This window comes from Vibrio sp. St2 (genome assembly GCF_947311885.1).
Classification (GTDB): Bacteria; Pseudomonadota; Gammaproteobacteria; order Enterobacterales; family Vibrionaceae; genus Vibrio; species Vibrio coralliilyticus.
In genome coordinates this window covers 1,089,992-1,320,677 of sequence record NZ_CAMZNA010000001.1, presented here as the reverse complement: position 1 = coordinate 1,320,677, position 230,686 = coordinate 1,089,992, and the positions used below count along the sequence as shown (strand labels likewise).

The 230,686-nt window shown below is 45.6% G+C and carries 205 protein-coding genes, 1 tRNA gene, 1 other RNA gene and 1 riboswitch (1 of these 208 only partly in view); of the genes, 151 read left to right on the top strand and 56 right to left on the bottom strand.

The features are described 5' to 3' along the window. The 6 genes in view from fliN to flhB are tightly spaced (at most 12 nt apart) and all read left to right on the top strand, a layout consistent with a single transcriptional unit that may run on beyond the window. On the top strand, nucleotides 1-78 hold the 3' end of the coding sequence (fliN, locus tag QMA41_RS06125) for a flagellar motor switch protein FliN (RefSeq protein ID WP_006959499.1). 333 nt of this gene lie to the left of the window's left edge; only the last 78 of its 411 coding nucleotides appear in the window; its start codon lies beyond the left edge, outside the window; its stop codon occupies nucleotides 76-78. 3 nt (nucleotides 79-81) lie between these two features. Next, nucleotides 82-501 (top strand): flagellar biosynthetic protein FliO, encoded by a 420-nt coding sequence (gene fliO / locus QMA41_RS06120; protein WP_281629115.1) that lies wholly within the window; start codon nucleotides 82-84, stop codon nucleotides 499-501. Beyond that, a complete protein-coding gene (fliP, locus tag QMA41_RS06115; RefSeq protein ID WP_021457334.1) occupies nucleotides 488-1,363 on the top strand; it encodes a flagellar type III secretion system pore protein FliP in 876 nt (291 codons plus the stop codon). Before fliO ends, fliP begins: the two co-directional genes overlap by 14 nt. Before the next feature lie 12 nt (nucleotides 1,364-1,375). Beyond that, nucleotides 1,376-1,645 (top strand): flagellar biosynthesis protein FliQ, encoded by a 270-nt coding sequence (gene fliQ, locus QMA41_RS06110; protein ID WP_006959490.1) that lies wholly within the window; start codon nucleotides 1,376-1,378, stop codon nucleotides 1,643-1,645. Nucleotides 1,646-1,656: 11 nt separating this feature from the next. Beyond that, a complete protein-coding gene (fliR, locus tag QMA41_RS06105; RefSeq protein WP_019274560.1) occupies nucleotides 1,657-2,439 on the top strand; it encodes a flagellar biosynthetic protein FliR in 783 nt (260 codons plus the stop codon). Nucleotides 2,440-2,448: 9 nt separating this feature from the next. After that, nucleotides 2,449-3,579, top strand: a complete 1,131-nt coding sequence (gene flhB / locus QMA41_RS06100) for a flagellar biosynthesis protein FlhB (RefSeq protein ID WP_281629114.1) — start codon at nucleotides 2,449-2,451, stop codon at nucleotides 3,577-3,579. A 28-nt stretch (nucleotides 3,580-3,607) separates the two neighbouring features. On the opposite strand, the gene smrB is transcribed toward flhB, so the two are convergent. Then, on the bottom strand, nucleotides 3,608-4,138 hold the full coding sequence (gene smrB / locus QMA41_RS06095) for an endonuclease SmrB (protein WP_038161135.1): 531 nt from the start codon (nucleotides 4,136-4,138) through the stop codon (nucleotides 3,608-3,610). A gap of 62 nt (nucleotides 4,139-4,200) precedes the next feature. Between smrB and prmB the strand changes: the two genes are divergently transcribed. After that, nucleotides 4,201-5,133 (top strand): 50S ribosomal protein L3 N(5)-glutamine methyltransferase, encoded by a 933-nt coding sequence (gene prmB, locus QMA41_RS06090; protein ID WP_043007222.1) that lies wholly within the window; start codon nucleotides 4,201-4,203, stop codon nucleotides 5,131-5,133. 186 nt (nucleotides 5,134-5,319) lie between these two features. Beyond that, nucleotides 5,320-6,405: a chorismate synthase gene (gene aroC, locus QMA41_RS06085; RefSeq protein ID WP_038161131.1), complete on the top strand. Its 1,086-nt coding sequence runs from the start codon at nucleotides 5,320-5,322 to the stop codon at nucleotides 6,403-6,405. 38 nt (nucleotides 6,406-6,443) lie between these two features. Here aroC and QMA41_RS06080 read toward each other — a convergent pair whose 3' ends face one another. After that, nucleotides 6,444-8,456: a DUF885 domain-containing protein gene (locus QMA41_RS06080; protein WP_281629113.1), complete on the bottom strand. Its 2,013-nt coding sequence runs from the start codon at nucleotides 8,454-8,456 to the stop codon at nucleotides 6,444-6,446. A 430-nt stretch (nucleotides 8,457-8,886) separates the two neighbouring features. Further along, entirely contained in the window at nucleotides 8,887-9,510 is a 624-nt protein-coding gene (locus QMA41_RS06075; RefSeq protein WP_006959475.1) for a trimeric intracellular cation channel family protein, read from the bottom strand. A gap of 221 nt (nucleotides 9,511-9,731) precedes the next feature. On the opposite strand from QMA41_RS06075, the gene QMA41_RS06070 reads away from it, so the two are divergent. Next, nucleotides 9,732-10,262, top strand: coding sequence for an elongation factor P hydroxylase (locus QMA41_RS06070; RefSeq protein WP_065740529.1), 531 nt, complete (start codon nucleotides 9,732-9,734; stop codon nucleotides 10,260-10,262). 34 nt (nucleotides 10,263-10,296) lie between these two features. Here the strand turns inward: QMA41_RS06070 and QMA41_RS06065 are convergent, their stop codons facing one another. Both QMA41_RS06065 and QMA41_RS06060 read right to left on the bottom strand, forming a co-directional pair. Further along, nucleotides 10,297-10,773: a hypothetical protein gene (locus QMA41_RS06065; protein ID WP_281629112.1), complete on the bottom strand. Its 477-nt coding sequence runs from the start codon at nucleotides 10,771-10,773 to the stop codon at nucleotides 10,297-10,299. Between the two features lie 13 nt (nucleotides 10,774-10,786). Further along, nucleotides 10,787-12,925, bottom strand: coding sequence for an LruC domain-containing protein (locus QMA41_RS06060; protein WP_281629111.1), 2,139 nt, complete (start codon nucleotides 12,923-12,925; stop codon nucleotides 10,787-10,789). Nucleotides 12,926-13,083: 158 nt separating this feature from the next. Here QMA41_RS06060 and QMA41_RS06055 point away from each other — a divergent pair, with 158 nt between their 5' ends. Together QMA41_RS06055 and QMA41_RS06050 are read left to right on the top strand one after the other, a co-directional pair. Further along, complete coding sequence (locus QMA41_RS06055; RefSeq protein ID WP_172857119.1) at nucleotides 13,084-13,347, top strand: YfcL family protein; 264 nt, start codon at nucleotides 13,084-13,086, stop codon at nucleotides 13,345-13,347. 136 nt (nucleotides 13,348-13,483) lie between these two features. Next, nucleotides 13,484-14,008 (top strand): NAD(P)H-dependent oxidoreductase, encoded by a 525-nt coding sequence (locus QMA41_RS06050; protein ID WP_038161122.1) that lies wholly within the window; start codon nucleotides 13,484-13,486, stop codon nucleotides 14,006-14,008. Between the two features lie 52 nt (nucleotides 14,009-14,060). Here the strand turns inward: QMA41_RS06050 and mnmC are convergent, their stop codons facing one another. Beyond that, a complete protein-coding gene (mnmC, locus tag QMA41_RS06045) occupies nucleotides 14,061-16,079 on the bottom strand; it encodes a bifunctional tRNA (5-methylaminomethyl-2-thiouridine)(34)-methyltransferase MnmD/FAD-dependent 5-carboxymethylaminomethyl-2-thiouridine(34) oxidoreductase MnmC (protein WP_281629170.1) in 2,019 nt (672 codons plus the stop codon). A gap of 128 nt (nucleotides 16,080-16,207) precedes the next feature. Here mnmC and fabB point away from each other — a divergent pair, with 128 nt between their 5' ends. The 10 genes from fabB to purF all read left to right on the top strand — a co-directional run bounded on the left by fabB (nucleotide 16,208) and on the right by purF (nucleotide 31,553). Beyond that, entirely contained in the window at nucleotides 16,208-17,419 is a 1,212-nt protein-coding gene (fabB, locus tag QMA41_RS06040) for a beta-ketoacyl-ACP synthase I (RefSeq protein WP_006959468.1), read from the top strand. A 231-nt stretch (nucleotides 17,420-17,650) separates the two neighbouring features. Beyond that, complete coding sequence (locus QMA41_RS06035) at nucleotides 17,651-18,784, top strand: 4-phosphoerythronate dehydrogenase (protein WP_281629110.1); 1,134 nt, start codon at nucleotides 17,651-17,653, stop codon at nucleotides 18,782-18,784. Then, nucleotides 18,781-19,794, top strand: a complete 1,014-nt coding sequence (locus QMA41_RS06030) for an aspartate-semialdehyde dehydrogenase (RefSeq protein WP_006959466.1) — start codon at nucleotides 18,781-18,783, stop codon at nucleotides 19,792-19,794. Before QMA41_RS06035 ends, QMA41_RS06030 begins: the two co-directional genes overlap by 4 nt. A gap of 201 nt (nucleotides 19,795-19,995) precedes the next feature. Continuing rightward, a complete protein-coding gene (locus tag QMA41_RS06025; RefSeq protein ID WP_281629109.1) occupies nucleotides 19,996-25,596 on the top strand; it encodes a FimV/HubP family polar landmark protein in 5,601 nt (1,866 codons plus the stop codon). A gap of 92 nt (nucleotides 25,597-25,688) precedes the next feature. After that, on the top strand, nucleotides 25,689-26,483 hold the full coding sequence (gene truA / locus QMA41_RS06020; RefSeq protein WP_006959464.1) for a tRNA pseudouridine(38-40) synthase TruA: 795 nt from the start codon (nucleotides 25,689-25,691) through the stop codon (nucleotides 26,481-26,483). Between the two features lie 176 nt (nucleotides 26,484-26,659). Continuing rightward, a complete protein-coding gene (accD, locus tag QMA41_RS06015; protein ID WP_019277831.1) occupies nucleotides 26,660-27,586 on the top strand; it encodes an acetyl-CoA carboxylase, carboxyltransferase subunit beta in 927 nt (308 codons plus the stop codon). A gap of 44 nt (nucleotides 27,587-27,630) precedes the next feature. Beyond that, nucleotides 27,631-28,896 carry a bifunctional tetrahydrofolate synthase/dihydrofolate synthase gene (folC, locus tag QMA41_RS06010; protein ID WP_281629108.1) on the top strand — a complete coding sequence of 422 codons (1,266 nt, stop codon included), beginning with the start codon at nucleotides 27,631-27,633 and terminating at the stop codon, nucleotides 28,894-28,896. Next, nucleotides 28,897-29,451 carry an SPOR domain-containing protein gene (locus tag QMA41_RS06005; protein WP_082313612.1) on the top strand — a complete coding sequence of 185 codons (555 nt, stop codon included), beginning with the start codon at nucleotides 28,897-28,899 and terminating at the stop codon, nucleotides 29,449-29,451. 62 nt (nucleotides 29,452-29,513) lie between these two features. Then, nucleotides 29,514-30,005, top strand: a complete 492-nt coding sequence (locus QMA41_RS06000; protein ID WP_006959459.1) for a CvpA family protein — start codon at nucleotides 29,514-29,516, stop codon at nucleotides 30,003-30,005. 33 nt (nucleotides 30,006-30,038) lie between these two features. Next, entirely contained in the window at nucleotides 30,039-31,553 is a 1,515-nt protein-coding gene (gene purF, locus QMA41_RS05995; RefSeq protein WP_019277834.1) for an amidophosphoribosyltransferase, read from the top strand. Nucleotides 31,554-31,625: 72 nt separating this feature from the next. Here purF and znuB read toward each other — a convergent pair whose 3' ends face one another. Together znuB and znuC are read right to left on the bottom strand one after the other, a co-directional pair. Next, nucleotides 31,626-32,411 (bottom strand): zinc ABC transporter permease subunit ZnuB, encoded by a 786-nt coding sequence (gene znuB / locus QMA41_RS05990; protein ID WP_281629107.1) that lies wholly within the window; start codon nucleotides 32,409-32,411, stop codon nucleotides 31,626-31,628. Continuing rightward, complete coding sequence (znuC, locus tag QMA41_RS05985) at nucleotides 32,404-33,189, bottom strand: zinc ABC transporter ATP-binding protein ZnuC (RefSeq protein ID WP_019277836.1); 786 nt, start codon at nucleotides 33,187-33,189, stop codon at nucleotides 32,404-32,406. The genes znuB and znuC overlap by 8 nt, the downstream gene beginning before the upstream one ends. Before the next feature lie 82 nt (nucleotides 33,190-33,271). Between znuC and znuA the strand changes: the two genes are divergently transcribed. The 5 genes from znuA to QMA41_RS05960 all read left to right on the top strand — a co-directional run bounded on the left by znuA (nucleotide 33,272) and on the right by QMA41_RS05960 (nucleotide 41,065). Continuing rightward, nucleotides 33,272-34,150: a zinc ABC transporter substrate-binding protein ZnuA gene (znuA, locus tag QMA41_RS05980; protein ID WP_045987508.1), complete on the top strand. Its 879-nt coding sequence runs from the start codon at nucleotides 33,272-33,274 to the stop codon at nucleotides 34,148-34,150. Between the two features lie 245 nt (nucleotides 34,151-34,395). Beyond that, nucleotides 34,396-37,725 (top strand): AraC family transcriptional regulator, encoded by a 3,330-nt coding sequence (locus QMA41_RS05975; protein WP_281629106.1) that lies wholly within the window; start codon nucleotides 34,396-34,398, stop codon nucleotides 37,723-37,725. A gap of 609 nt (nucleotides 37,726-38,334) precedes the next feature. Next, on the top strand, nucleotides 38,335-38,562 hold the full coding sequence (locus QMA41_RS05970) for a FeoA family protein (protein ID WP_065740516.1): 228 nt from the start codon (nucleotides 38,335-38,337) through the stop codon (nucleotides 38,560-38,562). After that, nucleotides 38,562-40,838 (top strand): Fe(2+) transporter permease subunit FeoB, encoded by a 2,277-nt coding sequence (gene feoB, locus QMA41_RS05965; RefSeq protein ID WP_281629105.1) that lies wholly within the window; start codon nucleotides 38,562-38,564, stop codon nucleotides 40,836-40,838. Before QMA41_RS05970 ends, feoB begins: the two co-directional genes overlap by 1 nt. Then, on the top strand, nucleotides 40,835-41,065 hold the full coding sequence (locus tag QMA41_RS05960; protein ID WP_021457202.1) for a FeoC-like transcriptional regulator: 231 nt from the start codon (nucleotides 40,835-40,837) through the stop codon (nucleotides 41,063-41,065). The genes feoB and QMA41_RS05960 overlap by 4 nt, the downstream gene beginning before the upstream one ends. A gap of 31 nt (nucleotides 41,066-41,096) precedes the next feature. Here QMA41_RS05960 and QMA41_RS05955 read toward each other — a convergent pair whose 3' ends face one another. Both QMA41_RS05955 and argS read right to left on the bottom strand, forming a co-directional pair. Beyond that, complete coding sequence (locus QMA41_RS05955; protein ID WP_006959451.1) at nucleotides 41,097-41,525, bottom strand: HIT domain-containing protein; 429 nt, start codon at nucleotides 41,523-41,525, stop codon at nucleotides 41,097-41,099. A gap of 99 nt (nucleotides 41,526-41,624) precedes the next feature. Next, on the bottom strand, nucleotides 41,625-43,358 hold the full coding sequence (argS, locus tag QMA41_RS05950) for an arginine--tRNA ligase (protein ID WP_281629104.1): 1,734 nt from the start codon (nucleotides 43,356-43,358) through the stop codon (nucleotides 41,625-41,627). Between the two features lie 244 nt (nucleotides 43,359-43,602). Between argS and QMA41_RS05945 the strand changes: the two genes are divergently transcribed. Beyond that, on the top strand, nucleotides 43,603-44,202 hold the full coding sequence (locus tag QMA41_RS05945) for a VOC family protein (RefSeq protein ID WP_281629103.1): 600 nt from the start codon (nucleotides 43,603-43,605) through the stop codon (nucleotides 44,200-44,202). On the opposite strand, the gene QMA41_RS05940 is transcribed toward QMA41_RS05945, so the two are convergent. Beyond that, entirely contained in the window at nucleotides 44,194-46,968 is a 2,775-nt protein-coding gene (locus tag QMA41_RS05940) for an insulinase family protein (protein ID WP_281629102.1), read from the bottom strand. The two genes, QMA41_RS05945 and QMA41_RS05940, sit on opposite strands and share 9 nt — an antisense overlap. A 240-nt stretch (nucleotides 46,969-47,208) precedes the next feature. Here QMA41_RS05940 and sixA point away from each other — a divergent pair, with 240 nt between their 5' ends. The 23 genes from sixA to QMA41_RS05825 all read left to right on the top strand — a co-directional run bounded on the left by sixA (nucleotide 47,209) and on the right by QMA41_RS05825 (nucleotide 68,589). Further along, nucleotides 47,209-47,673, top strand: coding sequence for a phosphohistidine phosphatase SixA (gene sixA / locus QMA41_RS05935; RefSeq protein ID WP_021457205.1), 465 nt, complete (start codon nucleotides 47,209-47,211; stop codon nucleotides 47,671-47,673). A gap of 153 nt (nucleotides 47,674-47,826) precedes the next feature. Further along, nucleotides 47,827-49,920 (top strand): flagellar biosynthesis protein FlhA, encoded by a 2,094-nt coding sequence (flhA, locus tag QMA41_RS05930; protein ID WP_281629101.1) that lies wholly within the window; start codon nucleotides 47,827-47,829, stop codon nucleotides 49,918-49,920. Nucleotides 49,921-49,950: 30 nt separating this feature from the next. After that, nucleotides 49,951-51,432, top strand: coding sequence for a flagellar biosynthesis protein FlhF (gene flhF / locus QMA41_RS05925; RefSeq protein WP_281629100.1), 1,482 nt, complete (start codon nucleotides 49,951-49,953; stop codon nucleotides 51,430-51,432). Between the two features lie 13 nt (nucleotides 51,433-51,445). After that, nucleotides 51,446-52,333, top strand: coding sequence for a MinD/ParA family protein (locus QMA41_RS05920; protein ID WP_019277847.1), 888 nt, complete (start codon nucleotides 51,446-51,448; stop codon nucleotides 52,331-52,333). Next, the gene (locus QMA41_RS05915) at nucleotides 52,326-53,060 is read left to right on the top strand and encodes an RNA polymerase sigma factor FliA (RefSeq protein ID WP_006959443.1); all 735 of its coding nucleotides are present in this window, start codon (nucleotides 52,326-52,328) and stop codon (nucleotides 53,058-53,060) included. The genes QMA41_RS05920 and QMA41_RS05915 overlap by 8 nt, the downstream gene beginning before the upstream one ends. 45 nt (nucleotides 53,061-53,105) lie before the next feature. Next, a complete protein-coding gene (gene cheY, locus QMA41_RS05910) occupies nucleotides 53,106-53,474 on the top strand; it encodes a chemotaxis response regulator CheY (protein ID WP_019277848.1) in 369 nt (122 codons plus the stop codon). Between the two features lie 40 nt (nucleotides 53,475-53,514). After that, nucleotides 53,515-54,234, top strand: coding sequence for a protein phosphatase CheZ (locus QMA41_RS05905; protein WP_006959441.1), 720 nt, complete (start codon nucleotides 53,515-53,517; stop codon nucleotides 54,232-54,234). Nucleotides 54,235-54,243: 9 nt separating this feature from the next. Further along, nucleotides 54,244-56,538, top strand: coding sequence for a chemotaxis protein CheA (locus tag QMA41_RS05900; RefSeq protein WP_281629099.1), 2,295 nt, complete (start codon nucleotides 54,244-54,246; stop codon nucleotides 56,536-56,538). 24 nt (nucleotides 56,539-56,562) lie between these two features. Beyond that, nucleotides 56,563-57,693: a chemotaxis response regulator protein-glutamate methylesterase gene (locus QMA41_RS05895; RefSeq protein ID WP_281629098.1), complete on the top strand. Its 1,131-nt coding sequence runs from the start codon at nucleotides 56,563-56,565 to the stop codon at nucleotides 57,691-57,693. Nucleotides 57,694-57,702: 9 nt separating this feature from the next. Then, entirely contained in the window at nucleotides 57,703-58,479 is a 777-nt protein-coding gene (locus QMA41_RS05890) for a ParA family protein (protein WP_006959438.1), read from the top strand. Beyond that, the gene (locus tag QMA41_RS05885) at nucleotides 58,472-59,482 is read left to right on the top strand and encodes a chemotaxis protein CheW (RefSeq protein WP_281629097.1); all 1,011 of its coding nucleotides are present in this window, start codon (nucleotides 58,472-58,474) and stop codon (nucleotides 59,480-59,482) included. Before QMA41_RS05890 ends, QMA41_RS05885 begins: the two co-directional genes overlap by 8 nt. A gap of 37 nt (nucleotides 59,483-59,519) precedes the next feature. Next, complete coding sequence (locus tag QMA41_RS05880) at nucleotides 59,520-60,014, top strand: chemotaxis protein CheW (protein WP_006959436.1); 495 nt, start codon at nucleotides 59,520-59,522, stop codon at nucleotides 60,012-60,014. Continuing rightward, the gene (locus QMA41_RS05875; protein WP_281629096.1) at nucleotides 60,014-60,508 is read left to right on the top strand and encodes a DUF2802 domain-containing protein; all 495 of its coding nucleotides are present in this window, start codon (nucleotides 60,014-60,016) and stop codon (nucleotides 60,506-60,508) included. Before QMA41_RS05880 ends, QMA41_RS05875 begins: the two co-directional genes overlap by 1 nt. Nucleotides 60,509-60,698: 190 nt before the next feature. Beyond that, on the top strand, nucleotides 60,699-61,319 hold the full coding sequence (gene ccmA, locus QMA41_RS05870; RefSeq protein WP_021457211.1) for a cytochrome c biogenesis heme-transporting ATPase CcmA: 621 nt from the start codon (nucleotides 60,699-60,701) through the stop codon (nucleotides 61,317-61,319). A gap of 2 nt (nucleotides 61,320-61,321) precedes the next feature. Next, a complete protein-coding gene (gene ccmB, locus QMA41_RS05865) occupies nucleotides 61,322-61,990 on the top strand; it encodes a heme exporter protein CcmB (protein WP_006959433.1) in 669 nt (222 codons plus the stop codon). A 115-nt stretch (nucleotides 61,991-62,105) separates the two neighbouring features. Beyond that, complete coding sequence (locus QMA41_RS05860) at nucleotides 62,106-62,858, top strand: heme ABC transporter permease (protein ID WP_006959432.1); 753 nt, start codon at nucleotides 62,106-62,108, stop codon at nucleotides 62,856-62,858. A 3-nt stretch (nucleotides 62,859-62,861) separates the two neighbouring features. Next, complete coding sequence (ccmD, locus tag QMA41_RS05855) at nucleotides 62,862-63,068, top strand: heme exporter protein CcmD (RefSeq protein ID WP_006959431.1); 207 nt, start codon at nucleotides 62,862-62,864, stop codon at nucleotides 63,066-63,068. Beyond that, entirely contained in the window at nucleotides 63,065-63,550 is a 486-nt protein-coding gene (gene ccmE / locus QMA41_RS05850; protein ID WP_006959430.1) for a cytochrome c maturation protein CcmE, read from the top strand. Before ccmD ends, ccmE begins: the two co-directional genes overlap by 4 nt. Then, on the top strand, nucleotides 63,547-65,505 hold the full coding sequence (locus QMA41_RS05845) for a heme lyase CcmF/NrfE family subunit (protein WP_064488477.1): 1,959 nt from the start codon (nucleotides 63,547-63,549) through the stop codon (nucleotides 65,503-65,505). The genes ccmE and QMA41_RS05845 overlap by 4 nt, the downstream gene beginning before the upstream one ends. Next, the gene (locus QMA41_RS05840; RefSeq protein ID WP_006959426.1) at nucleotides 65,505-66,059 is read left to right on the top strand and encodes a DsbE family thiol:disulfide interchange protein; all 555 of its coding nucleotides are present in this window, start codon (nucleotides 65,505-65,507) and stop codon (nucleotides 66,057-66,059) included. The genes QMA41_RS05845 and QMA41_RS05840 overlap by 1 nt, the downstream gene beginning before the upstream one ends. Beyond that, a complete protein-coding gene (locus QMA41_RS05835; protein WP_281629095.1) occupies nucleotides 66,056-66,535 on the top strand; it encodes a cytochrome c-type biogenesis protein in 480 nt (159 codons plus the stop codon). The genes QMA41_RS05840 and QMA41_RS05835 overlap by 4 nt, the downstream gene beginning before the upstream one ends. Continuing rightward, entirely contained in the window at nucleotides 66,535-67,755 is a 1,221-nt protein-coding gene (gene ccmI / locus QMA41_RS05830) for a c-type cytochrome biogenesis protein CcmI (protein WP_281629094.1), read from the top strand. Before QMA41_RS05835 ends, ccmI begins: the two co-directional genes overlap by 1 nt. 63 nt (nucleotides 67,756-67,818) lie before the next feature. Then, entirely contained in the window at nucleotides 67,819-68,589 is a 771-nt protein-coding gene (locus tag QMA41_RS05825) for a VacJ family lipoprotein (RefSeq protein WP_006959417.1), read from the top strand. Nucleotides 68,590-68,640: 51 nt separating this feature from the next. Here the strand turns inward: QMA41_RS05825 and QMA41_RS05820 are convergent, their stop codons facing one another. The 4 genes from QMA41_RS05820 to QMA41_RS05805 form a co-directional block, all read right to left on the bottom strand. Next, a complete protein-coding gene (locus tag QMA41_RS05820; protein ID WP_281629093.1) occupies nucleotides 68,641-69,975 on the bottom strand; it encodes an outer membrane protein transport protein in 1,335 nt (444 codons plus the stop codon). Nucleotides 69,976-70,291: 316 nt separating this feature from the next. Next, entirely contained in the window at nucleotides 70,292-71,626 is a 1,335-nt protein-coding gene (locus QMA41_RS05815) for an outer membrane protein transport protein (protein ID WP_043007272.1), read from the bottom strand. Nucleotides 71,627-71,891: 265 nt separating this feature from the next. Next, nucleotides 71,892-72,620, bottom strand: coding sequence for a DUF3379 domain-containing protein (locus QMA41_RS05810; RefSeq protein WP_281629092.1), 729 nt, complete (start codon nucleotides 72,618-72,620; stop codon nucleotides 71,892-71,894). After that, nucleotides 72,613-73,188, bottom strand: a complete 576-nt coding sequence (locus QMA41_RS05805; protein WP_029236321.1) for a sigma-70 family RNA polymerase sigma factor — start codon at nucleotides 73,186-73,188, stop codon at nucleotides 72,613-72,615. Before QMA41_RS05805 ends, QMA41_RS05810 begins: the two co-directional genes overlap by 8 nt. Nucleotides 73,189-73,815: 627 nt before the next feature. Between QMA41_RS05805 and fadI the strand changes: the two genes are divergently transcribed. The 3 genes from fadI (at nucleotide 73,816) to QMA41_RS05790 (ending at nucleotide 77,898) form a co-directional block, all read left to right on the top strand. Beyond that, nucleotides 73,816-75,123 carry an acetyl-CoA C-acyltransferase FadI gene (gene fadI, locus QMA41_RS05800; protein WP_281629091.1) on the top strand — a complete coding sequence of 436 codons (1,308 nt, stop codon included), beginning with the start codon at nucleotides 73,816-73,818 and terminating at the stop codon, nucleotides 75,121-75,123. Further along, the gene (fadJ, locus tag QMA41_RS05795; protein WP_281629090.1) at nucleotides 75,123-77,246 is read left to right on the top strand and encodes a fatty acid oxidation complex subunit alpha FadJ; all 2,124 of its coding nucleotides are present in this window, start codon (nucleotides 75,123-75,125) and stop codon (nucleotides 77,244-77,246) included. The genes fadI and fadJ overlap by 1 nt, the downstream gene beginning before the upstream one ends. A 103-nt stretch (nucleotides 77,247-77,349) precedes the next feature. Then, nucleotides 77,350-77,898 carry an NAD(P)H nitroreductase gene (locus QMA41_RS05790; RefSeq protein ID WP_019277862.1) on the top strand — a complete coding sequence of 183 codons (549 nt, stop codon included), beginning with the start codon at nucleotides 77,350-77,352 and terminating at the stop codon, nucleotides 77,896-77,898. Between the two features lie 42 nt (nucleotides 77,899-77,940). Here QMA41_RS05790 and QMA41_RS05785 read toward each other — a convergent pair whose 3' ends face one another. Then, nucleotides 77,941-78,816, bottom strand: a complete 876-nt coding sequence (locus QMA41_RS05785; RefSeq protein WP_019277863.1) for a LysR family transcriptional regulator — start codon at nucleotides 78,814-78,816, stop codon at nucleotides 77,941-77,943. A gap of 244 nt (nucleotides 78,817-79,060) precedes the next feature. Here QMA41_RS05785 and QMA41_RS05780 point away from each other — a divergent pair, with 244 nt between their 5' ends. The 7 genes from QMA41_RS05780 to recR all read left to right on the top strand — a co-directional run bounded on the left by QMA41_RS05780 (nucleotide 79,061) and on the right by recR (nucleotide 84,694). After that, complete coding sequence (locus QMA41_RS05780; RefSeq protein ID WP_006959399.1) at nucleotides 79,061-80,161, top strand: response regulator; 1,101 nt, start codon at nucleotides 79,061-79,063, stop codon at nucleotides 80,159-80,161. 166 nt (nucleotides 80,162-80,327) lie between these two features. After that, on the top strand, nucleotides 80,328-80,459 hold the full coding sequence (locus tag QMA41_RS05775) for a hypothetical protein (protein WP_006959397.1): 132 nt from the start codon (nucleotides 80,328-80,330) through the stop codon (nucleotides 80,457-80,459). Nucleotides 80,460-80,506: 47 nt separating this feature from the next. Further along, entirely contained in the window at nucleotides 80,507-80,872 is a 366-nt protein-coding gene (locus QMA41_RS05770) for a YbaN family protein (protein WP_050778619.1), read from the top strand. Between the two features lie 162 nt (nucleotides 80,873-81,034). Continuing rightward, nucleotides 81,035-81,580, top strand: coding sequence for an adenine phosphoribosyltransferase (gene apt, locus QMA41_RS05765; protein ID WP_019277864.1), 546 nt, complete (start codon nucleotides 81,035-81,037; stop codon nucleotides 81,578-81,580). Nucleotides 81,581-81,592: 12 nt separating this feature from the next. Further along, entirely contained in the window at nucleotides 81,593-83,677 is a 2,085-nt protein-coding gene (gene dnaX / locus QMA41_RS05760; RefSeq protein WP_281629089.1) for a DNA polymerase III subunit gamma/tau, read from the top strand. A gap of 71 nt (nucleotides 83,678-83,748) precedes the next feature. Then, nucleotides 83,749-84,078 (top strand): YbaB/EbfC family nucleoid-associated protein, encoded by a 330-nt coding sequence (locus QMA41_RS05755; protein ID WP_006959389.1) that lies wholly within the window; start codon nucleotides 83,749-83,751, stop codon nucleotides 84,076-84,078. A 16-nt stretch (nucleotides 84,079-84,094) separates the two neighbouring features. Next, on the top strand, nucleotides 84,095-84,694 hold the full coding sequence (gene recR / locus QMA41_RS05750) for a recombination mediator RecR (RefSeq protein WP_006959387.1): 600 nt from the start codon (nucleotides 84,095-84,097) through the stop codon (nucleotides 84,692-84,694). Nucleotides 84,695-84,742: 48 nt separating this feature from the next. Here recR and folD read toward each other — a convergent pair whose 3' ends face one another. Then, nucleotides 84,743-85,606: a bifunctional methylenetetrahydrofolate dehydrogenase/methenyltetrahydrofolate cyclohydrolase FolD gene (gene folD, locus QMA41_RS05745; protein ID WP_006959385.1), complete on the bottom strand. Its 864-nt coding sequence runs from the start codon at nucleotides 85,604-85,606 to the stop codon at nucleotides 84,743-84,745. A 201-nt stretch (nucleotides 85,607-85,807) separates the two neighbouring features. Here folD and QMA41_RS05740 point away from each other — a divergent pair. From QMA41_RS05740 to QMA41_RS05680, 13 genes are all read left to right on the top strand, one after another. Next, nucleotides 85,808-85,884 (top strand) — tRNA-Arg (locus QMA41_RS05740). A 201-nt stretch (nucleotides 85,885-86,085) separates the two neighbouring features. Continuing rightward, nucleotides 86,086-86,694, top strand: a complete 609-nt coding sequence (locus QMA41_RS05735; RefSeq protein WP_281629088.1) for a DUF2913 family protein — start codon at nucleotides 86,086-86,088, stop codon at nucleotides 86,692-86,694. A gap of 496 nt (nucleotides 86,695-87,190) precedes the next feature. Further along, complete coding sequence (locus QMA41_RS05730; protein ID WP_281629087.1) at nucleotides 87,191-88,663, top strand: protein adenylyltransferase SelO; 1,473 nt, start codon at nucleotides 87,191-87,193, stop codon at nucleotides 88,661-88,663. A gap of 159 nt (nucleotides 88,664-88,822) precedes the next feature. Further along, nucleotides 88,823-89,545, top strand: coding sequence for a response regulator (locus QMA41_RS05725; RefSeq protein ID WP_281629086.1), 723 nt, complete (start codon nucleotides 88,823-88,825; stop codon nucleotides 89,543-89,545). Nucleotides 89,546-89,548: 3 nt separating this feature from the next. Continuing rightward, a complete protein-coding gene (locus QMA41_RS05720; RefSeq protein WP_172854237.1) occupies nucleotides 89,549-90,997 on the top strand; it encodes an ATP-binding protein in 1,449 nt (482 codons plus the stop codon). 138 nt (nucleotides 90,998-91,135) lie between these two features. Beyond that, nucleotides 91,136-92,383, top strand: a complete 1,248-nt coding sequence (locus QMA41_RS05715; RefSeq protein WP_006959371.1) for an ABC transporter substrate-binding protein — start codon at nucleotides 91,136-91,138, stop codon at nucleotides 92,381-92,383. 105 nt (nucleotides 92,384-92,488) lie between these two features. Continuing rightward, nucleotides 92,489-93,412, top strand: coding sequence for a sugar ABC transporter permease (locus tag QMA41_RS05710; RefSeq protein WP_006959370.1), 924 nt, complete (start codon nucleotides 92,489-92,491; stop codon nucleotides 93,410-93,412). After that, complete coding sequence (locus tag QMA41_RS05705; RefSeq protein ID WP_006959367.1) at nucleotides 93,409-94,266, top strand: carbohydrate ABC transporter permease; 858 nt, start codon at nucleotides 93,409-93,411, stop codon at nucleotides 94,264-94,266. Before QMA41_RS05710 ends, QMA41_RS05705 begins: the two co-directional genes overlap by 4 nt. A gap of 5 nt (nucleotides 94,267-94,271) precedes the next feature. Beyond that, complete coding sequence (ugpC, locus tag QMA41_RS05700; RefSeq protein ID WP_281629085.1) at nucleotides 94,272-95,387, top strand: sn-glycerol-3-phosphate ABC transporter ATP-binding protein UgpC; 1,116 nt, start codon at nucleotides 94,272-94,274, stop codon at nucleotides 95,385-95,387. Between the two features lie 493 nt (nucleotides 95,388-95,880). After that, a complete protein-coding gene (locus QMA41_RS05695) occupies nucleotides 95,881-96,876 on the top strand; it encodes a TRAP transporter substrate-binding protein (protein WP_021457148.1) in 996 nt (331 codons plus the stop codon). A 111-nt stretch (nucleotides 96,877-96,987) separates the two neighbouring features. After that, nucleotides 96,988-97,659 carry a TRAP transporter small permease gene (locus QMA41_RS05690; protein WP_006959361.1) on the top strand — a complete coding sequence of 224 codons (672 nt, stop codon included), beginning with the start codon at nucleotides 96,988-96,990 and terminating at the stop codon, nucleotides 97,657-97,659. A 3-nt stretch (nucleotides 97,660-97,662) separates the two neighbouring features. Next, nucleotides 97,663-99,024: a TRAP transporter large permease gene (locus tag QMA41_RS05685; protein ID WP_006959359.1), complete on the top strand. Its 1,362-nt coding sequence runs from the start codon at nucleotides 97,663-97,665 to the stop codon at nucleotides 99,022-99,024. A gap of 143 nt (nucleotides 99,025-99,167) precedes the next feature. Continuing rightward, a complete protein-coding gene (locus QMA41_RS05680) occupies nucleotides 99,168-99,401 on the top strand; it encodes a DUF2789 domain-containing protein (RefSeq protein ID WP_006959358.1) in 234 nt (77 codons plus the stop codon). A 44-nt stretch (nucleotides 99,402-99,445) separates the two neighbouring features. Here QMA41_RS05680 and QMA41_RS05675 read toward each other — a convergent pair whose 3' ends face one another. Then, nucleotides 99,446-100,789: a sigma-54 dependent transcriptional regulator gene (locus QMA41_RS05675; protein ID WP_099609726.1), complete on the bottom strand. Its 1,344-nt coding sequence runs from the start codon at nucleotides 100,787-100,789 to the stop codon at nucleotides 99,446-99,448. Next, nucleotides 100,789-102,597, bottom strand: a complete 1,809-nt coding sequence (locus QMA41_RS05670) for an ATP-binding protein (RefSeq protein ID WP_095665645.1) — start codon at nucleotides 102,595-102,597, stop codon at nucleotides 100,789-100,791. Before QMA41_RS05670 ends, QMA41_RS05675 begins: the two co-directional genes overlap by 1 nt. A 508-nt stretch (nucleotides 102,598-103,105) precedes the next feature. On the opposite strand from QMA41_RS05670, the gene tig reads away from it, so the two are divergent. The 14 genes from tig (at nucleotide 103,106) to QMA41_RS05600 (ending at nucleotide 118,758) form a co-directional block, all read left to right on the top strand. Further along, nucleotides 103,106-104,410 carry a trigger factor gene (gene tig, locus QMA41_RS05665; RefSeq protein ID WP_006959351.1) on the top strand — a complete coding sequence of 435 codons (1,305 nt, stop codon included), beginning with the start codon at nucleotides 103,106-103,108 and terminating at the stop codon, nucleotides 104,408-104,410. Between the two features lie 105 nt (nucleotides 104,411-104,515). After that, a complete protein-coding gene (clpP, locus tag QMA41_RS05660; RefSeq protein WP_006959350.1) occupies nucleotides 104,516-105,142 on the top strand; it encodes an ATP-dependent Clp endopeptidase proteolytic subunit ClpP in 627 nt (208 codons plus the stop codon). A gap of 73 nt (nucleotides 105,143-105,215) precedes the next feature. Further along, nucleotides 105,216-106,499 (top strand): ATP-dependent protease ATP-binding subunit ClpX, encoded by a 1,284-nt coding sequence (clpX, locus tag QMA41_RS05655; RefSeq protein WP_006959348.1) that lies wholly within the window; start codon nucleotides 105,216-105,218, stop codon nucleotides 106,497-106,499. A 129-nt stretch (nucleotides 106,500-106,628) separates the two neighbouring features. Beyond that, entirely contained in the window at nucleotides 106,629-108,980 is a 2,352-nt protein-coding gene (gene lon / locus QMA41_RS05650) for an endopeptidase La (RefSeq protein ID WP_019277882.1), read from the top strand. Nucleotides 108,981-109,172: 192 nt separating this feature from the next. After that, nucleotides 109,173-109,445, top strand: a complete 273-nt coding sequence (locus tag QMA41_RS05645; RefSeq protein WP_004414742.1) for an HU family DNA-binding protein — start codon at nucleotides 109,173-109,175, stop codon at nucleotides 109,443-109,445. Between the two features lie 173 nt (nucleotides 109,446-109,618). Then, the gene (ppiD, locus tag QMA41_RS05640; RefSeq protein ID WP_281629084.1) at nucleotides 109,619-111,478 is read left to right on the top strand and encodes a peptidylprolyl isomerase; all 1,860 of its coding nucleotides are present in this window, start codon (nucleotides 109,619-109,621) and stop codon (nucleotides 111,476-111,478) included. Nucleotides 111,479-111,617: 139 nt separating this feature from the next. After that, on the top strand, nucleotides 111,618-111,917 hold the full coding sequence (locus QMA41_RS05635; protein WP_281629083.1) for a helix-hairpin-helix domain-containing protein: 300 nt from the start codon (nucleotides 111,618-111,620) through the stop codon (nucleotides 111,915-111,917). Between the two features lie 140 nt (nucleotides 111,918-112,057). Next, a complete protein-coding gene (cmk, locus tag QMA41_RS05630; protein ID WP_019277885.1) occupies nucleotides 112,058-112,738 on the top strand; it encodes a (d)CMP kinase in 681 nt (226 codons plus the stop codon). Nucleotides 112,739-112,841: 103 nt separating this feature from the next. After that, complete coding sequence (gene rpsA, locus QMA41_RS05625; protein WP_006959338.1) at nucleotides 112,842-114,512, top strand: 30S ribosomal protein S1; 1,671 nt, start codon at nucleotides 112,842-112,844, stop codon at nucleotides 114,510-114,512. A gap of 210 nt (nucleotides 114,513-114,722) precedes the next feature. Then, entirely contained in the window at nucleotides 114,723-115,004 is a 282-nt protein-coding gene (gene ihfB, locus QMA41_RS05620; RefSeq protein WP_006959336.1) for an integration host factor subunit beta, read from the top strand. 138 nt (nucleotides 115,005-115,142) lie between these two features. Next, entirely contained in the window at nucleotides 115,143-115,424 is a 282-nt protein-coding gene (locus QMA41_RS05615; RefSeq protein ID WP_021457153.1) for a lipopolysaccharide assembly protein LapA domain-containing protein, read from the top strand. A gap of 25 nt (nucleotides 115,425-115,449) precedes the next feature. Beyond that, nucleotides 115,450-116,619, top strand: a complete 1,170-nt coding sequence (lapB, locus tag QMA41_RS05610; RefSeq protein ID WP_019277887.1) for a lipopolysaccharide assembly protein LapB — start codon at nucleotides 115,450-115,452, stop codon at nucleotides 116,617-116,619. 88 nt (nucleotides 116,620-116,707) lie between these two features. Then, complete coding sequence (pyrF, locus tag QMA41_RS05605) at nucleotides 116,708-117,406, top strand: orotidine-5'-phosphate decarboxylase (protein WP_006959329.1); 699 nt, start codon at nucleotides 116,708-116,710, stop codon at nucleotides 117,404-117,406. 149 nt (nucleotides 117,407-117,555) lie between these two features. After that, complete coding sequence (locus tag QMA41_RS05600) at nucleotides 117,556-118,758, top strand: hypothetical protein (protein ID WP_281629082.1); 1,203 nt, start codon at nucleotides 117,556-117,558, stop codon at nucleotides 118,756-118,758. A gap of 62 nt (nucleotides 118,759-118,820) precedes the next feature. On the opposite strand, the gene QMA41_RS05595 is transcribed toward QMA41_RS05600, so the two are convergent. Together QMA41_RS05595 and QMA41_RS05590 are read right to left on the bottom strand one after the other, a co-directional pair. Further along, entirely contained in the window at nucleotides 118,821-119,597 is a 777-nt protein-coding gene (locus QMA41_RS05595; protein ID WP_281629081.1) for a tRNA isopentenyl-2-thiomethyl-A-37 hydroxylase MiaE, read from the bottom strand. 66 nt (nucleotides 119,598-119,663) lie between these two features. Continuing rightward, nucleotides 119,664-120,428 carry a hypothetical protein gene (locus tag QMA41_RS05590; protein ID WP_019277891.1) on the bottom strand — a complete coding sequence of 255 codons (765 nt, stop codon included), beginning with the start codon at nucleotides 120,426-120,428 and terminating at the stop codon, nucleotides 119,664-119,666. 296 nt (nucleotides 120,429-120,724) lie between these two features. Between QMA41_RS05590 and cysB the strand changes: the two genes are divergently transcribed. From cysB to QMA41_RS05560, 6 genes are all read left to right on the top strand, one after another. Then, nucleotides 120,725-121,699, top strand: coding sequence for an HTH-type transcriptional regulator CysB (cysB, locus tag QMA41_RS05585; protein WP_019277892.1), 975 nt, complete (start codon nucleotides 120,725-120,727; stop codon nucleotides 121,697-121,699). A 54-nt stretch (nucleotides 121,700-121,753) separates the two neighbouring features. Further along, complete coding sequence (locus tag QMA41_RS05580) at nucleotides 121,754-122,950, top strand: methyltransferase (protein WP_281629080.1); 1,197 nt, start codon at nucleotides 121,754-121,756, stop codon at nucleotides 122,948-122,950. A gap of 173 nt (nucleotides 122,951-123,123) precedes the next feature. Continuing rightward, nucleotides 123,124-124,089 carry an ABC transporter substrate-binding protein gene (locus QMA41_RS05575; protein ID WP_281629079.1) on the top strand — a complete coding sequence of 322 codons (966 nt, stop codon included), beginning with the start codon at nucleotides 123,124-123,126 and terminating at the stop codon, nucleotides 124,087-124,089. Nucleotides 124,090-124,145: 56 nt separating this feature from the next. Further along, on the top strand, nucleotides 124,146-125,090 hold the full coding sequence (locus QMA41_RS05570) for an ABC transporter permease (protein WP_006959316.1): 945 nt from the start codon (nucleotides 124,146-124,148) through the stop codon (nucleotides 125,088-125,090). Further along, nucleotides 125,087-125,881 (top strand): ABC transporter ATP-binding protein, encoded by a 795-nt coding sequence (locus QMA41_RS05565; RefSeq protein ID WP_006959315.1) that lies wholly within the window; start codon nucleotides 125,087-125,089, stop codon nucleotides 125,879-125,881. Before QMA41_RS05570 ends, QMA41_RS05565 begins: the two co-directional genes overlap by 4 nt. A 121-nt stretch (nucleotides 125,882-126,002) precedes the next feature. Next, nucleotides 126,003-127,469 carry a sensor domain-containing diguanylate cyclase gene (locus tag QMA41_RS05560; RefSeq protein ID WP_281629078.1) on the top strand — a complete coding sequence of 489 codons (1,467 nt, stop codon included), beginning with the start codon at nucleotides 126,003-126,005 and terminating at the stop codon, nucleotides 127,467-127,469. Here the strand turns inward: QMA41_RS05560 and dusC are convergent. Together dusC and QMA41_RS05550 are read right to left on the bottom strand one after the other, a co-directional pair. Beyond that, nucleotides 127,466-128,419, bottom strand: a complete 954-nt coding sequence (dusC, locus tag QMA41_RS05555; protein ID WP_065740486.1) for a tRNA dihydrouridine(16) synthase DusC — start codon at nucleotides 128,417-128,419, stop codon at nucleotides 127,466-127,468. The two genes, QMA41_RS05560 and dusC, sit on opposite strands and share 4 nt — an antisense overlap. 61 nt (nucleotides 128,420-128,480) lie before the next feature. Beyond that, nucleotides 128,481-129,023 (bottom strand): prepilin-type N-terminal cleavage/methylation domain-containing protein, encoded by a 543-nt coding sequence (locus QMA41_RS05550; protein WP_281629077.1) that lies wholly within the window; start codon nucleotides 129,021-129,023, stop codon nucleotides 128,481-128,483. Nucleotides 129,024-129,281: 258 nt separating this feature from the next. Between QMA41_RS05550 and QMA41_RS05545 the strand changes: the two genes are divergently transcribed. The 4 genes from QMA41_RS05545 (at nucleotide 129,282) to serS (ending at nucleotide 133,328) form a co-directional block, all read left to right on the top strand. Further along, nucleotides 129,282-129,896, top strand: a complete 615-nt coding sequence (locus tag QMA41_RS05545) for a YecA family protein (protein ID WP_281629076.1) — start codon at nucleotides 129,282-129,284, stop codon at nucleotides 129,894-129,896. Between the two features lie 82 nt (nucleotides 129,897-129,978). After that, a complete protein-coding gene (gene lolA / locus QMA41_RS05540; RefSeq protein ID WP_281629075.1) occupies nucleotides 129,979-130,575 on the top strand; it encodes an outer membrane lipoprotein chaperone LolA in 597 nt (198 codons plus the stop codon). Nucleotides 130,576-130,577: 2 nt separating this feature from the next. Further along, nucleotides 130,578-131,924, top strand: coding sequence for a replication-associated recombination protein A (locus QMA41_RS05535; RefSeq protein WP_281629074.1), 1,347 nt, complete (start codon nucleotides 130,578-130,580; stop codon nucleotides 131,922-131,924). 96 nt (nucleotides 131,925-132,020) lie between these two features. After that, entirely contained in the window at nucleotides 132,021-133,328 is a 1,308-nt protein-coding gene (gene serS / locus QMA41_RS05530) for a serine--tRNA ligase (protein ID WP_281629073.1), read from the top strand. A 57-nt stretch (nucleotides 133,329-133,385) separates the two neighbouring features. Here the strand turns inward: serS and QMA41_RS05525 are convergent, their stop codons facing one another. The 3 genes from QMA41_RS05525 to sppA all read right to left on the bottom strand — a co-directional run bounded on the left by QMA41_RS05525 (nucleotide 133,386) and on the right by sppA (nucleotide 137,369). After that, nucleotides 133,386-134,216 carry a CPBP family intramembrane glutamic endopeptidase gene (locus tag QMA41_RS05525; RefSeq protein WP_281629169.1) on the bottom strand — a complete coding sequence of 277 codons (831 nt, stop codon included), beginning with the start codon at nucleotides 134,214-134,216 and terminating at the stop codon, nucleotides 133,386-133,388. Nucleotides 134,217-134,367: 151 nt separating this feature from the next. After that, nucleotides 134,368-135,384 carry an asparaginase gene (ansA, locus tag QMA41_RS05520; RefSeq protein ID WP_281629072.1) on the bottom strand — a complete coding sequence of 339 codons (1,017 nt, stop codon included), beginning with the start codon at nucleotides 135,382-135,384 and terminating at the stop codon, nucleotides 134,368-134,370. A gap of 134 nt (nucleotides 135,385-135,518) precedes the next feature. Next, nucleotides 135,519-137,369 carry a signal peptide peptidase SppA gene (sppA, locus tag QMA41_RS05515; protein WP_281629071.1) on the bottom strand — a complete coding sequence of 617 codons (1,851 nt, stop codon included), beginning with the start codon at nucleotides 137,367-137,369 and terminating at the stop codon, nucleotides 135,519-135,521. A gap of 198 nt (nucleotides 137,370-137,567) precedes the next feature. Here sppA and QMA41_RS05510 point away from each other — a divergent pair, with 198 nt between their 5' ends. Next, nucleotides 137,568-139,580 (top strand): NADPH-dependent 2,4-dienoyl-CoA reductase, encoded by a 2,013-nt coding sequence (locus QMA41_RS05510; RefSeq protein ID WP_281629070.1) that lies wholly within the window; start codon nucleotides 137,568-137,570, stop codon nucleotides 139,578-139,580. A gap of 70 nt (nucleotides 139,581-139,650) precedes the next feature. On the opposite strand, the gene purU is transcribed toward QMA41_RS05510, so the two are convergent. Next, entirely contained in the window at nucleotides 139,651-140,484 is an 834-nt protein-coding gene (purU, locus tag QMA41_RS05505) for a formyltetrahydrofolate deformylase (RefSeq protein WP_171352205.1), read from the bottom strand. A 195-nt stretch (nucleotides 140,485-140,679) separates the two neighbouring features. Between purU and QMA41_RS05500 the strand changes: the two genes are divergently transcribed. The 8 genes from QMA41_RS05500 (at nucleotide 140,680) to rnd (ending at nucleotide 148,409) form a co-directional block, all read left to right on the top strand. Then, nucleotides 140,680-140,880, top strand: a complete 201-nt coding sequence (locus QMA41_RS05500; RefSeq protein ID WP_006959302.1) for a hypothetical protein — start codon at nucleotides 140,680-140,682, stop codon at nucleotides 140,878-140,880. 121 nt (nucleotides 140,881-141,001) lie between these two features. Further along, nucleotides 141,002-142,927, top strand: a complete 1,926-nt coding sequence (locus tag QMA41_RS05495) for an ATP-dependent DNA helicase (RefSeq protein ID WP_281629069.1) — start codon at nucleotides 141,002-141,004, stop codon at nucleotides 142,925-142,927. Between the two features lie 12 nt (nucleotides 142,928-142,939). Further along, on the top strand, nucleotides 142,940-143,641 hold the full coding sequence (gene tsaB / locus QMA41_RS05490; protein ID WP_281629068.1) for a tRNA (adenosine(37)-N6)-threonylcarbamoyltransferase complex dimerization subunit type 1 TsaB: 702 nt from the start codon (nucleotides 142,940-142,942) through the stop codon (nucleotides 143,639-143,641). A gap of 20 nt (nucleotides 143,642-143,661) precedes the next feature. Beyond that, complete coding sequence (locus QMA41_RS05485) at nucleotides 143,662-143,964, top strand: chromosome partitioning protein ParA (protein ID WP_065740478.1); 303 nt, start codon at nucleotides 143,662-143,664, stop codon at nucleotides 143,962-143,964. 19 nt (nucleotides 143,965-143,983) lie between these two features. Further along, nucleotides 143,984-144,541: a Slp family lipoprotein gene (locus QMA41_RS05480; protein ID WP_082313645.1), complete on the top strand. Its 558-nt coding sequence runs from the start codon at nucleotides 143,984-143,986 to the stop codon at nucleotides 144,539-144,541. Next, nucleotides 144,538-145,395, top strand: coding sequence for an alpha/beta hydrolase (locus QMA41_RS05475; protein ID WP_281629067.1), 858 nt, complete (start codon nucleotides 144,538-144,540; stop codon nucleotides 145,393-145,395). Before QMA41_RS05480 ends, QMA41_RS05475 begins: the two co-directional genes overlap by 4 nt. 110 nt (nucleotides 145,396-145,505) lie before the next feature. After that, nucleotides 145,506-147,194, top strand: coding sequence for a long-chain-fatty-acid--CoA ligase FadD (fadD, locus tag QMA41_RS05470; RefSeq protein ID WP_019277911.1), 1,689 nt, complete (start codon nucleotides 145,506-145,508; stop codon nucleotides 147,192-147,194). Nucleotides 147,195-147,293: 99 nt separating this feature from the next. Further along, complete coding sequence (rnd, locus tag QMA41_RS05465; protein WP_043007335.1) at nucleotides 147,294-148,409, top strand: ribonuclease D; 1,116 nt, start codon at nucleotides 147,294-147,296, stop codon at nucleotides 148,407-148,409. A 53-nt stretch (nucleotides 148,410-148,462) separates the two neighbouring features. Here rnd and QMA41_RS05460 read toward each other — a convergent pair whose 3' ends face one another. Both QMA41_RS05460 and rne read right to left on the bottom strand, forming a co-directional pair. Then, entirely contained in the window at nucleotides 148,463-150,022 is a 1,560-nt protein-coding gene (locus QMA41_RS05460; RefSeq protein ID WP_281629066.1) for a SulP family inorganic anion transporter, read from the bottom strand. A 299-nt stretch (nucleotides 150,023-150,321) separates the two neighbouring features. Next, complete coding sequence (rne, locus tag QMA41_RS05455) at nucleotides 150,322-153,237, bottom strand: ribonuclease E (protein WP_281629065.1); 2,916 nt, start codon at nucleotides 153,235-153,237, stop codon at nucleotides 150,322-150,324. 569 nt (nucleotides 153,238-153,806) lie between these two features. Here rne and rluC point away from each other — a divergent pair. Then, on the top strand, nucleotides 153,807-154,751 hold the full coding sequence (gene rluC / locus QMA41_RS05450; RefSeq protein ID WP_281629064.1) for a 23S rRNA pseudouridine(955/2504/2580) synthase RluC: 945 nt from the start codon (nucleotides 153,807-153,809) through the stop codon (nucleotides 154,749-154,751). A gap of 75 nt (nucleotides 154,752-154,826) precedes the next feature. Here rluC and QMA41_RS05445 read toward each other — a convergent pair whose 3' ends face one another. Next, complete coding sequence (locus tag QMA41_RS05445; RefSeq protein ID WP_281629063.1) at nucleotides 154,827-155,408, bottom strand: nucleoside triphosphate pyrophosphatase; 582 nt, start codon at nucleotides 155,406-155,408, stop codon at nucleotides 154,827-154,829. A 148-nt stretch (nucleotides 155,409-155,556) separates the two neighbouring features. On the opposite strand from QMA41_RS05445, the gene yceD reads away from it, so the two are divergent. The 15 genes from yceD to QMA41_RS05370 all read left to right on the top strand — a co-directional run bounded on the left by yceD (nucleotide 155,557) and on the right by QMA41_RS05370 (nucleotide 168,615). Beyond that, complete coding sequence (gene yceD / locus QMA41_RS05440; protein ID WP_006959290.1) at nucleotides 155,557-156,081, top strand: 23S rRNA accumulation protein YceD; 525 nt, start codon at nucleotides 155,557-155,559, stop codon at nucleotides 156,079-156,081. Between the two features lie 31 nt (nucleotides 156,082-156,112). Continuing rightward, nucleotides 156,113-156,283, top strand: a complete 171-nt coding sequence (gene rpmF, locus QMA41_RS05435) for a 50S ribosomal protein L32 (RefSeq protein ID WP_006959289.1) — start codon at nucleotides 156,113-156,115, stop codon at nucleotides 156,281-156,283. Between the two features lie 9 nt (nucleotides 156,284-156,292). Continuing rightward, nucleotides 156,293-157,318, top strand: a complete 1,026-nt coding sequence (gene plsX, locus QMA41_RS05430; protein WP_019277917.1) for a phosphate acyltransferase PlsX — start codon at nucleotides 156,293-156,295, stop codon at nucleotides 157,316-157,318. Between the two features lie 5 nt (nucleotides 157,319-157,323). Next, entirely contained in the window at nucleotides 157,324-158,274 is a 951-nt protein-coding gene (locus QMA41_RS05425; RefSeq protein WP_038512782.1) for a beta-ketoacyl-ACP synthase III, read from the top strand. 77 nt (nucleotides 158,275-158,351) lie between these two features. Further along, nucleotides 158,352-159,275 (top strand): ACP S-malonyltransferase, encoded by a 924-nt coding sequence (gene fabD / locus QMA41_RS05420; protein ID WP_065740473.1) that lies wholly within the window; start codon nucleotides 158,352-158,354, stop codon nucleotides 159,273-159,275. A gap of 23 nt (nucleotides 159,276-159,298) precedes the next feature. Further along, on the top strand, nucleotides 159,299-160,033 hold the full coding sequence (fabG, locus tag QMA41_RS05415) for a 3-oxoacyl-ACP reductase FabG (RefSeq protein WP_281629168.1): 735 nt from the start codon (nucleotides 159,299-159,301) through the stop codon (nucleotides 160,031-160,033). A 235-nt stretch (nucleotides 160,034-160,268) separates the two neighbouring features. After that, a complete protein-coding gene (gene acpP, locus QMA41_RS05410; RefSeq protein ID WP_004406112.1) occupies nucleotides 160,269-160,502 on the top strand; it encodes an acyl carrier protein in 234 nt (77 codons plus the stop codon). A gap of 91 nt (nucleotides 160,503-160,593) precedes the next feature. Then, nucleotides 160,594-161,838: a beta-ketoacyl-ACP synthase II gene (fabF, locus tag QMA41_RS05405; protein WP_281629062.1), complete on the top strand. Its 1,245-nt coding sequence runs from the start codon at nucleotides 160,594-160,596 to the stop codon at nucleotides 161,836-161,838. Between the two features lie 77 nt (nucleotides 161,839-161,915). Next, on the top strand, nucleotides 161,916-162,719 hold the full coding sequence (gene pabC / locus QMA41_RS05400) for an aminodeoxychorismate lyase (protein ID WP_281629061.1): 804 nt from the start codon (nucleotides 161,916-161,918) through the stop codon (nucleotides 162,717-162,719). Then, nucleotides 162,716-163,732 (top strand): endolytic transglycosylase MltG, encoded by a 1,017-nt coding sequence (gene mltG / locus QMA41_RS05395; protein WP_281629060.1) that lies wholly within the window; start codon nucleotides 162,716-162,718, stop codon nucleotides 163,730-163,732. The genes pabC and mltG overlap by 4 nt, the downstream gene beginning before the upstream one ends. Continuing rightward, nucleotides 163,729-164,358, top strand: a complete 630-nt coding sequence (tmk, locus tag QMA41_RS05390) for a dTMP kinase (protein ID WP_006959281.1) — start codon at nucleotides 163,729-163,731, stop codon at nucleotides 164,356-164,358. The genes mltG and tmk overlap by 4 nt, the downstream gene beginning before the upstream one ends. Before the next feature lie 2 nt (nucleotides 164,359-164,360). Next, nucleotides 164,361-165,323, top strand: coding sequence for a DNA polymerase III subunit delta' (locus QMA41_RS05385; protein WP_281629059.1), 963 nt, complete (start codon nucleotides 164,361-164,363; stop codon nucleotides 165,321-165,323). Then, nucleotides 165,314-166,081 (top strand): YchF/TatD family DNA exonuclease, encoded by a 768-nt coding sequence (locus QMA41_RS05380; protein ID WP_021455317.1) that lies wholly within the window; start codon nucleotides 165,314-165,316, stop codon nucleotides 166,079-166,081. The genes QMA41_RS05385 and QMA41_RS05380 overlap by 10 nt, the downstream gene beginning before the upstream one ends. A 444-nt stretch (nucleotides 166,082-166,525) precedes the next feature. Then, entirely contained in the window at nucleotides 166,526-167,956 is a 1,431-nt protein-coding gene (gene ptsG, locus QMA41_RS05375) for a PTS glucose transporter subunit IIBC (protein WP_006959276.1), read from the top strand. A gap of 233 nt (nucleotides 167,957-168,189) precedes the next feature. Then, nucleotides 168,190-168,615, top strand: a complete 426-nt coding sequence (locus QMA41_RS05370; protein WP_281629058.1) for a hypothetical protein — start codon at nucleotides 168,190-168,192, stop codon at nucleotides 168,613-168,615. A gap of 63 nt (nucleotides 168,616-168,678) precedes the next feature. Here QMA41_RS05370 and QMA41_RS05365 read toward each other — a convergent pair whose 3' ends face one another. The 3 genes from QMA41_RS05365 to QMA41_RS05355 all read right to left on the bottom strand — a co-directional run bounded on the left by QMA41_RS05365 (nucleotide 168,679) and on the right by QMA41_RS05355 (nucleotide 171,350). Beyond that, nucleotides 168,679-168,780, bottom strand: coding sequence for a MetS family NSS transporter small subunit (locus QMA41_RS05365; protein ID WP_019277924.1), 102 nt, complete (start codon nucleotides 168,778-168,780; stop codon nucleotides 168,679-168,681). 2 nt (nucleotides 168,781-168,782) lie between these two features. Beyond that, nucleotides 168,783-170,243 carry a sodium-dependent transporter gene (locus QMA41_RS05360; protein WP_281629057.1) on the bottom strand — a complete coding sequence of 487 codons (1,461 nt, stop codon included), beginning with the start codon at nucleotides 170,241-170,243 and terminating at the stop codon, nucleotides 168,783-168,785. A gap of 513 nt (nucleotides 170,244-170,756) precedes the next feature. Then, the gene (locus tag QMA41_RS05355; RefSeq protein WP_281629056.1) at nucleotides 170,757-171,350 is read right to left on the bottom strand and encodes an outer membrane beta-barrel protein; all 594 of its coding nucleotides are present in this window, start codon (nucleotides 171,348-171,350) and stop codon (nucleotides 170,757-170,759) included. A gap of 133 nt (nucleotides 171,351-171,483) precedes the next feature. Between QMA41_RS05355 and QMA41_RS05350 the strand changes: the two genes are divergently transcribed. Both QMA41_RS05350 and QMA41_RS05345 read left to right on the top strand, forming a co-directional pair. Then, nucleotides 171,484-171,576: a YnhF family membrane protein gene (locus tag QMA41_RS05350; protein WP_019277927.1), complete on the top strand. Its 93-nt coding sequence runs from the start codon at nucleotides 171,484-171,486 to the stop codon at nucleotides 171,574-171,576. A 9-nt stretch (nucleotides 171,577-171,585) separates the two neighbouring features. After that, the gene (locus tag QMA41_RS05345) at nucleotides 171,586-172,737 is read left to right on the top strand and encodes a patatin-like phospholipase family protein (protein ID WP_281629055.1); all 1,152 of its coding nucleotides are present in this window, start codon (nucleotides 171,586-171,588) and stop codon (nucleotides 172,735-172,737) included. Between the two features lie 60 nt (nucleotides 172,738-172,797). Here QMA41_RS05345 and pyk read toward each other — a convergent pair whose 3' ends face one another. Beyond that, on the bottom strand, nucleotides 172,798-174,240 hold the full coding sequence (pyk, locus tag QMA41_RS05340) for a pyruvate kinase (RefSeq protein WP_281629054.1): 1,443 nt from the start codon (nucleotides 174,238-174,240) through the stop codon (nucleotides 172,798-172,800). 300 nt (nucleotides 174,241-174,540) lie between these two features. Here pyk and QMA41_RS05335 point away from each other — a divergent pair, with 300 nt between their 5' ends. Then, entirely contained in the window at nucleotides 174,541-175,758 is a 1,218-nt protein-coding gene (locus QMA41_RS05335) for an ROK family protein (RefSeq protein ID WP_006959262.1), read from the top strand. Nucleotides 175,759-175,882: 124 nt separating this feature from the next. Continuing rightward, nucleotides 175,883-176,830 carry a chemotaxis protein CheV gene (locus tag QMA41_RS05330; protein ID WP_019277930.1) on the top strand — a complete coding sequence of 316 codons (948 nt, stop codon included), beginning with the start codon at nucleotides 175,883-175,885 and terminating at the stop codon, nucleotides 176,828-176,830. Nucleotides 176,831-177,103: 273 nt separating this feature from the next. Here QMA41_RS05330 and QMA41_RS05325 read toward each other — a convergent pair whose 3' ends face one another. The 4 genes from QMA41_RS05325 to QMA41_RS05310 form a co-directional block, all read right to left on the bottom strand. Beyond that, a complete protein-coding gene (locus QMA41_RS05325) occupies nucleotides 177,104-180,175 on the bottom strand; it encodes an error-prone DNA polymerase (RefSeq protein ID WP_281629053.1) in 3,072 nt (1,023 codons plus the stop codon). 14 nt (nucleotides 180,176-180,189) lie between these two features. After that, entirely contained in the window at nucleotides 180,190-181,590 is a 1,401-nt protein-coding gene (locus tag QMA41_RS05320) for a DNA polymerase Y family protein (RefSeq protein ID WP_281629052.1), read from the bottom strand. 2 nt (nucleotides 181,591-181,592) lie between these two features. Then, nucleotides 181,593-182,270: a translesion DNA synthesis-associated protein ImuA gene (imuA, locus tag QMA41_RS05315; RefSeq protein WP_281629051.1), complete on the bottom strand. Its 678-nt coding sequence runs from the start codon at nucleotides 182,268-182,270 to the stop codon at nucleotides 181,593-181,595. Nucleotides 182,271-182,396: 126 nt separating this feature from the next. Next, entirely contained in the window at nucleotides 182,397-183,140 is a 744-nt protein-coding gene (locus QMA41_RS05310) for a YciK family oxidoreductase (protein WP_095560658.1), read from the bottom strand. An 88-nt stretch (nucleotides 183,141-183,228) separates the two neighbouring features. On the opposite strand from QMA41_RS05310, the gene sohB reads away from it, so the two are divergent. Continuing rightward, nucleotides 183,229-184,290 (top strand): protease SohB, encoded by a 1,062-nt coding sequence (sohB, locus tag QMA41_RS05305; RefSeq protein WP_029236329.1) that lies wholly within the window; start codon nucleotides 183,229-183,231, stop codon nucleotides 184,288-184,290. A 60-nt stretch (nucleotides 184,291-184,350) separates the two neighbouring features. Here sohB and QMA41_RS05300 read toward each other — a convergent pair whose 3' ends face one another. Both QMA41_RS05300 and rrtA read right to left on the bottom strand, forming a co-directional pair. Beyond that, entirely contained in the window at nucleotides 184,351-185,802 is a 1,452-nt protein-coding gene (locus QMA41_RS05300) for a DEAD/DEAH box helicase (RefSeq protein WP_038512734.1), read from the bottom strand. Between the two features lie 101 nt (nucleotides 185,803-185,903). Further along, a complete protein-coding gene (gene rrtA, locus QMA41_RS05295; RefSeq protein WP_065740463.1) occupies nucleotides 185,904-186,470 on the bottom strand; it encodes a rhombosortase in 567 nt (188 codons plus the stop codon). Nucleotides 186,471-186,473: 3 nt separating this feature from the next. Between rrtA and QMA41_RS05290 the strand changes: the two genes are divergently transcribed. Continuing rightward, a complete protein-coding gene (locus QMA41_RS05290; protein WP_281629050.1) occupies nucleotides 186,474-187,079 on the top strand; it encodes a DTW domain-containing protein in 606 nt (201 codons plus the stop codon). A gap of 104 nt (nucleotides 187,080-187,183) precedes the next feature. Next, a riboswitch (purine riboswitch) is annotated at nucleotides 187,184-187,283 on the top strand. Nucleotides 187,284-187,365: 82 nt separating this feature from the next. Next, nucleotides 187,366-188,376 carry an adenosine deaminase gene (locus QMA41_RS05285; RefSeq protein WP_281629049.1) on the top strand — a complete coding sequence of 337 codons (1,011 nt, stop codon included), beginning with the start codon at nucleotides 187,366-187,368 and terminating at the stop codon, nucleotides 188,374-188,376. Between the two features lie 29 nt (nucleotides 188,377-188,405). On the opposite strand, the gene QMA41_RS05280 is transcribed toward QMA41_RS05285, so the two are convergent. Next, a complete protein-coding gene (locus tag QMA41_RS05280; protein WP_064489003.1) occupies nucleotides 188,406-189,722 on the bottom strand; it encodes an anti-phage deoxyguanosine triphosphatase in 1,317 nt (438 codons plus the stop codon). A gap of 326 nt (nucleotides 189,723-190,048) precedes the next feature. Between QMA41_RS05280 and QMA41_RS05275 the strand changes: the two genes are divergently transcribed. Beyond that, nucleotides 190,049-192,901, top strand: a complete 2,853-nt coding sequence (locus tag QMA41_RS05275; protein ID WP_281629048.1) for a glycosyl hydrolase family 18 protein — start codon at nucleotides 190,049-190,051, stop codon at nucleotides 192,899-192,901. Between the two features lie 102 nt (nucleotides 192,902-193,003). Here QMA41_RS05275 and yfbR read toward each other — a convergent pair whose 3' ends face one another. Then, the gene (gene yfbR / locus QMA41_RS05270) at nucleotides 193,004-193,603 is read right to left on the bottom strand and encodes a 5'-deoxynucleotidase (protein ID WP_021455331.1); all 600 of its coding nucleotides are present in this window, start codon (nucleotides 193,601-193,603) and stop codon (nucleotides 193,004-193,006) included. A gap of 71 nt (nucleotides 193,604-193,674) precedes the next feature. Further along, nucleotides 193,675-194,889: a pyridoxal phosphate-dependent aminotransferase gene (locus tag QMA41_RS05265; protein ID WP_171352183.1), complete on the bottom strand. Its 1,215-nt coding sequence runs from the start codon at nucleotides 194,887-194,889 to the stop codon at nucleotides 193,675-193,677. A 219-nt stretch (nucleotides 194,890-195,108) separates the two neighbouring features. Here QMA41_RS05265 and QMA41_RS05260 point away from each other — a divergent pair, with 219 nt between their 5' ends. The 7 genes from QMA41_RS05260 to QMA41_RS05230 all read left to right on the top strand — a co-directional run bounded on the left by QMA41_RS05260 (nucleotide 195,109) and on the right by QMA41_RS05230 (nucleotide 202,755). Beyond that, nucleotides 195,109-196,416 (top strand): isochorismate synthase, encoded by a 1,308-nt coding sequence (locus QMA41_RS05260; RefSeq protein WP_281629047.1) that lies wholly within the window; start codon nucleotides 195,109-195,111, stop codon nucleotides 196,414-196,416. Beyond that, a complete protein-coding gene (menD, locus tag QMA41_RS05255; protein WP_281629046.1) occupies nucleotides 196,417-198,135 on the top strand; it encodes a 2-succinyl-5-enolpyruvyl-6-hydroxy-3-cyclohexene-1-carboxylic-acid synthase in 1,719 nt (572 codons plus the stop codon). Beyond that, a complete protein-coding gene (gene menH, locus QMA41_RS05250) occupies nucleotides 198,125-198,910 on the top strand; it encodes a 2-succinyl-6-hydroxy-2,4-cyclohexadiene-1-carboxylate synthase (protein WP_281629045.1) in 786 nt (261 codons plus the stop codon). Before menD ends, menH begins: the two co-directional genes overlap by 11 nt. A gap of 29 nt (nucleotides 198,911-198,939) precedes the next feature. Then, nucleotides 198,940-199,806: a 1,4-dihydroxy-2-naphthoyl-CoA synthase gene (menB, locus tag QMA41_RS05245; RefSeq protein ID WP_019277945.1), complete on the top strand. Its 867-nt coding sequence runs from the start codon at nucleotides 198,940-198,942 to the stop codon at nucleotides 199,804-199,806. 132 nt (nucleotides 199,807-199,938) lie between these two features. Continuing rightward, the gene (gene menC, locus QMA41_RS05240; protein WP_038512703.1) at nucleotides 199,939-200,925 is read left to right on the top strand and encodes an o-succinylbenzoate synthase; all 987 of its coding nucleotides are present in this window, start codon (nucleotides 199,939-199,941) and stop codon (nucleotides 200,923-200,925) included. Beyond that, entirely contained in the window at nucleotides 200,925-202,298 is a 1,374-nt protein-coding gene (gene menE / locus QMA41_RS05235) for an o-succinylbenzoate--CoA ligase (RefSeq protein WP_281629044.1), read from the top strand. The genes menC and menE overlap by 1 nt, the downstream gene beginning before the upstream one ends. Before the next feature lie 283 nt (nucleotides 202,299-202,581). Next, nucleotides 202,582-202,755, top strand: coding sequence for a hypothetical protein (locus tag QMA41_RS05230; protein WP_006959233.1), 174 nt, complete (start codon nucleotides 202,582-202,584; stop codon nucleotides 202,753-202,755). Here QMA41_RS05230 and QMA41_RS05225 read toward each other — a convergent pair. The 3 genes from QMA41_RS05225 to QMA41_RS05215 all read right to left on the bottom strand — a co-directional run bounded on the left by QMA41_RS05225 (nucleotide 202,752) and on the right by QMA41_RS05215 (nucleotide 206,275). Further along, nucleotides 202,752-203,675, bottom strand: coding sequence for a putative sulfate exporter family transporter (locus QMA41_RS05225; RefSeq protein ID WP_281629043.1), 924 nt, complete (start codon nucleotides 203,673-203,675; stop codon nucleotides 202,752-202,754). The two genes, QMA41_RS05230 and QMA41_RS05225, sit on opposite strands and share 4 nt — an antisense overlap. A 110-nt stretch (nucleotides 203,676-203,785) precedes the next feature. Next, entirely contained in the window at nucleotides 203,786-205,657 is a 1,872-nt protein-coding gene (locus QMA41_RS05220; protein WP_064488424.1) for an MFS transporter, read from the bottom strand. Between the two features lie 27 nt (nucleotides 205,658-205,684). Beyond that, complete coding sequence (locus tag QMA41_RS05215) at nucleotides 205,685-206,275, bottom strand: TetR-like C-terminal domain-containing protein (protein ID WP_006959230.1); 591 nt, start codon at nucleotides 206,273-206,275, stop codon at nucleotides 205,685-205,687. 192 nt (nucleotides 206,276-206,467) lie between these two features. Between QMA41_RS05215 and QMA41_RS05210 the strand changes: the two genes are divergently transcribed. Together QMA41_RS05210 and QMA41_RS05205 are read left to right on the top strand one after the other, a co-directional pair. Continuing rightward, the gene (locus QMA41_RS05210; protein ID WP_019277950.1) at nucleotides 206,468-207,346 is read left to right on the top strand and encodes a Tim44 domain-containing protein; all 879 of its coding nucleotides are present in this window, start codon (nucleotides 206,468-206,470) and stop codon (nucleotides 207,344-207,346) included. Nucleotides 207,347-207,449: 103 nt separating this feature from the next. Further along, entirely contained in the window at nucleotides 207,450-207,770 is a 321-nt protein-coding gene (locus QMA41_RS05205) for a DUF1244 domain-containing protein (RefSeq protein ID WP_038162104.1), read from the top strand. Nucleotides 207,771-207,855: 85 nt separating this feature from the next. On the opposite strand, the gene QMA41_RS05200 is transcribed toward QMA41_RS05205, so the two are convergent. After that, complete coding sequence (locus QMA41_RS05200) at nucleotides 207,856-208,920, bottom strand: PLP-dependent cysteine synthase family protein (RefSeq protein ID WP_006959227.1); 1,065 nt, start codon at nucleotides 208,918-208,920, stop codon at nucleotides 207,856-207,858. Between the two features lie 122 nt (nucleotides 208,921-209,042). Between QMA41_RS05200 and QMA41_RS05195 the strand changes: the two genes are divergently transcribed. Both QMA41_RS05195 and QMA41_RS05190 read left to right on the top strand, forming a co-directional pair. Beyond that, nucleotides 209,043-209,510, top strand: a complete 468-nt coding sequence (locus tag QMA41_RS05195) for an Lrp/AsnC family transcriptional regulator (protein WP_019277953.1) — start codon at nucleotides 209,043-209,045, stop codon at nucleotides 209,508-209,510. A 96-nt stretch (nucleotides 209,511-209,606) separates the two neighbouring features. Then, a complete protein-coding gene (locus QMA41_RS05190; protein ID WP_281629042.1) occupies nucleotides 209,607-210,626 on the top strand; it encodes a YHYH protein in 1,020 nt (339 codons plus the stop codon). A gap of 56 nt (nucleotides 210,627-210,682) precedes the next feature. On the opposite strand, the gene bla is transcribed toward QMA41_RS05190, so the two are convergent. Continuing rightward, complete coding sequence (gene bla, locus QMA41_RS05185) at nucleotides 210,683-211,534, bottom strand: class A beta-lactamase (protein ID WP_281629041.1); 852 nt, start codon at nucleotides 211,532-211,534, stop codon at nucleotides 210,683-210,685. Between the two features lie 125 nt (nucleotides 211,535-211,659). Beyond that, complete coding sequence (gene tesB, locus QMA41_RS05180) at nucleotides 211,660-212,520, bottom strand: acyl-CoA thioesterase II (protein WP_006959223.1); 861 nt, start codon at nucleotides 212,518-212,520, stop codon at nucleotides 211,660-211,662. A 194-nt stretch (nucleotides 212,521-212,714) separates the two neighbouring features. On the opposite strand from tesB, the gene QMA41_RS05175 reads away from it, so the two are divergent. After that, on the top strand, nucleotides 212,715-213,143 hold the full coding sequence (locus tag QMA41_RS05175; protein WP_021455345.1) for a YbaY family lipoprotein: 429 nt from the start codon (nucleotides 212,715-212,717) through the stop codon (nucleotides 213,141-213,143). 21 nt (nucleotides 213,144-213,164) lie between these two features. Here the strand turns inward: QMA41_RS05175 and QMA41_RS05170 are convergent, their stop codons facing one another. After that, nucleotides 213,165-213,467, bottom strand: a complete 303-nt coding sequence (locus tag QMA41_RS05170) for an MGMT family protein (RefSeq protein ID WP_019277957.1) — start codon at nucleotides 213,465-213,467, stop codon at nucleotides 213,165-213,167. A gap of 50 nt (nucleotides 213,468-213,517) precedes the next feature. On the opposite strand from QMA41_RS05170, the gene QMA41_RS05165 reads away from it, so the two are divergent. From QMA41_RS05165 to ffs, 3 genes are all read left to right on the top strand, one after another. Continuing rightward, nucleotides 213,518-214,258 carry a hypothetical protein gene (locus QMA41_RS05165; RefSeq protein ID WP_281629040.1) on the top strand — a complete coding sequence of 247 codons (741 nt, stop codon included), beginning with the start codon at nucleotides 213,518-213,520 and terminating at the stop codon, nucleotides 214,256-214,258. A gap of 238 nt (nucleotides 214,259-214,496) precedes the next feature. Further along, a complete protein-coding gene (locus tag QMA41_RS05160; protein ID WP_281629167.1) occupies nucleotides 214,497-216,428 on the top strand; it encodes a GGDEF domain-containing protein in 1,932 nt (643 codons plus the stop codon). 120 nt (nucleotides 216,429-216,548) lie between these two features. Continuing rightward, an RNA gene (gene ffs / locus QMA41_RS05155) (signal recognition particle sRNA small type) lies at nucleotides 216,549-216,645 on the top strand. 156 nt (nucleotides 216,646-216,801) lie between these two features. On the opposite strand, the gene QMA41_RS05150 is transcribed toward ffs, so the two are convergent. From QMA41_RS05150 to QMA41_RS05135, 4 genes are all read right to left on the bottom strand, one after another. Beyond that, nucleotides 216,802-217,158 carry a hypothetical protein gene (locus tag QMA41_RS05150; protein ID WP_281629039.1) on the bottom strand — a complete coding sequence of 119 codons (357 nt, stop codon included), beginning with the start codon at nucleotides 217,156-217,158 and terminating at the stop codon, nucleotides 216,802-216,804. Beyond that, a complete protein-coding gene (locus QMA41_RS05145) occupies nucleotides 217,155-217,712 on the bottom strand; it encodes a hypothetical protein (protein ID WP_281629038.1) in 558 nt (185 codons plus the stop codon). The genes QMA41_RS05150 and QMA41_RS05145 overlap by 4 nt, the downstream gene beginning before the upstream one ends. Before the next feature lie 2 nt (nucleotides 217,713-217,714). Then, nucleotides 217,715-220,084 carry a PAAR-like domain-containing protein gene (locus QMA41_RS05140; RefSeq protein WP_045985323.1) on the bottom strand — a complete coding sequence of 790 codons (2,370 nt, stop codon included), beginning with the start codon at nucleotides 220,082-220,084 and terminating at the stop codon, nucleotides 217,715-217,717. Between the two features lie 394 nt (nucleotides 220,085-220,478). Next, nucleotides 220,479-221,264: an IclR family transcriptional regulator gene (locus QMA41_RS05135; RefSeq protein ID WP_006959205.1), complete on the bottom strand. Its 786-nt coding sequence runs from the start codon at nucleotides 221,262-221,264 to the stop codon at nucleotides 220,479-220,481. A gap of 156 nt (nucleotides 221,265-221,420) precedes the next feature. Between QMA41_RS05135 and pta the strand changes: the two genes are divergently transcribed. Both pta and QMA41_RS05125 read left to right on the top strand, forming a co-directional pair. Next, nucleotides 221,421-222,470: a phosphate acetyltransferase gene (pta, locus tag QMA41_RS05130; protein ID WP_043007406.1), complete on the top strand. Its 1,050-nt coding sequence runs from the start codon at nucleotides 221,421-221,423 to the stop codon at nucleotides 222,468-222,470. Nucleotides 222,471-222,478: 8 nt separating this feature from the next. Next, entirely contained in the window at nucleotides 222,479-223,240 is a 762-nt protein-coding gene (locus QMA41_RS05125) for a sulfite exporter TauE/SafE family protein (RefSeq protein WP_019276715.1), read from the top strand. 11 nt (nucleotides 223,241-223,251) lie between these two features. On the opposite strand, the gene QMA41_RS05120 is transcribed toward QMA41_RS05125, so the two are convergent. Both QMA41_RS05120 and QMA41_RS05115 read right to left on the bottom strand, forming a co-directional pair. Next, nucleotides 223,252-224,973: a cobalamin biosynthesis protein CobT gene (locus tag QMA41_RS05120; protein WP_281629037.1), complete on the bottom strand. Its 1,722-nt coding sequence runs from the start codon at nucleotides 224,971-224,973 to the stop codon at nucleotides 223,252-223,254. Then, the gene (locus tag QMA41_RS05115; protein WP_281629036.1) at nucleotides 224,966-225,958 is read right to left on the bottom strand and encodes a MoxR family ATPase; all 993 of its coding nucleotides are present in this window, start codon (nucleotides 225,956-225,958) and stop codon (nucleotides 224,966-224,968) included. Before QMA41_RS05115 ends, QMA41_RS05120 begins: the two co-directional genes overlap by 8 nt. 287 nt (nucleotides 225,959-226,245) lie before the next feature. Here QMA41_RS05115 and xsc point away from each other — a divergent pair, with 287 nt between their 5' ends. The 4 genes from xsc (at nucleotide 226,246) to QMA41_RS05095 (ending at nucleotide 230,664) form a co-directional block, all read left to right on the top strand. After that, nucleotides 226,246-228,057: a sulfoacetaldehyde acetyltransferase gene (gene xsc / locus QMA41_RS05110; RefSeq protein ID WP_006959195.1), complete on the top strand. Its 1,812-nt coding sequence runs from the start codon at nucleotides 226,246-226,248 to the stop codon at nucleotides 228,055-228,057. Nucleotides 228,058-228,122: 65 nt separating this feature from the next. Beyond that, nucleotides 228,123-229,160 (top strand): putative sulfate exporter family transporter, encoded by a 1,038-nt coding sequence (locus QMA41_RS05105; RefSeq protein WP_029236213.1) that lies wholly within the window; start codon nucleotides 228,123-228,125, stop codon nucleotides 229,158-229,160. A 34-nt stretch (nucleotides 229,161-229,194) separates the two neighbouring features. Further along, complete coding sequence (locus tag QMA41_RS05100; RefSeq protein WP_171340233.1) at nucleotides 229,195-229,983, top strand: FRG domain-containing protein; 789 nt, start codon at nucleotides 229,195-229,197, stop codon at nucleotides 229,981-229,983. A gap of 255 nt (nucleotides 229,984-230,238) precedes the next feature. Continuing rightward, on the top strand, nucleotides 230,239-230,664 hold the full coding sequence (locus tag QMA41_RS05095) for a nuclear transport factor 2 family protein (RefSeq protein ID WP_065740436.1): 426 nt from the start codon (nucleotides 230,239-230,241) through the stop codon (nucleotides 230,662-230,664). The last annotated feature ends 22 nt before the right edge of the window (nucleotides 230,665-230,686 follow it).

Sequence of the window (230,686 nt, the reverse complement as noted above, 5' to 3'; positions counted from 1 at the left end):
GTTGTGGTCAACGACAAGTTTGGTATCCGTCTGACTGACGTAATAAGCCAGACTGAGCGAATTAAGAAGCTAAGGTAGGTTATGAGACGACAGTTAAAAGGAGCGTTACTGTGTATCCTGACACTTCTCTCTCCTGCTGTTTGGGCTGAAACTGCGACAAGTAATCAGTTAGATTGGGCGACCACGTTTGGGTCGCTCTTGTTCGTTGTGGCGTTCATTCTCTTTTTGGCTTGGTTGCTGAAACGCATGCGTGTGCCAGCGATGATTAACCAAAGTGGGCTGAATATCGTGCGCCAGATTCCAGTCGGCACCCGTGAACGAATCATGATTGTGCAGGCAGGTGAAGAGCAGTTTTTAGTTGGAGTGACCGCACAGTCGATACAACTGATTTCCAAATTGGATACCCCTTTGACTCAGGAGGAGCTGAACAAATCTGCATTGGCGGGCAGTCCTTTTGCCACTCAATTGACTCAGCTATTGAAAAAGAATGATAAACACTAGTCGATTCGCTTCACTGATACTGACCCTATGCCTGAGCTTTTTTTCGGTAATTTCATTTGCTGAGGAAAGCATTGCAACGCCTATTCCTGACAATGCTGCTCCATCGCAATCGGTCACCGTGTCTGCCATGGAAAAAGAGCAGGGCGCGGCACGAACTATTTCTACTGGCAGCTTTACTGGTGGTGGGGGAGGCATTCCTGCGTTCACTATGACCACTAACCCAGATGGCAGTGAAGACTATTCGGTTAACTTACAGATTCTAGCGTTAATGACCATGTTGGGTTTCTTGCCCGCCATGGTTATTTTGATGACGTCTTTTACGCGTATTGTCGTGGTGATGTCGATTCTTCGTCAGGCGATGGGTCTGCAACAAACGCCATCCAATCAGGTCATCATAGGCATCGCGATTTTCCTGACCTTCTTCATCATGTCGCCAGTGTTGAACGAAATTAATGACAAGGCGATTCAGCCTTACATCAACGAACAAATTACGGCGCGCCAAGCCTTTGATGTTGCTCAGGTGCCGATGAAAGACTTTATGCTCAAGCAAACGCGAGTCAAAGATCTGGAAACCTTTGTTAATATTTCTGGCTCGGATGCAACAGCACCGGAAGATGTTTCAATGGCGGTATTGATCCCAGCATTTATCACGTCTGAATTGAAAACCGCTTTCCAGATTGGCTTTATGCTCTTCTTACCGTTTTTGATTATCGACTTGGTGGTTGCGTCGGTTTTGATGGCAATGGGTATGATGATGCTTTCGCCTATGATCGTTTCTCTACCATTCAAACTAATGCTGTTTGTCCTTGTTGATGGATGGAACCTGATTCTGTCGACTCTAGCCGGCAGCTTTGCCTTGTAGCGGGAGGAAAGCATGACGCCTGAAGTATTTGTCGAGTTATTCAGAGGTGCACTGTGGATGGTGCTTCTGATGGTGTGTGCCATTATCATTCCCAGCCTCCTTATTGGTTTGATTGTCGCGATTTTTCAGGCTGCCACCTCGATTAACGAACAGACGTTGAGCTTCTTACCTCGTTTGGTGGTGACTTTACTGGCATTGATGTTGTTCGCCCATTGGATGACACAGATGTTGATGGAGTACTTTTTCTCGATTGTTGAGCGCCTGCCTCAGGTTCTCTACTAAGGCGGTTGCACGTGGAGTACCCAACGAGCCTGATACTCGACTGGATAGCCAACTACTTCTGGCCCTATACCCGAATCGCTGCCATGTTGATGGTCATGTCGGTGACAGGGGCTCGTTTTGTTTCTACTCGTGTCAGACTCTACCTTGGTTTGGCAATCACATTTGCTGTGATGCCAGTTATTCCAGCTGTGCCCGACACCATAGAGTTGCTCTCTTTCCAAGGGTTCATGACCCTTTTAGAGCAGATCATCATTGGTGTCGCGATGGGCACCATCACTCAGTTCATGATTCAGACCTTCGTCATTCTCGGTCAGATCCTAGGTATGCAAGCGAGTTTGGGTTTTGCTTCTATGGTCGACCCTGCCAATGGCCAGAATACGCCATTGCTAGGTCAGCTTTTCATGTTCCTTGCTACGATGTTTTTCCTCGCGACCGATGGTCACTTGAAAATGATCATGCTGGTGGTGATGAGCTTCAAGTCGCTACCTATTGGTAGCGGGTCGTTGAACACTGTCGATTTTAGGGAATTAGCCCTTTGGCTAGGGATCATGTTTAAAGTCGCACTGAGTATGTCTTTGTCTGGGATTATTGCGCTGTTGACGATCAACTTATCGTTCGGCGTTATGACCCGTGCGGCACCACAGCTGAACATCTTCTCTTTGGGTTTTGCGTTTGCTCTGATCGTCGGTTTGTTACTCTGTTGGTACATTATCGCCGGGCTCTTCAGCCACTATGAGCTATTCTGGTTGCAAGGGGAGCAGCAAGTTTGCAGCTTCATACGCTTAAATTGTTAGGGGGCTGAGTTGGCAGAATCAGACGGTCAAGAACGCACCGAAGACGCCACGCCCAGGCGCTTGCAACAGGCTCGTGAAAAAGGGCAGGTTGCAAGGTCAAAAGAATTAGCGTCGGTATCTGTGCTTGTGATTGGCGCCATTGCCCTGATGTGGTTTGGCGAGTCACTCGCACGTGCTTTATATACGCTCATGGGGCGTCTGTTCGACCTCTCTCGTGACGAAATTTTTGACCTGCCAAAGTTGTTTGATATTGCTCTTGGCTCGATGGGCAATTTACTTGGTCCGTTGCTGTTGATTCTTGTTGTCTTGTTCATTGCCGCTTTAATCGGTGCAGCAGGAATCGGCGGTATTAGCTTCTCAGTTGAAGCAGCGATGCCCAAGTGGTCCAAAATGAACCCACTCAGCGGCCTGAAACGAATGGTAGGTCTGCAAAGCTGGGTTGAACTGCTTAAGTCGATTCTGAAAGTGACGTTAGTGTCTGGTGTCGCTTTCTATTTGATCGATGCCGCGCAGGAAGATCTGTTTCAGTTGAGTCTGGATGTCTATCCGCAGAACATTTTCCACGCGTTAGATATCTTGCTTAACTTCGTACTGTTGATCAGCTGTTCGCTACTGATTGTTGTCGCGATCGACATTCCTTTCCAGATCTGGCAGCACGCGAATCAATTGAAGATGACCAAACAGGAAGTCAAAGACGAGTATAAGGAAACGGAAGGTAAGCCTGAAGTCAAAGGGCGGATACGTATGTTGCAACGTGAAGCCGCTCAACGTCGAATGATGTCAGAAGTCCCACAAGCCGATGTAATTGTCACTAACCCGGAACACTTCTCTGTGGCTCTGCGTTATAAACAGGATACTGATAAAGCGCCGATTGTGGTGGCGAAAGGTACCGATCACATGGCGCTAAAAATACGAGAAATTGCTCGTGAACACGACATCTATGTTATTCCAGCCCCTCCGCTTGCTCGAGCGTTATATCACTCTACGGAATTAGAGCAAGAGATCCCTGATGGTCTGTTTACAGCGGTGGCGCAAGTGCTGGCCTATGTGTTCCAGCTTAAGCAGTACCGCAAACGTGGTGGCCAGCGTCCGCACTTTAAAGCGTCAGATCTACCGATTCCACCAGACTTAAGGCAATAGAAGCTGGCTTCTATTTATGAGTGTGTTTCTATTTTTCTGGTATCGACAGCAGAACCAGCAAAGCGCCGTCACCGCCAAACTCTAATGGCGCTTGGTGAAATGCCATCACATCGGGGTGTTGCGCCAACCAAAGCGGTGTTTTTTGCTTCAGAATATGCTTACCAATGCCGTGTTGAACACACGCACATGAAATTTCATTTTTGATGCAGTAAGCGATCATCGAGCCGAGTTCACGCTTTGCTTCATTTTGCGTCATGCCGTGCATATCTAAGAACACATCCGGGACATATACACCACGGCGAAGGCGCTTCACCTCATATTGAGAAACATCATCGCGGGCGTAGCGCGTCGGTCCGTCTTCACTGAGAAGCGGCACGAACTCATCAGAAAAATAAAACTCTGTATCGCTGGCTTCACGCGCGCTACGTTTGATTTCTTTTTGCTTAGTATTTTTTTTTGGCTGCTGGACTATGGTATCCTGTCGCAACTTTTTTACGCCTTGTACTGCATCCCTGAAAAGGGCGAAATCATCATCAATTTCGGTGTCTTTTTTGCTCATTGGGTCATAGATACATAAATAAAATGCTATTGGCAGTATTGTAGCGCTTTTCGGAGGCAATTTTGGATAAGATTTTTGTAGAAGAAGCGGTATCAGAGTTACACACGCTTCAGGATATGATTCGTTGGACTGTGAGCCGTTTCAACGCCGCAAACCTATTTTATGGTCACGGCACTGATAACGCATGGGATGAAGCGGTTCAGCTGATCCTGCCAACGTTGTACTTGCCAATTGACGTGCCTCCGCATGTATTAAATTCTCGTTTAACCAGCAGCGAGCGTCTGCGTATTGTTGAGCGCGTTGTGAAACGAATTAATGAGCGTACTCCAACCGCTTATCTAACAAACCGAGCTTGGTTCTGTGGTTTAGAGTTTTTTGTCGATGAACGTGTTCTCGTGCCTCGTTCTCCTATTGGTGAGCTGATTCAGGCAGAGTTCCAACCTTGGTTAGTCGAAGAGCCAACACGAATCATGGACCTATGTACCGGGAGTGGCTGTATCGCTATCGCCTGTGCACATGCTTTCCCAGATGCAGAAGTTGATGCCATTGATATCTCGACAGATGCACTACAGGTAGCCGAACAGAATGTTCAGGACCATGGTATGGAGCAACAGGTATTCCCGATTCGCTCAGATTTATTCCGTGATCTGCCGAAAGAGAAGTACAACCTGATTGTGTCTAACCCACCGTATGTGGATCAAGAAGACATGAACAGTCTGCCGGATGAGTTTACTCATGAGCCTGAACTTGGCCTCGCTGCTGGTACGGATGGCCTGAAACTGGTGCGTCGTATTCTGGCTAATGCGCCAGATTACCTAACGGATAACGGTATTCTCATCTGTGAGGTAGGTAATTCTATGGTTCATATGATGGAACAATATCCACATATCCCGTTCACTTGGCTTGAGTTTGAAAATGGTGGCCATGGTGTATTCATGCTGACGCGTGAACAGATGCTGCAACATGCAGAAGAGTTCTCTATCTATAAAGACTGAGTATTATTCAGCTCGCTTGATTTGATAAAACGCCGGACAGCCCTGTCCGGCGTTTTTTATTGGCAAAGAAAAGCAAAATAGATCGGCTTTAGGGGTTTACATCAAATCGCAATAACGCCACTATGAATTTACGAACAATTGTAATGTACAGCTTTGTTTACAGAGCTGAAGAAATTTGAGGAAGTAATGGCAGGAAACAGTATCGGACAACATTTCCGAGTGACGACATTCGGAGAAAGTCACGGTATCGCACTAGGATGTATCGTCGACGGGTGCCCTCCAGGGCTGGAAATAACTGAAGCAGATATTCAGACGGATCTGGACCGTCGTCGTCCGGGTACTTCTCGTTATACCACTCAACGTCGCGAACCAGATGAAGTGAAGATTCTGTCTGGCGTATTCGAAGGTAAAACCACGGGTACTTCGATTGGTCTGTTGATTGAAAACACAGACCAACGCTCAAAAGATTATTCGGAAATTAAAGACAAGTTCCGTCCAGGTCACGCTGACTATACCTATCACCAGAAATACGGTGTGCGTGATTACCGAGGCGGAGGCCGCTCTTCCGCACGTGAAACCGCTATGCGTGTAGCTGCGGGTGCTATCGCTAAGAAATACCTGAAGCAAGAGTTTGGTATCGAAATCCGCGCTTACCTATCTCAAATGGGTGATGTGTCGATTGAGAAAGTGGATTGGGACGAGATCGAAAATAACGCGTTTTTCTGCCCAGATGTCGACAAAGTCGATGCGTTAGATCAGCTGATTCGTGATCTTAAAAAGCAAGGCGACTCGATTGGTGCCAAGCTGCAGGTTGTCGCAACCAACGTACCTGTCGGTTTAGGTGAACCTGTGTTTGACCGTCTGGATGCTGATATTGCCCACGCGCTGATGAGCATCAACGCGGTCAAAGGTGTTGAAATTGGCGATGGATTCGATGTTGTTAGCCAAAAGGGCAGTGAGCACCGTGATACTTTGTCTCCAGACGGTTTCGGTAGTAACCATGCTGGTGGCATTTTAGGTGGTATCTCGACTGGTCAGGATATTGTTGCGAACATTGCACTAAAACCGACGTCTAGTATCACCGTTCCGGGTGAAACCATCACCAGAGAAGGAGAGCCTACTCAGCTGATCACCAAAGGTCGTCATGACCCATGTGTTGGTATTCGTGCAGTGCCTATTGCAGAAGCAATGCTGGCAATTGTCGTGATGGATCACTTACTTCGCCATCGAGGTCAGAATCAAGGTGTGACGACAGAAACACCTAAGATTTAGTGAATAGAAACGGCTTCCACAAGGAAGCCGTTTTTTATTTAGGCTTGGTGTTTTGTTGAAATCCAGTTGTCGATGTTGCTTTTCATTACTTCCATCGGTTGCTGCCCGTAGCGTAGCAGTTGATCGTGGAATTCAGCGTATTCAAACTTATCTCCTAGCTCTTGTTGAGCCTTTTCAAGTAATTCTCGGATAACCAGATAACCGGACTTATAAGAAACCGCCTGACCGACATAGGCGGCGTAGCGGAAACTTTCTGACTCTATATCACCTTCGCCGAGCGCGGAATTGGCGTGCATATAATCGCGTGCTTGCTGAATACTCCAGCCGTTAGCGTGAATGCCGGTATCGACCGCCAATCGCATATTCCTCAGCTGTGCTTCGTTTAGACTGCCAAAGTACTGTAGGGCGTTACACTCTTGCTCATCCGTATAGATTCCGCCTTGGAATTGGCTATAGTCAGTGTTGGGAGTGCACATGCCTTTGCCATTAACAAACGTCGGCTGATTCTGCGCGTTAAGCTCTCCATAAATGCCCATTTCTATACCAAGCCACTCGGTATAGAGCGCCCAACCTTCGCCATAAGCGGTGTACCAGATATCCTGCATATAATCGGGCAGATTAGCGGGTGGGTATTCCTGCGCATACGCGTTTTGGAAATGATGACCAGGTGCCGCTTCATGTAACAGCAAGGTCGAGACATTCCATTTTTGCAGGCTGTAATCTGGGTTGGTGTTGAGAGTGAACACATTGCTATCGTAAGAGGCCACACCATCATACATCTCGCTTTCAGAAGGGGTTGGCTTTATGGTGTAGTCGGTTTCGATAGGTTTAAAATAGCTGGCAACGACACCGTTGGCATTGTCTTTAAACACGTAATAATCTGTCAGCGCGTTTTCACAAGCAGAAGGAGAGGACGCGCTGCTGCAGACTGCTGCGTATTGCTTGTTTGTTGTTTGTAGACCATCTCGGCCATAAAAGAATTGCTCGCTGTTGAGGTATTTAAAAAACTCGCCGAGATTGATCTGACCTGAGTCCGTCGCGAGTTCAAACGTCCGAGGTGAAACGTCACCTGTTGCTGGGTCTCGATACGCCGCTTCCACGATGGAACCGCGCTTGGCCACCACCACTTTTGCCACGCGAATCATCTCCGCTTTAGCTTCGGCGACCAGTTGTTCGCCCATATTATGTAACTCGGCGGCTGACTTTCCGGTAGTACTGTTTCGGTCTAGGTGCCACTGATACCAGCTCTGCCCATTGGGTAAATCACCCCAGCCAATATTCTTGTCGGTGAGTTGGCCTTCACCGCGAGCGCTTTTAACGTACTGATTGTGTAGATACGCTAACAGCTCTTGGGTTGCCCGCTGTGCTTTCTCAACTTCCTGCGTGTATTGATTGATAAAAGTTGGCGTATACCCTGACTGAGTTTTTAAGTCGTTTAATCCTACCTTGAGCATGGCAAAATTATTGTAGCTAATCGTGTCCACGCTGTTTTGATATAGGCGCTCAGCAAGAATGGCGGGTAGTTGAATACCCTGCTGCGTAGCTTGCTGGTATTGGCTGTGTAAGCCCCTGATCCAGGAAGTGTACTCTTTGAGTATGGTAAGTTGATCTTGGTACGTTTGTTCACTGTCTGAATCATCAATCGCAGCGCCCGCTTCTTCGGCATTCCACTGTATGTAGTTGTAAAAATGCGTGACTGGGACATCGAAGTTGCCAAAACGTGTATTGGCGAAGCTTGCACCACGAATCGCAATGGTGCGATCAAAGCGGAACGTGTCGTAATAGACCTTTTCTTCATCGGTTAAAGTGCTTCTTTCTATTTCAAGAAGCTTGTCGAGATAGATACGATCCAAAGACTGACGTGCGGCAGCCATCTGATCATTGATGATACCAAAGTGAGTGCTATCCAGAGATTGTGATTCATGTTGGTAGCTGTCGAGTAGTGCCGTCAGCTGGGTGGAAGCATCATTTGTTTTTGGCGTGGAACTACAACCTGCCAAGATGACGGCTAGCGTTATTGCCGATAGGGTAATACGTTGTTTGTTTCTCATCTTCAGACCTTTCAGCTTATTTTAAGTGACGGCAAGGAAAAGAATGGAGAGAGATTAACGATAGTGAAGTCGGACTCTTCCTTGCGGGCGACCAGAGTAAAATAAGTCGTCTGCTGTGTTTGTGCAAAAGGTCACAGGACAAATTAACGGATAATTAACCCGTCACGCACTCATAATTGAAAGTTGTATCAATATGTTAGCGATTGGTGAGCAAGTACGTCGTTTTGAAGAAGCGTTATTAAACCAATGAAGAGATTTGCAGAATACTTGAATGTACTTTCATCGCATAATCGCGCTTCGATGGCAGGTTTTGGTGGTAAATCCAAGCGGGCTCACAAATGATCCTTAGCGGTAAATATTCGGGCGAATATTATTCACCGCTAGGCGACAAGCTAGAGAATAAAACGCCCCGAGAATGGGGCGTTGTGAATTAGTGCAGAGAACCTTCAGTTTCAAGGTGGAATGAAGGCAGACGCCATTTAAAGCGAACCGCAGCCATGCGCAGCATGTAGCCAACGACTAGAGTTGAGATGGTCGCGGTGACATCATTAATACCAAACTCCAGTAACGCTAGGTAGAGGCCAGAAGCTATCAGGGCGACAGACGCGTATAACTCTTCGTGCAATACAAGCGGTGTTTGACGACAGATTAAGTCACGTAATAGCCCACCAAAAACGCCTGTTACCAGTGCCGCTACCATACAGATCATTGCATGATGGCCCATTGCTAACGCCACTTTAGTACCGATTATGCTAAACACAATCAGGCCCAGCGCATCGAGGCGAATGAACAACCCTTTAAACTTGATGATCCATTTGGCTAATCCCGTGGTTAGCACGCCCGCAATACAGGTGATGGCGAGAAATTGCGGATTCTCTACCCAGCCGAGCGGGTAGTGGCCGAGGAGGATATCGCGCACTGTTCCACCGCCAATCGCTGTTGCACTCGCAACGAGCATAACCCCAAACCAATCCATTTTTCTTCGACCTGCACTGAGTGCACCGGTCATGGCTTCAGCCGTGATGCCAATGATATATAAAATGCTCAATAACATTGTTTTGCCCTACGTGACTAGCGGATTGGAAATTTGCCATTCTGTAACCAATAAAAGGCAGTTTAGTGGGAAATGTGATCTGTGACGAATGAGATTTTATGAATGTGAAGGGGGCTTTCGCATAATTATTTCTAATGTCAGTAGTTGGTGTAGGGATTTGCAATTGGGATCAAAAATGCGAGAATGCCGAGCGCTGTAATTTAAACCATGATTTTATCCCCATGAACCACAAATATCAGGACCTGATCAACATTTTTAACGCCACTTTTCTAAGTGAATATAATACGCGTTTGGAGTTAGGGGGCGACGAGCCGATTTACCTGCCAGCGGATGACAGTCAGCCTAATCACCGGATTATTTTTGCTCGTGGTTTCTATGCATCAGCACTTCACGAAATCGCGCATTGGTGTGTTGCAGGGGCAGAGCGTCGTTTATTAGAGGATTTCGGCTATTGGTATGAACCGGATGGACGCACTGAAGCGGTTCAGGCTGAGTTTGAGAAAGTAGAAATTCGACCTCAGGCGTATGAGTGGATCCTCTCTCTTAGCGCAGGTTTTCCGTTTACAGTGAGCTGTGACAACTTAAACGGAGACTTTGAACCTGATCGTTTAGCCTTTATGCACAAAGTTCATACGGAAGTCGGCAAGATATTTGAGCAGGGTATGCCACTGCGTGTTCGTATGCTTTCAGATGCATTACGGTCTTTTTATCAACAGCCTGCGCTGGATTATTCCATGTTTGAAGTAATGTAAAACCAGCCGCAGTATGCGGCTGGTTTGCTTTTCGTTACTGAATGAGCCAAGTTGTTTCGGCTTGATTGTTGTGATTGAGTGTATAGACCAATGGTGCAGTGTTGGGTTCCATGACGGAAACTACCGCAATCAATGATTCGCAATGATTAGGGACTCGTAGTTGATAATTGCCTGTTCCGGATTGCAACGCAGCTTTCAACAGGCACTTGTCATAGTCAACAGACTCCACGTTCCCCCCAGCATTATCACAGACGGAGATGTAAACCTGAGAGGCTGAAAGGTGAGGTAGGCTGACGTCTATGTCGACCTGATACACCGAAGCAAGATTATTGTCATAATCGATACGCACATCGGCCAAAGTGTTGGAATCTTCATCGGTTGATGCTGCAGCGACTGAAGAGCCTGTAGATGAACCTGAAGAGCCTCCTTCCCCACCTCCGCCGCCACCACAGCCGGAGAGAGAAACAAATATTACCATTGCAAATAAGTGCGTCAGTTTGATATTCCACATAATTGTTTCTCCTTTAGTCGATATAAATTTTGCCGTCAACAGAAGTCTCGTACCAGGTCGGTTCAGTTTGACCTGTGGCGTCTTCGGCGTAATCGTCAAATTTGGTGTAAGCCTCTAAAATATTGACCTGTTCGTATGGATGCTGCCAGGTTGTAGGGATTTCTATACCCCAAGGTAGACCTTTGTCATCGTGGTAGTGGGTATCGCCACTTGATGCATCGACACCGTAAGACTTGTATCGCGTGTCAAACTTACTGGTCGGGGATTGGTTTTTGAGGTGAATTTCTAAACCTCGTCCTGGGAACCCGCCTGTCAACTGATAACCAATATCACCGTAATAATGACCAGGTGCTGCAAATATAAATGGGTCATACGGGAATTCTGGCATGGTTGATGTGTCGACTGCATTTTCAAACGAGAAGGTTAGGCTCCAGCTTGGACGATAACTCGTTCCGCAGTTTTCTTGAGTTCGGAACATAGTGCACTCTTCAGCTTCACCAGGCTCAGTAATATCCCACAAGTCTTCGTGAATGATGAATACCGCGTCGACAGTGTCTGTTTCTAGTACGGTCGCGGTTTGCAACTCGTTATTCACGTAAAGTTGTACTGAATCTGATTTAACGTCTTCTTTTGCCACATTAGGCAATCGAATAGCAAAACCTGAGTGGTAGTTACCGCCGAGAGCGGCGACCTTACCTTCAATCTTCATGCGAATGACTTGGTCGTTGAGCTGGTACTCCGTGTATTTAACGTTCATCAGGACATCGTTCATGTCATAGTCGCCGCTTCTTGGGTACTGATCTTCATAGGCGAAAGAAGTGTAACCACCGCCGCTGGGGTATAGTTCGGTCACTACACCACTCTCCGTGATGTCGACCAGGTAGTCTTCCACCTCACCTGCGGGAACACCGCCGCTTGGACCAATTCCCGATGTGTTGGAAATTCTGAATCGAGCCCAAGTCTCTCCGGTGACAGCCCAAGTTGGAACAGTAAAGAAGATGTCGCCAGTGCTATCGCTCATCGATTGGTCGCTGATGATGATTTCGTTAGACTCAAACTCACCATCTCGGTCGAAATCAATCCAAGCATTGAGCACTGAACTGTCAGATGTACCTGCAGCCGTTGCGATGATTTTACTGGTTTGTCCCACCTGAATTGGAACGGGGAATTGGATACCGTCATCATCGTCCGAACCATCTGAAGTATCATCACTGAGCGGATATGGGCTACCGTCGGTCTCTCCATCAATAACAGAACCTAACTTAAGATCTGACATACCATGACGCGCACCAGAAGAAGCGAAAGTCGTTTTGTAACTGTCTGGCGCATCGCCGAAATCGGTGTATTCACTGGGTTCGACTGGAGCGAGAGCACAGCGAGCACCATCGTTGGAATTACTGGAAGGGCCATAAGCAAAAAATTCTGCGTTGGAGCTGTTTCCATTGATAGTTACTTTGAAGACATACCCATTGCTGTTGTTGCTGGCGTAGAAGTTACCATCGACATCGAAATAGACCGCACCAAAAGTTAAGCGATATCCGAGTACATTTTTATCTAACAGTTGGTTCAGTCGATTGGAAGTGCCAGCGTTGACATCAATCTCCCAAAGGTAACCATTTGAATCGATGGAATAAGCCAGGCTATTGTCAGGATGAAAGGCCAAGTCGTATATTGCAGGATTGCCGAATTGGCTAGGCGGTGATGAAAGCTCCATGACAAGAGTATCTAAATCAATTTTGTAGAGCCCGTAGCTAGGTCTGTAGCCGTACCAGGCGTTCTCATCAAGAGATACGTCACCAACGTAGATAGAAGTAGGGGCACCAGATGGCTTGCTGACATTGAGCAACGTTTTTGTAAAGGTGGAATCAATGCGAGAAAGTGAGGCTGTGCCATAGTCCCAGCCGTAAATGAAGTCGTCATGTTTGCTATAACCCACACCATTTAGCTTTGCAGTATCTAAGTTGGAATCTAGTGTGATGTAGCTACCGACGTCGATGTTGACACCATAGGCGACTGGCGTGCCTGTTGGATTCTGAATCAAAAATGCTTGAGTCGGACACGAGGTGAATGGTGTCTCTGCAAAGGCGAATGATGCTTGGAACAAAGCACTGGCTACCACCGATATGTTTAAAGCCGTTTGTTTTCTTTTCATGGGTCCTTCCTCGCTGAACTTCGTTGAATAGTTGAGGAAGTGCACAGCGCGTGCCATGCTGCCAGCCCTTGATATAACTAGGGTTTGCGTTAATTTTCTCAATGTGAGAAGCTCTGCATTCTTTTTGAGAATCAAACTGACCCGGGCAATAGAGCATTATGATTATTGAATTTGAAGAGAAGCTACTAGAAATGATTGATGCGCGTATTGAGACTGCATCTGATGACGAGTTGTTTGCTGGTGGGTACCTACGTGGACATATTTCTCTATCTGCTGCTTCGTGTGAAGAAGAAGGCGTCAATGATATAGAAGCACTGAAAGTACGTATTCAAGGCAGTCTGGATGACGCACGTTCCGAATTGAGTCCTGCCGATCGCACCATAGTCAACGACCTATGGTTAGAGTTAGTCAATCAAGCCTAACCTCTACAGATATCTTTTTATTAAGGGCTTGTTCGAATATTTCGAACAAGCCCTTAAATATTTTATAGTTGTTGGTTTTCTGTTCGCTGGATATGCTCTTCTGTACATAGTAAGGAGAGAGTCAGGAGACAGAATTATGAAAATCGTCGCTTTTGGAGCTTCAACCAGCTCAACGTCTATCAACAAAACGCTAGCAACTTATGCTGCTCATCTAGTTGAAGGAGCAGATGTGACTATCTTGGATCTTAACAGCTACGATGTTCCGCTGTTTAGTGAAGATAAAGAAAAGGAAATTGGTCAGGCTGAGGGAGCAAAAGCGTTTTTGGAGGACATTGCTCAGGCTGATGCGTTGATTATTTCTTTCGCAGAGCACAATGGTTCTTACCCTGCTGCGTATAAAAACCTGTTTGATTGGGCAACACGTATTGAGCGTAACGTATTTGCCAATAAGCCAGCCATTTACCTGTCTACATCACCAGGCCCTGGCGGTGCGTCTAATGTTTTAGCTGCTGCCACAGGTTCTGCTCCATACTTTGGTGCTGAAGTGAAAGCCTCTGTATCTATTCCAAGTTTTTACGACAATTTTGACTTGGAGTCCGGGTCATTTAAAAGTCAGGAAGTGGCTGAGCAAGTCAAAGCTGCAGTATCAACGTTACGCTGATCTTAAGACAGAGAGCTTATAGGGAATGACTCGGTAAGCTCTCTTTGTCACTTTAGAGCTCAGTGATGGCTTTGCCTTTTCTCAATTTTCTTACCCACATACGGCTTGGATGAAGCTCTTCCAATACGTCCACTGGTAGCGGTAGTGGGTCACCACATATCTGTGAAGCTAAGGTTTCTGCTAAGAGCGGTGCGGAGCTTAAGCCGCGCGATCCCAGCCCAAGCATACAGAATAAGTTAGGGTAAGACGGCGCTTTTTCTGCGTCTTCCAGCTTAGTGGTTTGCAGATTGTGGTAAACCTGCTTGGTTTTGTCTAAATCTCCGACACTGCCAATAAATGGCAAGTGGTCTCGGCTCACACAACGAATACCCTGGCGTGATTGGTTACCTGAAGTGTCGACTTGATGGGGCCAGCTTTGTTCTGGGACACATTTACGTAGCTTGTCTCCGTTACCTTGTTGGGCGACAGGGTCAAACTCACGATCCAGATTCTCTCTGTCGTAGCTCGCACCAATGCAATGAAATCCGTTGTTTGGGTTTACCGGCGTCATATAGCCGTCGTAGCAAAGCACCGTTTTGAGTTTGCTGAGCTCACTGTTGGTCGGAATATGGCTCACCTGACCTTTAACCTGACCAAGAGGGACGTCTTTCGTCTGAGGTAATTCACTGAACTGATGACCATTGGCTACCACAACAGTATCGTGAGTGAAGGTTTTGTCACCGCTGCTTAATGTCCAGCTAGCGTGTTCTTCATCCCAACGCATATCGTCTATCTTAGTTTGATAACGTACTTCAAACAGTGGAGTTTGGGATAAATGTTCAATCAACTCTTGAGTGAGCTGAGCCGGGCATAGCCATCCGCCAAGTGGGTAATGCACGCTGCCCATATTAACCGGCAAACCAAGTATTTGGTTGGTTTGTTCAACGCCAAGTTGGCGGATAAGACCATTATCAAAATTACCACTCAACATGCGTTCCAGCTTGGCTTGTGATTTTTCATCCCACATCAGTTGAGTCACGCCACACCAATCATGGTCAAAGTTAATTGATTGAGCCGCTTGTTCAATGAACTGGCGAGCAAACAAAAAAGCCGGAGCAAATACGCGAGAGACACCTGTGTGCGAACCATTCAGTAGTGGGTAGACTGCGCCCTGACGATTACCCGACGCTCCTTGCGCGGCTTCGGAGTCCTGGCAATATAGGGTTACTTTTATTCCTCGGCGTATGAGCGTTGTTGCTAAAGTGGCACTGGCAATACCGCCGCCAATAATCGCTACAGACTGAGTCGAGCCACTACTATCGCGATGGAACCAAGGCTTATGGTTAGTGTGAGGCTCTCGCTGGGCTAGGTGTCCAGCAATCATGTCACGTTTGGTGCCAAAGCCTTTGACTTTTTTCATTTCGAAACCGGCTTCAATCAAACCACGTCGCACGAAACCTGCCGCAGTGAAAGTGGCACAGGTACAATCTTGCTTAGCGAGTTTGGCCATGCCATCGAACAGTTCTTGATTCCACATTTCAGGATTCTTGCTGGGAGCAAAACCATCAAGAAACCATGCATCAATCAACCCTTGTTCACCAACAGGGACTTTTGGCATGCAATCTTTTATATCACCAAACCATAGGTCTAGGGTTATCGCGCCGTCTTCAAGGACAATTCGGTGGCACTCTGGAACCGCAATCGGATAATATTGCTGTAATTTTCTTGCGTATTCAGCCAGTTCTGGCCAAGCTTGGTGAGCTTTAATCAGGTCATCTTTACTCAGAGGGTACTTTTCGAAACTCACAAAATGCAGCTCTTTTAGTGGCGCATCCGGGTTTTGACGCCTAAATTCTTCAAACCATTGCCAAACTGCGAGGAAATTCAGACCTGTACCAAAGCCTGTTTCTCCGATGACAAAACGACGCTGGTCATAATCTTGCCATCTTTGTGGCAGATGATTTTGATGAAGAAAGACGTAGCGGGTCTCTTCAAGGCCGTTTACGTTGGAAAAATAAACGTCATCAAACTGGTCTGATACTGGGGTTCCGGCATCGTTCCAGCCCAGCTGAGCATTGGTAATTGAGGTCATAATGTCTGAATTTTTGTGATGAAGACGATAAAGTTGTGGCGATTGTACGGTTTTCTGGGAAAGCTGACCACTTTTCACAGGTAACTTAGTTATCATCTAGCAGATTTTTGAATTATAGGAATGTCATAATGAAACGAGTCGTAATCACCGGTATGGGTATTGTTTCAAGTATCGGTAACAACGTCGAAGAAGTTTTAGCGTCTCTAAAAGCAGGTAAATCTGGCATTACTGCCTCTGAGCAGTTTAAAGAACAAGGTCTACGTTCACAGGTTTGGGGTGATCTGAAAATCAACCCATCAGAGCATATTGACCGTAAACAGATGCGCTTTATGGGTGATGCGGCTGCGTATGCATACCTATCAATGCAGCAGGCAATCGAAGATGCTGGCCTGACTGAAGAACAGGTTTCTAATGACCGCACAGGTATCGTAGCTGGCTCTGGTGGTGCTTCTGCACTGAACCAAGCATTGGCAGTAGATACTATGCGTGCAAAAGGCGTGAAACGTGTGGGCCCTTACATGGTTCCTCGTACTATGTCCTCTACAGTTTCTGCGTGTCTTGCAACGCCATTTAAAATCCGTGGTGTAAACTACTCAATGAGTTCAGCGTGTGCTACTTCTGCACACTGTGTTGGTCACGCAATGGAGCTTATCCAGCTTGGTAAGCAAGACATCGTATTCGCTGGTGGTGGTGAAGAGCTAGATTGGTCTCAAACTATGATGTTTGACGCGATGGGCGCACTATCTACTAAGTACAACGAAACGCCAGATAAAGCTTCTCGTACTTACGATGCTGATCGTGATGGTTTCGTTATCTCTGGTGGCGGCGGCATGCTGGTTATCGAAGAGCTAGAACACGCTCTGGCTCGTGGCGCGAAAATCTACGGTGAGATCGTTGGCTATGGCGCGACGTCTGATGGCTACGACATGGTTGCTCCATCAGGTGAAGGCGCAGTGCGTTGTATGAAGATGGCGATGCAAGACGTAGACGCAATTGACTACGTGAACACGCACGGTACATCAACACCAGTGGGTGACGTAAAAGAGCTAGGCGCTATTCAAGAACTGTTTGGTGACAACAGCCCAGCAATTTCTGCGACAAAAGCGATGACAGGTCATGCTCTTGGTGCGGCTGGCGTACATGAAGCGATTTACTCTACGCTAATGCTAGACAACAACTTCATCGCACCAAGCGTGAACGTTGAAAATCTGGATGAAGCGGCTCAAGGCCTAGACATCGTGACTGAAACACGTGATGCAGAACTGACAACAGTAATGTCAAACAGCTTTGGTTTTGGTGGTACAAACGCAACATTGGTTATCAAAAAATACCAAGGCTAACTGAACGGCTGGGGTTTCCCAGTACACAGGTTTCCAGAGCTTGACTACGCTTTGATACAAAACGTAGTTGAACAGACGCAGACTCTGACCCATGGAGAGCGGGTCGGGATCCTTTTGTTCTGGAACTTTGCCCGGCTTATGCCGGGCATTTTTCTTTCTGCCGCTAGTGCTCGACAGAGACAGCGCTTTTCTGCACAATCACTGCAATTCTCAAATCAAATCTCTTAAGCCATGAAAATCCTAATTGATGAAAATATGCCTTATGCTGAGCAGCTTTTTAGCCAGCTGGGCGAGGTTGTTTTAAAATCCGGACGTACTCTGAACGCCGATGACTTGGTCGATGTAGATGCGTTGATGATTCGCTCTGTTACTAAAGTGAATGCTGAGCTTATTTCTAAAGCGAATCGACTGAAGTTTGTTGGAACAGCAACCGCTGGTATGGATCATGTTGATCAGGCGTTACTTAAAGAGAAAGGCATCTTTTTCACCGCGGCACCTGGGTGCAACAAAGTCGGTGTAGCTGAGTACGCGTTTAGCGTTATGATGGTACTTGCGCAGCAACAAGGCTTTTCAGTATTTGATAAAACCGTTGGAATTATTGGCGCAGGTCAAGTGGGTAGTTATCTACAGCAATGTTTGGAAGGTATTGGTATTAAGGTGCTCATCAATGATCCACCTAAGCAAGCGGCGGGAGATGAGCGTAATTTCACCCCGTTAGATGCATTGCTTGAGCAAGCGGATATCATTACGACTCATACTCCAATCACCCGTGATGGTGATTTTCCGACTCATCATCTAATCAATGAAACAGTGTTGAATAAGTTACGTGGTGGCCAAATTTTAATCAATGCGGCGCGCGGGCCTGTTGTTGACAATACTGCGTTGAAAGCTCGTTTGAGAAAACAAGATGGCTTTATTGCTGCGTTAGATGTGTTCGAATTCGAGCCAGAGGTTGATATGGAGCTTCTGCCTCTGCTAGCATTCGCAACCCCCCATGTCGCCGGTTATGGCTTAGAGGGGAAAGCTCGTGGAACAACGATGATTTTTAATAGCTTCTGCGAGTTTCTGAATAACGATTTACGCGCACATGCCAGTGAACTTCTGCCTACAGCTCCAGTGCCGGAGTTAGTATTGGACAGAGCTTGGGAAGAATCCACGCTGCACAATCTGACGCAACTTGTCTATGATGTGCGTAAAGACGATGCATTGTTCCGTCGTGAAATCAGTCAACCCGGTGCGTTTGACTTGATGCGTAAGAACTACTGGGATCGCCGTGAATACAGTGCAGTCACGCTAAGAGGAAATGCAGAGGCTAACCTGCAGCCACTAGCGAAATTAGGTTTTCAAATTGAGGTGAGTCAATGAGCCAGCAATATAACGTTGCCATTTTAGGTGCGACCGGCGCAGTCGGTGAAACAATTCTCGAAGTACTTCAGGAACGTAAGTTTCCTGTTGGTGACCTTTTTCTGCTAGCCAGTGAACGCAGTGAAGGAAAGACTTACCGTTTTAACGGCAAAACCATCAAAGTCGAAAACGTTGAGAATTTTGATTGGTCTCAGGTTCACATCGGCCTGTTTTCCGCTGGAGGAGAACTATCGGCTAAGTGGGCGCCAATCGCCGCCGATGAAGGGGTGATTGTCATCGATAATACCTCTAACTTCCGTTATGAGTATGACATTCCTTTGGTTGTGCCTGAGGTTAACCCTGAAGCGATTGCCGAGTTCCGTAACCGCAATATCATCGCTAACCCGAACTGCTCGACGATTCAAATGTTGGTAGCACTTAAGCCGATTCATGATGCCGTGGGTATTGATCGTATTAATGTCTCGACTTACCAATCCGTTTCTGGCGCTGGTAAATCCGGTATTGATGAGTTGGCAGGCCAAACTGCTAAGCTGCTTAATGGCATGCCGGCTGAAAATGAGCAATTCTCACAGCAAATTGCTTTTAACTGTCTGCCGCAAATTGACCAGTTTATGGAAAATGGCTACACCAAAGAAGAGATGAAAATGGTGTGGGAAACGCAGAAAATCTTTAATGACTCGTCAATCACGGTTAACCCGACTTGTGTGAGAGTGCCTGTTTTCTATGGTCATGCGGAAGCACTTCATATCGAAACTCGTGCACCTATTGATGCTCATGAAGTGGCTAATTTATTAGAGCAGACCGAGGGTGTTGAAGTGTTCCATGGTGAAGATTTCCCGACACAGGTTCGTGATGCGGGTGGTAAAGATCACGTGATGGTTGGTCGTATTCGCAACGATATCAGCCACCATAGTGGTATCAACTTGTGGGTTGTAGCAGATAACGTTCGCAAAGGCGCAGCAACCAATGCGGTTCAGATTGCAGAAGTTCTGATTCGCGATTATTACTGAGCGTATTATTAACACTTATAGCAAAGCCTCACCATCGTGTGAGGCTTTTTTAATCAGATTCCTAAATTTAGTGTGAGATTAGTGCGAATATGGCGGCAGCCACACATTTTTTAGCTATGCACCTATAGTTTTAGCGTGTTTATCCGATATATTTAACAGATCATTACATTAAAATTTATTGAGCACATAGCTGAGCCTTCTATGCTTCGAATTTTTAAGCGTCTGCTGCTGCCTGTTGCATTAGTAGCCGTGACTCAGACATCGATTGTTAGTGCAGAAACTATTCGCCTTAAGGGACCTGACGGCGAGATCCAAGCATCGCCGCAATATTCTGATTTTGTCCCCCAAGATCTGCGTAACAACGAGCCTTCTCGCTTTTATGGACCAACTACTTCTCAAGAAACACTTTGGGCTATTGCCAGCCGTTTGCGTCCATCAGCTAGCGTTTCTGTACAACAAACGTTACTTGCTGTTTATCAGCTCAACCCTCAAGCATTTGAAAATCAAAACATCCACGAGCTTATTCCAGGCAGTACGCTACGAATTCCTTCGTTGGCTCAAGTTCAAAGCGTTTCGACACAAGAAGCTGTCAATGTCATGGCGGCCCATCAAGCGCGCTTGACGGATATTCCTGCGGTTTCTCGCCCAACCGCGCAAACCTCGCCTCAGCAACAACCTGAAGAAATGAAACCATCTGACGCTGAAAAGCCAATGATGGATGATACCAAACCGGCAATGCAGCCAAATGCGGATTTAGCAAAAATAGCCAAGCAAGAGCAAAAAGCGCAAGTTTCGACTTTGGAGAAACAACTCGAAAGTTCAGAAGGCGAGTTGATGGCTCTGGAAGAGAAAAATCATAAGTTGCGCTTGATGTTGGCTGATGTTCAGTCCGAAGTGGATGTGCTGAAAGATGAGCTGGGTGATGAGTCTCGCATTCGCAATGAGGTAGAGAAATTACTCGAAGCGGAACGTCTGCGACTTGCCGAAGAGCAGAAAATGCAACCCTCTCCGCTCGATGAACTGCTCTCTAATACTTGGCTTGTCGCTGCGCTGGCTATCATCCCAGGCTTGCTGATTGGCTTGCTGATCATGATGTTGCTGGGTCGCCGTAAGAAAGAAGATTCAGAAGCACAAACCGCGACCGAACAAACCGCTGAACCTGTTGCGCCAATCGCTCCGGATTCTCTTAATGAAGAAGTGGATGATGATTTACTGCTTGATGATGACTTGTTTGGTGAATCAACCGACGATGAAGAAGAGTTGTTCTCGGATGATTCTGGTTTAGATGAAGGTAAAGAAGATGGCGAAGTAGATGTCTTTGCCGACTTAGAAGATAACGATCTCGATTTCAATCTTGAAGGTGAAGATGGCGAAGACCCATTCGCGGGCATCGGGGACGATGGCGAGCTAGACGAAGCGCTTGCCGATATGGATATGAGCTCCAATGGCATCAGTGTGAATAGCGAAGATAAAGCACTGGGCCTTGAAGAAATGGAGCGAGCCCTGGATGAAGTTGTTATTGAGGATGAGTCACCAGAAGGTGAATTTGATTTATCAGATGATGACGATGAGATTTCGCAAGACGAGCTAGACTCACTGCTGGCATCAGATGGAGACTCGGAAGATCTTGGCACCGATGAGTTGGATCAGTCACTGTTAGACGACTTGTTCAATGAAAGTGACACTGATGATGCGAGTGACGATCTGGACTTTGACTCGTTGCTTGATGAGGCTGATGGTGGTTTTGATCTGAGTGATGACGATGCTGGGAGCACCGATACAGATGAGCCTAGTCTAGCGTCAGATAGCGAAATTGATGACCTCTTTGCTCAAGTGGAAGCTCAGGCAGACCTAGAAAAGCTTGAAGCTGAAGCACTTGATGAGACTGCGCTTCTGGATGAAATGGTGGAAGAGCCAACACCAGAAGTCAGTGAAAACAGTACAGACTTACTCGATGAGCTGATTGATGATGGTGAGGAGACAGATCCTAGTTCAGATAAGGCGCTAGATGACTTCTTAAGCGACGATCTAGATCTTAGCGATGACAATGTCTTCGATGAACTGATCACCGATGACAGCAATGAGCTTGATGCAGAGTCAACCGAAACACTTGATGAGTTTTTGTCTGATGATCATACCCAAGATGTAAGCTCACTTGAAGGTAGTACTGAGTTACTGGATGACTTGTTCGAGACACAATCTGAGCAAGAACAGCAAGTTACTGAAGAACTCGGTGATGAAGGCACCGACCTGTTTGAAGAGTTGCTGGAGATTGAAAAGCAGAGTGATGAATCGGTAGAAGAAGAGAATGAAGATCTCACTCTGAGCAATGAGTTGAACCAAGATGTTGCGCTTGATGACGCTGCTGGTACAGATAAATTCTCCAGTGAAGATTTTATCGATGACATGTTGAGCGCTGCGCCCGAAGGTGATCCATTGCTCGATGAGCTTGATTTGGATGAGCCCGATTTAAGTGAAGCTGTATCTGAGGAAGCTGTTGCACCGCAACCTGAAGATGATTCAAACTTTGCAGAGCCAGAGCCAGAGCCAGAGCCAGAGCCAGAGCCAGAGCCAGAGCCAGAGCCAGAGCCAGAGCCAGAGCCAGAAGAGGATGATTGGCTGACTTCAGCGATTGATGAGGTGGAAAACCCTGAATTAGTCGAAGAGTCTGAGTTTGATTTGGCTGAGGACGAAAATCAGGATGCTCTTTCAAGCGATGTAGAACCACTTGAACTCGATGAGCCGGAAGCTACGGGCTCGGAGTCCGAGCACGAAGATGAAGATGATTGGCTGACGTCTGCTATTGATGAAGTCGAAAACCCAAGTTCTGAACTGGAAGAGAGTCATGAAGTTCCGGTTACTTCTTCAGCACAGTTAGATGAGAGTACTGCCATTGCTGCTGAAGAAAATGCGCCTGTTGAGGAAGATTTACTTGCTCAGCAGGAGCAAACGGACACACCATCTGAAGAGACTCCAGAGACTCCAGAGACTCCAGAGACTCCAGAGACTCCAGAGACTCCAGAGACTCCAGAGACTCCAGAGACTCCAGAGACTCCAGAGACTCCAGAGACTCCAGAGACTCCAGAACCAGCAATAGAACAATCAGCGACCCCAATGCCTGAAGCTATTCCAAATGAATTTGGGGTTCCGGAAGATGATGATTGGCTGATTGAAGATGAAGCGTCCGAAGCAATATCTGATGATCTCATGGCTGATACGCCTGCTGCTGAAGAGCCAGAGCTTGAAGCACCTGCCGCTGAGTCAGAAGAGTCGCTAGCGCTGGATGATTTAGATCTTCCAGAGTACAGCGAAGAAGATGCACTGGCCGATGTTGCCGAAGAGCCGGAGCTTGAAGCTCCTGCCGTTGAATCTGAAGAATCATTAGAACTGGATGATATAGAATTTCCAGAATACAGCGAAGAAGACGCACTAGCGGATGTTGCCGAAGAGCCTGAGCTTGAAGCGCCTGTTGCTGAGTCAGAAGATTCATTGGAACTGGATGATTTAGAGCTTCCAGAGTACAGCGAAGAAGATGCACTAGCAGACGTTGCCGAAGAGCCAGAGCTTGAAGCACCTGTCGCTGAACCTGAAGAGTTGTTAGCCCTAGACGATTTAGATCTTCCAGAATACAGCGAAGAAGATGCACTAGCAGACGTTGCCGAAGAGCCAGAGCTTGAAGCACCTGTCGCTGAACCTGAAGAGTCGTTAGCCCTAGACGATTTAGATCTTCCAGAATACAGCGAAGAAGACGCACTAGCGGACGTTGCCGAAGAGTCTGAACTTGAAACACCTGTCGCTGAACCTGAAGAGTCGCTAGCCTTAGACGATTTAGATCTTCCAGAATACAGCGAAGAAGACGCACTAGCGGACGTTGCCGAAGAGCCAGAGCTTGAAGCACCTGTCGCTGAACCTGAAGAATCGTTAGAACTGAATGATTTAGACCTTCTAGAATACAGCGAAGAAGACGCACTAGCGGACGTTGCCGAAGAGCCTGAGCTTGAAGCACCTGCTGCTGAATCTGAAGAATCGTTAGAACTGGATGATTTAGATCTTCCTGAATACAGCGAAGAAGATGCACTAGCGGACGTTGCCGAAGGGCCGGAGCTTGAAGCACCTGCTGTTGAACCTGAAGAGTCGTTAGAACTGGATGATTTAGATCTTCCAGAATACAGCGAAGAAGACGCACTAGCGGATGTTGCAGAAGAGCCTGAACTTGAAGCAACTGTCGTTGAATCTGAAGAATCGTTAGAACTGGATGATATAGAACTTCCAGAATACAGCGAAGAAGACGCACTTGCTGATGTTGCCGAAGAGCCAGAGCTTGAAGCACCTGTCGCTGAACCTGAAGAGTCGTTAGCCTTAGACGATTTAGATCTTCCAGAATATAGCGAAGAAGACGCACTAGCAGACGTTGCCGAAGAGCCTGAACTTGAAGCACCTATCGCTGAACCTGAAGAGTCGTTAGCCTTAGACGATTTAGATCTTCCAGAATACAGTGAAGAAGATGCGCTAGCGGATGTTGCCGAAGAGCCAGAGCATGAAGCGCCTATCGCTGAGTCAGAAGAGTCTTTAGCGCTGGATGATTTAGAGTTACCTGAATACAGCGAAGAAGACGCACTAGCGGACGTTGCTGAAGAGTCAGAGCTTGAAGCACCTGCCGTTGAATCTGAAGAATCGTTAGAACTGGATGATTTAGATATTCCAGAATACAGCGAAGAAGATGCACTAGCGGATGTTGCTGAAGAGTCAGAGCTTGAAGCACCTGTCGCTGAGCCTGAAGAATCGTTAGAACTGGATGATTTAGATCTCCCAGAATACAGCGAAGAAGACGCACTAGCAGATGTTACTGAAGAAGCTGAGCTCGAAGCTTCTCCTTCCGAGTCAAAGGGCTCGCTAGAGCTCGATGACTTAAACATTCCAGGATATATAGAACAAGGAGCGTCGGCGGATGCAATTGAGGAACTAGACCCTGAAGTAAATACTGTTCAACAGGAGGAATCTCTTGAAGTCAACGAGCGGGACTTGCCTGAATTTGACGAACAAGATGCGTTAGCCGAAGCGTTCGATAGTGGTTCTGATGATGTTGACTTCAAACTTGATGAGCTCGAACTACCATCTCTTGAAGAGATTCCATCTGAGGCCATGGATCGTTCTGATGAAGCCGAGGAATTGGCGCATCACGCTTTCAATGAAGCTGCATTTAATGAATTGCTTTCTGAAAGTGAACCAGAACAAACTGCTAGCTTTGACTTTGATAAACCTGTCGATTCAGTCACTTCTGATAGTGCAGGGATGGATATTGAAGCCATGCTGGAAGTGGGGGGAGAAGACTGGAACGGCTTTAGCTTATCCCCTGAACAACAAGCTCAAATTACTGATGATATTCCTGAAGATCAACAGGGTGTATGGGATGATGGTAATCGCCCTGAACAAGCTCAAATCTTAGATGAAAACTGGGAAGACCAAGAAGAGCTGGGTGATTTCAATCCACAAGAAGGTGAGTTCCGTACCATTGATGAGCTGATGGCTGAGGTTGAAAAAGAAGAGCAGCAAAGCTTTGAAGAAGAAGAGTTGAAGCTTGATGTCGGGTTAAGTGACTTCCCAGACGTTATCGGGGATACCGGAGATGTTGATGTTGACAACAATTCAGAGGCGTCTGGCAAACTTGATTTAGCTAAAATCTACATTGAGATGAATGATGCTCAAGGCGCAATTAAGTTGCTAGAAGAGGCTATTGTGGATGGTAGCGACGAGATTCGCCGAGAGGCGAAAAACTTAATCGATGCGATCAACGGTCGATGAATGAGTAATCTACAAGGGGGGTGCTGAGCCCCCTTATCTTTTTTTGCAAAAATGTTTATACTTCCCGCCCCATTTTCAAAGAGAACACCCTGATGAGAATTGCGTTAGGTATTGAGTATAACGGTACTCATTACTATGGTTGGCAGCGACAAAAAGAAGTTAAAAGCGTACAAGAGAAACTTGAGCGTGCTCTGAGTATCGTTGCAAACCATCCTGTAGAAGTGCAGTGTGCAGGGCGCACTGATGCGGGCGTTCATGGAACGGGTCAAGTGGTCCATTTTGACACTAGCGCTAGCCGAAAAATGGTTGCGTGGACAATGGGTGTCAATGCCAATCTACCGAATGATATTGCAGTTCGTTGGGCAAAAGAGGTGCCTGAAGAGTTCCATGCTCGTTTTTCCGCTACAGCAAGGCGTTATCGATACATCATTTTTAATAGCGCATTCCGACCGGGCATTATGTCCTCTGGTGTTAGCCACTATCACGGCGAGTTAGATGCTGAAAAGATGCACCAAGCTGGTCAATATTTGTTGGGTGAGAACGACTTCACGTCGTTCAGAGCGGTACACTGCCAGTCCCGTAGCCCTTGGCGTAACATTATGCACTTGGATGTGACTCGTCACGGACAATACGTAGTGATTGATATCAAGGCGAATGCCTTTGTTCATCATATGGTGCGTAATATTACCGGAAGCCTTATCTGTGTTGGCCGCGGGGAGCAGAAACCAGAGTGGATAAAGTGGTTGCTTGAAGTGAAAGATCGCAAGCTTGCGGGAGCAACAGCGAAGGCAGCTGGCCTCTATCTGGTTGATGTTGATTATCCAGCAGAATTTGAATTGCCAAGAGTGCCAATTGGGCCACTATTTTTGCCAGACAATTTGAACTAATTCGTGATAAATTGTCCAACTAATCAGTTCTTTAGGGCGTGAGACATTAGTGTAAGAAATAGGTACAACCAGTTTTTTGTCTACACTTGGCATTTTATATGCTTTAATCCTCTCGCGTAAATTCAGAATTTTTGTCCTTCGCAAAGTGCGGAGGCGATGAGAGAAAAAGGTCTTCCATGAGTTGGCTTGAAAAGATTTTAGAAAAAAGCAACATTGTTAGTTCACGTAAAGCGTCCATCCCTGAAGGTGTGTGGACCAAGTGTACGTCTTGTGAACAGGTGCTTTATCACGCTGAACTAGAGCGTAACCTAGAAGTATGTCCGAAATGTGACCATCACATGCGTATGAAGGCGCGTCGTCGTCTGGAAACATTTTTGGATGAAAACAACCGCGTTGAACTAGCGGATGAACTTGAGCCACAAGACAAGCTTAAGTTTAAAGATTCAAAGAAATACAAAGATCGTATCTCGGCTGCACAAAAGAGCAGTGGAGAGAAAGATGCCCTTGTTGTAATGAAAGGTGAGCTATTAGGTCTTCCTATTGTTGCTTGTGCGTTTGAATTCTCTTTCATGGGCGGTTCAATGGGCTCTGTAGTTGGCGCTCGTTTTGTTCGCGCTGTAGAAGCGGCTATTGAGAACAACACAGGTCTTGTTTGTTTCTCTGCAAGTGGTGGTGCACGTATGCAAGAGGCTTTGATGTCTCTAATGCAAATGGCGAAAACCAGTGCTGCACTTGAGCGTCTGTCTCAAAAAGGCCTGCCGTTTATCTCAGTCATGACTGATCCGACGATGGGTGGTGTTTCTGCAAGTTTGGCAATGCTAGGTGACGTAAATATCGGTGAGCCTAAAGCGTTGATCGGTTTCGCTGGTCGTCGTGTTATCGAACAGACGGTACGTGAAGATCTTCCGGAAGGTTTCCAGCGCAGTGAGTTCTTGCTTGAGCATGGTGCTATCGACATGATCGTTGATCGTCGCGAAATGCGTCAGCGTGTTGGTAGCCTGATTGCGAAAATGACTAACCAACCTTCGCCTCTGGTGGTTTCTGTGAACGATTCACAAAATGAAGCTGCTTATTCTGTACCAGAAGCGGACGAAAAAGGGTAAAGTAACATACTAACAAACAACCACAATTACTTGGTTAGAGTTAGATGAGTCAAACCCAAATTCCTCAAGCCACATCCCCTCTTGCGATGTGGCTTGATTATTTAACAAACATACACACCTCTGCTATCGATCTCGGTCTAGATCGTGTCCAGGCTGTCGCCGAGAAAACTAATCTAGTTAAACCTGCTCCTACCGTGATTACTGTCGCGGGGACCAATGGAAAAGGTTCCACTTGTGCACTTATGGAAGCCATATTGCTTGATGCAGGCTACTCCGTTGGTGTTTACAGTTCTCCCCACCTAATTCGTTATAACGAACGTGTCCGTATTAATGGCCAAGATCTGGCTAATGAGAAGCACACCGAAGCGTTTGATTTTATTGAAAAGCAACGTGGTGATATTAGCCTAAGCTTTTTTGAATACGGGACTTTGGCGGCGTTGCGCCTTTTCCAAACTGAAAAAGTGGATGTCGTATTGCTAGAAGTCGGGCTAGGAGGGCGATTGGATGCCACTAATGTTGTTGACCATGATGTTTCGGTGATTACTAGCCTCGCTATCGACCATGTTGACTGGCTCGGTGATGACATTAATGTGATTGGCTATGAGAAAGCAGGCATCTACCGAAGTGGTAAGCCCGCAATCTGTGGTCAGCCCAAAGCGCCTTCTACTGTGGCAGCGCATGCTGATGATATTGGTGCAGAATTGTATCAAGTGGAAATTCAATACAACTATCAGGTTGTTGATGAACATACTTGGTGTTGGACGCATGGCCCATACGAGTTAGAAGCGCTTCCTATCCCTGGTTTACCGTTACAAAATGCGGCGACCGCTTTGATGGCACTCGCGACAGCAAATCTGGACTTGTCGGACATCAACATCGTTAAAGGCCTCAACAGCGCTAAGCTACCTGGTCGAATGCAGGTTGTGAGTACGGAGCCTACAATCATCCTCGATGTGGCACACAACCCACATTCTGCTGAGTATTTGGTTGAACGCATTCAACAGAAGTACTTGGATAAAAAAATCCACGCTGTGGTTGCGATGCTGCACGACAAAGATATTAAGGCCACGCTTGAAGTGTTGGCTCCGGTTGCCAGCCATTGGTATCCAGCGTCGTTACAAGGGCCAAGAGCTGCAAGTGCAGCGGAACTTTGTGAGTATCTTCCTGATGGCAATGACCGCTTTGAAGCTCCTGTCGACGCATTTAAAGCCGCGTTGACAAAGGCTGAGGCGGAAGATGTCATTCTGGTTGTGGGTTCTTTCCATACGGTTGGTGAAGTACTCGAACACTGGCAGAGTCAAGGAGAGTAAATGGCAAGTAAGTTTCAAAATCGTCTGGTCGGCACCATCATTTTGGTGGCGATCGGCGTGATCGTATTACCAGATGTCCTTGATGGTAAAAAAACGCATTACAAGGAAGAAATCGCCAGTATTCCGATTAAGCCAGAGCTTGATAGCGATGTAGAAAGCTTCGAAGTTTTGGAGCCCATTGATGATTCTGCAAGCCTACCTGAAACACCAGTTGAAGTTGTTGTGCAAGAACCTGAGGTTCCCGCTTCTGGTGAAAAGGTGAATGATGAACCTTTGCCTGTCGCGGTTAAAGAGGTTCCTGAGCGCAATGAATATCAGGACAGTGCTTGGATTATTCAGTTGATGGCGTTGAAGAACGCAGAGAATGCGAAAAACGTTGTTAAAGACCTACAAAAACGTGGTTATCAAGCACACACAAAACTCGAAAATGGTTTCACTCGTGTGATTATTGGCCCAGATGTATCCAAGAGTAAGCTAGAGCGACAAGTGACTGAGTTGGAAAAAATTACTGGCTCAAAAGGTCGATTGCTCAAATTTAAGCCATTAAATCCATAAGAAAACGTTTGCGTCAGCGTTTTTTCTGTTAAAATGCGCGCCAACTTAAGATGTAAGAACAGATGAATTCGTTAGATATTGTCATTTTAAGTGTGATCGGCCTGTCGGCAGTGATCAGTTTAATTCGCGGCTTCGCAAAAGAAGCGTTGTCTCTGGTTATTTGGTTTGGGGCGTTTTTTATCGCCAGCCAGTATTACGCAAAATTGGCGGTGTACTTTTCCAATATTCAGGACGACATGTTTCGAAATGGAGCAGCGATAGCAGCCCTGTTTGTTTCGACACTTATCGTAGGTGCGATCGTGAATTACGTTATCGCCCAATTAGTACAGAAAACAGGCTTGTCAGGAACAGATAGAGTACTAGGAGTCGTCTTTGGTGGCTTACGAGGTGTTCTGATTGTTTCAGCTGCACTATTTTTTATGGATGCGTTTACATCGTTTCCAGACTCAGAGTGGTGGAGAAGTTCGCAACTGGTACCGGAGTTTAGCCGTATCATTGCCCCTTTCTTCGAGCACTTACAAGCAACATCGAGTTTCTTATCTGGCGCGTTATAGCGCCAGCCATTGTCGCAAATCGAGGGTTAGGACATGTGTGGTATTGTTGGAATCGTGGGTACAACGCCTGTAAACCAGTCTATCTATGACGCACTGACTGTGTTGCAGCATCGTGGCCAAGATGCCGCGGGTATTTGTACCATAGAAAGCAATCGTTTTCGTCTGAGAAAGGCGAACGGTTTAGTTAAAGATGTGTTTGAAGCAAAGCACATGCAACGCCTTCAGGGAACGGTCGGTATTGGCCATGTTCGCTACCCAACAGCGGGTAGTTCTAGCGCATCTGAAGCTCAGCCCTTCTATGTTAACTCTCCTTTCGGTATTACGCTTGCTCATAATGGTAACCTAACCAACGCAGCGGAAGTTCGTGAAAAATTGTTTGAGAAAGACCGTCGTCATGTCAACACCACTTCGGACTCCGAAGTATTACTGAATGTTCTTGCCCACGAAATTGACACAGTGAAAGGCAATGTAGCCGCAGAAGATGTATTTCGTGCGGTGACTAATGTTCATCGTACGATTCGCGGTGCTTACGCTGTGTCTGCAATGATCATAGGTCACGGTATGATTGCTTTCCGTGACCCAAATGGTATCCGTCCTCTATGTCTTGGTAAGCGTGAAGTAGGGGACTCGGTTGAATACATGGTGGCTTCTGAATCTGTTGCGCTGGATGCCGTTGGTTTTGACTTCATCCGTGACGTTGCGCCAGGTGAGGCGATATACGCAACGTTTGATGGTCAGCTACACACTAAACAGTGTGCGGATAACCCTACCTTAAACCCTTGTATCTTTGAGTTTGTTTACTTCTCTCGTCCAGACTCCTTCATTGATAAAATCTCTGTTTACAGTGCACGTGTAGAAATGGGTAAGAAGCTTGGTGAGCGCATCCGTGATGACTACAGTCATCTAGATATCGATGTAGTTATTCCGATCCCTGAAACGTCATGTGATATTGCGTTGCAGATTGCTCAAGCTATTGATAAGCCATATCGCCAAGGGTTTGTTAAGAACCGCTATGTGGGCCGTACGTTTATTATGCCGGGTCAGCAGCAACGCAAGAAGTCCGTTCGCCGTAAGCTCAATGCTATCCGCTCTGAGTTCAAAGACAAAAACGTTTTGCTGGTTGATGACTCTATCGTTCGTGGTACCACATCTGAGCAAATCATTGAAATGGCGCGCGACTCTGGTGCGAAAAAAGTATTTATGGTCTCTGCAGCACCGGAAATTCGTTTCCCGAACGTTTACGGTATCGACATGCCAAGCGCGAATGAGCTGATAGCACATGGTCGTGATAACGACGCTATTTGTAAGCAAATCGGTGCCGATGAGCTAATTTTCCAAACATTAGATGATCTTGTGGCAGCGGTGGGCATGGGGAACACCGATATCACTAAGTTCGAAACGTCCGTCTTTAATGGCGAGTACGTGACTGGAGATATCGATCAGAAGTACCTTGATTTCCTAGAGTCATTGCGTAGTGATGATGCAAAAGTACAGCGCGATATTCAGCAAGAACTGGCTAACCTCGAACTGCACAACGAAGGTGCCTAATCTAAGATTCTCGTTCATGTAACAAAAAGGGTTGGCATGTGTGGCCAACCCTTTTTCATTTTAGCTTCTAGCTTAAGCCTTTACTCGATATAGCTGTGACAACATAAACATAGCGGTGGCACTGATGACCACAGAAGGCCCCGCTGGAGTATCGTAATGCCATGAGAGGCTAAGGCCTAAGAGCACAGCGACTGCTCCAATAAAAGAGGCAGTTATGGCCATCTGCTCTGGAGTTCTAGAGAATCGACGCGCGGTAGCCGCAGGAATAATCAACAGTGAAGTCATGATCAAAGCGCCTACGAATTTCATACCGATGGCAATCACAAGGCCAACCATAATCATCAGAACTAAACGCATTAAGTCGACATTGTGGCCTTCTACCTCGGCGAGATCCTCATTAACCGTTGTTGCAAGCAGAGAACGCCAAAAATAGACCAGTATTGCAGAAACGAGCGCTGCGCCCGCATATATATAAACGAGGTCCGTTGGGCTAACAGCGAGTAAATCACCAAACAAGTAACTCATCAGGTCGATTCGTACATTGTCTAGAAAGCTGACCGCCACTAAGCCAAGAGATAAGGCACTGTGTGCCAGAATACCCAGCAGCGTATCAGTTGCGACCAATTGTTGTCTTTGGAGGGCGACAAGAATAAAGGCGAGAGCCAAGCAGCAGACAATCAGGGCAAAATACAGGTTGACGTCAAGAAGGAAGCCTAATGCAAGCCCCATCAAGGACGCGTGAGCCAAAGTGTCGCCAAAGTAAGCCATTCTTCGCCATACAACAAATGACCCCAGCGGTCCCGCGATGGCTGCAATCCCCAAGCCTGCGAGGATAGAAGGTAATAGAAACTCAATCATGATGGTGACCATGTGAATGCTGTGAACAGGTAGACGCTTCGCCAGATACAGGATCACCCGCTAAATCATGGTGATGATGTTGATGCTGGTGGTGGTAAAACGCAAGAGACTCATTTCTCGTTTCGCCAAACAGAGCAATGTAACTTGGGTGTTTGGTGATATCGGCTGGCGCGCCTGAACAACAGATATGGTGATTGAGGCAGATAACGTCGTCAGTTTTCGCCATTACCAAGTGTAAGTCGTGGGATACCATGAACACCGCGCAGCTGAAACGATGGCGAATAGTATCAATTAACTCATATAAATCAATCTGTCCTTGGACATCAACACCTTGAGCTGGCTCATCAAGAACCAGCAAGTCTGGTCGTTGGAGTAGTGCTCTTGCTAAGAGAACACGTTGGCTCTCTCCACCAGAGAGAGAATGCATGTTCGCTCGCATTAAGTGTTGTGCACCGACAAGTTTCAACGCATCTTGCAGTTCTTGCTCACTAAATTTACCCGCGAGCTTCATGAAACGTTTCACATCCAGAGGTAATGAGTCATTCAGCCTAAGTTTTTGAGGGACATAACCAATTTTTAGGTTCGGCGTCTTATTGACTGTCCCGCTGAACTGCTTTTGAAGACCTAACAACACCTTTACTAGAGTGGATTTACCCGCTCCGTTAGGGCCTATCAATGTTGTTATTTCTCCTCGCTTTAGGGTGAGACTAATATTATCAAGGACTTTGCGTTCTCCGAATTGAACACAGACTTGTTGAAGTTCGACCAGTGCCGACATGAATGGAACTCATTTGCAAATAACTATTGTTATAATGTAACATTTGAAAAACTTTAACGCCAGAGACTAGTGGTATTGATTTATGAAACACCTTATTCCTTTGCTATCCATTTTTGCTATAGGTAGTGCAAACGCCAGTGAAATACTGACCAGTATCAAACCCATTCAGATGATTACCTATGAAATTACGCAAGGTGTTTCTGAGCCAGATTTATTGCTTGAGTCCAACACTTCCCCACATGATTACGCGCTGAAACCATCTGATGTGAAGCGAGTTAGAAAAGCCGATTTAGTCGTTTGGTTCGGTAATGACCTAGAACCTTTTTTAACTAAAGTTCTTGAGGGTCAGAAGAATGTTTTGACCATCAGTGAAGTGGATGGTTTGAACCTTCGCGAGTTTTCAGAAGACGGACACAGTCACGATCATGACGGGCATAATCATGGCTCGCACGATCCGCATTTTTGGTTAGGGCATGAACAAAGTATTAAGGCTGCTGAAGCGATTAGCCAGAAACTTTCTGAGTTAGACCCGAGCAACAAAGATGTTTATCAAGCGAACTATCAGGCATTTGTGAAAAATGCTAATCAGTACGATGAAAAGTGGCGTGCGTCGCTAGAGCCAGTAAAAGAGGTGGGTTACTACGTATTTCATGATGCCTATGGTTATTTCGAGCAGGATTATGGCTTGAATCATTTGGGTGAATTTACGGTTAGCCCTGAGAGAAAACCTGGGGCTAAGACACTCATTAAAATCAAGAAAGCGTTGGCAAAAGGGGATGCTAAATGTGTCTTTTCTGAACCTCAGTTTACTCCAGCTGTTGTTGAGTCTGTGACGCGTGGCAGTCAAGCCAAGCAAGGGGTACTTGATCCTATTGGTACTAATGTTCAAGTTGGACCAGGCAGCTACTTTACTTTTATTCAGTCCATCACAGACAGCTTCACTGAATGTCTTAGTAACTAAATATTTGTTTGATATGCCATCAAAGGGAAGCATAGCGCTTCCCTTTTTTGATGGTTCTAGATAAGAAAACGCCGATTTTTTGAAGCAGCATCTTGTTTATGGTTGGAAATCCAAGATAATTATTATCACAAAATAATTTGATGACTCAGTTCAATTAGCTTTGAGTCTTGATCTGGGTGGATCATTCGAAACGCTTAGATTTGGAATATTATTGACTGTCCAATTTTGCTGCAAGGGAATCGCTAGTGAAACAAGCCGTTTGTTTTCTGTCGTTTTTATTTTTGACTCGTGTCGCGATGGCAATGGATCTCCCTTTGTCAGTTTTCTACCCCTTGCCAACGCAATCTCAGGGTAAAGCGTTTGCCGCTAAAGAACTTTTTCTCGCTGACAATGGTGGTATCTGGTTTCAAGATGTTAGAAATCAGGTGCTGTTTTTTGATGGGCAAAACATTTTGCCCAAGTCAGGTTCTGCACTCGATTTTGAATCAGAGCAAGTTGCTTTTCTCGGCAGTGCTTTTTGGTCATTTGCGGGCAATGAGATTTATCGCACCACCCCAGGTAAAAGTCGAGAACTGATATTCAGTCTCACGCCGGGTACTGAGATTTTACAAATAGGGGTATCGAACCGTTACGTTTGGGTCTCTGATGCTTCAAACTTCTACACCTATCACGTTGATAGTGGAGAGTTCTCTTCTTACTCCTTAATGGAGTTGTATCAATACAACCAGTCTGCTCAAATCAACATTACCGATGCCAAACGGATTCAGTCAAAGTGGGTACTGGCAACAAACTCCGGAGTGTACTTGTCAGATGGTAGCCATTTCGAACATGCCCCTCGCTCCGGTACGAGCCATATAGAAACCCTCTATTTTTCCGAAAAACGTCAAGAGTTGGTCGTCGGAACTCGACACGGGGCAATTCTTTTCAATTTTAACCATCCTGACGCTCCACTTAAACGAATCCCAGGTGGACATGTTTTGAGTATTGCGGAAACGCAAAAAGGCTACTGGATAGGTACCGAATCCGGTTTGCAATCGTACTCTTTTGCATCACAAGAGAGTGGCTATTTCGCCAGAGAACACACACACAGTCATGCGTTGTTTGGTGAAAAGGTTTACTCATTACTCAATGATCATCGAGGGGGAATGTGGATTGCCACTGAACGAGGCATTCATTACTTCTCATTGTTTGCTCATCATTTTAAGCGCTTTCCTGATTTGATGTTAACCCGTGGATCAGCGTCAGAAAAACTGATTCAACTGACTAACAAGAAGAGTCGTAGTGGATTTTGGATGGTTACTAATGTGGGTGTATATTCACTAAAATTGAACCATAAGGCGTCAAGAAAGCTGCTTTATAAAGGTAGAGTGAACGATGTTATCGAGCATAATGGCGTGCTCTGGCTAGCCACTGAGAATGGCATCATCTGTATTGATAGTGTATCCGGTACTGTGATTGCGGACCGTTTACCTAACTTTTTAAAAACATCGTCAGTTGAGTTGTTGGAACTGGATAACAACGGTCGAATCTGGGGAGCCAGCGACCATAAGTTATGGCGCTTTGATACCCAAAGTCGCGAGTTGATGCAATATGGCTCTGAGTGGATGCTGAACAAGTATTTACCAGCGCAAGTTACTCAGATGGCAGTGGCTGACAATGGCAGTCTAATCTTGGGCACAGATCATGGCACCTATGTACTGATCAACGGGCAAATCCACTATGTTAGTGCCTCAGAACACTATGGGCGTGTGGCTAGTATAAAAGAAGTGAATGGTGGTGAAATCTGGGTGGCGAGTACTTACGGATTGTATCAATTAGATGCCGCCAGCTTGCAACTTAAGTCTCTGACTATGGTGGATGATCATATCACGCCTAAGTGTTTGATTAGTAATCGCAATGGTGTCTGGATGACTTCTTCTGCTGGTCTGACCCATTATGCGAAGAACGGGCAAATAGCAGCACACTATGGTGAGCCGCTCGGTTTAGTGAATAACGAATTCCAATCAGGGCTATGCAGCTCAGGTTCAGAAAGCCTGCAAAATCTATTAATTGGCTCAAGGCGAAACCTTATCAAGGTTGACACCAAAAGTCTTAGTGCTAGCAAATCTCCCAACGTACAGGTGATATACAGCCAAGTGGTTGCAAACCAGGATCTGTACTCTCTTGGTGGGAGTGTTTTGGGTGCACCACATGTGACATATGGAGAATCGATTGCGTTTCAGTTTGGTGTGCTTCCACAAGTCAGTAATGTTTCCTTGCAATATCGACTGGGAGAGCAGGATGAATGGCAGAATCTCGAAGGAATGAAGCTGACCATTGAACATATCCTTCCTGGTGACTACGAGCTTGAGGTACGTGCTGTAAATAATGGCATGGCGCAGAGTGCTATCGAGCCGTTTGTTTTCTCAGTTGACGAGCCTTGGTATATCCGAGGGTATGCGATTTTCTCCTACGTGACAGCCGTATTTATTCTGCTAGCGTTTGTTATTTATTGGCGCTCTCGCATGATGGCAAGAACCAATAAAGATCTGAGGTCTCAGGTAGCGCTTAAGACTAATCAACTGCGTCATCAAAGCCGAATCCTGCTAACTAACAACGATCAATTAAGAAAACAGCTACAAATCCGACGCATCCTTTATCGACAGTCAGTGCAATCGTTGCGGGAAAGGCTGCAAGGTTGTGCATCACAGACGGCCACAGATTCAGAACAAGGCAAACAGCAATTATTGAGATTTATGATTCACGAACTGGATCTATTGCTTAACGTACGTGCGGCTAATGGCGATGCCTTGCCAGTTTACAACTTGTCTTTGGTATTGCGCTCTGCATTGGATGGTTGGCAAGAAGAGCTTATTAAGGCTGGTTTATCTGTGGAGGTACAGTCAGAAGAAGATAAAGACATTTACGTCACTCTCGATGTTTTTAATCTCGATAGTGTGTTTAATCTTTTGATTGATAATCTGATTAAGCGCTCATATCGAGCGCAAGTTGTGTTGATGAGGTATCGTATCAATGACGGAGAAGTCTCTTTTTCCATAACCGAACAAGGTGCAAAGCTTGATGATGCTTCTGTGACGCCCATTGAGTTGTGGAATGAAATCGAGTCTTTGGTCAAAGAAAATGGTGGTAGCTTCCATCGATACAGCTCCGATGAACGAAACTTAATTGAGTTTGTGTGGCCTGTTGGAAGTGAATTTGAAGAGAACTCGATTGTTCAACTTACTGACACAGGCTTATCTGAAGAACAGTCAAAAGACCCGTGGATTGAAAAACTCGAAGCCTTAGTTGTCCAACATTATTCAGATCCGGAATTTGGTACGGCTTCAGCGGCTAAGCAAATGTACGTGTCCGAGCGTAGTTTACAGCGTCGATTTAAATCGGCTGCAGAACGTACGTTTATGGATTACGTGACTGAGGTGCGGCTGGACTATGCTTGTCGACGTTTGCTGGCTGGTGAAAAAATCTCAGATGTAGCGTTTGAATGCGGGTTCAATGACCCTTCCTATTTTAGTCAGCGATTTAAACATCGCTTTGGCGTTTCCCCCTCACAGTTTATTGAAGATCAAGATCGGTAGTTTGTCGTTGCCCACGACTTAAATGAACCAAAAACTAAATAAAATGCGTTGTGTTAAGTAGGATGAACTTAGCACACTGATTGGCGTGATGCGTGATGCGTGATGCGTGATGCGTGATGCGTGATGCGTGATGCGTGATGCGTGATGCGTGATGCGTGATGAAAAAAATATCGTGGTATAGCCGGGGGGACTATACCACGGGTGCCAATGACACCTTCGCTTGCTGCCGGAGTGGTGCGGGTAGCACCACCTCTGGAATTCAATGTCTTCCAAGGAGCTGTCCTTGTCGACGTGTTTAACTATAAAACTATCGACTTATTTTACTTATAAAATTAACGCCAAGGTTACATGATAAAAGCGACATTGAGGGTATATTGTTGATTTTTAATTATTTTTTGTTTATTTGTCAGCAAGGATTTGAAATTGGCCTTGTTTATTAACTGACCAGAAATGATTGTTTTTAACGGAATTAACGGGTGTTTAATTGACGAAAGTGACGTTCCATATTCGCAATGTTTGATTTCAGACAAGATTTACAAAATTTACACAGGCTAAGATCTAAAGTCTTAATAATAATATTTCTCATTTTTATCTTTAATTGGCCTGTCTATGAAACTTTCAGATTTAACACAAGGGCAAAAAGCAACGATCACCGGTTTTTCAGAGCTTTCTAATGATGTTAGGAAAAAGCTTATGGTGATGGGGTTGCTTCCTCAAACTCCAGTCACGCTTATTCGTAAAGCCCCAATGGGCGATCCTCTTCAGGTTGAAGTCCGCGGTGTGTCTCTCGCAGTCAGAACTAATATTGCTAATTCAATTCATGTGGAGGCCAGCTGATGAAGTACAAAATTCTGACCGTCGGTAATCCAAACAGTGGTAAAACAACCCTGTTTAATGGCCTGACAGGTGCCAAACAGCAAGTAGGTAACTGGGCAGGTGTGACGGTTGAAAAGAAAACAGGTCGTTACAGTCATTCTGGTGATGATTTCATGCTCACTGACCTTCCTGGTATCTACGCATTAGATAGTGGTAACGATGGCAACAGTATCGATGAGTCAATCGCTTCACGTGCGGTCTTGACGCACCCAGCAGATCTAATCATTAACGTTGTTGATGCGACGTGTCTAGAGCGCAGTTTATATATGACGCTTCAACTGCGAGAGCTTGGCAGACCGATGATGGTTGTGCTGAATAAAATGGATGCATTGAAGCGTGAACGACAAACTATCGATGTTAAAGCGTTAGAAAAGATGCTGGGCTGTCCGGTATATGCTTTATCCGCAAACAACAAAAATCAGGTTCAACGTCTGAAAGGGCGTCTACATAAAGCGGTGGTTCAAGGCGTTGCACTGAACGAACTGAAGATTGGCTATGATGTAGAATTTGAGCGAGCGATAGACCAAATCCAACCTGTTTTTATCAATCATTCTGAGGTTTCCGCACGCGCTCTTTCTATTCGAGCTTTAGAGCAGGATCTGTTGGTCTTAAACAATCTTTCTTCTGAGGAAAGAGATAACATTGCGAAAATTCAGGGCAGTCTCGACCTAGATATCGATCTCATGGTTGCCGATACGAAATATACTTTCCTCCATGAGCAGTGTAAGAAAGTGCGCCGGACTGAATGCAAGCTTAGTCATAGCTTTACGGAAAAGGTGGATAACGTCATTCTCAATAAATGGGTAGGCGTTCCATTTTTCTTTGTCGTTATGTACCTGATGTTTATGTTCTCTATCAACATTGGCAGTGCATTTATCGACTTCTTTGATATTGGTGTCGGCGCTTTGCTGGTTGATGGTGGGCACTACTTGTTAGATGATCATCTGCCTGTTTGGTTGGTGACATTGATTGCGGATGGCGTGGGTGGCGGTATCCAGACCGTCGCCACGTTCATTCCTGTGATTGCTTGCTTGTATCTCTTTTTGGCAATCCTAGAAAGCTCAGGCTATATGTCTCGTGCTGCCTTTGTTCTCGATAAAGTGATGCAGAAGATTGGTTTACCGGGTAAAGCCTTCGTTCCATTGGTTCTTGGCTTCGGTTGTAACGTACCAGCCATCATGGCAACACGAACGTTAGATCAGGAACGTGAACGCAAACTTGCTGCCTCAATGGCGCCGTTCATGTCTTGTGGTGCTCGTCTTCCTGTATATGCATTGTTTGCCGCCGCGTTTTTCCCTGAAAGTGGCCAGAATATCGTATTTGCTCTTTACCTACTGGGGATTGCTGCGGCTGTATTCACTGGGTTGGTGCTAAAGCATACGCTTTACCCGGGCTCAAGCGACAGCTTAATCATGGAAATGCCTGATTACGAATTACCAACGATACAGAATGTACTGATAAAAACGTGGCAAAAGCTGAAACGCTTTGTCCTTGGAGCAGGTAAAACTATCGTTGTTGTTGTGACCATTCTTAGCTTCCTCAACTCTGTCGGTACTGATGGGTCATTTGGCAATGAAGACAGCGAGAATTCAGTGCTGTCTAAAGTTTCTCAGGTGGTGACGCCTGTATTTGAACCGATAGGCGTTCATGAAGATAACTGGCCGGCGACAGTTGGTATTATCACAGGTATTTTTGCCAAAGAAGCGGTAGTGGGAACTTTGAACAACCTTTACGCACCAAGTGAAGGAGAAGAAGGTGAGTTCAATCTCATGGCGAGTTTGGAAGAGGCAGTTATGTCTATCCCGGAAAACTTAGCTGGATTGAGTTATTCCGATCCATTGGGTATTGAAGTGGGTGATTTGACCGATAGCTCTACTGTGGCAGAGGAGCAGGAAGTTGACGCTTCTATTTTTGGTAACCTGAATCAATATTTCGTCTCAGGCCATGCCGCGTTTGCTTACTTGATTTTCATCTTGCTGTACACACCGTGTGTCGCGGCTATGGGAGCTTATGTCCGTGAATTTGGCCAGAAATACGCGCGCTTTATTGCTGTATGGACGATGGGTCTTGCTTACGGCGGTGCAGTGCTTTACTACCAGACGATGCACTTCACAGACCACCCAATCTACAGTGCAGCCTGGATAGCCGGAGTCATTTTGGTTTCCTTTGCGACTTATCGCGCGTTGAAAGCGGCGGGGCAGAAGCAGATGCATTATGCTGAGGCACAAACAGCATGATCTTACAGGAGCTGAAACGGCACATCGAGCAGCAGGGCTGCGTTAGCCAGAAAGAACTCGCGAAGAAATTTTCAATGAGCGAAGACGGTGTCGATGCCATGCTGGCGGTATGGATAAAGAAAGGGAAGATATCTCGCTTGGTCGATACAAATAAAGCTCAGAAAGTGACCCGGGTCAGATACTCCGCGAATAGTGCCGATGAGTTATCTCTCACGGTGACCATGTAAAGAAAATGCCGCTAGTAACAGCGGCATTTTTTTACGCTTTTTTAAACAAGCTACTTAGTGATAAGACATTCTGAATCTTACTGAGTATCGCTTGTTGTTCCTCTTCAGAACGAAAATCCCCTTGAGTATTTCCCCATACGGGCCCCGGCCAGGCAACGTCATCCTTAAAACGAGCGATGTGATGGACATGAAGTTGCGGGACCATATTACCAAGCGCACCTAAGTTGAGTTTATCTGGGCGAAACGTTGCTTCTAATGCTTGGCTTACTGCTTGTGATTCAAGTAAGAACTGTTGTTGCTCTTGCATTGGCAAGTGATGCAGTTCTTTCAGGTTTTCCCGTTTAGGAACAAGAATGACCCAAGGAACAGCGTTGTCCTTGTGGAGCAGAGCAATAGTCAAAGGAAAGTGACCGATGACGCTAGTATCCTTTGCCAGTTGTGGGTGGAGTTCAAAACTCATGATTCATTCCTATTAGTATTTTTAGCCAGTATACGCCAGAAAAAACAAAAGGTTGATGCTTTCACATCAACCTTTATTTTCTATCGCTAAAGCCCTAGCTTACATACGTTCTAGCGTATCAATACCTAGCAGAGAAAGACCTTGCTTAATTGTCTTCGCCGTCAGTGCTGCCAGCTTCAGACGACTCTGTTTAACAGACTCATCTTCTGTGTTCAGAATTGGGCATGCTTCATAGAAGCTTGAGAATTGGCCAGCAAGTTCGAATAGGTAACTACACATGATATGTGGTTGACCTTCACGAGCAACTGACTGCACGGCTTCTTCAAATTGAAGTAGCTTGGCGATAAGAGATTTCTCTTTCTCTTCGGTGATCTGAATGTCACCAGCCAGCTCATCCATAGAGATGCCTGCTTTAGCAAAGATAGATGCAACGCGCGTATAAGCGTACTGCATGTATGGCGCTGTGTTGCCTTCAAATGCCAACATGTTGTCCCAGTCAAACACGTAGTCAGTAGTACGGTGTTTAGACAGGTCTGCGTACTTAACAGCAGCCATTGCTACAGTGTTCGCAATGTTTTGCTTTTCAGCTGTTTCTAAGTCTGGGTTCTTAGACTCGATAAGTTTGATTGCACGTTCTTCTGCTTCATCGAGTAGATCCGCCAGACGAACTGTGCCACCTGCACGCGTCTTAAATGGACGGCCATCTTTACCTAGCATCATACCGAAAGCGTGATGTTCAAGAGTTACCTCTTCTGGCACATAGCCCGCTTTACGAACGATTGTCCATGCTTGCATCAGGTGTTGATGCTGACGTGAGTCAATAAAGTACAATACGCGGTCGGCACCTAGCGTCTCGTAGCGGTATTTCGCACAAGCGATATCGGTAGTGGTGTACAAGAAGCCGCCGTCACGCTTCTGGATGATAACACCCATAGGCTCGCCGTCTTTGTTTTTGTACTCTTCAAGGAATACAACTTGTGCGCCGTCATCTTCTTGTGCAAGACCTTGCTCTTTCAGGTCTGCCACAATGCCAGGTAGCATGTCGTTGTACATGCTCTCACCCATTACGTTTTCACGAGTTAGAGAGACATTAAGACGATCGTAGTTGCGTTGGTTTTGGATCATGGTGACATCCACCAGTTTCTTCCACATCTCTGCGCAGTATTCGTCACCGCCTTGCAGTTTAACCACGTAGTTACGCGCCTTGACTGCAAACTCTTCATCTTCGTCGTAAAGCTTTTTCGACTCGCGGTAGAAGGCTTCAAGGTCAGCCAGCTCCATTGAAACTTCACCAGACTCTTGCTGCACACGCTCTAGGTTGGCGATAAGCATACCGAACTGAGTACCCCAGTCACCGATGTGGTTAGCACGGATCACTTTATGACCAAGGAATTCGAGAGTACGAACAACAGCGTCACCGATGATTGTTGAACGTAGATGGCCAACGTGCATTTCTTTAGCAACGTTTGGCGCTGAGTAGTCAGCAACGATAGTTTTTTGCGTTTCAGCTGCAACACCAAGGCGAGAGTCAGATAGTGCGGATTCAGCTTGTTTGGCGAGGAATTCTTCGCTCAGGAAGATGTTGATAAAACCAGGGCCTGCAATTTCAGTTTTGCTTGCAATACCGTCAAGGTCTAGAACATCCAATACTTTTTGAGCAAATTCGCGTGGGTTTGTGCCTAGTTTCTTAGCAACGCCCATTACACCGTTTGCCTGGTAATCACCAAACTGTGGCTTTGCTGATTGACGAACGGCTGCAGGGCTGCCTGCAGGTGCGCCAGCGGCTTCAAGAGCCTGAGATACTTTGTCGTTAATAAGTGCTTGGATATTCACACGCGCTTCCTTCAATTCTTGGGAATTGGTTGGATATGCATTGAGTTATTCAGCTTCGTCAGACGCTATTGCTGAATAATATCCACTCTGGTGGAATGAATGCATATCTCTATAGAGTTCATAATTTGGCGCACATAATACCAACTTTATTGCTTTTCTTATAGGGAGTGTTCTGGGAAATTTTCTACTTTTCCTTAGGTTCTTGCTAGTATTGCGGAAAAATCAACGTTTTGGATAGATGAAAATGTCTCAAAGACTACTGGATGCTGAATTGATGCCTTCACAAATGAAAGGCAAGATTGAAGATTTTATGCATAAAATTCAAGGCTTAAGCGAGAAACTGCATATTAATTTACGTCCTTTTCAGGCGGATCATATTGCATTACGTATCAATGACTTGGAATTGGCAAAACTGGCTCATCAAGAATGGTTAAAAGAAGGCTGTGAAATATCAAATGCGCTGATAAATGGTCGTCCGATCATTGTGATTGAATTTAGTCAGCCTTTGAAGGCGTTAAATTGGTCGATTGAGTGCTTAGAATTGCCTTATCCAGCAGAGGGAAAAAGCTATCCGCAGCAGTCATGGGAGCACGTCGAGTTCGTTGTGCCTTCGCAAGCTGAAACAGCAGAGGAATTTTTGCAGGGCATCAAGCAACAACAGCCAGAACTTGCGAAACACTGGAATCAGTTGGGAGAGCAGGGAATTAAGGTGAAATTATCGAGCCCGAAAGGAGAGGGCGAGCGACTCAACAACCCAACAGTGGCATTTAAGCACGATGGAATTTGTATCAAGCTTCACCCACATTCATTGAAAAAGATTGTCGAGTCGGAGCAATCAGCCTAAATCGATGTCTTTTGGTCTCAATTGAAATTCCTCAATCGAGCCAATTTCAAAACCTAATTCAAGCGGAGCGGACTCATGATGTGCGTTCCCTTGAGTGTGCATAATGAGACGGTTCGCTGTTCTGGGTTTGAGTTCGTTCACGACAAAGCGAATCATGTCAGCGCGAGTAAGTGTCTTGAGTTCTTCCAACACCACTTCTTTTTGGTTAAAGCCACGATCTTTATTACCTATCGCAACCCATAAACGTTGAGCTCGACTGCGTAGGGTGGTGTCTGGCGTTGCAATCTGGTTCCACAACCCTCGTTTACTGCTGTGCCATTGATATTCGTTGAGCTCAAGAAGCACCATATAGAACGCATTGAGAAACTCGTCAATTGAGCTAATTAAATCGACAGGAGCGGCATTGGGAGACTGTACATAGAGCACAATACCCGGATGACGATTGAGTGGTAAGTTCCCTGTTCCTACCATATAACCTAGCTGTTGCTTGGTACGTATCTCATGGAAAAACGTAGCTGACATCAGGTGATTAGCCAGTGAGTAGAGAGCGATGTTTCGTGGCTCGATATCGTCACACTGGTAGTATACAACGACGGCAGAATCTTCCTGATTACATTCCACCGAACGTTGGAATGTCCCGTTTTTACCAAGCATCACAAGAGGACGAAGTGCTTCCTCATATTGTTGATTATGGACTCTAAGCGCGTCTTTGAGTGTCTCGCCGAGGCTGATTGCGTCAGTGCGAGTCCAATCACCATAAACAAACATCTCGACATGCAATTCGGCCAAAATTTCCTGAACGAACTCGGCTAATTCTTCGACATGAATGGTTTCAAGTGCTTCCAACAATGCCACGTAAGGTGGGTTATTGGGTTGCAACAGGCCAGTCATGGCGTTGAACAACTGAGAAATGGGTTTGTCTTGGGCTGCGTTACGCCAGTTCCTGATTAACTGAGTTTTGATGGTTTCAAAGCGTTTGGCACTGAACTCACGTTTAGCAAAGCGGTTGAGGATCATTTTCATCAACTCGGGCTGCTTCTTGCTGAAACCAGACAGTGTTAATGTCACGCCACCTTGATGGGCATACATGTTGTAGCCCATACCTGCAATTTCCGCCTGATAGGTCTCTTTAGCCAGCGAATCGAGGAACATCTCTACACATAAGCGTGTTTTGACAATGTTTTTCGGATTAGCGACCGCATGCGGGCTATCAATCGCTACATAGATAACACCTTTAGGTACGCGGAATTCATGGTCTTGGAGGTGCCATAATTTGAAGCCTGGAAGTTCTTCAATGACTTCAGGGATGTCAGACTGAGAATCGATGGGTTGCGGATCTAAGTCATAACAAATAAATGGGTTCTTTGGTGGAAGGCAAAAGCTTAATTCACTTGCTGTTTTATAGTAGGCCAGCTTCTCTGAACTAAATGGAGTGACAGAGTAGGGGGAAGCGTACCATTGGGCTTGCTTATCATACTTGAAGCCCTGCGCAATTAGAGTAATACGGAGGTTCTCAGGCGTTAAATATTGGAGCAGCTCTTTGAGCAGAGGTTCGTCATACTCATTCATCATAAAGTCGCCGTAGATTGTATCTTCTGGCGCGTAATGTTGCATATTGACCACAAGGTGGCTGACCAAATCTAATGGTCGTGTCGGCTCTTGAAAGCGGAAAGCCGACTCGAGCACTGCCTGTTTCTCAAGGTAACGCCACTCCTCAAACCCATCGCGGCTTAATAGTGTTAAATAGGAGAAGATCGCCTGTACAATTTCATCAATGCAGCCAAGCCCCTCTGTTGTTAACGCGCAGCTAACCGTAAATTCACGATAGTTACTGCCACTGGTGCCACCACCGGCAGAAAGGGAGGTTATCCAACCAGCTTCCTTCAACGCTAACATCAGGCTGCCTTCGCCCTCATAACCAAGCAAATGCGCGAAATAAGAAAGAGGTTTATGACGATAATGCTCATCCATGCTTGGCATTGGGAAGGTCAGTATCAGTTTCCGGATTTCTTTTATTGGCTCGACATTCACCATAATGCTGGTGGAGTTTTTGTCCGTATAGGGTGTGCTGATAGATTTACCCGCGAGGCCATGGGTTGGGATGGACGAAAATCTATCTTCCACCCAGAGCGCAAGCTCGTCTGGAGATTGAGGGCCCATAACGGTTAGCGTCATCAAATCCGCAGAGTATTGCTGATAGTGAAATTCGACAATCTCGTCACGGATCGACTGCCCATCACGATCACCTAGTGTTTCTAGGTTACCGACCGAAAACTTGGCAAACGGATGTTCTGGATTCACCAGCTCCTTGTGAACCTGATACAGACGACGAGAATCATCTTTAAGTTTGAGCTTATATTCAGATTCAACCGCTTGGCGTTCTTTATCTAGCGCTTCAGGGTTAAACAGTGGTGCAGTAAAAAATTGGCTAAACCGGTCGAGGCTATCCTCAAATGCTGAAGGAGTAACGTCAAAAAAGTAGCAAGTGTGCTCGGTGCCAGTCCAGGCATTATTGCTGCCACCGTGCTGATTAATATAGCTTTGAAACTCCCCGACTTTAGGGTATTTTTCTGTACCCAAAAACAGCATATGTTCTAGGTAATGAGCGAGCCCCTGACGATCGATCGGGTCATCAAAATGTCCTACATTGACTGCAAGCGCGGCGGCTGATTTTTGTGCATCGCGATCCTGAACCACCAAGACTCTGAGCCCGTTTTCCAACGTGAGGTAGCGATATTGGTTGGTGTCATTTGGGCTTATATGCACAAGGGTCTCTCCGCTGAAGATGCTTAGATACTAGTATGTACGGGATGTGAACGAGTGCCAACTATCTCTTTGAGAAATATAAGCATACGTAATTTAATTATCCATTCCTTAAGATTGTTAAGAAAGTCGAAGTCTTTAGCAAGGTACTTGATATAATTATTTTTAAACGGACATAAAAAGTCCGTGTATTAAAGAATAACAATTGCGGTTAGTAAGCAGTCACCGATTTAGGAAGAAGCCATGAAAATATTTATAATGCGCCACGGAGAAGCAGAGCATTACGCAGCTTCTGACGCTGAGCGTGCGCTAACGGAAAGAGGACGCAGTGCCTCAGCCGCAGTGGCCAGAGCTTGTGCAGAACAAGGCTATGCCCAGTTTGATAAAGTACTAGTAAGCCCTTACTTGCGGGCCCAACAAACCTGGCAGGAAGTATCCCGAAGTTTCAACGCCAAACAAATCCAAACGTTTGAAGAGATCACGCCATATGGTGAGTCGACTCATGTGGCGGATTATGTTGCTGCGGTTGCCGAAGTGGAAGGTCTTGAATCGATCCTTTTAGTCTCACACTTGCCATTGGTCGGCTATCTGACGGCGGAATTTGTGCCAGATATGGTGCCACCGATGTTCCCTACCTCCGGTATCGTATGTGTTGATTACGATCTGAATAAACGACGTGGTGAGCTGATTTTTAATATCCAACCTTAAAGTACATTGCTTGTGTAGGAAATAATGTAATTCAATGAGTTACAGATTTCTGCGACTTTTCTGTTTAGCCATAAAATTGACAGGACTTATGGACTGGAACTTGCATAACCGCCTAAGTCCCTTAATTTTGGTTAAATTATAGATTTCTCTTCTATGAAGTTTACATTGCCGTTCGCGGATAAGTTACCTCCCATCCCTCAGAGAGCGATGCCAGCGATAGGTGCGCCTATCATGGTATTGGCGACACTGGCGATGGTCGTGCTGCCAATACCGCCATTCCTGCTCGACTTATTCTTCACATTTAACATCGCACTGGCGATGGTGGTGTTATTGGTCACAGTCTACACCCGTAGGCCATTAGATTTCGCTGCGTTTCCAACCGTACTTCTTATCGCGACCTTACTGCGCTTAGCGCTGAACGTTGCTTCAACTCGAGTTGTTTTGTTGTATGGCCACGAAGGTACCGGAGCGGCAGGTAGTGTGATTGAAGCCTTTGGTAGCGTGGTGATTGGTGGTAATTATGCCGTCGGTCTTGTTGTCTTCCTCATCCTGATGATCATCAACTTTATGGTTGTGACCAAAGGTGCAGGCCGTATTTCTGAAGTGAGCGCACGTTTTACCTTGGACGCTTTGCCAGGTAAGCAAATGGCGATCGATGCTGACTTGAACGCAGGATTGATCGATCAAGACCAAGCGCGCACTCGTCGCCAGGAAGTGACGAAAGAAGCGGACTTTTACGGTTCGATGGACGGTGCATCAAAATTTGTTAAGGGTGATGCCATTGCAGGTATCCTGATTCTGTTTATCAACATCATCGGTGGTCTATCGATTGGTATGGCCCAGTATGGATTGGCATTCAGTGACGCTATCCAGATCTATACCTTGTTGACTATTGGTGATGGCTTGGTTGCTCAGATACCGTCGCTACTCTTGTCGATTGGTGCTGCAATCATGGTGACTCGTCAGAACACTGACGAGGATATGGGACAGCAGGTTGTGTTCCAGATGTTCGACAACCCGAAAGCACTGATGATTACCGCTGGTATTCTTGGCGTGATGGGTATCGTGCCCGGTATGCCGCATTTTGCATTCTTGTTACTTGCGATTATGGCAGGTGCTGGCGCGTACTGGATTCATCGTAAACAGAAACAGGAAGCGGAGAAATCTAATTTACCAGCCACCACAGAGCAAGATGCGCCGACGCCTAAAGAATTGTCTTGGGATGACGTTCAACCCGTTGACATCATTGGTCTTGAGGTAGGTTACCGCTTGATCCCGTTAGTGGACAAAGACCAAGGAGGCGAGTTGTTAGAACGGGTTAAGGGCGTTCGCAAAAAACTCTCGCAAGATTTTGGTTTTCTGATTCCTGCGGTCCACATTCGCGACAACTTGGAGCTGACTCCCAATAGTTATCGGATTACTTTGATGGGCGTTGCAGTAGGTGAAGCAGAGATTCGCCCTGATATGGAGTTGGCTATTAACCCGGGGCAGGTATATGGCATGGTGGAAGGCGAACCAACCATTGACCCTGCTTTTGGTCTTGAGGCGGTGTGGATAAAAGATGAGCAGCGAGAGCATGCCCAAGCACTCGGTTATACCGTAGTGGACTCTTCTACCGTTCTTGCTACTCATTTAAGCCAACTACTAACGAACAACGCTTCAAATCTGATTGGTCATGAGGAAGTGCAAAACCTGCTAGAGATGCTTGGACGAAGTGCGCCTAAATTGGTAGAGAACTTTGTGCCGGATCAGCTTCAGCTTGGCGTTGTGGTGAAAGTATTACAGAACTTGCTTAATGAAGCGGTACCTATCCGAGACATCCGAACTATCGTTCAAACCTTGGCTGAATATTCAAGCAAGAGTCAAGAACCTGACATCCTGACAGCAGCCGTTCGCATTTCTTTAAAACGATTAATTGTTCAGGAAATCAATGGAATAGAGCCAGAATTGCCAGTTATTACATTGATTCCTGAGCTGGAACAAATATTGCATCAAACAATGCAAGCATCTGGGGGAGAGTCTGCAGGCATCGAACCAGGTTTGGCAGAACGACTACAATCTTCTTTAACTCAGGCAACTCAAGAGCAAGAGTTGAAAGGAGAGCCAGCCGTCCTTCTGACCTCTGGCGTGTTGCGTTCAACATTGGCTAAGTTTGTGAAGAACACAATCCCATCGCTGCGAGTGCTCTCTTATCAGGAAATCCCAGACGAGAAACAAATACGTATTGTTCAAGCCGTTGGTAACTAGCAGTAATGCGTGAATAGATGGATATCTACTTTGAAGATTAAACGATTTTTTGCCAAAGACATGCGGACCGCCTTACTCCAAGTCAAAGGGGAGTTAGGTGATGATGCGGTTATCATGTCTAATAAAAAAGTCGCTGGTGGTGTGGAGATTGTTGCGGCGGTCGACAATGAGACAGCCGCGGCGCGCTCAGGCGCTAACTATAACTCCCAACCTCGCTACAACAACTCTCAGGCCGCTGTGAATATGAAGAGCGCGCCAGCTCCTAAGCAACGTCAGTTAGACGAAGACAGAGTGAGTCTGCAAGGTAAGGCGGACTCAGGCCGCTCCATGACGAAGCGCTTTGCAAACATGCTTAAGCAATACAGCAACGGTGCTGGAGAAGCAGATGGCAATGAGCCAGAAAGTGCGGACTCACTATCGGCATTACTTAAGAGACAATCGGCTGCTCGAGGGGATAATAACGGCGTTCAGGTACGTGAAGACTCTCCGTTAGCCCGACTCATTGCAGAAGACCGAAGTGCAGAGCGACCTGCTCCACGTCTTGATCCGACACGTTATGAACGTAGTCGTGCCGAAGAGCAGAATGTGCGCGGCGAAGATCTTGAAGATATGCGTGAAGAGATGACGTCAATTCGCCGACTTCTTGAGCATCAAGTATCTGGACTTATGTGGCAGGAAGTTGAGCGCCGCGAACCTCTTCGTGCGATGTTGATTAAACGACTTGAACGTATGGGGGTTTCTGCTGAGCTAGCGGATCAACTCGCATGTTATATTCCTGAAGATACGCCACCAACAAAAGCATGGAAAGCGTTGCTGGGTCTAGTTTCGGACCAAATTCCTATTTCCAAACAGGATATTCTTAAGCGTGGTGGCGTGGTTGCCTTACTAGGGCCTACAGGTGTGGGTAAAACGACGACGGTTGCCAAGCTTGCAGCAAGAGCTGCAATGGAGTTTGGCTCAGACAACGTCGCGTTAGTTACAACGGATACTTATCGTATCGGTGCACACGAGCAATTATCGATTTACGGTCGCATTATGGGATGTGCTGTAAAAGTTGCTAAAGATTCCAAAGAGTTAGCCGATGTAATATATCAATTGAGAAATCGTCGCCTAATTCTGGTTGATACAGCAGGTATGGGACAGCGTGATGTTCGCTTATCAGAGCAGCTTGATACGCTCATGCATGAAAGCGGTGAAGTGATTCATAGCTACCTAGTTTTACCTGCTACCGCGCAGCGAAAGGTACTGCAAGAGACCATCGACCACTTTAAGAGAATTCCACTTTCGGGTTGTATTCTCACCAAACTGGATGAGTCGTTAAGCCTAGGGGAGTTTGTCAGTGTCGTAGTACAAAACTCATTACCTGTGGCTTATATCGCGAATGGACAGCGAGTTCCAGAAGACATAGTGATAGCGCAGCCTAAGTACATGGTTGCGAAGGCAAATGAATTGTTAGAGAAGTCGACAGATGACGAACCTCACTATTGGAATAGTGAATCAGAAAGGTTCTAGGCGGCGGACGATTATGACTAAGAATATGATACAAGACCAAGCAAGCGGACTACGCCGCTTAACACAACCTTCACTGACTAAAGTAATTGCGGTTACTGGTGGTAAGGGCGGCGTGGGTAAATCAAATGTGACTTTAGGCCTGGCGATATGTATGGCGCGCCAAGGCAAAAAGGTCATGGTGCTTGATGCTGACCTTGGTTTGGCAAATGTTGATGTAATGCTGGGTATACGGTCGAAGAAAAACCTCGGCCATGTATTAGCAGGCGAATGTGACTTACAAGATGCTATTGTTGAAGGACCGTATGGAATAAAAATTATTCCGGCGACTTCTGGCACTCAATCAATGACCGAATTATCTCATGCGCAACATGTCGGTTTAATTCGTGCTTTTGGCAGCCTAGAAGATGAGATGGACGTGTTACTCATTGATACTGCTGCCGGGATCTCAGATATGGTAGTGAGCTTTTCACGCGCAGCTCAGGATGTGGTAGTTGTGGTTTGTGACGAACCGACTTCTATCACGGATGCATATGCTCTGATCAAACTTTTGAGTAAAGAACACCAAGTTCAACGATTTAAAATTGTTGCAAATATGGTCAGAAGCTATCGTGAAGGGAGAGAATTGTTCGCAAAGTTGACCTTGGTCACAGAGCGATTCTTGAATGTTAGCCTTGAGCTCGTAGCATGTATTCCATTGGATGATAAAGTTCGACAAGCTGTGAAAAAACAAAAGATTGTCGTGGATGCATTCCCTCGCTCGCCAGCGTCATTAGCTTTGGGATCGTTAGCAAATAAAGCGCTAACTTGGCCAATTCCTAAGACACCGAGTGGACATCTGGAGTTTTTTGTAGAACGCTTACTTCATAGAACAGAGATGTTAGAGGAACCATTTGGTGAATAAGGCATTGACCTATGACCAATACGCAAATCAAGACAGCCAGCGAGCATTTTTAGAAAAATACTCGGTGCTGGTAAAGCGCATTGCTCACCATTTGCTCGGGCGATTACCTCCGAGCGTACAGGTCGAAGACCTAATTCAAGCCGGAATGATCGGCTTATTAGAAGCTCAAAAGAACTACGACGGCAGTAAAGGCGCCAGTTTTGAAACCTATGCTGGCATTCGCATCCGTGGTGCTATGCTTGATGATATACGCCGTGGGGATTGGGTTCCCCGCTCAGTACACAAAAACAGTCGAGAAATCAGTCAGGCCATTGCGCAGTTAGAAGGTGAACTCAATCGGGACCCAACCGATGCAGAGGTCGCCAAGCGCTTAGAAATGAGCCTTGAGCAATACCACAGTGCATTGACGGATATTAACAGTTCTCGTCTCATTGGTATTGACGATTTAGGTGTGTCAGAAGATGCGATATCGCACGAAGATGCTGACGAAGAAAATATCCCTTTTCAGGGCGTCGCAGATGAATATTTTCGTACTGCACTAGTAGAATCAATTAAATCACTTCCTGAAAGAGAAGCTCTAGTACTTTCGCTTTATTATGATGAAGAGTTAAACTTGAAGGAAATCGGTGAAGTTATTGGTGTTAGCGAGTCGCGCGTTAGCCAAATACTAAGCCAATCAATGCAGCGTCTACGCACAAAGTTGAGTGTTTGGACAAATAATGACTAAAAATCACTGATATCGAACTCAGTGGAGGCAATTTTGAATAAAAACATGAAGATCCTTATTGTTGACGACTTTTCAACAATGCGCCGTATCGTTAAGAACTTACTTCGTGACTTGGGTTTCAATAACACTCAAGAAGCGGATGACGGCTTAACGGCGTTACCAATGCTTAAGAAAGGTGAGTTCGACTTTGTAGTAACAGACTGGAACATGCCTGGTATGCAAGGTATCGACCTTCTGAAGCATATTCGTGCCGACGAGGAGCTTAAGCATCTACCTGTTCTTATGATCACAGCAGAAGCGAAGCGCGAACAAATCATTGAAGCTGCGCAAGCAGGTGTAAATGGTTACATCGTTAAGCCATTTACCGCAGCTACACTAAAAGAAAAATTAGATAAAATCTTTGAGCGTTTATAAGTCAAGGAATTGACGACGGAACGCGAAAGGCCAATTCAGAATGATTTCATTAGAACAGGCAAAGCACCTCGTAGAGTTGTTAGAAAACGATCAGCAGAAAGAAGCTGACCAACTTGTCAAAGACATACATGAAGGCTCTTCTAATCCAATGCTACAGGAAATAGGCGAGCTGACGCGTGATCTTCACGAGTCTATCAAGCAATTTAGTATTGATGAGCGCATGAGTGAGATTGCGAACGATGAAATCCCTGATGCTAGGGACAGACTCCAGTATGTCATTGATAAGACAGAAACTGCGGCGAATAAAACCATGGATGCTGTTGACCGCTGCATGCCAATAGCAGACAACCTTCATGAAGGATTGCTCCAGGTCCGCCCTCAGTGGAACGAATTAATGCATGGGCGTATTGAACTTGCGGAATTTAAAGCTCTGTGTCATCGCATTGATGGTCTACTTGGTGAAGTAGAAGGAGATAGCTCCGAGCTTAGAGGGCAGCTAACAGAAATTCTAATGGCGCAGGATTTTCAAGATTTAACAGGCCAAATCATTCGTAGAGTTATTACCCTCGTTAATGAAGTTGAAAAGAGACTAGTGGAAATTCTGACAGCGTTTGGTGCAAGTCAGCTACAAGACGCTGCAAACGATAAGAACAAATCATCGATAGACCCAGAGGGGCCAATACTCAACCCTCATGAAAGGGAAGATGCGGTTTCATCACAAGACGAAGTCGACGACTTACTCTCAAGTCTTGGGTTTTAGAGGTAACTTATGAGCTATGAATTAGACGAAGACATTCTACAGGACTTTTTGGTTGAAGCTGGTGAGATACTAGAGCTTCTTTCTGAGCAGTTAGTAGAACTAGAAAACAACCCTGACGACAAAGACCTTTTAAATGCAATATTTCGTGGTTTCCACACTGTCAAAGGCGGGGCGGGTTTCTTATCATTAACCGAACTGGTTGATACCTGCCACGGTGCTGAAAACGTGTTTGATATTTTGCGTAACGGTCAGCGTCAGGTAACAGCAAGTCTAATGGATACCATGCTGAATGCGCTGGATACTGTCAACGAGCAGTTTCAGGCAGTACAGGATAGAGAGCCTCTGACTCCAGCAGATCAAGCATTGCTTGATGAGCTGCATCGTCTAAGCAAACCTCAAACTGAAGATGAAGCAGAACCTGCGGCAGAAGCGCCTGCTGATCCAGTGGTGGAAGAGCCTATTGTTGAAGAGCCTGTCGCTTCAGAACCAGTGGCAGAATCACCAGAAGCACCTAGTACGCAAGCCGTGTCCGCTGGTTCTATTGACGAAATTACACAAGATGAATTTGAAAAATTATTAGACGAGCTTCATGGTGAAGGTAGTGCACCAGGGACCTCTGAAGCCGTTGCAGCAACAGAAGCTCCGGCCGCTCCGTCTGTGCTTGATGGTGATATGAGCGGTGACATTACTGATGATGAATTTGAAAAGCTTTTAGATGAGCTACATGGTAGCGGGAAAGCTCCCGGTGAAGGTTCGGTAGCCACTCCTGCTCCGCCTCCGCCGAGTAAACCTGAAACGCCTGCACCTGCAGCTGCTGCCAGTGGTGGCGATAGCGATTTAATGACAGACGCTGAGTTTGAAAAGCTACTTGATGATTTACACGGTTCAGGTAAGGGGCCTTCAGTTGAAGAGCTTGATGCAGCAACTAAGCCCGCAACACAAAATGTAGAGCAAACCCCAGAACCTGCTAAGCCAGCGCCAGCCCAAAAAGCTGCGGCACCAGCTCCTAAGGCGGCAGCACCTGCAGCTTCAACAGTTGCATCTGCCCCAAAACCAAAAGAGAAAGCTGCACCGCCGGCTAAAAAAGAAGCAGCGCCGCCAGCGACACAAGCTAAAAAACCTCAAGCGGAAGCAACTGTGCGAGTCGATACATCAACACTTGATACCATTATGAATATGGTCGGTGAATTGGTGCTTGTTCGTAACCGACTACTAAGTTTGGGCCTCAACAGCAATGATGAAGAAATGTCAAAAGCGGTAGCGAACTTGGATGTTGTTACTGCTGATCTTCAAGGCGCTGTGATGAAAACACGCATGCAGCCCATCAAGAAGGTATTCGGTCGTTTTCCTCGTGTTGTTCGAGATTTGGCTCGTAGTCTGAAGAAAGATATTAATCTTGAGATGCGTGGTGAAGATACAGACTTGGATAAAAATCTAGTTGAAGCACTAGCGGATCCACTGATTCACTTGGTACGTAACTCTGTCGACCACGGCGTTGAAATGCCTGATGACCGAGTCAAGGCCGGTAAACCGAGAACGGGTAAAGTTATCCTGTCTGCTTCCCAAGAGGGTGACCATATCGAACTAGCCATTGTAGATGATGGTGGTGGTATGGACCCCGATAAGCTTCGAGGCATTGCGGTCAAGCGCGGTATCATGGATGAGGATGCTGCTTCTCGCTTGACCAATAAAGAATGTTTTAACCTGATCTTTATGCCTGGCTTCTCTAGTAAAGAACAAATTTCAGACATTTCTGGTCGTGGTGTGGGCATGGATGTGGTGAAAACCGCTATTAACACCCTTAATGGCTCCATCGACATCGATTCAGAAATGGGTAAAGGAACCAAGATTACGATTAAAGTTCCGTTAACTCTGGCTATTCTTCCTACCTTGATGGTCGGTGTTGCTGGACATCCGTTTGCGCTACCACTGGCAAGCGTGAATGAAATTTTCCACCTCGACTTGAGCAGGACTAACGTCGTAGACGGTCAGTTGACTATTATCGTTCGTGAAAAATCTATTCCGTTGTTCTACTTACAGAATTGGTTAGCGCCTCAAGCTGGAGATGTAGAGCTTCGTAAAGGTCATGGGCATGTTGTGATTGTCCAGATCGGTAGCCAACGTGTTGGTTTTGTTGTGGATACCTTGATTGGGCAAGAAGAAGTGGTTATTAAACCGCTTGATAGCATGCTTCAAGGCACGCCAGGAATGGCAGGTGCAACGATTACCAGCGATGGTCATATCGCTCTAATTCTGGATGTGCCGGATTTGCTTAAGCAGTATGCAGCTGCTTCTCGAATCTAAGTCGTAGAACAAAAAAGGATTGCTATGGCGATTAAAGTTTTAGTGGTAGATGATTCGAGTTTTTTCCGTCGCCGAGTCAGTGAAATAATCAATTCAGAGCCTAGACTAGAGGTGATGGATGTTGCGACCAATGGTAAAGAAGCGGTCGAAAAAGCGATCAGATTGAAGCCAGACGTCATTACTATGGACATTGAAATGCCAGTCATGGACGGTATAACAGCCGTTCGTGAGATCATGGCAAAAAGTCCGGTTCCAATTTTGATGTTCTCTTCGTTGACTCATGATGGTGCTAAAGCAACGTTAGATGCGCTTGATGCTGGTGCATTGGACTTTTTGCCGAAGAAGTTTGAGGATATTGCACGTAACCGTGATGATGCAGTTTCTCTGTTACAGCAGCGTGTAATTCAAATCTCGTCACGCCGTACCTTTATGCGTCGCCCTGCCGCAAAACCAGCGTCAACTGCTACTCCGACGGCAAGGCAAGCTGCTACGTCGACTGCTCCCACGCAGCGCACGACGCGCCCAGCAGCGACCGCCTCTAAGCCGTCTTCAGCTGCAAGATTTAAAGCAAGTGGTAAAAAATACCAGCTGACTGCAATCGGAACCTCCACAGGAGGGCCTGTTGCATTACAAAAAATACTTACAAAGCTACCCGCTAACTATCCGCATCCAATCGTGTTGATTCAGCATATGCCAGCAACGTTTACGGCTGCGTTCGCGAGTCGTTTAAACTCGCTGTGTAAAATTCAGGTTAAAGAAGCGGCTGATGGTGATGCGCTCAAACCAGGAGTTGCATATCTAGCGCCTGGTGGTAAACAGATGATGATTGAGGGGCGACCTGGGTCTGCAAAGTTACGTGTCATCGATGGCGGTGAGCGAATGAATTACAAGCCTTGTGTTGATGTAACTTTTGGCAGTGCAGCAAAAATCTATTCTGATCAAGTACTTTCAATGGTTCTGACCGGTATGGGAGCCGATGGAAGAGAAGGCGCTCGTATGTTGAAAAGCGCAGGCTCAACAATTTGGGCGCAAGACGAAGAGAGTTGTGTTGTTTATGGCATGCCTCAAGCCGTGGCCAAAGCGGGTATTTCCACCGAAGACCTACCATTGGAGCGCATTGCTGAGCGCATTCTGGTAGAAGTTGGCCTGTCGTAGAGGTATCGCATGATTGTTTGGAGTATTGCAAACCAGAAAGGCGGTGTTGGTAAAACGACAACGACGATCACGTTAGCTGGTTTGCTTAGCAAACAAGGAAAACGCGTTCTACTTGTAGATACGGATCCGCATGCATCTCTGACTACGTATTTAGGTTATGACTCCGACGGCGTGGCTTCAAGCCTGTTCGATCTTTTCCAACTCAAAGAGTTTAGTGAACAAAGCGTTTTACCTTTGGTCATGAAGTCAGATATTGAAGGGATTGACTTAATACCTGCCCATATGTCGCTTGCGACGCTTGATCGTGTGATGGGAAACCGTAGTGGAATGGGACTTATCCTCAAGCGAGCTCTAATGGCAATAAAAGAGCATTATGATTATGTGCTCATTGATTGCCCGCCGATTTTAGGGGTCATGATGGTCAATGCGTTGGCTGCGAGCAATCGTATATTGATTCCAGTCCAGACAGAGTTCTTGGCGATGAAAGGCTTGGAACGTATGGTTCGAACATTGGCGATTATGCAAAAATCGCGTAATCGTGAATTTAAAGTAACCATTGTTCCGACAATGTACGACAAGCGAACGAGAGCATCGTTGCAGACTTTGCAGCAACTGAAGAAGGATTACCCTAATCAAGTTTGGACTTCGGCTGTACCGATCGATACCAAGTTCCGAGATGCCAGTTTAAAACATCTTCCAGTTTCACATTTTGCATCGGGCAGTCGGGGTGTTTTCGCATACAAGCAACTGTTGATCTATTTAGAGAGGTTAGCGGTGGATGAGTAGCAATACTTTACTCTCAAGTGAACAAGCGCTGGATGAGTATTTTTCAGCGTTGCTCGACGAATCGATTGAAATTGAAGAATTGTCAGAGGTTCCCGAAAGCGCTCCAGATACCTTACCAGCGCCGGAAGAGATGGAACTGGAGCCAGTTGTTCAGTCAGTTGAAGAGAAAAGCTACTATTCAGCACCAACTGCAGAAGTAGAAGTTCCCAATTTAGATGATGTGGAAAGACTGCTGGAACAATTGGAATCCACCAACCCTGTTGCAGAGCTTCAGCTTGAAGAGGTGATGGAGCAAAACACGGTTCAGATTGCTGAAGCCAAAGAGGTTGCTGAAGAAGTTCAGGATTGGGAAGTTGAAGTTCCTGACTTAGACGAGCCGATAGTTGAGGCTGAGTTGGACGCTTCTGACCTTGTTGAGGAAACCATCCAAGTAGAATCAGAAGCTGAAATTCAAATTGAAGAGCCAGAAGTTGAATTGGCAGAAGAAGCTTCTGTCGAGCCTGATACTCAAGCTGGGGGCAGCGAATTAGGCATTTGGCATTCGACTGAGCGTGACGCAGAGTTTCAGGTACTTTACTTTGATGTGAATAGCGTGACTTTTGCAGTTCCCCTAGACGAACTCGGTGGTATACACCGAATAGCGGAATTGAATCATCTGATAGGGCGTCCTGAATGGTATTTAGGCCTCCAAACAAGCCGAGAGGCTCAGCTGGATGTGGTAGACACGGCAAAGTGGGTGATGTCCGAAAAGCTGATAGACAACAGCTACAAGGATGAATACCAATACATAGTGATGCTGGATGAAAGTATGTGGGGACTAGCTTCAACACAACTAAAAGGAACAGAATCGCTTAATCCAGAGAAAGTCCGCTGGCGCAAAACAGCAGGGAAGCGCCCGTGGCTAGCTGGAATGGTTAAAGAAAAAATGTGTGCTTTGATCCATGTTGAAGCATTGATAGCTATGCTTAATGCAGGACTTGATGTAAAAGCCTTAGATAAATAAAACATTTATGCCGATTTAGGCTTAGAGAGGAATAGGTATGTCTCAAACTAATGAAGTCGAAGTAAGAAAAGATCAGTCCAATGACGAAGTACTTCAGTGGGTGACGTTCCAGCTAGAAGAAGAAACTTACGGTATCAACGTAATGCAGGTACGTGAAGTACTTCGCTATACAGAGATTGCTCCTGTACCGGGCGCCCCTGATTATGTTCTAGGTATTATTAATCTACGTGGTAACGTCGTAACGGTAATCGATACTCGTTCACGCTTCGGCTTGATGGAAGGTGAAATTACCGATAATACGCGCATCATCGTGATTGAATCAGAACATCAGGTGATTGGTATTCTAGTGGATAGCGTTGCGGAAGTGGTTTACTTGCGTTCTTCTGAAATTGATACCACGCCAAGTGTTGGTACTGATGAAAGTGCTAAGTTCATTCAGGGTGTGAGCAACCGCGATGGTAAGCTACTAATCTTGGTTGATCTGAACAAGCTTCTGACTGACGAAGAATGGGATGAGATGGCTCACCTATAATGGATGCAGTGGTATTTGCAAATGCTCCTGTGATCACAGGAGCCATTGCGTTAGTTGTACTGTTGTTTGTATTGGCTCTTTTTCGTATTAAGAAAAGTCAGCGGCTAATGGCCGATCATTGGCGGCAACAGAATCGCCATCTCGATAAAGAGTTGCAGAAGGCTACAAAACAACTGCTTGAAGTGCGCTCTGTGGTTGTCGGATTAGGGCAACGAGTCAGTGAGCAACAGGATCTCATCCAGCACCTGAATGAAAGAATATCAGAACTAGAACAGGAAGATGGTGATGGTCGGTTGTACTCGAGAGCCACAAAAATGGTTCAGTTAGGCGCTGACGTTAACGAGCTTATTGAAGAATGTGAATTGCCTAAAGCTGAAGCTGAATTGATGTTATCCTTGCAAAAGAAGATTGCAGGGAAAGAGAAGATTCCTCCTCTAAGAGCTGGCAATGAACAACGCAAAACACCAGTACGGCGAAAAAGTGCGAGAAAATAACGATTAAAAAGGATGCAAACAGCATCCTTTTTTTGTGTTCAATTGTAACCATTTAGTGGTAGTTAAATGGTGCTGTGATAGATTATTAACAGAATCTTACCGAGTTTCGTGATTCGTATGGGGCTAATTCTATTTTGTGTGAGTACGGCTGTGGTACTATACCCGCACGAAATTTATGTAGTGAACGTTCATGTTAGAAGTATCTCAACTGACTGCCATCAGAGATGAAAGAATTCTCTTCGAATCCCTATCTTTTACTATAAATTCCGGTGAGTTAGTACAGATTGAAGGCCGAAATGGTACGGGCAAAACAACGTTGTTGCGTATTGTAACTGGGCTCGGAGATCGTGATAGTGGTGAGATTTTCTGGAACGGCGAGAATATTGAGTCAAACCGAGATGCTTATCATCAGGATCTGCTGTTTTTGGGCCATCAAACAGGTGTGAAGCGTGAGCTAACTGCTTATGAAAATTTGAGGTTCTATCTCAATATTCATTCTCGTAAGCCTGTAGATAAAGAGACTATCTATAGTGCTTTGATGAAAGTAGGGTTAGTGGGTCGTGAAGATGTCCCCGTTGCTCAGCTTTCTGCTGGACAACAACGTCGAGTTGCATTGGCCCGTTTGTGGCTAAGCGACCATAAACTTTGGATCTTGGATGAGCCGTTGACGGCGATTGATAAACAGGGAGTGAAAGTTCTGGAATCTCTCTTCCTTAGCCATGCTGAAGATGATGGCATTGTGATACTTACAACACACCAGGACATGTTCGCTGACAATCCAAAACTAAGAAAAATAAAACTGGGTGATTAGCTATGTTTGCAACAATGAACAGCATTATTCGACGTGAATTGCTTATAGCGTTTCGCCGTCAGGCAGACATATTCAATCCACTGTGGTTTTTCATCATAGTGATTACACTTTTCCCACTCAGTATTGGCCCAGAACCCAACCTGTTAGCTCGTATTGCTGCTGGTATTGTTTGGGTTGCGGCATTGCTGTCTGCACTGTTATCTCTTGAACGATTATTCAGGGATGACTTTCAGGATGGTTCACTGGAACAAATGATGTTAATGCCTGTCCCATTGCCTATAGTCGTGATTTCAAAAGTGATTGCACATTGGGTTTTGACAGGCTTGCCGTTGATTCTGATTAGCCCTTTGCTGGCTATTTTACTTTCTCTTGATATGAATTCTTGGCTGGCTGTTGTTACAACACTACTGATAGGTACACCAACGTTGAGTTTTATCGGTGCTATTGGTGTCGCGTTGACAGTTGGTCTTCAAAAAGGGGGCGTGCTACTCAGCTTGTTGGTTTTACCGCTGTACATTCCCGTATTGATCTTTGCGACCTCGGCTATTGATGCTGCCTCACTTGGAATGGCATATAACGGTCAGCTTGCAATACTTGGGGCGATGTTTATGGGAGCTATGACACTGACACCATTCGCGATTAGTGCTGCGTTGAGAGTAAGTGTCAATTAATTGTTTTCGATCAAGCACGAAATTTCCCCTTTCTATAAATTACAAAACTAATAATTGTCAAAAAAAGTCCAAGAGACGTAAATAAGACAACACTGAAGTAAGAGTGAGAACGACGATGTGGAAATGGCTCCATCCTTATGCCAAGCCCGAAACCGCTTATCAGCTGTGTGGTAAGCTATTGCCCTGGTTTTCCATATTAGCCCTGCTGTGTTTATCGGTAGGAACGGTATGGGGACTGGCCTTCGCCCCTTCTGACTATCAACAAGGTGATAGCTTCCGGATTATTTATATTCATGTCCCTTCTGCGATTTGGTCTATGGGTGTTTACATGTCCATGGCGATTGCTGCGTTTATTGGCTTGGTCTGGCAGGTCAAGCTGTCAGACATGGCCGCCTCTGCAATGGCTCCAATCGGTGCGGTTTATACCTTCATTGCTTTGCTTACAGGGGCCGTATGGGGTAAGCCGATGTGGGGTGCATGGTGGGTATGGGATGCGCGTTTAACCTCTGAACTGATCCTCTTGTTCCTTTACCTCGGTGTCATCGCGCTTTATCACGCGTTTGATGATCAGAAAACAGCAGCCAAAGCGGCAGGTATTCTGGCGATTGTTGGTGTTGTGAACTTACCGATTATTCATTTCTCAGTAGAGTGGTGGAATACCCTACATCAGGGAGCTACTATCACTAAATTTGCAAAACCTTCCATCTCTAGCGATATGCTTTGGCCTCTATTGCTGAACATTTTCGGTTTTGCATTTTTCTTTGGTGTAGTGACGATGATTCGTCTACGCAATGAGATTATTAGCAAAGAGAGTCACCGCCCGTGGGTGATTGCTTTAGCTCAGGCTAAATCTCAGCGAGGTAACTAAACGATGCATTTTGAATCTTTGAGCGATTTTTTCGCGATGGGCGGTTATGCCGGCTATGTTTGGAGCGCTTTTGGTATCACATTCTTTTCGATGTTTGTTCTGCTTCTGGTCAGTATCCGCCGTGGCAAAAACCTGTTGAATGAAGTGCAGTCGAAGGTAGACAGGCAAGCGCGTATTGATGCGGCTAAAAATTTGGAGAACACATTATGAACCCTAGGCGAAAGAAAAGGCTGGGCATTGTCTTAGCAATTTTCATTGGTATTAGTGCTACCGTTGGTTTAATGCTTTACGCACTAAATCAGAATATGGATTTGTTCTATACACCAACAGAGTTGGTTGACGGTAAACCTGATGGCACCAAACCTGAAGTCGGCCAACGTCTACGGATTGGCGGTATGGTGGTTGAAGGTTCGGTTCGACGAGACCCTGAATCATTGCGTGTTTCTTTCGATTTGCATGATGTTGGCCCTAAGGTCACCATCGTCTATGACGGTATTCTTCCAGATCTGTTCCGTGAAGGGCAGGGCATTGTCGCTCAGGGTGTGTTGAAAGATGCGACGACCGTTGAAGCCTTTGAAGTGTTGGCAAAGCATGATGAAGAATACATGCCGCCAGAGATAGCGGAAGCGATGAAGAAAAATCACCAACCGCTTGAATATACAGAACAACAAAAACAAGGAAGCGGTCAATGATTGCTGAAATTGGTCATTTTGCAATGATCGTTTCACTGGCAATGGCAGTGCTGTTGAGCATACTGCCGTTAGTCGGTGCGTCTCGAAATAATACTATGCTGATGAACACCGCAAGACCTCTGTCTTGGGGCATGTTCCTGCTACTTCTTTTATCTTTCTGTGTGCTGCTTTGGGCGTTCTACACCAATGACTTCACGCTCAACTATGTTGCTACCAACTCAAACAGTCAGTTACCTTGGTACTATCGCCTGACAGCGGTTTGGGGAGCACATGAAGGATCCTTGCTTCTTTGGGTTCTGATTCAAGCCGCTTGGACAGTTGCCGTTGCGACATTTAGTCGTGGCATGCCGCAAGAATCGGTTGCTCGTGTGCTTGCTGTAATGGGCATGATTACGGTTGGATTCTTACTGTTCATCATCGTTACATCTAACCCGTTCCTACGTACCCTGCCATTCTTTCCTGTCGATGGTCGTGACTTAAACCCACTGCTTCAAGACCCAGGTTTGATTATTCACCCACCAATGCTTTACATGGGTTACGTAGGCTTCTCAGTTGCGTTCTCTTTTGCTATTGCGTCATTGATGACAGGTCGACTTGATACGGCTTGGGCTCGTTGGTCTCGACCTTGGACGACAGCGGCTTGGCTATTCCTGACTCTAGGTATTGCACTAGGTTCTTGGTGGGCGTACTACGAACTCGGCTGGGGTGGCTGGTGGTTCTGGGATCCAGTAGAAAATGCATCCTTTATGCCTTGGCTTGCGGGTACAGCGTTAATGCACTCATTAGCTGTAACTGAAAAGCGCGGCACCTTTAAGGCTTGGACTGTATTGTTGGCAATCTCTGCGTTCTCGCTGAGTTTATTAGGTACTTTCCTAGTACGTTCGGGTATTTTGGTTTCAGTTCACGCGTTTGCATCCGATCCATCACGAGGCATGTTTATTCTCGGTTTCCTAGTGTTTGTTATTGGTGGTTCGTTACTGCTGTTCGCTTTGAAAGGGGCAACCGTTCGTGTCCGAGGTAACTTTAGCTTAGTTTCACGTGAGAATGCCCTGCTATCAAACAACGTCTTGTTGATTGCTGCTTTGGTGGTGGTTCTGGTCGGCACATTGTTACCCCTAGTTCATAAACAGATTGGTTTGGGTTCAGTATCTATCGGTGCGCCGTTCTTCAACATGTTGTTTGCGTGGCTGATGATTCCTTTCTCTTTCTTGCTAGGTATCGGTCCGCTGATTCGTTGGAAACGAGATAGCTTATCAAGCTTGATCAAGCCTATGCTGGTTTCCGGTGTAGCGTCACTTGTACTTGCAGGTGTGTTTGTTTACTTGTTTGCCGATTTCTTCCAGTTTATGGCTTATTTAGGCTGGGTCATGGCGTTGTGGATTATTTTCATGCACGGCTTTGAGTTGCATGAGCGTGCGACTCACCGTCACAGTTTTGCTGTTGGTATCAAGAAACTTCAACGTAGCCACTGGGCTATGATGATGGGGCATATTGGCCTTGCTGTAAGTATCATTGGTATTGCGATGGTTCAGAACTACAGCATCGAGCGAGATGTACGTTTGGCTCCTGGTCAGCATTACAACATTCAAGGCTATGACTTCTACTTTGAAGGACTGCGTGACAAAGATGGCCCTAACTATGATGGTTATATTGCAGACTTTGAAATCACTCATAACGGCAAGTACATCAATACACTTCATGCAGAAAAACGCTTCTATCGCACTGCACGCTCGATGATGACAGAAGCTGCGATTGATCGTGGTGTGACTCGTGATTTGTATATCGCGATGGGCGAACGTCTAGACGATAACAAGTCTTGGGCAGTACGTATCTATTACAAACCGTTTGTTCGCTGGATCTGGGCTGGTTCATTGCTAATGGCTCTAGGCGGTGCTATTGCAATCAGTGACAAGCGTTATCGTTTCAGAAAAAGTGCAAAAACGCAGGAGGCATAATGAATAAGAAATTACTATTCATCCCACTGTTGGCGTTTTTGGGGTTGGTGGCAGTTTTTGCCACCCAACTTGTTAAAAACTCACATGGCGATGATCCTACCAAGCTAGAGTCGGTACTTGTCGGCAAATCGGTTCCTGAGTTTCGTCTTGAAGATCTAGCCGAGCCAGGCAAGCTTTACGATCAGTCCATCTTTAAAGGTGAGCCACTACTGCTAAACGTATGGGCGACTTGGTGCCCGACTTGTTATGCCGAGCACCAGTACCTGAATGAGTTAGCGTCGCAAGGTGTTAAGATCATTGGTATGAACTACAAAGATGAACGTGATAAAGCCGTTCAGTGGCTAAATGAACTTGGTAACCCATACCTGATCAGCTTATTCGATGGTAACGGAATGCTTGGTTTAGATTTGGGCGTATATGGCGCACCAGAAACATTCCTTATTGATGCACAAGGCAAAATTCGTTATCGCCATGTCGGTGATGTGAATGACCGTAACTGGAACGAAACACTGAAACCGATGTATGAGCAAGTTCTGGCGGAGGCTGGGCAATGAAAAAGATGATATTGGCTCTGTTTGCTGCGATGACTCTGTCTTTGGCAGCACATGCCACAATCCAAATCTATGAGTTTGATGACTTGGAACAAGAGCAGCAGTTCAAAGAACTCGGTAACACCCTTCGTTGTCCTAAATGTCAAAATAATACTATCGCGGATTCCAATGCAGAGTTGGCTGTCGACTTACGTCAAAAAGTGTATGAAATGACCAAAGAAGGCAAGTCAAAACAGGAAATCGTTGATTATATGATTGCTCGTTACGGCAATTTTGTTACCTACAATCCACCATTCACAATGGCGACATCAATCTTATGGCTGGGGCCGATTTGTGTCGTGGTATTTGGCTTTGGCTTTATTGTCCTAAGAACTCGATCACGTAAGGTGCAACCTGAACAGTCAGAATCTTGGAATAAAGAGAAAGAAGCGCGCTTGAAAGAGCTGCTGGATAATAAGAATGATGGAGATAAGCAGTAATGACACTATTTTGGGTAGCTTCAGTCATTCTTGTGGTACTGAGCTCACTGCTGATTGCTTTGCCGATCATTAGAAAAAAAGCGAATAATGATGAAGCATTGCGTGATGAGTTAAACAAGGCGTTTTACAAAGACCGTTTATCGGAGCTCGAAGAAGAAGCCGAAGAAGGGTTAGTTGAAAACCAACAAGATCTGATCGACGATTTGAAACAATCGCTGTTAGACGATATCCCGGAAGATCAGAAAGTCGAGCGTGAAAACGGCATCTCACCAATGGCAGTGCTTATTCCATCGGTTCTTTTGGTTGTAGTGTTGTCTTACGCCATGTACATGAAATTCGGTGCTTCGGATGAAGTTGTGGAATGGCAGCAAGTGAGTGCAAATCTTCCTGCTTTGTCTAAAAAGCTTATGGCACCAGAAGGTACGGCATTGAGCGACGACGAAATGCAGGATCTGACTCTGGCACTTCGTACTCGTCTGCATTACCAACCTGATGATTCTACAGGTTGGTTGCTCCTTGGTCGTATTGCACTAGCCAATAGGGATGTGGAAACGGCAATTGGGTCAATGAAAAAAGCGTACAGACTTGAACCAGACAACGCAGATGTCAAATTGGGTTATGCGCAAGCTTTGATGTTGTCTCAGGATGATATCGACCAAGACAAAGCTCGTAAGATTCTTGGTCAACTGGTTCAGAGCGATTACGTTGATTTACGCGTATTCTCATTGTTAGCGTTCGATGCATATGAACGCAAAGATTACCCAGCAGCAGTTCGCTACTGGAGTGTGATGCAGCAGATGATCGGTCCGCAGGACAGTCGTTATGAGATGCTCTCTCGCAGCATTGAAAATGCTCAGAAACAAATGGGCGATCGCGTATCGAGCAGTAAATCTGTGTCTGTCTCTATCGCTTTGAGTGCAGACGTTCAGGCTGATCCTAATTCAGCGCTGATCGTTTCAGTTCACACTGCCGATGGTTCTCCGATGCCAGTAGCTGCTGCCAGATACCCGATGGGCTCTTTCCCAAGAACCGTTGTTTTGGACGATGGAAACAGCATGTTGCAAGACCGTAAACTGTCTTCACTTGAATCTTTGATGGTAAGAGTGCGTCTAGATAGCGATGGAAATGTGGCAACCAAACAAGGGGACTGGTTTGGAGAGAGCGAAGCCGTTAAAATGGGCGAACCTGTTGAAGTTATAATTGATAAGCAGTATCAATAGATACCCCTTATGAATGTACGAAGGCCGGTGACTACACCGGCCTTTTTTATGGAAATTATAATAATGAAGAGCTTTAAGTCTCAGATATGGGTGATTGCTTGTACGTCAATTTTTCTATTTGGCTGTGCGGGCTCACCTCAGGAAAGTGAACACTCAACGTCAGCTGAATCGGAGGTCAATGACCCATTTGAGGGGTTTAACCGCACGATGTGGACAATCAACTATGACTATTTAGACCCTTACTTCGTTCGTCCGGTTTCGTTGGCATACGTTAACTACGTGCCAGATCCTCTGCGTCATGGCGTATCCAACTTCCTTGGCAACTTAGATGAGCCAGCAAGTATGGTGAACAACATCTTAATGGGGAATGGTGAGAAAGCACTCGATCATTTCAATCGCTTTTGGATTAACAGTACCTTTGGGCTTTTAGGCATCATTGATATCGCGTCTGAAGCGGGGATCACCGACCATAATGAGAAAGCTTTCAGTGACGCCGTTGGCCATTATGGGGTAGGTAATGGGCCATATGTGATGGTGCCAGGCTATGGCCCTTGGACTGTGCGTGAATCTACAGACATTGTTGATGGCTTATATGTCCCACTGTCATTACTCAATTTTTGGGCTGGGCTAGGTAAATGGGCGCTCGAAGGTATGGAGACACGCGCGGCATTAGTATCTCAAGAAGCGATGTTGGAGAACTCTCCCGATCCTTATGCGCTTACACGCGATGCATTTCTTCAAAGGCAAGACTTTAAAGCAGAAATCGAGCCTAAGGACGATTACGATGCAGATGAAGAAGCTTACCTAGATGAATATCTGGATGAAGATTTCTAATAAAAAAGGCTTGGTCATGACCAAGCCTTTTTTATTTACGGGATAATTTATTTAGAATTTGTAATTAGCTTGAACACCGATTAGCCAGATGTTGCCTTTAGTCTCGCCGACGAATTGGCCTGCAACATTTTGTGCTTCATCATCCGATGCGTATCCGCGTGATTCGGTGATTGGTGCATCTTTCGCAAGGATGTAGGTTAATCCGCCATCCAATGTGAACTGTTTAGTAAACTCGTAGCTTGCACCAAGGCTCAGCCATGTACGATCGGTTTCTGGAATGGTAATTGTACGGTTTTTATCACTAACTGCTGACGTGTCGTATGCAGCGCCAGTGCGTAGAGTTAGTTTTTGGTCAACCTGATAGGTAGCACCGATAGCAAAGCGGTAATTGTCTTTCCAATTTTCAACCTTAACCATTTTAGTGCCATAGGTATCAAGCTGTGCTTCAAGTTTCTCGAAGCTGCTCCAATCTGTCCAGTTTAAGCTAGCATGGATCGCTAGTTTTTCCGTTAGCTGATGGAAGCTTGCTAGCTCTGCAGTTGCAGGTAAGGCGAGATCCATAGAGCCGTTATCACGGTTTCCATTACCAAGGGACGAGTCAAAACCAATACCTGTTGCGTAACCCTCAAGTTTAAGATCAATTTCAGATTTGTAAGTAAAACCAACTCTATGATCTTCATTAATTTGCCAAGCTGTACCGACTTGCCAACCCCAAGCGGTATCATCACCTTCCATGTATTTTAGAGTGGTGCCCTTGGCCGCAGAAATTGGAGTCGTGCCAATAACACCAATTACGTTGTTTTCCGGCGTTTTTGCGCCAAAGCTACCTTCCCCCATTACATAACGGATACCGCCACCAAAACTGAACTGTTCATTGAGCTTGTATGCTGCGTTCAGGTTCGCTTCCATAGTAGTAACGCTAGCTTCATTACCAAAGTGTGCAGCGGCAAAGTCATCGCCTAGGTTAGTTTCCATGCCGTAGTTAGTGCCCATCGCAAAGCCGACAGCGACTTTTTCAGAGTACTTATGAGAGATATAAAAGTTAGGAATAACAGCATCATTTGCGAAATCATCAGAAGTTGCATTTGATGTAGGAAGGGTCGGGTTTGATGACTTAGAGCCATCCACACTACCACTGACATCTACATTAGGGTTTACATAGATAGCGCCGACAGAAATCTGAGTACCTTCGAGATAGGTTAGCATTGCTGGGTTACGCCACTGTGCGCTCGCGTTGTCGGCCATAGCTGCTTCACCAGCGTATGCACGACCTAAACCTGTGGCTGAATATTCAGCGAGCTGGAATCCTGCCGCATTTACTGATGCAGATGCAGAAAGAAGGCCACCTGCCACTGCAAGAGATAGAAGAGTTTTGTTTGTTTTCATTTTTATGTTCGCTGAACGTATTGATAATTTGTCGTGCGATCATAAGTTTAGAGCTATTACTTTAAAAATTAAAAACAGTGTTAACTCTATATTTGGCATAAAATATTACTAATTGACCAAATTTCTTTTTAATTGACTAAATGTTAATGGTTTGTTTTTTATATTGAGCGTACATGCGTAGTATGAAAAGGGTGTTTTTGAGTACATGTGTACGCTTAAAATGGTTGATAAACAGAGATTTAAAGTGGGCTTTATCGTTCAGCTAAAAGAAAGGGCCAGTAAAAACTGGCCCTTTAAAGTTGTTATTAACTACACGTTAAAACTTGTGAGTGTACTGCACACCAAATAGGATTGCAGAAGCTTTTGTAGTTGTATCGAGAGTTAGCACGTTTGTTCCATTAACCGCGATGTTGTCACTTACCTTCATATCTTCACCGACTAGGTAAGTAAAACCTAGGTCAACGGTTTGGTCTTTGTTGAAGTGGTATGTTGCACCTGCAGAGAACCACTGGCGATCTGAATCCGGAACAGATACTGATGTCAACTCATCTTGTACACCTTCATCAAACATATAGCCGATACGAGCTTCCCAATTTTGGTTAATGTAGTATGTACCACCGATTGAATAATGGAAAGTGTCCTGCCATTTGTACTGTTTGATTTCTGTGCCGTTAGTAGTTGCTAGGCGATCAAACGCGCTCCAACCAATCCATTGGACACTATAGTGAACAGCAAACGAAGTATCTTCTATACGATGATAACCTGAGAATTCAAACATGTCTGGTAGTGGAATTTTTAGGTCACCAATGTTTGAGTCAGCATTGTATGAAACTGTACCACCGACTTCTTTTTCTGGACTGTAATGGTAGCTTAAGCCAAAGCGATTGTTCTCATCCATTTCATAAACAGTGCCCAAGTTAAAACCAAACGCCCAACCATCAGCATCTACATTCACTAGGTCTGAAGTAAGTGGTAGTGAATTAATTGAAGATGAAGTCCCAGGAGATTGTCTCTTTAGTTCACCTTCGCCATAGATTATATCCAGGCCACCACCGACACTCCACTGCTCGTTAATGCGATAAGAGCCAGCGAATAGGAAGTTTGTTGTTGTTACGTTTGTAACACCGCCAAACGCATCAGCGCCCGGTGTAACAAGTTGACCACCTAGGTGGCTAACATTAGTACCAGCCCCCCAACTATCATCGAATTCATTCGTAGTACCGAAATTTGAGTAAATACCTAGACCCACTGCAAATTTTTCATTTACTGGGTGTACAACGTATAGGTTAGGGACAAAGGAAGTAGCATCATTCGTCGTATCTTCGATAGTCTGAGTTGAGTCAGTTGCAAAGCCATTTAGTGCAGTGCCATTAGTTGTAAATGTCGAATTTTTAACATCAACTTCAGAATCGATAATGTTAAAACCAAGAGAAACCTCTGTGCGGTCAAACAGAGCCATCGCAGCGGCATTACGCGCCATTGCAGAAGCATTGTCAGCAATAACAGCGTCACCAGCGAATGCTCGGCCTAAACCAGTTGCTGATTGAGAGTTAAGTTGGAAACCTGCAGCGAGAGCTTGCTGCGAAGCCATTGTAGTTGTGGCAATGGTCACTGCTAAAAGTGATTTTTTAAACAGACGCGTCTTGTTCATTTTTGCTTTTTCCTTTTTTGTTCGTCTCTACCGGACGTTATACTCGAGCAAAAGCTCAGTGGTGGCTGATACTAGACTCAAGTATAAAAGATAGAAATCCGACCATTGCCTAATTGGATGATAAAATTATGGAAATGATGTGTATCTGGCAGGAAAATGCTGAAAAATTCTTCTTTTTAGAGCTCTAACTCTAATTTTGTGCTAAAAAAATGGCTTAAACGATTCGTTCAAGCCATGAGGTAGGTCACAAAATGTTAAAATTTGGTTAACTCATCGGTTTGATGATAGTCATCAGGTTTTCGGCGATTTTGGCAACATCTTCACCTTCTTCTCCGACCAAGATTAAACTGGTCTGACCGACAGGTTCTACAACACCTGCCATACCTTCTTTCTCGAAGTCGACAGTCTTATCTGAAGCGATGCCCGTTAAGAACAAGGTAACTTTACCTTTTTCACCACGGAAGACCATGTGAAGTGCATTCGACTTACCAAACCCACAATGATTTAGGTAGTAGACGTGGTAAGGGAAGTTTTCACCAAGCTGATGATCGAACGGCATCATCTTGGCGTTAATTTGTGGTGATGCGACGTTTTCATCTAAATTTTGAACAAACGGTTTTTCATCGATGACGTGCTTAATAGCTGTATCAGCCAGACTAGCCTGTGCTGGAGATACAACAATGTTTCCCCAATTCACCTGTCCAACGAGCAAACCAAAAACAAAAGCAATCGATGCTGCCATGGCCATGGCACGTTTGGCAAAGTTCGGTCTAACTACGTTTGATTCTGTGCTTGATGTCTGATTGAATAATATTCTGTCCGCCAGATCTTCAGGGACATCTACATTCATTGCTTTGGCAATCTGAGCGTCGAGATCCAGAATATCATCGGCGAACTTGCCATTGGCATCATTCGACTTCATTGCTTCTAAGATATAGCTGTCCCGGTCTTTAGGATCGGACATGATGCGACGACGAAATTCTAACTCATCCATTTTGCTGCCCTCTGTGACTGTTTTCTGTATCTAACATGTCTTTCAATTGATTTCTTGCTCTGAACAGACGAGTCATCACAGTATTCTTATTCAGACCTAGTATCTCACCAATCTCTTCACCGCTAAAGCCACCGACGACTTGCAAGAAAAGTGGTTCGCGATATTCATCTTCCAGCTTCATGATCTGTGCCTGGACCCATTCTGACTGATGGTGTGGGTCATCGCTGACCTTTGCATCATTACCATGATCATCAATATCGACCAGATCAAACTGTTTTCTTTCGAAGCGGCGAGCATTTTCTCGTCTCAAAATAGTAATGAGCCAAGATTTTGCTGCTTTTTCGTCCTGTAAGCTATCCAGAGATTTCCATGCCCTTAGGCAAGTTTCTTGTACCAAATCCTCTGCCACAGACTGATCTTTGCACAACCAGTAAGCGTAGCGGTACAGATCTCTGTGATACGCTCTGACAAGCGCTTCATACTTTCTTTGTCTGTCCATATCCGAGTTGACCGGACTACTGGACTTTTTCTTCCCAAAAAAATTGATGACTGACACATGAGCCTCCAAATTTGCTCTGTGGTTTTTGTTGTACGCCTGTAAGTAAAGGCTATAGCGTGAGACCTAAATCAAACGGGTATGTCCAACTTTATGTGCAAGCGAATGTTCTCATAGCTACTGATAGAGTGAAAGTGAATAGGATTATTTTATAAAATCGAATTAGGGGGATAAATCCACTTAAACTTGATCTATTTCAAAATCCGATGAATTTCAAAGGTTATAGTACTCCTTGTCATCTAGTTGGTCTTATGACTAACAAGTTGAGCAAGATGACACTTCCTTTTGAAGGCTGACTTTACTTTCTCCTAATCAGGAAACTGATTATTTTCAATTGGCGTAAGTTAATTGTTTTATATATTCCGACCACACAGTTCTGTGTGGTTTTTTTTTGCCCACACTTAATTCTTGTATAGCAATTATAGATGATAGAGCTTTTTGCTCATAGATTGTCTGGACTAAGTCTTTGTCTGCAAGTTATTTGTTCTATAAATGACTGCTGCGTTCAGCTTTAGTTCATTCTCTTGGTTTAAATTGCTTTTCCATCCTAAGTCACGTTTATTTAAACGGTCGTTTGATTGTGTTAACATTCTGATTACAATGTTTCTGGTCAGACCTCTTATTCTTAAAGGAGAAACAATGGGCAAGCAGGAAGTGAAAACGCGTTCCGGAGAGCGCGTCGCAGTCGTCGCTGGTTTGCGTACGCCATTTGCACGCCAAAGTACTGAGTTCAGCCAAGTTCCAGCGGTTGATCTAGGTAAAATGGTAGTGAGTGAAATGATGGCTCGCACCGAGATTGATCCAAAGTTGATTGATCAAGTGGTATTCGGTCAGGTTGTGCAAATGCCGGAAGCTCCGAACATCGCACGTGAGATTGTATTAGGTACGGGAATGAACATTCATACCGATGCCTACAGTGTGACGCGCGCTTGTGCGACGAGCTTTCAGTCTGCAGTGAATGTGGCAGAGAGCATTATGTCAGGCACTATCGATGTAGGTATCGCGGGCGGTGCGGATTCTTCTTCTGTTTTACCTATTGGTGTTTCTAAAAAGCTTGCCGCAAATCTTCTGGCGCTGAGCAAAACTAAAACCATGGGCCAAAAGCTCAAAATTCTTAAAAGTCTATCATTTAAAGATCTGATGCCGGTACCTCCAGCGGTTGCAGAGTACTCAACAGGCTTGTCGATGGGCCAAACTGCTGAACAGATGGCGAAATCACATTCGATTACCCGTACAGAGCAGGATGCGTTGGCGCATCGATCTCATACTCTTGCCGCTCAAGCTTGGAATGACGGGAAAATTGAAGGGGAAGTCATGACGGCATTCCCTGAACCGTACAAAAAGTGGATCTCGCAAGATAACAACATTCGCCATGACTCTACCCTTGAAGGTTACGCGAAATTACGCCCTGCTTTTGATCGTCAATATGGCAGCGTAACCGCAGCAAACAGTACTCCACTTACAGATGGCGCAGCGGCAATTATGCTGATGCGTGAAGGTAAAGCGAAAGAGCTGGGCCTTGAAATTATGGGCTACATCCGCTCTTACGCATTCTCTGCTATTGGGGTTGAAACCGATATGCTGATGGGGCCTTCTTACTCAACACCGATGGCGCTCGACAGAGCGGGTATTGAACTGTCCGACCTTACTTTGATTGATATGCATGAAGCATTTGCTGCTCAAACCTTATCCAATGTGAAGATGTTCGCTTCTGATAAGTTTGCACAAGAGCAACTGGGTCGCTCTAAAGCGATTGGTGAAATCGATATGGATAAGTTCAATGTGCTTGGTGGTTCGATTGCCTATGGTCACCCATTTGCAGCCACTGGCGCACGAATGATAACTCAGACGTTAAGAGAGCTAAAACGTCGAGGTGGTGGACTGGCGCTGAATACAGCGTGTGCCGCAGGTGGTTTGGGTGCAGCTATGGTTTTGGAGGTTGAGTAATGAGCGAGCAAAAAGCGTTTGAGTTAAAAATAGACGAACAAGATATCGCCTGGCTGTCTATTGATGTTCCGGGTGAGAAAATGAACACTTTGCAGGCTGCGTTTGCTCAGGAAATGGAAGACATCTTTACCCAACTGAAGGAGAAAAGCTCCTCAGTAAAAGGTTTGATTGTCCACTCTCTGAAACCAGATAACTTCATCGCAGGTGCTGATGTTAGGATGCTGGACGCATGCAATAGTGCTTCAGAAGCTCAAGCTTTAGCTGAGCAAGGCCAGCAGATGTTTCAACAGCTCTCTGACCTACCTTATCCTGTTATCGCTGCTATTCACGGCCCTTGCCTAGGTGGCGGTTTGGAACTTGCTCTTGCATGTGATTACCGAGTTTGTACCAATTCAGATAAAACCCGTTTAGGTTTACCTGAAGTACAACTTGGACTTCTACCGGGTTCTGGCGGTACGCAGCGATTGCCACGCCTTGTCGGCTTGTTACCATCTCTGGATATGATTCTTACAGGAAAGCAGTTACGCGCTAAAAAAGCCAAGAAGCTTGGTGTTGTGGATGCTGTGGTACCTGAGACTATTTTACTTGAGGTTGCGAAGAGCTTTGTCGAAAAGCATGCTGGAAAATCGCGAGCCAAACGTAAGGTTTCAACGAAAGAGAAACTGATCGCTAATACCGGCCTTGGTCGTAAAGTGATCTTTGAACAAGCGTCTAAGAAGACCATCGAAAAGACTCGTGGCAATTACCCAGCGGCAGAGGCAATCCTAGAAGTGATTCGCTACGGTTTAGAGAAAGGGTTTGAGAAAGGCCAGCAAAAAGAAGCGCAGCGCTTTGGTGAGTTAGTAATGACCTCTGAGTCGAAAGCACTTCGCTCTATTTTCTTCGCGACAACTGAGATGAAGAAAGAGAATGGCAGTGATGCTGAGCCTAAAGCAATTGAACGTGCGGCGGTTCTTGGTGGTGGCCTGATGGGTGCTGGAATTAGCCACGTCAGTGTCTCGAAAGCGAAAGTTCCAGTGCGTATTAAAGATGTCTCTAATGATGGTGTTCTTAACGCATTGAAGTACAACTACAAGTTGTTTGATAAGCAGCGTAAGCGTCGCATTATTTCTAAAGCACAACTGCAGTCCAAAATGCTTCAAATGTCAGGTGGTACAGATTTTACCAGTTTCAATCACGCGGATGTTGTCGTTGAAGCCGTATTTGAAGATTTGAACCTGAAGCAGCAAATGGTTGCTGATGTGGAAGAGAATGCGAAAGATACCACTATTTTTGCTACTAATACCTCTTCGCTGCCTATTCATCAGATAGCGGACAAAGCGCAGCGACCTGAAAACATCGTAGGTCTTCATTACTTTAGCCCAGTAGAAAAAATGCCGTTGGTTGAGGTTATTCCTCATGAAACAACGTCTGATGAAACAATCTCGACTGTAGTTGAGTTTGCACGTAAGCAAGGTAAAACGCCGATTGTTGTTAAAGATTGCGCAGGTTTCTACGTGAACCGTATTCTTGCTCCGTACATGAATGAAGCAGCGCAAGTGTTGATGTCTGGTGAGCCGATAGAGCAATTGGATAAAGCTTTGCTGAACTTTGGCTTCCCAGTAGGCCCTATCACCTTGCTTGACGAAGTCGGTGTCGATATCGGTGCTAAGATTATGCCGATTCTGGTTGAAGAATTAGGCGAACGTTTCCAAGGTCCTGACGTGTTCGATATCTTGCTGAATGACAATCGTAAAGGGCGTAAGACAGGTAAAGGTTTCTATACCTATAAAGGTAAGAAGAAGGAAGTCGACAAGTCAGTGTATAAGCTATTGAGCTTATCACCAGAGTCTAAGATGGCAGAGAAAGACATCGCGATGCGCTGTGTGCTACCTATGTTGAACGAAGCGGTTCGTTGTCTGGACGAAGGCATTATTCGTAGCCCTAGAGACGGTGACATTGGTGCTATTTTTGGTATTGGCTTCCCTCCTTTCCTTGGCGGCCCTTTCCGCTACATGGATCAGATTGGCGTGAAGAAACTGGTAGAAATGATGAACGAGCACGCACAGAAATATGGTGATCGTTTCGCTCCATGTGACGGTTTGTTGACCCGAGCAGGGTTAGAGAAATCGTTCTACGAGTAATACACGACTAGATGACACTAAGGCGAGCCGTAAGGTTCGCCTTTTTTGTAACCTGAGGTTATGATCAAACTAAAGCAATTATAAAACTCAGTAAGGATTTCAAATGGATGCTTTAGATTTGTTGCTCAACCGCCGTTCGATAGCAAAACTGTCTAGCCCTGCGCCAGAAGGTCATGTGCTTGAGAACATAATCCGCGCAGGATTGAGAGCCCCGGATCATGCAGGCCTGACGCCTTGGCGTTTTGTTATTTCCCAGGGAGAGGGGCTGAACAAACTGTCAGATATTCTGGTTTCAGCGGCCAAAGCAGAGAGCAGCGAAGAAGCGGTAATAGAGAAGCTGAAAAATGCGCCATTCCGTGCACCTATGGTTATCACAGTGATTGCAAAAGTCACTGAGCACGAAAAAGTACCGGCACTAGAGCAATACTTATCTGCGGGTTGTGCGGTTCAGGCGATGCAAATGGCGGCAGTTGCTCAAGGCTTTCAAGGTTTTTGGCGTTCAGGCAAGTGGATGTTCCATCAAGCGGTTCATCAAGCATTTGGACTGGAAGGCGACGACGAAATTGTCGGTTTTCTCTATTTGGGTACACCAGCTTGCACACCGATGAAGGTACCAGAGCGCGACCTGAGTAAGTTTGTTGAGTATCTGTAGGGATTAGGAAAAGAGCTTGGTTTGTCCAAGCTCTTTTTTCATCTAGTGAATATTGTAGGCAATAACAAAGTCGATAAGTAAGCGTACTTTTTCTGGTAGGTGATCTTTATGATTGTAAAGCATATAGATATCGCGGGGGTTCGCACTCCAGTCTTCGAGTACGCGCGTTAAACTGCCATCTTCAATGTACTTTTTAAGCATGGCATCTGGCATAAGGGTTATCCCTAATCCGTTGGAACACGCGCTGCGTACGACATCAAGAGTACTTGCTTGGAAGCGTCCTTTGTCATTGTTGACGACGGTTTCACCATTGCTGTTGGTGAGTTGCCATTTAAGAAGAGGTGCACCTTTTAATAGGGAATGATTGTGTAAATCTTCTGCATGTTTTGGAGTAGGGTTATTTTTTAAGTACTCAGGGCTGGCAACTAATATGTCCTCAACTGAGCTTATCTTACGCGCAATCAGGCTTGAATCTCTCTGAGGGCCGACACGGAAAATGACATCCCACTCTGTCGGATCAAGTTGATCAGCATGATTGCTAGTCGTCAGTTCAATGTTGATGTCAGGGTAGTGTTTCATAAACTCATTCAGCATGGGCATCATTCTACGCTTAGTGAGGTTTGAGGGTGCGGAAATGCGGATTTTGCCTGCAGCGCCTCGGCATTCGTCAGTGATCTCTTCGGCTGCAGAGGTTAATCGGTTGAGTAGGGGAGAGCATTCGTTGTAGAAACGTTCACCGGCTTCCGTAAGGGAAAGTTTACGAGCATGGCGGTTTAATAACCTAAGGTTAAGTGCCTCTTCTAACGCTTGTATGCGTCGTGTGATTGTTGCAACGGGAATCATCGTCTTGCGAGATGTCGCAGTATAACTCCCATTTTCAACGACTAGCCTAAAAAGGTTGAGATCATCTAATTTCATTACGTCCGACACATTTTTTTACGAATTTGGGTAATTTATATCTATAACAGATGTCAAAGGTTGAGTCACATCAACAAGTTTTACGATCTTTGACATTGCATACATATAGTATGCAACAAGGGCGCAAAGTGGAAGATTTGTATAAATACACTTTCGCGACTACTTTTAAATGAGTGTTTGAAACAATTTACAAAAACAATAATAACAGCAGTTGTACGTTTTTAGTTGCGTGAGGCGAAGGTTTATGCATAAAACATATGAAGTGGCGACAACGCCCTCAACTCAGCTGGCTGCCAGCCAAAAATTGATCATGCTAGTCGATGATGATCCTGTCTTCCGTAAGATCACTTGTGGATTCCTTAAGGCTCAAGGTTATCAGGTTGTCGAAGCTGAAAATGGTTTAGAAGGTCTGAAAAAGTTAAGAAGCGCTGAGCCAGATCTCATCCTTTGTGATCTGTCTATGCCTGTTTTAGACGGTATCGAATTTGTTGAAGAGGTGAGTTTAGAGTACCCATCTCTTCCTTTAATTGTGGTGTCAGCAACAGATGAAATGTCTGATGTTGCTAAAGCACTTCGCTTTGGTATTAAAGATTTCCTACCAAAACCAATTTCTAATCATGAGCACCTTGCGAGTGCGATCGAAAATACACTTGATGATTCAGACAACCATCTGTGTGACCAGCGTGATTTCGCCAGTCAATGGTTTCGTGTAGACAGTGGCGATATGCCTGAAGAGCAGGAATTACATTGGCACCTAGAATATCTCGAAGATAATCCTATGGCTGCGAAAGATTTACTTCACGCATTACTTCCAGATAAGGATACCTCTCAGGGGGATTGGAAGTGCAGCTACCGCTTGTTGCAGTCAACAGATGTTATGCCTTTGGTGTTCGATTATGCGTGGCTAATGAATGGTCAGTTTGCGTTTTATCTTGTTGATTCAGCAAGTGAAGGCCAGCATGGTGCGGCAACTACTTTACTAGTCCGCGCTCTATTCCATGACTATTTACGTAACCTTAAATGTTTTAACGCGGATCTCAAAGACATTGCAGATTTGCTGGAGAAAGGTTTAGCCTGTTCAGACTGTGCTAGCCCAGTACATGCCATGTTTGGTATTGCTGATGTCTCTGAAGGTACTTTGTCTATTTTGCCGGCAGGGCTGGATGCCCAATGGTCTAATGGCTATTTTTCTCAGCACATCCCGGCGGGTGTGAGGCTAGGGGATAGTTGCGCGAAGAACTTTATTACCACCGATTTGCCAATACAGTCTGCTTGCCAGCTAACTTTGAGCTGTCTTGGGTCAAGTAGTTTCAGCTTGGACATTTTCCGCGGAGGCAGTGCATAAGCGCTGCCTCGTTATTGAGCTCAATATCGAAATAACCCTTCTTTTGCTCGGTGTTTATGAGCAAGAGATTAAGGTATAGTCCGCCAAAACAAAAATGACCCAATGTTTTAACGAAAGTTTAACTCGTGGTTTGAAAAATCGTCACTTACATTAGAGAAGTAATCCCATGGCAGACAAAGATTTCAAAGAACCTTATAATATTTTCTACTTTCTAGGTTTTATTGCAGCTCTATTGATTCCAACACTACCAGCCACTTTAACTTGGATTCGTGTAGTGAACGGATACGCGGGCTTCTAACTGATTTTTCGGAGCTTACCATCAGTATTCAAAGACTTGGTTTAAATATTGTTGGTGGCTTAAGTTTGTGCCTGGGCTTTCTGGGCATATTCCTCCCTCTCCTCCCAACGACTCCTTTTATTCTTCTTGCTAGCGCTTGTTTTATGCGCAGCAGTCCAACTTTTCATCGTTGGTTGCATGAACACAAAACGTTCGGACCTATTCTAGACAATTGGCATCAGCACGGCGCAGTAACCAGTAAAGTAAAAACACGTGGTGCCATCTGTATGGTTGCGAGTTTTACTTTTTCTATTTGGATTGTTCCTCACTTTTGGTTAAAGATTATGCTGGTGGTTATGCTGATCATCTTATTGACTTGGTTTATTCGTTTGCCTGTGATTGAGCGCCTTGCTGACAAGCAAGAAAATCACTAAGATTGCAGGGAAGTGTGCCCGCTCTTCGAGTGGGCGTTTGTTATTGTAGGCACAGATAATTTAAGTCAGCTGTTAATGACCCAATTGTGCTGAGAACCTCGCTAGCGCTTGCCACATAATGACACGATAAGGTATACGCTTAGCCAATCTAAGAAATGAGTTATGACAACTGAAACAATCTCACTGATCAAATCTAGCATCAAAAGTATTCCAGACTATCCAAAGCCAGGCATTCTCTTTCGTGACGTGACCAGCTTGATGGAAGACGCTCCTGCTTACCAAGCGACGATCCAACTATTAGTTGAGAAGTACAAGGACATGGGCTTTACCAAGATTGTTGGTACAGAAGCGCGTGGTTTTCTTTTTGGCGCTCCTCTTGCACTGGAATTAGGGCTAGGTTTTGTGCCTGTGCGTAAACCGGGTAAATTGCCACGTGAGACGGTTGCACAATCTTATGAGCTTGAGTACGGCACTGACACACTGGAAATCCACACTGACGCGATTTCAGAAGGTGATAAAGTGTTAGTTGTTGATGATCTTCTTGCGACTGGTGGCACTATTGAAGCTACCACTAAACTGATCCGTCAGTTGGGTGGCGTTGTAGAACATGCTGCATTCGTTATCAATCTTCCAGAGATTGGTGGTGACAAGCGTCTAGAAGGTTTAGGCCTCGACGTATACAGTATTTGTGAATTTGACGGCCATTAATCGGATATATTCATGAGTTATCTTGCTTTAGCTCGAAAGTGGCGACCTACAAAGTTTAATGAAGTTGTAGGGCAACGCCATGTTTTGACAGCATTAGAAAATGCTTTAGCCCAGAACAGGCTTCATCATGCCTACTTGTTTAGCGGGACACGTGGTGTCGGTAAAACGACCATAGGTCGATTGTTTGCCAAGGGGCTGAACTGTGAAACAGGGATTACCGCTACGCCATGTGGCATCTGTGATACTTGTAGAGAAATCGATGAAGGTCGATTTGTCGATCTATTAGAAATCGACGCAGCGTCACGCACTAAAGTTGAAGATACTCGTGAATTGCTTGATAACGTGCAATACAAACCTGCACGTGGTCGATTTAAGGTCTATCTAATAGATGAAGTTCACATGCTCTCGCGCCATAGTTTTAATGCGTTGCTTAAAACACTTGAAGAGCCGCCTGAGTATGTGAAATTCCTTCTGGCGACAACCGATCCTCAGAAACTGCCAGTTACCATTTTATCTCGCTGTTTGCAGTTCCATCTAAAGCCAATCAGTGTTGATAATATCCATGAGCAATTGGATCATATTTTAAAGCATGAGCAAGTTTCTTCTGAGCCCCGAGCGCTTGGAATGATTGCGCATGCCGCAGATGGCAGTATGCGTGATGCACTAAGCTTAAGTGATCAGGCTATTGCATTGGGGAATGGGCAGGTGCTTACCGACAGTGTGGCGCATATGTTGGGTACACTGGATACCGATCAGGCGTTGCATTTGCTCGAGGCGATCAGCTCAAAGCAACCTCAGGTTGCGATGGACAGTTTATCGGCTTTAGCGCAAAACGGTGTTGAATGGGATGGGCTACTCCAACAGCTTGCGACTCAATTACATCGCCTCGCAATGTATCAGGCACTGCCTGCTACCTTGGACAAGGCGCAGCCTGACGCTGAGAAAATAGAGCTGTTGAGCCGTGCTTTAGCACCTCAAGATGTTCAGTTGTATTATCAAATTGCTTTGAAAGGCCGCCAAGATCTACCTTTAGCGCCTTCAGAGCGCATCGGCCTAGAGATGGTCGTACTGAGAATGATGGCATTCAGACCGTCGGCAAAACCTCAAACACATGCTATCTCGACAGATGTTGATCCGTCAGAGCCGGAGACTCAAGCGCCAGTTTCTCAACCTGTCTCTAGTGCGCCCACACCTAATATAACTCCGCCCGCTGTGCCATCGCCTTCCTATCCGCAGGAGCGAGATGAATTACCTCCGGCTGGTTATATGCCTGAGCAATATAGTCCTGAGCCTATGGATTACGCTCCTCCGCAGCATGACGCACCGATTCAATCTATGCCTCAAGAGCAGCAGGTTCCGCCTTCAGTGCAACAGAACCAACCTACATCGCCTGTGAGTGGATTGCGTCACCAGCTTCGTTCTCAACGCAAAGGGAACAATCAAGGAAATACGCCAAAAAAGGCTAACGCGACATCAGCAAAAAAATCAGATTCTGTTCTTGACCGAGTTGCTCAGCGACACTCAGGAACTATGCCGGTGTCGCCATTGTCAAACTCACAATCAGTAGCGACACCTGAGCCGGATAAGAATGAGCCTTATCAGTGGAAGCCGACACTGCCTCAAGTCGAAAAACAGGGCAGCGAACTTACTCCAACTCAGATAAAAAAGGCGTTGGAACATGAAAAAACGCCTGAAATGGCTCAAAAATTAGCAGAAGAGAGCCTAGAGAAAAATGAATGGGCGAAGCTGATTAGCCAGTTGGATACGGCAAAGCTGACCGAACAATTGGCTCTTAACTCCCATTTTGAAAAACAAGGTTCTTCAATTGCACTGACATTAAGGCCTCAGCAAGCGCATTTAAATACTGAGCGCGCGCAAAGTGAATTACTTGAAGCAGTCAACAGAGCTACTGGTGAGGAGTGCCATCTTGCTGTTGAGATAGGCGACAGTGGAGAAACACCTCTAGAGCTTAGAGAAAAGCTTTATCAAGGTAGATTGCAGCAGGCTTTTGTCAGCCTAGAAAATGACAGTCATGTCCAGTTTATAGAGCAGCGATTTGCTGCAGAACTCGATAAAGACAGTGTACGACCAATTTAAGTCTGGGGTTGAAAATTCACATTTCGACCCCATCTATTAACGAAATAAGCTAAATAACCAGAGAGATAATCATGTTTGGTAAAGGCGGTATGGGCAATCTAATGAAGCAAGCCCAGCAAATGCAAGAGCGTATGCAAAAGCTTCAAGAAGAAATTGCAAATATGGAAGTGACTGGTGAGTCTGGTGCTGGTCTAGTAAAAGTCACTATCACGGGTAGCCACAGTGTGCGTCGCGTTGAGATTGATGAAAGTCTGATGGAAGACGACAAAGAAATGCTAGAAGACCTTATCGCTGCTGCTTTCAACGACGCTGCTCGTCGTGTTGAAGAAACTCAGAAAGAAAAAATGGCTGGCGTGACTGGAGGTATGCAACTACCACCAGGCATGAAAATGCCTTTCTAATCGATAGGGTTAGTTAATGCGCACCAGTCATATGCTGGAGCAATTGATGGAGGCCTTACGTTGTCTGCCTGGGGTTGGCCCCAAGTCGGCTCAGCGTATGGCCTTTCATTTGTTACAGCGCGATAGAAAGGGTGGTTTGCAGCTAGCGGACGCGTTAAGCCAAGCGATGACGGAAATCGGCCACTGCAATGAATGTCGCACCTTTACCGAAGAAGAAACGTGCCATATTTGTACCAATCCTAAACGTCAGGAAAATGGTCAAATTTGTGTGGTTGAAAGCCCGGCTGATATAGCTGCAGTGGAATCCACAGGTCAGTTCTCTGGTCGTTATTTTGTTCTTATGGGTCATTTGTCACCACTTGACGGAATTGGTCCGAGTGATATAGGCCTTGATGTGCTCGATTACCGCTTACGCCGAGGTGATGTCTCCGAAGTCATTCTCGCGACTAATCCAACGGTCGAAGGGGAAGCAACGGCTCACTATATCGCTGAATTGTGTAAGGAACATCAGGTTCAGGCGAGCAGAATTGCTCATGGTGTCCCTGTTGGTGGTGAATTGGAGCTGGTGGACGGAACAACGCTTTCACATTCCCTATTAGGCCGACAAAAGCTGTGATTCATATCGGATGATTGAAAAAGCCACTCTTGCGAGTGGCTTTTTTTATTATTTCTTTTTGGTGTGAAACTGTTCACAAGCCAACATAGTGTTCTCAATCAAGCTGGCCACTGTCATTGGCCCGACGCCACCAGGAACGGGAGTAATAAAGCTCGCGCTTTCCTTTGCGTTTTTGTAATCGACGTCACCGACTAATTTACCAGATTCTAAGCGGTTGATACCGACATCGACCACCACGGCTCCTTCTTTGATCCAATTACCTGGAATAAAATTAGGTTTACCCACAGCCACTACCACCAAGTCTGCTTGACGAACATGGCTTTCTAGATCTTTGGTGAATCGGTGGCAAGTGGTCGTTGTACAGCCAGCTAGCAGAAGTTCAAGCGTCATAGGGCGGCCAACAATATTGGAAGCACCAACAACAACAGCATGCATACCGCGAAGATTAATATTGTAGCGGTCAAGTAACGTGATGATGCCTTTTGGTGTGCATGAACGAAGCTTAGGAATGCGCTGAGCAAGACGACCAACGTTATAAGGGTGGAAACCATCAACGTCTTTTTCTGGGTGAATACGCTCTAAAACATGTGTTGCATCGATACCAGCGGGTAATGGCAACTGGACCAGAATGCCATCAATTTCTTCGTCAGCATTCAACTCATCGATTAGAGACAGCAACTCTTCTTCTGATGTTGAAGCGGAAAGATCAAATGATTTTGATACGAATCCTACTTCTTCACACGCGCGGCGCTTGCTTCCAACGTACACTTGCGACGCTGGATCTTCACCGACCAGCACAACAGCCAGGCCAGGCGCTCTTAAGCCCGCATTAACCCGAGCTTTTACACGAGCGGCAACTTCCGATCGAACGGTTTGAGAAATAAGTGTTCCATCAATATTTTGAGCAGTCATGGCGTTCCTTTAAATAGAATGGCTATTTAGTTGCTGCGCATTGTCGCAAAAAATTTGACGAACATCTAGAAGCAAACGTTTGCTTTGGGGTGTTTTTAATCAAAATGAAGTTCGGTGACCTTTTTTTAGTCATTCAGATCAGAATGTTAAGAAAAGACCTTGTTTTAAGGACTCGAACTCGTATAATCCTTTTCCTGTAGCGCGCCCTTAGCTCAGTTGGATAGAGCACGTGCCTTCTAAGCATGTGGTCGCAGGTTCGAATCCTGCAGGGCGTGCCATTTATTTAGAAACCCTGATAGCTTAACGGCTGTCAGGGTTTTGTCGTTTCGTAGAAGGATGAAAATTGGGTCGCAACCATAGCGTGACGATTGCACTAAATTCGACCTGTACATAAGCTGAGCTTTTCTGTAGCATGGCGTTCCTTCTCAATGTACGTAAATTGATTAAAGCTTGAACAGGGCACCATACGTTCAGACAACATGCGCAGTATCCATACCAAAATTAAACCCGAGTTTGAGCCTCTCCTGTCTGAGCTAGCATTGCATGCATTGCTTCATCTGCACACCAATCACTCTGCACAGGCTTTAGGCCGAAAGTCACGTTCGGACATTAACGACATTCTCTCTGCTTGGCTGAACAAAGCAGCTAACAGTAAGAAATATAAGCCTTTTAAGAAGAAAGTCCGCTCTCTGGTTAGCCACGCTCGATCTCAGCGTCTGGATATGGAATCAATGCTTGGTAATCTGTTCTCGCCCATTCATGGTGATGAATTGCCGCATCTAGATAGCTTTTTATTGCTGATTAACATGCTAGAGAAGGAACTCAATACGACGGTACTGGTGTCTAGTGCAGAGGAGGTGGACTTAACCTTTAATCCTAAAGGTTGCCTATTGTGTGTGCTGTCACCGGATTTGAATGCGCATTTTGACAATCGCAATCGTCTATCTGCTGATATTTCAATGCTATTTCGTGGCACTCGTGGCGAAAAGCATGCCATTCTTCGAACCATTTACGCTTCTGCAATTTTTGAACATAAAGTTGATTACGAAGATGATAACTTTGTGCGTATTAGCTTAGGCTTGAAATAATTAATTGCTTCCCACCTGTTCGAGCCTAAAATTCGATTGTTGTTATTTGATTCGAGTTTCGCGAATTTTAGCCGCAATTTAACTACAAAGTTTGCACTGGAACCAATTGTTTACACTTTTAAAAACTCAAAAAAACTAGCCTAAGCTCTCAAATTTTTCAGATTGTCATAAAAATTTAATCTTGGTGTGTATTGAGAAAAGTCTTCGAATTCATCATATTGTAATTAAGATGTAATAAAAACAACGAGGAGAACGTATGCAGCATCAAGAAATGATCCAACCTTCTAACTTTGGCGTTATCAGCCGTACTTGTCTATTTTCACTTGTTGGTATTGTGGGTGTTTTTGCTCTCATCTAACATTGGACGTCAGTGAAGCTAAGCCTTAATAAGTGTGTAACTACTTACTTTTAGAGTCATTTATTAGGGCAGCTTTCAAAGCATATCTATCCGCTTTATGCTACTTTCTGCGATAACAGCTTTGCAAATGGACTGTATATGTCTTCTCTGTCGTCGCTCAACCTTAATTACCGCTTTAGTCAATTTCCTTCAGCATTCTATACCCATGTTCAGCCGCAAGCGCTCGACAACAGTCGATGGGTGGCTTGGAACAGTGAGTTTGCTCGCCAATTCGCTCTGCCTTTGCAAGCGCCACAAGGCTCACTGAAATCTTTTCTTGCCGGCGAACTTAAACCTATGCCTACCCCTTGTTTGGCCATGAAGTATGCGGGTCATCAGTTTGGTATCTACAACCCAGATTTAGGTGATGGCCGGGGATTGTTGCTGGGCGAAATTTCTAATCAGTCAGGCATCTTATTTGACATCCATCTTAAAGGTGCTGGGTTGACGCCTTATTCGAGGATGGGCGACGGGCGCGCGGTACTGCGCTCCACGATCAGAGAGTATTTGTGCAGTGAGGCAATGGCAGGGTTAGGTATCCCAACGACACGGGCGTTAGCGATGTTAACCAGTGATACTCTTGTTTACCGTGAAAAAGCCGAGCAGGGTGCGCTTCTACTACGAATGTCTCAGAGTCATATTCGCTTTGGACACTTTGAGCATTTCTTTTACACCAATCAGATAGCCGAACTGAAGTTGCTAGCGGATAAAGTGATTGAGTGGTACTGGCCGGACTGCATCGAGACTGACAAGCCTTACTTAGCGATGTTTGAACATGTGGTCAAAGGTACAGCGAACTTGATTGCGCACTGGCAGGCTTATGGTTTTGCACACGGTGTGATGAATACCGACAATATGTCTATTCTTGGCGAGACGTTTGATTATGGCCCGTTTGGATTTCTCGACGATTATGATCCTAGCTACATCAGCAACCACTCTGATTACGAAGGCCGCTATGCGTTCGACCAACAGCCTAGAGTGGGATTGTGGAACTTATCGGCCCTTGCCCACGCGTTAACCCCGCTCATTGAGAAGAATGACTTAGAATCTGCACTGGAGCAGTATGAAGGCATACTTGGCAAGAGTTTCAGCCAACTAATGCGAAGCAAACTCGGCCTTCAGAGCAAGCGAGAAAAGGACAGTGAGCTCTTCCAATCGATGTTCAAATTGTTAGAGAAAAACCAAGTCGATTATACACGCTTTATGCGTGAGGTATCCAATCTAGACCGTAAGGATCCCCAAGTCGTGGTCGATTTGTTTGTCGATTGCGAAGCGGCAAAAGCTTGGCTGGAAGCCTATCTTGCCCGATGTGAACAAGAGGTCGATGAATTTGGTTCTCCTATTGAGGCATCAGAGCGCTGCGAGGTAATGCGACGTGTGAATCCCAAATACATATTGCGTAATTATCTCGCTCAGCTGGCGATCGATAAAGCGGAAGACGGTGATTTTAGTGAAGTGAACCGAATCACTGAACTACTCAAATCCCCTTATGACGAGCAGCCAGACATGGACGAGTACGCTAAGCTGCCACCCGAATGGGGGAAGAAAATGGAGATCAGCTGCTCTTCCTAATTGACCTCTCTTGTGAAAAAGCACTGAATTACTTTTATATTTGTTAATAGGTTGTGATCTGAATCTGTTTTGTGATCAAATAATCCAATTTTATCAATCTGCCCCATTCCTATTAATCTCTAAACTAGAGCCAGACATCGTAAGTAATAATTGAAGTGAATGAACGCAAAGATACTTGTTGTAGATGATGATCTAGAAATTCGGGAGCTGTTGGGTGAATACCTAACCAAAGCGGGTTATCAGGTCAACGCCGTGGCGGATGGCGAAGAATTAAAGGCGCACCTTGATCAAGAAGGCTACCCCGATATGGTGCTTCTTGATGTGATGCTACCGGGTGATGATGGCTTTACCTTGTGCCAACATATTCGTCGCGACTCGAATGTACCTATTATTATGCTTACCGCAGTGTCGGACGAAACTGATCAGATCATCGGTCTGGAAATTGGTGCCGATGACTACATTGCCAAGCCATTTAATCCACGTCAGCTCATCGCTCGAATCAAAGCAGTCTTGCGACGGGTTCAAGTCAATGAAGATAAAAGTTCAGACGCTCTACCAAAACAGATTACGTTTGGCGACTGGCAACTTGATACCTTAGCGCACAAAATTACCCATAGTGATACCCAAGAAGAACACGATCTGTCGGGCAGTGACTTTGCACTCTTAATGCTGTTTCTCTCGCGCCCGAATGAGGTTTTAGATCGCGATACGATCTCTTTTGCGACCAGAGGGCGAGAGGCACTTCCCTTTGAGCGAGGTATTGACGTCCAGTTGAGTCGCTTGCGTCAGCGTCTGGGTGATAGTGGTAAATACCCGCAATATATTAAAACTATGCGTGGAAATGGTTACATCCTCGCCGTACCAGTCAGTATCGAACATTGATAGATGAACACTCTATTACGTAGGCTAAAACCCAACTCCTTGGTTACCCGTACTCTAGGCTTGGCGTTATTAGCGGTGATATTAGCGCAGGGTATTGCGACGGCTATCTGGTATACCGAATCGAAGCAAAAAGAGCTGGCGGGTATTCAATCGGCCTCAGAAAGTATGGCGAACATGTTTGCTTCAACCGTGACCTTCTTCCAATCCCTACCGACTCGCTATCGTCATATTGTGCTGGATCAGATTCGTAATATGGGTGGCACGCGTTTCTTTGTGTCATTCAACAAAGAGAAGCTGATTGTTGAGCCCATTCCAGATACACAATTAAAAAGAGCCTCTCTTTCTGCGGTGGAATCTGTGCTCAACGACAAGCTACCTAAAGTGTCTTCGATATCTGTCGACTTTTCTCATGCGCACAATCTTCGTCTACTAAAGAATGACATCTACCTTAGTGATTTACCCAAATCATGGGCGCATCATACTTTAACATTATCGCCCATTGATCCTCCCGTTCTGGTGGTACAGATCGAGCTCAAGAGCAATGAATGGGTCTACATCGCCGCGTTACTTCCCGCACCTTATGTCACATTGGATGACACCTTAATTGGCCGAGAGCAGATCCTATTTATCTTCTTCTCGACGACCTTGTTGCTTGGTCTGACTTATCTATTAATGCGCCGACAAGTCAAACCGTTAAAGCGTTTAGCAAAAGCGGCCAATGAAATGAGTATGGATATTGATCAGCCGCCATTAGGTGAAGAAGGGGCGAGTGAGCTGGTCACTGCGACGCGAGCATTTAATCGCATGCAGCAGCGTATCAGACGCTATGTGGCTGATAGGGAGCATCTGTTTTCGTCCATATCCCATGATCTCAAAACGCCGATCACTCGATTACGTTTAAGAGCTGAGCTGCTCGATGACGACAAAAAACGTCATAAATTCAATCAGGACTTAGATGAGCTTGAGATGATGGTCAAAGGGGCACTTCAATGTGTGAAAGACACCGATTTACACGAGAACAACGCCTTTATTGATCTCAATGCCATGATTCGGTCAGTAATCGAGCCGATGAACTTTAAGCGTGATTGTGTCACTTTTACTCCAATTGAAATGGAACCTATGGTGGCTAAGCCCTTAGCCATTAAGCGAGTGTTGACCAATTTAATCGATAATGCGGTTAAATATGGAGAGAGTGCCACTGTGTCGATTGAAGTGACGGATGAATGGATTTCCGTCTCGATTGACGATGTTGGACCGGGCATACCAAGTGATAAGCTCGAAGCCGTTTTTGAGCCGTATTTTCGCTTAGCTTCTGATGACCAAGGCCACGGTTTAGGCTTAGGTATCTGCCGTAACATTCTGCATGGGCATGGTGGAGATCTCATTATTAGCAATCGTCCGCAAGGCGGTTTAAGAGCGCAACTCTTTATTCCACCGACACTTGAAGTTTAATGTAACATTGTTGTTACATTCCTATTACGGTTTGTTTCAATCTAATCTGTGCAAATCTATACACTCATTTTCGAACACGTGAAACAGGGGCTTTTTCGCTGTCAGCCCTGTGTCTAATCCAATACATGGAAGATAATAATGAAAATGAATAAAACCCTACTTACCTTATCCCTTCTATCAGCGGCTTCTATGACTCAAGCGGGTGAAGTTGAAGTGCTTCACTGGTGGACTTCGGGTGGCGAAGCTAAATCCATTTCTGTTCTGAAAGACATGTTGGAAGAGCAAGGCCACAGCTGGAAAGATTTTGCGGTTGCTGGTGGCGGTGGTGAAAGTGCGATGACGGTACTGAAAACTCGCGCGGTGTCAGGCAACCCACCTTCAGCGGCGCAGATCAAAGGTCACGACATTCAAGAGTGGGGTGGTCTGGGCTTTCTGACTAACCTTGATGACGTTGCAGAAAAAGGTAACTGGGATGGCGTTGTACCAAAAATGGTGACCGACGTTATGAAGTGGGACGGTGATTTTGTGGCTGTGCCAGTCAACGTTCACCGTGTGAACTGGCTTTGGGCAAACCCGGCGGTATTTGAAAAAGCGGGCGCCAAAGTCCCAACGACCTTGGATGAGTTTTTTGTCGCAGGTGACAAAATTAAAGCAGCAGGTCTAATCCCGCTGGCTCACGGCGGTCAGCCATGGCAGGACGCAACCGTGTTTGAAGCGGTTGCGCTTGATGTTCTAGGCAGCGAAGACTACGTCAAAGCCTTTGTTGAGCTAGATATGGATGTTCTGTCTGGCGATAAGATGGTCGAAGTGTTTGCCAAATTCCAGAAAATGCATGATTACATCGACTCAAACTCGCCGGGCCGTGACTGGAACGTTGCGACTTCTATGGTGATCAATGGTGAAGCAGCGATGCAAATCATGGGTGACTGGGCGAAAGGCGAATTCTCAGCAGCCGGCAAAGTGGCAGGTAAAGATTATGTCTGTGTGCCAGCTCCGGGTACCGCAGGTCAGTTTACTCATAACGTCGACAGCTTTGCTTTCTTTGAGCTAGGCGAATCAGGCAACCAACAAGCGCAAAAAGCGTTGGCAGCCACCATTCTTGACCCTAAATTCCAAGAAGTGTTCAACCTGAATAAAGGTTCTATTCCAGTGCGTCTGGATATGGATATGTCGAAGTTTGATAAGTGTGCACTGGATTCAATGGACGAGTTTAAAGCGACGGCGAAATCCGGTGATCTCGTACCAAGTATGGCGCACGGCATGTCAACAACCAGCTACGCACAAGGCGCGATCTTTGACGTTGTGACTAACTTCTTTAACGACAAAGATGCCAATCCGCAAGACGCCGCGCAGAAACTGGCGAAAGCAGTAAAAGCGGCGATCTAACGGCGCTTTATTCTGTCACCCCCAAGGGCAGGCAGGCTTGTGGGGAGCCTGCTTGTCCTTTCCTTCTAAGACTTACTTTCAGGGAAAGTGTCACAAGGATTCGTTATGGAGCATGTTTTGACTGGGTCAAAAAGTCAGTCTGTCTATAAGCCAAGCTTTGCTGACAGGCTACAAACCTGGCTACCGAAGATCGTATTAGCACCGACCATGTTGGTTACTGTGGTGTGTATTTACGGCTACATCTTCTGGACTGCCGCACTATCTATGACCAACTCTCGATTTCTACCTAGCTTTAATTTTGTCGGTTTTACCCAGTACGAAAAGCTAATGGACAACGACCGTTGGATCACTTCGATTTCAAACTTAGGCATTTTTGGCCTGCTATTTATGCTGGTCGCAATCGGCTTAGGTGTCGGTCTAGCAATATTGCTCGATCAAAATATTCGTCAGGAAGGGGCGATTCGTACTATTTATCTCTATCCGATGGCGTTGTCGTTCATTGTTACGGGTACGGCTTGGAAATGGATTCTAAACCCAGGTCTGGGCATCGAGAAACTGATGCACGACTGGGGATTTACAGACTTCAAATTCGACTGGTTGGTAGACTCTGATATGGCGGTTTACACGTTAGTCATCGCTGCAGTATGGCAATCTTCCGGTTTTGTAATGGCGATGTTCCTCGCGGGTCTTCGTGGTATCGATTCATCCATCATCAAAGCTGCTCAAATTGATGGTGCTAATCTGCCGACGATTTATGTGAAAATTATTCTACCTTGCCTAAGGCCTGTGTTCTTCAGCGCGGTAATCATTACTTCGCATATTGCGATTAAGAGTTTTGATTTAGTGACCGCAATGACGGCTGGGGGGCCAGGTTATTCCTCAGACCTACCAGCATTGTTTATGTATGCCCATTCATTTACGCGTGGTCAGATTGGCCTTGGTGCTGCCAGTGCCATGATGATGCTAGCCGGAATTCTTGCCATTCTGGTGCCGTATTTGTATTCCGAACTTAGGGAGAAAAAATCATGACCAATAACATGAATTTTGCTCGCCTATTCATTTACTCAGCGCTGGTTTTCTTCTGTCTGGTTTACTTGATGCCACTGTTTGTCATGGTCATCACGTCATTCAAAACCTTACCAGATATCAAAGCGGGGAATTTGATGAGCTTACCCAAAGAGTGGGTGTTTGATGCTTGGTATAAAGCTTGGGACGGAGCTTGCACCGGAGTTAAATGTGAAGGTGTGAAAGGTTATTTCTGGAACTCTTTCCAGATGGTAATACCTGCTGTTGCGATCTCAACCTTACTTGGCGCTTTTAATGGCTACGTTGTGACTAAGTGGCAGTTCCGTGGTTCGAATCTCTTCTTTAGCTTGCTGCTGTTTGGCTGCTTTATCCCATTTCAGGTCATCTTGCTGCCTATGGCGGCGGTACTAGGAAAGTTGGGCTTAGCGAATACCACGGCGGGCTTGGTGACCGTTCACGTTATCTACGGTATGGCCTTTACGACGTTGTTCTTCCGCAACTTCTACATCAGCATTCCTGATGAGTTGATCAAAGCAGCGAAGCTGGATGGGGCGGGGTTCTTTACCATCTTCTTCAAAATCCTGCTGCCACTTTCAACGCCAATTATTATGGTGACTGTGATTTGGCAGTTCACATCAATCTGGAACGACTTCTTGTTTGGTGTGGTGTATTCAGGGTCGGACACACAGCCGATTACGGTAGCACTTAACAACTTGGTGAATACCAGCACAGGTGTGAAGGAATACAACGTGGATATGGCCGCGGCCATCATCGCCGCTCTACCGACGTTGCTGGTTTACGTGCTGGCAGGAAAATATTTTGTTCGTGGCCTGACCGCCGGATCAGTAAAAGGATAATCATAATGGCAACTTTAGAACTCAAACAGATCCGTAAAACCTACCCAAAAGCGGAACAGGAAACCCTCAAGGGAATCGATATCAGCATTGACTCGGGGGAGTTTCTGATTTTGGTTGGCCCATCGGGCTGTGGTAAATCAACCCTGATGAATACCATTGCTGGCCTAGAAGGTATCAGTTCAGGTGAAATCGTGATCGATGGCCGTGATGTCTCAGTCGTGGAGCCAAAAGATCGTGATATTGCGATGGTTTTCCAGTCGTACGCTTTGTACCCGAACATGACGGTGCGTGGCAACATCGCGTTTGGCCTTAAGATCCGTAAAATGCCCGAGGCTGAGATTAATGCTGAAGTGCAGCGTGTGGCAGAGATGCTACAAATCGACCATCTGCTTGACCGTAAGCCATCTCAGCTATCAGGTGGTCAGCGTCAGCGTGTTGCGATGGGACGAGCCTTAGCTCGTCGACCTAAGTTATATCTGTTTGATGAACCATTATCGAATTTGGACGCAAAACTCCGTGTCGAAATGCGTCATCAGATCAAACGCCTTCATCAACAACTCAATACCACCATTGTTTATGTTACTCATGATCAGATTGAAGCCATGACTTTGGCTGATCGCATTGCCGTGATGAAAGATGGTGAATTGCAGCAACTGGGCACACCTCAGGAAATCTACAATACGCCCAACAATATGTTTGTTGCTGGTTTTATGGGCTCTCCATCAATGAACTTCATTAAGACCATGGTTGATCTTGATGATGAGCAGCAGCCAGTGATTAAAGTTAAAGGTAGTAACGATCAGGAGCACCATATCCGTTTACCTAACTCAATGCGTGAGGAAGATGGTAAGGAAGTGGTGATTGGTTTACGCCCAGAGCACATTACTGAGAAAGAAAATGAGGAATCGAGCGCTACCACGCAACTTGATCTGCAACTTGAGGTTCTGGAACCCACTGGGCCAGATACTATCGCGATGATTAAGGTCAACGATCAGGAGGTGGCATGTCGACTGTCTCCGGAGTTTGATGCTCGTGTTGGCCAGGTTGCTCCCCTGCATTTTGATCTGTCAAAAGCGGTATTCTTTGATGCGAAAACAGAACAAAGGATAGAGTTCCAGTAATAAGATTGAACACACTCCCAACCAAGTACGGGGGAGAATCGGACTGGCTTGCTGTCCGAGTTGGGAGTGTGTTCGCCCTTAATTCGGCTAGATAAAAACTTATTTTTAATAAAAATGTCAATAACGACTATGCTTATAGCATCAACATGAATATGAAATTCGTGTTTGTCTTGAGAGGGGGAGCCAGTCAGTCTCCTTGCTGACTCTCAAATCTCATGTAATAAAAATGGCAGCATGGCGCTGCCATTTGTTTATCTAACGTTTGGGTAATGTTAAATATGTGTAAAATGACACATTCAAGAAGTTTCGATGTGTCATTTCCCACCCATTTTTATCTAACAAATCTGTTTATAATTATTTTTTCGCATTGGCATGAATTTAATTCATTGAAATATAAAGATTAAATTTATTTTCATAAGTTGGCTTAGTTATTGCCCTTATAAATATATCAACACCCAGTGATGGGGTTGTTCTATTAACAAGGAGAAAAACAATGCTAAAGCCTTTGACCCTACTATCTGCTTCGATTCTTGCTGTAACCAGTTTTAACGCGGCCGCTAACTGTGACCCAGGTGAGACAGTGATCAAGTTCAGCCACGTAACGAATACAGATAAACACCCTAAAGGTATTGCGGCTTCACTGCTGGAAAAACGTGTTAACGAAGAGATGAACGGAAAAGTGTGTATGCAGGTTTTCCCGAACTCGACACTTTACGATGACAACAAAGTACTGGAAGCGCTTCTAAACGGTGACGTGCAACTTGCTGCCCCTTCTCTTTCTAAGTTTGAAAAGTTCACGAAGAAATACCGTATTTTCGATCTGCCATTCCTATTCGAAGACGTTGACGCCGTTGACCGTTTCCAAAACTCAGAGTCTGGTGAGAAGCTGAAAAATGCAATGAAGCGTCGTGGTCTGCAAGGCCTAGCTTTCTGGCATAACGGCATGAAGCAAATGTCGGCAAACAAGCCACTACTGTCACCTGAAGATGCTAAAGGTCTTAAATTCCGTGTTCAGGCTTCTGATGTATTGGTAGCGCAGTTTGAGCAACTAGGTGCGAACCCACAGAAGATGTCGTTTAAAGAAGTGTATGGCGGTCTACAAACTAAGGTTATTGACGGCCAAGAAAACACTTGGTCAAACATTTACGGTAAGAAGTTCTTTGAAGTTCAGGACGGTATTACAGAAACCAACCACGGTATCCTAGATTACCTTGTGGTTACCTCGAACGACTTCTGGAAAAAACTCCCAGCAGATCAGCGTGAACAACTGAATACCATTATTCAGGAAGTCACTGCACAGCGTAATGCAGAGTCAGCTAAGGTGAACCTAGCGAATAAGAACAACATCATTGAAGCGGGTGGTGAAGTTCGTACATTGACGCCAGAGCAGCGTCAGCAATGGGTTACTGCGTTGCAACCTGTTTGGAAGAAGTTTGAAAAAGACATCGGCTCTGACCTTATCGAAGCTGCATTGGCTTCAAACCAGTAACACGATAATAAAAACATCCCTGACTATTGGCCCTCCGAATCGGGAGGAGGGCCTTTTTTACCCTGCAATACCTGTTAGGCGCGACCAACGGGTGATCAAAGCGATGTAACTATGGAACAGTCAATTTTTGCCAGAATAGGAAAGGTGACAGATGCTATCGAGGAAACGCTGATTGCGTTTTTCTTGGGAGCAATGACACTGCTAACCTTTGCTAATGTAATTTTTCGATATGTCTTTAACGACAACATTCTTTGGGCTCTTGAGCTCACCGTTTTCCTTTTTGCCTGGATGGTTCTAGTCGGTGCGTCTTATGGCGTAAAAAAACACTTTCACATTGGTGTCGATGTCATCATCAACATGGCACCAGACCAACTGCGTAAAGTCTACGCGTTACTTGCAGCGGCTTGCTGTTTAGCATTCTCAATTCTTCTTCTGGTTGGTTCTTGGAACTATTGGTATCCGTTTGTCACTGAACGTGCTTGGTATGAAACCGACGATATTCCAATGCCTGAAATATTGCAGTTCCTAGCTGACTGGCTGAATGAAGGTGAGCGCTACGAAAAGCTTCCACGCTTTATTCCTTACATGGCGCTGCCAATTGGCATGGCGCTGATGACATTCCGTTTTATTCAAATCACCGTACAAATCGCAACAGGTAAATTAGACCGCTTGATTGCAGGTCATGAAGCGGAAGAAGAACTTGAGGCACTGAAAGAAGAGCTCAAAGACGCTGGTGAAGCGATGGAGCCTAAAAAAGCCGACGATAAGAGCAAGGAGAGCTAAGCCATGGATATTTTGTTTTTATTCGTAATGGTGGTTGGCTTTATGCTGATTGGTGTGCCAATCGCTGTATCGCTTGGTCTATCGAGCATCCTGTTTTTGATGATGCACTCTGACGCTTCTTTAGCCTCAGTAGCCCAAACCCTGTTCAACGCGTTCGCAGGCCACTACACCTTACTCGCTATTCCATTCTTTATTTTGGCATCAAGCTTTATGTCGACAGGTGGTGTCGCTAAGCGAATTATTCGTTTTGCTATTGCAATGGTCGGTTGGTTCCGTGGCGGATTGGCGATGGCTTCTGTCGTCGCGTGTATGATGTTCGCCGCGTTATCAGGTTCGTCTCCGGCCACGGTTGTTGCCATCGGTAGTATCGTTATCGCAGGTATGATCAAAAACGGTTACTCCAAAGACTTTGCCGCTGGGGTGATTTGTAACGCGGGTACGTTAGGTATCTTGATTCCACCGTCAATCGTTATGGTTGTATATGCCGCTGCGACGGACGTGTCGGTTGGTCGTATGTTCCTCGGCGGTGTGATTCCAGGTCTTCTGGCGGGCGTGATGCTGATGATCGCTATCTATATTGCAGCGCGTGTTAAAAATCTGCCAAAACAGCCATTTGTTGGCTGGGGTGAAATGTTTGATGCAGCAAAAGACGCAAGCTGGGGTTTGCTGCTGGTTGTGATCATTTTAGGCGGTATATACGGTGGTATTTTCACGCCGACTGAAGCCGCAGCGGTTGCAGCGGTCTATTCCTTCTTTATTGCGAATTTCGTCTACAAAGACATGGGGCCTTTCGCAGAGAAAGAAAATGGCAAACCAGCCATCGTCAAGATCTTCCAAGCATTTGTCCATAAAGACACTAAGCATACGCTGTATGAAGCGGGCAAACTGACCATTATGTTGCTATTTATCATTGCTAATGCCTTGATTCTTAAGCACGTACTAACAGAAGAGCGCATCCCGCAGATGATCACCGAGTCGATGCTGTCTGCTGGTCTTGGGCCGATCACCTTCCTAATCGTGGTTAATGTCTTGCTTCTGATTGGTGGTCAGTTTATGGAGCCGTCGGGTCTGCTGATCATTGTTGCTCCGTTGGTGTTCCCAATTGCGATTGCACTGGGCATTGACCCTATTCACCTTGGTATCATGATGGTAGTGAACATGGAAATCGGGATGATCACTCCGCCTGTCGGGCTCAACCTGTTTGTGACGGCCGGGGTCGCTAAAATGTCGATGATGCAAGTGGTCAAGGCGGCGCTCCCTTGGGTGGCGGTGATGTTCTTGTTCCTCATTATCGTTACTTACGTACCATGGGTATCGACTTGGCTGCCAACGACACTAATGGGGCCTGAAATCATAACCAAGTAAACTTCCCCCTGAATTCTAATGAAAAAGCCTCACTGTTGATGTGAGGCTTTTTTTTGCTCGGAGCGATTCGGTCTATAGTTAAAGAGGAATAGTTACTGTAATTGTGGCTTAGTTGTTTGTTCTGAGAATCGAGTGAGGACATTATGGAAATGCACCAACACTCAATGCGTGATTTGTTTCAGCAACTTGGATTAGCGAGCTCTGACGACAGCATTCGGGAATTTGTTAATCACCACAGTGGGCTGGTGGTCGGCACTGCATTGCATGAAGCCTTTTTCTGGTCGCCTTCACAGGCCGCGTTTCTAAAAGAAGCGATAGAAGAAGATGCCGATTGGGCAGAACTGGTCGATCAGCTTGATGTGATGTTGAGAACCTAAATTAAAAAAGCCAGCATCTGATGCTGGCTTTGTTATTACTATGATTAATCGGCTTTGTAGTTGGCCTTGTCTAGCCCGTAACGCTGCATTTTGTCGTAGAGCGTTTTTCTCGCCAGACTGAGCTTGTCCATGGTTTGTTTGATACTGCCTCCAGACTCGAGCAAGGCTTGCTCTATTGCACTTCTTTCGAACTCAGCCACTTGTGTCGCCAGTGAGAGTGGTTGATTACTTTGCTCGATACTTTCCCCAAATTGAGTCAACTTACCCAGCAAGACGAAACGTTCGGCTGCGTTTCTTAGCTCGCGGACATTACCGGGCCAATCATGGCTTAAAAGCTGACTCAGTGCGCTGTTTGGAAGCGCTGGGGCGCTTTTTCCATAGCGTGAAGCGGCAACCAACAGGAAGTGGTGGAACAGAGCCGCGATGTCTTCTTTGCGTTCTCTCAGTGCAGGCAAATCCAGCGTGACGATGTTAAGGCGGTAGTAGAGATCTTGACGAAATTCCCCTGCCTCTGCTGCTTTCTTCAGATCCACTTTTGTAGCGGCAATGACTCTTATATCCAGTGGTAACAGCTCATTCGAACCCACTCTTTCAATTACGCGTTCCTGAAGGACGCGTAACAGTCGTATTTGTGCCTGCATCGGCATGGATTCAATCTCATCAAGGAATAAGGTTCCGCCCTGAGCATGCTCAAACTTACCGATACGTTTAGTTTCTGCACCAGTAAATGCTCCTTTTTCGTGGCCATAGAGTTCACTCTCGATGAGGTTCTCAGGCACTGCGCCACAGTTGATGGCGACAAAGTTCGCGTCGCGTCTTGAACTTTGTTCGTGAATCGAACGAGCGACGAGCTCTTTGCCCGTCCCTGTTTCACCAAATAAGAGAATATCGGCGTCGGTATCGGCAATATGTGAAATGGTCTCTCTCAGCATCTGTATTGACGGTGTGTCGCCTATGATCCTAGGGCCGAGCGTCTGACTCGCTTTGAGACTGCGTTTGAGTTCCTGATTCTCCAGAGTGAGGTCACGCTTTTCCAATCCTCGTCGTGTGGTATCGATCAGCCGGTCGATGGGGAAGGGTTTCTCGATAAAGTCATAAGCCCCATTTCTGAGAGCATTGACTGCCATGGAGATATCTCCATGGCCCGTAATGAGAATGACGGGAACATCTTTGTCCTGATGCAGTACCGTTGAAAGCAGGTTTTCACCGGAAAGACCAGGCAAGCAGATATCGGAAATGACCACTTTTGGCAAACCGTCCTGCTTAATGGCAAGAAGTGCATCTTCGGCACTGGAAAAAAATAGTGCGGATATTTCTTCTAACTCGAAGCTCTGCTCTATGGCTAAGCGAATATCGCTTTCGTCATCGATAAAAAAGACGTCGTACATCAAGATTCCTTTGCGTTGTCTCTTACAGTCGAAACATGAAATGGTAGCTGTATGGCAAACCTTGCTCCGCCATATGGTGAGGTTTCCACGGTTAACTGGCCATCCATTGCTTTAATGATCTGTTGGGAAATCGATAGGCCTAGACCCAAGCCATTTTTCTTCGTAGTAAAGAATGGCTCAAATAGGTGCTTAGCTTGATCTTTTTTAATCCCAGGGCCGTTGTCATCGATGTAGATCATGATCGATGCCTCTGTTTGTTCAGTGCGGAGTTCGACAATGCGTTCGTCCTGTTCTTCCACAGCTTGCGCAGCGTTGGTGATTAGATTAATCAAAACCTGTTCCAGCTGAATCGCGTTTACCTCGGCGGAGCCTGTGGTGTGATTAAAGTGCGTGGCTAATTCTACCCGATAAGATTTTATCTGAGGTGCAACCAGTTCTTTCGCTGAGAGCAAAATAGGTTCGATATCGAGAACGCTTTTGTCGCTGGTGTCTGATTTGCGTGTAAAGGATTTTAATTGATTGCTGATTTTGGCCATCCGGTCAGTCAATGCTGAGATTCGACTGAGATTATCGTCGACACGATCAAGTTTGTTCTTATCCAAAAAGCGGCGGCCATTGTCTGCAAAGCTTCGAATCGCGGCTAGTGGATTATTTAACTCATGACTGATACTGGCAGACATTTGGCCAAGAACTGCCAGTTTAGCGGCTTGGATTAACTCGTCTTGTGTTTGACGCAGCATTTGTTCAGTGCGGGAGCGCTCCAACACTTCGGCCTGTAATTCAGACGTTCGTTCAAGAACCAGAAATTCCAGCTTTTGCTTTGCTTCAGACTGCAATTGTTCAAACTGACGCTTTTTTAGGTGCCTTTGGTAGGTCAGTTGCAGTGTTAAAAATGCAATCACAAACAGCAGAGTCAGTATCAGAGCGAAACTTAACGTAGACCAAAAAACCGTTATCTTTTCAGTCAATACACGAATGGTAAGATCGAGCAAGGAAAGCGTGCGACTGGAGACAATGTAGTCGCCTTGTATCCAGCCGAGCAAATGGTTTTCGAGCTCAGACTGGGCCTTATCGAGTTGCCCAACCAGCCCGAGAGATTTTATGTCTTTATCTAGGTATTGACGGCTGTTGGAAATTTGATTCCGCTCTGCTTCTGTCAGAGTGAGCAGGCTTTTAAATAACCATTGTGGGTTGCTCGACATGAAAATCACGTCGTAGCTGTCGGTCGCAACAAACGTATTTTGCTTCCCCTTCCAGTTCTCTTCGATTGCAGACAGATCCATCTTAACTACGATGACGCCGGCTATTTCACCTGCGTACACGACAGGGAACGAATAGTAATAACCTCTTTGCCCAGAAGTTGAACCAAGTGCGAAATACTGGCTGGAGTTGCCTTTCACTGCTTCTGAAAAATAGGGGCGCCACGAAAAGTTTTTGCCAATAAACGAGCGCTCCAAATTCCAGTTACTGGCCGCAATGGTGTTGCCGACCCGATCAATCAGATAAGTATCGGACGCTTGGATGATGTTGTTTACGTTCTCAAGATAGCGGTTCGTGATGTCAAGTTGAGCCGGGTTGTCAGGCTGCATTAAGGCAGAAATTAGCTCAGTATCTTTAGCAAGTAGCTGGGGGAGGTGGGCGTACTTATCCAGTCTTGAGGCAATATGGCTAGCAAAGCGATCAAGTTGTGCCTGATGTTCGTCGAGTAGGGATTGATAGTGGTAATTCCATACCCATTGAGAGCCAACAATTAGGCAGAACAGGTAAAGAATGAGCAGGTAGGCATTTGCCCGACGAAAAGGTGACATTACATTCCCTGTAACTGAGGTACTACTGATAACTTAGGGTAATGTTTTTTGTTACAGGTGTGTTCAGTTGTGTAACGAAAATGAGGAACAAAACCGGACTTGGATCTAGTTTTCTCGTTTAATTCAGAAAAAAGATTAGTTTCTCTTGAAAAACCGATTAATGTCCCCATTTCTGGAACGGTTAGCTGCTTGATTGATGTTTTTTATAGCAGTTAACTGAGTTTTTAGGGTAAAGCCTGACCTATGTTAGTGATCGGCTCGACAGTGACCGACGAGGTCGGTAGAATGCTGCGTCTGAATTTTTATCCTGAGGCTAATCGGAGATACCTTTCACCCACTTGGTTGGAAAGATATCGCTAATTAGTCCGGTAACTGACTCGTTTGGTTATCGATACTCGATTTACGAAGAGTGCTCTTAGAGCGCAAACAAGGATGGGTCCTGAGCTTTTCAAGTTTTTAGGGCACATACGCTCAGCTCAGTCTGAGCCAGTTTTGAGGTTAATGAATAATGCAAGTTACTGTTGAAACGCTAGAGGGCCTAGAGCGCCGTCTAAACATTACTGTTCCTGCTGCTAACATCGAAGATGCTGTAACAGCTGAACTACGCAACATCGCTAAAAACCGTCGTTTCGATGGTTTCCGTAAAGGCAAAGTGCCTCTGAAAATGGTTGCGAAGATGTACGGCAAAGCAGTACGTCAAGACGTAATGGGTGAAGTAATGCAACGCCACTTCATCGAAGCGATCGTTAAAGAAAAAATCAACCCAGCAGGCGCACCAACTTTCGCTCCAGTAGAGAGCAAAGAAGGTGAAGACCTAGTATTCAACGCTACTTTTGAAGTTTACCCAGAAGTTGAGTTGAAAGGTCTAGAGAACATCACTGTTGAAAAGCCAACAACTGAAGTTCAAGACGCTGACGTTGAAGAGATGATCGAAACTCTACGTAAGCAACAAGCTACTTGGGCAGAAGTTGATTCAGCTGCTGAAGAAGGTACTCGTGCAACTATCGATTTCGTTGGTTCAATCGACGGTGAAGAGTTCGAAGGTGGTAAAGCTGAGAACTTCCCACTAGAAATGGGCGCAGGTCGCATGATCCCTGGTTTCGAAGACGGTATCACTGGTAAAACAGCGGGTATGGAATTCGACATCGACGTAACATTCCCAGAAGATTACCACGCTGAAAACCTAAAAGGTAAAGCAGCTAAGTTCGCGATCAAAGTGAACAAGGTTGAAGCTCGTGAGCTTCCTGAAATCAACGATGAGTTCGTTTCTAAGTTCGGTGTAGCTGAAGGTGGCGTTGACGCTCTTAAAGCTGAAGTTCGTAAGAACATGGAGCGTGAGCTTAAGCAAGCAGTTAAAAACCGCATCAAAGAGCAAGCGATTGACGGTCTAGTTAACGAAAATGAAATCGACGTACCGGCTGCACTTATCGATCAAGAGATCGGTACACTACGTCAGCAAGCTGCACAGCGTTTTGGTGGCAACCCAGAAGCAGCTGAGCAACTTCCACGTGAACTGTTCGAAGAGCAAGCTAAGCGTCGCGTAGTTGTTGGTCTTCTTCTAGGTGAAGTAATCAAGTCTGAAGAGCTAAAAGCTGACGATGAGAAAGTGAAAGCGCTTATCGAAGAAATGGCTACAGCATACGAAGATCCATCAGAAGTAATTGCTTACTACGAGCAAAACACTCAGATGATGGACAACATGCGTAACGTTGCGCTTGAAGAGCAAGCTATCGATGCAATCATCGCTAAAGCACAGGTTTCTGAGAAAGAAGTTAGCTTCAACGAGCTAATGAACCAACAGCAGCCAGCTTAATAAGCAATATCTTGCGTAGAAGGTTGACGGAACGTTAACTATTCTGCTAACAATGGTCCGTATGATATTTATCATCCGGGCCATTTATTTTAGGGACATAAGAATATGAGCTACCAAGAAAAAAATGCAATGTCACCAATTTTAGACGCGCTGGTACCAATGGTGGTTGAACAGACTTCCCGCGGTGAACGTTCTTACGATATTTACTCTCGTTTATTAAAAGAGCGCGTGATTTTCTTAACTGGTCAAGTGGAAGACCACATGGCAAATCTTGTCGTGGCGCAGCTGCTTTTCTTAGAATCTGAAAATCCTGATAAAGATATTTTCCTCTACATCAACTCGCCGGGCGGCAGCGTAACTGCAGGTATGTCGATCTACGACACTATGCAGTTCATCAAGCCAAACGTCAGCACGGTATGTATGGGTCAAGCGTGCTCAATGGGTGCTTTCCTTCTTGCTGGTGGTGCGCCAGGCAAGCGTTATGTACTACCAAATTCTCGCGTGATGATTCACCAGCCTCTGGGCGGTTTCCAGGGCCAGGCGTCTGACATCCAAATCCACGCTCAGGAAATCCTGACCATCAAACAGAAACTGAACAAGTTACTTGCTGAACACACAGGTCAACCTCTTGAGGTGATTGAGCGTGACACTGACCGTGATAACTTTATGGCCGCTGATCAAGCTGTTGAATACGGTTTGGTCGATGCAGTGCTAACTCATCGCGGTGAGTAATAATTGCCAGAGCATTTTGGCTATAATTGATATACACTCAGATCATAAAGAGTAAAGGCTAAGAGGTTAGCGAATGACAGACAAAAGCAAAGAGAGCGGTAGTAGTAAGCTTCTTTACTGCTCTTTCTGCGGCAAAAGCCAGCACGAAGTTCGCAAGCTAATCGCTGGTCCATCCGTTTACATTTGTGACGAATGTGTCGATTTGTGTAACGACATTATTCGTGAAGAAATCAAAGATGTTCTGCCGAAGAAACAATCGGAAGCACTGCCAGTGCCAAGAGAGATTCGTGAACACCTTGATGATTACGTGATTGGCCAAGATTACGCTAAGAAAGTGCTAGCAGTAGCCGTTTATAACCACTATAAGCGTTTACGTAATGGAGACACGACAAGTGAAGGTGTTGAGCTCGGTAAGAGTAACATCCTTCTTATTGGTCCTACGGGTAGTGGTAAAACACTACTGGCTGAGACATTAGCGCGTTTCCTAGATGTACCATTTACAATGGCGGATGCCACTACGCTAACCGAAGCCGGTTACGTAGGTGAAGATGTTGAAAACATCATTCAGAAGCTACTGCAGAAATGTGACTATGACGTAGCAAAAGCCGAACGCGGCATCGTGTACATTGATGAAATCGATAAGATTTCACGTAAGGCTGAAAACCCATCAATCACTCGTGACGTGTCCGGTGAAGGTGTTCAGCAGGCGTTGCTAAAACTGATTGAAGGTACGGTGGCTTCAGTTCCACCTCAAGGTGGGCGTAAGCATCCTCAACAAGAATTCCTTCAAGTTGACACATCTAAGATCCTATTTATCTGTGGTGGTGCATTTGCGGGCCTAGATAAAGTGATTGAGCAGCGTGTTGCGACGGGTACAGGTATTGGTTTTGGAGCTGAAGTCCGCTCTAAAGACGAAACGAAGACAGTAGGTGAGCTCTTCACTCAGGTTGAACCAGAAGATTTGGTTAAATATGGCCTGATCCCAGAGTTCATCGGTCGTCTACCTGTGACAACAACGCTAACAGAGCTGGATGAAGAAGCACTGATTCAGATCTTGTGTGAGCCTAAGAACGCGTTGACCAAACAGTACGCAGCGTTGTTCGAGCTAGAAGACTCTGAGCTTGAATTCCGCGAAGACGCTCTACGTGCTATTGCGAAGAAAGCGATGGAACGTAAAACAGGTGCTCGTGGATTACGTTCAATCTTGGAAGGCGTCCTGTTGGAAACCATGTATGAGCTTCCATCCATGAATGACGTTAGCAAAGTCGTCATTGATGAATCAGTGATTAATGGTGAGTCTGACCCACTGCTGATTTACAGCAACTCGGATAATCAGGCCGCGGGCGCAGAATCTTAATCAGATTCACATAAATTAATGAATAATTTAAGGAGGTAATCATTTACCTCCTTTTTTTTATTCTTTCATTGAATCCAACCAATTAGCCCCCATATACTGCTCATAAGACTAAGCGGAAGAGAGAAGAATATGAACTTGGAACGTTCCGAACGTATCGAGATCCCCGTACTACCTCTAAGAGATGTAGTCGTTTACCCGCACATGGTAATTCCTTTGTTTGTTGGACGTGAAAAGTCGATTGCTTGCCTTGAAGCGGCAATGGATAACAACAAGCAAATACTGCTAGTTGCGCAGAAAAAAGCCGAAACCGATGAGCCAGCAAAAGACGATTTGTTTGATGTTGGTACCGTGGCAACCATTCTTCAATTGCTAAAGCTGCCGGATGGGACAGTAAAAGTGTTGGTTGAAGGCCAGCAACGAGCAAAAATTCATAAATTTGAAGAAGACGAATTCTTTACTGCTGACGCAGAATATCTGACGACAGAGCAGCTCGATGAACGCGAAGAAGAAGTGATTGTTCGCAGTGCGATTAATCAGTTTGAAGGCTTCATCAAGCTAAACAAGAAAATTCCACCTGAAGTTCTAACATCACTCAACGGTATCGACGAAGCGGCTCGCCTTGCTGATACGATTGCTGCTCACATGCCACTAAAACTGGCAGATAAGCAAATCGTGCTGGAAACGTTGGACGTGACCGACCGTCTTGAGTTCCTGATGGGGCAGATGGAATCGGAGATTGACCTGCTTCAAGTTGAAAAACGTATTCGTACACGCGTTAAAAAGCAGATGGAAAAATCTCAGCGTGAGTACTATCTGAATGAGCAGATGAAAGCCATCCAGAAAGAACTGGGTGAGACTGAAGATGGTGTTGATGAGTTCGAAACGCTGAAGCAGAAAATCGTCGACTCTAAGATGCCGCAAGAAGCGCGCGAAAAGACCGAGCAAGAGCTACAGAAGCTGAAGATGATGTCGCCAATGTCTGCGGAAGCAACGGTTGTTCGTGGCTACATTGATTGGATGCTGGGTGTACCGTGGCACAAACGCTCAAAAGTTAAGAAGAATCTGGCAAAAGCCGAAGAAGTGTTGAATGAAGATCACTACGGTCTGGAGCGCGTTAAAGAACGTATCCTAGAGTACTTAGCGGTACAGAATCGCATTAACAAGTTGAAAGGGCCTATCTTGTGTCTAGTAGGGCCTCCAGGTGTTGGTAAAACATCCTTGGGTCGCTCAATTGCGGCGGCTACTGGCCGTAAATACACTCGCATGGCGCTGGGTGGTGTACGTGATGAAGCTGAAATCCGCGGTCACCGCCGTACTTACATTGGTTCCATGCCAGGTAAGCTGATTCAGAAAATGTCCAAAGTCGGTGTTAAAAACCCGCTGTTTCTTTTGGATGAGATCGACAAAATGTCTTCTGACATGCGCGGCGATCCTTCATCAGCTCTATTAGAGGTACTCGATCCAGAGCAAAACAACGCATTTAACGATCACTACCTAGAGGTGGATTACGACCTATCTGACGTGATGTTCGTTGCGACGTCTAACTCAATGAACATTCCAGGTCCTCTGTTAGACCGTATGGAAGTAATTCGTCTATCTGGTTACACCGAAGACGAGAAACTCAACATTGCGAAACGTCACTTAGTTGAAAAACAGATCAAACGTAACGGTTTGAAACTGGGTGAAATTGAGATTGAAGATTCTGCAATCATTGGCATTATTCGATATTACACACGTGAAGCGGGTGTACGTAGCCTAGAGCGTGAAATCTCGAAGATCTGCCGTAAAGCGGTGAAAAATATCCTGCTCGATAGCAACCTTAAAACGGTCACTGTGAACATGGATAACCTGAAAGAGTACTTAGGTGTTCAGCGTCACGATTACGGTAAAGCGGACGACAGCAATCGCATTGGTCAAGTTACGGGTCTGGCATGGACTGAAGTCGGTGGCGATCTTCTCACGATTGAAACAGAAGCGATGCCGGGCAAAGGTAAGCTGACTCAAACCGGCTCTCTTGGCGACGTGATGCAAGAATCGATTCAAGCGGCGATGACAGTAGTTCGTTCTCGTGCTGTGAAATTGGGCATCAACTCTGACTTTTATGAGAAACGTGATATTCATGTCCACGTTCCTGAAGGTGCAACACCGAAAGATGGCCCAAGTGCGGGTATCGCAATGTGTACAGCGCTTGTTTCTAGCCTGACAGGTAACCCGGTAAAAGCTGAAGTGGCAATGACAGGTGAAATTACCCTTCGTGGTGAAGTTTTACCTATCGGTGGTTTGAAAGAAAAACTACTGGCGGCACACCGTGGAGGCATCAAAACGGTACTGATTCCTAAAGATAATGAGCGTGATTTGGAAGAGATTCCAGACAACGTTATCGCTGATCTTAAGGTGATTCCGGTGCAATGGATTGATGATGTTCTTAAAGTTGCGCTAGAAAAAGACCCGTCAGGTGTCGAAATTGCTGCTGTAAAATAGTGATGTGCAGCAAAAATAAGTAAAAGATTACGCTGATAAGCATAAAAAGGCTTGTCAGCGTTTTTTTTGGACGCTAACGTTACCCACATAGCTTCAGGCCTTGTTGTATAAGGGGTTGGAGTTACTTTAAAATTGAAATGGAACGAAAGCTGCCTTTAAAAATAATAACAGGTGGCGCAAAGGGGAATCACAGTGAATAAAACACAATTAGTAGAAAAAATTGCAGAAAACGCTGACCTTTCAAAAGCTTCAGCAGGCCGCGCTCTAGACGCATTCATTGAAGCTGTGGGCGACACTCTTCAGTCTGGCGACCAAGTTGCTCTAGTTGGTTTCGGTACATTCAGCGTACGTACTCGTGCCGCTCGTACAGGTCGTAACCCAAAGACTGGTGAAGAAATTCAAATCGCAGAAGCAAAAGTTCCTGCGTTCAAAGCTGGTAAAGCTCTAAAAGACTCCTGCAACTAGTCTGAAAATTGCCGATAGCGGCAGTTTTTATCGAACCTTTTTAAATTATGCGCATCATACTGATGCGCATTTCTTTTTCTGGTATTATCGCGCTATCTGATTTTAATTATAACGTACGTCGTGTTAGCAACGATTAGAGCTAGTGCGGTCTACACGCGGAGAGTGTTTTAAATATGATGGATCGATTACGCGAAGGCGTTAATAGCATCGCGGTTAAAATTATCCTTGGATTAATCATCCTATCTTTTGTCTTTGCCGGTGTTGGCAGCTACATCGTTGGCGGTAGCAATAACTCAGCAGCAAAGGTTGGTAACGTCGAGATTGGTCGTGGTGAGTTTGAACAAGCTTATCAGAACGAACGTAATCGCATGCAAGCTCAGCTTGGTGATTATTTCTCAACTCTGCTAGCAGACCCAAACTACGTTGAGTCTTTCCGCAAGTCAGTGCTTGACCGAATGATTAACGATTTGCTGCTAGAGCAACACGCTGAGTCTTTAGGTCTACGTGTCAGTGACTCTCAAGTTCGTAGCATGATTGTCGATATGCCACAGTTCCAAGTAGATGGAAAGTTTGACCAAGAGATTTACCAAGCGTCTCTTCGTCGTGCAGGCTTCTCGCCAGATAGCTTTGCCGAATATCTGCGCAGAGACTTGGTTCGCAATCAACTCCTGACTGCAATTCAAGCGAGCGACTTTTCTCTTGAGGGAGAAGTGGAAGCTCAAAGCAAGCTTTTGACTCAAACGCGTGAAATCAAGAAAGTAACGCTTTCATTGTCAGACTTTGCATCTAAAGCTGAATTGTCAGAACAGGAAATTAACGACTACTACACTCAAAACCCAGAGCGTTATACTCGTCCTGAACAGGTTAAAGTGGCGTATGTTGAGCTTTCTGCTCAGCAGTTGAAAGATACTATTGACGTCTCTGATGAGCAGGTAAAACAATATTACCAAGAGCATCTTGATAAGTACTCGTCGGAAGAGCAGCGTCGTGTTAGTCACATCCTGATTGAAGGTGATGATGAAGCGAAAGCCCAAGCGATTTTGGATGAACTCAATGCTGGTGCAGATTTTGCGACGCTAGCAGAAGAGAAATCTGATGACTTTGGAAGTGCTTCAGAAGGCGGCTCTCTAGGTTGGATCGAGCGTGATGTTATGGACCCAGCATTTGAAGAGGCCGCGTTTGCTCTGAAGAAGGCTGGTGACGTGACAGGTTTGGTGAAATCTGATTTTGGCTATCACATCATTAAACTGGACGAGTTGAAAGATTCGGTAGCTAAGCCATATGAAGAAGTGGCTTCAGAAATCAAGCAAGAGCTAAAAGATCAGCAAGCGATCGACCAGTTCTATGAGCTACAAAGTCAGCTAGAAACGGTCGCATTTGAGTACCCTGATTCTCTGGATGATGCTGCTGACGCAATCAAAGCTGAAATTCACACGACAGACTTCATTTCTCAAGCTGATGCGCCAGAGTTGTTAAAAGCACCTGCTGTAATGCAGGCCATTTTAAGCCCTGAAGTAAAAGAAGACGGGTTGAACTCAGAAGTGATTGAAGTGGCACCTGAACACGTGATTGTTGTTCGTGTAGAAGATGCGCGTGACGAAACAGTGCTTCCACTAGACGAAGTTCGTGAGCAAGTGACAACGGCGCTGGCGAAAGTTAAAGGGGAGCAAAGCGCAATTGAGCTTGCCGACAATTTGGTTGCAGAGCTGAAGAAGGGTAACAAAGACCTAATGACTGAAAATGGTCTTGCGTTCAGTGACTCGGAAAACATTGATCGTAGCTCTCCGTTGGCTGATGTTGTCTTCTCGATGAAGAAGCCAAGCAGTGGTCAAGTGGAGTTCGCTCAAGCTAAAGATTTCAACGGTGACATCGTTGTGGTTGAGCTGACCGATGTGAAATCTGATGTTAATGCGCAGTACAACGAACAGATTGGTAATCAGTTAACCCAGATGAACGCACAACAAGATCTTTCTGGCTTAATCAATATTCTTCGTAAAACTATCGATATCGAATATTACGTTGTGACTCAGTAATCCTAGTTGATGTAATTGATAGGCTACTCATAACGGGCTGCATTTGCAGCCCGTTTTATTATGCGCTGTTTTCTCTACTCCTATTGTTAGGTTCCTCTACGGTATCTATTCCACCAAGTGACATAGAGGAATATGGGAAATGCTACGCATACTTTGGACGAGTCTTGTAATGGTGCTCGCGGTATATAGCCCAACTACTGTATCGGCTGAAAAAACCACCAACTCAGAATACGCTGGAATAGAGATTACAGTGAATGTTAATACGGCTGAAGCGGCTGAATTAGCGGCGCTACTAACTGGTGTTGGTGCGAAAAAAGCTGAGGCTATTGTTCAATATAGGGACGAAAACGGTCCCTTTTTGAAGGTGACTGATTTGGCTTTGGTTAAAGGTATTGGCCCCGCTTTAATAGACAAAAACCTCAGTCGTATAAAGTTGTAAATTGATAGAGCGCTAAGCGCTCTATTTTTTGGCTTTTTACTGTCAATACTCTCTGGTGCGAAGAGGCGAATCCCACTATAATTCACGCCGAATATTGGTCAGCTCAATGGCTATTATTTTCAACTAATGTGGAGTAAAACATGTCGTCTCATACGCCGGTTGTAACCGTTGATGGACCAAGTGGTGCAGGTAAAGGCACTCTCTGTATGCTTCTGGCGAAGAAGCTTGGCTTTCACTTACTGGATTCCGGTGCGATTTATCGAGTATTGGCTTTAGCTGCGATTCATCATGGCGTTGACCTAGAATCTGAAGATGCGCTTGTCCCCTTGGCCACTCATCTAGACGTACAGTTCATCGCAGAAGGTGACTTAGTGAAAGTCATCTTGGAAGGCGAAGATGTTTCAGGTGAGTTACGCAAAGAAGAAACCGGAATGGCCGCTTCAAAAGTAGCTGCGTTTCCTCGCGTTCGTGAAGCTTTACTGCGTCGTCAGCGTGCTTTTGCTGAAGGCTCCGGCCTTGTAGCTGATGGCCGTGATATGGGAACTGTTGTGTTCACTGAAGCTGAAGCCAAAATCTTCCTTGATGCTAGTGCTGAAGAGCGTGCGAACCGCCGCCTTAAACAGTTGCAAGGCAAAGGGTTAGATGTTAAATTTGACGACCTTTTGAGCGAGATCCAAGAGCGTGACGATCGAGATCGTAACCGCCCGGTGGCGCCATTACGCCCCGCTGAGGATGCGCTGTTGCTAGATTCTACTTCGATGAGTATCGACGAAGTGGTAGAAAAGGCACTACAATATATCGAATCTAAGCTAGTCGTTTAGGCGGCTAGGTCAGAGCGTTGGTCGCATGGATGATGACTGGCGAATTTAATAACCCCACGCGGTAGGATACCCGTGGACGTTTAATTTATTGAAGATTAAATAAATGACTGAATCTTTTGCTCAACTCTTTGAAGAGTTTCTAAACGAGACTGAATTCCAACAAGGTACTATCGTTAAAGGTACTGTAGTAGCTATCGAGAACGGTTTCGTTCTTGTTGACGCTGGTCTTAAGTCTGAGTCTGCAATCCCTGCTGAACAGTTCAAGAACGCTGCTGGCGAACTTGAAGTTGAAGTTGGTTCTGAAGTAGACGTAGCGCTAGACGCTGTTGAAGACGGTTTCGGTGAGACTCAACTTTCTCGTGAGAAAGCGAAGCGTCACGAAGCTTGGATCGTTCTTGAGAAAGCTTACGAAGAAGCTGAAACTGTTGTTGGTATCATCAACGGTAAAGTTAAAGGCGGTTTCACTGTTGAACTAAACGGTATCCGTGCTTTCCTTCCAGGTTCTCTAGTAGACGTACGTCCAATCCGCGACACTGCTCACCTAGAAAACAAAGAGCTAGAGTTCAAAGTTATCAAACTTGACCAGAAGCGTAACAACGTAGTTGTTTCTCGCCGTGCGGTAATCGAGTCTGAGAACAGCGTTGAGCGTGATGAGCTTCTTGAGTCTCTACAAGAAGGCGCAGAAGTTAAAGGTATCGTTAAGAACCTAACAGACTACGGTGCATTCGTAGATCTAGGTGGTGTTGACGGTCTTCTACACATCACAGACATGGCTTGGAAGCGCGTTAAGCACCCTTCTGAGATCGTGAACGTTGGTGACGAGATCCAAGTTAAAGTTCTTAAGTTCGACCGTGAGCGTACTCGCGTATCACTAGGTCTTAAGCAGCTAGGCGAAGATCCATGGGTAGCAATCGCTAAGCGTTACCCAGAAGGTCACAAACTATCTGGTCGCGTTACTAACCTAACTGACTACGGCTGTTTCGTTGAAATCGAAGAAGGCGTTGAAGGTCTAGTACACGTTTCTGAAATGGATTGGACTAACAAGAACATCCACCCATCTAAAGTTGTTAATGTTGGCGACGAAGTTGAGGTTATGGTTCTTGAAATCGACGAAGAACGTCGTCGTATCTCTCTAGGTCTGAAACAGTGTAAAGCTAACCCATGGCAGTCTTTCGCTGAAGCGCAAGCTAAAGGCGACAAAGTTACTGGTAAGATCAAGTCTATCACTGACTTCGGTATCTTCATCGGTCTAGAAGGCGGCATCGACGGTCTTGTTCACCTATCTGACATCTCTTGGAATGTTGCAGGTGAAGAAGCAGTACGTGAGTACAAGAAAGGCGACGAAATCTCTGCAGTTGTTCTAGCAGTAGACGCAGAGCGTGAGCGTATCTCTCTAGGCGTTAAGCAAATGGAAAATGACCCATTCAATGCTTACGTTTCTGAGAAGAAGAAAGGTGTACTAGTTAACGGTACTGTTACTGCAGTAGACGCTAAAGGTGCAACTATCGAGCTTGAAGAAGGCGTAGAAGGTTACATCCGCGCTTCTGAAGTTTCTCGCGACCGCGTAGAAGATGCTTCTCTAATCCTAAGCGTTGGCGATAGCGTTGAAGCGAAGTTCACTGGTGTAGACCGTAAGAACCGCGTAATCAATCTATCTGTTAAAGCTAAAGATGAAGCAGAAGAGCAAGAAGCAATGGCTTCTCTGAACAAAGCAGATGACGCTTCGTTCGGTAACGCAATGGCTGACGCTTTCAAAGCAGCTAAAGGCGAATAATATCTCGCTTTATTGAAAAAGGAGCCGAAAGGCTCCTTTTTTATGGATTGAGCTAAAATAGTCTTAATACCAATCTCAGCAAGTGACTCTGATAAAACGCGATTTGGAATTGCGCAAATTGTTGGTTTGTGTCTAGAATTGATAGCAAGTGTTTGTTGGAATTGGTATTACTTACTATAATAAGTGATAAACTACTCTACGAGGGAAACTATGACTAAGTCTGAACTGATTGAGAGACTCTGCGCTGAGCAAACCCATCTTTCAGCGAAAGAGATTGAAGATGCTGTGAAAGACATTTTAGAGCATATGGCTTCGACACTAGAAACTGGCGATAGAATCGAAATTCGTGGATTCGGTAGTTTCTCTCTGCATTACCGCGAGCCTCGTGTAGGCCGAAACCCAAAAACGGGCGAGAAAGTAGAGCTGGAGGGCAAATACGTCCCTCACTTTAAACCAGGCAAGGAATTACGAGAGCGCGTTAACCTCGACTAATTTCAAAATACTTATTATTGAGGCGGCATACGTAGTGTATGCCGCTTTTTTATGAAATGAAATTCTGAGATAGGCATGGTTTGTTCAAGGGTTTTACTGCATAATCGTATCGGCAGATATCGACTTAGGTGATAGAACATGAAAATTATAAAAATTGTTATCGTGCTGGCCCTATTTTTAATTGCACTGGCTTTAGGCTCTCAGAACCAGGAAGTAGTCAACTTTAACTACTTACTGGCACAAGGTGAGTTTCATCTTTCGACACTACTAGGTGTAGTGTTTGTGACTGGCTTTGTTTTGGCTTGGATTATCTTCGGTAGTTTACATCTACGTTCTCAAATGCAACTACGCAAGCTGAAAAAACAAGTGAAAAAACTTTCACCTCCAGAGAGTGAACCTCAACAGGTTAAAGCCCAATAAGTTGTATAGGTAGGCTTTTTACTCAATGTTAGAAATACTCTTCTTGTTACTACCAATCGCAGCAGCATACGGTTGGTATATGGGTAATCGCAGTGCCCAGCAAGACAAGCAGAAGCACTCCAACCAAATCTCTCGTCAGTATGTGACGGGTCTTAACCTGCTATTGTCCGATCAATCGGATAAAGCGGTAGACCACTTTATCGAACTTCTTCAGGTCGACAACGAAACGATAGATACACATTTGGCCTTAGGTAACCTTTTCCGTTCTCGTGGAGAAGTCGATCGCGCCATCCGTATTCACCAGAATTTAATTTCTCGTTCTGGGCTGACCATAGACCAAAAAAACATAGCTCTTCAGCAACTAGCTAAGGATTACATGGCATCGGGTTTTCTTGACCGCGCTGAGAAAATCTTTGAGCAGCTTGTTGATGAGCCTGAACACCGTGAAGCTGCATTGCAACAGTTAGTGTCGATCTACCAACAAACACGGGAATGGGGCAAAGCGATCCAATACGCGACCCAGTTGGTAAAATTAGGTAGAAAACGTATGCGTACAAGCATCGCACATTTTTGGTGTGAGCTTGCAATGCAAGAAAAAGCGGACGGTGATAATAGTCGAGCGATTCAGCACTTTAAGCGCGCACTGTCTGAAGACCCAAAATGTGTTCGTGCCAGCATCGCCCTAGGTAAGCTCTATCTTGAGGTTGAAGATTATGCTCAGACCATTAAGTACATGGAGATGGTGATTGAGCAGGACATCGACTTTATTAGCGAAGTACTCCCAACATTGGCAGACTGTTACCATCATTTAGGGCAGGAAGAGGAGTTACTGGACTTTTTACGCCAATGTATTGTCTCCAAGGCTGGCGTCTCGGCAGAGCTCATGCTTGCTCAAATGGTTGCTCAACATGAAGGTTCTGGTTCTGCGCAGGAGCTACTCACTCGTCAGCTCGTTAAAAATCCAACCATGAAAGGTTTTTATCGTTTGATGGATTATCATTTGGCCGACGCGGAAGAAGGCCGAGCAAAAGCGAGTTTGCAGACGTTGCAAAAACTGGTGGGAGAGCAGTTAAAAGTTAAACCTCATTACCGATGTCGTAAGTGTGGTTTCTCTACCCATTCAATGTACTGGCATTGTCCATCATGTAAAGGTTGGGGAACCATCAAGCCAATTAGAGGCCTTGATGGTGAATAAGAAATTCGATTGGGGATTCCAATCAAGAAAATAGCAGCGGTGATCCCGCTGCTTTTTTTAGGCATGTAATTAGTTAGTAGGAGATGAAATGATTGACCAAAAAGTTATTGTTGCACTGGATTACGACAATCAAGCTGACGCCCTTACTTTCGTAGACAGAATTGATCCAAGCTCTTGTCGATTGAAAGTTGGTAAAGAAATGTTCACGCTGTTTGGTCCTGATTTCGTTAAAGAGCTACACAAGCGCGGCTTTTCAGTATTCCTGGATCTAAAATTCCATGATATTCCGAACACATGCTCGAAAGCAGTGCGAGCAGCCGCGGAGCTTGGTGTATGGATGGTGAATGTTCATGCGAGTGGAGGGGAGCGCATGATGGCGGCTTCACGCGATATCCTAGAGCCATATGGTAAAGACCGCCCGTTACTGATTGGTGTGACTGTGTTAACCAGCATGGAGCAAAGTGATCTTACCGGCATCGGACTCAACGTTGAGCCAAAAGAGCAAGTTATTCGTCTAGCAACATTGACCAAAAACTCTGGGTTGGATGGGGTTGTGTGCTCTGCTCAAGAGTCTTCAATGCTGAAGAGTGAGTTAGGGCGTGAGTTCAAGTTGATTACACCAGGCATCCGTCCAGCAGGGGCTGCTGTAGGGGATCAGAAACGCATCATGACGCCAGTCGATGCAATTCAAGCAGGTTCAGATTATTTAGTTATCGGTCGTCCAATTACTCAAGCTGCGGATCCTGACAAAGTCTTGATGGATATCAACCAGTCACTCAGTATCTAGAGTTTTGTAAATCGCCAGTTTGACTGGCGATTTTTTTTCGTTACAGGTACAACCTCTCGATATTATAAACATTCATGCTAGTTATTAGTCTGCTTTTCGTTTAGCTTGGATTTAGTGACTATAATGAACCTCTAAACAAGGAGTTGGTTATGACTGATACATTATCGGCGTCAGTTGGCGCTAGCGAAGCTTTGACTGATGCAGCAACCAAAAAAGTAACACCAGCAGATGTGGCTAAGGTGAAAGCGGAGGTTTTAAAGCGCATCGAACAATCCACTCACTTATCTCAGGGCTTCCGTCTGGTGAACCAAGCGGATTATCAGTCTGGTCTCGCAGAGCTCAAAGCCAAATTGAAATCGAAGAGCTTCCAACGAACTGAAGAAGGCAAGATGTGTAAGCTGATGCTCGACATATTGACCGATGATGCTCATCTTGCGGAATATCTAGACGAAGATTTGTCCCAGTATTTAGTGACCAATGATGCAGGGAAGAAAGTACTCGATACAAGCGCGATGGATTTTAAGGCTAAAAATCAGGTTGCCAATGCTAAGTTAAAGCGCAAGCAGCTGTTCCTTATGTTCAAAGAGATCATTCAAGCTCAGGTCGAATTGAATACCTTTGCTCAAAGATTGAAAGTGGCGTTTGGTGCTGAAATCAGCTTTCCTCCCGGTGCTTACGGCGGTATTAAGAGCTACAGTGGAGCCTTGGCAAAAATTACCACCCGAGAGCGTACTAACGATGTTGGCGACTTAAAGGACTGTGCTCGTATTACAGTGAAAGTAAAAAGCTTTAGAGACCTTCAGGGGGCGAAACTGTTCATCTGCCGTACTGAGGAGTTCAGGGCTGTTGCTCAATATCAAAAAGCATTGAAAGACCGTTACCAGCTCGCTAAATCGGGCTCTAATTTAGAGCGATTTAATGTCGAGGCCGATGGCAGTGGCTATAAGGATATCAAGTTCTTTCTTAAGATGAGTAACGGCCAAATCGCTGAACTACAGCTCAATATCCCGGGTATGCTGGTTGCGAAGAAAAAAGCACACATTATCTATGATATCGCACGGACCAATCAGGAAGCATTTGACTCCAGAGCCGAGTTTCAGGTCGCTAGCCAAGAAGTTCTCGATAAAGTAAAAGAGAAGATGAACTATGACTGGTTTGGCTTTATTCGCTCAAAACTGTCAGGTGTCGACAGCGATGCTAACTGCATTGAATCTATGATTGAAGTTTTACGCAGCAAAGGGAGTTTGGTGATTGGTGCCAATGAAGCAGAGGCACTCAATCGAGTGAGTAAGAAGTTGTATGCTGCTGGGTTGGGCAATGCACTTTTGGACCCGAGTCCCGCCTCCAAATAAATAATCTAAGCAAAAGAAAGGATGCCAATTTGGCATCCTTTTTAATATTTAGTGCAGAGTGGTTAGTTTTTAAGGGGAGTACCGCTGTGGAATTTAAAGTCGCTATCAGGACTGGTGATTAAGTCGGCTTCGAGTTGACCAAAGTAAGCGACTCTATGTGAGATATCTTCGCCAGCGATCTCTTCAGCAAGGCTTAAGTAGTCCTGATAATGGCGTGCTTCCGAACGAAGCAGCGAGATATAGAATTTAGCAATATCTTCATCCATATGAGGAGCGAGCTTTGCAAAGCGTTCACAGGAACGTGCTTCAATGTATGCTCCAATGATCAATTTGTCTATGAGTGTTTGCGGTTCGTGAGTTGCCATACTTGCAAGTAGCCCTTTTGCGTAGCGGCTCGCTTGTACAGGTTTGTAGGCAATGCCTCGGCTATCCATAATTTCCAAAACCTGATAGAAGTGATGTAACTCTTCTTTGATTAGCAACACCATTTTGTCTATCAAGTCCTGACTATAAGGCGAATCAGATTTGGCCATGATCGCTTTCGAAATATTGCTTTTACCCTTGAGAGTTTCCAAGCTGCCTGTTTTTCTATAAGCGAAATCTTCGTAGGGCTTAAACCAGTTCAGCAAGTTGTGAGCGCTGCTTTTGTCTACCGCATACTTACGAATTAAATACATCGCCGACTGGCCAGCCTTAAGCTCACACAACAAATGATCGATAAGAACGGTTTTTAGGTTATCTGGTTTACTGGCTTCGGTGATCCACTCTTCCGGTGTGGCACACTGAAGAAAACTGTTGATTGGTTCCAGTAAGGTGTCGTAGCTTTTCAAATCGATCATGATGTTATTCAATAAATAGAAAAGGCCGCATAAGCGACCTTTTGGAAACGGACTGAGTGGATTATATTACCATTTTTTCTTTTCGCCAAAGAGCTCGTCCATATCATTTTTGCGTTGGTCTTCTTCAATCTGATGAAGCTCTTCTGCATTTTTAGATTGGCGTTTCTGCTCTAGGTCATCGTACATTTCTTGGAGCTTTTCTCTGGCTTGATTCGAGTAATTATCGTTTTTATTGCTCAGTGCATCGAGGCCTTTACGCAATAACTGAATCGCAGTGCCAGGTTGACCACGAACAATGGCATCATTAGCGCGTTTAATTACGTTCTCGATGTTAATACGAATCTGAATGGTCTCTAGACGAGCGTTTTCAGCAACATAAGCTTGAGTCTCAAATCGGCCTTTATTATGTTCACTACGAATAGTGTCACGTAAGCGCTTAACCAGCTTCAACATCACAATTGCTTGCTTGTCGCTACTTGGCGTCTTGAACGAGGTGCTCTCGCCACCTTTTTTGTCGCTCTTTAATTGCTGTATTTGCTGCTTAACATGTTCAACGCGTTGTTCCAGCTGCTTATTCTTTGGATCCAGCTCAAACATGCTTTCGACAGCGTCAAGAATTCGAGTATTCAGACAAACCAGTAGTTCTTTGCTGTACGGCATGTGGTGTGCGTGGCCAATCAGCTCTTCTGTCGCATCGATGATGGCGAGGTATCTGGCACCTTCTTGCTTTCTTGCTGTTTCAACTTTGACTTTGTACTGGAGCATGATGTTATAGCCAAGCACTAACACCAGTAAGATGGCAACTAAAGCTATGATTAACCCAATATTCATAAATTCCGTATCTTATGTTTTGTTGGCTAGCGAGTAAGGATACACGATTCTTAAGAACCACTGCACCTATTTTGTATTATTACGTTTCCATGGCTAATTATTAACGAAAACTCTGATCTATGGGTAATTTTTGAGTTATTGCTTACAAAAAAGTCATCCAAATCAGAAATTACTCTTTATAAAGTACCCAAATAGTCAATTGTGCTATCAATTTTAACCAAGAGGCGTTATAACTAAATATTATAAACTATATTTGCTCAGAATGGGGCGTCGAGTAAGGGATTACGGGGTCGAGAATGAAGTTACAACAACTGAAGTATATTGTTGAGGTAGTTAACCACAATCTGAATGTATCTGCTACTGCCGAGAGTTTATACACCTCTCAACCTGGCATCAGTAAGCAGGTTCGTTTGCTTGAAGATGAGCTTGGCATTCAGATTTTTGAGCGAAGTGGTAAACACCTGACTCAAGTGACTTCAGCGGGCGAAGATATTATCCGCATTTCTCAGGAAATTCTTGCACGTGTTGAAAGTATTAAAGCGGTTGCTGGAGAGCACACGCATCCTGAAATGGGAACCTTGAATATATCGACCACCCATACTCAAGCACGTTATGCGTTGCCAGACGTAATTAAAGGCTTTACCGCTCGATATCCTAAAGTGTCGCTTCACATGCATCAAGGTACGCCGACACAGATGTCTGAAGCGATAGCTAAGGGAACGGCAAATTTTGCGATTGCGACGGAAGCTCTGCATTTGTATCAAGATGCCATCATGCTGCCTTGTTATCACTGGAATCGTTCAATTGTTGTACCCAAAGAGCACCCTTTGGCTCAGAAAGGTAAAATCTCAATTGAAGATCTCGCCTCTTATCCGTTGGTTACATACGTGTTCGGCTTTACCGGACGTTCAGAATTGGATACAGCCTTCAATAAGGTCGGCTTGACGCCACGAGTAGTTTTCACTGCGACAGACGCCGATGTGATTAAGACCTATGTTCGTATGGGGATTGGGGTTGGCGTGATTGCTAGCATGGCTATCGATAAAGAGCAGGATGAAGATTTAGTTGCGATCGACGCTAGCCATATTTTCGGTGCGAGTACGACCAGCATTGGTTTCCGCCGAGGCACTTTCCTTCGCTCGTACATGTTCGATTTTATGGAACGATTTGCTCCGCATTTGACTCGTCCAGTCGTTGAGCAAGCTCTCTCTCTGAAGTCGAGCGCGGAAATTGAAGAAATGTTTAAAGATATTGAACTACCGGTACGCTAGAAACTTTCTTCTCACCTTGCTTCCCTCTAGAATAAACCCTTGCCAGGGGGAAGCATGCAAGACACATTTCAACAACTCGATTCATTTCTCTTATCTCATCAGAAATTTTGGCGCTTTGAGCCCTTCTTTTCTAGCTATGATGATCAATTACCTTGGCAAGCTGAACACCCTCAGTTGTGCCAATGGCTTACTGAACTTTGCCCTCAACAAATTGAAGAGTTGAAATCTGCCCCCGAGCAACTCCATAAAGCCCTTGAGCAATTTATCCCTGCTCTATCTATCGTTCATGACCTCACTCAGCTCACCAGCTCTACTTTATACGGTTTGCAATTGGAACGAGGTATTGAGACAGGAGTTCCGGGTAGGAAGCTTGAACAGATTGTGTCGATGGGGGAAGCAGCGTTACGCTCTCATCAAGGCAGTGAATGGCTTGAATGGTGCTCAGGTAAAGGCTTCTTGGGCCGTATACTTGCCAGTCAAAGTCAGCAGCCAGTGACCAGTTTCGAGTTTCAACAAATGTTGTGTGATTCGGGTCAGCAAGAAGCGGATAAACAGAACTTACCCATGAGGTTTGTCCAAGGAGATGCGCTTTCCGCTGACGCAAAGCAAGCACTTAACCCTAAACAGCATGCGGTTGCATTACATGCATGCGGCGATTTGCATGTTTCTTTGATTGAAAAGGCAGTTTCGGTTGGATTGCCAGCATTAAGCATCTCGCCTTGTTGTTACCACCTTATCCAACAGGATAAGTATTGCCCTTTGTCTAAGCTTGCTTGTTCGTCAGCACTTAAGCTAACAAAGCCAGAGCTGCGTATACCACTTCAGGAAACCGTTACAGGTGGTGAGCGAGTTAAACGGCATCGCTTTCTCGAAATGAGCTACCGGCTCGGTTTGGACCTGCTATTGAAAGAAGTCGGTGGTCATCAAGATTACATACCAGTACCAAGTGTTAAAAAGTCCTTGTTGGCCGATGGATTCGGCGCTTTTTGCCAATGGGCGGCCGATCAGAAACAGCTGGATTTGCCAACGAATGTGTCGTTCGCGGAATTTGAAGCGAAAGGTGAACAACGTTATTGGAAAATGGAGAGGCTAAGCCTTGTTCAACAACAGTTTCGTCGCAGTCTGGAAATGTGGTTGGTACTAGATAAGGCTTTGTATCTTGCAGAGCATGGTTACCAAGTATCTGTTGAAGCTTTTTGTGCTAAAAAAATTACGCCGAGAAATATCCTGATTCAGGCGATTAAAAATTAGCCGTATACACACCTCTAAGTTTGTTGATTAATTGTTAAAACTCCCTTCCAATTTTTCTAAGTTATTGGTAATAATGAATGATGTGCACAGAAAATGTGCAACTCAATCAATAATTATATAAACACTAACCGCACACAACATCACATCAATAATGCTGTAATCAAGGAGTCGAGATGAAAGCAGGAAAAGTTATTGCTACCGCTGTATTGGCAGGAGCAGCACTACTGTCATCAACAAGCATCATGGCGAAGACAGCCAAAGTAGCTGTATCACAGATCGTTGAGCACCCGGCACTGGATGCCACTCGCCAGGGGCTTATTGATGGCTTGAAATCAAAGGGCTATGAACAAGGAAAAAATCTCGAGTTTGACTACAAAACGGCCCAAGGCAACCCTGCGATTGCCGTACAGATTGCTCGCCAGTTTGTCGGTGAAAAGCCTGACGTTCTAGTTGGTATTGCTACTCCGACTGCACAAGCTTTAGTATCAGCAACGCGCTCAATTCCTGTTGTATTCACGGCCGTTACGGACCCGGTAGGCGCTAAATTAGTAAAGAGCATGGAGAAACCAGGAAAGAACGTCACGGGCTTATCTGATCTTTCCCCAGTGAGTCAACATGTCGAACTGATTAAGGAAATCATGCCAGATGTGAAATCCATCGGTGTTGTGTTTAACCCTGGAGAAGCGAATGCTGTCACTTTAGTGGAACTACTCAAAGAGAGTGCAAAAGCGCAGGGTATTGAAATTGTAGAAGCTACGGCGCTAAAGAGTGCTGATGTCCAGTCTGCGACTCAGGCAATTGCGGAGAAGTCTGATGTGATTTATGCACCGACAGATAATACTGTTGCCAGTGCGATTGAAGGTATGATTGTAGCGGCGAATCAGGCCAAGACACCTGTTCTGGGTGGTGCGACTTCATATGTTGAAAAAGGCGCGATTGCTAGCTTAGGTTTTGATTACTATCAAGTTGGCGTTCAGACAGCAGACTATGTTGCGGCGATTCTTGAAGGTTCGGCGCCAGGTTTATTAGACGTTAAAGTTGCCAAAGGGTCTGATTTAGTCGTTAATGAGACGGCGGCGAAAAAGCTGGGTGTGACGATTCCAGCATCAGTACTTGATCGCGCAACTAGCGTTAAGTAACCCAAAAAGAGAACGCGCTATGCGTTCTTTTTTTTAAGGCAGAAAAGGGAGTTGTTATGTCTGCTTTTGCTTTTTTTGGTGCGCTTGAGATTGGCCTGCTTTACGGGTTAGTGGCATTGGGCGTTTACCTGACTTTTCGGGTATTGGATTTCCCCGACCTCAGTGTTGACGGCAGTTTCCCTATGGGAGCCGCTGTGGCTGCGACGGCAATCGTTGCGGGTATCAACCCTTGGGTTGCAACCGCAATGGCTATCTTAGCGGGAGCGGCAACCGGCTGGGTGACGGCTTTTCTAGCGGTTAGGTGTGGGATCCTTCACCTTCTCGCCTCCATTCTTACCATGATCGCTGCATTCTCGATCAACATTCGCATTATGGGTCGCCCGAATATGGCCTTATTAGGGGAAGAAACGATTCTGACTCCATTTGAAGCAATTGGTGACCCGATGCTAATGCGCCCATTGTTGGTTGGGATACTCGTGCTCGTTTCGGCATGGTTTGTTGTTAGGCTCCTTAACAGTGATTTTGGCTTAGGTTTACGTGCAACGGGTGTTAATGCGCGTATGGTATCCGCACAAGGTGGCAGTACGTCCTTTTACACTTATTTTGGTCTTGCTCTATCGAATGGCTTTGTTGGTTTTGCTGGTGCTCTATTTGCCCAGACTAACAGCTTTGCAGATGTGACTTCTGGAGTGGGTACTATTGTTGTTGGTCTTGCTGCAGTTATCTTGGGGCAGACGCTCATTCCTGGGAGAAAGATATGGGTGGCTGTGCTGGCTGTTATTGTAGGCTCTGTGCTATATCGACTTGCTGTGGCATTTGCATTAAGTACAGGAATGTTTGGTCTACAAGCCTCTGATCTTAACTTGGTTACAGCGATTCTGGTAGCAATTGCGCTGATTGCGCCGAAGCTAAAAGGAAACTTCAAATCAAAAAAGCCTAGTTCACCTGCTCAGAACAAAGTCATATCTAAGCAGGTAGAAAAATCAGGAGATGCAGCATGATTCAGCTTGAGAACATTCAAGTCACTTTTAATCCTGGAACCATTCTTGAAAATCCAGCCCTGAAAGGTGTTTCACTGGAAGTCCCTGAACATCAATTTTTGACGGTTATTGGCTCTAATGGCGCCGGTAAGTCAACATTGTTAGGGGCTGTGACGGGTGAAACGCCAATGGTGGGCGGACGAGTTGTCATTAATGAGTTGGATGTCACACGGCAAACTGTTGATCAAAGAGCGCGTCAATGTGCCCGAGTATTCCAGGACCCACTGGCGGGAACCTGCGGTGATCTTACGATAGAAGAAAACATGGCTTTAGCTTATATGCGCGGAAAAAAGCGCGGCTGGAGTCTGTCTTTATCAAGTAAGCGTCGCAAACTGTTTCAAGAGCGTATCAGCATTCTTGGGCTAGGGCTGGAAGACCGTTTAGGTGACAACATCGGCCTGCTATCGGGTGGTCAGCGTCAGGCTGTAAGCCTAGTGATGGCAACGCTATCTGATAGCAAGCTGCTACTACTTGATGAGCATACTGCCGCACTTGATCCAAGAATGGCGGCATTCATCATTGATTTGACAAAGAAAATTGTGACTGAATTTAATTTGACCGTGATGATGGTGACACACTCAATGAAGGATGCGCTAGCGTGTGGTGATCGCACCGTGATGCTCCATCAGGGAGAGATTGTGCTTGATGTGGCTGGTGAGCAAAGAGCGAATATGCAAGTGCCAGATTTACTAGAGATGTTCTCTAAAGTAAGAGGAGAGGAACTGGCGGACGATAGCCTTCTCCTTAACTGATAAGTGGAAGTTAACGATACCTTAACCTTATTGCTTTGAGTTCTAACAAGTTTCTATCTAAAGCCCATTTTGTAGATTATCCTATGAATGGGCTTTATTAATTTGCAAGGCACTCCCCCTAATGAAGGTGAAAGGGCATTTCAGTCTTAAGTTTGTTATTTTTGTTCCCGCAGTGATCGCTGCCATATTGCTTGCTCTCACGATAAAAAACTATCTAGATGCGGTCAATCGCGATATCGATGATGAATATCAGCGCATCGAAACTTCTCTTGAACGGGCAACAAAAGTGGTTACTGCGCTGGATTACAGCTTCAGTAATTACTACAAGTCAGGTACTGGCCTTTTACTGGAGCACAACAGGAAGATTGAAGACGGCTTATGTAAAATGTGGCCGATTGACGCCCTCCTTTTGGCAGAGAACAAAACACTCGACATTCCTTCAGTCGACATCAGTTATATGCTGGTGGGTGACAAGTCTTTGTGTCAGCAGGAAAGTGCGCTGTACCAAGATGTGACTGATCATGTTTCTATGGCACCATTACTTTCGTTCTTGCACGATATTGATGCTTTTTTGTTTGGTATTCACTACGTCGACTTCGACGGGTTCATCATGTCTTCTCCAGATACGCTTGCTAAAAGAATCACCAAGCCTTTATTGGATAATGCTTTGATTCGCGCGCGAGGTTTGTTTCGAGAGCCAGGTAGTCGTAAAGACTTTATTGCGATTTATGGTCCTGAAACATTAAGCATGCCCGAGCTAAAGCTTTTGAATTTAAGTGCCCCTGTTTATAGCTCGACTCAGCAAGAAGGCGTTTTGACGCTTCAAGTCGATGTTAATCAATTACTTGCGTCAGAATCTAAGCTGGCCAGCGCTATTCACCTGATCAATGTCCATAATTCTCAGCCGACGGACAATGCGGTAAGAGAGTATATGTTGGGTATTAACGGTATTGTTTCCAACCATATGCTTTATTACGAACTTGATATGCAAGCTGAAATTAAAAACTTCTTTCTGTTCGAGAAGTACAGCTTAGTTGTGACGCTTTGCTTATACATACTGCTCGTTACTGTACTGTTTTATGTGAATACGCACGTTGAAAGAAGTTACTTTAGAGATCTAGCTGCGAGAGACCCAATGACAGGATTACTTAATCGACGTGGAATGGAAGCCTTCCTTAGAAACACAACTCATAGTGAGTATCTTGCGCTTTCCGTGCTGGATATTGATAACTTTAAATCGATCAATGACGCTTATGGTCATGATGTCGGCGACGATGCGATCTGTTTCATGGCTGAGCAAATTGAAAAGAGTATTCGAGACAGTGATGCTGTAGCTCGTTTTGGGGGCGAAGAGTTCGTGGTTTATCTTCGTGGTCGAGACGTTGAAAAGATGCGTATGACGATGGAGCGTGTACGCGAGGCAATTGGTCGGTATTCTGCAAATGTTGTAGAGGGTGGGTTTACGGTCTCGGGGGGAGTAGAGATAGTTAAATCTGAAGAAAACAGCGACTTTGAAAGTCTATTCAAAGCCGCGGATGAAAAGCTCTATGAGGCCAAAAATAGTGGTAAAAACAGGTTGGTGTTTTAGGCCACATATAACTGAGTTTGGTATTCCTTAATACGTTCTACAATCGGCTCAGCCTTGTTAAAGGTACGAATTTCACGAAAGAGCTCATTGGCTTCAGGGTACTCATGACGTAAGTAGGAGAACCATTGCTTGACTCGATTTGGGTAGTAGAGGCCTTTATCGCCTTTCATTTCGTATTGCGAGTAAAGTAGCAGCAGTTTGACCACTTCTGTCCAAGGCATCACGGTGTGATTATGCTTAACTACATTGCCCAAGTTAGGCACATTGAACGCGCCACGGCATACCATTAGAGAGTCGACACCCGTGGTTTCGATACAGGCTTGACCATCATCGAAGTTCCAAATCTCGCCATTCGCAATTAATGGGATAGTAAAGCGCTGACGAATCTGGTTGATATAGTCCCACTTAATTTCGCTGGCCTTATAACCCCCCGTTTTTGTGCGTGCGTGAACAGTGAGTTCGTCTGCACCAGCGCTTTGAATAGCATCTACGATCTCGAAACAGTCTTCTGGGTTATCCCAACCAAGGCGAATTTTGGCTGTGAGTGGAGTACCTTCTGGTACGGCTTCACGACAGGCTTTGACCACGCGATGAATAAGCTCAGGATGCTGAAGTAGTGCAGCTCCGCCCTTACTTTTGTTTACTAGCTTTGCTGGGCAACCGAAGTTGATATCAACGCCTTTCGCTCCCAGTTCAGCTGCGCGAACCGCATTTTCAGCCATCCAATGAGGGTCTTGTCCTAACAGCTGGATATGAACTGGGACACCGGATTTGGTGTGTGAGCCTTGTTTTAGCTCTGGGCAGAGGCGATAGAATACGTGTTCTGGCAATAACTGATCGACCACGCGAACGAATTCTGTGACACACAGATCATAGTCGTTGATGTCAGTTAATATCTCTCGCATCAAATGGTCTAAAACGCCCTCCATAGGGCCCAGAACAACTCGCATAAAAAACGCCTCCTAATTCGGAGGCGTGATTTTAGTGACTTCATTACGAGATGTCTAACAACTAGGCGTTATTTCTTCCGACCGCCTTCTCAATGACTCCAGTTAAGGGTGAGTAGCGCAACATCGGGAACTCTTCATCTTCGTCATAGCCGCTGGTGTAGTAATACGTGCACTCATTGTTGGCGGTATACCAAGCGACAATATCGGTATCGGAAGGCAATATGGTAGAAGTCAGTGGCCTGATTGTTAAATCCACCTGCATCAGTGCATTCCACATTGCGACACAATCTTCCCCTCGGATAGGCCCTAAAGCGGGATCAGAAGGCTCATGATTGACAGACATAGGGAAGCCCAGTGCAGAAGGGTATATGTCTTCAATCCCATAATCGACGTGACTGGTAGGTTCACCTTCTGTCAGCCATTTCGCTTGATAGAGCTGAATGGCATTGGCAAAACTGGCAAACGCAGCGTCGGCCCTCGAAACATGAGCATCACGTTGGTAATTCAAAAATCTGGGGGCGGCGGTGACGGCAAGCACGCCGAGAATAACAATCACGACCACCAGTTCGATCAGCGTAAAGCCGCTGGGTTTGTGCTTTTTCATGATTAACCCGACTGCATCAAAATAGGTTGCTAAAACTATAATCGACGGGATTTTGCATTCATCACTCTAATTCTCAAAGTGAAATAAGTCATTGAATTGAATATTTACTCCATTTAGGTCTAAGTGTGTTGAACGAAATGAACGACTTCTCAAAAATGAACCAATTGAGCCGTCTATGTTCCTTATCAAGACTTGGGTGACCCAAAGCGGCGCATAGGGTTATAATGGCGCGAGAATCTAGCAACACTGAATCAGATAATGACTTATCAACTACTGACACTTGAACCATCCCAAACTGAAGAATCTGCACTGTATCTTGAAGGGATCACTTTGGCCGCAAACTTGGCGACAAAGCCTCTCGCACCAGAAAGTTGGTTGCCTAGCCTTTTTTCCGAGCAAGCACAGTCTGTTAAGGCGGAGGTTGAAGGTCATATAAATCAGCAATACAGCTATTTAAAGCGCAATGAATATTCTTTGTTGTCTTTGCTTAATGAAGAGCAGCGTGGCGAACAGCTCGCTGATTTCGCTGAAGGTTTTATGATGCTCTGGCCTACCATCGAAGAGCAATGGGCGGAAACGTCTATCGGTGATGGGACATTACGCATGCTACAAGCTTTGCTAACCACAATGATGTTGGCAATCGATGAAGAGCAGACTCAAGCACAAATGAAAGAGGCAGGTATCGAAAAGCCACCGGCACTAAATGACTTTCTTGGTCAGCTGGATTTGATGATTAATGAAGTCGCACAAGCGGCAGATGAAGCAATGGTTGGTGCCAAAGCACAAAGTGTAAATCCATTTAAAGATATCGGGCGTAACGACAATTGCCCGTGTGGTAGTGGTAAAAAATTCAAACAGTGTTGCGGTCAGTAGAACAAAGTTAACGTTACCCGGTCAAAACAGTATCGAAACCGAGGTATAACGTCGTATTCGCGACGAAATAGGATGATAAAGAATGAAGAAATTAGCCGCGTTGTTTTTCCTTAGCTTCTCCGTCATCGCAGCGCCCAAAGATGAATTGAGCCAGCGACTGCAACTGACTGACGGGTTTAGTGCGGATTTTTCACAGCAGTTGATCAGCCCGGAAGGGGAAATGTTGACGGAAGGTGAAGGCAAAGTCGAAATTGCGCGTCCAAGCTTGTTCCGTTGGACTACCACGTCACCAGATGAGAATGTCTTGGTGTCAGATGGTGAATCTCTTTGGTACTACAGCCCTTTCATCGAACAAGTTAGCATTTACTGGCAGGAACAAGCTACAGAACAAACCCCTTTTGTTCTGCTGACTCGTAACCGAGCCAGCGATTGGGAAAACTACAAAGTGTCACAGCAAGGCGATGTGTTTACATTGGTACCGACCGCAGTGGACACCAATCAGGGACAGTTTAAGCTAGAGATTGATAGTAAAGGTGCGGTGAAGGGCTTTAGTGTGATAGAGCAAGATGGCCAAAAAAGTACCTTCAAGTTTAATAACATCAAACTGGCTAAACCAAGTGCCGATCGCTTTACCTTTACCATTCCTGAAGGGGTAGAGGTCGACGACCAAAGGAATTAATAGTGAGCAACTATTCATTGGACTTTTCAGGGGACGAAGATTTTCGTCCCCTTGCTGCTAGAATGCGCCCAGAAACGCTAGACCAATACATCGGTCAGCAACATATTCTTGGGCTAGGTAAACCCCTGCGCCGTGCGCTGGAGGCAGGGCATATTCATTCGATGATTCTTTGGGGGCCGCCTGGAACCGGAAAAACAACTCTGGCTGAAGTTGCGGCAAATTATGCCAATGCGGAAGTTGAGCGAGTTTCTGCGGTGACCTCTGGCGTCAAAGACATTCGTGCAGCGATTGATAAAGCTCGTGAAAACAAATTGACGGGTCGAAGAACGATTTTGTTTGTTGATGAGGTTCATCGCTTTAACAAATCCCAACAAGATGCGTTTCTCCCTCATATTGAAGATGGCACCGTGACTTTTATTGGCGCGACAACGGAGAATCCCTCCTTTGAGCTTAACAATGCTTTGCTGTCGCGTGCTCGAGTTTACAAACTCACCTCTTTAGCTCAGCAAGATATTCGTCTGGCGTTAGAGCAAGCAATCAGTGATGCTGAGCGTGGATTAGGTCAGTTTGAAGCCCACTTCGTCGATAACGTATTGGATCGCTTATCTGAGTTAGTGAATGGTGATGCACGCATGTCACTTAACTATCTTGAGCTGCTGTATGACATGGCGCAAGAGGATGATAAGGGCGTTAAGCAAATCACGTTAGAGCTCCTTGCTGAAATGGCTGGCGAAAAAGTGTCGCGCTTTGATAACAAAGGAGACATTTGGTACGACTTGATCTCAGCAGTGCATAAATCGATTCGTGGTTCGAATCCAGATGCGGCACTTTACTGGTCAGCACGTATGATTGCCGCAGGTTGTGACCCTTTGTATATCGCTCGCCGATTGTTAGCGATTGCATCTGAGGACATTGGTAATGCCGATCCGCGAGCAATGCAGGTCGCGCTGTCAGCGTGGGATTGCTTTACCAGAGTGGGCCCGGCAGAAGGTGAGAGAGCCATTGCCCAGGCTATTGTATATCTTGCTTGTGCACCTAAAAGTAATGCGGTTTATACCGCTTGGAAACAAGCCCTGCGTGATGCTCACAATCAACCTGAGTACGAAGTACCACCTCATCTTCACAATGCACCGACAAGTTTAATGAAAGATCTTGGTTATGGAGCGGAGTATCGTTACGCTCATGACGAACCCGGTGCTTACGCGGCTGGAGAGAAATATCTACCACCAGAAATGGGGGAGATTCGTTACTATTCTCCTACAAACCGAGGCTTAGAGGCGAAAATTGGCGAAAAGTTAGATTACTTGGCTAGTTTAGATGCAAAAAGCCCACAAAAGCGCTATGAATAAGCGTCTTTTTTGGATACATTTGTTCGGTTAATTATAAAAGCGTTTGAGCATGAAGTTTGGACGCACTTTCACAACCAAAAAAGCATAGGATTAACAATGCTGGATTCTAAATTACTTCGTACAGAGCTGGATGAAACAGCTGCTAAACTGGCGCGTCGTGGCTTTAAGCTAGACGTAGAGACAATCCGTACACTTGAAGAACAACGTAAGTCCATTCAAGTAGAAGTTGAAAATTTACAATCCACGCGTAACTCCATCTCCAAGCAAATTGGTCAGAAAATGGCTGCTGGAGACAAAGAAGGTGCTGAAGAGATTAAAAAGCAGATTGGTACGTTAGGTAGCGATCTGGAAGCGAAAAAAGCTGAGCTGGTGGAAATCCAGAACAAACTGGAAGACATCACGCTGTCTGTGCCAAACCTGCCAGACGATGAAGTGCCAGATGGCAAAGATGAAAACGAGAACGTTGAAATCTCTCGTTGGGGTGAGCCTAAGTCTTACGATTTTGAAGTAAAAGATCACGTTGATCTAGGTGAAATGGGCGATGGCCTAGATTTCGCTAGCGCAACAAAGATCACTGGCGCTCGCTTTATCATCATGAAAGGCCAATTTGCTCGTCTACACCGTGCAATTGCTCAGTTCATGCTGGATCTTCATACAGAAGAGCATGGCTATACGGAAATGTATGTACCTTACCTAGTGAATTCTGACAGCTTGTTTGGTACTGGTCAGTTACCTAAGTTTGGTGAAGATCTGTTCCATACTGAGCCATTGACTGAAAAAGTGAATGATGAAGAACCACGTAAACTGTCTCTTATCCCAACGGCAGAAGTACCGGTAACCAACTTGGTGCGTGACACTATCGTTGATGAAGCGGATCTGCCAATTAAGATGACAGCACACACACCTTGCTTCCGTTCTGAAGCAGGTTCTTACGGTCGTGATACTCGTGGTCTGATTCGTATGCACCAGTTCGACAAAGTTGAGCTAGTACAAATCACTAAGCCAGAAAATTCAATGGCAGCACTTGAAGAGCTAACAGGTCATGCTGAGAAAGTGCTACAACTTCTAGAGCTTCCTTACCGTAAAGTGGTTCTATGTACAGGTGACATGGGCTTTGGTGCTCGTAAAACTTATGACCTTGAAGTTTGGGTTCCTGCTCAAGAGACGTACCGTGAGATCTCCTCATGTTCAAACACTTGGGATTTCCAAGCGCGTCGTATGCAAGCTCGCTTCCGTCGTAAGGGCGAGAAGAAGCCAGAGCTAGTACACACGTTAAACGGCTCAGGTCTAGCTGTTGGTCGTACTATGGTTGCGATTCTTGAAAACAACCAAGAAGCAGATGGTCGTATTGCAATCCCTGCTGTACTGCAAAAGTACATGGGCGGCGCAACGCACATCGGTTAACCTGAAATAAACGTCAAAAAGCCAGCTCAAGTGAGCTGGCTTTTTTGTATTTGCTTATTATCCACGAAGAATTGGGTAGGTATAGAAGAGCAAATGACTGAAGTTAAATAGAAAATGAACCAAAACTGCAGCCCATAATCTTCCTGTTGTATGGAAGAGCAAGCCGTAGCCAAGCCCAGCTAGTGACGCGAAAACAATTAATAGTGGGCCACCTGCAAAGTGTGCCAATCCAAACAACAGACTCGCGGCTACAACGCCGATATAGACACCATACTTATTCGTTAACTTTTGTTGGATAAAACCACGGAACAGGGCTTCTTCAGCGACACAGGTGAAGAATAGATTGTTAAAGGCGAACAACCACCACCAGTTGGGGATAGAGAACTCGGGTTTGATTGCTCCAAGCAGTGACGCAATAGGCAGTAAAGCGAACAGTGGGGTTGATATCAACAGTATGGTTCGATAATTGATCTTGCGGTTTTCTCCTAACAACGCAGGGAAAGCCAAAAGAAGGGCGAAGAAGGCCAGTGGTTTGTCTAGGTTCAAATACATGCTGAAATCGGCACTCAGAGGACCAGCTTGCATATTTTGGAGTACTTGCGGATTGCTAAAACCAGGCACCAAATGTAGAAAGAGTGCGAGGCTCCCAATGATGACTACTGTTGAGAGTATTACTGGTGGTAGCGAGGACTTGTTTTTGAGGTAGTAAGTAATTGTTAGAAAGGTAACAATGATAATCAAGCCTAGAGGCGATAATACACCAGCTATCAAGCCACCGAGAAGAGTTGCAGCAAGCAAACTCAATGAGGCTCTTTGTGCTCTAAGAAATGCGGCCAGAATGGAAGCGCTGAATAGTAGCCAAACCCATATAGAATGATCAATGTGCATAAGGTGAAATGGATTGCGATTGAAAAGCGTATGATGAACTGAATCCTCAGTCAGAACAAGCTCGCCGAATCTCATCAGAGCACTGAATTAAAAAGAAAAAGTCGACATGTTGTCGACTTTTTCATCAGTAAAATTTCTTGAAGATATGTTGTTATATCGACATTTCACCGCGCAGTACTTGCTGCATTTGGACTTTGACCTGTTCGTAAGTCAGATTTTGGCTCAAGAGGTAATGCAGTTTGGCAAGTGCAGCTTCTGGGGTCATGTCGTAACCACTAATCACACCAGCTTCAGCCAGTGCACAGCCAGTCGCATAGCCGCCCATGTTGACTTTACCTGCTAAACATTGAGTCAGGTTAACCACGATAACCCCACGCTCTGAAGCATCCTTAAGGTGAGCTAGTAGCTCTGGGTTTTGCGGCGCATTACCCACACCAAAGGTGAGTAGGATCATCGCGTTGACTGGCTGAAGTAGAGTATTGCGGATCACTTCGTGTGAGATGCCCGGGTACATGGTGATCACGCCAATTGGCTGAGGTGTAATGTCATGAACCTTAAATTCGCCCTCTGGTTTTTCACCCACCACAATATCGTTGCTGATCTGGATATTGATACCCGCTTCTAGTAGCGGTGGTAAGTTCGGGGAAGTAAAGGCATTGAAACCGTCTGCGTGTGATTTCGTACTGCGGTTACCACGCATCAATTTGTTGTTGAAGAACAGACTGACTTCATTGATTGGGTAATTGGCCGCAATGTGCAGAGCGTTAAGCAGGTTGGCCTGGCCATCTGAGCGCAGCTCCGCAAGTGGGATTTGTGAGCCCGTCACAATCACAGGTTTGCCGAGGTTTTCCAGCATGAAAGACAATGCTGAGGCAGTATACGCCATCGTGTCTGTACCATGCAGAATAACGAAACCATCGTATTTGTCGTAATTCTCGCGAATATCATCTGCGATTTGCTGCCAATCCTTTGGCGTCATATCGGATGAATCGATCAGAGGGTCGTACTCGTGAATAGTGAATTCTGGCATTTCTGGGCGCTGGAACTCTGGCATACTAGCCAGTTGTTTTTCCATGAATCCAGCCACTGGAACGTAACCATGGTCATCTGACTTTTTCATGCCGATGGTTCCGCCAGTGTAAGCGATATAAATGTGTTTTCTTGCCATTGCTTAGAAACCAGTTAATTGTAGGGGGAACAGAGCGTGGGATTATATATCAATCAGTAGCAATAAAAAGGGGCATCCCGCACAGGAATACCCCAGATAGACTTAATCCAGTTTGTGAGTCAGTCGCTCAATCGTTACTGAACCTGACAGTTTAAACAGAACGCATATTGGCCTTTTGGATCATTGAAACTGTCCAGCAGGCTAACATCCTGAACAACTTGTGCAGCCACAGGCTGTAGGGCGGCAGGCAGCAATACGCTGGCATCGACACCAAGATTGACTTTGACTTGATTCATGAAGTCTTGGATGAACTGTTCAGCAGGCGATAGTGGCTCTTCTACCCAGTACAGGTTGTAATCTTCGACTTTTGCCAGTTCAGCAGCCATCTTCACAGCGTCGTCAAAGTCACCCATTTTATCAACCAGACCCAACTTCGCTGCATCTTGGCCCGTCCATACGCGGCCTTGAGCAATGTTATCCATGTCTTTCAATGGGATTTCACGGCTTTCACTGACTAGGCCGATAAAGCGATGATAGCCGTGTTCAATCCCCATTTGGAACGCATCTGCAGCACCGTCGGATAAGCCAGTGGTAACGCCCACGCCCGAGAACGGGGAAGTTCCGACGCCATCAGTGTAGACGCCGAGTTTGTTTAAGCCTTTTTCAAACGTTGTTATCACACTGAAAATACCGATTGAACCAGTTAACGTTGTTGGCTGAGCAACAATTCGATCTGCGCCCATCGAGATCCAGTAACCGCCGGATGCTGCTAAGCTCGACATAGACGCAACCACAGGTTTGCCAGCTTCTTTCAGTGCTTCGATTTCATTACGAATCACTTCAGAAGCGAATGCGCTACCACCTGGGCTATCTACACGTAAAACAACGGCCTTGATTTTGTCATCATTGCGCGCTTGACGTAAAAGTGCAGCGACGGTATCACCACCGGTTGTGCCTCTCGGTTGAGAACCATCCATAATGGCGCCGCTAGCGACAACAATCGCAATGTCATCTTGTGACAAATCGAATTTCGGCTTCATTGTGGCCTGATATTCGTAGTAATCAACGTGGTTGTAGCTGTCCTCTCCGTTGCTACCAAACACTTCGGTCAAATCGGCACGTACTTGTTGTCGGGTCGCCAGCTCATCTACTAAGCCCAGCTCTAAAGACAAAGCAGCCAAGTCGCCGTTTTGCTCTTTTAATAAACCTAAAAACTCTTCCATGGTTGGATTGAGCGTTTTGGCGGATACCTGACGATTAGTGGCAACGTCATCCACATAGGCTCCCCATAGCTGGCCTAACCAGCGTGACGCGGATTCTTTCGCAGCGTCTGACATGTTGTCACGCACAAACGGTTCAATGGCTGATTTATAGGTGCCTACGCGGAAAACGTGGGTATTCACATCAAGCTTTTCTAACAGCGTTTTGTAGTACATCGAGTAAGCGCTATAGCCTTTGATTAACACGGCACCATCTGGAGCTAGGTAAATCTTGTCGGCGTAGCTGGCTAGGTAGTACTGGCTTTGGTTATAGAACTCTCCCGCGGCGTAAATAGGCTTGCCTGAAGCCTTGAACTCATTCAGAGCTTTAGCAATGTAGCGCAGTTTGGTTAAGTTGGTTTCTGGCATATCGCGTAGAGCCAGCACAATACCGGTGATTTTAGGATCGTCCTTGGCGTGGCGTATTGACTCAACGATATCAAATAAGACGTTTTCCCTTGGTATATCCTGACCAAATAGCGAACCAGTAAAAGAATCCATTGGGTTGACGTAGCGAGACTGTTCAACAATTGGGCCAGAGATGTTGAGAATCAGAGCCGATTCTTTTGTCTCATTTGGTGCAACAGATCCAACTCCTGAGTAGATGAAGTAAAGAATCCCGATACTGATAAGAAAGAAGAGATTAACCAGGGCAAGACGAATAAAAGTAATGAGTTTCCAAATGCCCTTAAAAAACAGGCCAATAAACTTAAATATTTTTTTCATTGTGGCTCCGCTGTGCTTTAGCACAGGTATAGGTCTCAGTGAACTAAGACCTTATAAATACAGATATGTTACATCCTACTTAAACTAGTATATCTGAACAACAGCAAGATTGATCGGTGTTACAAAAATGTAAACGCTTGTTTGATTTTTATTACAACTCGCCGTATTGTGGTCAGACCAGAATAAAATAACAAAGTGATGTCTGCCATGTACCCAAACTTGTTAAAGCCGTTGGATCTAGGATTTACTCAGATTAGAAACCGAGTCTTGATGGGCTCAATGCACACTGGTCTGGAGGAACACAAAGAAGGTCTCGGAAAACTGGCTGCTTTTTACGCTGAACGCGCGAAAGGTGGTGTTGGTTTGATTGTTACCGGTGGTTTCTCGCCTAACCTACGTGGTCGTTTGCACCCATTTAGCGCGGAATTCAGTAAACCCAAGCATGCCAAAGCGCACAAAGTCGTAACGGAAGCCGTTCACGAACATGGCGGGAAAATCGCTTTACAGCTTCTTCACGCAGGGCGTTACGCCATGCACCCATTTTCGCAAAGTTCTTCTGCCATAAAGGCACCAATTGCTCGCTTCTCTCCAAGTGAGATGAGTACTCGTCAGATCCACAAAACCATTGATGCATTTGCTAACAGCGCCAAGCTGGCACAATCAGCAGGCTACGATGGTGTCGAGGTGATGGGGTCAGAAGGTTATTTGATCAACCAGTTCATCTGTAAACGAACCAACATGCGTTATGACGAGTGGGGCGGTTGCTACGAAAACCGCATGCGTATGCCATTAGAGGTTGTGCGTGCAATTCGTAAGGAAGTGGGTGAAGAGTTTATCATCATCTTCCGCCTTTCTATGCTGGACTTGGTTGAGGAAGGCAGCACGTTTGACGAAGTTATTACTCTGGCAAAAGAGCTTGAAAAAGCTGGGGTGACCATTATTAATACCGGTATCGGTTGGCATGAAGCCAGAGTCCCGACTATCGCAACTCAAGTGCCGCGAGGAGCCTTTACTTGGGTGACGGAAAAAGTACGTCCACATGTCAATGTGCCGATTGTCACCTGTAACCGTATCAATACGCCAGAAGAAGCTGAGCGTATTCTCTCAGGCGGTCACGCTGACATGGTGTCCATGGCGAGACCTTTCCTTGCCGATCCGCATTTTGTCATTAAGGCTGAAAATAAACAGTCGCATTTGATTAATACTTGTATCGGTTGTAACCAAGCGTGTCTGGATAATGTCTTTAAAGGCAAACGGGCGAGCTGTCTGGTCAACCCGCTTGCCTGTCGTGAAGATGAACTGAAAATTACACCTACCGATAAGCCGAAGAATATCGCTGTAGTTGGAGCTGGTCCAGCTGGCCTTTCATGTGCGACGACTCTGGCGAAACGAGGCCACCATGTTGATCTGTTTGAGCGCAATGACCGAATCGGTGGGCAGTTCCGCTTAGCCATGCAGATTCCGGGTAAAGAGGAATTCCGCGAGACCATTCGCTATTTTGCCAATCAGATTGATGAAACAGGCGTGAAGCTACATCTTGAAACGGATGCCAACTTTGACCTATTGGCCGAGTATGATGAAGTAGTCATGGCATCGGGCGTGGAGCCGCGTAAAGTCAAGATTGACGGGATCGACAACCCAGATAAAGTGATTGATTATCAGACGCTAATTAAAGAGAAAACTTACGTTGGTGAGAAAGTTGCGATTGTTGGTGCAGGTGGCATCGGTGTGGATGTCGCAACCATGCTGACAGAACCTGCGGGTCACAATTTAGACGACTGGCTGCATGAGTGGGGAATTGATAAAGAGATCGCGCATCCGGGCGGTTTGTACCCTTATCCTGAATCCCTAAGCGAAAAAGATGTTTGGGTTCTGCAGCGCCGCAAGGGCAAAGTTGGTAAAGGGCCGGGTAAAACCACGGGTTGGATTCATAAACGTACGCTTGAGAAGCGTGGCGTGAATCTGGTGGGTGGTGTTAGCTACGACAAGATTGATGATACTGGTCTGCACATCAGCCATAATGGCAAATCTGAGTTACTTGAAGTAGATAAAGTAATCATCTGTGCGGGTCAGGAGTCGGTGAGACCTTTTGAGGACCAGTGGCAGCAGTTTGGTGACAAGCTTCATATCATAGGCGGCGCCGATCATGCCGGTGAGCTGGATGCTGTTCGTGCTATCAGACAAGGTGTTGAACTGGCTGCGAAGCTTTAAGTAGGTTCGAATAAAGTCCTGAAATTAAAAAGACCTCCAATGGGAGGTCTTTTTGCATTTAGATACAAGATTAAAGAATCACAGTCTTGTTGCCATAGACAAATACGTGGTCGTTTATCACCTTATTGAGTGCTTTGCTGAGTACATTCTTCTCAACATCTCGTCCTGCTTGTGCCATATCTTTCGCGCTAAAGTTATGATCGACCGGAATCACGTCTTGCTTGATGATTGGTCCTTCGTCGAGGTCATTAGTGACGAAGTGCGCTGTTGCACCAATGATCTTAACGCCTCGCTCGTAAGCTTGCTGGTAAGGCTTCGCGCCAATGAAAGCGGGCAGGAAGCTATGGTGGATATTAATGATCTTATGGTGATACTTTTCGACGAATGATGGTGTTAGTACGCGCATGTATTTAGCCAGAACCAGATAGTCCGCATTGTACTGATCGATGACTTCAAGCATCTTCTGTTCATGTTCTTCACGGTTTAACCCTTCGTGAGACACATGATGATATGGAATATCAAATTTTTCAGTCAGGCTCTGTAGCGTATCGTAGTTGCCCACCACTGCCGCAATATCGACATCCAGACTGCCGTCGTAGTTTTTCATTAGGATATCACCAATACAGTGCGCTTCTTTGGTGACGAGAATGACAATGCGTTTACGGTTTGGGCCAATCAACTTTCGTTTAGCGCCTTGAGGCAGAGCCTGGTCGAGATCGGCAAGGAAGGTTTGATCATTGAAGTAACCTTCCAGCTCAGTACGCATGAAGAAATGGCCGCTAGTATTATCGACAAATTCATTATTGTGGATGATGTTGAGTTGGTGCTTGTAACAAATATTGGTGATCTTAGCAATCAAGCCAGGTGCATCTGTACAATGAGTGAGCAGTGTTTTCTTTTCCATTGGGTTAAAACTTCCGTGAATTATTTTTTTCGTATTCTGAAATTTTTGCCGGGCGTTGAACGGTGAAGCGCCCCACAATATGGAAGCTACAATTAAACTAATATCAAGATGGTTTCAACAATTAATCCGAGTTAACCGATTAGCTCGGCGAATTTGTTTAAAAATTGTCAGATTTTAGCCCGACAGGTGGTACGTATGGATAAAGATCTACTAGCACGTAAGTTGTATTCCGAAAGAGTCAGTGCGCTACTAGGTGACCACGAAATCAATGAAGAGCTTCTCAATGAAATGTGGGAAAACAAAGCGTCGCCCAGTGAAGCAGCTCGAGCCATGATGGATAGTCAGAATGAGTTTGCTGGTCCCGCTTGGCTATCGCGTTATCTCAACCGTCGTTAACACAATTTACTCATCAATAAAGTGACCTATCGGCGCGGATCAGATTTGCATTCGCGCCACGTCTTTAAACCTGCCATAATCCCTCGTTCCTAATCTTGTTCAACTCAAATTACAGCCTTTGATGATCTCTAAAACGTTCTCAGCAGATGGTGCTCTAGGTAAAGCGATTCCTGGGTTCCAACCACGACAGGCTCAGCTAGATATGGCTGAATCTGTGGTTAAAGCGATAAAAAGCGACCAGCAAGTGGTCATTGAAGCAGGAACCGGAACGGGGAAAACCTTCGCTTATTTAGTTCCAGCTTTGCTGAGTGGCAAAAAAACCATCATCAGCACGGGCTCGAAAAACCTGCAGGAACAGTTGTTCCATCGTGATTTACCTTTAATGACAGATGCCTTGGGCTTTTACGGGCAAGTGGCGTTACTTAAAGGTCGAGCAAACTATTTGTGTTTAGATCGCCTTAGCCGCCAAATGGTGGAGAGTCATGGACATCATGCGGATCCAACACTGCTTAGCCAGTTGGTTAAAGTGCGCTCATGGGCGAGCGAGACCAAAAGTGGGGATTTAGGTGACTGTGACGAAATCGCTGAAGACAGCCCAGTGATCCCAACAATCACTTCAACCAACGACAATTGCTTAGGTAAAGAGTGCCCAAGTTATCAAGATTGTTTTGTTCTTAAGGCTCGCAAAAAAGCCATGGATGCGGATGTAGTGGTCGTCAACCATCACCTATTTTTGGCCGATTTAGCGATCAAAGAAACGGGGTTTGGTGAGCTGATACCAGAAGCGGAAGTGTTTATCTTCGACGAAGCTCACCAGTTACCTGATATTGCCAGTCAGTACTTTGGTCAGTCTCTGTCTAGTCGTCAGATTCAGGAGCTATCCAAGGATATTGAAATTGGCTATCGCACCGAAGCGAAAGACATGCGCCAATTGCAGAAGATCAGTGAGAAATTGCTGCAAAGTGCGATGGACTTAAGAATTACCCTCGGTGAACCAGGTTTTCGCGGTAACTGGCGTGAAGCGATTCAGTCTCCCTCAATTGCCAGAGAATTAGAAAGATTACGTGAGTCGCTGGATTTTTGTCTCGAGGTACTCAAGTTAGCATTGGGGCGCAGCCAACTGTTGGATACGGCGTATGAGCGTGCCAGCACGATTCAAGCAAGGCTTGAACGGATTTGCGAAGTTTCTATCACGGGATACTCCTATTGGTACGATACGACCCCGCGTCATTTTAGTCTTCATATCACCCCGCTTTCGGTATCAGATAAGTTTCAAGAACAGATCGAGTTAAAGCAAGGGGCGTGGATATTTACTTCTGCAACTCTGGGGGTTAAAGGGGATTTCGGCCACTTTACTTCTCGGCTGGGTCTAAAACCTCAGACGGAAATGTCTTTGCCAAGTCCATTTGATTATCAAAGTCAGGCAAGGCTATGCGTTCCGCGTTACCTTCCTGAGCCGAATAGTCCGGGGATGGCGGATAAACTTGTTCGCATGCTCAGCCCTTTGATTGAGCAGAATCAGGGGCGCTGCTTTTTCCTTTGTACCTCCCATAGCATGATGCGAGAGCTTGGTGAAAGGTTCCGTGAGTGCTTGAGCATTCCGGTGCTGCTGCAAGGGGAAACCAGTAAACAAAAAACACTGGCAGAGTTTATGGAGCTGGGTAATGCTTTGCTGGTGGCGACCGGAGCATTTTGGGAAGGGATTGATGTTAGAGGTGACACCCTGAGCTGTGTTATTATCGACAAATTACCTTTCACTGCACCTGATGATCCGTTGCTTAAGGCGCGGATAGAAGATTGCCAGCTTAAAGGCGGGGATCCATTTTCTCAGGTCCAGATACCGGATGCTGTGATTACCCTCAAGCAGGGGGTTGGTCGCTTAATCCGAGATAAGAAGGACAAAGGTGCGCTGATCATTTGTGATAATCGATTGGTGACGCGCGAATATGGCGGCGTATTCCTTGCCAGCTTACCTCCAATTCCTCGAACACGGGATTTAGAGTTAGTGCAGGATTTCCTTAAACAAATTTCAGAAACAACCGAATAATCAGAGAATTCAATGAGCGCAAAAATTCTTGCCTTAGACACGGCAACAGAGAACTGCTCTGTTGCATTGCTAGTTAATGACCAGATCTATGTTCGCAGTGAAGTAGCACCGCGAGACCACACCAAAAAGATTCTCCCTATGGTAGATGAAGTGCTGAAAGAGGCGGGGATCACTCTGGCTGAACTTGACGCGCTCGCGTTTGGTCGTGGACCGGGTAGCTTTACAGGTGTCCGCATTGGCATTGGTATTGCACAGGGTTTAGCGTTTGGTGCTGACCTGCCTATGATTGGTGTTTCAACATTGCAAGCAATGGCTCAAGGTAGTTACCGTAAACACGGTGTAAGCCACGTGGCGTGTGCGATTGACGCGCGAATGAGCGAAGTCTACTGGGGTCGTTTTTCGCGTCAAGAAGATGGCACTTGGATGGCTACTGATGCCGAATGTGTTATTCCACCTGCGGTTTTGGCTGAAAATAGCCAAAGTGATGAACAACGCTGGTTGACTGCAGGAACGGGTTGGGAAGCGTATCAGGAAGCGCTAGCTGAGCTGAAATTTGAAGTCGCGGAGGGAGAGGTTCTTTTCCCTGATGCGGAAGATATCGTCGCACTGGCGAAATTCGAATTGGAGAAGGGTAACACCGTGACGGTAGAAGATGCCAGTCCTGTGTATCTGCGTGATACCGTAGCATGGAAGAAATTGCCAGGCAGAGAATAAGGTGTAATTAGACGGATAGTATGGTTTCGATTAATGGATTACCTCCTTCGGTTCCGGGGCCGAACAAGGCCAATAAAGCCGGAAAAAAGAATGAGGTAAAAAAATCTCAGGAGAAGTCATCCGTTGGCCAGCCATCCAAGGTCGCCAACGCAGTGGCGCATTCTATCCGTCACGTAAATGAGTCAGACATTCATAAAGCTCAAGTGCAATACGATTTGCCTGAAGGGCAGGGCCGCAAAGCGATGGAAGAGTATATGAATGTCATGAACCAGTCTAAGCGTGATGAACTATCGCAGCTGTTAGGTGTCGATATTTATATATAATTCTTTACGGTAAGTCCTTATGTTGCCACGTGTTTTTAAACTTATTTCTATGGCTAGTGTGCTTGTTGCACTCACAGCGTGCAGTACGCTTCCAGAAAACCTCGCGTCAAATAACCCCGATCTACAAACGGATTACTCTGGCTGGCAAGCTTCAGCAGCCAAAAAGCAAGAGTTGCGATTGGGTGGTGTGATTGCCAGTGTGACTAACCTGAAAGACAAGACACGAGTGGAAGTCGTTAATTTACCCATCAGTTCCAATGGTAAGCCTGATATTGACCAAGAACCTCAAGGCCGATTCGTAGGCTATATTGATGGCTTCGCCGATCCAGTAACGCTGTCAGAAGGGCGATTGATTACCTTGCTCGGTGATAGCAGTGGCACTGAAGCTGCCAAAGTGGGTGAATATAGCTATGATTTTCCAGTCATGAAGATCAAGAGTTATCATCTCTGGCGAATTGAAGAGCGCGTGATTGTGCACGATGACTTTGGTCCCTCAATGTACCCTTGCCGCAGTTTGTACTGTCGTGACCTCACCCGAGGTACCAGACAAGGCAAAGTGATCCAAGAAGTCAAATGACCCGAAGAGACACTCGTTACCCGCTAGCTGATGGTTATCTAGCCGCTATCGAATACGGTTATAGCCAAACAGCAGACTGCTCTATCGTTTTCCTTCATGGCTGGTTGGACAATGCCGCCAGCTTTGAATCCTTGATGCAAGAGCTGCATCAATCCGCCCCTTCACTGCACTTATGCGCTATTGATCTGCCCGGTCATGGTTATTCTAGTCATAAGCCAGGCAGTAATTTCTACCCATTTCATGACTATATTGACGATGTTTATCAGTTTTTGGCTAACTTATCGCCAAACAGACTGGTGTTGGTTGGGCATTCTCTTGGTGCTTTGATTGCAAGTTGCTATAGTGCCGCCTTTCCTGAACAGATCAGTGGATTGGTTCAGATAGAAGGGCACGGGCCTTTGGCGGAAGAAGAGAGCGAAACGGTTTCTCGTTTGAGAGAAGGCGTTTTGAGTCGTCAGAGAATTCGTAGCAAACCAACCAGAGCATTTGAGTCTGATGCTACTGCTATTGAAGTCAGGGCTAAGGTTAATCAAATTGCTTCTGACCTTATCAGACCCATCGTCCAGCGAGGATTGCTAAAGACCAATGATGGTTGGATATGGCGCCACGATGAGAAATTACAAAGCCAGTCTTTGTATCGCATGTCATTTGAGCATGCACAATCAATCAGCCGACAGATCACCTGTCCGCAGATTGTTGTGCTAGGCGAACAAGGTTTCTCCCACTTGCAGAAAACACAGGATGACACTCCTAATCCGGCCGAAATTTTTACGGTTGAGGGTGGACATCACTGCCATCTACAAGTCCCTTCTAGAGTATCTAACCTAATTTTTGGCTTAGTTAACAAAATTTAAACAAGTGTTTGAGTCTTTCGTGCTCAACCCCTTTGCCTGTGTTGTAATAGTCGTCAGTAAAAACACGGCGTTTCGTCGACAACAGTCAGCTTAATTCGAGGAGTATTACCGTGGATAAACCTTGGTTATCACGCTATCCAAGTGATGTGCCTGAGCATATCAACCCTGATCAATATCCGTCATTGGTGGAAATGTTTGAGCAGTCAGTACAGAAATATGCTGATCAGCCTGCCTTTATGAACATGGGCTCGGTAATGACATTTCGTAAGCTTGAAGAGCGTAGCCGCGCTTTTGCTGCTTACCTACAGAACGAACTTAAGCTGGAAAAAGGCGACCGCGTTGCTTTGATGATGCCAAACCTTCTGCAATACCCAGTCGCACTGTTTGGTGTCCTGCGTGCAGGTCTGATCGCTGTTAATGTGAACCCTCTATACACGCCACGTGAACTTGAACACCAGCTAAATGACTCTGGTGCGAAAGCGATTGTGATCGTATCTAACTTTGCTAACACATTAGAGCAAATCGTAGACAATACTCCTGTTAAGCATGTTGTACTGACCAGCTTAGGTCAGATGCTTCCACGTGCTAAAGGCACATTGGTCGACTTTGTGGTTAAGTACGTGAAAGGCATGGTGCCTAAGTATGACTTACCAGGGGCGATTTCAATGCGTAAGGCACTGCATAAAGGTCGACGCTTGCAATATGTTAAGCCTTTCATGTCTGGCGATGATATTGCTTTCCTTCAGTACACCGGCGGTACTACTGGGGTTGCAAAGGGCGCAATCCTGACTCATAGCAATATGATTGCAAACATTTTGCAGGCCAAAGGAATGTATGGGCCGGTACTAAAAGAAGGCCGGGAAGTTGTTGTGACCGCGCTGCCTCTTTACCACGTATTTGCTTTGACGGTGAACTGCCTATTGTTCCTAGAACTGGGCGGACGTAACCTGTTAATCACTAACCCCCGAGATATTCCAGGTTTTGTCAAAGAGCTACAAAAGTGTCCGTTCACTGCAATTACTGGTGTGAACACACTGTTCAATGCTTTGGTCAATAATGAAGATTTCCACGAGCTGGACTTTAGCAATCTGAAGTTAGCGGTAGGTGGCGGTATGGCCGTTCAACGTGCAGTTGCTGAGCAGTGGAAGAAGACAACTGGCGTACACCTATTAGAAGGTTATGGTCTCACCGAATGTTCTCCTTTGGTGACGGTTAACCCATATGACCTCACAGAATACACAGGCGCGATCGGTTTGCCTGTCCCTTCCACTGAAGTGCGTATTGTTGATGATGAAGGGAATCCGGTACCGAATACTGAAGTGGGTGAACTGCAGGTTCGTGGCCCTCAAGTGATGCAAGGTTATTGGCAACGACCTGAAGCCAGCAAAGAAGTCATTAATAGTGAAGGATGGCTGTCGACAGGCGATATCGTTAAGTTTGATGAGCAGGGTTTGATTCACATTGTGGATCGTAAAAAAGACATGATTCTGGTGTCCGGCTTTAATGTGTATCCAAATGAGATTGAAGATGTGGTAGCACTGCACGGTAAAGTACTGGAAGTCGCAGCGATTGGCCAGCCGCATGAAGTGTCGGGTGAGCTTGTTAAAATTTACGTTGTTAAGCGAGACCCAAGCCTGACGAAAGACGAACTCATTGCTCACTGCCGCCAGCACCTGACGGGCTATAAAGTGCCTAAGCTAGTTGAATTCAAAGATGAATTACCGAAAACCAATGTCGGTAAGATACTACGCCGTGTCCTGCGTGAAGAGAATGATGCAAACTTAGCAAAGGCTAGCTAAAGTTAAAAATAAGCAGAACCAAGTGTTTAGTGTTAAAATGCCGACTAATACCAGTCGGCATTTTTATTTGCAGACCCCATCAGTCACAGTGAGAGCTTTGTGAATTATCAAATCATTACCCGCCCAGACCAGCTAGAAAAAGTGTGTGAACAAGCTAGAAATGCAGATGTTGTCATGCTTGATACCGAGTTTGTCCGAACACGAACCTACTACCCTCAGCTTGGTCTTATTCAGTTATTTGATGGTGAAACACTTTCTCTGATTGATCCAACAGTCATTGATGATATGACGGCGTTTGTTCACCTTCTAAAGGACACATCAGTGTTAAAGGTTTTACACGCGTGTGGTGAAGACTTAGAAGTGTTTAACAACAGCTTTGGTTGCCTGCCTTACCCTATGGTGGATACTCAACTGATGGCTGCGTTTTTAGGCCATGGTCTGTCAACGGGCTTTGCTTCTTTGGTTGAGTCCTATCTTGGCGTAGAACTGGATAAAAGTGAATCTCGTACAGACTGGCTTGCCAGACCGCTAACGGATAAACAGCTCGACTACGCGGCCGCAGATGTCCACTATCTATTGCCATTGTATGAAAAGCTGCTTGAAGAAATTACTCAGGCTGGCTGGTGGGAAGCGGCTCAGCAGGAAAGTGATTTACTGGCTACCAAGCGTATCAAGTCACTTGATCCTGAAAAAGCCTACTTGGATGTTAAGGGCGCTTGGCAACTGAAACCGAGTGAGTTAGCTTTATTAAAGCCGCTTGCTACTTGGCGCTTCAAAGAGGCGATTCGCCGTGACCTAGCACTGAATTTCGTCTTTAAAGAACATGATCTACTTACTGTCGCTCGTTTAGGCTTACAGAACAAACAAAGAATGGAGCAGGAAGGATTAGATATTCGTTCTGTGCAACGCCACAGCGCACGTATTATCTCGATTGTTAAATCAGCCAAAATGACGCCTGTAGATGAGTATCCGGCTAAAATTGAGCGCTTGATGGATATGCCAGGCTACAAGCAGAAGTTTAAAACCCTTAAAGATGAAGTGAAAAAAGCCTCTCAGGCTTCTGGGCTGGCGACGGAGTTTTTGGCGTCCAAGAAACAATTGAATCAGTTGATTAGCTGGGTATGGAAAAAAGATCGCGATCCATCAATATTACCAGATGTGATGCAAAGCTGGCGTTTGGAACTGATGGGTGAAAAACTCAATAAATTGTTGTAAGTATTAACGATAAGTAAAAAGGGCTTCCAAATGGAAGCCCTTTTTTCGTCTGCTTAACCCGCTAGTACGTCGGTTGCGACTTTGTAGCTTGGGTCTTCCTTGACGTTAATCTCTACCAAGCTGCCTGCTTTGTCGAGAAGCTTACGACAATCTGGGCTTAGGTGGCGTAGATGAAGTGTCTTACCCTGAGCAGAATAACGCTCGGCTAGTGTTTCGATAGCTTCGATCGCTGAGTGGTCGGTTACACGTGAATCAGCGAAATCGACGATAACATCACTTGGATCTTCATGCGCATCGAAAATCTCAAGGAAGTTTGCGACTGAACCGAAGAATACCGGGCCGTGAATTTTGTACTCTTTAGAACCTTCTGCGTTGATACTTGTATCGGCATAGATGTGTTTAGCGTGTTGCCAAGCAAACATCAGAGCAGAGGCAATAACACCAACGAAGACTGCAATAGCAAGGTCGGTCATTACCGTTACGACCGTTACGAGTACAATTACAAAGAAGTCTTGTTTTGGTACGCGACGAGCCAGCTTGAATGTTGCCCACTCAAAAGTACCGATAACCACCATGAACATCACACCGACTAGTGCGGCTAGTGGGATCATTTCGATAAGTGAAGAAGCGAACAGGATAAATATCAGCAGTGCAGAAGCAGCAACAATGCCTGACAAACGACCGCGGCCCCCTGAGTTAACGTTGATCATCGACTGACCAATCATCGCACAGCCACCCATAGCGCCAAACACTGAACACGTCATGTTTGCCATGCCTTGACCGATACATTCACGGTTTGACTGACCACGAGTGTTTGTCATTTCATCCAGAACAGTCAGTGTTAGCAGAGATTCAATCAGACCAATCGCCGCAAGAATGATAGCGTACGGAAGAATGATTTGTAGTGTTTCCAGTGTTAACGGTACTGCTGGGATAGAGAACGTTGGTAGTGAGCCTGCCAGCGTTGCTGCATCATCACCAGACATTGTACGTAGGAAATCGACAACTGTACGTGTTTCCAGATCTAAGCCTACTACCAAAGCTGTCACAGTGACGATCGCTACCAAGGATGATGGCACGGCGGTAGTGAATTTCGGTAGAAAGTGAATGATAGCCATGGTCAGTGCTACTAAACCCAGCATCAGCATCATTTGGTCTTGAGGTAACCAAGTTAGCATGCCATTAATGTCTGGCGCTTTGAACTGACCAAGCTGAGCTAGGAAAATTACAATCGCTAGACCGTTAACGAAGCCAATCATAACTGGATGCGGCACTATGCGGATGAACTTACCTAACTTAAATAGACCAGCAGCTACCTGAAGTATGCCGGCAAGTAATATGGCAGCAAAAAGGTACTGGACACCGTGTGATGCGACTAGCGACACCATCACGACTGCCATTGCACCTGTTGCACCCGAGATCATGCCTGGGCGGCCACCAAAAATGGAAGTAATTAGGCCGACAATAAATGCTGCATACAGGCCAACCATAGGGTCGACACCAGCCACGAAGGCAAAGGCAACGGCTTCAGGAACCAATGCAAGTGCAACGGTCAGGCCTGATAACACGTCATTTTTTACAGAGTGTTTCGAAAATTGAGGGAATTCAAACATGCTTGCTCAGTTATGCTAAATGTTTACGGTTATTCTGAATACCAGAGAACGACAGATTTAAGTATAGGTTCTGGCTTAGTTTTCATGTGAGCAAAATGCGATGTAAAAGAGCACTGAAAACCAAGCGAATGATTCAGATCGAGTCGGCGAATGCTACCTAAAAGTGTGATTAAGTTCAACAAAGAAGCAGATATTGGCTAATATTTGTGACAAATAGTGAGAACAGTCATGCTCGTTACCATATATACATAAAAAAACAGCCCCGTTATGGGGCTGTTTTTATGCTTCATAAAACCTAATTAAAAGCTTTGAGGCTTTGCCATTGCAGCGCTGGCTTTATTGCTAGCAACCTGGCTGCCTGCACCTTTAGATAGGTAGCGCTCTTCTCGGAAAGGTGCAGCAATCACAGTAATCTCTTTCATTTCTGTGGTTCCTGGTGCTTTCGCCATCGGAGCAGAGGCGTGGCCTTTAAATGCTGTCGGTACGATAATCTCAGAGCTTGTATTAACAGGGGCAGGTGCTGCTTCCGCTTCTACAATAGCAGCCGTGTCTGCAACTGGTTCTGGAGCAACTTGTGACTCAACCGCTTTAGGTGCAGGTGTCTTCACAGGTGTAGCAGCTTGCTCAACAACTTTCGGCTCTTCAATCACTGGCTCTTGGCGACGTACGATAACTTTGCCCATTGCCATTTCAGGGCAAGCGAACCCACCAAGTGCTTGAGTGACCACTTCTGGTGCCGCAGCCTGTTCAGCTTTTGCTTTGTGCTTCGGTTCTGGTTTAGAGATACCGTAGCTTGGCATGACTTTACCCATTGCCATTTCTGGAGAAGCAACACCACCTTTGCGTAAGCGGAACGGGTTAGGGCGACGATCGCGACCACGACGACGACGTTGACCGCTGGCACGTAGATGACGTGGAGAACGGCGATTACGACGTTGTTTAGGTTGTTCTGCATCTTCGGCTGCGATTTCTTCAGTCGATTGCTCGATGGCTTCTGCTACAGCTTCAGCTTTAACCTGTTTTACTTCTTCAACCGCTTCAGCTTTCGCTTTCTGGTCTTTAACTCGAACCTGCTTGTTCAGTTTACGACGTTGACGGCGCTCTTTTACCTTGGTCGTTTTTTCTTCTGCACGATTCGGTTTGTCGTCTTTTTGCGCTTCAGCCGCAAGTTTCAAACCTTCCTCTGCAACTTTGCTCGCTTTCGCGTCGTCTCGCTGCTTGTTACGGCGATCCTGCTTAGGCTTGCGATTTTGTTGCTTACGTTCGTTCGATGCTGCTTTATTTTCATTGGCAGCTTCATCACGTTCGCGTTGAGGTTTATTGCGTTTGTTATCGCGTTTATCTTCACGATTCTCGTTACGATTGTCACGAGAATTGCGACGGCGTTGGTCGTTGCGATTACGGCGGTTGCGGTTGTTACGCTGACCGTCTTTCTTCGCTGATTTTTCTTGTTTCTCTTCAGTCTGTTCTTTTTCTGGTTCAGAGCTGAATAGACTACCCAACGCTTTGAAGAATCGAGAGACTAGACCCGGTTTCTCTTCACGAGGTTCTGATTTTTTCTCTGGTGCTTTCTTTGTTGGCGGTTTTGGTGCTGGCGCAGACTGAGCCGGTGCTGCAAAACCTTTTAGTGCTGGCTCTTCAAGCTTCTTAGGTTTAACTTCAGGCTCTACAACCTCACGGCCTTCGGCTTCTTTCATAGACTCGAGCTTTTTAGGCAGCAAGTAAGACAGCAAATCAAACTCTTCACCTTCACGAACTCGAATAACTTCGAAATGCGGTGTTTCCATATCCGAGTTAGGAACTACCGTGATCTTAACTTCTTGAATGCGTTCAATGTGGTTGATTGAACGACGCTTTTCGTTCAGAAGGTAAGACGCAATCGGAACAGGAACAACAGCCAGAACTTGAGCTGTGTTGTCTTTTAATGCTTCTTCTTCGATCAAACGAAGAACAGAAAGAGCAAGAGATTCATTATCACGAACCACACCTGTGCCGCTACAGCGAGGACAGATATGATGGCTTGCTTCTGCTAGAGATGGGCTCAAGCGTTGGCGAGACATTTCTAGTAGGCCAAAGCGTGAGATACGACCAATCTGGACACGAGCGCGATCAAGACGAACTGCGTCTCGCAGACGGTTTTCAACTTCACGTTGGTGACGCACTGGCGTCATATCAATGAAGTCAATAACGACCAAGCCACCTAGATCACGTAGGCGAAGTTGACGTGCAATTTCATCGGCCGCTTCAAGGTTGGTATTTAGTGCAGTTTCTTCGATATCGCCGCCTTTCGTTGCGCGAGCGGAGTTGATATCGATTGACGTTAGTGCTTCGGTTGGGTCAATAACGATTGAACCACCTGATGGCAAGCGCACTTCTCGCTGGAAAGCAGATTCAATCTGGCTTTCGATCTGGTAGTGGCTAAATAGTGGAACTTCACCGTCATACTTTTTGACTCGATTGACGAAGTCTGGACGAACTAGTTGGATATGTTCTAGCGCACGTTCGTAGATGGTGTTGCTATCGATAAGAATTTCACCAATATCACGACGCAAATAGTCGCGAATAGCTCGGACGATAACGTTACTTTCTTGGTGAATAAGCAGTGGAGCTGGGTTGGTATCAGAAGCTTGTTTGATGGCGCCCCAGTGATTAAGTAAGACGTTAAGATCCCACTCTAATTCTTCAGCGCTTTTACCTACACCCGCTGTACGTACGATAAGGCCCATACCTTTTGGTAGGTCTAACGTGTCCAGTGCGGCTTTCAGTTGAGTACGCTCATCTCCCTCGATACGACGAGAAATACCGCCAGCACGAGGGTTATTAGGCATCAGAACAAGGTAACTACCTGCAAGAGAAATGAATGTCGTTAGTGCAGCACCTTTGCTGCCACGTTCTTCTTTCTCAACCTGTACAATTACTTCCTGACCTTCAGTCAGCACTTCTTTAATGCTTGGACGACCTTGGTAAGTGTAACCTTCAGGGAAATATTCGCGGGCAATTTCTTTTAGAGGGAGGAATCCGTGTCGTTCGGCACCGTAGTCAACGAAGGCTGCTTCCAGGCTTGGTTCGATGCGAGTGATACGTCCTTTGTAGATATTTGCTTTTTTGGATTCGTGGCCTGGGCTTTCGATATCTAAATCATATAAGCGCTGACCATCAACCAAAGCAACACGCAACTCTTCTTTTTGAGTTGCGTTGATTAACATTCTTTTCATTGATAAATCTCGTTGTCATTCTATGTTTTCTTGCTGCCTTGATGTGTCTTTCACGGTGCCGGATCCCATGGCTTAAATTTGTGCAGCCTCCCGGCTGGAGGGATGCTCTTTGGGCACGTCAGTCTTACAAACAAGTTTGGCTTGTAAGCCGCAATGATGGCGGATAATACTCAACATGAAAGATTTATGAGTAGGGCAACAAGTTGTACTAATCCCGGAAATGTCTTACGCCGTGTGCTGCATTTTGGTAAATTAGCGGGCTACTCAATATCTTGCTCAAAAACGATTGGGTTTGATTAAAATGCAACCTAATCATTCATTGCAGGTGTGAACTATAGCAGTACCCATTAAACTCAGCAATCTGCTTTATTATAAAACGCTAAAAAACCCATTTTTAATTTTTGTAAGATTCTGTATTTAAAGGCTTTGTGTGATAGTTTCTGAGAATTGTAAATATGTTGATGGATTTTTATCCGTAGCTGAACAGAAATTCATTCTTAGAGAGCGATTTACCAGATTGTTGCCTAGAAAACGTGAACTTACGCAAGTTAGAATGGTAGAATATCGAAATGAGCGAAATTAGAACAAAAGTCCAATTTGTCGATATCGACGAAGATATGGCTGGCCAGCGTATCGATAATTTTTTACGCAACCAACTGAAAAGTATTCCTAAAAGCATGGTTTATCGGATCTTGCGCAAGGGAGAAGTTCGCGTAAACAAAAAACGAATTAAAGCTGAATATAAATTGAAAGCGGGGGATTTGGTCAGAATTCCTCCAGTTACGATTGAAGAGAAGCAAGACGAAGTTGCACCGAGTACCAAACTGAATAAAGTCGCTGAGCTAGAACATATGATCATCCATGAAGATGAACATATGCTTATCCTCAATAAACCTTCGGGTACGGCAGTTCACGGAGGAAGTGGGCTTAAATTTGGTGCTATTGAAGCTTTACGGGCACTGAGACCGCAAGCTCGTTTTCTAGAGTTAGTGCATCGTATTGATCGTGATACTTCGGGAATTCTTTTGGTTGCGAAAAAGCGTTCAGCGCTGCGTCATCTTCAAGCTCAGTTTCGTGAGAAAACCGTGCAGAAATACTATTTCGCATTGGTGATGGGGCGGTGGAAGAGCAGTTGCAAGGTCGTAAACGCGCCACTATTGAAAAATGAAGTGAACAGTATCGTTCGCGTCAACCCACAGGGTAAGCCTTCTGAGACTCGTTTTAAGATTATTGAAAAGTTTGCTGAGGCTACTTTGATTCAGGCGAGCCCAATAACGGGGCGTACGCATCAAATTCGTGTCCATACTCAGTATACTGGTCATCCAATTGCTTGGGACGACCGTTATGGTGATCGACGTTTTGATGCTTACACAGGAAAAGTTGGGTTAGACCGACTGTTTCTTCATGCCGCTAATATTAAATTTAAACACCCATCTAATGACGAGTGGATGGAAGTGAGTGCGCCAATGGAAGCAAAGTTGGAGAAGGCGCTAGCGAGTTTACGTAAGCTGTAAGAGCAGTGAACTCTCTCACTCGAAGACTAGAGTTGTTTGCTTCGATTAAGAAGGCCAACTCTAGTTATTCCGCTTTTACAAGATTGGGAAACCTTGCGTTTCAAGCATATCAATCAAGTCAATCAGTGGTAGCCCAACCAAAGTATTGGGATCTTTCCCTTCCAACTTTTCAAATAGTGCGATACCCAGCCCCTCACTTTTAAAACTGCCAGCGCAGTAATACGGCTCTTCTTTCTCTACATAGCGATTGATCTGTTGTTGGGTTAGCTGACGGAAATGAACCGTGAACGTATCCAGTTTGACATCTGTGATATTCGTTTCGGTGTTGTGAAGCGCAAGCCCGGTATAAAACTGGATGGCCTTACCACTTTGGCGGCTTAATTGTTGGATAGCGTTTTCTCGATTCAGAGGTTTGCCAATGATTTTTCCATCAATCACACAGACTTGGTCGCTGCCGATGATAAGACTAGGCTGATTGGTATGGCATGATTCTGCTTTTTCCTTCGCAAGACGTTTCACTAGATCCTCAGGTCGCTCGTTAGAAAAAGGTGTTTCGTCACAGTCAGGTGAGGCGGTTTCAAAAGGGACTGATAGTTTATTGAGCAGTTGTTTTCTAAACGGTGAAGTCGATGCTAAAACAAGTTGGTATTGTGGCATTTTCCAGTACAATCTTTCAGGGAGTTAGCGATAGCTTAATGGATATTATGATGGTAATCCTAGCTCTTCTGATAAGAAGGAAAAAAACTGCAACTTTTTATCCTTTTTCTTTGACTCAAAACGAATTGGAAGATAGAATTCGCGCCCTATGCAAAAGGTAAAAATACCGCGAACGGTTGATCCGGCACGCGCTGCTCAGAAGCGACTTGATTATGATGGTATCATTCAGGTTAGTCTTTTTAAGCGTTTGTTCGAATCAGTTGAAGGCGTTAAACGCGACGCTCAAGTGTCATTGTCATTTGAGTTAGATGAACAGCGACTCGTTGTTATCTCTGGTAAAGCTAACATCGAAGTTGATTTAGAGTGTCAACGCTGTAATGAGGTTTTCGCACATGAGTGCGATGTCCAATTCACTTATACACCTTACAAAGGTGAAAAGACTGAAGAGGAAGCACCGGAAGAGTACGATTTGGTAGATCTGAACGAGTACGGTGAAATTGACCTGATACAGTTAGTTGAAGACGAGTTCATTCTAAACTTGCCTCAAATCGCAAAGCACGAAGAAGCGGATTGCAGCGTTAAATCAGACAATTTGGTATTTGGTGAAATTCCAGAAGAAATTGTGGAAGAAAAGCCGAATCCATTCGATGTTTTAAAAAACTTAAAGAAGTAATTCTTTAAGAATTAACATAGGAGTAGGGTCAATGGCCGTACAAAAGAGCAAGAAATCACGTTCAAAGCGTGGCATGCGTCGTTCACACGATGCCCTATCTACAGCTGCACTATCTGTAGACGCAACTTCAGGTGAAACTCACCTGCGCCACAACGTAACTGCTGAAGGTTACTACCGTGGTAAAAAGGTTATCAACAAGTAAGGTTGACCTTTGCCTAATATAACCGTTGCACTTGATGCAATGGGCGGGGATTTCGGTCCTCGCGTCACAGTGCCTGCCGCCGTGCAGGCACTGTCGCATTTCCCAGAGCTGAAAGTGATCCTCACAGGTGATCAGACCGCGATCACAACTCAATTATTGTCTCTTGGTTATCAGCCTGATGCTCGCCTGAGTATTCAGCATAGTGACCGAGTGATCTCAAACTCAGAAAAACCTTCTCTCGCACTTCGAAACAGCAATGGCACCTCTATGGGGATGGTGATTGATGCTGTCGCTCAAGGTACTGCCGATGCCTGTGTCAGCGGTGGAAACACTGGTGCACTCATGGCTTTGTCACGTTTTCGGTTGAAATTATTACCAGGAATTGAACGTCCAGCATTAATTTCTGCCTTACCTACCGCTTCCGGTGGCAGAACTTGGATGCTTGATCTGGGCGCTAATGTGTCTAGTGATGCTGATTCATTGTTCCAATTTGCTGTGATGGGAAGTGCGTTAACTGAACAATACTTAGACCGACCTCCACGTATTGCGATTCTTAATATCGGTGCTGAAGAAATCAAAGGCAACGATCTCGTCAAACGCTGTGCTGAAATGTTGTCTCAGACGCAGTCCGTGAATTTTGTCGGCTATATTGAAGGTAATCAGTTACTCCACGATGCCGCGGATGTGGTGGTATGTGACGGCTTTGTTGGTAATGTTTGCCTCAAAGCATGTGAAGGTACAGCCCAGCTATTTATCGATAAGTTGAAATCGAGCATGATGGCCTCATCTATAAAGGGTTGGATTGCAAGAAAATTATTTTCTGGGTTATTTAATGAACTAAAAACATTGAACCCCGACCAGTATAACGGCGCAAGTTTGCTAGGATTGCGCGGCATTGTCATAAAAAGCCACGGAAGTGCTGATGTAGACGCGGTCATCAACGCCATTGGTGAAGCGTTACACGAGGTCAAACGACAAGTACCAAGCCGTATTAGCGATCGTTTGGAAGCGGTTTTACTCGAGAGGCATTATTAGTCTTCATGTATAGCAAAATTTTAGGTACTGGCAGCTACCTGCCATCTCAGGTGCGTTCAAACGCAGACTTGGAGAAAATGGTAGATACAAGTGATGAGTGGATTGTCACTCGCACAGGTATTAAAGAGCGTCGTATCGCAGCCGAGAATGAAACCGTCGCCGACATGGGATATATCGCTGCTCAAAACGCGATCGAAATGGCAGGCATCGATAAGAATGATATTGACCTGATCATCGTAGCGACCACCAGTAGCAGCCACACTTTCCCTTCTTCTGCTTGCCAAGTTCAAGCTAAGTTGGACATTAAAGGTTGCCCCGCATTTGATATTGCCGCTGCATGTTCAGGTTTTGTTTACGCGCTTTCAGTTGCTGATCAGCATATTAAAACAGGCATGTGTAAAAATGTGCTTGTAATCGGTTCAGATACTCTGTCTAAAACCTGTGATCCAACTGATCGTTCAACTATTATTCTGTTTGGTGATGGTGCAGGCGCTGTTGTTGTTGGTGCAAGTGAAGAGCCTGGGATTCTTTCAACGCATATCTACTCGGATGGCCGTTTTGGTGAGTTGCTAAGCCTTGAAGTTCCTGAGCGCGGCAAAGATGCTGACAAGTGGCTACACATGGCGGGTAACGAAGTCTTTAAGGTTGCTGTGACACAGCTATCAAAACTCGTTAAAGATACGCTGGCGGCCAACGATATGCATAAGTCTGAACTAGACTGGCTAGTGCCTCACCAAGCGAACTATCGCATTATTTCTGCAACAGCAAAGAAACTGTCTATGTCGCTTGATCAAGTTGTCATTACACTAGACAGACATGGCAATACGTCTGCGGCTACTGTACCTACGGCACTTGATGAGGCTGTTCGTGACGGACGAATTAAACGCGGTCAGACGCTTCTACTAGAAGCATTTGGTGGCGGCTTTACCTGGGGCTCAGCACTGGTTAAGTTCTAATCCCAACCAAATTTAAAAGATTAAGATGCCTTTTTAGGCATCTTAATCTTTCTTACTTTGTTTTAAAGGAAAAGAAAATGAGCAATTTTGCTATCGTATTTCCAGGTCAGGGCTCACAAGCAATCGGTATGCTTGCTGAACTTGGCGAACAGTATGAAGTAGTAAAAAACACTTTTTCGGAAGCATCTGAGGCATTAGGTTACGACCTATGGGCGTTGGTTCAAAATGGCCCAGCTGAAGATCTCAACCAAACTTTCCGTACTCAGCCAGCACTGTTAGCATCCTCAGTGGCTATTTGGCGTGTTTGGCAAGAGCTTGGCCTAGAACAGCCAGCAAACCTTGCGGGCCACAGTCTAGGTGAATATTCGGCATTAGTATGTGCTGGTGTGATTGACTTTAAAGAAGCAATCAAACTGGTTGAACTACGTGGTCAACTGATGCAAGAAGCTGTGCCAGCAGGCACTGGTGCTATGTTCGCGATCATCGGTCTAGATGACGAATCTATTGCTAAAGCATGTGAAGAAGCGGCTCAAGGTGAAGTGGTATCGCCTGTAAACTACAACTCACCAGGTCAGGTAGTGATTGCAGGTAGTAAAGACGCAGTCGAACGCGCAGGTGCCTTGTGTAAAGAAGCTGGTGCTAAGCGAGCTCTACCGCTACCTGTTTCCGTGCCTTCTCATTGTGCTTTGATGAAGCCAGCAGCCGACAAACTGGCTGTCGCTCTTGAAGAGATTGAATTCAATGCTCCTCAGTTGCCAGTGATCAATAACGTTGATGTTGTTGCTGAAACTGACCCTGCGAAAATTAAAAATGCACTTGTGCGCCAGCTATACAGCCCAGTCCGCTGGACTGAAAGTGTACAGCTAATGAGCGAGCAAGGTGTTGAAAAACTTCTTGAATTAGGCCCAGGTAAAGTTCTAACGGGTCTGACAAAACGTATTGTGAAGACACTAAGTGGCGCTGCAGTAAACGATGCTGCATCTCTAGAAGCCGCTAAGTAAACTTTTAAGGAATAACAATCATGATGAACCTAGAAGGCAAGATTGCACTGGTCACTGGCGCAAGCCGTGGTATTGGTCGTGCTATCGCTGAAATTCTTGTTGAACGTGGTGCGACGGTTATCGGTACTGCGACTTCAGAAAATGGTGCCGCTGCAATCAGTGAATACCTTGGTGAAAATGGTAAAGGTCTGGCACTAAACGTGACAGATATCGAATCAATTGAAGCAACTCTGAAAAACATTAACGATGAGTTTGGTGCAATCGACATTCTGGTAAACAATGCAGGTATTACGCGTGATAACTTACTTATGCGTATGAAAGACGATGAGTGGAATGACATCATCAACACTAACCTGACACCGATCTACCGCATGTCTAAAGCTGTACTTCGTGGCATGATGAAGAAGCGTGCAGGTCGTATCATCAACGTTGGTTCTGTTGTTGGTACTATGGGTAATGCAGGTCAAACTAACTACGCAGCAGCAAAAGCAGGTGTGATTGGTTTCACTAAATCTATGGCACGTGAAGTGGCTTCTCGTGGTGTAACTGTTAACACTGTTGCACCAGGATTTATCGAAACTGACATGACTAAGGCGCTAAATGACGAACAACGTGCAGCAACGTTAGCGAACGTTCCTGCTGGCCGTCTAGGTGGCCCTCGTGAAATTGCATCAGCAGTAGCGTTTTTAGCTTCTCCAGAAGCTGCTTACATTACTGGTGAAACTCTGCATGTTAATGGTGGCATGTATATGGTTTAATGCCTAAGTTGGAACAAAACGGGCTATTTGCTGTCATAAAAATAGCCTATAGTTTGTGATAGCTGGCATTGATATGCGCAACATTTGTGCATGATATAAGTCAAAAATGTATTGAATTTCGGTTAAAATCGCGAAAATTGTGGTTTGACCAGCAAGGACCCCCTTGCAACTTTCAATAGTTCGAATAAACTACGGAATCATCGCATTGAGCGAAATCTGTAAAGGAAAAGAAAAAATGAGCAACATCGAAGAACGCGTAAAGAAAATCATTGTTGAACAGCTAGGTGTGGACGAAGCAGAAGTTAAAAACGAAGCTTCTTTCGTTGACGATCTAGGTGCTGATTCTCTAGACACTGTTGAACTAGTAATGGCTCTAGAAGAAGAATTCGACACTGAGATTCCAGACGAAGAAGCTGAGAAGATCACTACTGTTCAAGCTGCTATCGACTACGTGAACAGCGCTCAGTAATATCTCTCCCAGGCGGCCTTCTGGCCGCCTGTGTTCTTTTAAACCCTTCTATACCTCTCATAGAATCATTTCAATCCCGGAGAATAAAATCGTGTCCAAGCGTCGTGTTGTTGTCACTGGCATGGGTATGTTGTCACCGGTAGGCAACAATGTAGAATCATCCTGGAAGGCCCTGCTAGCTGGTCAAAGTGGTATCGTTGATATCGAGCACTTTGATACTGAAAACTTCTCAACTCGTTTTGCAGGCCTAGTAAAAGATTTCGACTGCACAGAGTACATGTCTAAAAAAGATGCGCGTAAGATGGACTTGTTCATCCAGTACGGCATTGCAGCGGGTATTCAAGCCCTAGACGACTCTGGCTTACAAATTAATGAAGAAAACGCAGCACGCGTTGGTGTCGCTATTGGTTCAGGCATTGGTGGTCTAGACCTTATTGAAGCGGGCCATACTGCGCTTGTTGAAAAAGGCCCACGCAAAGTCAGCCCTTTCTTCGTACCATCAACTATCGTAAACATGGTTGCAGGTAACTTATCTATTATGCGTGGTCTTCGTGGTCCAAATATCGCGATTTCGACGGCGTGTACAACGGGTCTACATAACATCGGCCATGCTGCTCGTATGATTGCTTACGGTGATGCAGAAGCTATGGTCGCCGGTGGTGCTGAAAAAGCTTCGACTCCTTTAGGCATGGCTGGCTTTGGTGCAGCTAAAGCGTTGTCAACTCGTAACGACGAGCCTCAAAAAGCTTCTCGCCCATGGGACAAAGATCGTGATGGTTTTGTTCTTGGTGATGGCGCAGGTATCATCGTTCTTGAAGAATATGAGCATGCGAAAGCACGTGGCGCTAAAATCTACGCAGAGCTTGTTGGCTTTGGTATGTCGGGAGATGCTTTCCATATGACTTCACCTAGCGAAGATGGTTCAGGTGGTGCGTTGGCTATGGAAGCAGCAATGCGCGATGCAGGCATCACTGGTACACAAGTCGGCTATGTGAACGCACATGGCACGTCTACTCCGGCTGGCGATGTTGCTGAAGTGAAAGGCATCCGTCGTGCGCTAGGTGAAGAAGGTACTAAGCAAGTGAAAGTTTCTTCAACTAAGTCAATGACTGGTCACCTACTTGGCGCTGCTGGTTCTGTTGAGGCGATCGTGACCATCATGTCATTGGTTGATCAAATGGTTCCACCAACGATTAATCTAGATAATCGAGATGAAGGCCTTGACGATATTGACCTTGTACCACATAAGGCAAAACCTATCGATTCAGATTACGCAATCTGTAACTCGTTTGGTTTTGGTGGTACTAACGGTTCTTTGGTTTTCAAAAAGATCTAAAGAGTCACAATCCAATTTGTGATAAAACGGCTTAATGCTTTGGCATTAAGCCGTTTTCTTTTATGTGGATATCAATTATGTACTTGGTAAATGGACACACCACAGACTCAATTTCCCTTTCTGATCGCTCATTTCAATATGGTGATGGCTGCTTTACGACCATGCTGGTTATCAATGGTCGTATCCAACACTGGGATAAACATCAAGAGCGAATGCAATCCTGCCTCAACTTGCTCGGCATAACTCCTCCAAACTGGAGAGAGGTTGAGGATTGGTTAGAAAAAGCGTGTATAGAGTCTACTTGTTCAGGGTTGAAGTTACACATTAGCCGAGGAGAGGGGGGACGTGGATATAGCCCTACTCAAGTGACCTTACCAAATGTTACTATTAGCGCCTTTAACTATCCGGCTCATTATGAACAATGGCAAGCGGATGGTATTTGTTTAGGTGTGTGCCATAAGAGACTAGGGGTTAATCCTTTACTCGCGGGTCATAAGCACAATAATCGCCTTGAGCAAATTTTGCTCAAGGCGGAAATGGATCAACAAGGCTTCCCCGATGGGATTGCATTAGATGTGAGCGGCCATGTGATTGAGACAACAATGGCGAATGTTTACTGGGTAAAACAGGGAGTCATCTATACCCCCGACCTGATGAACGCTGGTGTTGCAGGTGTTATGCGCCGCGTTATTGTAGAACGTTTATCGAGCTGTGAGCACACGTTGTCTATTGGGCACTATACGTTTGAAGAGCTAAGTGATGCAGAAGAAGTTTTTATCTCAAACTCGATCCTTGGTGTCGCCCCAGTAAAAAGCATTGGCACACAGACCTTTTCAATAGGAACAATAACAAAAAAAATTCAGGAGATGGTTAACCCGTGATTAAGAGAATCACCTTATTTCTGGCACTTGTATTACTGATTGCTGGTGCAGGATTTATTTATGTTACTAAACAAGTCGATGAGTATGTGACTCAGCCATTAAAGCTGCAAGAAGAACAGATTTATACGATTGAGACGGGTATGAGTTTCAACCGTTTACTGGCAGATTTGACAAACGATGAACTGATTGTTTCTAGCGATGTGGCAAGACTAGTGCGACGATTCCACCCAGAACTGACGCAAGTAAAAGCAGGGACCTACCTTCTCACTCCCGGCATTAACCTCACACAAGCGCTAGAACTGTTCAAAACCGGTAAAGAGCATCAATTTGCAATTACCTTTGTGGAAGGTTCAACATTCGCCGAATGGCGAGCAGCATTAGAACAAGCCCCTTATCTAGAGCACAAAATATCTGGGCTCAGTGAAGCAGAGATCGCACAACAAATTGGCATCGAGAAACCCAAGCTAGAAGGACTATTGCTCGCTGAGACTTATCACTACACGTTCGGTACCTCTGATCTCGATATCATCAAGCGCGCCGCAGATAAACTGCAAAAAATTCTTGATAAGCATTGGCAGCAAAGGCAAGAGAACTTGCCACTGAAGACGCCTTACGAAGCGCTGATCCTTGCTTCTATTATCGAAAAGGAGACGGCTGTTGGTGCAGAGCGTGAGCGTGTTGCAGGGGTGTTTGTAAACCGCCTTAATAAGCGTATGCGTTTACAGACTGACCCTACGGTTATCTATGGGATGGGAGATAAGTACGACGGCAACATACGTAAGAAAGATTTACGTACTCCAACCCCATATAATACGTATACGATTTTTGGTTTACCACCAACACCGATTGCGATGCCGGGGGAGGCGTCTATCGCCGCCGCGACAAACCCAGAAAACAGTAATTACTTGTACTTTGTGGCCAGCGGAACTGGCGGGCACGTTTTTTCTAAAACGCTGAGTGAACACAATCGCGCGGTACGCGCTTATCTAAGACAACTAAGAAGTAACAAATGACACAAGCGAAGTTTATCGTAATTGAAGGCCTGGAAGGGGCAGGGAAAAGCACAGCAATTAATGCGGTGCTTGAGACTCTTAAACAGGCTGGTATTGAGCAGATAAAGAATACTCGTGAGCCTGGCGGAACAGCGTTAGCCGAGCAACTCAGAACTTTGGTCAAACAAGACCATGAAGGGGAAGAGTTGCAAGACATGACCGAATTACTCCTTATGTATGCAGCGCGGGTGCAGCTGGTTGAAAATGTGATTAAGCCAGCTTTAAACAGCGGTACTTGGGTTGTGGGAGACCGACATGATATGTCTTCTCAAGCTTATCAGGGAGGCGGCCGTCAAATCTCCCAACACACCATGACAGCACTTAAGCAGACAACATTGGGTGACTTTAAACCAGATTTGACCATTTACCTTGATCTTGACCCGCGCATCGGTCTCGAGCGCGCGAGAGGGCGAGGCGAGCTGGATCGAATTGAGAAAATGGATATGAGCTTTTTTGACCGCACCAGAGCGCGTTACTTGGAACTGGCTCAATGTGATTCGAGTGTTGTAGTGATCAATGCTGAGCAGACGATCGAATTAGTCGCGCAAGATATCAAGCAAGCGCTGCGTAGTTGGTTGGAACAATAACCATGAATTCTACCTACCCTTGGTTAACAGACATTTGGTGTGAATGGCAGGCAAGTCTGGAGTCAGATAGGTTTTCCAATGCAGCGCTACTGACAGCAGAAGAAGGGCTAGGCGTTGAGCAGCTAGTAGAGCGATTTAGTGGCGCTGCCATGTGTAGCAATTATGCCAGTGAAGCTTGCGGCTTTTGCCATAGCTGCCAGCTAATGAAGTCGCATAACCATCCTGATTATCACCTGGTGAAGCCAGAGAAGGAAGGCAAAACTATTACGGTTGAGCAAATTCGTCAGTGTAACCGCCTAGCACAGGAGTCATCGCAGCTATCTGGACGTCGATTGTTTGTTATCGAGCCGGCTGAAGCGATGAATGACTCCGCTGCCAATGCGTTGTTGAAAACACTCGAAGAGCCCTCTAGCAGTTGTATGTTTTTACTGGTCAGTCATAAAGCGCACCAGCTTTTGCCCACGATTACCAGTCGTTGCCAACATTGGCATGCAGTGACTCCGAGCTCAGAATTGCTTGCTCAATGGTTAAATGAGCAAGTTACTTCGACAATCCCTGCTTTTGCAGCACATATTAATGGCAATGCGCCACTGAAAACTCAAGCGTTTGTAGAGCAGGGGCAAATTGAAAAATATCAGCAGGTTGAAGAACAATTTCTTGAAGTGGCTCAGTTGAGAGGCGACAGCGTTAAGTTAGCAAAAGAATTGGCGACTTCACCCTCTGAGTATCTACAATGGATATGGTACTTGCTGACAGATGCTCAAAAGATTCACTTTGGCGTTCAGATGCCTTATTTCACTCCAGGCTCGAATGCTCTGTCGGCTAATCTTGGTTATCAATTGCTCTATACTCAGACAGCAAACCTAAGTCTGCTGCTTGAACAGTTACGTGAGCACACAGGTTTGAACAGCGAATTGCTTATCTTAGATTGGCTATTTAAATTTAATGAGGAATCATGTTTGTAGACTCTCATTGTCACTTAGACAAATTGGATTATCAGGATCTCCACTCTGGTATTGAAGATGTAGTTGCCAAAGCTCAAGCTGCTAACGTTTCTGAGCTACTGTCCGTTGGCGTTACGTTGGATTCTTTCCCTGGAATGATGGAGATGATCGAACCCTTCGACAACATATTTGCTTCATGCGGTGTTCACCCGCTGGATGTTGAGAGTGAGTTTGCCTTAGATCGATTACATGAATATGCCTCGCATCCCAGAGTAGTGGCGATAGGTGAAACGGGGCTGGATTACCACTATCAACCTGAGACTGCTGAGTTACAAAAGTTACGATTCCAACAGCAAGTTGAATTAGCAGTTAAACTGAATAAACCTTTGATCATCCACACGAGGAATGCTCGCCAAGATACGTTGGATATTCTACGTCGAGGTCAGGCAGATAAATGTGGTGGCGTGATTCATTGTTTCACTGAAGATCTTGCTTTTGCAGAAGCAGCGATGGAGCTTGGTTTTTATATCTCTATCTCTGGGATCGTCACTTTCAGGCAAGCTACTGAACTTAAAGAAGTGGTCAAAGCTCTGCCGCTTGAGAGACTATTGATTGAAACTGACTCACCATATCTCGCGCCTGTGCCACACCGAGGTAAACAGAACCAACCAGCATACGTGGTTGAGGTAGCCTCCTATATTGCCCAGTTAAAAAATACGTCATTGAGCGAAGTTGGGTTAAAAACCAGTGAAAACTTCCGAAATCTTTTTTTGAGGTAGAAAAAGAGTTTTGATTAAAAAAGGAGCGGAAGCTCCTTTTTTTGTGTCTGAAATCACTTTAGGTTACATAAATTGCCTTGTTTACTAAATATGTTGAAGCTGGGAGGCTGAAAGTATCAAATTGTAATTTTGTTACATAAAATAACAATTGGGTTTATTTTATTTACCCATCAAAATTAATCGGCGTTAATATTAATTTAATAAATATCAATTAGATAGGTTGTAAATATGGTCTCGATTTGCCGATTTTGGATTGTGATCTATCTATTAGTTTGAAACTAAATTCCGTAACCAGCTAGAAAGTTTGTTCACCATCAATATATATTTAGAGCCGGAAAATATACTACTAGATGTGGTTACATTTTTTCTGGGTGCTAACATTTAAGGCTACGGGGGTGTGCCGTTAGAGCCCAATAATTCTTATAACTTTTCAGGAGCATAAACATGTTTAAGAATCTTTTTGCTAACCTGCAAAAAGTGGGTAAAGCTCTGATGCTACCAGTATCGGTTTTACCTGTTGCAGGTATTCTACTCGGGGTAGGTGCTGCCGACCTGAGTTTCATTCCGGAAATTGTTTCCAACTTAATGGAGCAAGCGGGTGGCTCGGTATTTGGTCAGATGGCACTACTTTTCGCAGTAGGTGTTGCACTTGGCTTTACTAACAACGATGGTGTAGCAGGTCTGGCTGCAATCGTTGGTTACGGCATCATGACTGCGACGCTTGGCGTTATGGCTGGTGTTATGGGTGTTGAGAAAATCGACACTGGTGTTCTGGGCGGTATCCTTGTTGGTGGTGTTGCTGCATGGGCATTCAACCGTTTCTTCAAGATTCAGCTTCCAGAATACCTAGGCTTCTTCGCAGGTAAGCGCGCGGTGCCTATCATCACTGGTTTTGCTGCTATCGCATTGGGTATTGTTCTGTCTGTAGTATGGCCTCCAATTGGCGGTGCTATCGCTTCTTTCTCAGATTGGGCTGCACACCAGAACCCACAAGTTGCATTCGGTATCTACGGTATCGTCGAGCGTTCTCTAATCCCATTCGGCCTACACCACGTTTGGAACGTACCATTCTTCTTCGAAGCTGGTACTTGTGTGAATGCTGCTGGCGAAACACAAAATGGCGTTCTAACTTGTTACCTAGTTGCTGACGAAGCATCTCGTGCTGCAGGTAATGGCTTCGGTCAGCTTGCAGGTGGCTACATGTTCAAGATGTTCGGTCTACCAGCTGCTGCTATTGCTATCGCTCACTCTGCTAAGCCAGAGAACCGCGCGAAAGTAATGGGTATCATGGCGTCTGCTGCATTGACTTCATTCCTGACTGGTATCACAGAGCCAATCGAATTCTCATTCCTATTTGTTGCTCCTGTACTGTACGGTATCCACGCTCTACTAGCTGGTTCTGCATACGTTGTTGCAAACACTCTAGGTTTTGTACACGGTACTTCGTTCTCACATGGCCTAATCGATTTCATCGTACTATCTGGTAACGCACAGAAAATCGGTCTGATGGTGGGTGTCGGTTTGGTTTACGCGGCTATCTACTACGTAGTATTCCGCACTGTTATCAAAGCGATGGACCTTAAAACTCCTGGTCGTGAAGATGAATCTGAAGAAGCAGCCGCGACATCTGGTTCAGACATGGCAGGTGAGCTTGTTGCAGCATTCGGTGGCAAAGCAAACATCACTGGCCTAGACGCATGTATCACTCGTCTACGCGTTGCAGTAGCGGATACAGAGGCTGTTGATCAAGACAAACTGAAACAACTAGGCGCGGCTGGCGTAGTGGTTGTAGCAGGTGGTGTTCAGGCTATCTTCGGTACTAAGTCTGACAACCTAAAAACTGAAATGGATGAGTGGATCCGTAACCACGGCTAATACTCACTTACCCATTTAATTGATAGAGGAGGCCTAAGGGCCTCCTTTTGTTTTATTAGAACGTGACTCTCTGAAATCAAGCGCTGTTAGCGAATACGTTTGGTTGAATGTTATTGCATAGTGGAAGCGATAAAATACTCTGCTTTCTAACGACCTCCTTACCTTTCTATGACATTTTCTCATTGGACAACTGGAAAATTGCACGCTGTTTTATTTAAATCAAGAGCAGAGTGATGAAGAAAAGTACACTAGTTAAAAGCTTATTAGGTGTTGCGGCCGTCGCAGGGAGCGCAAGCGTCATTGCTGAAAGTTCAGAGTCCATGGATCTCTCGGTTGGAATGGCAGTAGACCAAGACTTAAGTGCAGTCATTGAATTGGATAATCAGTACCGTTTTACAGTAGGTAATGACGGAGCTGCATTCGACTACATACTAGCTCGTGGAGAGTTTGGTCAGGACGTACCTTTTACTTGGTATGTCGGTGCGGGTGCGTGGAGCGAATGGGACCATAAAGAGTTGGGGGCGCGTGTTCCCCTTGGTCTGAACTGGAACTTCAGCGAAGGCTGGAATATGTATGGTCAAATTCAACCAGAGTTAGATATGTATAGTGGCCCAGAATTACAGATTGGCGGAGCACTCGGCGTTAAATACACATTCTAGCTCTGACCAATCAAAAATGCCGACACTCAGTGTCGGCATTTTTATTTCAAGCAACAACAGTAATCACTGCTGCTGTTTGTTCATTGCTCGTTTAATACAGATAGCAGCGCCGCCCCAAGTTATTCCAAGGCCCAGTACCATCATAATAATCGCACCTGTTGTCATAATCAGGCCTCCTTACGACTTGTTGCGTTAATCAATACACCAATGACAAATAGAGCGGCAATCATTGCCCAACCAAGAGTTAGGTCGTAGCCACCGTAGCCTTCAGTGAATAGTGTTTGTAGTTTGGTTGCGAGAATAACTGCCAGCATAATTGGAGTGATGAAGCGCAGACAAACCACGAACCAAGCACCGATAGAAAAGTCAGAGATCTCATTGACGTATTCGCGTACATCACCAACTTTATTCAGTAGCCAAGCCATAAGAATAATCTCGACAAAACCACCCACCATGATGCCGACATTGTTCGCGAAGTGATCGACCAAATCTAGTAGTAGTAGACCGCCATTGGTTGCAAATGCCATAGAAACGACAACACCAACACCAATAACAACGGTTGCTGCTTTCTTACGGCTCCACTTTAGTTTGTCGATAATGGCAGACGTCACGGCTTCCATGATGGAAATGTGTGAGCTTAGACCTGCAACAACTAGTGCGAAGAAGAAAAGTGGGCCTAGGATGTACGGCGCTGGCAGCAAGTTGATTGCAGCTGGCAGTGTAACAAATGCTAAACCAACGCCCGCTGATACGACTTCAGTCAGAGGCTTGCCTTGCTCTTGCGCCATATAGCCGAGGACTGAGAAGATCATGATGCCAGCTAGGATTGAGAAACCACAGTTAATCAAAACCGTCATGAAGGCGTTGTTAGTAATGTCTGACTTTTCAGGTAAGTAGCTTGAATAAGCCAGCATGATGGCGAAACCAATACTCAGAGTGAAGAAGATCTGACCATACGCGGCTGCCCAAACTTTCACGTCCCAGATTTTGCTAAAGTCAGGCTCAAACATGTAGTTCACGCCATCCAGAGCACCAGGTAGGAAGACCATACGGCCAATCAGTAGCACGACCATGATAAATAGAATTGGCATCATGATCTTAGATGCGCGCTCAATACCTGCTTTGACACCACCGACAATAGCAGCGTAAGTAATACCCCATGCAATCAGCATTGCAATAGCAATTTTCCACTGAATGCTTCCTAGATTAGTTGGTGAGTTGTCACCTAAACCGAGGTAATCACTGAAGAAGAAGGCGTTAGTGTCAGTGCCCCAGCTCTGGTTGAAAGACATACCAAAGTAGGAAATCGCCCAACCGATAACAGCAACGTAGTAAACAGCAATAACCGCTGCAACACCTACTTGGAACCAGCCTAGCCACTCAAACTTAGAGTGAATTTTCGCTAGCGTACGAGGTGCGCTCCCACGGTATTTCTGACCCATGCTGAATTCAAGGATCATGAAGGGTATGCCTGCGGTGATCATGGCAAAAAGGTACGGTATAAAGAAAGCACCACCACCGTTTTCATAGGCCATATACGGGAAACGCCAGATGTTTCCCAGACCGATAGCCGATCCGACTGCAGCTAGAATAAATCCAGCGCGGGACCCCCATTGTTCTCGCTTCATAAAAGGACTCCTGTAAATCCGATATCTGAGATTGAAGATGCCTTAAAATCACCAGTCAGGCTGAACGGACGCCTGAGTAAACTTACTACTAGTAAAGCAGGCACGTGTCTGTTTGTGCCAATATGAATAATTAACTATCTTTTATTGCGTAAGTTTGTGGTTTTTTGTGCTGTGAAGTTAAAGGCTTCTCAGATTTTAGTTCTTTAAAGTTAAATGTGTGTTTGCTCTAACTGAAATATTCAGCTGTGCATGATGAAAAGACTAACTACTAACAATAGTTAAAGCAATAGATTGTAGTTGTGATGGTATTGTTCGTTTGTGGTAATAAAATTGTGTTTTATTGTATTTTATAGAGTGATTGGACTGACTTGTATTATTAAACTGGAAGCATTTTATGGTTTATGGCTTTTATGCAAAATATAACGCTTTTATAATTTAGAGAGCGTATGACTGAAAAATATACGCTCCATTAATCTATATTACTAAATTATTAATATTGTAAAGATATTGTATCTAGAAGCGCCAAGTTAATCCGAGGTTTGCTGAAAACTGGTTCATCCAATCAGTTTTGAATTTGATGAGACAACTTCCTTCCTGTGAAGCGGGCAGATTGCATACGCCACTGGTATCGTTATCGACAACTGTGCCAAGCCAACGCAGCTGAGTATTCACTGCAAAGTGTTCAGTGAGACGATACTCAAATCCACCAAAGATACTGGCTGAAAAGCCAAACTCGTCTGTGACCCAATCGGCATCTATGTATGAACCCCCAAGCCCTATACCAAGATAACCGTATAGAGACTCCTCTGCGGGGTAATAAATGCTACTCTGAAAGTGCAGGTAGTGCATGGTGGAGCTGAGGTTCACTGTTTCGACATCAGTATTTTGATTGGCGTAAAACAGGCCAATTCGCCCTTTATCCAACGTCATTTCTGCGCTTAATGCGAAACTCTCAGAGCCTTTTAGGTCATATTTTTGCTGATCTTGATTTTCTACTTCTCCGCCTGCGGTAAAGCCAAACCAAGGGGTCAGATAGATATCAGCTAAAGCGGGTGATGAGAACGTAAGTAAAATGCTACAAAATAAAGAGAGGTTCTTGCTGTTCATAGTCACTGTCCTATCAGAGTGATATACCCACTAATTGTGATAGTAACGTCATAATTACGCACAAAAAAAAGGGAATATTTGAAGATGACTCACAACGATGTTATTACTTTGTTACACAATAAAGGAGGTGTCTATGGAACACGATCTAAAATATGCGTTGGTCATCACTGTAACAGTCTTTACTGTTTTGATTGGTTTTGGTCTAGTCGCCATTACTTCAGCCTAGGTTGGGTATATGGACAATAGCGGTGTCGTTACCAGCGCTGCTATCCAGCTGGATACTCAACGTCTTGCTAAGTACACTGGTGGTAAAAATGCGCTGGTAGCCCAAGGTGGTGGACAGCGTGGTATCTTTACTTCCGGTGTGCTTGATGCCTTCCTTCTTTCTAACTTTGACCCTTTTCACGCTTTCTATGGTACCTCTGCTGGTGCGCTAAATCTTTGTGGTTATCTGTGCCGTCAACGGGGAATAGGGCGCTCCTTTATACTCGACCTCACCACCGCTCCTGAGTTTTTCAATCTCTTCCGTTATATACGCCGTAAACAATACCTTGGGATTGATTGGGCACTTGATAAGATCAGCGATTTTCCTTATCGGCTTGATATTGATATGGGAAAAAGAGTATTGGCCAATAGGCAAGCCTTTGCTGCGGTGACCGATACTAGCCGGCTGTTCGATCACTATTTGCCCATGTTTCAGGATGACTGGAGAAAAGTGTTGATCGCCACATGCGCGATCCCAAGGCTTTATCAGGAGCCCGTTAAGTTTGATCATGGAGAGTATGTGGACGGAGGAGTTTCGGCGTCTATTCCAGTTCAAGAAGCGTGGCGTAAAGAGGCGCGTTGCATTGTTGTGATTCGTACAGAAGGAGAAGATCTAGAGACGGACACAGAGCAAGTGACTCATGAGAATGAGGTTAAGTGGTATCGTGATTCATTTAACGTGGTGCAAGATCATTGGCAGCAAAAGCTGGTTCAATGGAAAGAAGACTGGGCGAGCTTTTTCACAGAACAGTTGCAACGTTCTCAGGAGGACAAATTGCAACATCGCCACTTGGAGTCACTCAATGGCGGGCGTTGGCTATTTGGAGCCGATGACATCTACCGATTAAGTCATCTACTGGGAGAGAAGTTTGATTCCGGATTGGCGGATATGTTGATGGTTCACTACCAGACCTATTCTCTTACTCAAGACTTTCTCCACAATCCGCCAGACGATTGTTTTATTGTACAGATAAAGCCTGAGCAGCCACTTAGATCTAATTCTTTGATGAGTGACCGAGACGATCTGCTTCATGACTACCAGATGGGGCTTGATTCAGGTTTTCGCTTTGTTGAAATGTATTCATCGCTGTCTAAATCCTCAGCGGCGGCCATTCAGAAGTAACGGTCATTCAGAAGTTACAAGGGAGCCCAACAGGCTCCCTTTTTCATGTGAAGTCCAATATCAGGCAGAAAGAATACGCATACAGTTAGTTGACCCTACCACATCCATGACATCGCCTTGAGTGATGATGACCAGGTCGCCATCATGCAGTAACCCCTTGCCTTTCAAACACTCCACAGCGGCTTTAGCTGTTGGTAAACCTGAGTCGCCTTTAGAGTCAAAATAAACGGGCGTCACTCCACGATAAAGCGCGGTGTGGTTAAGAGTGCTTTCATTACGTGATAGGGCGAAGATAGGTAAACCAGAACTAAGGCGAGACATCATTAATGCCGTTCGGCCGGACTCAGTCAGGGTAATGATGCCTTTGACACCTTTCATGTGGTTCGCGGCAAACATGGTCGACATAGCGATGGTTTCTTCACTGCCTTTAAAAACCGAGTCCATTCGGTAGCTGGACCGGTTAATGGCTGACATTTTCTCTGCTCCCAGACACACCTCAGCCATTGAACGTACTGTTTCCAGCGGGTATTTACCTGCGGCCGTTTCTCCTGACAGCATGACGGCATCAGTACCATCGAGGACGGCATTGGCTACATCCATGACTTCTGCACGGGTTGGCATTGGATTCTCAATCATAGACTCCATCATTTGTGTCGCGGTGATGACGGTACGATTGAGGCTTCTCGCTCGGCGAATGAGTTGTTTTTGTACACCAATTAATTCCGGGTCTCCAATTTCTACCCCTAAATCGCCACGAGCGACCATTACCGCATCTGAAGCGAGAATGATGTCATCGATATTCTCCTCACTTTCCACTGTCTCGGCGCGCTCCACCTTAGCGACCAATTTCGCTTCAAGGCCCGCATCTCGTGCTAAGCGGCGAGCGTACTTCATATCCTCGCCATTGCGTGGGAACGAAACTGCGAGATAGTCGACTTTGATTTGGGCGGCAATCTTGATGTCATTCTTATCTTTTTCAGTCAAAGCGTCGGCCGATAAGCCTCCGCCTTTTTTATTGATGCCCTTATTATTGGACAGCGGGCCGCCAATGATGACTTTAGTAACGACTTGATTGTCAGATACCTTAGTCACCTGCAGCTGAACACGACCATCATCGAGTAGCAAAATATCACCCGTTGAGACGTCTTGTGGCAGCTCTTTGTAGTCGAGACCTACGGCACTCTGATCACCTTCCCCCTGAGCGAGATCACTGTCGAGGATAAAAGTGTCACCAACAGTGAGGTGAATTTTGTTGTCTTTAAATGTCGATACGCGAATTTTAGGCCCTTGTAGATCACCAAGAATGGCAACATGAGTACCGTACTGCGCTGCGATATTGCGTACGCGAGTGGCACGCTGGATATGATCTTCTGCGGTACCATGTGAGAAGTTCATTCTGACAACATTGGCTCCTGCCTGAATGATCGCTTCGAGAATCCCTTCTTTGTCCGTCGATGGACCTAACGTAGTGACGATTTTTGTTCTTCTTTGTATAGCGGTCATGATGATTTCCTTGATCAAGCTTTTTGGGTCGGCAATAAATTATAAAAATATAAAGACCCCAATTGAGTATATGCAAAATGCTGAGTTATGAGAGATTTAGGGATAACTTATCTTGTCAGGCACACATATTTATTAATGCAAAAAAATGGCGCTTTAAATGTGATATCTGTTTTGCAATTTGATTGAACGCCCAAAGAATCATGTTTATCCGTGATGCTTGTCACGGCAATCTACCAAAGCTCTTCACAATTACTTCGCAAAGTAAAAAAATTGCTTAGTTGTTGATATTTGGAGCACCCTATGTACATGGCTCAACCAGGCCATATTGATCATATCAAGCAGGTCAATGCTGGCCGTGTATATAAACTCATTGATCAAAAAGGCCCTATCTCTCGAATTGATTTGTCAAAAGAGAGCGAGCTTGCCCCTGCGAGTATTACCAAGATTACTCGTGAGCTGATTGATGCTCATCTGATCCACGAAACTACAGTGCAGGAAGCGACCAGTCGTGGCCGCCCGGCAGTGGGGCTACAGGTGAACAATGAAGGCTGGCAGTTTCTCTCAATGCGTCTCGGCCGTGGCTATTTGACCATTGCTTTGCATGAGTTGGGCGGTGATGTTCTGATTGACACTAAAATCGATATCCATGAAATCGATCAAGACGATGTGTTAGCTCGCTTGCTCCATGAAATCGATGAATTTTTCCAGACATATTCCGAGCAACTAGACCGTGTAACCAGTATTGCACTTACTCTTCCTGGTTTGGTGAACTCTGAAAAAGGCATTGTGTTGCAAATGCCGCACTACAATGTTGAAAACCTTTCTCTTGGCCCTGAAATCTACAAAGCAACAGGTCTTCCAGTCTTCATCGCTAACGACACCCGAGCGTGGGCATTGGCAGAGAAGTTGTTTGGTCACTCTCAGGAAAACGAAAACTCAGTACTGATTTCTATCCACCATGGTCTTGGTGCGGGTATTGTTCTGGATGGTCGTGTGCTTCAAGGGCGTCACGGCAACATTGGTGAACTTGGCCATATTCAAATCGATCCGAATGGTAAGCTTTGCCATTGTGGCAACCGAGGATGCCTTGAAACTGTTGCCAGCTCTCAGGCGATTCGTAGTGAAGTGGCGGAACGTTTGGCAAATGGTGAAGAATCAACGTTGTCAGACATTGAAGAACTTTCAGTTGAAGATATTTGTGAAGCTGCAGCAAATGGTGATCCATTGGCAGTCGATGCTGTCGAAAAACTTGGTCGCTATCTGGGCTCGGCGATTGCGATCGTCATAAACCTCTTCAACCCGGAAAAAATTCTCATTGGTGGGGCGATTAACCAAGCAAAAGATGTATTGTATCCGGCCATTCAAAACTGTATTAAAGAGCAAAGCCTGCCTGTTTATCATCAGGATCTTGAAGTTGTAGAGTCTCGCTTCTACAAACAGGCGACCATGCCTGGCGCGGCATTAATCAAACAGGCCCTCTATGATGGGTTATTATTGATGAAGGTGATAGAAGGCTAAGCTCGCAGTTAATAAGCTTTATCTTTTATGTAAACCCATATAACCTTCAAGTTGTATGGGTTTATTTTTGTTTAGCCTGGCTTTAGGCTATTTTTGATATATTACAAAGTAGTTGAGAGATCGTATGTCCGGAGTTTTAAATAGCGTTGATCAGCGAACCAACCTTGTAGGTGAAAACCGATTAGAGTTGCTGCTGTTCAGTCTTAACAGCCGTCAGGTCTTTGCGATCAACGTTTTTAAAGTTCGTGAGGTTATCAAAGTCCCGCCATTGACTAAGATGCCTGGCTCGCACCACCATATTACGGGCGTGGCTTCTTTACGCGGTGTATCCGTACCTGTGATTGACTTACGTAGCGCGATAGGTTTCCCACCATCTCGTCAGGAAGACCAAGAACAAAATCTAATCATTACCGAATACAACCGAACAGTGCAGGGCTTTTTAGTCGGTCAGGTACGTAATATTGTCAATACAGCTTGGACAGAGATTCAGCCGCCGCCGAAAACGGCAGGTCGAGCAAACTACCTAACGGCTATCACGCAAATCAAAAATGAAGACCAGCAGCAAATTGTTGAAATCATTGATGTGGAAAAAGTACTGGCAGAGATCATCGATTACGATGTGTCTATTTCTGAAGGAGTGCTGGATGAAGATCTGTCTGCACAAATGGTTGGTCGCAATGTGCTTATTGTAGATGATTCTTCTACCGCTCGAGCCCAGGTTAAAGGAACGCTTTCTCAACTGGGGCTGAATATTCTTGAGTGTCGCGATGGTCTCGAAGCTCTGAGGCTTATTAAAGGCTGGAGTGAAGAGGGCAAAGATGTACCCCGTGAGCTTCTTTTGATGATTACCGATGCCGAAATGCCAGAAATGGATGGCTATAAACTGACTCACGAAATACGCAGTGACCCTAAGCTGAAAGATCTTTATATCACCTTGAATACATCGCTCAGTGGTAGCTTTAATGAAGCGATGGTGAAGAAGGTGGGGTGTGATCGATTCATTTCCAAGTTCCAGCCAGATTTATTGGTTGAAGTGGCACAAGATCGACTGCGTGACATTTTGTCGAGATAGTCTCTCGATTGATATAAAGCATGCAATTCAGTTAAATCATTGATAGTATTTGTTCGATCATTTGCTTTGCGAATTAATTAATCTTCACTTTTCATCAGAAGCTAAAGGTAGTTCCTATTCATGATATGGTTTACGTCTAAGGTTGTGATGACCTTATGCATGTTACTGTACAGGGAATACAAAAAGAAACGTATGGACGCTGAAGACGATGTGTAACTCGTCTAACTGTTAATCTAAAGGGAGCCGAATGGCTCCTTTTTCCGTTTATGGTGGTTAGTGGAAATCTCGTGATTTGCTTTTGAGCCCTTCTAGCTTGTCCGTCATATCGATCAGTCTCCCTGCAATGATGTGTGTGACTTCTCCTTCTCTTTCTAGGATACCTTTTATCATCATGACTTTGGCTGTGAGATAGGCCTGTTTTTGCGCTCGCGCCGTTGCCTGCCAGACCACGACATTCATGTTGCCGCTGTCGTCCTCTAAAGTGAAAAAAGTGACGCCAGCAGCGGTACCGGGAGCTTGTTTACCTGTTACAACACCAACGATGGTCACCAGGGACTGATGCGGCTTATGAATAAGCTCCTTCATTCTTGTAAAGCGCCCTAGGGCACCTGCTTGTTCCAAAAGCGTAATAGGGTGTTTGCTGAGTGATAGCCCAATGGAAGAGTAGTCTTCCAGCAGTGTTTGAACCTCTGAAGGCTTACTGATTGAGTCACTTTGTGGCTCTTCTAAATCTTTAAATAGAGGTAAATCGGATAACGAATCCATCATTGCCCAGCGGGTTTGAAAACGGTTATTCGCAATAGTCTGCATAGCATTAGCCGAAGCGAGCAGTTCCAGATCTCGCTGATTTAAACCGATATGCTTGAGTTGCTTGGGGTGTTGAAAGCCCTGTTTTCCACGTGCTTTGAGTAGTTGTAGAGTGCTTTCTGCGCTGAATCCTTTGATTTGACGAAAGCCAAGTCGGATAGCAAGTCTTTTGCCACAATGAACGACCTGATGATCATAATGTGACTGGTTGACGCAGACAGGCAGAATCAATACGTTATGACGCCTTGCATCCTGAACTAGCTGCGATGCACTGTAAAAGCCCATCGGCAGGCTATTGAGGAGTGAAGTGTAAAAAGCTTCCGGATGATAATGTTTGAGCCAAGCAGAACAATACGCCAGTACAGCAAAAGAGGCGGAATGACTCTCAGGAAAGCCGTACTCACCAAACCCGAGTATCTGATCAAAAATACGTTCAGCAAATTCTTGTTCGTAGCCTCGAGCCAACATTCCCTCAATCAGCTTGGTGCGAAACTTCACCAGATCGCCATTCTTTTTCCAAGATGCCATAGCACGGCGTAGCTGATCGGCTTCCCCACCACTAAAGCCTGCAGCTACCATCGCCAGCTTGATTACCTGCTCCTGAAAGATAGGCACCCCCATAGTTCGAGATAAGACATCTTTGACTTCATCCGAAGGGAAGGTCACGGGTTCGATACCATCACGACGTTTGAGAAAAGGGTGAACCATGTCGCCTTGAATGGGTCCCGGGCGTACAATAGCAATCTGGATCACCAGATCGTAATAAGTCTTGGGCCTGAGTCTGGGAAGCATGCTCATTTGGGCTCGTGATTCGATCTGAAATACGCCGACTGTGTCGGCTTTCTGGATCATGCCATACACGTCAGGATCATCTTGCCTTCGGGTGATCTCTGCAATAGTCAGATCTTGCTGATGGAAGCGTTTGACCAACTGGAAACACTTATGGATAGCACTGAGCATCCCTAGGGCGAGGACATCAACCTTCATTAGCTTGAGGCTTTCCAGATCATCTTTGTCCCACTGGATCACAGTTCTGTCTGCCATAGAAGCATTCTCAACTGGCACCAGTTCATACAAAGGGCCAGCGGCAATCACAAAGCCGCCAACATGCTGAGACAAATGACGAGGAAAGCCGAGAATATCATTAACCAGAGTGATGAACTGCTCACCTTTGAGAGAATCCGGCTGAAGGCCAAGCTCGACGATCTGCGCCTGCCAGCCGAGCTCACGGTCTCGACGGTTAACGTTTTTGATGAAGTAATCGAGTTGGCTTTCTTCAATCCCAAGCGCTTTTCCTACATCGCGAACGGCACTTTTAAAGCGATAAGTGATCACTGTTGCCGCAAGCGCTGCTCGCTCACGGCCATACTTCTGATAAATGTATTGAATGACTTCTTCACGGCGTTCGTGTTCGAAGTCTACGTCAATGTCAGGTGGCTCATCACGTTCTTTACTGATAAAGCGCTCGAAGAGAACAGAAGTTTGTCGAGGGTCGACCGCTGTAATTTCCAGACAGTAGCAAACGACAGAGTTGGCTGCTGAGCCACGCCCTTGATAGAGAATATTCTGACGCTTGGCAAACATCACTATGTCGTGAATGGTCAGGAAATAGTAGGGGTAGTTGAGCTCATCAATCAGCTCAAGCTCTTTGTCGATAGTTTCTGAAATATCCTGAGGAATACCTTCGGGAAAGCGGCGACGCTTGCCACTGTCTACCAATTTGCGCAGATAGCTCATCGGTGTTTCACCACTGGGTACTAGTTCATGGGGGTATTCGTACTTGAGTTTTTCTAAACTGAACTGGCACTGCTCGGCGAGGCGAATACTCTCTTCCAGCCATTCTTGTTTAAACAGTCGGGCGAGCTTTTCTTTGCTTCGCAGTGTTCGTTCTGTATTAGTAAGTAGGTGCTTACCAATTTTATCAACGCTACTACCATGTCGGACTGCGGTTAGAACATGTTGTAGAGGAAGACGGTTAGCGGTATGCATGAGTACACCACCGCAAGCGGTGATTGGCACCATCAGTTCCTGAGCGAGTTCCTCACAGTGAGTAAGGTAGCTTTTATCGTCTGCATCTAAATGGCGCTGAACACCTAACCACAATCTTGGTTGATGATGTTGAGCAAGCCAGTGTCCCCATTTCTGATCGCTATGTCGATGGCTGGGGAGCCAGACAATCAGGCAGTGGCGAAGCGACATTAAATCCCATTCTGCCAGCTGATATTGCCCTTTCTCGGTGCGTCTTCTTGCGTTTGTGATGATTCGACAGAGTTCGGCATAGGCTTCACGGTTTGGGCAAAGTAATACGACCTGACACTCATCATTTAACCAGAACATACTTCCTATGATCAGTTTGATATTGAGGTTATGAGTTTTGATCGCTCTATAAGCTCTGACCACTCCTGCTACGGAGCATTCATCGGTAATCGCCAGTGCGTGATAGCGTAAAAAGTCTGCTTGTAGAATAAGCTCTTCTGCGTGAGAAGCGCCGGTGAGGAAAGAGAAGTTGGTCTGGCAGAAGAGTTCAGCGTACTTCATTATCGCATCTCCGCTTAGCTAAATAACCCATGCAGAAACCACTGCATTTCTTGATTGCGAAATACCCAGAGCCAACGTCCACTGTCACTGCGCGCAATAAAATAATCCCGCGTCATTTCCTCACCATCCCACCAGCCAGTCACAAAGCGTTCAGGGCCGTGCATAACATTGACCTTTTCTGTTAAAGGCTCAGGGTTTGGTAGCATCAAAGAGGGGCGTAAACCAGAGAGTGAAACTTTAGTAGAAATGGGGAGATCGGGGGCACACAATGAAATCGATTTCTCTGGTCTAGGGTCATCTGTTGGTGCGACTTTAAGGACTTGGTGATTACCTAGCTTAGCTTGTAGCGTGGCTATCAACTCCAGTTCTGTTTGTTGGCCTTTACGTCCTGCGAAAATGTCTTGGCTGGTGGACTCAAGTTCGCCACTACGTACCACTTTCAGAGTCAAACCTTGTACTGGAGCATCAAGTTTAATGGACTCCATTGTTAGCTGACAAAGCTTAGCCCAGCGCTGAGCGGAGTAATCTCCACAGGCGGAAGTAAATGCAATCACACCAGCGGCACGATCGCGTTGATGAAGAGTCAGCTCAAGTTCGTATGCGACCTGATTACGTAATGTTAGAAACCCTTCCAATTTTTCTAGTAGTTTCAATAGCGGTTTTTCCAACCACTGGGTATTTTCGATATCAAACAACAGCTCAAGATAACTTTGGAAGTGTTCAGGTGGGTGGTAGAAGTCTACTGGATGTTTAAACTGACCCATCAGTCGTCCGACATAGTTAACCAAGTCGATATCAAAACGTCTAGCGACTTCTTGCATTGGCAGTTCCAGCAGATCGTTGAGGGTCAACACTCCCACACGGGAGAGTTTTTCAACCTGTTTACTGTCAAGCTCGGTCGCTGAAACTGGATAGGATTTGAGTGCTTCACAGAGTTGAGATCTATTTTGGCTGACTAATGCACTTCCAGATTTTGCCAGCAGAATGGCAGAGAAGGGAGAAAAGCCAGTAGCGTACTGATACTGGATATTCAACTGCTGCAAATGCTGAGAAACTCGGCGCCAATAAGCATCCAGCCCACCATAGAGTGACAGCATATCCGTGACTTTTAGCAATAACCCTTGTGGCGGAAAGAGCACCAGATCAGAGGTCACCATATACAGCCACTGGGCGATATCCAGTAAGGTTTGTTGCTCGACTTTCTCATCATAGGGGTGGACCTGAAGCGAGTGACACAAAGCGCTGGCGCTGCCTAGTCCCATTCCCGGTCTAATTCCTTGTTCGTGCGCTACGAAATTGCATTGCACAATTTGGAAACGTTTGGAATCAACCACCACCAAAGGCTGCTGAGCCTGTTCAGAGTACAGCGCATCCAGTTGTAGAGTCGGGAAATGCAAGTACAACCACACCTGCATAGTTAGCCTTGCTTACGCAGTGGGAAAGGAAGAATGACAGGCTCAGGTCTGGACTCTGTTAATGAAGGCCAGAGTGTACTCATGTCCAGAACGAAGCTGGCATGTGGCCACCCACCTTTGCGTTTCGTGATGGTGATTTCAATTCCAAGTGGGTGGGGGAGTAGCGTCATGCTCAAACTGACGGGCAGAGAAAAGAGACTGCGCTGTTCAGTTTTAAACAAAAACGACAGGCAATTTCCAGTTTCACTGGCGACCTGAAGTCGACGAGCATGGTGGACTTCTAGCCCAGAATGCCAAAGCAGCACGTTACTGCAAGCGCCGCTTTTTAGGCATTGCTCTGCAGCCCATAAGGCTTCGTTATCTGTTTTCGGATAAAGCAGCAGAATATGGTTCAGATCGAGACCTTCTGCTGTCAGAGACTGCGCAGACAGATGACCAGGTGGTTGTATGAATACGGACAACCTACCTTGGCTGCTGTTTTTAAGGTGAGGGAGTAGCAGACGAAGCTCTCCGATGCCGGAAGTCGTTTGTAATTCCACCACGCCATGAATGGGAAAGCCGCCTTCCAGTTTTTGATCCAGAAGATCAAAACCTGTCGAATGGTGATCTCTGGACTCAGGAGTGTGATTGCCCTGCCAAAGCCATTGTTTTTTCTTAAGATGTTCGATCAGTTCATACATAACAATTTACCTGTATATATGTACAGTATAAATTATTATTATTTATCAGCAAGGGAAGGGCTGAATAAGTGCATAAAAAAACGCCTTGTGTTTCCACAAGGCGTTGAATATATGAGAAGTTTTTTTCTATTTCTTCGGCTGTGCGTCAATGCACTGACCGCGAACGTCTTTGCTCTCATTCGACATCAGGTGAAGATAAAGCGGCATGATATCCAGTGGTGTTTTTAGCAACTCAGCGTCTTCCGCTGGGTAAGCCTTCGCGCGCATGGAAGTGCGTGTACCACCTGGGTTAATCGCATTGACACGGATGTGTGTATCGCTCAATTCATCTGCCAGAATCTGCATCATGCCTTCCGTTGCGAACTTAGATATTGCGTAAGTTCCCCAGAAAGCACGGCCAGCGTGGCCAACCGTTGATGACGTAAAGATAACGCTTGCATCATCTGACTTATGCAATAGCGGAAGGGTTGCCTGAGTCATCAGGAACTGAGCTTTAACATTAACCTGCATGATATCGTCGTAAGTGTCTTCACCAATCTGATCAAATGGGCTCAGTACACCCAGTTGACTGGCATTGTGTAGTACTCCATCAAGTCGACCAAACTGACTACCAATGGTATCGGCCATATCAATATAGTTTTGCTTGCTTGCGCCTTTCATATCCAGAGGAATGATCGCGGGTTGAGGGTAGCCAGCAGCTTCAATTTCATCGTAAGTTTGCTCAAGCTTCTTCACTGTACGACCTAACAGAATGACGGTGGCACCATGCTGAGCAAATGAGATTGCGGCTTGTTTACCGATGCCGTCACCGGCACCTGTCACGAGAATGACTTTGTCTTTTAAAGCGTCTGAGGAAACGGAATAATCCACGACATGCATCCTTATTGTAATGTTCTGCTTTATGAATCCGTAAGATGGTGGTTACAATACACTAATTCGCACATTAGGGGATATCACATTGGAATTTTTGTTGGACTACGGGCTGTTTTTAGCCAAGATTGTGACTGTTGTAGTCGCAGTGATTGCGATTCTTGTTATAGCCAAAGCCGTAGGGGGTAAGAGTGGTGCTGCAAAGGGTGAATTGGAGATCACCAACTTGACGGATCAGCATAAAAACACCGTTGAGCAGCTTGAGCATCACCTGCATGATTCAGCGTTTATCAAAGCGCGTGATAAGGCAGAAAAGAAACAAGAGAAAGAGAAAACAAAAGCCCGTGAAAAAGAAGTGAAGCAGGCTTCAAAAGACGGCGATTTGGACAGCAAGCGTGAGCCTCACCTATTTGTTCTGGATTTTAAAGGCAGCATTGACGCCAAAGAAGTTGCGTCACTACGTGAAGAAGTGACCGCAATTCTAGCGGTAGCTCGTGAAGGGGACGAAGTACTACTGCGCCTAGAGTCTGGCGGCGGTATGGTGCATGGCTACGGCTTGGCATCGTCTCAACTTGATCGTATTAAGGCGGCTAAGCTGCCACTGACGATTGCGGTAGATAAAGTGGCTGCCAGTGGCGGTTACATGATGGCATGTATTGCTGACAAGATTGTTTCAGCGCCATTTGCAATCGTAGGCTCCATCGGCGTGATTGCTCAGCTACCTAACTTCAATAAAGTACTCAAAAAGTACGATATCGAGTATGAACAGCTAACAGCGGGCGAATACAAGCGTACCTTGACCATGTTTGGCGAGAACACCGATAAAGCACGTGATAAGTTCAAACAAGAGCTCGAAGAAACACATGGCTTGTTTAAAGACTTTATTCGTGAGCGTCGCCCTGAACTTGAATTAGATAAAGTGGCAACTGGTGAACACTGGTTTGGCACTCAGGCGCATTCATTGGGTCTGGTTGATGAAATCAAAACCTCTGATGATCTGGTTGTGGAAGCGTGCAAAGATAAAACAGTCTTAGCGATTCACTACGTAGAGAAGAAAAAGCTGACATCTAAGCTGGCAGGTCTGGCAGGTGAAGCGGCTGATAACGTACTGATGAAGCTGATTGATCGTGGTCAGCGTCCTATCGTGTAAGCCGATTTTTTTGGTTGATTAAATGAAAAGCCCCTCAACTGAGGGGCTTTGTGTATTTGGTTACTGTGCTTTAGGTTGCGAATGGTTTGGCTTGCGGTTCGCTGGTCTACGACGTTTCTGTCCATTATTGCCAGTATTGTTTGAGGCTTTGCTATTGCCAGAACTGCCGTCCTTACGTTTGCCACCATTATTACTCTTGGAGCCATCACCGTTGGGCTTGTTATGGCCAAAATGACGTTTGTTTTTCCCCGCTGGCTTATGACCACGAGCATTGTCACCTGAGCGCTGACCATCGGCATGGTCGACTTTTGGCTTCTTGGGCTTTTTCGGTTTCTTAGGTTTGATTGGGCGAGTATCTAACTTAGATTCTGGCAGCACATTGACGGGCTTATAGCCTTCCAGCTCTAAACGAGGTAATACTTGCTGGATGAGTCGTTCAATACCAAATAGTTCACTGGCTTCCGCTGCTTCAACTAAAGAGATCGCTTTGCCGACTTCACCTGCACGGCCAGTACGGCCAATTCGGTGGACATAATCTTCTGCTACGTGAGGCAGTTCGAAGTTGACGACCTGAGGCAGTTGAGGAATGTCGATACCACGTGCTGCAATATCTGTAGCAACTAATACGCGCACTTCTCCGGATTTAAAATCAGCCAGTGCCTTGGTGCGCGCACCTTGGCTTTTGTTACCGTGAATAGGTGCCGCCGTAATACCTTGATCATTAAGGTAATGAGAAAGTCGGTTCGCCCCGTGTTTGGTACGGCTGAAGACCAGAACTTGTCTCCAATCACCATCTTTGATGAGCTTCACCAGCATAGGTGCTTTTTTACGCTTATCTGCTGGGTAGATAGATTGCTCAATGGTGACCGCAGTGGAGTTCTCAGGGTTAACAGAGACTTCGACCGGATCATTAACTAGACCTTTGGCTAGTTCGCGAATCTCAGCAGAAAAAGTTGCAGAGAACAGTAGGTTTTGGCGCTTTTCCGGAAGCAGTGCGAGAATTTTACGAATATCGCGAATAAAGCCCATATCCAACATGCGATCTGCTTCATCCAGCACTAAAACTTCTAACTGGGAGAAGTTAATTGCATTCTGCTGGTATAAATCGAGTAATCGACCTGGGGTTGCGACAAGCACGTCTGTGCCTTTACGCAGCTTCATCATTTGTGGATTAATTTTCACTCCGCCGAATACTACATTCGACGTCAGACGTTGGTAACGGCTGTACTTGAACACGTTTTCCTGAACCTGAGCCGCCAATTCACGAGTCGGTGTCAGTACCAATGCTCTTACATGGTTGCCTTTGACTCGGGTGCCATTATCTAATCGTTCTAGAATCGGTAATGTGAAGCCTGCGGTTTTACCCGTACCTGTCTGAGCCGCTGCCATGACATCTTTACCTGCTAACACTGCAGGAATGGCTTGCTCCTGAATTGGAGATGGTTTGTCATAACCCTGATCGTCGATGGCTTTGAGGAGCGGGGCAGAAAGGCCTAAAGCGGTAAAACCCATAAATAGTTCTCTGTTTAAGGTGAGATAAGTGCTCTGGCGGCAATCGACCACCAGCAAAAGGGCGCCATTCTGAGCCCTTTGGTCAGGAACATCAATAGAAATTATCGCTGAGAGCGGTTAAGTCTTGTCTGAAAGTTTAGCTTAGTAGTGACAAAAGCGAGCACGAGACCGGTCAATGCGCCAAACAGATGAGACTCAACGGCTACACGGGCATTGATTAACTCGCTGGTCGATTGCGAGGCGCCCATGGTCATTTCCCAGCCCACTTTGGCTAATACACCAATGACAAGTAACCAACTACCTTTACGACCTTGTAAGGATTCTTGAAGCGCATAATAGGCAAATATGCCATGCAGCACACCAGAAAGACCAACATAGCTAGTCATGCTTGTTGTCAGGTTGAGTACACCCACGGATAAGCTAATCACGAACAATACACTGAGCAGAGAAGTGGCTCTTGGCTTAAACAGATAAGTGATAACCCACAAGCCAGCCAGATTCATGCCTAAATGAGCATAGTTGGTGTGGGTGAAATTTCCTGTTAGGATTCGCCACCACTGGCCTTCAGAAATAAGTTGATGATGCCAGTATGTCAGGCTGGCTAACGGCTCGAACTGCACGCCTAGGCAGACTAAGCTGATAGCAATTAACAGAAGAAGTAAACGCACGCTATGTCCCGATATTGTTCTCAATGTGGTAAGTCACTCAAAGCTTGTATTTGTGAGTGGATACAAAGCCTAACATCGAATGTTGAGCTGGTCATCTTACAGCATCCGACAGAAACAAACAGGCCGATGGGCACAGCGCGTATTCTCAGACTCTCGCTTGAGAATAGTTACCTATTTGAAGGCGAAAATTTTACTCAACATAGTGAGCTGAATAAGCTGTTGGCTGAAGAAGGCTATCAACATTTTGTGCTTTACCCGGGAGAAGTGTCTGTCAGCCATGAAGAGGTAGCTAAAGCCATCGTTAGAGAAGAAAAAGTGCGAATTATTTTGCTCGATGGCACGTGGAAAAAAGCGTACAAAATGTGGCAACTGTCTGAGAATTTGCAGGCATTACCTTTAGTACATTTGCCGGAGAACCTACAGGGCAATTACCGTATTCGCAAAGCGCCAAGTGACAATAGCTTGTCTACTGTGGAGGCTGGCTACCATATCCTGACTTTGCTGCAACCAGAGCAAGACTTCACCCCATTACTTGATACGTTCAATCACATGATTGACTTTCAAATCAAGCAGATGCCACCCGGTGTGTTTGAAAAAAATTACCGGTAATAAACGCAAACTCGTCATTTGAGGTCTAAAATTATTTTCAAGCGCAGCGTTGTACAGTGAATCTTTGTCAGAATATAATGACGCGCAATCGTTTAGTTATGACTGTTAAGCCATAAACGATGCTTCGTATAATCCCACTGATAAGGTGTGGGAGTTTCTACCTGAAACCGCAAATTTCAGATTACGAAGAGTGAAGTGCATTGCGCTTTTCTCTTTGTATGCCTGTTTATCTTCACAAGAGAAAAGCGTTTGTTGAATACCAATCGAATTGAATGGGGAGACAAGCGTGAACCAAACCGAATTTATTCGTCAGTTACCAAAAGTTGAGTTGCATCTGCATATTGAAGGTTCACTTGAACCTGAGATGATGTTTGAACTCGCATTACGCAATCAAATCGCGCTGCCATTTACCACGCCTGAAGAGGTCAAAGCCGCGTATGAGTTTACTAACCTTCAGTCATTCCTTGATATCTACTATCAAGGCGCCAACGTGTTGATTCATGAGCAAGACTTTTACGATTTAACTTGGGCTTATTTGCTGCGCTGTAAGGCTGATAATGTTATTCACACCGAGATCTTCTTCGACCCACAAACTCATACTGAGCGTGGTATCGCGTTTGACACAGTGATCAACGGTATTCACCGCGCTTTGCAAGATGCGAAAACGCAATTGGGTATCAGTAGTCGAGTCATCATGTGTTTTTTGCGTCATCTGGATGAGCAAAGTGCCTTTGTCACCTTAGAACAAGCATTGGCACACAAAGATAAAATCATTGGTGTTGGTCTGGATTCATCGGAAGTGGGTCACCCGCCAGAGAAATTTGCTCGTGTTTTTGCCAAAGCACTCGAGGCTGGTTTTCTCACGGTCGCCCATGCAGGAGAAGAGGGGCCTGTTGCCAACATTTATAACAGCCTTGAATTATTGAAAGTGTCGCGCATTGACCATGGCGTGCGCTGTGCAGATGATCCGAATCTGGTGGTGTCACTGGCTCAGTCGCGTATGCCGCTGACAGTTTGCCCACTGTCCAATACTAAGCTCAAAGTATTTGAGGAAATGAAGCAACACAATGTTGTCGATTTATTGAGGCAAGGGCTGTGTGTGACGATCAACTCAGATGACCCGGCCTATTTTGGTGGCTACATGACCGACAACTTTCTTGCAGTTGCAGACAGCCATATGTTGACGCAAGAAGAGTTGGCGCAATTTAGTCGCAATGCGATTGAAGCGAGCTTTATCAGTGACAGTGAGAAGCAGAGGCTCGCGAACCGACTCGATGAATTTGTCGACAGGTGTTAAAGCAAGCGGAGCATAAGCTCCGCTTTTTGTTAATGAGATGAGAACAACTGCTGGTGCAGGCGCTGAGCATGGCCGTCAGTCATCGAAGAAATATAGTCTGCAATCACACGATAACCTTCGCTTTCACATGTTGCTTGCTGCCATTCATGACGAATTGGAGCAGGCAGTAATCTTTCAGGATCGGCGCTAAACGCTTCGAAGATATCCATAATGATCTGTTGCCCCTTGTACTCGACAACTTGAACATGAGGCACCTGAATCACGTACTCACTGACAAAGCGCTTAAGGACTTCCAGCGCCTGAGCCATTTCTGGTTCCAGATAAGCGTTAAATGCCAGCAGTTCACTTTCGAAAGGCGCGTCAACGGGCTTGATGGAAATACTGGTGAGTAAAGCGTTCACCATGCCACCTATAGCATCTTTACGCTGGTGGTGAGTACCGGAAAACAGCATGTCTGTAATGGAGTCGATATGGGTTTCAAACCAAGGCTCACCACATTCTGAAAGCAAACTCGCCGCGCCTTCTATCCACTGGTGTCTTGTCACCATACCTAGCACCACCGCATCTTCGAGATCATGCACCCCATAGGCAATGTCATCGGCCAGCTCCATGATAGAGCAGTCGATGGACTTAAAGCGGGTCTTTTTATGCTGACGCTCCGTTAATTGCTCATCGCGCATCTGGCTGAAAAGTTGCTTATCTGACTCACTGAGCGGTTCAAGTACCCAATCAAATAGTGACTGGTCACAGTCATATAAACCTTTGGCGGGCGCCCACTCTTTTGCTTTGAGCTTACGCTGGTGAGAGACGCTGTCTGGAGTCACATCTGCGCATGTTTTACTGATTAGCGCTGGGTATTTGATTAAGCCAAGCAAAGTTCGTCGTGCCAGGTTCATACCAAAATGCTCGGTATAAGGCTCAAGCTTGGTCACGATGCGAAATGTCTGTGCGTTTCCCTCAAATCCGCCATGCTCACGCATCATATAATTGAGGGCGACTTCACCACCATGCCCATACGGAGGATGGCCAATATCATGGGCTAAGCAAAGCGAGTCTATTAAGCTGTCGCTAGGCAAGAGGTCGCGAAATTCTTCCTGTTTCTTCTTTATCTGCGCAACGATTCCCGTCCCTAACTGAGCCGCTTCGAGAGAGTGGGTAAGCCGAGTACGGTGAAAATCGTCAAAACTGTTGCCGTGAACCTGAGTTTTTGCCTGCAAACGTCGAAACGCTGCGGAGTGGAGAATTCTCGCTCGGTCACGTTGGTAAGGACTACGGTGATCGTCGCGACGAATTTTATGTTCATCATCGTGGCGCTGTTCCCATAGCAACTTATTGTTTGAACTCATATGAATTTTGGCCTTTAACTTCATGAATAATATAGCGCTTTAGCAAAGGTGCCTAACATGTTGGTGGAGGTGCATAGGTTTATTGTGCTTGAGTATGACGCTGAGAGCAAAGGAAGCTTCTCTCCTGGAGGTGGGAGAGTGATATTAAAAAATCCCTGCATTAATGCCAGTCTCATTTTATGTATCCAAGTTTTTAGAATGATTCACCTCTTCCTGCCTATTTTTTATATCTTTCGTTCTAAATTGAATTTGCCAATATGAAATTGGTTTTTATTAAATTTGTGTCATTTAAGCGTATGCGCACAAAACAATTTGGAATCTAAGAAATGAAGCTAAATTTATTAACAACGTCAATTTTAGTACTCATAGCGTCTACTGCCACTGCGGGTGATTTTACTCGTGAAGATGAGAGATACATCTCTCCGGAAGAGTGGGCGGAACGGACAGATCCATTGGCACCGAAAGGGCCTGTTGCATCGGGTAGCCCGTTTTATGTCAATGAGTACGAAGAGAACTCTGAACTGCCTAAAATCTCGGCTTATTTATCTAACTGGGGCTTTTATGCTCGTGGGGTCGATCTATCCAAATTTTCCGAGGGTTACGACAAGATAATACTCTCCTTCTTTGGAATGTGTGGCTCCGAAATAGGTGATAGCTCGAATACGTCCGCGGTTGAATCACTAGAGAGGCTTTGTGGTTTTGCCAAAGATGCTAACCCTGAGCATGGTAAGGATTTTGAGGTTCTGACCACCGATGCTTGGGCGGATATGGCAACCGATGGTGCTGGTGTCCTAACGGAAGCTGAAATTGCAGCCGTAGGTAATCCAAACTGGGAAGAGGAAGATGTTTTGCTCCAGCGTTGGTACCAAGGAGAAGACAGAGTTGCAGGCTTCTTAGGGGCAATGAAAAAGCTTAAGGGGCAGAATCCAGATTTAGCCGTCGCCTTTAGTGTCGGAGGCTGGTCTCTATCTGAGCCGTTTTCACGCATGGCCGCCGATCCGGACAATCGCGCCATCTTTATTGCAAGTGTTGTGGAGATCTTCAAGCGCTTCACTTTCTTTTCTCAGATTGATTTAGACTGGGAATACCCTGGTGGAGGTGGTGCTGATGGTAACAGTTCAAGCGACGCGGACGGTGAAAACTACGCGACGTTGATTAGAGAACTGAGGAGCGCTCTGGATGACGCAGGTCTTGAAGAAGTCGAAATTGCCATTGCTGCCCCTGCGCCCGTCGATAAAATCCAAGCAGGTGATATTGGTAATGTCTATCGCGCGGGTGTCGATACGATTCACCTGATGACATATGACTTTTTTGGCACGCCTTGGGCGGAATCTCTCGCCCACCATACCAATACTTTCCCTTATGCAGAGGCTGAGTGGTCAGCGGATGATTCTATCAGCTACTTGATTGAAAGTATGAATGTTCCATCTCAGGCGATTCAGATTGGGTACGCCACATACAGCCGTAATGCGACAGAAGCTCAGGTGAGCAGCTTTTCTCCACTTGAGGGTAGTTACAGTATGCCTTCGGACCCTGATGTAAAAGTGGGTGGGTCATGGGAACCTGGAATTTACGAATGGTATGACATTGAACAAACCTTTGCTTCGATTTCAGAAAGCGACGGCTTTCAAATAGACAAGATAGAAAGTTACAACTTGTATACCGATGCACATGCTAACGCTGATTACATATACAGCCCCGATAGAAAGTTCTTTATCTCTTTAGATACCCCACGCACTGCTTATATGAAAGCGAAGTATGTAGAGAAGTACAATCTGGGCGGGATTTTCACTTGGATGGCGGATTATGATAATGGCATTCTGCTTAACGCAGCTCGTGAAGGTTTGGGGTACCAGCAGACAGATGCTTCAGGCAACATTGATATGAACAATATCATATACAGCTGTGGTACAAACATTACATCACCTCAGCAGTGTCGTGAGTTAACTAACCTAGAACCTGAAAATGCGGAAACGGCTGCGGATGCTGGAGCGGATATGAGTTCTGAGCTTGAATCCGGAGTGCAGTATACGCTTGATGGCAGCCAATCTACCAGTGCACAGGGCGCGTTGACTTATGCATGGTCCTTGGTGGACGTGGAAGGTACAGATGCTTCGGCCATCTCTATTGATGACTCAACCCAAGCAACGACACATTTTACTGTGTCTGATGTAGATTCTGATGTGACGGCAACCTTCCAGCTTACCGTTACGGATGAAGCGGAAGCTAGCTCAAGCGATACTATGGTTTACACCTTGACGGTACCTACACCGGATAATCAGCCACCAGTGGCGGATGCGGGGCAAGATCAGTCCATTACCCGTGGTGATAGTTTTACTCTGAATGGCTCTAACTCGAGTGATCCCGAAGGGGAAGAACTGAGTTACCAATGGGTACAAACACAAGGCCAGAGTCTGCCACTTGAAGATGGTGGGGCGAAAGCTGTGATCGAGGTTGATAGTAATAGCCTAAGAAACTATGACCAGACACTAGCCTTTACACTAACAGTATCCGATGGAAGTCTAGAAGACAGTGATTCCGTGACGATTGCGGTGTCTGGGGATGCTGATGCCAATGAAGATCCTCATGCTGATGTCGCCGTAACGGTGGAAGGAGGAGAAATTCATTTGGATGGATCTAAGTCCAGTGACGATGGCAGGATTGAGTCATTCTCGTGGAGCGGTACTGCACCAAATGGTGACGTGCTAACGATTCCGGGCTCGGATCAACCCACGACGGTTTACACGCCTGAGATGGAAGGAGAGTTTAACTTCTCGCTAAACGTAACCGATAACTTTGGTGCAACGGACTCCGCAAATGGAAGTGTGAACTTTACTTTCCCTGAAGGGGATAGCTGTGAACCTCAGCCAGACCCAGATGCGGGCAACCATCCAGCTTGGGATAGCAGTGCACAATACCCAGATTCAGGAACACTCGTTAGTCATAACGGTTTTGTATGGCAAAACCAATGGTATGCGAATGTAGGGGAAGAGCCAGGAGTCGCTGATGTTTGGGAACTGGTCAGTGACGTTGTACTGCCATGGGATGACTCGAAGTCGTATGCTCAATATTCTGAAGTGACTCATGATGGTTACTTCTGGGTTGCGGCATACTGGGCGAGCGCAGGTGATGAACCAGGTGTTGCTGCCATGTGGGAACAACAAGCGGCTTGTAACTAGTACAATCGCATAGATGTAAATAACAACGGCTCCTTTAATAGGAGCCGTTTTAAATTTACGTTATGTCATCCGAGATTGTGGCTTGAAAAGAGCCGCTCAATTTTAACTAATCTCGTCCAAAGATAATTCAAAGCTTGGGGCAAACGTGGTGAGAAAGTAGTCCATTTCAGGGGTTCGTCTTTCTTGCAAAGTGATATCAAGGCGTTTTTTGGCCAGCGCATATTCATGGTTACCTGCACTGAGTTCTTCCAGGCATTTGAGATAGGCGCAGATGGTATCCGCTTGTTTGACGATTGCTTCATCTTCTGGGTATGCAGCCTGAGAGACCAGATAAGGTGCAAAATCTTCCTGAAATTCTTCAGGCAGCATTGATAGCAGTTTTTTTTCCGCTGCGGCTTCTATCTTCTTATATTCCTTTGCGATTTCTGGGTTGTAATACTTGACGGGAGTGGGGAGATCACCAGTCAGCACTTCACTGGTATCGTGGTACATTCCCAGCAAGGCGATGCGTTCAGGATTGAGATTACCGCCATACTTTTTGTTTTTGATTAATGCCAGAGCGTGGGCGACAAAGGCAACTTGAAGACTGTGCTCTGAGATATTTTCTGTCGACACGGAGCGCATTAATGGCCAGCGCTGAATCAGCTTCATACGAGCGAGGTGAGCGAAGAAATGACTTTCTTTAGACTTACTCTCTGTCATGGATCTTCCTCCTAATAAAAAAGAGCACTCACTGAGTGCTCTTTAAGCATATGAAAGATCGAATCTAATTACTACTGGCTATACGTCGACAGGAATCGTTCAAAGCGTCCAATCGCCATTTCGAGATCTTCAACGTGTGGCAGGGTCACAATGCGGAAGTGATCGGGTTTTGGCCAGTTGAAGCCTGAGCCTTGAACCAACAGAACTTTCTCCTGAATCAGGAAGTCGAGAACCATCTTTTGATCATCTTTGATGTTGTACATCTTAGTGTCGATTTTCGGGAACAGATACATTGCGCCTTTAGGCTTCACGCAGGAAACCCCTGGAATTTGGTTGACCAGTTCAAAAGCGCGGTCACGCTGTTCCAATAAGCGGCCGCCGGGCAGGATCAGTTCATTAATACTTTGATAACCACCCAGTGCGGTCTGAATTGCATGTTGCATCGGTACATTGGCACACAAACGCATTGAAGCCAGCATATCTAAGCCATTAACGTACCCTTGCGCTAGATGTTTCGGGCCGGTGAGGAACATCCAGCCACCACGGAAACCACAAACGCGATAAGCTTTAGATAAGCCGTTAAAGGTAACAGTCAGTACATCATCTGAGAGTGTCGCAACAGAGGTGTGTGTTGCGCCGTCATAGAGTACTTTATCGTAGATTTCGTCAGCGAAGATGATCAGCTTGTGCTGACGGGCAATCTCAATCACTTCTAATAGAAAGTCGCGGCTATAGACTGCACCTGTTGGGTTATTAGGGTTAATTAAGACGATACCACGGGTCTTTGGTGTGATTTTCTTACGAATATCATCTAGATCTGGGTACCAGTCTGCTTGTTCATCGCAAAGGTAATGCACGGCTTTTCCGCCAGATAGGGCAACAGACGCTGTCCAAAGCGGGTAATCCGGAGCGGGGACCAGCATCTCATCGCCATTGTTGAGCAAAGCCTGCATCGCCATAACGATCAGTTCTGATGCGCCATTACCGATATACACGTCTTCGACATCTAAAGAACGGATGCCTTTACGTTGATAGTGCTGAACGACGGCTTTACGAGCAGAGTAGATGCCTTTCGAGTCACAGTAACCTTGTGAAGTCGGTAGGTTGCGAATGACATCAACCAAGATTTCATCTGGGGCGTCAAATCCAAATGGGGCGGGATTACCGATATTCAACTTCAGTATTTTATGCCCCTCTTCCTCCATGCGCTTAGCATGTTTGAGTACAGGCCCCCTAATGTCATAGCAGACATTATCGAGTTTTGACGACATCCCGATATTTTGCATTGTGTAAAACCTAAAAATGATTGTATTTCTTTATTAAAGTACATCAAAAAGGCCTTTGTTAGAATAAAAAACTAAGTTAATACGCTTTTTTGTATGCGCTTTGTTCGTTTGCAATCACAGGATTATGCAAAAGATGGGCTACAACCTTGATCTGGGTAAGGTCTATTAATAGAGTAGCGATCTAAAATGAATAAAAATCCCTAGGCATACGAGGCTGATTTGTCACATTTTCATCAAGCCGTTATTGAACTGATCGAACGCGTAAAGGATGCAGAAGACGGCGTAAACCGTCTGGTTCAAGTTCTTGAGGAAAAACCAGATTTTGCATTCATAGATTGGTTGGAAGCCCAGCCAATCTTTCCAAAGTTTTATTGGCAGTCTCGTGATACCCGTGAAGAAGTGGTGGCGTTGGGGCAGTTACACACCTTTGTTGATCCAGCTCCGGCCTATACGATTCTGGCGGATGACCAACGCATCTGGGGTGGGCGTTCTTTTGACGGCCAGACAGAAAAGAATCGTCGCTGTATGTCTTCCTTTTTCTTCCTGCCGCAAATTGAGCTAATTCGTTTTGATAACCGCTGGTCATTAGCCGTCAACCTGACAGCCGACACACATCGGACATTGACAGGGCTTAGTAAACTTAAAGTTGAAGCTGGCTCTCTACTGCCTGTTTCTGCGCAGATCAAAAGCATCAGCCACATACCGGAAAAGCCACAATGGTCTGAACTGGTTGAGAAAGTTCTGACTGGTATAGAGAATGACGACTTTAAGAAAGTTGTGCTGGCCCGTAGAACTTCCGTACAGATGGACAGCACGGTGAGTGCCGCGCAGCTACTGAAATCAAGTTATCTGCAAAACCACCATAGCTTCCACTTTATGCTCTCTCTGGATAAAAAGCACAGCTTTATAGGTTCGACACCAGAACGTTTGTATGCCAGACAAGGTCAGGAGCTCTACACTGAAGCTTTGGCGGGCACGATAGGTCGAGGAGACAATGCCAGCCACGATATGGAGTTGGCAAATTGGTTATCGCAAGACAGCAAGAATCTTAATGAGAACCAATATGTCGTCGATGACATTATCGATCGACTAACGCCTCACTCGGAGCACGTCGAGGTTGAGCAGGAAGCCCGTTTGGTTAGGCTGCGTAAAGTGCAGCACCTTAAACGCAGTATCCATGCACACCTCAAACCGGGCATTAATGGTGTTCAACTGTTGGGAGCATTACAACCGACCGCAGCGGTTGCCGGATTACCACGTAGAGAGTCGATGGCCTTTATTCAAGATAACGAGCCCTTTGCACGTGGTTGGTATGCGGGCTCAATGGGTTTTATTAGTCATCAGCGTGCTGAGTTTTGTGTTGCGATACGCAGCGCTCTTATTCTCGGTGAAGAGGTTCAATTATTCGCAGGCGCGGGTATAGTTCCGGGCTCTGTCGCGGATAATGAATGGCAGGAGTTGGATAAGAAAATGTCGACCTTGCTATCGCTGATCACCGATATTCCTCCACTGGGAGTAGCGTCGTAAATGGGCAGTCAAAACCAAGCCGTCATCAATCGCATTTGGTGTCAGACCTTGCTTGAAGAGTTATCTCGTCTCGGGGTGACTGAAGTGTGTATTGCTCCTGGCTCACGCTCGACTCCATTAACGCTAGAAGCGCAAGAAAATACAAACCTGAATCTTCATACGCATTTTGATGAACGTGGTTTAGGTTTTCTCGCTCTCGGATTGGCAAAGGCGAGCAACAAGCCCGTCGCACTGATTGTGACATCGGGTACAGCGGTAGCAAATCTGTTGCCTGCGATTGCCGAAGCTAGACTGACGGGTGAAAAGCTGGTGGTGCTGACCGCAGACAGACCCATAGAATTGATTGACTGTGGGGCCAATCAGGCGATCCATCAATCTGGAATTTTCTCAACTCATGTCACCTCTAGCCTTGAGTTACCAAGCCCTTCGGACTCCATATCGCTTAAGTGGCTGCTGACTTCCATTGACCAACACATGTTTGAACAAGCTGAGAAAGGCGGAGCTGTTCACATCAATTGCCCGTTTCCTGAGCCTTTGTATGGTTCTGAATCGAAAGGAATATTTCAGGCATATCTTGATGAAGTAAAATCTTGGTCTCACTCTGACAAGCCTTATAGCTGCAAGGCTCGAACTCAATCATTGCCCGCTCTTCACTACGCCGATGTAGCAGACAAGCCAGGAGTTATTGTCGTTGGTAGTGTCACCCTAGAGGAAGCACAGCAGGTGAAACTGCTGGCGGACAAATTGGGCTGGCCATGCTTGTGTGATTCGCAATCGGGAGTTTCGTCTCCCTTCACACATTATGATCTTTGGTTGCAGAACCCTTCTGCGAAAGAAGTGTTGAGTCAGGCTCACGTTATTGTGCAGTTTGGCTCTCGGATTGTATCAAAACGGCTCAATCAGTGGATATCTCAGCAAGTTGAATCCAGGCAAGCGGATTATCATTTTGTTTCTCCCCGCATAGAGCGCAACAACCAAAGTCACTTACCACAAACTCACCACGTCGTGGGCATCGGGGTTTGGATTGAGAGTTGGATGAAAGAGCCTGCGGAAGATAAGAGCTCTCATTCTGGTTGGGCAGCGGAGTTAGAGCATTATTCTCAGCGCGTGGCAGAGATATCTTCTCAGTATGAACAAAGTCAGCAGTCAGCCAACGAGATTGCGCTGGCTACATCTATCAAAGAGTTACCACAGCAAGCTCAGGTCTTTTTGGGAAACAGTCTGTTTGTTCGTCTGGTGGATATGTTTGGTTCGATGCCAAACCTTGAAACGTTTAGCAACCGAGGCGCATCGGGGATCGACGGTTTGATTGCGACTCTAACGGGTGTTGTACGAGCCACTTACAAGCCAAGTATACTGTTCATTGGTGATACGTCGGCATTGTACGATCTTAACTCTTTGTCTCTGTTGACCCATGAAAAAACGCCGGTCGTTATTGTGGTCACCAATAATGACGGAGGGGCTATCTTTGATTTACTCCCTGTCCCTCAGGCGCAGAAACAATCTCTGTATCAGATGCCTCATGGTTATACCTTCGAGCATGCCGCGCTACAATTTGGCATTCGATACGAAAAGCCAACTACGCTTGCCGCATACATTGAGTTAGTTGGTCAGCATCTACAACAGGGTGAGGGAGCATTGCTTGTCGAAGTGCAGACTCCTCCCGAGCAGGCCTCCTCACAACTGAAAGAAATCACTCAGCGCCTTCATGCTTTATAACCGCCTTTACAACAATGCGAGCAATGATAGCTCGCAGCCGTTGATTGTTTACCTACATGGTCTACTTGGTAGCAGTGATGATTGGGACCGCTGTGTGCAATTACTTCCCGAATACCCTACTTTATGTATTGACCTTCCTGGTCATGGGATGAGCAAATTGATGCATTGTCGCGATTTTAAAACGTGCTGCGATCAAATATCTGACGTTCTACTTACTCAATTTCCTCACCGACCACCTATAGTGTTAGTGGGTTATTCAATGGGAGCTCGAATTGCGATGGTAGGGCTCACTCAACAGTATTTTTCTGCACACAATATCCAAATGCTTATTTCTGAAGGTGGTAATTTTGGATTGTGTAGTGGGGCAGAAAAAACAGCTCGCTTAAACAATGACTCTCGCTGGGCTGAGCGATTTCATCATGAGCCAATTGAACAAGTGTTAGGCGATTGGTATCAGCAGCCGGTATTTAGTTCACTAAACCATGAGCAAAGACAAACACTCATACACAAGCGCAGTGCTAACCTAGGCCCATCAATTGGCAAAATGTTGATGGCAACCTCATTAGCAAAACAAGATTATTTGCTTGAGTCACTAACAGACTTGAGCATTCCAGTACATTACATTTGTGGTGAAAAAGACAGTAAGTTCAGCCGCTTGGCCGAACAGAGCGGTTTGTCTTATAGCCAGGTAGAGCAAGCGGGGCATAATGTTCACATCGAACAGCCTGAAGCGTTTACCGCCATTGTTAAATCTCAAATTTGCGCATTTCTCTAACAGCGCAACGTCAACAAACAGGAATCACCATGGCAAAAACAGTCGGTATTTCAGAAGAAGAACTATACGCACCAGTACACTGGAACGATTGCACAGGTGAATATGAAGATATTCAGTACCACAAATCCGAAGATGGTATCGCAAAAATTACCATCGCCCGCCCTCAAGTACGCAATGCATTCCGCCCTCAAACTGTAAAAGAAATGATCAATGCGCTAGCGGATGCTCGCTATGACGAAGGCGTTGGTGTGATCATTTTGACAGGACTTGGCGAAAAGGCTTTCTGCTCGGGTGGTGATCAAAAGATCCGTGGCGATTACGGCGGCTATCAAGACGATTCAGGTACTCATCACTTGAACGTGCTTGATTTCCAGCGCCAGATCCGTACTTGCCCTAAACCAGTTATCGCGGCTGTTGCAGGTTGGGCTGTGGGTGGTGGTCACGTACTGCATATGATGTGTGACTTGACCATTGCCGCAGAAAACGCTCAGTTTGGTCAGACGGGGCCAAAAGTTGGTTCGTTTGATGGCGGCTGGGGCGCCTCATACATGGCTCGAATTGTTGGCCAGAAGAAAGCGCGTGAGATTTGGTTCCTATGCCGTTTCTATGATGCTCAAGAAGCTCTGGATATGGGGCTGGTTAATACAGTTGTGCCACTTGAAGAATTGGAAAAGGAGACCGTTCGCTGGTGTCGTGAAACATTGCAACACAGCCCGATGGCACTGCGTTGCCTGAAAGCGGCACTGAATGCTGATTGTGATGGTCAGGCTGGTCTCCAAGAGTTGGCTGGTAACGCAACCATGATGTTTTACATGACTGAAGAAGGTCAGGAAGGTCGCAATGCGTTTAATGAAAAGCGTCGACCAGACTTTAATAAATTCCCTCGTAATCCTTGATGCGCAGTTCGGTTTATAGCGTAAAAAGTAAAGGCGTTTAACTCAGCGCCTTTAGTTCTCGTTTAAATCGGAAAAATTAAATAGACAACAGCGTATATCAACGATTACAAAACGATTAGAAGGGATATTGGTATGAGAACAGCCAAACTGTATCGCTACGAGCTGCCTATGGATAGCGGAGTGATACTGAGAGAACAAAGGCTCACGGAACGAGAAGGCTTTGTGGTTGTACTAGAAAGTGACGGGGAAGTAGGTCGAGGTGAAATTGCGCCTTTGCCGGGATTTAGTATCGAGAGTATGGACGACGTATACTCTCAGCTCATCGAGCAACTAGCTCTTTGGCAAAACGGTCAAGTACTCGACTATACAGATTTATACCCATCGGTGGCTTTTGGTTTATCCATGGCCCAACTGGAGTTGGTTAATGGCCTTCCTGATACAGGCTGTTACCAAGCTGCGCCACTGTGTTCTGGTGACCCAGATGAACTGTTACCTAAGCTTGATAACATGCAAGGCCAAAAAGTGGCGAAAATCAAAGTGGGGCTGTATGAACCTGTCCGCGATGGCTTGCTAGTCAGTCTGTTTTTGGAGTCTATTCCGGATCTGACACTAAGATTGGATGCAAATCGCGCTTGGACTGCAGAGAAAGCGCAGCAATTTGCCAAAAAAATTGCCCCTTCTTTGCGCCAACGAATCGCATTCGTCGAAGAGCCGTGTCAGGCCCCGGGTGATAGTTTTTCTTTTGCTATCGATACTGGGATAGCAATTGCTTGGGACGAAACTCTTCAACATGCTATCCGTAAAGATGACTTTAAGCTAGAAGACTTCAACGGCGCCAAAGCCATTATTATCAAGCCAACATTAATTGGTTCTCTAGAGCGCTGCATCGAGCTTATCAATCGTGCTAAAGAGCTAGGTATTAAGCCTGTGATCAGTTCAAGTATTGAATCCAGTTTGGGTCTAACACAATTGGCTCGCTTCGCACAATGGCAGCTACCTGAAGAGATTCCGGGCCTTGATACCATAGGTTTGTTTGCCCAGCAGCTAGAAGTTACTTGGCCTGGCTGTGAGCTTCCGGTGACTTCTCTATCAGACCAGTCACTAATCTGGCAGTCTTAATGCACAACCAACTCTCTCCTTTGAAACAATGGGCTCAGTTGAGCCCATCTTTGTTAGCCCTGCACCATCAAGAGAGGCAATACAATTGGGCTGAGCTAGCGCAACTTGTGGATGAAGTTTCCGCAAGCCTATCTGCACAGGGGCTAGCGCGCGGCGAGGTGTTGACGTGTGTTGGTAAAAACAGCTTGGATCTATTGTTAGCCTATCTTGCGTGTATGGAGATTGGTGCTGTATGTGCCTTGACCATGCCACAGACCCAAGTGGAGCTAGAAACCAAGTTAACATCACTCTATATGACAGGATCTGAGCGGAAAGTCTGGGGGGCACCACCTAATTTGATGCTTTCTTCCTTGTCGACGATGACGATAGCGCGTGCAGATTTGGCGGACTATCCCGCGGGTTATCAAGCAGACAATTTAGCTTCGATTGTATTTACCTCAGGTTCTACAGGAACCCCGAAAGCGGTCGCGCACACCTCTGCCCAACACCTTGCTTCTGCATCAGGATTACTGGAAAAATTCACCTTCAAGCAGAGCGATAGCTGGTTGTTAAGTTTGCCTATGTATCATGTCTCTGGGCTGGCGATTATCTATCGCTGGTTGCATGCTGGCGCGACGTTAAAAGTGGGAAGCGGGCTACTTCAAGAAGATATTCGTCACGTGACGCATGCGTCGTTGGTTGCAACACAACTTCAACGGTTATTGGACAGTAATACGCCACTGGAACTGACTCATGTCTTACTCGGGGGCAGTCACATCCCTGTTTCTCTTAGCCACAAAGCTGAGCAACAGGGGATTGAAACTTGGCTAGGTTATGGGATGACGGAAGCTGCTTCTACTGTGACGGCTAAGCGGGTGGATAGCGACTATACGGCAGGGAAGGTATTGCCCAAGCGCAGAGTCAAACTTGAGGGGCAGAGGATTTATATTGGCGGTGAAACGCTAGCATCTGGTTATTATCAGCAGGGTTCTCTTGAGCCTATCGTCCAAGACGAGTGGTTTGATAGTAAAGATCTCGGTGAATGGAAAAACGGTGAACTGAAAATTATCGGTAGAGCAGACAATCTGTTCATCTCAGGCGGCGAAAACATCCATTGTGAAGAGATAGAAGCCGTACTCAACCAGCTCCCAGAAGTCATTCAATCCATTATAGTACCGATTGAAGACAAAGAGTTTGGGCATCGACCTGTCGCAGTCATTCAAAGTCAACAAGGTTTAAATATAGAGCGTATCGAGCAGCGTCTCGGTCAGTCCTTAACTCGGTTTAAGTGGCCTGTAGCCTACTATGAGTTGCCGGAGTTTCTTTGCCAGATGGGGATCAAAGTATCGCGAAAAGCAGTCAAAGATTGGCTTTTGACTCAACTCGATAAGTAATGTGAAGCGCAGAATCGGTGACTAGTCGATCCTGCACTTCAGGGGGGGAATGGTGAAATCACCACATTCATCTCTATCAACTGGCGAGTGCTTTTTCTTTGGCTGAGCACTAATGCTCAAATTACTGAATTAAGCAAAGGCTTGAACGTCAACTCAATCTGCAAATGCGAAAGTCAACTTAGTTGAAATTGATCTTTCATAGTCCAAATCTGAATTTATCAAACTTATAACTCTATCTCATAATGCTTTCGGGAATATGAGTATATGGATATAAGAGGCGTTCATGAAAGCCGTCATTGTGTTGGCAATATTGATTCAGATTCTAGTCGCAGTCCAAAGTGAAGGCTTAGTGCGATCACTGGCTGAGTTATCTGCGTTTCTATTTATCGCCGCTTTGGTCTTAATATACCAACGACAAAAGCGCAGAAAGCTCAAAATAGAGCCTGAAGAACTTTAGCTAAGTGTCAACCATGCCAATGAGCTGGTCGATATAGCTATCCACAGCGTGACACCAAACATCAATGGCTTAGGCCCAGCAGACTTGAGTTTTTCCACCGAAATTCCGCAACCAATTAAAAACAAACACACCACTAAAGCCCGCTTAGCAACATCAAAGATTCCCTGATAGATCACCTCAAACTGTGGCAACAGATCGCTGACTGCAATGGCGACGCAGTAAAACAAGATGAAGTAGGGGATAGTGATTTTCTTCGAATCACTGCGGAATAAAAAGGCACTGAACAAAGCAACCGGAATAATCCAAAGAGCTCGTGCTAGTTTTAAGGTTGTCGCGGTGGTGAGTGCTTCCTCACCGTAGGCGGATGCCGCACCAACGACGGATGAAGTGTCATGAATGGCAATCGCTGCCCAAGTGCCGAAAGTATGTTGATCGAGATTCAGCGCATGGCCAATCACAGGGAAGATAAATAGAGCTACAGAATTGAGGACAAATACGGTGGCTAAAGAAAGGCCGATTTGCTCATCGTTTGCTTTGATAGCAGGGGAAACCGCGGCGATAGCACTGCCACCACAGATGGCTGTTCCGGAAGAAATCAGGTACCCCGTCTCTTTATTTAGGCCAATGGCTTTTGCTACCCACCAGCCTATGAATAATGTGCCCATAATGGTGGTAACGATAAGGCCTATGCCATCGGAGGTAACCGCAAGGGCATTTTTGAATTGAATACCAAAGCCCAAGCCGACGATTGAATAAGCCAATAGCTTTTTGGTCACTTTTGCCAGATTAAAATCGTGTGGCACCATGCCCAATGAAGCCAGCAAGAAACCAATCACCAATGCGGTTGGTGAAGTCACCCATGGTGTTAGGCAGATGATCATTGCCAACCAAAATGGCAGTTGCTTTTTAATCGTTGTCATTACACAAAATAGCAATCAAAACAGCTGGTGAGTGTAACTAAATCCAGCCGATAAGTAGATTTGAATGAATTGAACATACGTTCATATTAAGTGAACGTATGTTCGCAAAGTTATTTCCAATCACCTCTGAGCTGAGATACCTGATGCTGCATTAACTCAGTGGTTGCCGCCGAGGAATCAACAGGTTGGCCTGCTTCTATCTCTAACTTGGACCAGAATCTAGTAGGTAGGCCGCTACAAGCCTTTCCTTTATAGCGACTGAAGAAGCTACCCCACAAACCTTTAATCGCAATTGGGATCACTGGGACAGGACTCCGTTTTAGAATGATGTCCATGCCACGCATAAAGTCATTCATTTCACCATCGCTAGTGAGGCGTCCTTCAGGAAAAATACATACCAAATGGCCTTCTTCTAACGCTTGTTCTATCTCACCAAACGCATTGCGAATGGAGCGTCGGTTGGAAGCGGAGATAGGGATTACTCCCGCGCGCTTAAGAAAACGACGCAAAGGTGGAAGGTTGGCGTAATCTTCTTCCATTACAAAACGAATCAGCCTTGGGCAAACCGCGCTTAGCAGCAAAGCATCCATATAGCTAACGTGATTGCAGACGAGCAACGCTCCGCCTTTTTCAGGTAGGTGGTGTAAGTTTTTGTGTTTAACGCGGTACATAGTATGGGTGAGAACCCAAACGATAAAACGCACGGCGAAAATGGGAACTCGTAAGAACAAGGTGATAGCAACCACTAGGTTCATGAGCGCGAGTAATAGGAATAGCTGTGGAATACTCATTTCTATAATCGCTAGACAGATGATACCGAGTACGGCACTGCCCACCATAAACAGGGAGTTATAGATGTTAAGTGCTGCAATCACCTGAGCGCGCTCAGTGACTTTGGCACGCTGCTGCATCAATGCATAGAGCGGGACAATGAACACGCCACCGGATGCTCCCAGCATCAGCAGCGAGATAAATACAGGCCACAGTGGCTGATAAGAGACAAAGTCTGTAAAGGTTTCAAATTCTGGCAGGCTGGTTGGTACAGACGTTGCCATTAAGAAACCAAAGATGGTGATACCTAAGCTGCCCAGCGGGACGATTCCGATTTCAATGCGATGGTTGGATAGTTTGTCACAGGCCAAAGAGCCGAAGGCGATGCCGACAGAAAAAAGTGCCAATAGAAACGAGACTGCGCTTTCACTGCCATTAAGGTAGATTTTTGTGAAATTGGGGAATTGAGTCAGGTAAGCTGCACCTAAGAACCAGAACCAGCTAATTGCCATCAAGGCTTGGAAGATCGTTTTGTCTGATTTAGCGATGGCGATGGTATTGCGGGTTTGTTTGATCGGCTGCCAGCGGAACTTTAAGTCTGGCGCGCTGGCGGGTGCTTCAGGAATTGAACGACTGGCGAGATAACCAAACACTGCAAACAATACGACGCATCCGGCTGCTACGTATTTGGCGCTTTCGGCTGAAGCAATAATTCCAGCACCGAGTGTACCAAGAAGAATTGCGAGAAACGTACCCGTTTCAACCAGAGCGTTGCCAGGCACCAGCTCTTGAGGTTTTAATTGTTGTGGAAGCAATGCGTATTTGACCGGGCCAAAAAACGCCGATTGTGTCCCCATCAAAAACAGTAGAATGAGAAGAATGATGTAGCTCTCAGTAATAAAGCCGATAGCTCCAAGGCACATGATGCCGATTTCAGCCAGCTTTACTTTGCGAATGAACCAAGACTTTTCGTATTTATCGGCTAAAACACCAGCGGACGCGGAAAAAAGGAAGAAGGGAAGAATGAATAGTCCCGCCGCTAGGTTAATAAACAAGTCGCTAGAAATAGGTAGCGCTCCAACTCCAGCAAAAGCAACAAACAACAGTAAAACGTTTTTGAAGATGTTGTCGTTGAAAGCACCAAAAAATTGAGTCACGAAATAGGGCAGAAAGCGTCTCTGCCCTAAAAGAGAGGTTTGGCTGTTTGGCATGATTATCCCTGTTCCTTTAGGATGCGATTACCAGTTCGCGATATAGTGAGAGAGCAAGTTGTTGATGAGCTCTTTGCCGTCAACTGGCTCAGCTGCGAAGAATTTATCATCGACACTAAGTAGTGTAATTCCATGCACACCTGACCACAGAACGCGGCTTGCTTGCAACACTTCTTTCGATGAGCGATGAGGTGCAAGAACCTGCAGCAGCTGTTCAAGCATGCCAGTCATGTTGTCAATGCGTTCAGCTTGCCACTCAGGGAGAGTTTCGCCGTTCATGTTGTGCTCAAAAATCAGCTGCCAGCGATGGGGGTGGCGCTGAGCAAAATCATGATAGCAGTAGGCTAACTCGTAGAGCGCGGTTTTAGGATCTTGGCTCTGAGAGACGACGACCTTAGCTTCTTCAGCCAGTTCATCGAGAGTCTGGGCAACAGCATGGAGTAGAAGTAAGTTGTAATTGCCAAACACATTGACTAGGGTGCTCGGCACATAACCGATCATATTAGCGACTTTACGTAGGCTTAACTCGTGATAGGAGTTTTCGCTGAGGAAGTCTTTGACAGTGTCGAGAGTGAGAGCGATGAGCTCTTCACGCGTATGATCGTTTCTACGGGCCATGATAAATTTTCAAAAATGAACAACGTTCAATATTCTAATAAGGGTCTTGGCTAAGCGCAACTGGCGAAGCGCTAATTTGCAATACTTTGATACATGTATTCGACTTTGGCATATTTCATTCTCTAGATACAAAGGCTACTATTGCCCCATAAGTATAATTCTTACCTTATACAGGAAACCCTAAGGAAAAATATGAAACGACTTTTTTCCCTCGTTGCTTTGCTAATGGTATCTGTTGCTATTACTCCTATCGCAGAAGCGAAGAAGTTTGGTGGCGGTAAGTCATTTGGTAAGAGCTTTAAAACAGCTCCTGCACCAAAGCAGCAACAGCAAAACACAAACACGATTGGTAAAGACCAGGGCGCAAAAACGCAAGGGTCTAGTAAAAAAGGCCTAATGGGCGGATTGCTTGGCGGTCTTTTAGCAGGCGGTCTTTTAGCAGCATTCTTCGGTGGCGCGTTTGAAGGCATCCAGTTCATGGATATCCTGATCATGGGCTTAGTGGCGTTTATCATCTTCAAATTGATGCGCGGTTTGCTTGGCTCGAAGCAGGGCAGTATGAATCAGCAAAGACAGCAGCCTGCGTTTGGTGGTTCTGCACCTAAGTTTGAGCAACCGAATGTTCATAACTTCGAGCAGCAGCCTCAGTCTGGTAGCCAAGGTGGTTTTGGCTTTGGTGCGCAATCTGATATTCCACACAACTACCCACCTGGTTTTGATAAAGTGGCCTTTATTAATGGTTCTCGTGAGCATTACCGAACTCTTCAAGGCGCATGGAACCACAACCAGCTTGATACGATTGAAGAATATGTTTCTCCAAGTCTGTTTGAAGACCTGAAAGCTGAGCGTGCGAAGCTGGAAGGTGAGCAACATACTGATGTGATGTACGTTGATGCAGAAATCGTTCGTGCAGACTATGACGCAAGTAAAGCTCAGCTTAGCTTACAGTTTAGCGGCCGCTACCGTGATGCTGTAGAGAATGTTGAAGAGAACATTGAAGACATCTGGCACCTTGAGCGTGACCTAACGGTACCTAACGCTCCATGGTTGATTGTCGGTATTCAAGGTTAAGCTCAATTTTGTAATAAACGCCCAAGCCAAGTGCTTGGGCGTTTTTGTATTGGGCCAAGACTTGATAAGATAATTTGATACAGAACAACAATAGGTAAGTAAAGTGGCTGAATTTAAATATAAAAACCTTTCTCAAGAAGAGCAGGACAAACTCGATGCAGCGGTATTTCGCCGTTTGCTCTCTCACCTTGATGAGAATAAAGACGTGCAGAATATTGATCTGATGATCCTTGCAGGGTTCTGCCGTAACTGTTTCAGTAAATGGTATAAAGCTGAAGCTGAAACTCAGGGCTTAGAGCTGGACATTGATGACGCACGTGAGCGTGTTTATGGCATGACTTACGATGAGTGGAAGCAGAACCATCAGCCGAAAGCGACACCTGAGCAACTTGCGGCTTTCGAAGCGCGCCAGAAAAAGAGCTAATCAGAGCATGCGGCTTTTGGCTTAATATGAAAACGCCACTCAGATGAGTGGCGTTTGAGTTTCCAACTGACGTTGTTATTGTTATTTAGATTTGGCCAGTTGCTTCAAACGTCTCTAAATTCGTTAGGTAAGGTTGCAAATCGCCGATGTTTTGTTTGACCCAATCACTATTGTAGTAGGTGTCTAGGTAACGTTCACCACTATCACACAAAAGTGTCACGATAGAGCCTGTTTCACCACGTGCTTTCATTTCACTTGCTATCTGTAGTGCACCGTACAGGTTAGTCCCTGTTGATGCGCCCACTTTACGGCCAAGGATCTTTTCAAGCCAGTGCGCTGTGGCGACTGAAGCGGCATCTGGAATAGTGCGCATCTCGTCAATCACACCCGGAATGAAACTTGGCTCTACGCGAGGTCGACCAATACCTTCGATCTTACTTCCGCAGTTTCCTTTGAGTTCAGGGTTGCCTGTTTTGAAGAAATCATGGAAGACCGAGTTTTCTGGGTCAACGACGCAAAGTTTAGTCGAGTGTTGCTGATAGCGAATAAAACGGCCAATAGTAGCGGAAGTCCCCCCCGTGCCCGGGCTCATGACCACCCATTTAGGAATAGGGTTATCTTCAAGCTTCATCTGGCTGAAAATGGAATTGGCAATATTATTGTTTCCACGCCAGTCTGTCGCACGCTCGGCATAGGTGAACTGGTCCATGTAATGACCATTGAGCTCTTTGGCTAATCGATGTGATTCTGCGTAGATCTGATCTGAGCGATCAACCAAGTGTGCCTGACCACCATAAAACTCAATCTGCTCAATTTTCTTCTTCGCTGTGCACTTCGGCATGACAGCAATAAATGGTAATCCAAGTAGACGAGCAAAATACGCCTCAGAGACAGCGGTGCTGCCTGATGACGACTCAATAATGGTGGTTTCAGGGCCAACCCAGCCATTACAAATCGCGTATAGGAAAAGTGAACGCGCTAGACGGTGCTTTAGAGAACCTGTTGGGTGTGTACTTTCATCTTTGAGGTAAATATCGATCCCTTCCACACTTGGTAAATCCAGTTTGATCAAGTGGGTGTCTGCGGAGCGTTGGAAATCAGCCTCAATTTTTCGAATCGCGTTATTAATCCAGTTGTGATCTGTACACATGGGTATCTCCTTAGCATCGTTATGCTAATAATCTATCTATATAATAGGAGAAATACTTTGCCTAATTGCCTTTAATTTGCTTTATTTGGAGAAAACTTTTCTACTGTGAGTGTGGTGTAGATATGGAACTGGATAAAGTGGATCGAAAGATCCTAGCGTTGTTACAGCAGGATGGGACTTTGTCGCTCAATGATTTGGCAGAAGCGGTAAACCTGACGACAACACCATGCTGGAAGCGATTGAAAAAGCTAGAAGAATCAGGGGTGATTGAAAAACGCGTCGCTTTGCTCAACCCAGAAAAGCTCGACTTATCTTTTACTGCCTTTGTTTTGGTGAAAACCTGCGATCACTCCCATGAGTGGTATAGTCAGTTTGTATCTACAGCCTCCGATTTCCCTGAAGTGATGGAGTTCTATCGCATGGCCGGAGAATACGATTACATGATGAAAGTGCAAGTCAAAGATATGCAATGTTTTGATAACTTTTACAAAAAGCTGGTTAACTCTGTCGCAGGGATATCCAATGTTACCTCAACCTTTGCGATGGAACCGCTCAAATACACAACAGCGTTGCCGATTGGAGAAACGTAAAGAAGTGTATAGACACGTAAAGTCTGGTAAATCAGATTTATAAATTTGGAGGTCTGGCTAATCTCACTAAAAATAATCATAAATAGAGTGAATGAAATGCCAGTCTCAAATCTAGTCTCATATTCCTCGACGGCGGCAATAACGTTGTTGCTGTTTGGTTGCAATAGCGGCGAGGAGGAAAGCTCTGCCACGGCTTCCAGCTCTGACATCACAAATACCTTTTTCACTAACCTTTCTGGTGATTGTCAGCAGTATTTAGGGAATTTCTTTTCTTCAGTTAACGATATTCAGCGGTCGCTACTGTTTACAGGACAAGTGGATATCTCCTCCAGTGGCACGAAGTGTATTGTGCAGTCGAATGCAATTCCCAATCATGACTTTAACGATGCTACTGCGTCATTTGCAACAAATGTGTCGGAGCAGAGTATTGGTTATGAATTCACAGCTTCTCCGAGTGCCGCCTCCAGTGTAACTGAGCTGAGTCTTGGCACATCAGAAGCGATTTTACTTAATGGTGTAAAAGTGGATTTGCTTGCTGCTGCTTGTTATGGCGTTGGAGATGAAAGAACAGGGTGCGGTCAGGACCAGATTAACAACCCTTGGCGTTACGATCCTATGTCTTCTTTGAATGGCTTCGGTACTGATATCCACAATGCCCATGTACAACCAACAGGCGAGTATCACTATCATGGTAATCCGGTGGCAATGTTTATTCAGGATTGTGCTGGTGGTGAAGCGTCGCCTGTTATTGGTTTTGCTGCCGATGGTTTCCCAGTATACGGAAGTTGTTTTACTGACAGTTCAACCGGTCAAGTAAGGAAGGCGCTTTCAAGCTATCAACTCAAATCAGGATCTCGTGTTGACGAAGGAAGCTATACCGCACCAGTTGTGGGAGGTAATGTAGCCAGTAGCAATTACGATGGGCAGTTTCGCGGGGATTGGGAATATACTGTCGGGTTGGGAGACCTTGATGAATGTAATGGTATGACGGTAGATGGGCAGTATGGCTACTATGTTACGGACACTTTTCCTTGGGTACTTAACTGTTTTAAAGGCACAACCGATTCGAGTTTTAGTGGTTACAGCGCCGAGCGCTCACACGGGCATTCCCATTAATAATGACTAGCAACTTGAAGTGAAAAAAGAAGCCATTTACGGCTTCTTTTGTGTGTTTACTTCACGGAAAACTGTTGAAACACCAGATTTGCAACTCGATTGATTACGCGGTTACGCTGCACCATATCAAGCTGAGTTTGCGTCAGGTAGATACTGAGGATGACTGGTTTTCGCTGTGAGTTCCACACTAGTGCAGTGATACCTCTTGAGCCTTGATTACCCGCTCCGGAGCGGTCGGCGATAGACCAGCTTTGAGGTAAAACGGAACGAATCAGAGGATCCGAGACCTTATTGTTTCTCATCCACGTCAGTAGTTGTTGCTGAGATTCCTGACTCAACCCGTCTTGTAGTAAGAGGGTGTTGAGTAACTCGACCATAGCACTAGGTGACGTGGTATCTCGTTTGTCTCCAGGTATCGCCTGATTGAGTTCAGGTTCAAATCGATCCAGCCGAGTAACGCTGTCATCCAGACTGCGGACAAACTGTGTAACCTGCTCTGGCCCGCCAATTTGGTGCAACACGATATTAGCTGCAGTGTTGTCGCTCATCAGCATAGTCGCTTCACATGCCTTTTGAACAGTGATCTCTTGACCAGTCAACTTCTCAGTAATCGGGGACCAAGTCACCAGATCGCTTTCTTTGATCGTGGTTGTGGCATTTAAGTTAAGCTTTTTTTGTTCAGCTAAGTGGAGTGCATTGGCACACATGAGTGTTTTAAATGTGCTCATCATCGGAAAACGATCATCGCCGTGATATTGCCATTGGCTGTGATTTTGTGTGTCGAGTACAGCAACGCCCAAACGGCCACCAGATTGCTGCTCAATCAGAGCTATCTGCTTTGTTAGTGAGTCAGCAAGCACTTGCGTAGAGAAAAGAAACAGAATGAGAGTGAGGAGATTTTTTTTCATCGCGATAAGCTAAACATAATGCATATGCCAGCATCCTAATCCGATGAGATGCTCAGAGTAAACCTGAATTCTTCTGAGCATACAGAAATTTTACATTGGGTGTCTTTTTTGGGGGGGGGGGGGGGTTACTTGGTAAACCTCATCACACCTTCCTGAACAGCAGAAGCCACCAGATGGCCCTGACGATTGTATATTTCGCCTCGAACTAAACCGCGAGTATTACTTGAGGTTGGGCTTTCAATAACGTAAAGCAGCCACTCGTCCATCTTAAAAGGTCGGTGGAACCATATGGAATGGTCGATAGTGGCGACTTGGAAATTAGGTGTCATCAGTGATACGCCGTGTGGGTGTAATGCTGTGACCAGAAAACCCCAGTCCGATGCGTAGCCCAGCAGATATTGATGAATCAGCTGGTTGTCCGGCATTTCTCCGTTGGCTTTAATCCACAGATATTGCTTTGGTTCTTCTTTATGTGGTTTCAGTGGGTTTACCACCGTTACAGGGCGAGTCTCGATTGGTTTCTCGCCACAGAATGCCACTTTAATTTTCTCTGGCAAAAAGTCCGCGATTCGTTCCGCCAGCTCTGACTCTGAGGCGTAATTCTCTGGGCCCGGAATGTCTGGCATGGTGTTTTGATGCTCAAATCCCGGTGCTTCGCCATGGTAGGAAGCGGTGAGATAGAAAATCGGTCGGCCATTTTGAATTGCTTTGACTCGGCGAGTGCTAAAACTTCTGCCATCACGTAGGTTTTCTACATCATAAACAATCGGTTTTTCTGGATCCCCAGGGTAAAGAAAATAGCTATGGAATGAGTGAACCGTTCGATCATCAGCCACTGTGTATCGAGCTGCTGAGAGTGCCTGACCGATCACTTGCCCACCGTAAACCTGAGGTAGGCCAAGGTTCTCACTCTGGCCTCTGAAAAGCCCTTCTTCTAGCTTTTCCAGTTTCAATAATTCCAGAAGTTCGTTGAGTGGCTTGCTCATTCCTGCACCTTTAACAATTTAGTCAATATACGTCTATTTTAAGCACAAACTGATAAGTTAAACAGCTATTTGGCGGTTAAGTGATAAAAATGACCAACGTGTTTAGGTGAGGGAGCATCACGTGGTTAGGAACATGACAAAGCGAACTTCACTGCATATAATCTTCCGGTATTTTATTGTTTATGTGAGGCTTTATGAAAAAAGCGTTGATGCTGTTTGTTTCCGTTGTGTTGGGTATGACATTGCTTGGTTGCCAGTCTCCGCAGAAAGCTGAAGGGGAAGTGGAAATGACAGCTGTATCTGGCACCGTCGCTTATCGACAATTCATTGCATTGCCTGACAATGCACTGGTAACCGTGACGCTGCAAGATATCTCACTCGCTGATGCGCCCGCTACAGTGATAGCAAAACACCGATTTGAAACGGGAGGTACTCAAGTACCTTTTAAGTTTGATTTAGCGTTTGATCCGAGAAAAATAAAACCTCATCACACTTACAGTGTCAGTGCGCGAATCGAAGTAGACGGTCAACTGCGTTTCATCACTGATACCGTATACCCGGTGATCACCGATCAGAATCAGACCAGTCACGTTGATTTAGTTTTGGTTGGAGTCAGCCACTAGTATGCAATGTTAGATGGCAGCCTAAGGCTGCCATCGAAACTTTCTCAAGCTCACCTTCCCATCGTTGGTGACTTCAATATCTTCCGCTATCAGCAATTCTCTTTGTCTGACTAAATGCTCACCTTTTAGCGAAATTCTTCCCTGACTATTAATGACCCTAAACCAAGGGAGTTTTGAGTCTTTTGGCAGGTTACCTAAGGCTTTTCCGACATGGCGAGCATAGCCTGGATAACCAGCAAGTTTGGCGATTTCTCCGTAAGTGGTTACTTTTCCACATGGAATTTGGTGAATCACCGCAAAGATTTGCGCTAAAAACTGGTCCATAATGATTTTGTCCTAGTTCGATTTTTCCATGGAAGGGATAAGGAGAGGGCATGGTATTTTCTACATTTCAGTTCTTAGTGACAACCTTGTTAGCTGTTGTTTGTGCTCGGGCTATCAGTCTGAGTGACGGTGACATTCCTGTTTTGGCTTTAATCATTCCTGCGTTATGGATATTTCCGCAAAGGGGTGTTGTTGGGCTTATTCTGATGGCCGCGCTAACGACCTATGGTTTGACGTTGCCTTATCAACCGATTGCACTTTCGATTAGCCAGTGGATTTTATTCCCGCTCCTGATGGTGGTGTTCTCCAGACGAAGCAGTTTAGGTGTCTTATTGACCGCCGCACTCATCGTGTTGACATTGCAGGTGGGAATTATGGTGACTCAGTCGGGAGGCAAACTCGGTGGAGATCCGATGATTACCGTTGTGCAGACTTTGTCGGTGATTGTGACATGGTGGGCTGCACGCCATTGGCAGTCTAACAACAAACATAGTTGGTGGGCATTGGGGCTTATTTTGCCCTTGTGGATGGCTGACTTATCCTACGCTGCATTAGTTGCACTGTGTGTTACAGGAATATTTGCGTCCATGGAAAGCTTGTCTAAATTAGAGAGCTTCCGTTGGGGAAAGCTGCTGTGCTGGACGCTCCCTACGGTTGGATTTGCAGCGTTAGTGGTAACGCCAACGGTTGAGGTGCCAAACCCTGTTTTTGTCGTGTGGATTTGCTTGCTGGGTACCGCATGGATGACCGACTACATTTTGCGCAGCTCAGATGAGGAAGCAGATTTATAGTCGAAGATGATAAGTTCGTTTTAAAATATGCGCTTGGACAATTTCATTATCTATGCCAGAATTGCGCATATTTTAAACATTACTTATTGTGTGGTTGCACTATAACCACCTCCTAGTCGCACTGTCTTTTTGAACGTTCTCTATGCCAATAAAACGACGCTTCGGCTGGATAGCTGTATTGATTTTCGCTATCTGGTTTCTGCCCGTCAAAGCCCAGACTCCCAGTTATAAAGTTGCCATGGAAGCAGACGACGTAGTGACGCGCGTTCTGTTTGATGCCGTTGCGTCTAAATTTCAGCTTGATGTTCAATACGTTTATTACCCTAGCTTTGATGCGATCCTCGACTCAGTGAAAGCAGGAGAGAGTGACTTTGCGGCGAACGTGACTTACACGCCAGATAGAGCGCTCTACTTTGATTTCTCTAGCCCAACCAATATTGAGTATACCTACGTCTACAGCGCTACTAATGCGACATTAGATAAACTTCATACCGTCGGTGTACCGAAAGGCACTATATATGGCGAGCTGATCCGCAAGGCTTTTCCTGCGATAGCATTGGTTGAGTATTCTGGTCAGTCTGAAGCTCTACAGTTACTCAAACAAGGAACGGTGGATGGTGTGGTTGATGCTATCAATCAGCTCAAGCCTATGTTGCTTGCGGGGTATGATGCGCAGCTGCTCAATCACCAGCTTTCAATCAAGCCTGTTTCTATCGTTTCACTTAAAGGTGCCCACCACCAATTATTGAAAATGATCGAGCACTATGTACATAGCGCTGAAGTGCAAAAGCTTTTACGCGAATCTATCAACCAATATCAATTTGAGATTCGTCAGCAGGCACTACGACAAGCGGTAATCAATAGTGGTATCAACTTTAATCGTCCGCTAAGAGTTAAAATCGAAAATATCGGTCAATACGCCACGTACCTAAATGATGGTTCTATAGCGGGCATTACTGCGGATATCGTTCTTCAGGCATGTGACATCCTGATGTTGAACTGTAGGCTCGAAAGTACCGCGGACGAATCCTGGGAGAGCATGTATGGTGACTTGATTGCCAAACGTATTGATGTGCTTTCTCCAATTGCTATATCTGAAGCCCGCAAAGACTTAGTCTACTACAGTGACCCGTATTATCAGCCTGAAGCGATACTAGTTAAGCGCGAAGGGTACAAAGATAATGTATACAGCAATGTCTCTGAGCTGATTGTTGAACGTATTGGTGTCGTTAAAGATGATTTTTACGAAGAGCTGCTAAGAGGGCTACTTCCTAAGAAGACATTGCTAACGTATGACAGCAGTGAGTCGCAATTGAAGGCGCTTATGAATCATGAAGTCGACTACATTGCGATAAGCCGAGCGAACTTTAATACGCTATTGCGAGAGTCAAAAGATCTACTTCCTTTGACAGAAGACCTATTGATAGGTGGATATTACACCTCAGACATTGCGATAGGGTTTGCCAAAAATCAGGTGGGGGCGTCCTTAGCACCCTTGTTCAGTCGCGCGTTGAAGATGATCGACACCGAACGAATCGTCAAACGCTATGACTATCGGCCAGACTGGAAAGCCACTCTTCAGGCGGAACAGAGCTTTTCACGCCAGAGTAGGGCGTTGTTTATGTTGGTGTTAGGTTTCTTAGCGATCGTGGCTATATACCTTCACAGCCAGTCAACCACAGATAACCTAACTCGGCTGAAAAATCGACGTTCAATGCACCGACGTTTTCGTTCTGGTATCAATGCTCATTACACCTTGCTCTATCTGGATATCAACCGATTCAAGTTTATTAATGATACCTATGGACATGAAATTGGCGACCAAGTCTTAAAAGCCGTAGCGCGCCAAATCGAACTTTATTGGAAAGGAAACAGTTATAGGATTGGGGGGGATGAATTTATATTGATTGGTCAGCCTGAGGAAGTAACTCTAAATGCTCTGATTGATAAGTTATCTTCATTGCACTTTGTTTCCGAAGATCATCAAGTCTCCTTGGATGTGTCTGTTGCGATTGGCATATCATGCCCAAGAGACCGCTTTATGACGCTGCAAGAAGTGCTGAACGAGGCAGACCAAGCTATGTACGATCATAAACGAGAGAAGCATCGCTGTATAATAAGCCGTCAGTCCAATGAGCAAAATGTTGTCCATTTTAGTAAGGGTGGTTAACGACTAATCACTTGGCACAAAATCGAAGGCAATATTAAGAATTTCCCTTGAATTACCTGCGGTGATGGCTGATAATCCCCTCACTCCTTAGCCATGCTAAGGAAACAGAATCTATGGAGGCCCTGGTCCTCCCGCAACAATAGCTCGTGAACTCGGTCAGGTCCGGAAGGAAGCAGCCGCAGCGGGTGACTTGTGTGCCGGGATGTGGCTGGGGCTTCCACCCATTAAAAAGCCCGCAAAGTAATTTGCGGGCTTTTTGTATTCTAAGTCTCGTCCTGAAATGCATTTAATTGTTTTGAGCTTTTCTCGGGTGCATAAATTCAAAAAAGGTGCACTGATCTTGAGTACACCTTATCGAAATAACTAATTTAGCTTAACCATAGCGATGCTCGATAGGTCCTGTCACTTGATCAGCTAGGGCTTGAATTAATGCCGGCTCGAACTTTAGTCCATCTTTGCTATAGACGATACCAGATTGATTTTTTCCTGCATCGTATTGACTTTGTAAAACCCCAGGCAAGAAAACGTACATTTCTTCAAAAGGTTCCCCATCAGCTTCATAAAATACTGTTGCTTCAGTTTTAAAATTATTAGGTATAGTTAGTGTATTCCTTACAAACACACCTGGGGATGGGAAAAACACTAACACTAAATCAGCCATTCTAGGGAACAAAGGGTTTACCTCTGTCTCTGCTAGTAAGCCGAGCTGCTGAAACTTTTGTTCGATCATGAAAACTCCATCGGTATAAATTCAATTCCAGTGACGCCAGAAGCCTCTAAAGCGTTTTTAACCTTTTCATTTACATAGTAAGGAGTTTTATAGTTAGATAAGGTAAAACAGTCGTGAGCTACATTAGTAGATTTAAACTTTTCTTGGTCAATAAGCTCTTCGTAAACGTTCCTATATACGCCTAACTTTCGATTAAATCGGCTAGCTTCAGATGCAGTAGGATCTAGAAAGTCATAATGAGCTGTAACATTCATAAACGAATAACTGTCATGCAGGCCATTATTTTCTACTTCAACCGGTGTAAAATGAATGCCTGTAAAGCCGCGATCAAAAAATATTTGTTGGACTTTTTTGCTTGCTAGCATACCCACACCAATTTTTAGAAAATCAGACATTCCTCGCTCTGTATAGCATTCATCGATGGATGCGTATGGGAGCTTTTTAAATATTTTATTTTGTGAGTTGTAAAAATTAAGCGTGTAAGCCCATGGCTCTTGAACAGTGAAACTTCCTTCGCCATCCTCGAATTTATTAAATAATAAGTAATATTTCATATTTAATACCCTAGTTTCGATATTCTAGCTCCTAAATAAGGAATACGGGTAGGAACTCCACTCTTAGTAGTTCTGAAGTCATGATGTAATAATATATCCCCTTTTGATAAACTTCGATGACGGCAGGGAGAAGAGTTAGGCTCAATATCTGAGTGTTTTAACATATTACAGCAGCCTTTATTACCTGTTTTGTAAATATCGTAGTTATTATGATTTAAAGCACCGTTTTTATTAAAGTAAATAATTTTCTTGTATATTTCACTACTAATTTGCTTCATGACTTTAGCAATTTCCTCTGATGCATTGAAGCCTCTTTCATCACAAAACATCGAGTCTTTTATATCTTGCGCAAGATCTTGTAATTGTGCTTTTACATTGCTTGTATATGCTGATGGATGATTCCCACTATGAAGTGGCATTTCATAAAAACAAGCCAGCTCAGGTATACCAGGCAAAACGATTATATTGTGCCAGTCATTGAGATCATACCCTAGAAAAGGTAATTTTTTGAAGAGGAATTTATTACTTTCCATCTCGTTAACGGTGATTATATGGTGTGCTTGCAAGTTCTTTTCAAGGCTTTCTATCTTTTCTCTATCTGTTCCTCCTAATGCCTTTAGTTCTTCAAATGCATCTAAAGCTTCTTGCTCATTCCAGATTTGCTGTGGCCTTACATAGCTCTTTCCGTCTAGGTGCTTATCATAACAACGAGCATATAGAGGGTGTTGCATCGAAGAGGCATTAGAACGATTGTTATGAGCTTTTAACATATTCCAAGGATAGTGCCCATTCTTGCTAGTCCCTCGACTTGTGAAACCATGTTTTTTGTTTTTTGTTGAATAGTATTTGCCCTTGAAGCCATTTTCGTCGCAATCTGTTGCCGAAGATTGTTTTGGCTTATTTGCGCCTACTTTTTTCTCACATAACCAACATTCATCCGGCTTTTTGTTTTTCTTGTCTTGACTGACTTTTTCATCGTGGTTACCGGCTTGTGCTGTACTTTTTTGTTGATTCGAGCCGTTCGTGGAGCGATGTTTACCTCGTGATATTGACTGGTCAAGCAAATCTTTAAAGTACATCAATGCATCTGGAACATTCTTTTCGGCTTCTTTTTTAACGGTATTCAAGGTCGATTGAAAACCAGCAATTTCCTCGGCATAAACGGGATATCCAAACCAACCTGCGTACTTAGCAAGCTCGTCTAATACACTGTTGAAACTTTCAATACTTTGGAAGATGATTTCCAGTATCTCGTATTTGATGCTGTCCCAATCAATGTTTTTGATAAACTTATCAACGTCGCCTTTTCCAAATCCACGCAAGACAGCAAATAACTCATCACGTGATTTTTTCTGCTGAATAGCTTTACCGATTCCTTTCATCACTGAGCCAAGCATAGGAATCGCGCCAATAGCTGAAATCACAAGATTGACCCAAGCTTCTGTTGATTTTCTCTTTTCTTCGTCACAGAGGAAGAATATGTTAGCCGTTATATCTCGAGCATCCATAACTTGATCTATACCGGGAATGACACCCAATACAGTGTTTAAGAAAATCTGACCTGAGGTTGCATTTTCATTGAAGTCTCCAATGATGACACCCCAGATCCAGCCGTGTACAGTTTGGTTTTGATTTCGTTGGGCTTCCCAAAAAGCGACTTGGCCTGTTTTGGTCTGTTCTATTAGCTCGTGAGGATTAAATTCCTTTTTGTAGTAAGGGTTTTTATTCGTATTGTCATATTGGGGATCTGGTTTAAATTCTCTTTTGTCTTCCCCAAAGTCTACTATAAACGTGCCAGGAGCAACGTTGCTTACTTGGGCTTTACCGTCTTCATCTAGTTGCCCTTCGAAAAGGCTTCCTGTTTGATCGGTTAACTTATAAGGAGCTTGAAAGCCTTCACCATCATCGTAGGTAACATGTAAATCAACAGTATAAGTCCCTTCAGCATCTTCGGTTACGGTGACAGAAGGGTTTTGGGCACCACCAAGACACATGGTGTTGGCCTTGTTCATTGTCATTTGGTCTGACAAGCGACACACACCTTTTCCTTCCATTGAAACGGTTGGAGAGGCGGAGATGAACTCGGCTTCAGCTTCTATAGTGCCTGATGCGACACCTTTCTTATCGCCACCTGCGTCGCCGGTACTTGCCGCGAATTTACTGCCTTTAATCGCAATACTATTGCCGCCATCCATAGAGACGGTGGTCGTTCCATCTGCTAGATCAGCGGATTTTGCATTATTACCATATGGGATAGGTACAACGGCATTACCGACTGTGGTCAGACAAACGTCGGGCAATGTGGCATTGGCTTCACCGCCGGATCCCTTATGGACTACGCTAAGTCCATTAGCACAAACTGTTACACCCATGATGCACCTTGAGTTATTCAAACAAAGATAAGCAATGATATAAAAGAAAGTGCACATCAATCTAACTAAAAACATAGTTATAATGAATGGTTTGTGCTTCAAATTCACCAAATTAATAGATCTTGGCTACATGTCTCACAAAATGGATGAAATTTTGTTGTTGCTCATCTCTTAGTGAAGTCGCTGGGCTGTGTTATTTCTACTTAAGACTCAATAGTTAATGCTCTATTCGGACATAGTGGACTGAAGTTGTAGCACTGTTGGAATCAAGCTGAGGGGAGATTAAGCCATTATTGTTTTGGTAGCAGGAAGGTATAGAGCTGGTCGTACATATCTCTGGCGAGAAAAGCGGCGACCAGCTTGATCTGAAGCTGTCTGTCTGACTGCAAAAATACTATCCGCCCCAATTCTCGGCTTCAATTTTCGCCAGCGCTTTGGCGGCCTTTTGCAGGGCTGGGAGGAACTTGATGGCTTCATCCGGTTTGACTCGAATCACGGGGGCTTGAATAGCTAAACCGAGATTAGATTGTCCATTTGGTGACGGAACCAATACGGCGATACAGACTAAGCCGGGTAAAAATTCTTCATCATCGATGGCAAAACCGTGGATTTTTGCATCGTCGATGTTTCTCTCCAGCTCATCAAAATTGGTGATGGTGTTGACCGTATATTGGGTTAGCGGGACGCTTTCTATCAAGCGGCGGCGCTGAGACTTGGACATGTGAGCAAGGAACAGTTTTCCTGTTGCTGAGCAATGCACGGGGACTCGTGAGCCGGGGTGGAGGTGGAAACGCAATGGCGCTTCGGTTTCGGCACGGTCGAGATAGATGATCTCGCCACTGGACAGAGCGGTCAGGTTACAACTTTCACCGACTTCCGCTCTAAGGTTTTCGAGAATGGTGCGGCGTGCACTGTGCATGGTGCTATTGAGCAACAAATTCTCAGCCAACTTTCTTAGGCGAATGCCTGAGCTGTAATGTTTTTCATCACCATCTTTCTGAATGATACCTGCTGATTCTAGCTGCTGAAGCATACGGTGTAGCGTCGGCTTTGGCAGTCCGGTCTCTTCCACTAAGCCTTGCAGTGAAATGAACTCGTCTTTCTGAGCGATCACCTCCAACAATGCAAAAAGTCGGAGTGTTGGCGTATCCCCCTGAATTTGAGGTGCTTCTTTTGTCATACTTTTATTCATCCTTGCGATACATCCAAGTCTAAGATTGTACAGTCCTAATAATAATATATCCATTTTCTGAATAAAAATTGATCTTTTGTTGTCTCGTCATTAACATGAAATAAATATATGGAACAATTTGTTTCACTAAATGGAGTTTGTTAAATGAAAGCGATAAAAAGGATCATCAACAAAGCTCAACAGAATCGTAAGCGGATCATACTGAGTGAGGCGCAAGACCCGCGTGTGCTCGCTGCGGCTCGAATGGCAGTGGACAGGAAGATTGCCCACATCACTTTAGTCGGTGACAAACAAGTGATTCGTGATGCCGCCAAGTTGCATCAGGTCAGTCTTGCTGGAGTGCATATTGTCTCTCCTGACACTTCACCACTTAAAGAAGTGCTGGCTGAGCGATACTACCTATTGAGAAAGGCGAAAGGGTTGTCTTACGACCAAGCTCTGCAACAAGTACAAGACCCGCTGATCTTCGCCAACCTGATGGTTCGTGAAGGCTTAAGTGATGGCACGGTTAACGGAGCGCAATACACAACTTCAGATGTGGTGAGAGCAGCGTTGCAGATCATTGGCCCAGCGCCAGACAGTGAATTGGTGTCGAGTTTTTTCTTGATGATGCTGTGTGAGCCGTTCCATAACCTTAAAGGGGGATTGATCTTCAGTGACTGTGGTTTAGTGATCGATCCTAATGAAAGCGAGTTGGCCTCTATCGCTGTGGCCGCGTCTCAAAGTGCGCGCAACCTTTTGATGGAAGAGCCTAAAGTCGCAATGTTGTCCTTTTCAACCAACGGCAGTGCCAAGCACGAATCCGTCGACAAAGTTCGCCATGCCGCGCAATTGGTGAAACAGCGATGCCCGGATATCGCAGTCGATCAGGACGTTCAGCTTGATGCGGCTATAGTGACGGAAATTGCCGCCAAGAAGCTGCCAGACTCTCAAGTCAAAGGGCAATCTAATGTGCTGATTTTCCCTAATCTGGAAGCTGGCAATATTGGATATAAATTGGCAGAAAGGCTCGGCGGTGCCGTTGCGATTGGCCCGCTTTTGCAAGGTTTGAATCAACCGGCGAACGATCTGTCTCGCGGCTGTACCGCTGACGACATCGTGAATGTCATTGCTGTGACAGTAGTGCAGGCACAAGAAGAGAATAACACGCAACCGGACCCGGTTGACCCCGCGCTCACCAGCAGCGTGAATTAGGAGATTAAATGGAAATACCCGCTTTACTGGCCATACTCGCGACCATCGCTATTGGTACTTACTTTCAAACGGTAACGGGCTTTGGACTAGGAATCATAGTGATTGGCCTGACGGTCAGTCTGAATTTGGTCTCTTTGCCCGTTATCGCGGCTGTGGTCAGCATTGTTACTCTGTTTAATTGTCTGGTAGCTCTTGTTGGTAAGCCACTGAAGGGGGAATTGAAAATCATGCTGGCATTGGTCGTGGGTATCGTGCCCGGGGTCATGGCGGGTGTGTATTTGCTCGATGAACTGAGCGCGTCGGCGACCAATATCATGCGAGGGATGCTGGGGATCATGATTCTCGGTGCTGGGCTGAACTTCATGTTTAAGCCCAAAACGCTTGAAAACCGTTCTGCTTCCACTTCTTTTTTGTTCTCAGGGTTTGGCTCTGGTCTGGCTGGTGGTCTGTTTGGCATGGCTGGGCCGCCGATTGTCTACCACCTCTACAAACAGCCGTTTTCCATTGAGTTAGTGCGCAGCACTTTATTGATGGTTTTCGCGTGTACTTCGGCTTCTCGCACCGCTTATGTCTATCTTGATGGCAGCTTAGAATCGAACATATTGCTGCTATCAGCAGTAGCTATTCCTTTGGTAACAGGGGTGACCATCATCGCGCGGCGTTTCCCACCCCCTTTATCCAATCAACAGCTGAGGAAGTTGGTATTTTCAGTACTGTTGATGATAGGCAGCTACCTGATCATTGCCTCTCTTCTTTCACTACAAGTTTAGCAACGCTCTGTTCACCGTTTTAGCATGGTGAACAGGTGACGACAGATGGTAAACAAGCAGTTTTCCTGATGATCAATAATGATGTTACGCTGATAATAAGGGCTGAGATCGACCCCCATGCCAACGCCATAGGCGTCAATCTTGGCGCTATTCGTTGCTTGCTCGATGACTTGTTTAAGGTGGTTGTCGAGATAAAACGAATCGTTCGCTGTTGAAGTCGCGGTATCCATCGGGCACCCATCAGAAAAAACGATCAGAATCTTACGTTGTGCGCCTTGTTGGGTGAGCCGTTGGCTTGCAAACTGAATAGCTTCACCATCTATCCCTTCTTTGAAAATGTCGGCTTTACGCAGGCTGGCGATTCCCCGTCTTGCCCGGCGCCAGTGGGTATCAAAGTCTTTGAAAACAATATGGCGCACTTCATTTAAACGCCCCGGGTGCTGGGGTTGCCCTTGCTTCAGCCATTGCCGATAAGCTCTGCCGCCATTCCAGTTTCCGGTGGTGAATCCGAGAATTTCACATGGGATGTCGGCCAGCCCGACAGATTTAAGCAAGGTATCCATTAACATGCTGAGCTTATGGGCGTGTTTTTGCATTGAGCCTGAGCAGTCAATCAGGAAGGAAATGGCAACGTTGGAAGAGGCGCCGATATCAGTTTGAAAGAAAATGTGGCGATCATGGGGCGATGTCACCACCCGTGTAATGGCGGCGGCGTCAACGATGCCTTCTTCCAACTGATCCCGATGACAATTTTGCTCTGGCATTAGCACACTACTGGCTAACATCGCCGCCAGACGTCGGGTATTGATAGAACGAGCCATCATATCATCGGTCAGTTTCTGTCTTAGTTCATCGAGCAGAGCATGGCGGACAAGGGACGTCGCTTGGCGAACTTGATCAAATTCACGTGTATAAACCTGGTACTGCGCATCGGCCAATTCAAACACTTTACTCTGGCCGGTTTCGTCGGCTGGAACGTCAGTTTCTTCTATATCTCCGTCGACGATAAGGGCAATTTGCGCGAGGATTTTGATGTCTTCTTCGACGGTAGGTGTGCTTTGGTTCTCGGACTCTTTTTCTTCGCTTTCAATGAGTTCGGAAACACACTGGGCAAGTTGCAGAGCGTAAGTCGAAAACTCGGATTGCTGATGCCTATTTTGTTTTAATGACTTGAGCGAATGCCCGATTAACGGCACGATTCCGGCACGCGTTGCTTCAATCGACTCGGCAATCGGTTCAGTAACCGCAACACCAGTTAATCTTGAATAGATCACCTGCATCAGGGTAAACAGAAGAATGCCGAGGCGAGACTCGGTGAAGCCATTTTGATGATATTGCTCACTCCAATAAGCGAAGTTAAATCGAGTGCTCCGTTGAACACCTTTGAAATGCTCTGGGATTAATGACTCTACCCGTACTTGTTCACAGAAGTCGAAAAGCAGCCTTTCAATGTCATGCTCTGGTCGCAGTGCTTGGTGCAGATGTGAGTCGGATAAAAGCAGTCTCAGTGCGGCTGAGTCCATTTTTCCCTGCGTAGCCTGTTTACTTTTTGTCAGTTCGTGACGAGTCAAGAAAGTCAGGTCATTGGTGTGTGCAGACAGAAAATAAAACGGGCGATTGCCTTTGTACAGACGGTCACCTCGGTAGCTTAATGTATCTTCGCCACTGATTGCACGGGCGACAGAAACACTCAGGTCGAGGATCTTTTTCTGCTGAGAGGAAACACTAGCCATGGCTGATTGGCTCCTGAGATGTGGTCGCGCATTTGTCAGAGAGCAGAGCCTCCCCAAAGCAGCGGTAGTAATACTCAGCGACCAGTTCTTGCTCTTCATCTTCACAACGATTGACGAAAGACAACCTGAAAGCGGTGGCGACGCTGTTGAAAATCTGAATATTTTCCGCCCAAGTTAAAACGGTTCTCGGAGACATCACGGTGGAAAGGTCACCGGCGGCAAAGCCATTTCGGGTAAGCCCCGCAGTGGCAATCATCTTATTGACCAGTTGGCGTCCGTTTTCCGTGTTGAGCTGGGGGATCTTCGACAAGACGATTGCGGCTTCATGTTGGGCATCCAAATAGTTGAGAGTCGCAATGATATTCCAGCGGTCCAACTGACTGTGGTTGAGGACTTGAGTTCCGCTGTACAGTCCAGAAAAGTTACCCAAACCAAGTGTATTGCATGTCGCAAACAGGCGAAAAAACGGATGCGGGGTGATCACACGATTCTGTTCGAGAGACGTGTACTTGCCATCTTGTTCCAGCAATTGCTGGATAACAAACATCACATCTGGCCTGCCAGCATCGTATTCATCCAGTACTAATGCAATTGGCTGTTGTATGCTCTGAGGAAGAATACCTTCTTTAAATTCAGTGACCTGCAAACCATCTTTGAGCACTATGCTGTCTTTGCCAATTAAGTCGAGCCGGCTCAGGTGGCCATCCAAATTGATTCGCAGACAAGGCCAGTTAAGTCTCGCTGCGACTTGTTCGATGTGCGAAGACTTGCCCGTACCGTGCATGCCTTGGATCAAGGTGCGTCGGTTTGACGTGAACCCAGCTAAGATCGCCAGTGTGACCTCAGGATCAAAGCAATAGTTAGGGTCTATTTTAGGAACATATTCACCTCTTTTTTCAAATGCTAACACCTCCAAATCACTGTCGATGCCAAAGGTTTCGCGAACGCTAACCTGCTTGCTTGGTGCCATGAGTGCCTGATCCATTTTCCTTCCCTCTTAATACAGCGCTGATCCCCATATGTTCAGTGACCATCTACTAGCTTGAACAAATCTGTGCTCGATTATGAGCAGGTCTGAATGACTTAACGACACTTTCTGTACAAAAAACTGTCAATAATGTGATCCAGTTTTATTAATTAGAATGAATTGTTCCAATTTAATGAAAAAATTTGACGGCGAAAAAATCCCCAACTAAGGTGAATTTGAATCAAAAAAAAGAGACAATTCATTCCGAAAAGTGAAATTTATGTCAATTCAAGGAGAAGGGAAGAATGAGTGAGCAAGAAAAACGCACGGTTGTTTCCGGCAATGCGACAATGACACCATCAGAAGCATTCGTTGAGACCATGGTTGCCAATGACGTAACAGATATGTTCGGCATCATGGGATCAGCATTCATGGATGCGATGGATATATTCGCTCCTGCAGGCATTCGATTGATTCCGGTAGTGCACGAGCAAGGCGCTGCTCACATGGCTGACGGTTACTCACGAGTTTCTGGACGACATGGTGTTGTTATTGGACAAAATGGTCCTGGCATCAGTAACTGTGTTACTGCGATTGCAGCGGCTTATTGGGCACACAGCCCTGTTGTGATCGTCACACCAGAAACGGGCACAAAGACCATGGGTCTTGGCGGTTTCCAAGAGTGTAACCAGCTGCCAATGTTTCAGGAGTTTACTAAGTATCAGGGCCATGTGACCCATCCAGATCGTATGGCGGAGTACACCGGTCGCTGTTTTGACCGAGCAATGAGTGAAATGGGCCCAACCCAGCTCAACATTCCTCGTGATTACTTCTACGGTGAAATTCAGACTGAGATTCCCAAACCGGCTCGTCTGGACAGAGGCCCAGGTGGTGAACAATCCCTTAATGAAGCGGCAGAGCTGATCGCAGAAGCGAAATTCCCTGTCATCATTTCAGGTGGTGGCGTGGTCATGGCCGATGCGATTGAAGAGTGTGCGGCACTTGCAGAGCGTCTAGGCGCTCCAGTGGTTAACAGCTACCTGCATAACGACTCATTCCCAGCTAGCCATCCTCTTTGGTGTGGTCCGCTAGGCTACCAAGGTTCTAAAGCAGCGATGAAGCTGATTTCTCAGGCCGACGTGGTGATTGCGCTCGGAACTCGTCTTGGCCCATTTGGCACGTTGCCACAGCACGGCATGGATTACTGGCCGAAAGACGCCAAAATCATCCAGATCGATGCTGATAATAAAATGTTGGGTCTGGTTAAGAAAATTTCTGTTGGCATCTGTGGTGATGCGAAAGCATCAGCAGTGGCATTAGCGACAAGGCTTGAAGGACGTGCCCTGGCATGTGATGAAAACAAAGCAGTACGCTTGGACAAAGTCGCGACAGAAAAAGCATTGTGGGAAAAAGAGCTCGACGAGTGGACGCATGAACGTGACCCGTTCAGCCTAGACATGATCGAAGAAAATGCCAATGAAACGCCGTTCTCTGGTGGTGAGTATCTACACCCACGTCAGGTACTACGTGAACTTGAAAAAGCGATGCCGGAAGATGTCATGGTGTCTACCGACATCGGTAACATCAACTCAGTGGCGAACAGCTATCTTCGCTTTGAAAAACCGCGCAGCTTCTTTGCAGCAATGAGCTTTGGTAACTGTGGTTACGCATTCCCAACCATTATCGGTGCTAAGGTTGCAGCGCCACATCGTCCGGCGGTTTCTTACGCGGGTGATGGTGCATGGGGGATGAGCCTGATGGAAACCATGACGTGTGTTCGTCACAACATTCCAGTGACCGCGGTGGTATTCCATAACCGTCAATGGGGCGCAGAGAAGAAGAACCAGGTCGACTTCTACAATCGCCGCTTTGTTGCTGGTGAGCTGGATAACCAGAGCTTCGCAGAAATCGCACGCGCAATGGGGGCTGAAGGGATTACCGTAGACAAACTGGAAGATGTTGGCCCAACTCTGCAAAAAGCCATCGACATGCAAATGAACGAAGGCAAAACCACCATCATCGAAATCATGTGTACTCAGGAATTGGGCGACCCGTTCCGCCGAGATGCACTGTCTAAACCTGTACGCTTCCTCGACAAATACAAAGACTACGTATAAGTCGCGGGCTGGCTGTCCGGCCAGAAAGTGGCCGGACTCAGGGATTGAGTAAGATGGTGGATGTAATGATTTCTAAAACAATGAAAATGCCGCGTAGTCTCTACTTTGAGGCGACAGGCATCGCACCGGGATTGCTGTTAAGTGTCGTGATTGCAGCGGCAGCAACCTTTGTCTCTGATCATTATGGAGGCCCTAAGTTTCTTTATGCATTGTTGCTGGGTATTTCATTGCACTTTTTATCCGATCACGAAAAGTGCGGTGCAGGTATCGAGTTTGCGGCAAAGAAACTGGTGCGAATTGGTGTGGCATTGCTGGGCGTGCGTATTGCTTTCAGCGATGTCAGTGCGATTGGGCTGGAAGGGGTAGGGATTCTGGCTGGCGCAGTCGTACTGACCATTTCATTTAGCCTTATATTGGCAAGACTGCTTAACGTATCGGGAACGTTTGGCCTACTTGCTGGGGGCGCAACGGGAATCTGTGGCATTTCAGCGGCCATGGCCATTTCATCCACCATCCCTCAAAGCAAGGAGAATGAGCAATACACCCTGATGACAGCGATTGGTGTTGCTGCATTCTCAACAATTGCCATGGTGTTGTATCCACTGATTGTTAATTCACTTGGCTTAACAGCGAGTGAAGCGGGGATGTTCCTCGGTGGTTCGATTCACGATGTGGCGCAGGTAGTTGGCGCCGGATTCATGTTATCGACAGAAATCGGCGATGCATCGACGCTAGCGAAGATGTTCAGAGTCGCCATGCTAATGCCAGTGATTTTACTCATTGCATTAACTTTCAGGGTAAAAAGTCATAACGGCAATTCAGATTCGCATATATCAACACCAATAATGCCGTTCTTTCTGATTGTATTTATTGGATTAATTACGATTAACAGTTTTGGTTGGGTTTCTGCGCCATTGGCAGAAGGTATGTCTGAACTTTCTAAATGGTGTTTGGTGATTTCAATTGCAGCTTTAGGGGTAAAAACTTCATTTGAAAAGCTTTTTTCTCTCGGATGGAAACCAATACTGTTATTACTTCTTAATGCTGTTTTTATAGCGGGATATATGTTGACTGTGATTTATGGTCAACGAATGGTTTCTTAGTATTTGTGATTATTAGTACTGTAAGGATGTAATTATGGATGATAAACACTATATAAGTTCGATTAAAGACTTTTTCAATATAATCGAAACCATTGGCAATAATAGCGGTCCAACTTTATATCATGCACATGAAAATAATAACTCTATATTAGTTCCTAAACTTGGTTGTGTGCGTGCTAGAAATATATATGACTTAGAGCAAGAGACGTTATCAGCCATTAGAGTTTATGGCCTCCATTATCAGGATAAGCGTGAGATTAATGACTGGCTCTTGATGTGTATGGCGAGGCTACAAGGCTTTCCAACCAGGCTATTAGAATGGACTGAAAATGCCAGTAAAGCGCTGTGGTCTGTCTGCCACAGTGACAATGTTCAGAGTATGACGGTACTTAAAGCTAATGATAATCAGCATGTTAGATTTGTTGATTGCCCATACTCTCTGAAAAGCACAAAGATATTTAATGCTGCAAGCTGTGATACGTATGAGCGAGACCGAGAGAAGTGGTATTCCATCCACCCTCTGAAACGCAGCGCGACAGAATACTTTGAATCCTTGTATGCGGAAAAGGAATATGCAAATCGATTGACTTTGATTCATATATTACCTTCAGTGAAAAAGAAACTTATAGAGGAATTGATAGCTATGGGTATTTCGTATCAACCTGAAAAAGAAAATACAGATGTACATACTCACTTAGATGATGCAGAAATCATGAGTAATAAAAATAAAGGAGACATTTCCTCAGAACATGATAATAAAAATGAACAACGTGTTCTTGAACAATACGGAAGAGTTTATCATCAAGACTTTGATTTTGATTGAGCATAAAGTGTCAGTATTATTCAATAATTAAAATTGATAATTTTATTAAATAGATCTGAATTTTATTTTTAATTGAATAATTAAATAGTCATAAAACTGTAATCTGTGAACTCAACGTTTGAATTAAATAAAACTCAAAGATAAAGTGAGGGACCTTGTTAACAAAATGTTAACTAGTCTTATTGCTCTAATTATAAATGGCGGATTATCTGCTGATATTAAACCAATAACGTAAACATAAAAGGACCTTGGAATATGAATATGCAAACTACTGCAGCGACATTAGTACAAGAAAACCAAGTCGATAGCGCTTTCTTACAATCATTTAGCGATGCGTGGAACAATCACGATGTTGAAGCCTTGATGACGTTCATGACTGATGATTGCGTATTCCACACGGTTGCTGGCGAAGGATTGTTTGGCACCACTATTGAAGGAAAAGAAGCGGTTCGTGACAGCTTTGCAGCGGTCTTCAAAAACTTCCCTGATGCAGCTTGGAGTGATCCGGTTCACTTCGTCTGTGGTGACCAAGCCATTACAGAATCAACGTTCTCTGCCACCAATCCAGACGGCAGTGTGACTGAAGCTCGTATGGTCGATGTCTTCACGCTTAAAGATGGCAAGATCCAAGTGAAGAATGCGTTCAGAAAAACTCGACCGGCACTGACTCCTAATAAATAAACGCGCTAAGAAATCGTTATTC

Excerpts from the sequence above, each read along its gene's own strand:
- QMA41_RS05275 (WP_281629048.1), top strand. The coding sequence starts at position 190,049 with ATGAAGCTAAATTTATTAACAACGTCAATTTTAGTACTCATAGCGTCT.
- xsc (WP_006959195.1), top strand. The coding sequence starts at position 226,246 with ATGAGTGAGCAAGAAAAACGCACGGTTGTTTCCGGCAATGCGACAATG.
- QMA41_RS05735 (WP_281629088.1), top strand. The coding sequence starts at position 86,086 with ATGCGCAGTATCCATACCAAAATTAAACCCGAGTTTGAGCCTCTCCTG.
- QMA41_RS06035 (WP_281629110.1), top strand. The coding sequence starts at position 17,651 with ATGAAAATCCTAATTGATGAAAATATGCCTTATGCTGAGCAGCTTTTT.
- dnaX (WP_281629089.1), top strand. The coding sequence starts at position 81,593 with ATGAGTTATCTTGCTTTAGCTCGAAAGTGGCGACCTACAAAGTTTAAT.
- ihfB (WP_006959336.1), top strand. The coding sequence starts at position 114,723 with ATGACTAAGTCTGAACTGATTGAGAGACTCTGCGCTGAGCAAACCCAT.
- QMA41_RS05675 (WP_099609726.1), bottom strand. The coding sequence starts at position 100,789 with ATGTACGACGTCTTTTTTATCGATGACGAAAGCGATATTCGCTTAGCC.
- QMA41_RS06050 (WP_038161122.1), top strand. The coding sequence starts at position 13,484 with ATGAAAATCGTCGCTTTTGGAGCTTCAACCAGCTCAACGTCTATCAAC.
- bla (WP_281629041.1), bottom strand. The coding sequence starts at position 211,534 with ATGAAAAAAAATCTCCTCACTCTCATTCTGTTTCTTTTCTCTACGCAA.
- QMA41_RS05290 (WP_281629050.1), top strand. The coding sequence starts at position 186,474 with ATGTCCCGATATTGTTCTCAATGTGGTAAGTCACTCAAAGCTTGTATT.
- lapB (WP_019277887.1), top strand. The coding sequence starts at position 115,450 with ATGTTAGAAATACTCTTCTTGTTACTACCAATCGCAGCAGCATACGGT.
- smrB (WP_038161135.1), bottom strand. The coding sequence starts at position 4,138 with ATGAGCAAAAAAGACACCGAAATTGATGATGATTTCGCCCTTTTCAGG.
- QMA41_RS05345 (WP_281629055.1), top strand. The coding sequence starts at position 171,586 with ATGGACAATAGCGGTGTCGTTACCAGCGCTGCTATCCAGCTGGATACT.
- QMA41_RS05510 (WP_281629070.1), top strand. The coding sequence starts at position 137,568 with ATGTCTGCCATGTACCCAAACTTGTTAAAGCCGTTGGATCTAGGATTT.
- flhA (WP_281629101.1), top strand. The coding sequence starts at position 47,827 with ATGAAGTTTACATTGCCGTTCGCGGATAAGTTACCTCCCATCCCTCAG.
- cheY (WP_019277848.1), top strand. The coding sequence starts at position 53,106 with ATGAAGATCCTTATTGTTGACGACTTTTCAACAATGCGCCGTATCGTT.
- QMA41_RS05360 (WP_281629057.1), bottom strand. The coding sequence starts at position 170,243 with ATGAAGCGAGAACAATGGGGGTCCCGCGCTGGATTTATTCTAGCTGCA.
- fabG (WP_281629168.1), top strand. The coding sequence starts at position 159,299 with ATGAACCTAGAAGGCAAGATTGCACTGGTCACTGGCGCAAGCCGTGGT.
- QMA41_RS06005 (WP_082313612.1), top strand. The coding sequence starts at position 28,897 with ATGGCAAGTAAGTTTCAAAATCGTCTGGTCGGCACCATCATTTTGGTG.
- QMA41_RS05545 (WP_281629076.1), top strand. The coding sequence starts at position 129,282 with ATGACTTATCAACTACTGACACTTGAACCATCCCAAACTGAAGAATCT.
- QMA41_RS05785 (WP_019277863.1), bottom strand. The coding sequence starts at position 78,816 with ATGAAATTAGATGATCTCAACCTTTTTAGGCTAGTCGTTGAAAATGGG.
- QMA41_RS05670 (WP_095665645.1), bottom strand. The coding sequence starts at position 102,597 with ATGTCACCTTTTCGTCGGGCAAATGCCTACCTGCTCATTCTTTACCTG.
- pabC (WP_281629061.1), top strand. The coding sequence starts at position 161,916 with ATGTACTTGGTAAATGGACACACCACAGACTCAATTTCCCTTTCTGAT.
- QMA41_RS05590 (WP_019277891.1), bottom strand. The coding sequence starts at position 120,428 with ATGAATATTGGGTTAATCATAGCTTTAGTTGCCATCTTACTGGTGTTA.
- QMA41_RS05595 (WP_281629081.1), bottom strand. The coding sequence starts at position 119,597 with ATGATCGATTTGAAAAGCTACGACACCTTACTGGAACCAATCAACAGT.
- imuA (WP_281629051.1), bottom strand. The coding sequence starts at position 182,270 with ATGTATGAACTGATCGAACATCTTAAGAAAAAACAATGGCTTTGGCAG.
- QMA41_RS05445 (WP_281629063.1), bottom strand. The coding sequence starts at position 155,408 with ATGCCACAATACCAACTTGTTTTAGCATCGACTTCACCGTTTAGAAAA.
- QMA41_RS05685 (WP_006959359.1), top strand. The coding sequence starts at position 97,663 with ATGGATATTTTGTTTTTATTCGTAATGGTGGTTGGCTTTATGCTGATT.
- QMA41_RS05105 (WP_029236213.1), top strand. The coding sequence starts at position 228,123 with ATGATTTCTAAAACAATGAAAATGCCGCGTAGTCTCTACTTTGAGGCG.
- tesB (WP_006959223.1), bottom strand. The coding sequence starts at position 212,520 with ATGAGCAAGCCACTCAACGAACTTCTGGAATTATTGAAACTGGAAAAG.
- znuB (WP_281629107.1), bottom strand. The coding sequence starts at position 32,411 with ATGATTGAGTTTCTATTACCTTCTATCCTCGCAGGCTTGGGGATTGCA.
- QMA41_RS05300 (WP_038512734.1), bottom strand. The coding sequence starts at position 185,802 with ATGGGTTTTACCGCTTTAGGCCTTTCTGCCCCGCTCCTCAAAGCCATC.
- QMA41_RS05380 (WP_021455317.1), top strand. The coding sequence starts at position 165,314 with ATGTTTGTAGACTCTCATTGTCACTTAGACAAATTGGATTATCAGGAT.
- QMA41_RS05125 (WP_019276715.1), top strand. The coding sequence starts at position 222,479 with ATGGAAATACCCGCTTTACTGGCCATACTCGCGACCATCGCTATTGGT.
- menC (WP_038512703.1), top strand. The coding sequence starts at position 199,939 with ATGAGAACAGCCAAACTGTATCGCTACGAGCTGCCTATGGATAGCGGA.
- QMA41_RS05145 (WP_281629038.1), bottom strand. The coding sequence starts at position 217,712 with ATGAAATATTACTTATTATTTAATAAATTCGAGGATGGCGAAGGAAGT.
- QMA41_RS05280 (WP_064489003.1), bottom strand. The coding sequence starts at position 189,722 with ATGAGTTCAAACAATAAGTTGCTATGGGAACAGCGCCACGATGATGAA.
- QMA41_RS06000 (WP_006959459.1), top strand. The coding sequence starts at position 29,514 with ATGAATTCGTTAGATATTGTCATTTTAAGTGTGATCGGCCTGTCGGCA.
- QMA41_RS06055 (WP_172857119.1), top strand. The coding sequence starts at position 13,084 with ATGATTATTGAATTTGAAGAGAAGCTACTAGAAATGATTGATGCGCGT.
- cmk (WP_019277885.1), top strand. The coding sequence starts at position 112,058 with ATGTCGTCTCATACGCCGGTTGTAACCGTTGATGGACCAAGTGGTGCA.
- rpmF (WP_006959289.1), top strand. The coding sequence starts at position 156,113 with ATGGCCGTACAAAAGAGCAAGAAATCACGTTCAAAGCGTGGCATGCGT.
- QMA41_RS05500 (WP_006959302.1), top strand. The coding sequence starts at position 140,680 with ATGGATAAAGATCTACTAGCACGTAAGTTGTATTCCGAAAGAGTCAGT.
- QMA41_RS05600 (WP_281629082.1), top strand. The coding sequence starts at position 117,556 with ATGACTGATACATTATCGGCGTCAGTTGGCGCTAGCGAAGCTTTGACT.
- QMA41_RS05195 (WP_019277953.1), top strand. The coding sequence starts at position 209,043 with ATGGAACTGGATAAAGTGGATCGAAAGATCCTAGCGTTGTTACAGCAG.
- purF (WP_019277834.1), top strand. The coding sequence starts at position 30,039 with ATGTGTGGTATTGTTGGAATCGTGGGTACAACGCCTGTAAACCAGTCT.
- QMA41_RS05970 (WP_065740516.1), top strand. The coding sequence starts at position 38,335 with ATGAAACTTTCAGATTTAACACAAGGGCAAAAAGCAACGATCACCGGT.
- QMA41_RS05210 (WP_019277950.1), top strand. The coding sequence starts at position 206,468 with ATGAAACGACTTTTTTCCCTCGTTGCTTTGCTAATGGTATCTGTTGCT.
- QMA41_RS05790 (WP_019277862.1), top strand. The coding sequence starts at position 77,350 with ATGGATGCTTTAGATTTGTTGCTCAACCGCCGTTCGATAGCAAAACTG.
- QMA41_RS05190 (WP_281629042.1), top strand. The coding sequence starts at position 209,607 with ATGCCAGTCTCAAATCTAGTCTCATATTCCTCGACGGCGGCAATAACG.
- QMA41_RS05945 (WP_281629103.1), top strand. The coding sequence starts at position 43,603 with ATGTCTCAAAGACTACTGGATGCTGAATTGATGCCTTCACAAATGAAA.
- znuC (WP_019277836.1), bottom strand. The coding sequence starts at position 33,189 with ATGTCGGCACTGGTCGAACTTCAACAAGTCTGTGTTCAATTCGGAGAA.
- ccmD (WP_006959431.1), top strand. The coding sequence starts at position 62,862 with ATGCATTTTGAATCTTTGAGCGATTTTTTCGCGATGGGCGGTTATGCC.
- sppA (WP_281629071.1), bottom strand. The coding sequence starts at position 137,369 with ATGAAAAAAATATTTAAGTTTATTGGCCTGTTTTTTAAGGGCATTTGG.
- QMA41_RS06060 (WP_281629111.1), bottom strand. The coding sequence starts at position 12,925 with ATGAAAAGAAAACAAACGGCTTTAAACATATCGGTGGTAGCCAGTGCT.
- QMA41_RS05920 (WP_019277847.1), top strand. The coding sequence starts at position 51,446 with ATGACTAAGAATATGATACAAGACCAAGCAAGCGGACTACGCCGCTTA.
- fabB (WP_006959468.1), top strand. The coding sequence starts at position 16,208 with ATGAAACGAGTCGTAATCACCGGTATGGGTATTGTTTCAAGTATCGGT.
- truA (WP_006959464.1), top strand. The coding sequence starts at position 25,689 with ATGAGAATTGCGTTAGGTATTGAGTATAACGGTACTCATTACTATGGT.
- QMA41_RS05955 (WP_006959451.1), bottom strand. The coding sequence starts at position 41,525 with ATGAGTTTTGAACTCCACCCACAACTGGCAAAGGATACTAGCGTCATC.
- QMA41_RS05330 (WP_019277930.1), top strand. The coding sequence starts at position 175,883 with ATGTCCGGAGTTTTAAATAGCGTTGATCAGCGAACCAACCTTGTAGGT.
- menB (WP_019277945.1), top strand. The coding sequence starts at position 198,940 with ATGGCAAAAACAGTCGGTATTTCAGAAGAAGAACTATACGCACCAGTA.
- QMA41_RS05095 (WP_065740436.1), top strand. The coding sequence starts at position 230,239 with ATGAATATGCAAACTACTGCAGCGACATTAGTACAAGAAAACCAAGTC.
- QMA41_RS05885 (WP_281629097.1), top strand. The coding sequence starts at position 58,472 with ATGAGTAGCAATACTTTACTCTCAAGTGAACAAGCGCTGGATGAGTAT.
- fliP (WP_021457334.1), top strand. The coding sequence starts at position 488 with ATGATAAACACTAGTCGATTCGCTTCACTGATACTGACCCTATGCCTG.
- acpP (WP_004406112.1), top strand. The coding sequence starts at position 160,269 with ATGAGCAACATCGAAGAACGCGTAAAGAAAATCATTGTTGAACAGCTA.
- QMA41_RS05710 (WP_006959370.1), top strand. The coding sequence starts at position 92,489 with ATGGAGCATGTTTTGACTGGGTCAAAAAGTCAGTCTGTCTATAAGCCA.
- apt (WP_019277864.1), top strand. The coding sequence starts at position 81,035 with ATGACAACTGAAACAATCTCACTGATCAAATCTAGCATCAAAAGTATT.
- QMA41_RS05835 (WP_281629095.1), top strand. The coding sequence starts at position 66,056 with ATGAAAAAGATGATATTGGCTCTGTTTGCTGCGATGACTCTGTCTTTG.
- folC (WP_281629108.1), top strand. The coding sequence starts at position 27,631 with ATGAGTCAAACCCAAATTCCTCAAGCCACATCCCCTCTTGCGATGTGG.
- tsaB (WP_281629068.1), top strand. The coding sequence starts at position 142,940 with ATGAGCGCAAAAATTCTTGCCTTAGACACGGCAACAGAGAACTGCTCT.
- QMA41_RS05575 (WP_281629079.1), top strand. The coding sequence starts at position 123,124 with ATGAAAGCAGGAAAAGTTATTGCTACCGCTGTATTGGCAGGAGCAGCA.
- ppiD (WP_281629084.1), top strand. The coding sequence starts at position 109,619 with ATGATGGATCGATTACGCGAAGGCGTTAATAGCATCGCGGTTAAAATT.
- QMA41_RS05160 (WP_281629167.1), top strand. The coding sequence starts at position 214,497 with ATGGAAGCAGACGACGTAGTGACGCGCGTTCTGTTTGATGCCGTTGCG.
- QMA41_RS05560 (WP_281629078.1), top strand. The coding sequence starts at position 126,003 with ATGAAGGTGAAAGGGCATTTCAGTCTTAAGTTTGTTATTTTTGTTCCC.
- QMA41_RS05635 (WP_281629083.1), top strand. The coding sequence starts at position 111,618 with ATGCTACGCATACTTTGGACGAGTCTTGTAATGGTGCTCGCGGTATAT.
- QMA41_RS05350 (WP_019277927.1), top strand. The coding sequence starts at position 171,484 with ATGGAACACGATCTAAAATATGCGTTGGTCATCACTGTAACAGTCTTT.
- znuA (WP_045987508.1), top strand. The coding sequence starts at position 33,272 with ATGAAACACCTTATTCCTTTGCTATCCATTTTTGCTATAGGTAGTGCA.
- QMA41_RS05335 (WP_006959262.1), top strand. The coding sequence starts at position 174,541 with ATGTACATGGCTCAACCAGGCCATATTGATCATATCAAGCAGGTCAAT.
- lon (WP_019277882.1), top strand. The coding sequence starts at position 106,629 with ATGAACTTGGAACGTTCCGAACGTATCGAGATCCCCGTACTACCTCTA.
- QMA41_RS05265 (WP_171352183.1), bottom strand. The coding sequence starts at position 194,889 with ATGCAAAATATCGGGATGTCGTCAAAACTCGATAATGTCTGCTATGAC.
- QMA41_RS05370 (WP_281629058.1), top strand. The coding sequence starts at position 168,190 with ATGAAGAAAAGTACACTAGTTAAAAGCTTATTAGGTGTTGCGGCCGTC.
- QMA41_RS06065 (WP_281629112.1), bottom strand. The coding sequence starts at position 10,773 with ATGTGGAATATCAAACTGACGCACTTATTTGCAATGGTAATATTTGTT.
- QMA41_RS05475 (WP_281629067.1), top strand. The coding sequence starts at position 144,538 with ATGACCCGAAGAGACACTCGTTACCCGCTAGCTGATGGTTATCTAGCC.
- QMA41_RS06030 (WP_006959466.1), top strand. The coding sequence starts at position 18,781 with ATGAGCCAGCAATATAACGTTGCCATTTTAGGTGCGACCGGCGCAGTC.
- QMA41_RS05480 (WP_082313645.1), top strand. The coding sequence starts at position 143,984 with ATGTTGCCACGTGTTTTTAAACTTATTTCTATGGCTAGTGTGCTTGTT.
- QMA41_RS05220 (WP_064488424.1), bottom strand. The coding sequence starts at position 205,657 with ATGCCAAACAGCCAAACCTCTCTTTTAGGGCAGAGACGCTTTCTGCCC.
- QMA41_RS05115 (WP_281629036.1), bottom strand. The coding sequence starts at position 225,958 with ATGGATCAGGCACTCATGGCACCAAGCAAGCAGGTTAGCGTTCGCGAA.
- serS (WP_281629073.1), top strand. The coding sequence starts at position 132,021 with ATGCTGGATTCTAAATTACTTCGTACAGAGCTGGATGAAACAGCTGCT.
- menH (WP_281629045.1), top strand. The coding sequence starts at position 198,125 with ATGCTTTATAACCGCCTTTACAACAATGCGAGCAATGATAGCTCGCAG.
- ccmI (WP_281629094.1), top strand. The coding sequence starts at position 66,535 with ATGACACTATTTTGGGTAGCTTCAGTCATTCTTGTGGTACTGAGCTCA.
- fliO (WP_281629115.1), top strand. The coding sequence starts at position 82 with ATGAGACGACAGTTAAAAGGAGCGTTACTGTGTATCCTGACACTTCTC.
- pyrF (WP_006959329.1), top strand. The coding sequence starts at position 116,708 with ATGATTGACCAAAAAGTTATTGTTGCACTGGATTACGACAATCAAGCT.
- QMA41_RS05755 (WP_006959389.1), top strand. The coding sequence starts at position 83,749 with ATGTTTGGTAAAGGCGGTATGGGCAATCTAATGAAGCAAGCCCAGCAA.
- QMA41_RS05150 (WP_281629039.1), bottom strand. The coding sequence starts at position 217,158 with ATGATCGAACAAAAGTTTCAGCAGCTCGGCTTACTAGCAGAGACAGAG.
- QMA41_RS05905 (WP_006959441.1), top strand. The coding sequence starts at position 53,515 with ATGATTTCATTAGAACAGGCAAAGCACCTCGTAGAGTTGTTAGAAAAC.
- aroC (WP_038161131.1), top strand. The coding sequence starts at position 5,320 with ATGGCAGGAAACAGTATCGGACAACATTTCCGAGTGACGACATTCGGA.
- yceD (WP_006959290.1), top strand. The coding sequence starts at position 155,557 with ATGCAAAAGGTAAAAATACCGCGAACGGTTGATCCGGCACGCGCTGCT.
- QMA41_RS05140 (WP_045985323.1), bottom strand. The coding sequence starts at position 220,084 with ATGGGTGTAACAGTTTGTGCTAATGGACTTAGCGTAGTCCATAAGGGA.
- QMA41_RS05815 (WP_043007272.1), bottom strand. The coding sequence starts at position 71,626 with ATGAACAAGACGCGTCTGTTTAAAAAATCACTTTTAGCAGTGACCATT.
- yfbR (WP_021455331.1), bottom strand. The coding sequence starts at position 193,603 with ATGACAGAGAGTAAGTCTAAAGAAAGTCATTTCTTCGCTCACCTCGCT.
- QMA41_RS05565 (WP_006959315.1), top strand. The coding sequence starts at position 125,087 with ATGATTCAGCTTGAGAACATTCAAGTCACTTTTAATCCTGGAACCATT.
- tmk (WP_006959281.1), top strand. The coding sequence starts at position 163,729 with ATGACACAAGCGAAGTTTATCGTAATTGAAGGCCTGGAAGGGGCAGGG.
- QMA41_RS05825 (WP_006959417.1), top strand. The coding sequence starts at position 67,819 with ATGAAGAGCTTTAAGTCTCAGATATGGGTGATTGCTTGTACGTCAATT.
- QMA41_RS05425 (WP_038512782.1), top strand. The coding sequence starts at position 157,324 with ATGTATAGCAAAATTTTAGGTACTGGCAGCTACCTGCCATCTCAGGTG.
- lolA (WP_281629075.1), top strand. The coding sequence starts at position 129,979 with ATGAAGAAATTAGCCGCGTTGTTTTTCCTTAGCTTCTCCGTCATCGCA.
- QMA41_RS05775 (WP_006959397.1), top strand. The coding sequence starts at position 80,328 with ATGGCAGACAAAGATTTCAAAGAACCTTATAATATTTTCTACTTTCTA.
- QMA41_RS05355 (WP_281629056.1), bottom strand. The coding sequence starts at position 171,350 with ATGAACAGCAAGAACCTCTCTTTATTTTGTAGCATTTTACTTACGTTC.
- QMA41_RS06025 (WP_281629109.1), top strand. The coding sequence starts at position 19,996 with ATGCTTCGAATTTTTAAGCGTCTGCTGCTGCCTGTTGCATTAGTAGCC.
- QMA41_RS05960 (WP_021457202.1), top strand. The coding sequence starts at position 40,835 with ATGATCTTACAGGAGCTGAAACGGCACATCGAGCAGCAGGGCTGCGTT.
- QMA41_RS05680 (WP_006959358.1), top strand. The coding sequence starts at position 99,168 with ATGGAAATGCACCAACACTCAATGCGTGATTTGTTTCAGCAACTTGGA.
- QMA41_RS05730 (WP_281629087.1), top strand. The coding sequence starts at position 87,191 with ATGTCTTCTCTGTCGTCGCTCAACCTTAATTACCGCTTTAGTCAATTT.
- recR (WP_006959387.1), top strand. The coding sequence starts at position 84,095 with ATGCGCACCAGTCATATGCTGGAGCAATTGATGGAGGCCTTACGTTGT.
- menD (WP_281629046.1), top strand. The coding sequence starts at position 196,417 with ATGGGCAGTCAAAACCAAGCCGTCATCAATCGCATTTGGTGTCAGACC.
- QMA41_RS05550 (WP_281629077.1), bottom strand. The coding sequence starts at position 129,023 with ATGAAAAAGCACAAACCCAGCGGCTTTACGCTGATCGAACTGGTGGTC.
- fliQ (WP_006959490.1), top strand. The coding sequence starts at position 1,376 with ATGACGCCTGAAGTATTTGTCGAGTTATTCAGAGGTGCACTGTGGATG.
- QMA41_RS05385 (WP_281629059.1), top strand. The coding sequence starts at position 164,361 with ATGAATTCTACCTACCCTTGGTTAACAGACATTTGGTGTGAATGGCAG.
- QMA41_RS05215 (WP_006959230.1), bottom strand. The coding sequence starts at position 206,275 with ATGGCCCGTAGAAACGATCATACGCGTGAAGAGCTCATCGCTCTCACT.
- fadJ (WP_281629090.1), top strand. The coding sequence starts at position 75,123 with ATGAGCGAGCAAAAAGCGTTTGAGTTAAAAATAGACGAACAAGATATC.
- QMA41_RS05320 (WP_281629052.1), bottom strand. The coding sequence starts at position 181,590 with ATGCAGGTGTGGTTGTACTTGCATTTCCCGACTCTACAACTGGATGCG.
- QMA41_RS05715 (WP_006959371.1), top strand. The coding sequence starts at position 91,136 with ATGAAAATGAATAAAACCCTACTTACCTTATCCCTTCTATCAGCGGCT.
- QMA41_RS05165 (WP_281629040.1), top strand. The coding sequence starts at position 213,518 with ATGGTATTTTCTACATTTCAGTTCTTAGTGACAACCTTGTTAGCTGTT.
- dusC (WP_065740486.1), bottom strand. The coding sequence starts at position 128,419 with ATGCGAGTTGTTCTGGGCCCTATGGAGGGCGTTTTAGACCATTTGATG.
- ccmB (WP_006959433.1), top strand. The coding sequence starts at position 61,322 with ATGTTTGCAACAATGAACAGCATTATTCGACGTGAATTGCTTATAGCG.
- pta (WP_043007406.1), top strand. The coding sequence starts at position 221,421 with ATGAAAGCGATAAAAAGGATCATCAACAAAGCTCAACAGAATCGTAAG.
- QMA41_RS06075 (WP_006959475.1), bottom strand. The coding sequence starts at position 9,510 with ATGTTATTGAGCATTTTATATATCATTGGCATCACGGCTGAAGCCATG.
- rpsA (WP_006959338.1), top strand. The coding sequence starts at position 112,842 with ATGACTGAATCTTTTGCTCAACTCTTTGAAGAGTTTCTAAACGAGACT.
- QMA41_RS05615 (WP_021457153.1), top strand. The coding sequence starts at position 115,143 with ATGAAAATTATAAAAATTGTTATCGTGCTGGCCCTATTTTTAATTGCA.
- rne (WP_281629065.1), bottom strand. The coding sequence starts at position 153,237 with ATGAAAAGAATGTTAATCAACGCAACTCAAAAAGAAGAGTTGCGTGTT.
- folD (WP_006959385.1), bottom strand. The coding sequence starts at position 85,606 with ATGACTGCTCAAAATATTGATGGAACACTTATTTCTCAAACCGTTCGA.
- QMA41_RS05570 (WP_006959316.1), top strand. The coding sequence starts at position 124,146 with ATGTCTGCTTTTGCTTTTTTTGGTGCGCTTGAGATTGGCCTGCTTTAC.
- mnmC (WP_281629170.1), bottom strand. The coding sequence starts at position 16,079 with ATGACCTCAATTACCAATGCTCAGCTGGGCTGGAACGATGCCGGAACC.
- QMA41_RS05860 (WP_006959432.1), top strand. The coding sequence starts at position 62,106 with ATGTGGAAATGGCTCCATCCTTATGCCAAGCCCGAAACCGCTTATCAG.
- QMA41_RS05720 (WP_172854237.1), top strand. The coding sequence starts at position 89,549 with ATGAACACTCTATTACGTAGGCTAAAACCCAACTCCTTGGTTACCCGT.
- QMA41_RS05485 (WP_065740478.1), top strand. The coding sequence starts at position 143,662 with ATGGTTTCGATTAATGGATTACCTCCTTCGGTTCCGGGGCCGAACAAG.
- QMA41_RS05580 (WP_281629080.1), top strand. The coding sequence starts at position 121,754 with ATGCAAGACACATTTCAACAACTCGATTCATTTCTCTTATCTCATCAG.
- ugpC (WP_281629085.1), top strand. The coding sequence starts at position 94,272 with ATGGCAACTTTAGAACTCAAACAGATCCGTAAAACCTACCCAAAAGCG.
- QMA41_RS05725 (WP_281629086.1), top strand. The coding sequence starts at position 88,823 with ATGAACGCAAAGATACTTGTTGTAGATGATGATCTAGAAATTCGGGAG.
- QMA41_RS05170 (WP_019277957.1), bottom strand. The coding sequence starts at position 213,467 with ATGGACCAGTTTTTAGCGCAAATCTTTGCGGTGATTCACCAAATTCCA.
- QMA41_RS05690 (WP_006959361.1), top strand. The coding sequence starts at position 96,988 with ATGGAACAGTCAATTTTTGCCAGAATAGGAAAGGTGACAGATGCTATC.
- QMA41_RS05120 (WP_281629037.1), bottom strand. The coding sequence starts at position 224,973 with ATGGCTAGTGTTTCCTCTCAGCAGAAAAAGATCCTCGACCTGAGTGTT.
- ptsG (WP_006959276.1), top strand. The coding sequence starts at position 166,526 with ATGTTTAAGAATCTTTTTGCTAACCTGCAAAAAGTGGGTAAAGCTCTG.
- QMA41_RS05695 (WP_021457148.1), top strand. The coding sequence starts at position 95,881 with ATGCTAAAGCCTTTGACCCTACTATCTGCTTCGATTCTTGCTGTAACC.
- QMA41_RS05840 (WP_006959426.1), top strand. The coding sequence starts at position 65,505 with ATGAATAAGAAATTACTATTCATCCCACTGTTGGCGTTTTTGGGGTTG.
- cysB (WP_019277892.1), top strand. The coding sequence starts at position 120,725 with ATGAAGTTACAACAACTGAAGTATATTGTTGAGGTAGTTAACCACAAT.
- QMA41_RS05135 (WP_006959205.1), bottom strand. The coding sequence starts at position 221,264 with ATGACAAAAGAAGCACCTCAAATTCAGGGGGATACGCCAACACTCCGA.
- QMA41_RS05820 (WP_281629093.1), bottom strand. The coding sequence starts at position 69,975 with ATGAAAACAAACAAAACTCTTCTATCTCTTGCAGTGGCAGGTGGCCTT.
- QMA41_RS05810 (WP_281629092.1), bottom strand. The coding sequence starts at position 72,620 with ATGGATGAGTTAGAATTTCGTCGTCGCATCATGTCCGATCCTAAAGAC.
- QMA41_RS05495 (WP_281629069.1), top strand. The coding sequence starts at position 141,002 with ATGATCTCTAAAACGTTCTCAGCAGATGGTGCTCTAGGTAAAGCGATT.
- QMA41_RS05100 (WP_171340233.1), top strand. The coding sequence starts at position 229,195 with ATGGATGATAAACACTATATAAGTTCGATTAAAGACTTTTTCAATATA.
- QMA41_RS05175 (WP_021455345.1), top strand. The coding sequence starts at position 212,715 with ATGAAAAAAGCGTTGATGCTGTTTGTTTCCGTTGTGTTGGGTATGACA.
- QMA41_RS05895 (WP_281629098.1), top strand. The coding sequence starts at position 56,563 with ATGGCGATTAAAGTTTTAGTGGTAGATGATTCGAGTTTTTTCCGTCGC.
- fadI (WP_281629091.1), top strand. The coding sequence starts at position 73,816 with ATGGGCAAGCAGGAAGTGAAAACGCGTTCCGGAGAGCGCGTCGCAGTC.
- ccmA (WP_021457211.1), top strand. The coding sequence starts at position 60,699 with ATGTTAGAAGTATCTCAACTGACTGCCATCAGAGATGAAAGAATTCTC.
- QMA41_RS05365 (WP_019277924.1), bottom strand. The coding sequence starts at position 168,780 with ATGACAACAGGTGCGATTATTATGATGGTACTGGGCCTTGGAATAACT.
- sixA (WP_021457205.1), top strand. The coding sequence starts at position 47,209 with ATGAAAATATTTATAATGCGCCACGGAGAAGCAGAGCATTACGCAGCT.
- QMA41_RS05780 (WP_006959399.1), top strand. The coding sequence starts at position 79,061 with ATGCATAAAACATATGAAGTGGCGACAACGCCCTCAACTCAGCTGGCT.
- QMA41_RS05845 (WP_064488477.1), top strand. The coding sequence starts at position 63,547 with ATGATTGCTGAAATTGGTCATTTTGCAATGATCGTTTCACTGGCAATG.
- ansA (WP_281629072.1), bottom strand. The coding sequence starts at position 135,384 with ATGGCAAGAAAACACATTTATATCGCTTACACTGGCGGAACCATCGGC.
- QMA41_RS05230 (WP_006959233.1), top strand. The coding sequence starts at position 202,582 with ATGAAAGCCGTCATTGTGTTGGCAATATTGATTCAGATTCTAGTCGCA.
- QMA41_RS05460 (WP_281629066.1), bottom strand. The coding sequence starts at position 150,022 with ATGTTTGAATTCCCTCAATTTTCGAAACACTCTGTAAAAAATGACGTG.
- tig (WP_006959351.1), top strand. The coding sequence starts at position 103,106 with ATGCAAGTTACTGTTGAAACGCTAGAGGGCCTAGAGCGCCGTCTAAAC.
- QMA41_RS06080 (WP_281629113.1), bottom strand. The coding sequence starts at position 8,456 with ATGAGAAACAAACAACGTATTACCCTATCGGCAATAACGCTAGCCGTC.
- pyk (WP_281629054.1), bottom strand. The coding sequence starts at position 174,240 with ATGACCGCTATACAAAGAAGAACAAAAATCGTCACTACGTTAGGTCCA.
- rluC (WP_281629064.1), top strand. The coding sequence starts at position 153,807 with ATGAGCGAAATTAGAACAAAAGTCCAATTTGTCGATATCGACGAAGAT.
- accD (WP_019277831.1), top strand. The coding sequence starts at position 26,660 with ATGAGTTGGCTTGAAAAGATTTTAGAAAAAAGCAACATTGTTAGTTCA.
- purU (WP_171352205.1), bottom strand. The coding sequence starts at position 140,484 with ATGGAAAAGAAAACACTGCTCACTCATTGTACAGATGCACCTGGCTTG.
- QMA41_RS05525 (WP_281629169.1), bottom strand. The coding sequence starts at position 134,216 with ATGCACATTGATCATTCTATATGGGTTTGGCTACTATTCAGCGCTTCC.
- QMA41_RS05900 (WP_281629099.1), top strand. The coding sequence starts at position 54,244 with ATGAGCTATGAATTAGACGAAGACATTCTACAGGACTTTTTGGTTGAA.
- clpP (WP_006959350.1), top strand. The coding sequence starts at position 104,516 with ATGAGCTACCAAGAAAAAAATGCAATGTCACCAATTTTAGACGCGCTG.
- QMA41_RS05705 (WP_006959367.1), top strand. The coding sequence starts at position 93,409 with ATGACCAATAACATGAATTTTGCTCGCCTATTCATTTACTCAGCGCTG.
- QMA41_RS05880 (WP_006959436.1), top strand. The coding sequence starts at position 59,520 with ATGTCTCAAACTAATGAAGTCGAAGTAAGAAAAGATCAGTCCAATGAC.
- menE (WP_281629044.1), top strand. The coding sequence starts at position 200,925 with ATGCACAACCAACTCTCTCCTTTGAAACAATGGGCTCAGTTGAGCCCA.
- QMA41_RS05325 (WP_281629053.1), bottom strand. The coding sequence starts at position 180,175 with ATGAAGTACGCTGAACTCTTCTGCCAGACCAACTTCTCTTTCCTCACC.
- QMA41_RS05200 (WP_006959227.1), bottom strand. The coding sequence starts at position 208,920 with ATGTGTACAGATCACAACTGGATTAATAACGCGATTCGAAAAATTGAG.
- clpX (WP_006959348.1), top strand. The coding sequence starts at position 105,216 with ATGACAGACAAAAGCAAAGAGAGCGGTAGTAGTAAGCTTCTTTACTGC.
- QMA41_RS05225 (WP_281629043.1), bottom strand. The coding sequence starts at position 203,675 with ATGACAACGATTAAAAAGCAACTGCCATTTTGGTTGGCAATGATCATC.
- fabD (WP_065740473.1), top strand. The coding sequence starts at position 158,352 with ATGAGCAATTTTGCTATCGTATTTCCAGGTCAGGGCTCACAAGCAATC.
- ccmE (WP_006959430.1), top strand. The coding sequence starts at position 63,065 with ATGAACCCTAGGCGAAAGAAAAGGCTGGGCATTGTCTTAGCAATTTTC.
- QMA41_RS05890 (WP_006959438.1), top strand. The coding sequence starts at position 57,703 with ATGATTGTTTGGAGTATTGCAAACCAGAAAGGCGGTGTTGGTAAAACG.
- feoB (WP_281629105.1), top strand. The coding sequence starts at position 38,562 with ATGAAGTACAAAATTCTGACCGTCGGTAATCCAAACAGTGGTAAAACA.
- QMA41_RS06070 (WP_065740529.1), top strand. The coding sequence starts at position 9,732 with ATGAACCACAAATATCAGGACCTGATCAACATTTTTAACGCCACTTTT.
- QMA41_RS05875 (WP_281629096.1), top strand. The coding sequence starts at position 60,014 with ATGGATGCAGTGGTATTTGCAAATGCTCCTGTGATCACAGGAGCCATT.